General features: G+C 57.3%; 225 protein-coding genes, 2 tRNA genes and 2 riboswitches (2 of these 229 only partly in view). Of the genes, 100 read left to right on the top strand and 127 right to left on the bottom strand.

The annotated features are described in order from the left end of the window. The 3 genes from ABUK73_RS02055 to exoR form a co-directional block, all read left to right on the top strand. On the top strand, positions 1-454 hold the 3' end of the coding sequence (locus tag ABUK73_RS02055; protein WP_353575813.1) for an OmpP1/FadL family transporter. The gene continues 782 nt to the left of window position 1, outside the view; 454 of the gene's 1236 nt are visible here — the last part of the coding sequence; its start codon lies beyond the left edge, outside the window; it ends in the stop codon at positions 452-454. A gap of 180 nt (positions 455-634) precedes the next feature. Then, positions 635-934, top strand: coding sequence for a hypothetical protein (locus tag ABUK73_RS02050; RefSeq protein WP_353575812.1), 300 nt, complete (start codon positions 635-637; stop codon positions 932-934). A 42-nt stretch (positions 935-976) separates the two neighbouring features. After that, positions 977-1771, top strand: a complete 795-nt coding sequence (gene exoR, locus ABUK73_RS02045) for an exopolysaccharide production regulator ExoR (RefSeq protein WP_353575811.1) — start codon at positions 977-979, stop codon at positions 1769-1771. Positions 1772-1891: 120 nt separating this feature from the next. Here the strand turns inward: exoR and ABUK73_RS02040 are convergent, their stop codons facing one another. After that, on the bottom strand, positions 1892-2593 hold the full coding sequence (locus tag ABUK73_RS02040) for an HAD family hydrolase (protein WP_454892308.1): 702 nt from the start codon (positions 2591-2593) through the stop codon (positions 1892-1894). A gap of 195 nt (positions 2594-2788) precedes the next feature. Between ABUK73_RS02040 and rpiA the strand changes: the two genes are divergently transcribed. The 4 genes from rpiA (at position 2789) to ABUK73_RS02020 (ending at position 7193) form a co-directional block, all read left to right on the top strand. Next, complete coding sequence (gene rpiA, locus ABUK73_RS02035) at positions 2789-3487, top strand: ribose-5-phosphate isomerase RpiA (RefSeq protein WP_113088131.1); 699 nt, start codon at positions 2789-2791, stop codon at positions 3485-3487. A 17-nt stretch (positions 3488-3504) separates the two neighbouring features. After that, complete coding sequence (locus ABUK73_RS02030; protein WP_353575809.1) at positions 3505-4107, top strand: DUF2059 domain-containing protein; 603 nt, start codon at positions 3505-3507, stop codon at positions 4105-4107. 130 nt (positions 4108-4237) lie between these two features. Beyond that, positions 4238-5626 (top strand): glutathione-disulfide reductase, encoded by a 1389-nt coding sequence (gor, locus tag ABUK73_RS02025; protein ID WP_353575808.1) that lies wholly within the window; start codon positions 4238-4240, stop codon positions 5624-5626. A 190-nt stretch (positions 5627-5816) separates the two neighbouring features. After that, positions 5817-7193, top strand: a complete 1377-nt coding sequence (locus ABUK73_RS02020) for a class II 3-deoxy-7-phosphoheptulonate synthase (protein WP_113088136.1) — start codon at positions 5817-5819, stop codon at positions 7191-7193. Positions 7194-7256: 63 nt separating this feature from the next. Here ABUK73_RS02020 and ABUK73_RS02015 read toward each other — a convergent pair whose 3' ends face one another. The 3 genes from ABUK73_RS02015 to ABUK73_RS02005 form a co-directional block, all read right to left on the bottom strand. Then, positions 7257-8987, bottom strand: a complete 1731-nt coding sequence (locus ABUK73_RS02015; protein ID WP_353575807.1) for a pilus assembly protein TadG-related protein — start codon at positions 8985-8987, stop codon at positions 7257-7259. A gap of 1 nt (position 8988) precedes the next feature. Then, positions 8989-9411, bottom strand: coding sequence for a TadE family protein (locus tag ABUK73_RS02010; RefSeq protein WP_113088138.1), 423 nt, complete (start codon positions 9409-9411; stop codon positions 8989-8991). A gap of 218 nt (positions 9412-9629) precedes the next feature. Continuing rightward, a complete protein-coding gene (locus tag ABUK73_RS02005) occupies positions 9630-10397 on the bottom strand; it encodes a DsbA family protein (protein ID WP_353575806.1) in 768 nt (255 codons plus the stop codon). 169 nt (positions 10398-10566) lie between these two features. Between ABUK73_RS02005 and ABUK73_RS02000 the strand changes: the two genes are divergently transcribed. The 4 genes from ABUK73_RS02000 to ABUK73_RS01985 all read left to right on the top strand — a co-directional run bounded on the left by ABUK73_RS02000 (position 10567) and on the right by ABUK73_RS01985 (position 14059). Next, complete coding sequence (locus tag ABUK73_RS02000; RefSeq protein ID WP_353576003.1) at positions 10567-11724, top strand: pyridoxal phosphate-dependent aminotransferase; 1158 nt, start codon at positions 10567-10569, stop codon at positions 11722-11724. Between the two features lie 103 nt (positions 11725-11827). Next, entirely contained in the window at positions 11828-12532 is a 705-nt protein-coding gene (locus tag ABUK73_RS01995; protein ID WP_353575805.1) for an SDR family oxidoreductase, read from the top strand. Between the two features lie 177 nt (positions 12533-12709). Further along, positions 12710-13087, top strand: a complete 378-nt coding sequence (locus ABUK73_RS01990; protein ID WP_353575804.1) for a response regulator — start codon at positions 12710-12712, stop codon at positions 13085-13087. A gap of 138 nt (positions 13088-13225) precedes the next feature. Then, complete coding sequence (locus ABUK73_RS01985; protein WP_353575803.1) at positions 13226-14059, top strand: response regulator; 834 nt, start codon at positions 13226-13228, stop codon at positions 14057-14059. A gap of 4 nt (positions 14060-14063) precedes the next feature. On the opposite strand, the gene ABUK73_RS01980 is transcribed toward ABUK73_RS01985, so the two are convergent. From ABUK73_RS01980 to ABUK73_RS01970, 3 genes are all read right to left on the bottom strand, one after another. Beyond that, on the bottom strand, positions 14064-14672 hold the full coding sequence (locus ABUK73_RS01980; protein WP_454892319.1) for a carboxymuconolactone decarboxylase family protein: 609 nt from the start codon (positions 14670-14672) through the stop codon (positions 14064-14066). A 73-nt stretch (positions 14673-14745) separates the two neighbouring features. Beyond that, the gene (locus ABUK73_RS01975) at positions 14746-16302 is read right to left on the bottom strand and encodes a phospholipase D family protein (RefSeq protein WP_353575801.1); all 1557 of its coding nucleotides are present in this window, start codon (positions 16300-16302) and stop codon (positions 14746-14748) included. Positions 16303-16353: 51 nt separating this feature from the next. After that, entirely contained in the window at positions 16354-16542 is a 189-nt protein-coding gene (locus ABUK73_RS01970) for a hypothetical protein (protein ID WP_353575800.1), read from the bottom strand. A gap of 97 nt (positions 16543-16639) precedes the next feature. Continuing rightward, a riboswitch (cobalamin riboswitch) is annotated at positions 16640-16820 on the top strand. A gap of 75 nt (positions 16821-16895) precedes the next feature. Between ABUK73_RS01970 and bluB the strand changes: the two genes are divergently transcribed. Further along, positions 16896-17582, top strand: a complete 687-nt coding sequence (bluB, locus tag ABUK73_RS01965) for a 5,6-dimethylbenzimidazole synthase (RefSeq protein ID WP_353575799.1) — start codon at positions 16896-16898, stop codon at positions 17580-17582. Positions 17583-17594: 12 nt separating this feature from the next. Here the strand turns inward: bluB and radC are convergent, their stop codons facing one another. The 4 genes from radC to ABUK73_RS01945 are packed head-to-tail and all read right to left on the bottom strand — an operon-like array spanning position 17595 to position 21913. Beyond that, entirely contained in the window at positions 17595-18440 is an 846-nt protein-coding gene (gene radC / locus ABUK73_RS01960) for a RadC family protein (RefSeq protein WP_454892307.1), read from the bottom strand. A 17-nt stretch (positions 18441-18457) separates the two neighbouring features. After that, the gene (map, locus tag ABUK73_RS01955; protein WP_353575798.1) at positions 18458-19288 is read right to left on the bottom strand and encodes a type I methionyl aminopeptidase; all 831 of its coding nucleotides are present in this window, start codon (positions 19286-19288) and stop codon (positions 18458-18460) included. A 31-nt stretch (positions 19289-19319) separates the two neighbouring features. Next, complete coding sequence (sfsA, locus tag ABUK73_RS01950) at positions 19320-20039, bottom strand: DNA/RNA nuclease SfsA (RefSeq protein WP_353575797.1); 720 nt, start codon at positions 20037-20039, stop codon at positions 19320-19322. A gap of 26 nt (positions 20040-20065) precedes the next feature. Next, a complete protein-coding gene (locus tag ABUK73_RS01945; protein ID WP_353575796.1) occupies positions 20066-21913 on the bottom strand; it encodes a PHA/PHB synthase family protein in 1848 nt (615 codons plus the stop codon). A gap of 129 nt (positions 21914-22042) precedes the next feature. On the opposite strand from ABUK73_RS01945, the gene ABUK73_RS01940 reads away from it, so the two are divergent. Then, complete coding sequence (locus ABUK73_RS01940; RefSeq protein ID WP_353575795.1) at positions 22043-22444, top strand: hypothetical protein; 402 nt, start codon at positions 22043-22045, stop codon at positions 22442-22444. Positions 22445-22720: 276 nt separating this feature from the next. Here the strand turns inward: ABUK73_RS01940 and fnrN are convergent, their stop codons facing one another. Then, positions 22721-23446, bottom strand: a complete 726-nt coding sequence (gene fnrN / locus ABUK73_RS01935) for a transcriptional regulator FnrN (RefSeq protein WP_113088153.1) — start codon at positions 23444-23446, stop codon at positions 22721-22723. Between the two features lie 206 nt (positions 23447-23652). Here fnrN and hemN point away from each other — a divergent pair, with 206 nt between their 5' ends. From hemN to ABUK73_RS01890, 9 genes are all read left to right on the top strand, one after another. After that, complete coding sequence (hemN, locus tag ABUK73_RS01930) at positions 23653-25002, top strand: oxygen-independent coproporphyrinogen III oxidase (RefSeq protein WP_353575794.1); 1350 nt, start codon at positions 23653-23655, stop codon at positions 25000-25002. A gap of 115 nt (positions 25003-25117) precedes the next feature. Further along, positions 25118-25402, top strand: coding sequence for an acyl carrier protein (locus ABUK73_RS01925; RefSeq protein WP_103088466.1), 285 nt, complete (start codon positions 25118-25120; stop codon positions 25400-25402). Between the two features lie 245 nt (positions 25403-25647). Then, the gene (locus tag ABUK73_RS01920; protein ID WP_353575793.1) at positions 25648-26127 is read left to right on the top strand and encodes a 3-hydroxyacyl-ACP dehydratase FabZ family protein; all 480 of its coding nucleotides are present in this window, start codon (positions 25648-25650) and stop codon (positions 26125-26127) included. A 426-nt stretch (positions 26128-26553) separates the two neighbouring features. Next, entirely contained in the window at positions 26554-27750 is a 1197-nt protein-coding gene (locus ABUK73_RS01915; protein ID WP_353576002.1) for a beta-ketoacyl-ACP synthase, read from the top strand. A gap of 12 nt (positions 27751-27762) precedes the next feature. Then, a complete protein-coding gene (locus ABUK73_RS01910) occupies positions 27763-29049 on the top strand; it encodes a beta-ketoacyl-ACP synthase (RefSeq protein WP_353575792.1) in 1287 nt (428 codons plus the stop codon). Between the two features lie 53 nt (positions 29050-29102). Beyond that, positions 29103-30131: a zinc-binding dehydrogenase gene (locus ABUK73_RS01905; protein WP_113088158.1), complete on the top strand. Its 1029-nt coding sequence runs from the start codon at positions 29103-29105 to the stop codon at positions 30129-30131. An 11-nt stretch (positions 30132-30142) separates the two neighbouring features. Then, positions 30143-31072 carry a lipid A biosynthesis lauroyl acyltransferase gene (locus ABUK73_RS01900; RefSeq protein ID WP_353576001.1) on the top strand — a complete coding sequence of 310 codons (930 nt, stop codon included), beginning with the start codon at positions 30143-30145 and terminating at the stop codon, positions 31070-31072. Between the two features lie 246 nt (positions 31073-31318). Further along, on the top strand, positions 31319-32011 hold the full coding sequence (locus tag ABUK73_RS01895) for a PAS domain-containing protein (protein ID WP_113088160.1): 693 nt from the start codon (positions 31319-31321) through the stop codon (positions 32009-32011). 617 nt (positions 32012-32628) lie between these two features. Beyond that, on the top strand, positions 32629-33345 hold the full coding sequence (locus ABUK73_RS01890; RefSeq protein WP_353575791.1) for a PAS domain-containing protein: 717 nt from the start codon (positions 32629-32631) through the stop codon (positions 33343-33345). A 6-nt stretch (positions 33346-33351) separates the two neighbouring features. Here ABUK73_RS01890 and ABUK73_RS01885 read toward each other — a convergent pair whose 3' ends face one another. Then, a complete protein-coding gene (locus ABUK73_RS01885; protein WP_353575790.1) occupies positions 33352-34155 on the bottom strand; it encodes a TSUP family transporter in 804 nt (267 codons plus the stop codon). A gap of 177 nt (positions 34156-34332) precedes the next feature. On the opposite strand from ABUK73_RS01885, the gene ABUK73_RS01880 reads away from it, so the two are divergent. From ABUK73_RS01880 to ABUK73_RS01845, 8 genes are all read left to right on the top strand, one after another. Then, entirely contained in the window at positions 34333-35292 is a 960-nt protein-coding gene (locus ABUK73_RS01880; RefSeq protein ID WP_113088162.1) for a nucleoside hydrolase, read from the top strand. Between the two features lie 295 nt (positions 35293-35587). Then, complete coding sequence (locus tag ABUK73_RS01875) at positions 35588-36808, top strand: LL-diaminopimelate aminotransferase (protein ID WP_353575789.1); 1221 nt, start codon at positions 35588-35590, stop codon at positions 36806-36808. Between the two features lie 63 nt (positions 36809-36871). Then, positions 36872-38182 carry a homoserine dehydrogenase gene (locus ABUK73_RS01870; RefSeq protein ID WP_113088164.1) on the top strand — a complete coding sequence of 437 codons (1311 nt, stop codon included), beginning with the start codon at positions 36872-36874 and terminating at the stop codon, positions 38180-38182. A 322-nt stretch (positions 38183-38504) separates the two neighbouring features. Further along, positions 38505-38879: a YciI family protein gene (locus ABUK73_RS01865; protein WP_353575788.1), complete on the top strand. Its 375-nt coding sequence runs from the start codon at positions 38505-38507 to the stop codon at positions 38877-38879. Continuing rightward, positions 38876-40123 (top strand): RNA polymerase sigma factor, encoded by a 1248-nt coding sequence (locus tag ABUK73_RS01860; protein ID WP_353575787.1) that lies wholly within the window; start codon positions 38876-38878, stop codon positions 40121-40123. The genes ABUK73_RS01865 and ABUK73_RS01860 overlap by 4 nt, the downstream gene beginning before the upstream one ends. Before the next feature lie 83 nt (positions 40124-40206). Beyond that, on the top strand, positions 40207-40683 hold the full coding sequence (locus ABUK73_RS01855) for an SRPBCC family protein (RefSeq protein WP_353575786.1): 477 nt from the start codon (positions 40207-40209) through the stop codon (positions 40681-40683). A gap of 19 nt (positions 40684-40702) precedes the next feature. Next, on the top strand, positions 40703-41122 hold the full coding sequence (locus ABUK73_RS01850) for a DoxX family protein (protein ID WP_353575785.1): 420 nt from the start codon (positions 40703-40705) through the stop codon (positions 41120-41122). A 71-nt stretch (positions 41123-41193) separates the two neighbouring features. Next, on the top strand, positions 41194-41703 hold the full coding sequence (locus tag ABUK73_RS01845; RefSeq protein WP_353575784.1) for a GNAT family N-acetyltransferase: 510 nt from the start codon (positions 41194-41196) through the stop codon (positions 41701-41703). Here the strand turns inward: ABUK73_RS01845 and ABUK73_RS01840 are convergent. Further along, on the bottom strand, positions 41685-42008 hold the full coding sequence (locus tag ABUK73_RS01840) for a DUF1294 domain-containing protein (RefSeq protein WP_454892306.1): 324 nt from the start codon (positions 42006-42008) through the stop codon (positions 41685-41687). The genes ABUK73_RS01845 and ABUK73_RS01840 overlap by 19 nt on opposite strands. Positions 42009-42160: 152 nt before the next feature. Between ABUK73_RS01840 and gatB the strand changes: the two genes are divergently transcribed. The 5 genes from gatB to ABUK73_RS01815 all read left to right on the top strand — a co-directional run bounded on the left by gatB (position 42161) and on the right by ABUK73_RS01815 (position 45954). Further along, complete coding sequence (gene gatB, locus ABUK73_RS01835; RefSeq protein WP_353575783.1) at positions 42161-43663, top strand: Asp-tRNA(Asn)/Glu-tRNA(Gln) amidotransferase subunit GatB; 1503 nt, start codon at positions 42161-42163, stop codon at positions 43661-43663. A 223-nt stretch (positions 43664-43886) separates the two neighbouring features. Next, a complete protein-coding gene (locus ABUK73_RS01830) occupies positions 43887-44384 on the top strand; it encodes a GNAT family N-acetyltransferase (RefSeq protein WP_353575999.1) in 498 nt (165 codons plus the stop codon). After that, positions 44381-44854 carry a GNAT family N-acetyltransferase gene (locus ABUK73_RS01825; RefSeq protein ID WP_353575782.1) on the top strand — a complete coding sequence of 158 codons (474 nt, stop codon included), beginning with the start codon at positions 44381-44383 and terminating at the stop codon, positions 44852-44854. The genes ABUK73_RS01830 and ABUK73_RS01825 overlap by 4 nt, the downstream gene beginning before the upstream one ends. A gap of 109 nt (positions 44855-44963) precedes the next feature. Further along, positions 44964-45362, top strand: coding sequence for an NADH:ubiquinone oxidoreductase subunit NDUFA12 (locus ABUK73_RS01820; RefSeq protein ID WP_113088171.1), 399 nt, complete (start codon positions 44964-44966; stop codon positions 45360-45362). 148 nt (positions 45363-45510) lie between these two features. Further along, positions 45511-45954, top strand: coding sequence for a DUF2155 domain-containing protein (locus tag ABUK73_RS01815; protein ID WP_353575781.1), 444 nt, complete (start codon positions 45511-45513; stop codon positions 45952-45954). Between the two features lie 18 nt (positions 45955-45972). Here ABUK73_RS01815 and ABUK73_RS01810 read toward each other — a convergent pair whose 3' ends face one another. The 7 genes from ABUK73_RS01810 to ABUK73_RS01780 form a co-directional block, all read right to left on the bottom strand. Next, the gene (locus ABUK73_RS01810) at positions 45973-46155 is read right to left on the bottom strand and encodes a hypothetical protein (protein ID WP_353575780.1); all 183 of its coding nucleotides are present in this window, start codon (positions 46153-46155) and stop codon (positions 45973-45975) included. A gap of 269 nt (positions 46156-46424) precedes the next feature. Next, positions 46425-47063 carry a leucyl/phenylalanyl-tRNA--protein transferase gene (gene aat / locus ABUK73_RS01805; RefSeq protein WP_353575779.1) on the bottom strand — a complete coding sequence of 213 codons (639 nt, stop codon included), beginning with the start codon at positions 47061-47063 and terminating at the stop codon, positions 46425-46427. A 3-nt stretch (positions 47064-47066) separates the two neighbouring features. After that, a complete protein-coding gene (gene accC / locus ABUK73_RS01800) occupies positions 47067-48410 on the bottom strand; it encodes an acetyl-CoA carboxylase biotin carboxylase subunit (RefSeq protein ID WP_113088175.1) in 1344 nt (447 codons plus the stop codon). An 11-nt stretch (positions 48411-48421) separates the two neighbouring features. Then, the gene (gene accB / locus ABUK73_RS01795; RefSeq protein WP_353575778.1) at positions 48422-48901 is read right to left on the bottom strand and encodes an acetyl-CoA carboxylase biotin carboxyl carrier protein; all 480 of its coding nucleotides are present in this window, start codon (positions 48899-48901) and stop codon (positions 48422-48424) included. A 27-nt stretch (positions 48902-48928) separates the two neighbouring features. Next, a complete protein-coding gene (gene aroQ / locus ABUK73_RS01790; protein WP_113088177.1) occupies positions 48929-49366 on the bottom strand; it encodes a type II 3-dehydroquinate dehydratase in 438 nt (145 codons plus the stop codon). A 249-nt stretch (positions 49367-49615) separates the two neighbouring features. After that, positions 49616-50749: a DUF2865 domain-containing protein gene (locus tag ABUK73_RS01785; protein WP_353575998.1), complete on the bottom strand. Its 1134-nt coding sequence runs from the start codon at positions 50747-50749 to the stop codon at positions 49616-49618. Positions 50750-50872: 123 nt separating this feature from the next. Continuing rightward, on the bottom strand, positions 50873-53188 hold the full coding sequence (locus ABUK73_RS01780; protein ID WP_353575777.1) for an NADP-dependent malic enzyme: 2316 nt from the start codon (positions 53186-53188) through the stop codon (positions 50873-50875). 217 nt (positions 53189-53405) lie between these two features. Here ABUK73_RS01780 and ABUK73_RS01775 point away from each other — a divergent pair, with 217 nt between their 5' ends. After that, the gene (locus ABUK73_RS01775) at positions 53406-54236 is read left to right on the top strand and encodes a UDP-2,3-diacylglucosamine diphosphatase (RefSeq protein ID WP_113088180.1); all 831 of its coding nucleotides are present in this window, start codon (positions 53406-53408) and stop codon (positions 54234-54236) included. A 13-nt stretch (positions 54237-54249) separates the two neighbouring features. On the opposite strand, the gene dgcA is transcribed toward ABUK73_RS01775, so the two are convergent. Further along, positions 54250-55233 carry an N-acetyl-D-Glu racemase DgcA gene (dgcA, locus tag ABUK73_RS01770; protein ID WP_353575776.1) on the bottom strand — a complete coding sequence of 328 codons (984 nt, stop codon included), beginning with the start codon at positions 55231-55233 and terminating at the stop codon, positions 54250-54252. Positions 55234-55375: 142 nt separating this feature from the next. On the opposite strand from dgcA, the gene ABUK73_RS01765 reads away from it, so the two are divergent. Genes ABUK73_RS01765 through ABUK73_RS01750 form a run of 4 tightly spaced genes read left to right on the top strand, consistent with a single transcriptional unit; the run spans position 55376 to position 59396 of the window. Continuing rightward, a complete protein-coding gene (locus ABUK73_RS01765; protein ID WP_353575775.1) occupies positions 55376-56536 on the top strand; it encodes an ABC transporter permease in 1161 nt (386 codons plus the stop codon). 9 nt (positions 56537-56545) lie between these two features. After that, entirely contained in the window at positions 56546-57385 is an 840-nt protein-coding gene (locus ABUK73_RS01760) for an ABC transporter ATP-binding protein (protein WP_353575774.1), read from the top strand. Between the two features lie 2 nt (positions 57386-57387). Next, positions 57388-58758 (top strand): MlaD family protein, encoded by a 1371-nt coding sequence (locus ABUK73_RS01755; RefSeq protein ID WP_353575773.1) that lies wholly within the window; start codon positions 57388-57390, stop codon positions 58756-58758. Positions 58759-58787: 29 nt separating this feature from the next. After that, positions 58788-59396 carry an ABC-type transport auxiliary lipoprotein family protein gene (locus ABUK73_RS01750; RefSeq protein WP_113088185.1) on the top strand — a complete coding sequence of 203 codons (609 nt, stop codon included), beginning with the start codon at positions 58788-58790 and terminating at the stop codon, positions 59394-59396. Between the two features lie 117 nt (positions 59397-59513). On the opposite strand, the gene gcvP is transcribed toward ABUK73_RS01750, so the two are convergent. The 4 genes from gcvP to ABUK73_RS01730 all read right to left on the bottom strand — a co-directional run bounded on the left by gcvP (position 59514) and on the right by ABUK73_RS01730 (position 64451). Further along, positions 59514-62378, bottom strand: coding sequence for an aminomethyl-transferring glycine dehydrogenase (gene gcvP, locus ABUK73_RS01745; protein WP_353575772.1), 2865 nt, complete (start codon positions 62376-62378; stop codon positions 59514-59516). Further along, positions 62378-62740: a glycine cleavage system protein GcvH gene (gcvH, locus tag ABUK73_RS01740; protein ID WP_045230457.1), complete on the bottom strand. Its 363-nt coding sequence runs from the start codon at positions 62738-62740 to the stop codon at positions 62378-62380. The genes gcvP and gcvH overlap by 1 nt, the downstream gene beginning before the upstream one ends. Before the next feature lie 15 nt (positions 62741-62755). Beyond that, a complete protein-coding gene (gcvT, locus tag ABUK73_RS01735; protein ID WP_353575771.1) occupies positions 62756-63895 on the bottom strand; it encodes a glycine cleavage system aminomethyltransferase GcvT in 1140 nt (379 codons plus the stop codon). 154 nt (positions 63896-64049) lie between these two features. Then, positions 64050-64137, bottom strand: a riboswitch (glycine riboswitch). A gap of 128 nt (positions 64138-64265) precedes the next feature. Next, positions 64266-64451 (bottom strand): DUF3008 family protein, encoded by a 186-nt coding sequence (locus ABUK73_RS01730; RefSeq protein WP_113088188.1) that lies wholly within the window; start codon positions 64449-64451, stop codon positions 64266-64268. 130 nt (positions 64452-64581) lie between these two features. Between ABUK73_RS01730 and ABUK73_RS01725 the strand changes: the two genes are divergently transcribed. Both ABUK73_RS01725 and ABUK73_RS01720 read left to right on the top strand, forming a co-directional pair. Continuing rightward, a complete protein-coding gene (locus tag ABUK73_RS01725) occupies positions 64582-64986 on the top strand; it encodes a hypothetical protein (protein WP_353575770.1) in 405 nt (134 codons plus the stop codon). Positions 64987-65064: 78 nt separating this feature from the next. Further along, entirely contained in the window at positions 65065-66066 is a 1002-nt protein-coding gene (locus ABUK73_RS01720) for a DUF1775 domain-containing protein (protein ID WP_353575769.1), read from the top strand. Positions 66067-66124: 58 nt separating this feature from the next. On the opposite strand, the gene ABUK73_RS01715 is transcribed toward ABUK73_RS01720, so the two are convergent. Further along, positions 66125-66553 (bottom strand): plastocyanin/azurin family copper-binding protein, encoded by a 429-nt coding sequence (locus ABUK73_RS01715; protein WP_353575768.1) that lies wholly within the window; start codon positions 66551-66553, stop codon positions 66125-66127. Positions 66554-66642: 89 nt separating this feature from the next. Beyond that, positions 66643-66927, bottom strand: coding sequence for a hypothetical protein (locus ABUK73_RS01710; RefSeq protein ID WP_353575767.1), 285 nt, complete (start codon positions 66925-66927; stop codon positions 66643-66645). A 198-nt stretch (positions 66928-67125) separates the two neighbouring features. On the opposite strand from ABUK73_RS01710, the gene crcB reads away from it, so the two are divergent. The 6 genes from crcB (at position 67126) to ABUK73_RS01680 (ending at position 71950) form a co-directional block, all read left to right on the top strand. After that, positions 67126-67503, top strand: coding sequence for a fluoride efflux transporter CrcB (gene crcB / locus ABUK73_RS01705; protein WP_353575766.1), 378 nt, complete (start codon positions 67126-67128; stop codon positions 67501-67503). Between the two features lie 62 nt (positions 67504-67565). Next, positions 67566-68558 (top strand): RluA family pseudouridine synthase, encoded by a 993-nt coding sequence (locus ABUK73_RS01700; protein ID WP_113088193.1) that lies wholly within the window; start codon positions 67566-67568, stop codon positions 68556-68558. Beyond that, positions 68555-69211 (top strand): HAD family hydrolase, encoded by a 657-nt coding sequence (locus tag ABUK73_RS01695; protein WP_353575765.1) that lies wholly within the window; start codon positions 68555-68557, stop codon positions 69209-69211. The genes ABUK73_RS01700 and ABUK73_RS01695 overlap by 4 nt, the downstream gene beginning before the upstream one ends. A gap of 12 nt (positions 69212-69223) precedes the next feature. Beyond that, the gene (locus ABUK73_RS01690; protein ID WP_353575764.1) at positions 69224-70021 is read left to right on the top strand and encodes an ATP12 family chaperone protein; all 798 of its coding nucleotides are present in this window, start codon (positions 69224-69226) and stop codon (positions 70019-70021) included. A 71-nt stretch (positions 70022-70092) separates the two neighbouring features. After that, positions 70093-70584: a hypothetical protein gene (locus tag ABUK73_RS01685; RefSeq protein ID WP_113088196.1), complete on the top strand. Its 492-nt coding sequence runs from the start codon at positions 70093-70095 to the stop codon at positions 70582-70584. 55 nt (positions 70585-70639) lie between these two features. Next, positions 70640-71950 carry an alpha/beta hydrolase family protein gene (locus ABUK73_RS01680; protein WP_353575763.1) on the top strand — a complete coding sequence of 437 codons (1311 nt, stop codon included), beginning with the start codon at positions 70640-70642 and terminating at the stop codon, positions 71948-71950. 9 nt (positions 71951-71959) lie between these two features. Here ABUK73_RS01680 and fghA read toward each other — a convergent pair whose 3' ends face one another. The 14 genes from fghA to ABUK73_RS01610 all read right to left on the bottom strand — a co-directional run bounded on the left by fghA (position 71960) and on the right by ABUK73_RS01610 (position 85935). Further along, positions 71960-72793: an S-formylglutathione hydrolase gene (gene fghA / locus ABUK73_RS01675; protein ID WP_353575762.1), complete on the bottom strand. Its 834-nt coding sequence runs from the start codon at positions 72791-72793 to the stop codon at positions 71960-71962. 28 nt (positions 72794-72821) lie between these two features. After that, positions 72822-73484: a DUF1345 domain-containing protein gene (locus ABUK73_RS01670; protein ID WP_353575761.1), complete on the bottom strand. Its 663-nt coding sequence runs from the start codon at positions 73482-73484 to the stop codon at positions 72822-72824. A 20-nt stretch (positions 73485-73504) separates the two neighbouring features. Continuing rightward, positions 73505-73951, bottom strand: a complete 447-nt coding sequence (locus ABUK73_RS01665; RefSeq protein ID WP_113088199.1) for a YaiI/YqxD family protein — start codon at positions 73949-73951, stop codon at positions 73505-73507. 79 nt (positions 73952-74030) lie between these two features. Continuing rightward, the gene (locus ABUK73_RS01660; protein WP_353575760.1) at positions 74031-75251 is read right to left on the bottom strand and encodes a multidrug effflux MFS transporter; all 1221 of its coding nucleotides are present in this window, start codon (positions 75249-75251) and stop codon (positions 74031-74033) included. A gap of 109 nt (positions 75252-75360) precedes the next feature. Then, the gene (locus tag ABUK73_RS01655; RefSeq protein ID WP_353575759.1) at positions 75361-75780 is read right to left on the bottom strand and encodes a hypothetical protein; all 420 of its coding nucleotides are present in this window, start codon (positions 75778-75780) and stop codon (positions 75361-75363) included. 477 nt (positions 75781-76257) lie between these two features. Then, a complete protein-coding gene (locus ABUK73_RS01650) occupies positions 76258-78039 on the bottom strand; it encodes a chloride channel protein (RefSeq protein ID WP_353575758.1) in 1782 nt (593 codons plus the stop codon). Between the two features lie 35 nt (positions 78040-78074). Beyond that, entirely contained in the window at positions 78075-78905 is an 831-nt protein-coding gene (locus tag ABUK73_RS01645; RefSeq protein WP_353575757.1) for an MBL fold metallo-hydrolase, read from the bottom strand. Positions 78906-78908: 3 nt separating this feature from the next. After that, positions 78909-79691 carry a TatD family hydrolase gene (locus ABUK73_RS01640; RefSeq protein ID WP_353575756.1) on the bottom strand — a complete coding sequence of 261 codons (783 nt, stop codon included), beginning with the start codon at positions 79689-79691 and terminating at the stop codon, positions 78909-78911. Positions 79692-79697: 6 nt separating this feature from the next. Beyond that, on the bottom strand, positions 79698-81248 hold the full coding sequence (gene metG / locus ABUK73_RS01635) for a methionine--tRNA ligase (RefSeq protein WP_353575755.1): 1551 nt from the start codon (positions 81246-81248) through the stop codon (positions 79698-79700). 120 nt (positions 81249-81368) lie between these two features. Beyond that, positions 81369-81728, bottom strand: a complete 360-nt coding sequence (locus tag ABUK73_RS01630) for an NUDIX domain-containing protein (protein WP_353575997.1) — start codon at positions 81726-81728, stop codon at positions 81369-81371. A gap of 85 nt (positions 81729-81813) precedes the next feature. After that, entirely contained in the window at positions 81814-82839 is a 1026-nt protein-coding gene (locus ABUK73_RS01625) for a DNA polymerase III subunit delta' (protein WP_353575754.1), read from the bottom strand. Then, complete coding sequence (gene tmk / locus ABUK73_RS01620; protein WP_353575753.1) at positions 82836-83507, bottom strand: dTMP kinase; 672 nt, start codon at positions 83505-83507, stop codon at positions 82836-82838. The genes ABUK73_RS01625 and tmk overlap by 4 nt, the downstream gene beginning before the upstream one ends. 72 nt (positions 83508-83579) lie before the next feature. Then, positions 83580-84746 carry a D-alanyl-D-alanine carboxypeptidase family protein gene (locus tag ABUK73_RS01615; protein ID WP_353575752.1) on the bottom strand — a complete coding sequence of 389 codons (1167 nt, stop codon included), beginning with the start codon at positions 84744-84746 and terminating at the stop codon, positions 83580-83582. 139 nt (positions 84747-84885) lie between these two features. Continuing rightward, entirely contained in the window at positions 84886-85935 is a 1050-nt protein-coding gene (locus ABUK73_RS01610; RefSeq protein ID WP_353575751.1) for a septal ring lytic transglycosylase RlpA family protein, read from the bottom strand. 267 nt (positions 85936-86202) lie between these two features. Between ABUK73_RS01610 and ABUK73_RS01605 the strand changes: the two genes are divergently transcribed. Beyond that, positions 86203-86292: transfer RNA gene (locus ABUK73_RS01605), tRNA-Ser, on the top strand. 102 nt (positions 86293-86394) lie between these two features. Here ABUK73_RS01605 and ABUK73_RS01600 read toward each other — a convergent pair. After that, positions 86395-87144 carry a sulfite exporter TauE/SafE family protein gene (locus ABUK73_RS01600; RefSeq protein ID WP_353575750.1) on the bottom strand — a complete coding sequence of 250 codons (750 nt, stop codon included), beginning with the start codon at positions 87142-87144 and terminating at the stop codon, positions 86395-86397. Between the two features lie 97 nt (positions 87145-87241). Here ABUK73_RS01600 and ABUK73_RS01595 point away from each other — a divergent pair, with 97 nt between their 5' ends. Next, positions 87242-88129, top strand: coding sequence for a LysR family transcriptional regulator (locus ABUK73_RS01595; RefSeq protein WP_353575996.1), 888 nt, complete (start codon positions 87242-87244; stop codon positions 88127-88129). Positions 88130-88217: 88 nt separating this feature from the next. After that, entirely contained in the window at positions 88218-88400 is a 183-nt protein-coding gene (locus ABUK73_RS01590; RefSeq protein WP_113088214.1) for a hypothetical protein, read from the top strand. A 1-nt stretch (position 88401) separates the two neighbouring features. On the opposite strand, the gene ABUK73_RS01585 is transcribed toward ABUK73_RS01590, so the two are convergent. The 5 genes from ABUK73_RS01585 to ABUK73_RS01565 all read right to left on the bottom strand — a co-directional run bounded on the left by ABUK73_RS01585 (position 88402) and on the right by ABUK73_RS01565 (position 91469). Then, on the bottom strand, positions 88402-88746 hold the full coding sequence (locus tag ABUK73_RS01585) for a DUF1304 domain-containing protein (protein ID WP_353575749.1): 345 nt from the start codon (positions 88744-88746) through the stop codon (positions 88402-88404). A gap of 66 nt (positions 88747-88812) precedes the next feature. Further along, positions 88813-89793, bottom strand: coding sequence for a zinc-binding dehydrogenase (locus ABUK73_RS01580; protein WP_353575748.1), 981 nt, complete (start codon positions 89791-89793; stop codon positions 88813-88815). A 139-nt stretch (positions 89794-89932) separates the two neighbouring features. Then, a complete protein-coding gene (locus tag ABUK73_RS01575) occupies positions 89933-90298 on the bottom strand; it encodes a hypothetical protein (protein ID WP_353575747.1) in 366 nt (121 codons plus the stop codon). A 625-nt stretch (positions 90299-90923) separates the two neighbouring features. Then, positions 90924-91178 carry a hypothetical protein gene (locus tag ABUK73_RS01570; RefSeq protein WP_353575746.1) on the bottom strand — a complete coding sequence of 85 codons (255 nt, stop codon included), beginning with the start codon at positions 91176-91178 and terminating at the stop codon, positions 90924-90926. A gap of 24 nt (positions 91179-91202) precedes the next feature. Beyond that, complete coding sequence (locus ABUK73_RS01565) at positions 91203-91469, bottom strand: hypothetical protein (RefSeq protein WP_113088216.1); 267 nt, start codon at positions 91467-91469, stop codon at positions 91203-91205. A gap of 303 nt (positions 91470-91772) precedes the next feature. Between ABUK73_RS01565 and ABUK73_RS01560 the strand changes: the two genes are divergently transcribed. Further along, a complete protein-coding gene (locus tag ABUK73_RS01560; RefSeq protein WP_454892318.1) occupies positions 91773-93152 on the top strand; it encodes a D-alanyl-D-alanine carboxypeptidase in 1380 nt (459 codons plus the stop codon). Positions 93153-93243: 91 nt separating this feature from the next. Then, complete coding sequence (locus tag ABUK73_RS01555; RefSeq protein WP_113088218.1) at positions 93244-93507, top strand: hypothetical protein; 264 nt, start codon at positions 93244-93246, stop codon at positions 93505-93507. A 142-nt stretch (positions 93508-93649) separates the two neighbouring features. Here ABUK73_RS01555 and gyrA read toward each other — a convergent pair whose 3' ends face one another. Beyond that, positions 93650-96457, bottom strand: coding sequence for a DNA gyrase subunit A (gene gyrA, locus ABUK73_RS01550; RefSeq protein ID WP_353575744.1), 2808 nt, complete (start codon positions 96455-96457; stop codon positions 93650-93652). A gap of 252 nt (positions 96458-96709) precedes the next feature. On the opposite strand from gyrA, the gene ABUK73_RS01545 reads away from it, so the two are divergent. Beyond that, positions 96710-97339 (top strand): MarC family protein, encoded by a 630-nt coding sequence (locus ABUK73_RS01545; protein ID WP_113088221.1) that lies wholly within the window; start codon positions 96710-96712, stop codon positions 97337-97339. A gap of 68 nt (positions 97340-97407) precedes the next feature. Then, positions 97408-98562, top strand: coding sequence for an HPP family protein (locus ABUK73_RS01540; RefSeq protein ID WP_353575743.1), 1155 nt, complete (start codon positions 97408-97410; stop codon positions 98560-98562). Positions 98563-98705: 143 nt separating this feature from the next. Here ABUK73_RS01540 and ABUK73_RS01535 read toward each other — a convergent pair whose 3' ends face one another. Together ABUK73_RS01535 and ABUK73_RS01530 are read right to left on the bottom strand one after the other, a co-directional pair. Then, complete coding sequence (locus ABUK73_RS01535; protein WP_113088223.1) at positions 98706-98963, bottom strand: hypothetical protein; 258 nt, start codon at positions 98961-98963, stop codon at positions 98706-98708. Between the two features lie 28 nt (positions 98964-98991). Then, positions 98992-99528: a single-stranded DNA-binding protein gene (locus tag ABUK73_RS01530; protein WP_113088359.1), complete on the bottom strand. Its 537-nt coding sequence runs from the start codon at positions 99526-99528 to the stop codon at positions 98992-98994. A gap of 292 nt (positions 99529-99820) precedes the next feature. Between ABUK73_RS01530 and uvrA the strand changes: the two genes are divergently transcribed. Both uvrA and ABUK73_RS01520 read left to right on the top strand, forming a co-directional pair. Then, positions 99821-102742 carry an excinuclease ABC subunit UvrA gene (gene uvrA / locus ABUK73_RS01525; RefSeq protein WP_353575742.1) on the top strand — a complete coding sequence of 974 codons (2922 nt, stop codon included), beginning with the start codon at positions 99821-99823 and terminating at the stop codon, positions 102740-102742. Positions 102743-102786: 44 nt separating this feature from the next. Then, complete coding sequence (locus tag ABUK73_RS01520) at positions 102787-103587, top strand: DUF72 domain-containing protein (RefSeq protein ID WP_353575741.1); 801 nt, start codon at positions 102787-102789, stop codon at positions 103585-103587. Between the two features lie 21 nt (positions 103588-103608). Here the strand turns inward: ABUK73_RS01520 and dusA are convergent, their stop codons facing one another. Beyond that, positions 103609-104622 carry a tRNA dihydrouridine(20/20a) synthase DusA gene (gene dusA, locus ABUK73_RS01515; RefSeq protein WP_353575740.1) on the bottom strand — a complete coding sequence of 338 codons (1014 nt, stop codon included), beginning with the start codon at positions 104620-104622 and terminating at the stop codon, positions 103609-103611. Positions 104623-104759: 137 nt separating this feature from the next. Here dusA and ABUK73_RS01510 point away from each other — a divergent pair, with 137 nt between their 5' ends. Both ABUK73_RS01510 and ABUK73_RS01505 read left to right on the top strand, forming a co-directional pair. Continuing rightward, positions 104760-105449, top strand: coding sequence for a fumarylacetoacetate hydrolase family protein (locus ABUK73_RS01510; protein WP_353575739.1), 690 nt, complete (start codon positions 104760-104762; stop codon positions 105447-105449). Between the two features lie 13 nt (positions 105450-105462). Further along, a complete protein-coding gene (locus ABUK73_RS01505) occupies positions 105463-105990 on the top strand; it encodes a gamma carbonic anhydrase family protein (protein ID WP_353575738.1) in 528 nt (175 codons plus the stop codon). A gap of 2 nt (positions 105991-105992) precedes the next feature. Here ABUK73_RS01505 and ABUK73_RS01500 read toward each other — a convergent pair whose 3' ends face one another. The 3 genes from ABUK73_RS01500 to znuC are packed head-to-tail and all read right to left on the bottom strand — an operon-like array spanning position 105993 to position 108131. Beyond that, entirely contained in the window at positions 105993-106397 is a 405-nt protein-coding gene (locus tag ABUK73_RS01500; RefSeq protein WP_062449313.1) for a Fur family transcriptional regulator, read from the bottom strand. Beyond that, entirely contained in the window at positions 106394-107212 is an 819-nt protein-coding gene (gene znuB / locus ABUK73_RS01495) for a zinc ABC transporter permease subunit ZnuB (RefSeq protein WP_353575737.1), read from the bottom strand. Before znuB ends, ABUK73_RS01500 begins: the two co-directional genes overlap by 4 nt. Next, positions 107205-108131, bottom strand: coding sequence for a zinc ABC transporter ATP-binding protein ZnuC (znuC, locus tag ABUK73_RS01490; RefSeq protein WP_353575736.1), 927 nt, complete (start codon positions 108129-108131; stop codon positions 107205-107207). Before znuC ends, znuB begins: the two co-directional genes overlap by 8 nt. A gap of 103 nt (positions 108132-108234) precedes the next feature. Here znuC and znuA point away from each other — a divergent pair, with 103 nt between their 5' ends. After that, the gene (znuA, locus tag ABUK73_RS01485; protein ID WP_353575735.1) at positions 108235-109227 is read left to right on the top strand and encodes a zinc ABC transporter substrate-binding protein ZnuA; all 993 of its coding nucleotides are present in this window, start codon (positions 108235-108237) and stop codon (positions 109225-109227) included. 85 nt (positions 109228-109312) lie between these two features. Further along, positions 109313-110518, top strand: coding sequence for a zinc metallochaperone GTPase ZigA (gene zigA / locus ABUK73_RS01480; RefSeq protein ID WP_353575734.1), 1206 nt, complete (start codon positions 109313-109315; stop codon positions 110516-110518). 116 nt (positions 110519-110634) lie between these two features. On the opposite strand, the gene ABUK73_RS01475 is transcribed toward zigA, so the two are convergent. The 3 genes from ABUK73_RS01475 to ABUK73_RS01465 form a co-directional block, all read right to left on the bottom strand. Beyond that, positions 110635-110964 (bottom strand): RcnB family protein, encoded by a 330-nt coding sequence (locus ABUK73_RS01475; RefSeq protein WP_353575733.1) that lies wholly within the window; start codon positions 110962-110964, stop codon positions 110635-110637. Between the two features lie 177 nt (positions 110965-111141). Then, positions 111142-112176, bottom strand: coding sequence for an L-glyceraldehyde 3-phosphate reductase (gene mgrA / locus ABUK73_RS01470; protein WP_353575732.1), 1035 nt, complete (start codon positions 112174-112176; stop codon positions 111142-111144). A 92-nt stretch (positions 112177-112268) separates the two neighbouring features. Beyond that, a complete protein-coding gene (locus ABUK73_RS01465) occupies positions 112269-114740 on the bottom strand; it encodes a beta-mannosidase (protein WP_353575995.1) in 2472 nt (823 codons plus the stop codon). Positions 114741-115225: 485 nt separating this feature from the next. On the opposite strand from ABUK73_RS01465, the gene ABUK73_RS01460 reads away from it, so the two are divergent. Further along, positions 115226-116287 (top strand): LacI family transcriptional regulator, encoded by a 1062-nt coding sequence (locus tag ABUK73_RS01460; protein WP_454892305.1) that lies wholly within the window; start codon positions 115226-115228, stop codon positions 116285-116287. A gap of 39 nt (positions 116288-116326) precedes the next feature. Here the strand turns inward: ABUK73_RS01460 and gndA are convergent, their stop codons facing one another. The 5 genes from gndA to ccoG all read right to left on the bottom strand — a co-directional run bounded on the left by gndA (position 116327) and on the right by ccoG (position 122409). Continuing rightward, on the bottom strand, positions 116327-117757 hold the full coding sequence (gene gndA, locus ABUK73_RS01455; RefSeq protein ID WP_353575730.1) for an NADP-dependent phosphogluconate dehydrogenase: 1431 nt from the start codon (positions 117755-117757) through the stop codon (positions 116327-116329). A gap of 134 nt (positions 117758-117891) precedes the next feature. Beyond that, complete coding sequence (gene ccoS / locus ABUK73_RS01450; protein WP_113088236.1) at positions 117892-118047, bottom strand: cbb3-type cytochrome oxidase assembly protein CcoS; 156 nt, start codon at positions 118045-118047, stop codon at positions 117892-117894. Then, positions 118044-120329 carry a cation-translocating P-type ATPase gene (locus ABUK73_RS01445; RefSeq protein WP_353575729.1) on the bottom strand — a complete coding sequence of 762 codons (2286 nt, stop codon included), beginning with the start codon at positions 120327-120329 and terminating at the stop codon, positions 118044-118046. The genes ccoS and ABUK73_RS01445 overlap by 4 nt, the downstream gene beginning before the upstream one ends. After that, positions 120326-120826, bottom strand: coding sequence for a FixH family protein (locus tag ABUK73_RS01440; protein WP_353575728.1), 501 nt, complete (start codon positions 120824-120826; stop codon positions 120326-120328). Before ABUK73_RS01440 ends, ABUK73_RS01445 begins: the two co-directional genes overlap by 4 nt. After that, positions 120823-122409, bottom strand: coding sequence for a cytochrome c oxidase accessory protein CcoG (gene ccoG / locus ABUK73_RS01435; protein ID WP_353575727.1), 1587 nt, complete (start codon positions 122407-122409; stop codon positions 120823-120825). The genes ABUK73_RS01440 and ccoG overlap by 4 nt, the downstream gene beginning before the upstream one ends. 182 nt (positions 122410-122591) lie before the next feature. On the opposite strand from ccoG, the gene ABUK73_RS01430 reads away from it, so the two are divergent. Genes ABUK73_RS01430 through ABUK73_RS01420 form a run of 3 tightly spaced genes read left to right on the top strand, consistent with a single transcriptional unit; the run spans position 122592 to position 123803 of the window. Then, on the top strand, positions 122592-123071 hold the full coding sequence (locus ABUK73_RS01430; RefSeq protein WP_353575726.1) for a hypothetical protein: 480 nt from the start codon (positions 122592-122594) through the stop codon (positions 123069-123071). 8 nt (positions 123072-123079) lie between these two features. Continuing rightward, positions 123080-123367: a type II toxin-antitoxin system RelE/ParE family toxin gene (locus ABUK73_RS01425; protein ID WP_353575725.1), complete on the top strand. Its 288-nt coding sequence runs from the start codon at positions 123080-123082 to the stop codon at positions 123365-123367. A gap of 34 nt (positions 123368-123401) precedes the next feature. Continuing rightward, the gene (locus ABUK73_RS01420) at positions 123402-123803 is read left to right on the top strand and encodes an SRPBCC family protein (RefSeq protein WP_353575724.1); all 402 of its coding nucleotides are present in this window, start codon (positions 123402-123404) and stop codon (positions 123801-123803) included. A 137-nt stretch (positions 123804-123940) separates the two neighbouring features. Here ABUK73_RS01420 and ccoP read toward each other — a convergent pair whose 3' ends face one another. The 5 genes from ccoP to cobU form a co-directional block, all read right to left on the bottom strand. After that, positions 123941-124804, bottom strand: coding sequence for a cytochrome-c oxidase, cbb3-type subunit III (gene ccoP, locus ABUK73_RS01415; RefSeq protein WP_353575723.1), 864 nt, complete (start codon positions 124802-124804; stop codon positions 123941-123943). Positions 124805-124806: 2 nt separating this feature from the next. Beyond that, positions 124807-124959, bottom strand: a complete 153-nt coding sequence (locus ABUK73_RS01410; protein ID WP_062449288.1) for a CcoQ/FixQ family Cbb3-type cytochrome c oxidase assembly chaperone — start codon at positions 124957-124959, stop codon at positions 124807-124809. A gap of 11 nt (positions 124960-124970) precedes the next feature. Continuing rightward, positions 124971-125702: a cytochrome-c oxidase, cbb3-type subunit II gene (gene ccoO, locus ABUK73_RS01405; protein ID WP_353575722.1), complete on the bottom strand. Its 732-nt coding sequence runs from the start codon at positions 125700-125702 to the stop codon at positions 124971-124973. Positions 125703-125714: 12 nt separating this feature from the next. Then, the gene (ccoN, locus tag ABUK73_RS01400; RefSeq protein ID WP_353575721.1) at positions 125715-127337 is read right to left on the bottom strand and encodes a cytochrome-c oxidase, cbb3-type subunit I; all 1623 of its coding nucleotides are present in this window, start codon (positions 127335-127337) and stop codon (positions 125715-125717) included. Between the two features lie 418 nt (positions 127338-127755). After that, on the bottom strand, positions 127756-128280 hold the full coding sequence (gene cobU, locus ABUK73_RS01395) for a bifunctional adenosylcobinamide kinase/adenosylcobinamide-phosphate guanylyltransferase (protein WP_353575720.1): 525 nt from the start codon (positions 128278-128280) through the stop codon (positions 127756-127758). Positions 128281-128805: 525 nt separating this feature from the next. On the opposite strand from cobU, the gene ABUK73_RS01390 reads away from it, so the two are divergent. Then, a complete protein-coding gene (locus ABUK73_RS01390; RefSeq protein ID WP_113088245.1) occupies positions 128806-129492 on the top strand; it encodes a DUF599 domain-containing protein in 687 nt (228 codons plus the stop codon). A gap of 72 nt (positions 129493-129564) precedes the next feature. Then, positions 129565-130533 carry a DUF1624 domain-containing protein gene (locus tag ABUK73_RS01385; protein ID WP_353575719.1) on the top strand — a complete coding sequence of 323 codons (969 nt, stop codon included), beginning with the start codon at positions 129565-129567 and terminating at the stop codon, positions 130531-130533. A 3-nt stretch (positions 130534-130536) separates the two neighbouring features. On the opposite strand, the gene ABUK73_RS01380 is transcribed toward ABUK73_RS01385, so the two are convergent. Then, on the bottom strand, positions 130537-130923 hold the full coding sequence (locus ABUK73_RS01380; protein WP_062589573.1) for a MerR family transcriptional regulator: 387 nt from the start codon (positions 130921-130923) through the stop codon (positions 130537-130539). Positions 130924-131087: 164 nt separating this feature from the next. Then, positions 131088-132515, bottom strand: coding sequence for a magnesium transporter (gene mgtE / locus ABUK73_RS01375; RefSeq protein ID WP_454892304.1), 1428 nt, complete (start codon positions 132513-132515; stop codon positions 131088-131090). 324 nt (positions 132516-132839) lie between these two features. Here mgtE and ABUK73_RS01370 point away from each other — a divergent pair, with 324 nt between their 5' ends. The 3 genes from ABUK73_RS01370 to ABUK73_RS01360 are packed head-to-tail and all read left to right on the top strand — an operon-like array spanning position 132840 to position 135985. Next, entirely contained in the window at positions 132840-135146 is a 2307-nt protein-coding gene (locus ABUK73_RS01370; protein WP_353575718.1) for an FdhF/YdeP family oxidoreductase, read from the top strand. After that, positions 135146-135475 carry a hypothetical protein gene (locus tag ABUK73_RS01365; protein ID WP_353575717.1) on the top strand — a complete coding sequence of 110 codons (330 nt, stop codon included), beginning with the start codon at positions 135146-135148 and terminating at the stop codon, positions 135473-135475. Before ABUK73_RS01370 ends, ABUK73_RS01365 begins: the two co-directional genes overlap by 1 nt. Before the next feature lie 18 nt (positions 135476-135493). Then, positions 135494-135985 carry a peptide deformylase gene (locus tag ABUK73_RS01360; protein WP_353575716.1) on the top strand — a complete coding sequence of 164 codons (492 nt, stop codon included), beginning with the start codon at positions 135494-135496 and terminating at the stop codon, positions 135983-135985. Here ABUK73_RS01360 and ABUK73_RS01355 read toward each other — a convergent pair whose 3' ends face one another. Beyond that, complete coding sequence (locus tag ABUK73_RS01355) at positions 135986-136408, bottom strand: OsmC family protein (protein ID WP_353575715.1); 423 nt, start codon at positions 136406-136408, stop codon at positions 135986-135988. A gap of 128 nt (positions 136409-136536) precedes the next feature. Here ABUK73_RS01355 and ABUK73_RS01350 point away from each other — a divergent pair, with 128 nt between their 5' ends. Then, a complete protein-coding gene (locus ABUK73_RS01350; protein ID WP_156462533.1) occupies positions 136537-136704 on the top strand; it encodes a Thivi_2564 family membrane protein in 168 nt (55 codons plus the stop codon). Positions 136705-136772: 68 nt separating this feature from the next. On the opposite strand, the gene ABUK73_RS01345 is transcribed toward ABUK73_RS01350, so the two are convergent. Continuing rightward, positions 136773-137600, bottom strand: coding sequence for a TolB family protein (locus ABUK73_RS01345; protein WP_353575714.1), 828 nt, complete (start codon positions 137598-137600; stop codon positions 136773-136775). Between the two features lie 185 nt (positions 137601-137785). Here ABUK73_RS01345 and ABUK73_RS01340 point away from each other — a divergent pair, with 185 nt between their 5' ends. Beyond that, positions 137786-138163 carry a glyoxalase superfamily protein gene (locus tag ABUK73_RS01340; protein ID WP_353575713.1) on the top strand — a complete coding sequence of 126 codons (378 nt, stop codon included), beginning with the start codon at positions 137786-137788 and terminating at the stop codon, positions 138161-138163. Between the two features lie 40 nt (positions 138164-138203). On the opposite strand, the gene ABUK73_RS01335 is transcribed toward ABUK73_RS01340, so the two are convergent. Further along, positions 138204-139883: an NAD+ synthase gene (locus ABUK73_RS01335; protein WP_353575712.1), complete on the bottom strand. Its 1680-nt coding sequence runs from the start codon at positions 139881-139883 to the stop codon at positions 138204-138206. Between the two features lie 262 nt (positions 139884-140145). Here ABUK73_RS01335 and ABUK73_RS01330 point away from each other — a divergent pair, with 262 nt between their 5' ends. From ABUK73_RS01330 to sthA, 3 genes are all read left to right on the top strand, one after another. Then, complete coding sequence (locus ABUK73_RS01330; RefSeq protein ID WP_353575994.1) at positions 140146-142041, top strand: LTA synthase family protein; 1896 nt, start codon at positions 140146-140148, stop codon at positions 142039-142041. 119 nt (positions 142042-142160) lie between these two features. Further along, positions 142161-142700: a DUF1003 domain-containing protein gene (locus tag ABUK73_RS01325; protein WP_353575711.1), complete on the top strand. Its 540-nt coding sequence runs from the start codon at positions 142161-142163 to the stop codon at positions 142698-142700. 241 nt (positions 142701-142941) lie between these two features. Further along, complete coding sequence (gene sthA, locus ABUK73_RS01320; protein ID WP_113088256.1) at positions 142942-144357, top strand: Si-specific NAD(P)(+) transhydrogenase; 1416 nt, start codon at positions 142942-142944, stop codon at positions 144355-144357. Positions 144358-144374: 17 nt separating this feature from the next. On the opposite strand, the gene ABUK73_RS01315 is transcribed toward sthA, so the two are convergent. The 3 genes from ABUK73_RS01315 to ABUK73_RS01305 form a co-directional block, all read right to left on the bottom strand. After that, positions 144375-145031, bottom strand: coding sequence for a hypothetical protein (locus ABUK73_RS01315; RefSeq protein WP_353575710.1), 657 nt, complete (start codon positions 145029-145031; stop codon positions 144375-144377). 471 nt (positions 145032-145502) lie between these two features. Next, complete coding sequence (gene tig, locus ABUK73_RS01310) at positions 145503-146975, bottom strand: trigger factor (RefSeq protein ID WP_353575993.1); 1473 nt, start codon at positions 146973-146975, stop codon at positions 145503-145505. Positions 146976-147167: 192 nt separating this feature from the next. After that, positions 147168-147252 (bottom strand) — tRNA-Leu (locus ABUK73_RS01305). A gap of 568 nt (positions 147253-147820) precedes the next feature. On the opposite strand from ABUK73_RS01305, the gene ABUK73_RS01300 reads away from it, so the two are divergent. The 3 genes from ABUK73_RS01300 to ABUK73_RS01290 all read left to right on the top strand — a co-directional run bounded on the left by ABUK73_RS01300 (position 147821) and on the right by ABUK73_RS01290 (position 148928). Beyond that, positions 147821-147967, top strand: a complete 147-nt coding sequence (locus ABUK73_RS01300) for a DUF1127 domain-containing protein (protein WP_082453394.1) — start codon at positions 147821-147823, stop codon at positions 147965-147967. Between the two features lie 351 nt (positions 147968-148318). Further along, on the top strand, positions 148319-148462 hold the full coding sequence (locus ABUK73_RS01295; RefSeq protein WP_113088259.1) for a DUF1127 domain-containing protein: 144 nt from the start codon (positions 148319-148321) through the stop codon (positions 148460-148462). A 280-nt stretch (positions 148463-148742) separates the two neighbouring features. After that, positions 148743-148928, top strand: coding sequence for a hypothetical protein (locus ABUK73_RS01290; RefSeq protein ID WP_353575709.1), 186 nt, complete (start codon positions 148743-148745; stop codon positions 148926-148928). A gap of 199 nt (positions 148929-149127) precedes the next feature. Here the strand turns inward: ABUK73_RS01290 and ABUK73_RS01285 are convergent, their stop codons facing one another. Further along, positions 149128-149379 (bottom strand): hypothetical protein, encoded by a 252-nt coding sequence (locus ABUK73_RS01285; protein WP_353575708.1) that lies wholly within the window; start codon positions 149377-149379, stop codon positions 149128-149130. Between the two features lie 407 nt (positions 149380-149786). Continuing rightward, on the bottom strand, positions 149787-150698 hold the full coding sequence (locus ABUK73_RS01280; protein ID WP_353575707.1) for a PhzF family phenazine biosynthesis protein: 912 nt from the start codon (positions 150696-150698) through the stop codon (positions 149787-149789). Positions 150699-150906: 208 nt separating this feature from the next. On the opposite strand from ABUK73_RS01280, the gene ABUK73_RS01275 reads away from it, so the two are divergent. Continuing rightward, positions 150907-151680 carry an NAD kinase gene (locus ABUK73_RS01275; RefSeq protein WP_113088263.1) on the top strand — a complete coding sequence of 258 codons (774 nt, stop codon included), beginning with the start codon at positions 150907-150909 and terminating at the stop codon, positions 151678-151680. A 10-nt stretch (positions 151681-151690) separates the two neighbouring features. Next, positions 151691-152179 (top strand): hypothetical protein, encoded by a 489-nt coding sequence (locus ABUK73_RS01270; RefSeq protein WP_353575706.1) that lies wholly within the window; start codon positions 151691-151693, stop codon positions 152177-152179. A gap of 8 nt (positions 152180-152187) precedes the next feature. Here the strand turns inward: ABUK73_RS01270 and ABUK73_RS01265 are convergent, their stop codons facing one another. The 4 genes from ABUK73_RS01265 to ABUK73_RS01250 form a co-directional block, all read right to left on the bottom strand. Beyond that, the gene (locus ABUK73_RS01265; RefSeq protein ID WP_353575705.1) at positions 152188-152658 is read right to left on the bottom strand and encodes a cysteine hydrolase family protein; all 471 of its coding nucleotides are present in this window, start codon (positions 152656-152658) and stop codon (positions 152188-152190) included. Between the two features lie 109 nt (positions 152659-152767). After that, a protein-coding gene (prfB, locus tag ABUK73_RS01260; RefSeq protein WP_162727787.1) for a peptide chain release factor 2 occupies positions 152768-153899 on the bottom strand; the annotation gives its coding sequence in 2 pieces (ribosomal slippage) (positions 152768-153829 and positions 153831-153899; 1131 coding nt in all). Between the two features lie 98 nt (positions 153900-153997). Beyond that, complete coding sequence (locus ABUK73_RS01255) at positions 153998-156433, bottom strand: penicillin-binding protein 1A (RefSeq protein WP_353575704.1); 2436 nt, start codon at positions 156431-156433, stop codon at positions 153998-154000. Positions 156434-156781: 348 nt separating this feature from the next. After that, positions 156782-158047 carry an N-acetylmuramoyl-L-alanine amidase gene (locus tag ABUK73_RS01250; protein ID WP_454892317.1) on the bottom strand — a complete coding sequence of 422 codons (1266 nt, stop codon included), beginning with the start codon at positions 158045-158047 and terminating at the stop codon, positions 156782-156784. A 652-nt stretch (positions 158048-158699) separates the two neighbouring features. On the opposite strand from ABUK73_RS01250, the gene ABUK73_RS01245 reads away from it, so the two are divergent. Continuing rightward, positions 158700-161687: an Rne/Rng family ribonuclease gene (locus ABUK73_RS01245; RefSeq protein ID WP_353575703.1), complete on the top strand. Its 2988-nt coding sequence runs from the start codon at positions 158700-158702 to the stop codon at positions 161685-161687. 858 nt (positions 161688-162545) lie between these two features. Here ABUK73_RS01245 and dksA read toward each other — a convergent pair. Beyond that, positions 162546-162965 carry an RNA polymerase-binding protein DksA gene (dksA, locus tag ABUK73_RS01240; RefSeq protein ID WP_113088347.1) on the bottom strand — a complete coding sequence of 140 codons (420 nt, stop codon included), beginning with the start codon at positions 162963-162965 and terminating at the stop codon, positions 162546-162548. Positions 162966-163233: 268 nt separating this feature from the next. On the opposite strand from dksA, the gene ABUK73_RS01235 reads away from it, so the two are divergent. From ABUK73_RS01235 to ABUK73_RS01220, 4 genes are all read left to right on the top strand, one after another. Further along, on the top strand, positions 163234-163743 hold the full coding sequence (locus ABUK73_RS01235; protein ID WP_353575702.1) for a SixA phosphatase family protein: 510 nt from the start codon (positions 163234-163236) through the stop codon (positions 163741-163743). 103 nt (positions 163744-163846) lie between these two features. Beyond that, positions 163847-165322 (top strand): YcjX family GTP-binding protein, encoded by a 1476-nt coding sequence (locus tag ABUK73_RS01230; RefSeq protein ID WP_353575701.1) that lies wholly within the window; start codon positions 163847-163849, stop codon positions 165320-165322. Further along, positions 165319-166392, top strand: coding sequence for a YcjF family protein (locus tag ABUK73_RS01225; RefSeq protein WP_353575700.1), 1074 nt, complete (start codon positions 165319-165321; stop codon positions 166390-166392). Before ABUK73_RS01230 ends, ABUK73_RS01225 begins: the two co-directional genes overlap by 4 nt. 129 nt (positions 166393-166521) lie before the next feature. Beyond that, positions 166522-167076 (top strand): hypothetical protein, encoded by a 555-nt coding sequence (locus tag ABUK73_RS01220; RefSeq protein ID WP_113088096.1) that lies wholly within the window; start codon positions 166522-166524, stop codon positions 167074-167076. A 15-nt stretch (positions 167077-167091) separates the two neighbouring features. On the opposite strand, the gene folK is transcribed toward ABUK73_RS01220, so the two are convergent. The 3 genes from folK to folP are packed head-to-tail and all read right to left on the bottom strand — an operon-like array spanning position 167092 to position 168843. Beyond that, positions 167092-167607, bottom strand: coding sequence for a 2-amino-4-hydroxy-6-hydroxymethyldihydropteridine diphosphokinase (folK, locus tag ABUK73_RS01215; protein ID WP_353575991.1), 516 nt, complete (start codon positions 167605-167607; stop codon positions 167092-167094). 4 nt (positions 167608-167611) lie between these two features. After that, positions 167612-167977: a dihydroneopterin aldolase gene (gene folB / locus ABUK73_RS01210; protein ID WP_353575699.1), complete on the bottom strand. Its 366-nt coding sequence runs from the start codon at positions 167975-167977 to the stop codon at positions 167612-167614. After that, positions 167974-168843: a dihydropteroate synthase gene (folP, locus tag ABUK73_RS01205; RefSeq protein WP_454892303.1), complete on the bottom strand. Its 870-nt coding sequence runs from the start codon at positions 168841-168843 to the stop codon at positions 167974-167976. Before folP ends, folB begins: the two co-directional genes overlap by 4 nt. Before the next feature lie 103 nt (positions 168844-168946). On the opposite strand from folP, the gene ABUK73_RS01200 reads away from it, so the two are divergent. Further along, complete coding sequence (locus ABUK73_RS01200; RefSeq protein WP_353575697.1) at positions 168947-169573, top strand: DUF922 domain-containing Zn-dependent protease; 627 nt, start codon at positions 168947-168949, stop codon at positions 169571-169573. A gap of 347 nt (positions 169574-169920) precedes the next feature. Here the strand turns inward: ABUK73_RS01200 and ABUK73_RS01195 are convergent, their stop codons facing one another. Together ABUK73_RS01195 and ABUK73_RS01190 are read right to left on the bottom strand one after the other, a co-directional pair. Next, positions 169921-170241, bottom strand: coding sequence for a 2Fe-2S iron-sulfur cluster-binding protein (locus ABUK73_RS01195; RefSeq protein WP_113088092.1), 321 nt, complete (start codon positions 170239-170241; stop codon positions 169921-169923). Positions 170242-170364: 123 nt separating this feature from the next. After that, complete coding sequence (locus ABUK73_RS01190) at positions 170365-170733, bottom strand: Hpt domain-containing protein (protein WP_353575696.1); 369 nt, start codon at positions 170731-170733, stop codon at positions 170365-170367. A gap of 479 nt (positions 170734-171212) precedes the next feature. Between ABUK73_RS01190 and ABUK73_RS01185 the strand changes: the two genes are divergently transcribed. Beyond that, positions 171213-178058, top strand: coding sequence for an apolipoprotein A-IV repeat region-like domain-containing protein (locus tag ABUK73_RS01185; RefSeq protein WP_353575695.1), 6846 nt, complete (start codon positions 171213-171215; stop codon positions 178056-178058). A gap of 172 nt (positions 178059-178230) precedes the next feature. After that, positions 178231-178668, top strand: a complete 438-nt coding sequence (locus tag ABUK73_RS01180; protein WP_353575694.1) for a PACE efflux transporter — start codon at positions 178231-178233, stop codon at positions 178666-178668. Positions 178669-178715: 47 nt separating this feature from the next. Here the strand turns inward: ABUK73_RS01180 and ABUK73_RS01175 are convergent, their stop codons facing one another. After that, positions 178716-179219 carry a hypothetical protein gene (locus ABUK73_RS01175; protein ID WP_113088088.1) on the bottom strand — a complete coding sequence of 168 codons (504 nt, stop codon included), beginning with the start codon at positions 179217-179219 and terminating at the stop codon, positions 178716-178718. 140 nt (positions 179220-179359) lie between these two features. Here ABUK73_RS01175 and ABUK73_RS01170 point away from each other — a divergent pair, with 140 nt between their 5' ends. Next, positions 179360-180625, top strand: coding sequence for an MFS transporter (locus ABUK73_RS01170; protein WP_353575693.1), 1266 nt, complete (start codon positions 179360-179362; stop codon positions 180623-180625). A 53-nt stretch (positions 180626-180678) separates the two neighbouring features. On the opposite strand, the gene ABUK73_RS01165 is transcribed toward ABUK73_RS01170, so the two are convergent. The 5 genes from ABUK73_RS01165 to cysG form a co-directional block, all read right to left on the bottom strand. After that, positions 180679-181491: a ferredoxin--NADP reductase gene (locus ABUK73_RS01165; RefSeq protein WP_353575692.1), complete on the bottom strand. Its 813-nt coding sequence runs from the start codon at positions 181489-181491 to the stop codon at positions 180679-180681. 146 nt (positions 181492-181637) lie between these two features. Continuing rightward, positions 181638-182144, bottom strand: a complete 507-nt coding sequence (locus tag ABUK73_RS01160; protein WP_113088085.1) for a DUF934 domain-containing protein — start codon at positions 182142-182144, stop codon at positions 181638-181640. A gap of 11 nt (positions 182145-182155) precedes the next feature. Beyond that, positions 182156-183826, bottom strand: a complete 1671-nt coding sequence (locus ABUK73_RS01155; protein WP_353575691.1) for a nitrite/sulfite reductase — start codon at positions 183824-183826, stop codon at positions 182156-182158. 8 nt (positions 183827-183834) lie between these two features. Further along, positions 183835-184149, bottom strand: a complete 315-nt coding sequence (locus tag ABUK73_RS01150) for a DUF2849 domain-containing protein (protein WP_353575690.1) — start codon at positions 184147-184149, stop codon at positions 183835-183837. Beyond that, positions 184142-185602 carry a siroheme synthase CysG gene (cysG, locus tag ABUK73_RS01145; protein WP_353575990.1) on the bottom strand — a complete coding sequence of 487 codons (1461 nt, stop codon included), beginning with the start codon at positions 185600-185602 and terminating at the stop codon, positions 184142-184144. The genes ABUK73_RS01150 and cysG overlap by 8 nt, the downstream gene beginning before the upstream one ends. Before the next feature lie 233 nt (positions 185603-185835). On the opposite strand from cysG, the gene ABUK73_RS01140 reads away from it, so the two are divergent. Both ABUK73_RS01140 and mazG read left to right on the top strand, forming a co-directional pair. Continuing rightward, complete coding sequence (locus ABUK73_RS01140; RefSeq protein ID WP_353575689.1) at positions 185836-186423, top strand: nucleoside deaminase; 588 nt, start codon at positions 185836-185838, stop codon at positions 186421-186423. A 22-nt stretch (positions 186424-186445) separates the two neighbouring features. Continuing rightward, positions 186446-187282, top strand: a complete 837-nt coding sequence (gene mazG, locus ABUK73_RS01135; RefSeq protein ID WP_353575688.1) for a nucleoside triphosphate pyrophosphohydrolase — start codon at positions 186446-186448, stop codon at positions 187280-187282. 16 nt (positions 187283-187298) lie between these two features. Here mazG and ABUK73_RS01130 read toward each other — a convergent pair whose 3' ends face one another. From ABUK73_RS01130 to dusB, 9 genes are all read right to left on the bottom strand, one after another. Continuing rightward, positions 187299-188405, bottom strand: a complete 1107-nt coding sequence (locus tag ABUK73_RS01130) for a GGDEF domain-containing protein (RefSeq protein ID WP_353575989.1) — start codon at positions 188403-188405, stop codon at positions 187299-187301. A gap of 249 nt (positions 188406-188654) precedes the next feature. Continuing rightward, positions 188655-189983 carry a GTPase HflX gene (gene hflX, locus ABUK73_RS01125; protein ID WP_353575687.1) on the bottom strand — a complete coding sequence of 443 codons (1329 nt, stop codon included), beginning with the start codon at positions 189981-189983 and terminating at the stop codon, positions 188655-188657. 222 nt (positions 189984-190205) lie between these two features. Next, positions 190206-190448, bottom strand: a complete 243-nt coding sequence (hfq, locus tag ABUK73_RS01120) for an RNA chaperone Hfq (RefSeq protein ID WP_003496145.1) — start codon at positions 190446-190448, stop codon at positions 190206-190208. A gap of 188 nt (positions 190449-190636) precedes the next feature. Then, positions 190637-192013, bottom strand: a complete 1377-nt coding sequence (trkA, locus tag ABUK73_RS01115; RefSeq protein WP_353575686.1) for a Trk system potassium transporter TrkA — start codon at positions 192011-192013, stop codon at positions 190637-190639. 37 nt (positions 192014-192050) lie between these two features. Further along, the gene (gene ntrX / locus ABUK73_RS01110) at positions 192051-193415 is read right to left on the bottom strand and encodes a nitrogen assimilation response regulator NtrX (protein ID WP_111838316.1); all 1365 of its coding nucleotides are present in this window, start codon (positions 193413-193415) and stop codon (positions 192051-192053) included. Continuing rightward, positions 193405-195675, bottom strand: a complete 2271-nt coding sequence (locus ABUK73_RS01105; RefSeq protein ID WP_353575685.1) for a sensor histidine kinase NtrY-like — start codon at positions 195673-195675, stop codon at positions 193405-193407. Before ABUK73_RS01105 ends, ntrX begins: the two co-directional genes overlap by 11 nt. 146 nt (positions 195676-195821) lie before the next feature. Continuing rightward, on the bottom strand, positions 195822-197273 hold the full coding sequence (gene ntrC, locus ABUK73_RS01100) for a nitrogen regulation protein NR(I) (protein WP_353575684.1): 1452 nt from the start codon (positions 197271-197273) through the stop codon (positions 195822-195824). Further along, entirely contained in the window at positions 197270-198415 is a 1146-nt protein-coding gene (locus ABUK73_RS01095) for a two-component system sensor histidine kinase NtrB (RefSeq protein WP_113088075.1), read from the bottom strand. Before ABUK73_RS01095 ends, ntrC begins: the two co-directional genes overlap by 4 nt. Further along, on the bottom strand, positions 198412-199428 hold the full coding sequence (gene dusB, locus ABUK73_RS01090; RefSeq protein WP_353575683.1) for a tRNA dihydrouridine synthase DusB: 1017 nt from the start codon (positions 199426-199428) through the stop codon (positions 198412-198414). The genes ABUK73_RS01095 and dusB overlap by 4 nt, the downstream gene beginning before the upstream one ends. Positions 199429-199679: 251 nt before the next feature. Here dusB and ABUK73_RS01085 point away from each other — a divergent pair, with 251 nt between their 5' ends. Next, the gene (locus tag ABUK73_RS01085) at positions 199680-200867 is read left to right on the top strand and encodes a bifunctional 2-C-methyl-D-erythritol 4-phosphate cytidylyltransferase/2-C-methyl-D-erythritol 2,4-cyclodiphosphate synthase (protein ID WP_353575682.1); all 1188 of its coding nucleotides are present in this window, start codon (positions 199680-199682) and stop codon (positions 200865-200867) included. Continuing rightward, complete coding sequence (locus tag ABUK73_RS01080; protein ID WP_353575681.1) at positions 200864-201367, top strand: CinA family protein; 504 nt, start codon at positions 200864-200866, stop codon at positions 201365-201367. Before ABUK73_RS01085 ends, ABUK73_RS01080 begins: the two co-directional genes overlap by 4 nt. Here the strand turns inward: ABUK73_RS01080 and ABUK73_RS01075 are convergent. After that, entirely contained in the window at positions 201355-201804 is a 450-nt protein-coding gene (locus ABUK73_RS01075; RefSeq protein ID WP_353575680.1) for a type II toxin-antitoxin system RatA family toxin, read from the bottom strand. The two genes, ABUK73_RS01080 and ABUK73_RS01075, sit on opposite strands and share 13 nt — an antisense overlap. A 9-nt stretch (positions 201805-201813) precedes the next feature. After that, complete coding sequence (locus ABUK73_RS01070) at positions 201814-202383, bottom strand: P-loop NTPase family protein (protein WP_353575679.1); 570 nt, start codon at positions 202381-202383, stop codon at positions 201814-201816. 121 nt (positions 202384-202504) lie between these two features. Between ABUK73_RS01070 and ABUK73_RS01065 the strand changes: the two genes are divergently transcribed. The 3 genes from ABUK73_RS01065 to ABUK73_RS01055 all read left to right on the top strand — a co-directional run bounded on the left by ABUK73_RS01065 (position 202505) and on the right by ABUK73_RS01055 (position 204522). Continuing rightward, the gene (locus ABUK73_RS01065) at positions 202505-202687 is read left to right on the top strand and encodes a hypothetical protein (RefSeq protein ID WP_045230436.1); all 183 of its coding nucleotides are present in this window, start codon (positions 202505-202507) and stop codon (positions 202685-202687) included. 99 nt (positions 202688-202786) lie between these two features. Next, positions 202787-203527, top strand: coding sequence for an AraC family transcriptional regulator (locus ABUK73_RS01060; RefSeq protein ID WP_353575678.1), 741 nt, complete (start codon positions 202787-202789; stop codon positions 203525-203527). Between the two features lie 62 nt (positions 203528-203589). Next, on the top strand, positions 203590-204522 hold the full coding sequence (locus tag ABUK73_RS01055) for a DMT family transporter (RefSeq protein WP_353575677.1): 933 nt from the start codon (positions 203590-203592) through the stop codon (positions 204520-204522). A 256-nt stretch (positions 204523-204778) separates the two neighbouring features. Here ABUK73_RS01055 and lipA read toward each other — a convergent pair whose 3' ends face one another. From lipA to ABUK73_RS00995, 12 genes are all read right to left on the bottom strand, one after another. Further along, a complete protein-coding gene (gene lipA / locus ABUK73_RS01050) occupies positions 204779-205750 on the bottom strand; it encodes a lipoyl synthase (protein WP_353575676.1) in 972 nt (323 codons plus the stop codon). A gap of 30 nt (positions 205751-205780) precedes the next feature. Further along, positions 205781-206029, bottom strand: coding sequence for a GlsB/YeaQ/YmgE family stress response membrane protein (locus ABUK73_RS01045; RefSeq protein ID WP_042619429.1), 249 nt, complete (start codon positions 206027-206029; stop codon positions 205781-205783). 15 nt (positions 206030-206044) lie between these two features. Then, positions 206045-206299, bottom strand: coding sequence for a GlsB/YeaQ/YmgE family stress response membrane protein (locus ABUK73_RS01040; protein ID WP_062449859.1), 255 nt, complete (start codon positions 206297-206299; stop codon positions 206045-206047). Between the two features lie 55 nt (positions 206300-206354). Next, a complete protein-coding gene (gene lpdA, locus ABUK73_RS01035; protein ID WP_353575675.1) occupies positions 206355-207800 on the bottom strand; it encodes a dihydrolipoyl dehydrogenase in 1446 nt (481 codons plus the stop codon). Between the two features lie 63 nt (positions 207801-207863). After that, complete coding sequence (locus ABUK73_RS01030) at positions 207864-208508, bottom strand: SGNH/GDSL hydrolase family protein (protein WP_353575674.1); 645 nt, start codon at positions 208506-208508, stop codon at positions 207864-207866. Positions 208509-208566: 58 nt separating this feature from the next. After that, positions 208567-209946: a pyruvate dehydrogenase complex dihydrolipoamide acetyltransferase gene (locus ABUK73_RS01025; RefSeq protein ID WP_353575673.1), complete on the bottom strand. Its 1380-nt coding sequence runs from the start codon at positions 209944-209946 to the stop codon at positions 208567-208569. Positions 209947-209961: 15 nt separating this feature from the next. Continuing rightward, on the bottom strand, positions 209962-211389 hold the full coding sequence (locus tag ABUK73_RS01020) for a pyruvate dehydrogenase complex E1 component subunit beta (RefSeq protein ID WP_353575672.1): 1428 nt from the start codon (positions 211387-211389) through the stop codon (positions 209962-209964). Between the two features lie 18 nt (positions 211390-211407). Then, positions 211408-212454 carry a pyruvate dehydrogenase (acetyl-transferring) E1 component subunit alpha gene (pdhA, locus tag ABUK73_RS01015; RefSeq protein WP_353575671.1) on the bottom strand — a complete coding sequence of 349 codons (1047 nt, stop codon included), beginning with the start codon at positions 212452-212454 and terminating at the stop codon, positions 211408-211410. Between the two features lie 152 nt (positions 212455-212606). Then, positions 212607-212924 (bottom strand): FtsB family cell division protein, encoded by a 318-nt coding sequence (locus tag ABUK73_RS01010; RefSeq protein WP_062449849.1) that lies wholly within the window; start codon positions 212922-212924, stop codon positions 212607-212609. Between the two features lie 145 nt (positions 212925-213069). Beyond that, positions 213070-214344, bottom strand: coding sequence for a phosphopyruvate hydratase (eno, locus tag ABUK73_RS01005; RefSeq protein ID WP_353575670.1), 1275 nt, complete (start codon positions 214342-214344; stop codon positions 213070-213072). Positions 214345-214569: 225 nt separating this feature from the next. Beyond that, a complete protein-coding gene (gene kdsA, locus ABUK73_RS01000; RefSeq protein WP_353575669.1) occupies positions 214570-215418 on the bottom strand; it encodes a 3-deoxy-8-phosphooctulonate synthase in 849 nt (282 codons plus the stop codon). A 169-nt stretch (positions 215419-215587) separates the two neighbouring features. Beyond that, the gene (locus ABUK73_RS00995; RefSeq protein WP_353575668.1) at positions 215588-216145 is read right to left on the bottom strand and encodes a hypothetical protein; all 558 of its coding nucleotides are present in this window, start codon (positions 216143-216145) and stop codon (positions 215588-215590) included. 388 nt (positions 216146-216533) lie between these two features. Here ABUK73_RS00995 and lexA point away from each other — a divergent pair, with 388 nt between their 5' ends. Beyond that, entirely contained in the window at positions 216534-217256 is a 723-nt protein-coding gene (lexA, locus tag ABUK73_RS00990; protein ID WP_353575667.1) for a transcriptional repressor LexA, read from the top strand. Between the two features lie 437 nt (positions 217257-217693). Next, positions 217694-218374, top strand: a complete 681-nt coding sequence (locus tag ABUK73_RS00985) for a glutathione S-transferase family protein (RefSeq protein ID WP_353575666.1) — start codon at positions 217694-217696, stop codon at positions 218372-218374. A 119-nt stretch (positions 218375-218493) separates the two neighbouring features. On the opposite strand, the gene ABUK73_RS00980 is transcribed toward ABUK73_RS00985, so the two are convergent. Further along, positions 218494-220983 carry a ComEC/Rec2 family competence protein gene (locus tag ABUK73_RS00980; RefSeq protein WP_353575665.1) on the bottom strand — a complete coding sequence of 830 codons (2490 nt, stop codon included), beginning with the start codon at positions 220981-220983 and terminating at the stop codon, positions 218494-218496. Between the two features lie 260 nt (positions 220984-221243). On the opposite strand from ABUK73_RS00980, the gene gltA reads away from it, so the two are divergent. Then, positions 221244-222533 carry a citrate synthase gene (gene gltA, locus ABUK73_RS00975; RefSeq protein WP_113088059.1) on the top strand — a complete coding sequence of 430 codons (1290 nt, stop codon included), beginning with the start codon at positions 221244-221246 and terminating at the stop codon, positions 222531-222533. A 100-nt stretch (positions 222534-222633) separates the two neighbouring features. Here gltA and ABUK73_RS00970 read toward each other — a convergent pair whose 3' ends face one another. Then, entirely contained in the window at positions 222634-223242 is a 609-nt protein-coding gene (locus tag ABUK73_RS00970) for a DUF2867 domain-containing protein (RefSeq protein ID WP_353575664.1), read from the bottom strand. 51 nt (positions 223243-223293) lie between these two features. Between ABUK73_RS00970 and ABUK73_RS00965 the strand changes: the two genes are divergently transcribed. After that, complete coding sequence (locus tag ABUK73_RS00965; RefSeq protein WP_353575663.1) at positions 223294-223647, top strand: cupin domain-containing protein; 354 nt, start codon at positions 223294-223296, stop codon at positions 223645-223647. A 9-nt stretch (positions 223648-223656) separates the two neighbouring features. Here ABUK73_RS00965 and ABUK73_RS00960 read toward each other — a convergent pair whose 3' ends face one another. The 8 genes from ABUK73_RS00960 to lpxA all read right to left on the bottom strand — a co-directional run. Next, positions 223657-224388, bottom strand: a complete 732-nt coding sequence (locus ABUK73_RS00960) for an amino acid ABC transporter ATP-binding protein (protein WP_353575662.1) — start codon at positions 224386-224388, stop codon at positions 223657-223659. Further along, a complete protein-coding gene (locus ABUK73_RS00955; protein ID WP_353575661.1) occupies positions 224366-225025 on the bottom strand; it encodes an amino acid ABC transporter permease in 660 nt (219 codons plus the stop codon). Before ABUK73_RS00955 ends, ABUK73_RS00960 begins: the two co-directional genes overlap by 23 nt. Next, the gene (locus ABUK73_RS00950; RefSeq protein WP_353575660.1) at positions 225022-225693 is read right to left on the bottom strand and encodes an amino acid ABC transporter permease; all 672 of its coding nucleotides are present in this window, start codon (positions 225691-225693) and stop codon (positions 225022-225024) included. Before ABUK73_RS00950 ends, ABUK73_RS00955 begins: the two co-directional genes overlap by 4 nt. A gap of 70 nt (positions 225694-225763) precedes the next feature. Next, a complete protein-coding gene (locus tag ABUK73_RS00945) occupies positions 225764-226549 on the bottom strand; it encodes a transporter substrate-binding domain-containing protein (RefSeq protein ID WP_353575659.1) in 786 nt (261 codons plus the stop codon). Positions 226550-226559: 10 nt separating this feature from the next. Then, positions 226560-227264, bottom strand: a complete 705-nt coding sequence (locus ABUK73_RS00940; protein ID WP_353575658.1) for a GntR family transcriptional regulator — start codon at positions 227262-227264, stop codon at positions 226560-226562. Between the two features lie 149 nt (positions 227265-227413). Then, positions 227414-228610, bottom strand: a complete 1197-nt coding sequence (gene lpxB / locus ABUK73_RS00935) for a lipid-A-disaccharide synthase (protein WP_353575657.1) — start codon at positions 228608-228610, stop codon at positions 227414-227416. Continuing rightward, positions 228607-229473, bottom strand: coding sequence for an LpxI family protein (locus tag ABUK73_RS00930; RefSeq protein ID WP_353575656.1), 867 nt, complete (start codon positions 229471-229473; stop codon positions 228607-228609). The genes lpxB and ABUK73_RS00930 overlap by 4 nt, the downstream gene beginning before the upstream one ends. A gap of 3 nt (positions 229474-229476) precedes the next feature. Next, on the bottom strand, positions 229477-229503 hold the final stretch of the coding sequence (gene lpxA, locus ABUK73_RS00925; RefSeq protein ID WP_353575655.1) for an acyl-ACP--UDP-N-acetylglucosamine O-acyltransferase. Its footprint extends 786 nt past the window's final position; 27 of the gene's 813 nt are visible here — the last part of the coding sequence; its start codon lies off the right edge, out of view; it ends in the stop codon at positions 229477-229479.

Below are 229503 nucleotides of genomic sequence, written 5' to 3'. Positions count from 1 at the left end.
TATTGCTCCAGATTGGTTGGCTCTCGGATCGATCAAATGGACTGACTGGAGCCAATTTTCGTCTATTCCGTTTTGTTTGACGAGTGTGTCAGCTTGTACATCTGGCACTCAGGTTACGTCGCTCGATTTGGGTTATCGCGATGGTTGGACCGTCTCCGGCGGTATTGGTCACAAATTCAACGACCAGTGGAGTGGTGCCATGACGGTGACTTGGGATCGTGGGACGTCGCAAGGCTTCGGTACGCAGACAGATACTTGGACACTCGGTGCTGGCTTGCAACATGCAGTGACAGAAAACATTGAATTGCGTCTTGCGGGAGCAATTGGCGTTTTGACGAGTGGTAGTTCACGTCAGACTGTTATGAATGGCGTTACCTTAGGAAATGGAGTGTCTTACGACTTCGGTAACGACATTGTCGCAGCCGTCTCCACCTCTCTCAAAGTCAAGTTCTGAGTTCGCCCAAAACCCAAATCCAACCCGGCCTCTCGTGGCCGGGTTTTTTGTTGCCCATCCGCAATATTGTGACGATTTGGCAACATATTTCTGCAACCTTCACGTAGCGTAAGAATGCGGGCTTATTTGTCCATTTCCCGCCACAAACAAGTTGCTTGTTTGTCTTCGAAGACGCGGGAAATGGAAGAATATGCAGGCTTCGAAAGTGGTTCTGCGGAAGTGGTTAATGTGAAAACGGGTGTGGATTCAGTATCTAAGCAAGTAAAGGCGGGAGTTGCCTTGCCCGTCTTGCTTGGAGGAATCCTTCAGGCGTTCAAACGCCGTTATGTTGCCGGAAACGGCGCCTATATCTGTATTCATGCAAATACTGATCGACCGCCGCAAATGATCACTGGCAGCACGATGAAAAGTGCGGCTGGAAAGACGCAGTGTGTTCTAAAATCGCAGCCCGGCGTGAATTGGCTTTGCAGTATTGCGTAAGTATTCGCTATACGCCGGGAAGAGTGAGAGAAGTCCGTTGAAATGCTGAAATGTGACATCAACGTTTTTAAGCCGCTGTGTACGGGAATATTGCTTGCGACGCTTGCAATGCCCGCTGCGGCTTTTGATATCAATTCCGGCGTGACCAAGGAATCCGGCCCTTTCGACCTGTTCAAGTTCGGCTTCAAGTCCTACAAGAGCGGCAAGAAGGAAGACGCCGTCGAGGCCTATCGTTACGCGGCTGAAAAGGGCCATACCGGCTCGCGCTGGGCGCTTGCCAATATGTATGCCTTCGGCGATGGCGTGACCAAGAACGACTTTGAAGCCTTCAAGATTTACAGCGAAATTGCCAGCCAGGGCGTGGAGCCCGGCTCCGAGGATACTGGCTTCTTCGTCAACGCGCTTCTGTCGCTGGCTGACTATTATCGCCACGGTATTCCGGGCAGCCCGGTGAAGACCGATCTGTCGCAGGCCCGTCAGCTTTATTTCCAGGTTGCCTCCACCTTTGGCGTTGCTGAAGCTCAGTTTGAGCTGGCGCAGATGATTCTGGCAGGCGAGGGCGGTCGTGCCGATGCGCAGCAGGCCAAGAAGTGGCTGAACCAGGCCCGCAAGCATGGCCATGCCGGCGCCATGTCGATTTTCGGCAATCTTCTGTTTCAGGAAGGCCAGACCGTACGTGGGCTCGCTTTCATGACCGCTGCGCTGGACAAATGCTCCGCCGCCAATTGCAAGTGGATTCAGAACCTGCAGGAACAGGCTTTCTCCGTGGCAGCGGAAGATGACAGGCGCGTTGCCATATCGCTGGCGCAGAATATTTCAGCGGGCGACGCCGACTGATTGCTGACGTCAGTCAAGCTCCCGATCAAGCATTTCTATTCGTGATGTTTACAGCCACGCGGAGACGTGGCTGCTGAATACCGGGGCAAGGCCGGTATGACTGAAGAGCGGAGCTTGCCCTTAAGCTGCGGCTACGCGCTTCGATATGAGCCGTTCGATCAGCATCGCATCCAAATCATCGAAATTATCGATTGTCACGTCCGGTCCAAGATCGGACATCGGTACGTCCGTGTAACCGAATGTCACGCCTATGGAGGGCACGTTGGCGTTCTTGGCGGCAAGAATGTCGTTGCCGCTATCGCCCACCATCACGCTTTTGGCCGGGTCGCCGCCAGCCTTTTCAATGGTGCCAAGAATGTGGCGTCCGTCCGGCTTGCGCCACTCGAACGTATCTCCGCAGGTGATGGTGCTGAAACGGTTGCTGAGGCCAAGCTTTTCCAGAAGCAGAAGTCCCAGAATGGTCGTCTTGTTGGTGCAGACGGCCAGCGTGAAGCCCGCGCTCGACAATCTGTCCAGCGCTTGGGTTAGGCCCGGGTAAGGCAAGCTTTCACCCGGCATTTTCTCGATGTAGTGCGCAATGAAGCGTTCATAAAGCGGCTCCAGTTCGTCGTCGGCAAGCGGCTTGTTGCGCAGTGCAAATGCCCGCTTGATCATGACGCGTGCGCCCTGACCGACCAGGTGGGTGAGATCCGCGAAAGTTGTGGGCGCAAGGCCATCGGCTGCAATGGCGTAATTCAGGCTATCGATCAGGTCGGGTGCGGTATCGACCAAGGTGCCGTCGAGATCGAATATGACGAGGGGAGAAGTCAAGGAATGCCTCATGATGAACTGTCTATCTTCGGCAAGGCTAAGCAAAGGCGCAGGCATTTGCAACGAAACCTTTGAATCGTCGCCTGCTGCATTCCGAAAAGGGCTTTCGTTTGCTATTCGACCCGTGTAAACAGCACGCCAGCGTCAGGCCGCAAAAGCAGGTCCGAAGCGCGGATCGAGTGGATTAGACCCGGAGTTTGCAGCCGCATGGATGCCCGCCAAATGAAGATCAAGGCCGCAGAAGCGGCGTTGTCCCATGTCGAAGACGGAATGCGTCTTGGAATTGGTACCGGGTCCACGGCCGAAGAATTTGTCCGGCTTCTGGCGGAAAAGGTCTCGTCCGGCCTGAAGGTTCAGGGTGTTCCGACATCCGAGCGCACGGCACGTCTGTGTGTGGAACTGGGCGTTCCGCTTAAGTCTCTGGATGAACTGCCGGAACTGGATCTGACCATCGATGGTGCGGATGAAGTCGACCACGCCTTGCGGCTGGTCAAGGGCGGCGGCGGCGCGTTGCTACGCGAAAAAATCGTGGCCGCAGCCTCGTCTCGCGTCATTGTGATTGCCGACCAGACCAAGGTGGTGGACACGCTAGGTGCGTTTCCACTGCCCATCGAAATCAATATTTTCGGTCAGGTCGCAACCCGCATCGCTATCGAAAAACTGGCTTCAAAGCTTGGCCTTTCAGGCGAATTGAAGCTGCGTTCTTTGGAGGATGGCCCCTTCAAAACGGACGGTGGACACCTCATTCTCGACGCATCTTTTGGCCGTATTCCTGATGCAGAAGCACTGGCACGCGAGCTGAACACCATACCCGGTGTTGTCGAGCACGGACTTTTCATTAATCTGGCATCGCTTGCCATTATCGCCGGGCCGGATGGCGCCCGCGTAATGCAGGCGAAACTATAACAGGAGCGAGAGATTTCATGATCAAACTTGCGGGACTGGGCAAAGCTGCCGCTGCTTCGATCCTCATTTCCGGCGTCGTATTCGGTACTGCCGTGCGCGCGCAGGAAATTTCGCCGGAGCATGTTGCCGCTGCAAAGCAGGCAATCGCCGCTCTGGGCGTGACCGACCGTTTCGACGACATTCTGCCGGGTCTTGCAGAGCGCCTGAAGGCCGAGCTTATTCAGGCTTCGCCGAATGTTCAGGACGCGATCACTGAAACCGTGGATGCCAAGGCACTGCAACTTGCACCACGCCGTGCCGATCTGGAGCGCGAAGCTGCGCTGACTTACGCACGCGCTTTTTCGCTGGATGAGCTCAAGGCAATCTCGACCTTCTATAGCAGCGAAGCTGGCAAGAAGCTGTTGAAGGATGGCCCGATTGCCACGCGCGAACTGATGAAGGCTGCCGACATCTGGGCCGCTGGCATCAACCGCGATCTCAACACGTCGAGCATGACGGAACTGCAAAAGGTAGCCGGCGCTGATCTCCAGCCGCTGCCTGCAAACAGCGCCAACACCGGCGGTGCACCGGGCGCAACAGCGCCTGCTCCAGCGGCACCTGCTGCCAAGCCAAAGCCCTGATCCTTTTTGTCAGTGTCAGAATTTTTCAAAGCCCGGATAACAGTCCGGGCTTTTCATTTGTGCGCTGCACCACCTATATGAATGCCAAACGGGATGGCTTGCGGCCGTCTTTCCTATCAGAGGCTCTTCCATGACATCTTATGATTATGATCTTTTCGTTATCGGGGGCGGTTCCGGCGGCGTGCGTAGCGCCCGTGTGGCATCATCTCTCGGCAAGCGCGTCGGCATTGCGGAAGAATACCGTTACGGCGGGACCTGCGTCATAAGAGGCTGCGTGCCGAAGAAGCTGTTCGTCTATGCCTCGCAATATCAGGAGCATTTTGAAGATGCTGCCGGTTATGGCTGGACGGTTGGCGAAAGCACGTTCGACTGGAAAAAACTGATTGCCGCCAAGGACAAGGAAATCGAACGTCTCGAAGGCCTTTATCGCAAGGGACTGGAAAACGCGAAGGCAGATATTTTTGACAGCCGCGCCGAACTGGTCGATGCCCACACGGTGAAGCTGACGAAGACCGGCAAGACGGTCACGGCAGAACGCATCGTGATTGCAGTCGGCGGCACGCCTAACCCGCATGTTTCGCTGCCAGGCCACGAGCTGACGATTTCCTCCAACGAAGCTTTCCATCTGGAGGAACTGCCGAAAGCCATCCTGATCGCTGGCGGCGGTTACATCGCTGTGGAATTCGCCAACATCTTCCATGGTTTGGGTGTCGAAACAACGCTGATCTATCGCGGCAAGCAGATTCTGAATGGCTTCGATAACGATATGCGTGAGGGCCTGCATGCTGCGATGACTGAAAAGGGCATTCGCATCATCCTCGAAGATGTCATCCAGGAAGTCAGCAAGGACGGCGCAGGCGGTCTCATCGCGCGCACCAAACAGGGCCATTCGCTCAACGTCGGGCAGGTCATGCTGGCACTGGGCCGTGATCCGAATACGCAGGGGCTGGGTCTGGAAAATGCGGGTGTCGCGGTCAACGAAAAGGGCGCGATCATCGTGGATGAGTATTCGCGCACCAACGTGCCTGGCATCTTTGCGCTGGGCGACGTCACCGACCGGGTACAACTGACGCCTGTCGCTATCCATGAGGCCATGTGCTTCATCGAAACCGAGTTCAAGAACAACCCGACCAAGCCGGATCATCACCTGATCGCAACGGCAGTGTTTTCCCAACCGGAAATCGGCACCGTCGGTATTTCCGAGGAAGAGGCTGCGGCCAAATTCGAGGAGATCGAAGTCTACCGCGCCCAGTTCCGCCCCATGAAGGCAACGCTGTCCGGGCGCACGGAAAAGACCATTATGAAGCTCATCGTCAACGCCGCAGACCGAAAGGTCGTTGGCGCGCATATTCTCGGCCATGAGGCAGGGGAGATGGCACAGCTTCTGGGTATTACGCTGAAAGCCGGTTGCACCAAGGACGATTTCGACGCCACCATGGCTGTGCACCCAACTGCAGCGGAAGAACTGGTGACGATGTATTTGCCAAGCTACCGCATCAGGAACGGGCAGCGCGTGTAGTTGCGCTGCGACAAGAGAAGAAATTAAATCGTTTAGATTCTGTTTTCTTCGCTTTATCGGCACAAAAACGGCTGAAACGCATAGGCTTCATAAGGATTGGCTTTGCAAAGCCTGCACTTGAAGCTATAAGCCGCGCAACTTTCGAGATCGCTGCTCAGGACAGAGTTGGCGTGGAAACCAGGTGAAGAACATGGCACAGAATTGGACACCCGGTAGCTGGAGACACAAACCTATCCAGCAGGTTCCCGAATATCCTAGCGCGGCGGCAGTTGCGGCAACGGAAGCGACGCTTGCGACCTATCCGCCGCTGGTGTTTGCTGGTGAGGCGCGCCGTTTGAAGAAGCAGCTTGCCAGCGTTGCCGAAGGCGAAGCTTTTCTGCTTCAGGGCGGCGATTGCGCTGAGAGCTTTCTCGAGCATGGCGCCGACAATATTCGCGACTTCTTCCGTGCTTTCCTGCAGATGGCGGTCGTTCTGACCTATGGCGCGCAGCTTCCTGTCGTCAAGGTTGGCCGTATTGCTGGCCAGTTCGCTAAGCCACGCTCGTCCAACATCGAAACGGCTGATGGCATCAGCCTGCCGTCATATCGTGGTGACATCATCAACGGTATCGAGTTCAACGAAGCCTCGCGCATTCCGAACCCTGAGCGCCAGTTGGATGCATACCGCCAGTCGGCTGCCACGCTGAACCTGCTGCGCGCCTTTGCCATGGGTGGTTATGCCAATCTCGAAAACGTGCACCAGTGGATGCTCGGCTTCGTGAAGGACAGCCCGCAGGCAGACCGTTACCGCAAGCTGGCCAACCGCATTTCCGAGACCATGGACTTCATGAAGGCCATCGGTATCACGGCTGAAAACCAGCCGAGCCTTCGCGAGACCGATTTCTTCACCAGCCATGAAGCGTTGCTTTTGGGCTACGAAGAAGCGCTGACCCGCGTCGATTCCACCTCCGGTGACTGGTACGCAACGTCAGGCCATATGCTGTGGATCGGCGACCGTACGCGCCAGCTGGACCATGCCCATGTGGAATATTTCCGCGGCATCAAGAATCCGATTGGTTTGAAGTGCGGCCCATCCTTGCAGCCGGACAATCTGATTGAGCTGATCGATGCGCTTAACCCTTCCAACGAAGCTGGTCGCCTGACGCTGATCTGCCGCTTCGGCCACGACAAGGTTGCCGAGAGCCTGCCGAAGCTGATCCGCGCTGTTGAGAAGGAAGGCCGCAAGGTCGTCTGGTCCTGCGATCCGATGCACGGCAACACGATCACGCTCAACCACTACAAGACGCGTCCGTTCGAGCGTATTCTGTCGGAAGTCGAAAGCTTCTTCCAGATTCACCGCGCCGAAGGCACGCATCCGGGCGGCATTCACATCGAAATGACCGGCAAGGACGTGACCGAATGCACCGGCGGTGCACGCACGGTCACGGCGGATTCGCTGTCCGACCGCTACCACACGCACTGCGACCCACGCCTCAACGCCGATCAGGCACTGGAACTGGCTTTCCTCCTGTCCGAGCGCATGAAGAGCGGTCGCGACGAGAAGCGTCTGGCTGTCGTAAACGGCTGATTGGGTTTGAACGACAAGCAAAAGCCGCCGGAGCGATCCGGCGGCTTTTGTGTTTTTTGGTTTTTACTGCACCAGTGCCGGGTGCATGCAGCGTAAATCCGTGACCCGCACATCGGCCTCGCCAACCTTCACACCGAGCAAGGTAAGCGTGTTGTAGAGCAGGCCGTCGATTGGTACCGTTGCCACAGAGAGTGTTTCTGCCAACGCCGCCTGCACGAGTGTCGGTGTGCCGATGGTGAGGAAGAGGACGTTGATATCGACGTCCAGATTCTTCAGCAGCGACTTGATAAGCGAGGTCGAGATATCCTTGGTGGAGGCGGTCTTGACCGTGGCCTGGGTGATGTCGGCCTGCTGGAAAGTCAGTTTCGTTTTGGTCATGTTGGCCGCATCGACATGGGCCATGCCGTTGATTTTCAGGACCAGCGAATCCACGATGGCGGCCTTGGTGACACGCGGGTCTCTTCCGAAATTGTTGAATGCGGTCGTATCGACATTTCCGAGCGAGATTTCAGCGATGCCGGGAACGACATCCACATCCACCGCACCGGTGCCATTGGCGTTGCAGCGAATATCTGTCAATTTCGCTTCCGCATTCGCCACCTCGATATAGAGCGGCAGGTTGACCGATAGGCCAAGCAATGCTTTCAGCCCATCGACTTTCGTTTCGATGGATAGACGTGTCTGTGAGGTTCTGACGATGGTGCCGGGCGATCCGACGGCGAGTGATGGTGTCCCGACCGGCGGCTCGCCAATGGCCAGCGTGATCTTGGTGGAGGCAAGTCCCGGTACGGTGACACCGGCATCCACCGCAACCTGTTTGCCGCCATTTGCCGCCGTCGCCGCTGCAGTGATGAGATCGAAGATGCCCGCTTGAACATTGAGGTTTTCCGAGTTGCCAATCTGCTTGTCGAGAATGGGCTCCAGCGCCAGCACCTGTTCCAGCCGCAATTTGACGGTGGTCTTGTTGAGTGTCTTTTCCAGCGTCTTCAGCGCCGCCGTCACCACGGGTTTGGTGCCGGTGGCTTTGGTCAGTGCGGAAATGAATTTGCCATAGGTGATTTCAGTGTGCAGAACATCGCGATAGGTACCGGCGGTGATGTTGAGATCGGTGGCCAGCGCATCGATGATGGTCAGCGCATTCACGTCGGCGGCGACGAGCGCCTGATAGTCCATGAGGTTCAGGTTGATGGTGGTTCCCAACAATCCGCTCAACAGGCTGTTCAATAGGCCGCTGTTGAGGCTGGCGACGCGGGACCCGACAGAGAAGGCAGCAACCCGTTGCGCGGCTGCCGTTCCGACAGCACCCAGCGTGGGCGCTGTGGTGAACGTTCCGGCGAAATAGATGCGGCCTTTTTCGAGAATATTGACCTTCACCGCGTTGGTCGGCGTAGCATTTTCCACGAAACGCTGGCCGACTGCGACGCTGGCGTCAGGCACATAGCGGCCCTTGATGACTTCGGCGTAACCATCGCGATTGGAAAAAACGGTCGTGGCATCGAAAGGGATCGTGCCGGTGTCCGTCAGGATACCCGTAGCCGTCTTGACGCCAATGTTCTTGTTGTTGAGCTGGAAATACTGAAACACAGCCTGCTCCGCATTGGTAGCAGATGCGGCGGAGACGGCAGCGAGATCAGCCGTCTGCTGCAACTGCCGCTTTTGCAGCGTCAGCGAGCCATAATCTACGCCCAATGCCAGCACACCCATGATCATCGGTGCGGTAATGGCCGCCATGATGGCGATGTTGCCGGATCGGTCACGCGACAGGCGCCTTATCAATGAAACAGATGCCCGCATCTCAAATCCCCCCGATCCGTATCGTTGAAAAGCGCCTGATGGTCTTGTCCGGAAGCGCATAGGTGTAGAGGCTCCAGATGGGCAGTTCCGTCGCGTCATATTCCACGGTGACCGTGAACTGGTTGACATTGGCCGGGTCGCTGCCGACGCTGACATTCACATATTTCTTGTCGAGGAAAATGTAGTTCAGCGCGCTCTTGTCGATGAAGTCTTTCGCCAGACTCTGACGTTCTGTCGTGTTGATGCCGGCAACGGCGGTGCGGGCCGCATCGGCAGCCACCTGCTGCACGGCGTAAGCTGCCGTCAGATAGATGCCGTAGGCGATCATGGTCAAAAGAACGAGGATGAAAACCGGAGCGACGATTGCGAACTCGACCGCCGCTGAACCGGAACGATTGCGGATGATTTCTGCCACATGTTTCATGGCGCCCCCTGATCCGAATTATTATTTTCGAATAATCTAATTTAGATAAATTGATTTTTGATTAAGGGGGAAAATTCGCGGTTGTGCCGTTTTTGGGCACTGATTGTCGGCGGTTTATTAAGGGCGCGGACTACAGCCGTAGGAGGCGAGACGGTAAGGATTTGGGCCTTCCCTCAGTCATGACCAAAGCGCAGGAATGAGGGAAGGCGAGGGTGGCTCTATGAGCAGGTCGCCTTGCCGCATGTGCGCATGTTGGCAATCTTTTCCTTCAACGGAACTGCGCCGACCGCACCGAATATGGCTTCGTTGCCGATGACGTAGGAGGGCGTACCTGTGATACCGAGGTTGGTGGCGAGGGTGTAGGCTTCCTTCACCTGGGCGTCGTTGGGGTTTGCTGCCATGGATTTGCGGATGTCGGCTTCCTTGATGCCGAGTGATTCTGCGACTTCGATGGCGCTGGCCTCATTGGCGCGTCCGTTGCTGCCCAGAAGGGTGCGCTGGAATTCCGGGTATTTCTCAGGCGCGATGAGTTTTACGGCATTGGAAACCTTGTGAGCTTCCATGGATTCCGGTCCGAGGATCGGGAATTCCTTGAGGACGAAACGAACCTTCTTGTCGGTCTTTAGAATGGTGTCGACATCGCTCATGGCGCGCTTGCAGTAACCGCAATTGTAATCGAAGAACTCCACCAGCGTCACGTCGCCATCGGGATTGCCGAGCGACAGGTCATATTTGGACTGGAAAATCGTCTTCTGATTGTCCGCTACGGCTTCCGCTGCCTTGGCATTTCGTGTTTCATACTGCTTGCGTTCAAGCGCTTCCTGAACCTCCAGCATGATTTCCGGGTTCTCGATCAGGTATTCCTTGATGAAAGCGCCGAACTCTTTTTTCTGCTGGTCATCCAGCGCGTGAGCGGGCAGCGACACGAAAAGCGTCGAAAGGGCCGTCAGGCTGGCAAGAGCCGTGGATTTGATCGAAAGTGCCATGTCGGTCCTCATAGATTCGTTGTGCGTGATGATTCTGTTATCTCACGCAATTACCGTAATTTAATTTAATTGCCATATCGCAAAGTAATCTGTCCGTTGCGATCTCGTCATTGTGAAGACAGCAATAATACGGCAAATCTCCGACAGTTTTCCAAGAAAGAACATGCTTTTGATAACCTTGTCCAAGCGAAGCGCGGTTGAGCCATTTCATGCCATGGATATTCTGGCAGAAGCGAACCGCCGCAGACAGGCGGGGCGTCCCGTTATCTCCATGGCGGTGGGCCAGCCTTCGCATGCTGCGCCAAAGGCATCGCTGGAGGCTGCCGAACTTGCGCTGAAACATGGCCGCATTGGTTATACGGACGCGCTTGGGCTTCGGGAACTGCGTGAGGCCATCGCCACAAGCTATCGGTTGCGCCATGGTACGATTGTCGATCCGGCCCGAATTGCCGTGACGACGGGTTCTTCTGCTGCGTTCAACCTGGCCTTCCTCGCGCTCTTCGATGTGGGTGACGCGGTTGCCATTGCTCGTCCCGGATATCCGGCCTACCGCAATATCTTGAAAGCACTCGGTCTCAATGTCGTGGAAGTGCCCGTCACCGCCGAAACCGGTTACACGCTGACGCCGGCAAGTCTGGAGCGGGCGGAAACCAAGGCCGGCTGCAAGCTGAAGGGCGTGCTCCTGGCAAGCCCTGCCAACCCGACTGGGACAGTCACGGGGCGTGAAGCCCTGAAGCGTCTAGTGAGCTATTGCGACAGCCGCGACATCGCTTTCATCTCCGATGAGATTTACCATGGCCTGACCTTCGTGGGAGATGAGACGAGCGCTGTCGAGATCAGCGAAAACGCCATCGTCATCAATTCCTTCTCTAAGTATTATTGCATGACCGGCTGGCGCATCGGCTGGATGGTGCTGCCGGAAAAGCTGATCCGTCCCATCGAATGTCTTGCGCAGAGCATGTATATTTCCGCACCGGAGCTTTCCCAGCTTGCCGCAACGGCGGCCTTTTCCGCGGAAGAAGAGCTCGACGTTTACAAGGAGAGCTACCGCACCAACCGCGATTTCCTGACCACACGTCTGCCGGAACTGGGCCTGCCGCTGGCGTCGCCTATGGATGGCGCGTTCTACGCCTATGTCGATACCAGCCGTTATTCCAATGACAGTATGGATTTTGCCAAGCGCATGCTGGCGGAAATCGATGTCGCGGCGACACCGGGTATGGACTTCGATCCGCTGGAAGGGCATCGCGCCTTGCGGTTCTCCTATGCGGGATCGGTCTCGGATATTGCCGAAGCCGTAGGGCGTATCGAGGGTTGGCTAAAGTAAGGGCGCAGCCTTGCAGGATTTCTGCACTCTCTATCAATGATTTTGGTTCGAGTTTGCCGGTGAAGCCGGATAAGCTCGCAGCAAATTTCAAGGGAGAACAAAAATGTCGGCAGAAAAAGTAGCGGTGGTCACAGCGGGCGGCAGCGGCATGGGCGCTGCGGTCGCAAAGCGGTTGGCTGCCGATGGATATAAGGTCGCGATCCTCTCTTCATCCGGCAAGGGTGAGGCTTTGGCGCAGGAGCTTGGCGGCATTGGCGTGACGGGATCCAACCAGTCCAACGACGATCTTCAAAGGCTTGCCGATCTGACGCTGCAGAAATTCGGCCGCATCGATGTGCTGGTCAACAGCGCCGGTCACGGGCCACGCGCACCGATTCTCGATATTACGGATGAGCAGTGGCACACCGGGCTCGATGTCTATCTGCTCAACGTCATTCGCCCGACGCGTATTATCGCGCCGACCATGGTGTCGCAGAAGTCCGGTGCCATCATCAATATTTCCACGGCATGGGCTTTTGAACCGAGCGACATGTTTCCCACATCCGCCGTGTTCCGGTCCGGTCTTGCTGCCTACACCAAAATCTTCTCTGACACATACGCGCCTGATAATGTGCGCATGAACAATGTTCTGCCCGGATGGATCGATAGCTTGCCCGCGACGGAACAGCGGCGCGAGATGGTGCCGATGCAGCGTTACGGCAAAAGCGAAGAGATTGCCGCGACCGTTGCCTTTCTGGCGTCCGAAGGGGCAGGTTATATTACCGGCCAGAACCTGCGTGTTGATGGCGGGCTAACTCGTTCTGTGTAAACGCTATTACCCCTAATCTATCGCTCCGGTTGCTCCAGCCACCCTGCATAAACACCTAGAGAAGGCCTGTTTCCACAGGTCTTCAAGGAACAAGCACCCCATAGGGACGTTGTTCAATCCAAGGGTAAAGAGTTCACATGAACTCGACGCTCGGATGTAGAAGCAGGTAACGGAACAATGGGACAGAGAAATCCATTCGCCAGACAGGTGGTGTTGGTTGTCGAAGACGACCCGCTTCTGCGTATGATGGCGGTAGACATGGTGGAGGATGCGGGTTTCGATGCGATAGAAGCATCGGGTGCCGATGAAGCCGTGGAAATTCTCGAGAGCCGTTCCGATGTCGAAGTTCTGTTTACCGATGTCGATATGCCTGGCAGCATGAACGGCGTTGCGCTGGCCAACTGGGCGCGCGCAACGGACATACCGCTTGGTATCGTTCTGACGTCAGGTCACCACAGACCGGAAGATGAAGACTTGCCCGTCCGCAGCGTGTTCTTTTCCAAGCCGTATGATTTTCAGAAGGTTGTCGATACGCTAAGACGCATGACGGCGTGACCGCTATTTCCGTTATTTATCGCTAATGAACGTTTGTGAATAAGTAACCACAGTTTAAATGCGGTTTTTGTAATTAATTATTCTGAAAACAGCCTGACTTATAGTGATTCCCAAAGCGTTATGTGTTTTGGGGGCACTATGAATTTTCTGGGTATTACGGGCATGCAGTATTCTGGCGTGCCATTTCATGACACAAGAATATTGCTGGCCGAGGACTCCAATGTCTTCACCCAGATGATTGGCGCACGTCTCAAGGAGTTGTTGGGTCTGACTGTAGAAGTCTGCCGTAACTTCGAGGAATTGCAGGAATGCTACGAGCATTCTACTGAGCAGGTAACGCTCGCAATTTCCAATATCAATCTGCCGGGCGCAGAAAATGGCGAGGCGCTGGAATATCTCATCGATCTTTCCATCCCGACCATCGTCTTCACCAGTACCTTCCATGAAGACACGCGTGAAAAGCTGATCACCAAGGAAGTTGTCGATTATATTCTGAAGGACAATGTCTTTGCCGTGGATATGCTGACGGAATCGGTCTGCCGCTTCCTCACCAACCATCGCCACCATGTGCTGATCGTCGATGATAGCCCAACGGCGCGCGCTCTTCTGTCTAGCCGCCTGAAGCGTTACAATTTCCGCGTCAGCCTGGCGGAAAGCGGTGCCAAGGCGCTGGAGCTGTTGAAGAACAATAAGGATATCGGCCTTGTCGTCACAGACTATAACATGCCTGATATCGATGGTTTCGAACTGACGCGCCGCATTCGCACGATGCGCGGCTCGCACGAACTTCGCATCATCGGCGTGTCGTCCTCCACCAACCGGCTGCTGTCCGCGCGCTTCCTGAAGGCTGGCGGCAACGACTTCATGCTGCGCCCCTTCATCGAAGAAGAGTTTTACTGCCGCGTAAACCAGAATCTGGACACGCTGGTCCAAATTCAGGCAGCAAAGTCTCTCGGCAAGAAGGCCGCCTGAAGTATCAGGGCAGGGCGGCTTCCGCCTCCTGCTCGATCGGGCGACCAAGAGCCAGTTTTTTGGCAAGTTCCGGACCAAGCTTTTTGACGTAGGCTTGGTCTGGAGATGTGCCAAGCGCATCCAGCGTTTTGGAAAAGAAACAGCGGGCAGCGGCGGCAGCGACGATATCGAATATTTCCGCATCGGTCAGAGCATGCGTCTTCAAGGCGTCTATATCTGCCTGCGTAACCGATGTTGCATCCTGCACGACCTTGGAAGCAAAGATCATGATGGCGCGCTCCTGTTCATCCAGCGGGGCGTCTTCTGCGTTGGAGACGATGGCGGTCAGTTCCTCACCGGAAACACCTTCACGGGCCAGCACGGCACTGTGGGCCAGCATGCAATAAGATGATCGCAATTCCCGCGCTGCCGCCAGCGTTACCAACTCATAGCGGCGTGGCTCGATATTGCCGCGCAGGCTGACCAGCAATGCACTCCAGCTTTCCATCACCTCAGGCCGGTGGCCGAAAGCGCGGTACATGTTCGGCAGGTATCCGTAAGTATCCTCCGCATTGCGATACATTTCTGCGGTTTTACGGCTGGTTTTCGGCTCTGGCGGGTCGATGAACATGATACGTCTCCTGCATTTCACTGTTTCTAAAATGCGTGAGCGAGAAATTCGATCAGTTCAGAGATGCGCTTTTTTCCTAAAGCTGCGATTCCAGCGGCAGCAGCCCCATAAGGCTGACCAAAGCGCGGCGGCTGAAACTGGCATAGGGCTCGTGCCGGTAGTTACGAGGCTCACCGCGAACCAGCCCAGTCCACGTCAGATTTCTGCGTTCATTGAGCGTCAGTTCGAAGCTCATCTCGCGGCTCGTCTCATCCTTGAAAATTTCATCCATCTCATCCACCAGTCCAGCGGATGAAAACAGCACGCCCATCTCGGTGTTGAGCGACATGGACCGTGGATCGAAATTGAGCGAGCCGATAAAACCGATCTCTCCATCGCGCGTAAACGCCTTAGTGTGAAGGCTGGCCTGGCCTGAACCGCGCAAGGAGAAGGATTTGTGATGATCGGCCAGCGAGCGCAGTTCGTGGATTTTGATGCCGTTGATCAGAAGTGGCCGGCGATATCGCGAATATCCCGCATGCACGGCGGCGACATCGGTCGCGGCCAGTGAGTTGGTAAGAACGCTGACTTTGACACCTTCGGCGGAGAGGCGTGACAATGTTTCCACGCCTTTCAGGCCGGGAATGAAATAGGGCGAGGTGATGCTCAGCTTTTTCTCGGTCTCTTCCATCACCGGCAGCAGCGTTTCCATCAGGAAGTTGTGGCCGCTGCGGCGTTTTCCGGCAGCTTTCTCCGGCGGGTCGGCAACCACCTGCGCACTTTCCACCCAGTGCAGATTGTCGGACATCAGGAAATTGCCGGAATGGTGCTGGCTTTCCACTTGCGCCAGATAAGGCCGCGCGGCATTGCCGGAGGCCAGAACATCCATGCGGCGACGCAGCTTGGCGAGCTTGCTGGGGCGCCGCGCCAAAAGCGAGCGCACAGGAACGGCGACCGCACTGTTCCAGTAATCGTCGAAGATTTCTTCTGCTTGCGCGATGCAATCGCCATGAGCGATCACATCGAAATCGCGGAAATTCGCCTGTTCCGCTGCATCGAAATAGGCGTCACCAATATTGCGCCCGCCAACGATCAACACCCGGCCGTCAGCAATCCAGGCCTTGTTGTGCATACGACGATTGACGCTGCGAAACCGCAACAGCAGTTCCAGCCCGCGCCGGAAGACGTTCTCCCGAGCCTTGGTGGGGTTGAACAGTCGCAATTCGATGTTGGGGTGGCTGTCGATGGCGTGGAAGGCGCGATCCGAAATGGACACGCCGAGATCGTCCAGCAGAAGACGGACGCGCACGCCACGGTCTGCCGCGGCGATGACTTCGCGCATCATCAATTGCCCGGTCAGATCGGCATTCCACATGTAATACATGAGATCAAGGCTGCGCCCGGCGGCGCGGGCGGCTTCTACCCGCGCTGCAAACGCACCGAGATTGGACTGGATAAGAGACAGTGCATTACGTTCTGCATGGGCGTTCTGGAGATCGGTCCAGTGACGGTCGAGCGGTGTTGCGTCCGGCTCCTTCCGCAAAGCTGCGGAGGCGATTTTGATGATGATTTTGTCACGATGGCGAGAAGCGAGGGCGATACCCGCGACAAGGACGACCACGATTGAGATGGCGAAGGCTACAATGGCAGTCACAATTATGGTTTCACTCGCGTCGGTTCCCTGTCCCGGATATTGCCTGTCGTATCAATGGATTTCAATATTCCGCTTGTCGGCTTCTTCCTTGATGATGTCTTCCACCATCTGCCGTTTCAAGGCGGGGTCACCCAACAGATAATCTTCTGCAAGTTCAAAAATGGATTTCGGGCTTTCCTTGTGGGTGAGCGTATCGAGATCCTGGCCGATCTGTTGGCGAAGTTCGCTATAGTGGTCCATATTGGTTCTCCATTTGCGAAGAGAATGCGCGGGGCGGGCAGCGGTTCCGGTCCTCATGGAAATGAAGCGGGGCTCTTGCGTCGCGATGCTCTGGCGGTCATAAAGCAGCCAGTCAGGTGCCTGCTTTCAAGCGGGAGAATCGGGAACGCGGTGAAAGCCCGCGACGTGCCCAACGCTGTAAGGTGGACGCGGATTGCCATAGACCACTGAGAAATCGGGAAGGCGGCAATGCGCGGACGAAGCCAAGTCAGAAGACCGGCCTGATGCCATAGACCGAACCGCATGGACGGCGGCAGGTTGTTGATGGGTGGGATGCTTTCGGCGTCCGACCTGTGCATTGTTGGGGATTGACGATGCGGCCCGATGAGTTTCAGAACGCGCTGGTAAAATCGTGCGAGTTTTCAGACAGCGACAAGCAGGCGGTCTACCGCGCCATAGAAACGCGCCGCGATGTGCGCGACCAGTTTCTGCCCGATCCGTTGCCGGAAGAACTGGTGGAACGCCTGCTCAAGGCCGCACATTCCGCCCCCTCGGTCGGCTTCATGCAGCCATGGAATTTCACGCTCGTCACCGATGCTGATGTCAAAGAGCGCGTATGGCAGGCCTTCTCCCGCGCCAATGCCGAAGCCGCCGAGATGTTCGGGCAGGAGCAACAAGCGCTTTACCGCAGTCTGAAGCTAGAAGGCATTCGCAAGGCTCCACTGTCCATCTGCGTGACCTGCGATCCGACGCGCGGCGGCCATGTCGTTCTCGGCCGCACCCACAATCCACGCATGGATGTCTACTCCACCGTCTGCGCGGTGCAGAACCTGTGGCTTGCAGCACGCGCCGAAGGCATAGGCGTCGGTTGGGTCAGCATTTTTCACGATGCCGATATTCGCGACATCCTCGCTATTCCACCGCACATCGAAATCGTCGCATGGCTCTGTGTCGGGCGGGTCGATACGCTTTACGGCGAGCCGGAACTGGCCGTCAAAGGCTGGCGGCAGCGGCTGCCGCTGGAGGAGCTGGTGTTTCGGGATAAATGGGGCGCTAGTTAAGGCGGAAGCGCTCTAAATCAACCGCAGACCCTTGAAGCTGACATGCCCATCCTTGCCGATGATGATGTGGTCATGCACGGCAATGCCAAGCGGCTTGGCCGTATCGATGATGGTTTTGGTCATATCGATGTCAGCGCGGGACGGGGTCGGATCGCCGCTGGGATGGTTGTGGACGAGGATGATGGCGGTGGAGGACAGCTCCAGCGCTCGGCGCACCACCTCACGCGGATAGACCGGCGTATGATCAACCGTGCCGTGGCCCTGCACTTCATCAGCAATCAGCACATTGCGCTTGTCTAGGAAGAGGATGCGAAACTGTTCGCGGGCTTCATGCGCCATGGCGGCGTGGCAATAATCGATGACGGATGACCAGGAGCCCAGAACCTGCTTGTTGCGGATTTCGCTTTTCAGCATGCGCTGGGACACAGACGCGATAAGCTTGAGATCGAGCGCCACCGCTTCGCCAACGCCTTTCACTTCCTGAAGCAGAGCAATCGGCGCACCCATGACACCGCCGAAGGTGCCGAAGCGTGCGATCAGCGCCTTTGCGATCGGCTTGGTGTCTCTTCGTGGAATAAGCCGGAATAGCAGAAGCTCCAGCAGCTCGTAATCGGCCAGCGCCGCATCGCCATTGTCGCGATATTTGGCGCGCAGACGCTCGCGGTGGCCGTGGTAATGCGCCATGTCGCCGTCTGGAGATGGCGTCGGCGTGGCCTTCATTTTCATCTTTTTGGAGACTTGCCGAGGTTCGGCAAAGAAGCCGCGTTCGTCCATATCTTCGGCAAGGCCGCCGATCACCTTGTCCGCGCCGTCTTCGGAGTTGAACGTTGTCGTTTGATCGGCGGGATGTTTGGCCATCGGCATTGTTCTCTAAATCAGAGCGGTGGCAGGCCAGGGCGGTGCAGACCGCCGGGCGAAAGCGTGAAGATTTCGCAGCCTGTCGCCGTCACGCCCACAGCATGTTCGTATTGCGCTGAGAGGGAGCGATCACGCGTGACGGCAGTCCAGCCATCCGACAACACCTTCACATGCGGCTTTCCGAGATTGATCATCGGCTCGATGGTAAAGATCATGCCTTCACGAATTTCCGGGCCATCGCTCTCCTTACCGTAGTGGAGAATATTCGGCGTATCGTGGAAAAGACGTCCAACGCCATGACCACAGAAATCTGTGACCACCGAGCAACGCTCACCTTCCGCATAGGCCTGAATGGCGGCACCGATTGCACCAGTACGTGCACCGGGCCGAACGGCGGCGATGCCGCGCAGCAGGCACTCATAGGTCACTTCCAGAAGACGCTCGGACGCGCGCTTGATCTGCCCCACCGGATACATGCGGCTGGAATCTCCGTACCAACCATCCAAGATATAGGTAACGTCGATATTGACGATATCGCCCTCACGAAGTGGCTTGTCATCGGGAATGCCGTGACAGACGACGTGGTTGATGGAGGTGCAGACGGACTTGGTGTAGCCGCGATAATTCAGCGTGGCGGGCAGGGCGTTGTTGTCCATGCCGAATTCAAACACGAAGCGGTCGATCGTATTGGTGGTGACGCCCGGCTTGACGATGCTGGCCAGTTCATCGAGGCAGCGCGCGGTCAGCTGGCTTGCCTTGCGCATGCCCGCGAAGTCTTCCGCATTATACAGGCGGATGACGCCCGTATTCTTCATGGGTGCCTGTGCCGCGTCGATGTAAGTAACCATTATACCGCTTTCTTGTCTTCAATGCTTCGTTTCATAAAGCAGCAGGGTACCAGTCGTCTATTGCAACCATCTCGTTTGCGACGATTTCCAACGAAGAGACGCTGCATTTTATGGCGCAAGCCTCCACACCACGCGTCATGGCCCGCTGAAAGGCGGCGGAATAGACCGGATCGAGATCGCTGCAGATGCGCAGGCGGTCGCAATCGTTGCGCTGAATGAGGTAGAGCATGACGGCCCGATATCCTGCCTGCGCCGCGTCGCCCAGCTCTTCCAGATGTTTTGCGCCGCGCTTGGTGGCCGTATCGGGAAATTCGGCGAGGCCTTTTTCACGCACGAAATGCACGTTCTTCACCTCCACATAAGCATCCGGCCTGCCGGGAGCAGACAGTAGAAAATCGATGCGGGAATTGATGCCGTATTTCTGTTCGCGCTTCAGCGTGGAGTAACCGGCAAGGGATGGTATTTTGCCGGCCTCAATGGCTTCCTGCGCAAGCTTGTTGGGCATGCCGGTATTGATGCCAACCACCGTGCCATCCGCCTCCACCATTTCCAGCATGTGGCGATATTTGCGGGTGGGGCTGTCATGTTCGGATAACCAGATCCGTGACCCCGGAGTCGTCAGCCCGCGCATCGAGCCGGTATTGGGACAAGAGCCGGTAATCTCCGTACCGTCTTCCAGCACGGCATCGAAGAGGAAACGCTTGTAGCGGGAGACGAGCGTGGCGGAAGTGAGGGGAGAATCAAAAAGCATGGTACAGTGTCGTGTCCGCTGCGCGCTTATTCAAGCACATAGGTGCCCGGCGCATCGCAAAGCGCGGGCAGGGCGGCATCACCTGGAATGCGAGCCGCGACTTTGCGCTTGTCCTGCGCCTTGATCCATTTTTGCCAATGCGGCCACCATGAGCCCTTGTGAGCACTCGCCTGCGCCTGCCAGTTATCAAAGTCACCGACCGGTGACGCGCCTGTCCAATATTGATATTTCTCCATCTCAGGCGGATTGACGACACCGGCGATGTGGCCAGAAGCGCTCAGCACGAATTCCACCGGTCCACCGAAGCATGCGGCTCCCGTAAAAACGGATTTTGCGGGCGCGATATGGTCTTCGCGCGTGGCGAGATCATAGACCGGAATCTCGATGTCCTTGAGATCGACCACCTTGCCCGCCACCTTCATCCGGCCTTGCGCCAGATTGTTCTCCAGATAACAATTGCGCAGATAGAAGGAGTGGTTGGCGGCAGCGACGCGGGTGGAATCGGAGTTCCAATAGAGCAGGTCGAAGGGCGGCGGTTGCGCGCCGCGCAGATAATTATCAACCACATAGGGCCAAATGAGGTCGGAAGCGCGCAGCATGTTAAAGACGCTGGCCATGATCGCTCCATCCAGATACCCCACCGCCTTCATGTGCGCGTCAAGTGCAGCCAGTTGCTGCTCGTCTATGAAGACCTTCAGGTCGCCTGCATGGGTAAAATCCGTCTGGGCTGCCAGAAATGTTGCTGAGCGGATGCGCTTGTTCTTTTCTTGCGCATGCAGCGCCAGCGTGGAGGCCAGCAGCGTGCCGCCGATGCAGTAACCTACCGCGTTGATCTGCTTTTCGCCGGTCGCCTGTTCGATGGCATCCAGCGCGAAATCGATTCCCTCGCTCGTGTAGTTGTCCCAACCCTTTTCCGCGTGGCGCGCATCCGGGTTGACCCATGAGATCATGAATACGCTGTGGCCCTGATCCACGCACCATTTGACGAAGGATTTGCGGGCATTGAGATCGAGAATATAGAATTTGTTGATCCATGGCGGGATGATCAGGAGCGGGCGCTTCAGCACCTTTTCGGTGGATGGCGCATACTGAATGACTTCGCAAAGATCGCTGCGGGCAATGACCTTGCCGGGGGTAACGGCGATGTTCTGGCCGATGACGAATTTGCTGTAATCGGTCTGGCGCAGTTTGATGTTGCCATTGCCTGCTGCCATGTCTTCGGCAAGTTGGGCCATACCCTTGACCAAATTGGCGCCACTGGTGGCCACGGTTTCGCGAAACACCTGCGGGTTGGTAAAGGCGAAGTTGGCGGGCGAAATGGCTTCCGTCACCTGCCGCATGTAGAATCGGGCCTTTTGGCGGGTGTGCTCATCCAGCCCGTCTGCCTCTGCCACCATCTTCTCAGCCCAGCTGGCGGTGGCGAAATAGACCTTCTGCAAAAAATCGAAGAACGGATTGGCCTGCCAGTCTTCGTCGGCAAAGCGTTTGTCTTTGCGGTGGTTACCCGGCTGTTCCGGCGCGGATTTGGGTTCGCCAGACATTTGCGAGACGGATTTCTGCCAGATATCAAAATAGCTGGAGAGGAGATGCGTTTGCGCTTCCACCGAACGTTTCGGCTCCGCCATCCAGTATTCGGCGACGTCGGAAAGTGTCTGAACCAGATCGCTCATGGGACTGGCACTGGTTTGCGGAATGTCTCCACGCTCTCTGGGTGCCAGCCATTCGGAAGCTGCCTTGCCCAGATTTTCCAGGGCTTTCGCCACGTTCATGGCAAAGGCCTGCGGGTCACGCACGATATAGGCGTCGGCGGATTTGGGGTCGAAGCCCTTGGGCTTTTCCTCCTCGTCGTTCACCCCGCCTTCAGTGCCTGCCATACATTGTCCTCCGGCGCATTTTTGTGTTTGCACATTCTGCATGAAAACGAATACAAGTTCCAGCAACAGCGACGCCCAAGAAACCCGGCGTTCGGCATTCGAATACTACGTTACAGGCGGGACAGTGAAATGGGCAAGCATATGGAATGCGTTAGAGCGGCAACGGTGCTGTCGGTTTGCGGCATCCTTTTGCCATTGCTGGGTGCCTGCAAGACGCTCGACCCCGTCGTCGCGCCTGCCAATATGAAGCGCCCCGCTGCACAAGTCGTTGGCCCGCAGAAGGTCGATGCCTCGCCCGTTGCTCAAAAGCGCGACACCGGAACCTACCCGACTTTCGCCGCCCCGATGACCGCCGCTCTGCCGCAAATGGACAATGAAGAGGCCGATTCCATGGAAACGACCATGACGCGCCTCGGCAGCGCCCGTCGCAAGGGCCAGATTTCCGAAGCGGAATACAAGCGTCGCGTTGCAGAACTTCGCGCGTTGCAGGAACAGCAAAAGCCTGTCGCGACACCAGCAGCCGCGCAGTAATCTGCTGATTAACACAGCGTAAACAGGCATCTGGCATTTTTACGCAATCCGGCAAGCACCAGCTTACCGCGTTCCTTAAGCCCGTATAGGCAACTTACGCGATATAACTCTCCCCATGAAACACCACAGTTTCACTGGCGCTGGGGAGCGTTAAAATGAAGTGCTTTTTTGTTTGTCTGATCGTTGCAGCCGCCGTGTTCAATCCGGCGCAGGCGAAGGCGCCTTACATGATCACCAGCCATACCGGCCACGCAAGGTGAGCCAATGTCCGCAGGGTCAGTCGTTACCTGCAGCGAGATTCAGCTCATCCATGTCAGGCACGGTGATGTGACGGTTGTTCTCGATCTGGATGATGCCTTCCTTGCGCAGCTTGGTCATCTGACGGCTGACGGTCTCGATGGTAAGGCCCAGAAAATCCGCAATATCGGCGCGTGACAGCGGCAGATCGAAGCAGGATTTATCTTCATTCTCAGGATCGATATGCGTGGCGATGAGATAAAGGAAGCTCGCCACTTTTTCCTGAGCGGATTTGCGCCCAAGCGTCAGCATCCAGTCGCGCGCTTCGTCCAACTCTTTCAAAGACTGGCTGTGAAGTTTTCGCTGCATGCCTGACACATCATCTGCCATGCGATCCACCACACGGCGCGGGAAGAGGCAGATTTCGACATCTGTGGCGGCTTCTGCAGTCATGTTGCTTTCTGCCACAAAAGGGCGGCCCAGAAAATCAGGTGCGAATTGCAGTCCAACGATCTGCTGGCGACCATCCGACATCATCTTGGATAACTTCACCACACCCTTCAGGATGTTGGCGTAATAGGGAACCTGCTCACCCTGACCGAGCAGCTCATGTCCCAGCTCAATCTTTTTGCGGCTGGAATGGCGGCTCAGCTCGACAAGCTGGTTGGGTTGCAGCACACCACAGAGTCCGCCGTGCCTTGCTTCGCAAGAACGGCAAACCACAGGAATATCCGAATTGTGGATGTTTCGCTGCAACGTATCCATAGTGAATGTCCCGATCGCAAAGACAAGGCAAAGGGTGGCAACCAATTGCTTGATATGCTTGTCGCCCCGCCCCGATAAGCCGTAATCCCCCACGGCTTTTGATAGGCGATGTTTACGACCTGACTTGATCGAAGTCAAAGTTGCAAACTGTCGCAGGCTGTATCCCATAGTCGCAGAATTGATACATGCTAAGGGGGAAATCTGCCGTGACCGAGCATCTCATCCGTAAATATGCCGCCGCCGTGCCGCGTTACACCAGTTATCCAACTGCGCCGCATTTTCATGAGGGAATCGATTCGGGTGTTTATGTTTCCTGGCTAAAAGAGCTTGGTGTGGATAACAGTATTTCGCTCTATCTGCATATTCCCTATTGCGACCGGCTCTGCTGGTTCTGCGCCTGTCACACCAAGCATACGCTGAAATACGAGCCCATCGCGACTTACCTCAAATCCCTGCACCACGAGATCGAGAAAGTTGGCCGACTTGTGTCTGGTGATGCCAGGGTGACGGCGGTGCATTTCGGCGGTGGTTCGCCGACCATGGTCAAGCCTGATGATATGATTGCGCTGATGGACTGTCTGCGCAGTGCCTTTTCCTTTGCGTCGGATACCGAGATCAGCGTCGAAATGGACCCGAACGATCTGGATGAGGGGCGCTACGACGCACTCGCCGCCATCGGTATGACGCGGGCCAGCCTCGGCGTGCAGGATTTCGATCCAAAAGTGCAAAAGACGATCAATCGCATACAGACCTTCGAGCAGACGAAATCCGTTGTCGATGCCGTCAGGGCGAGGGGTGTTCACTCCGTCAATTGCGACATTCTCTACGGCCTGCCGTTTCAGACGCTGGAAACGCTGAAAGAGACGGTTGAGCAGATCATCTCGCTCGACCCTGACCGTATCGCGCTGTTCGGTTACGCCCATGTGCCCTGGATGAAGAAACATCAGACGATGATTCCCGAAAAGGCGCTGCCGGATGTGATGGAGCGTTACCGGCAAATGACCATGGCGGCGGATATGCTGGTTGCTGCCGGATATGTCGCCATCGGCATCGACCACTTCGCCAAACCAAACGACACACTGGCCCTTGCTCTGAACGACGGCGCGTTGAAGCGCAATTTTCAGGGCTATACCGATGACTGTGCCGATGCCCTGATCGGGCTCGGTGCGTCCGCCATTGGCAAATTGCCGCAGGGTTATGTGCAGAACATGCCTGCCACCGGTGAATATGAGCGCATGGCGGATGGTGACGATCTCTGCGTCGTGCGTGGCATCGAACTGTCTGAGGACGACCGTGTTCGGGCCTTCGTCATAGAGCGGATCATGTGTGATTTCGCTCTTGATCTTGCAGCGCTCGGCCAACTCTACGGCCCCGTCGCGGCGGTTGCCATTGCCGAGGCAAAATACTTTGCTGAGAGCGAGCGGGATGGGCTGGTGCAGCTAGAGGGAGATGTTTTCCGGCTGACCGAGGCGGGCCGACCTTTCGCCAGAAGTATCGCCGCGACCTTCGATACATATCTTTCTACCGGGCGAGGGCGGCATTCGGTTGCTGTTTGAGCAACACTTTGCGCTGAAAATTCAAGGATACTTCACGAACCCATTGGCTTTTTTGCCCAAGTTGCCTATGTGGTGCGTCTGAACAGAGCTTATAAATAAAGACACACGAAGGATTATGGGCGTGACAGCTACATTCGACAAGGTTGCAGACATTATTGCTGACACCAGCGAGATCGACCGCGAAACCATTACGCCGGAAAGCCACACGATCGACGATCTGGGCATCGACAGCCTCGACTTCCTCGACATCGTTTTCGCGATCGACAAGGAATTCGGCATCAAGATCCCGCTCGAGCAGTGGACGCAGGAAGTCAACGAAGGCAAGGTTTCGACCGAGGAATACTTCGTACTGAAGAACCTCTGCGCCAAGATCGACGAACTGAAGGCCGCCAAAGGCTGATTTTGACGGGTTCGCCCAAAGGCGGGCCGATGTCGATGAGAACTGCCAAAACCTCCGTCATGCTCGGGCTTGTCCCGAGCATCTGCAACGGACCGATTGTTGCGACGTGATTGGATCCTTGGGACAAGCCCGAGGATGACGCAGGGGGCGATGCGGCGTTCTCATCACCATACGCCCGCCGATCAGGCGGGTTTCTGTTTTTGGCTCTGCCTCAAAACAACCCCCACGCATTTCATGGACGGAACATGCTTCTAGAATATTTCCAGATGGTGGACCGCATCGAGTCAATCGACCGCTCCGCCCGCATTCTCAAGGCGCGTTCCGTCGTGCCACAGAACAGCCCGGTCTTCGAGGGGCATTTTCCCGGCATGCCGCTGGTTCCCGGCGTCCTGTTGATCGAAACCATGGCTCAGACATCCGGCATGCTCGTTCTCGCCATGACCGATTTCGCCGCCATGCCATTCCTAATGACCGTTGATGGCGCCAAGATGCGCACCTTCGTGGAGCCAAACGCCGTCCTCGATATCGAAGCCTATCTGGAACATGACGGTTCCGGCTTTGCGGTGACGAAAGCCAAGATCACGTCTGAGGGCAAGAAGGTGTGTGATGCGCAGTTGAAGCTGCGGACCATGCCGTTTTCCGAGATTCCCCTGGGACCTATCGTCAAGAAGCGCGCCGAAGAGGTGGGGCTGATGGCAGCGATTGCGGCTGATAAGTCGGTTTAAAACGTCCAGAGAGTCATAGGGCGCGATGGTGGGTGTGGTTTACCCCCCCTCTGTCCTGCCGGACATCTCCCCCTCAAGGGGGAGATCGACTCGCGGCAACCTCCCGCCTATCTTGACCGCTGCCGAAAAAATTCGCACTTCCGTTTCGGTCGAACCGGCGAGCTCGCGCCCAGCCGATCTCCCCATCTGAGGGGGAGATGCCCGGCAGGGCAGAGGGGGGTAAGCCACACCCGCTGCCGTATCCCATGCCAAAAGCTGAGTTTTTTCACCATCGACCTCTGAAAATCCATGCATTGCGACGCGTCTTTGGGCCTTCGCCATTGCAAAGCTGCATCTCGCCCTTTATTTCGCATGGCATGTGCGGTCTCCAAGACCGCTTTCAAAAGCTGGCCTGCTTCTTTACGGGCAAGCGACGAAGGATGACAGATAATGAAGTCTGACAATGATGTGGTGATTACCGGGGTCGGTATCGTGACCTGTCATGGTGTCGGTATCGACGCCCATATTGCGCTGCTCTCTGCTGGCGCTGCACCCGAGGCAATCGTTGAAACCGAGAAGTTCGCTCCCTATCCCATCCATCCGCTGCCGGAAATCGACTGGTCGAGCCAGATCGGTCGCAAGGATCAGCGTCAGATGGAAAACTGGCAGCGCCTTGGCGTGTTCGCCGCCGGTCTGGCGCTGGATGATGCTGGCCTGAAGACGGATGCAGAGGCCTGCGGCACCATGGATATGATCGTCGCCGCCGGTGGTGGTGAGCGCGACATCAATGTCGACACGCTGATCGTGGACGAGGGCCTCAAGCGCAACGACCGCGAGGTCATGCTCAACGAAAAGCTGACGACGGAACTGCGCCCGACGCTGTTTCTGGCCCAACTGTCCAACCTCATGGCTGGCAACATCTCCATCGTCCACAAGGTGACCGGCTCGTCGCGCACCTTCATGGGCGAAGAGGCGGCTGGTATCTCCGCCGTAGAGACGGCATTTTACCGCATCCGCTCCGGCGAATCGAGCCACGCGCTGGTCGGCGGTGCTTTCGCTGCCGAACGTCCTGACATGACGCTGTTGTTCGAAGCCATCGGTGCTCATGCGCAGGGTGAGTGGCAACCCTTGTGGTCGCGCGCAGACGGTGAGGGCGGTGGCATGATCACCGGCTCCGTCGGTGCATTCCTCGTATTGGAATCACGCAAGCGCGCAGAAGCGCGCGGCGCGAAGATTTACGCCCGCGTCGATGCCATCGAAGGTGACCGCGGTGCGCGGGACGACAACAAGTTCGAGCAGCGCTTCGAGCGTCTTCTTTCACCTGCCCATGATGATGCAACCACAATCGTGTTTTCCGGCGCCAGCGGCCATGATGCTGTCACCGCACTCGAAAAGGCGGTGTTGGACAAGGCTTTGCCGAAGGCAGCAGTCCGGGGTTTCAGCGGTGTTACCGGTCATGGGCTGGAAGCGCAATTTCCGCTGGGTCTCGCGCTCGCAGCCCTTGCTTTGAGCAGCGATGCGAAGGTCCCATCCTTCGATGATAAGGCCGAAAAGCCAATGGCGGCAATCGCCGCTCAGGCCGTCGTTACCACCGTTGGCCATGTTCGCGGCGAAGGCGTTGCCGTGCTTTCCAAAGATTCTTGAGGAGTAGACACCATGGCGTCCAGCAATTTCAAGGATCACCTCGGTCGTCCCATCGTCGCCGTTACCGGCATGGGCATCATCACCTCGCTCGGTCAGGGGCTGACGGATAACTGGGCGGCGTTGACATCAGGCAAATCGGGCATCCACAAGATCACCCGTTTCCCGACCGACAACCTGTCCACCCGCATTTGCGGCACGGTCGATTTTATCGATATCCCCAAGCCAAACTCGGTCGAGCGTTCCTTCGCCTTTGCCCGCGAAACAACCATTGAAGCGCTGGCGCAAGCCGGTCTTTCCGGTGATTTCAACGGCCCGCTGTTTCTGGCAGCACCGCCCATCGAGCCGGAATGGAGCGCCCGTTTTGAACTGGGCGACCGCTCTCCACCCGCTGCAAAGCCTGGCGATGCCTATGATCGCTTCATGGCAGCCCTGCGAGAGCGGCCGGATCCCGAGTTTCAGGAAGCCGCCTTGTTTGGCGCGATTTCCGAGCGTCTCGCAGACCGGTTCGGCACACGCGGACTGCCTGTCACACTCTCCACGGCCTGTGCATCGGGTGCGACGGCCATTCAGCTCGGCGTCGAAGCCATTCGTCAGGGACGCACGGACCGTGCGCTGACGGTCGCGACCGACGGTTCGGTTAGCGCCGAAGCGCTGATCCGCTTCTCGCTGCTGTCGGCACTGTCGACCCAGAACGATCCGCCAGAAAAGGCCTCCAAGCCTTTCAGCAAGGACCGTGATGGCTTCGTGATTGCCGAAGGTGCAGCAACGCTGGTTCTGGAATCGCTGGAAGCAGCCGTTGCCCGTGGCGCGAAAATTCTTGGCATCATCAAGGGTGCCGGTGAAAAGGCCGATAGTTTCCACCGCACCCGCTCGTCACCGGATGGCGGTCCTGCGATTGCGACCATCCGCGCGGCCCTTGCGGATGCGGGCGTGGCCGAAGGCGATATCAATTACATCAACGCCCACGGCACCTCGACGCCGGAAAACGACAAGATGGAATATGGTGCCATGCTCGCCGTGTTTGGTGAGGGGCTGAAATCCATTCCTGTCTCGTCCAATAAGTCGATGATTGGTCATACGTTGACGGCAGCCGGTGCGGTTGAAGCGGTATTTTCGCTGCAAACCATGTTGACGGGAACGGTTCCGCCCACCATCAACTACACCAATCCAGACCCGACGATTGCGCTCGACGTGGTGCCGAATGTGAAGCGCGATGCGGACGTTACCGCCGTGCTGTCCAACTCCTTCGGCTTCGGCGGACAGAACGCAAGCCTTGTCATGACGCGGGAACCGGCTTAAGCGGTTCCCCAACTCGAAAACAAAAATAACGCCTCCGGGCGAAGGACTTCATTATGCGCGCCTTGCAACTCGTTGATGATCGTAAACTTGAAAGAGTGGACCTGCCCGAGCCGGAAGCACCGGCACCCGGCGAAGTCACGCTTCGGGTCAAGGCCGTGGCGCTGAACCATATCGATGTCTGGGGCTGGCGCGGCATGGCCTTCGCCAAGCGCAAGATGCCTTTGACCATCGGTGCGGAAGCATCCGGCGTGGTGGAAGCCATCGGCCCCGGCGTGTCCAATGTTCTGCCGGGCCAGCTCGTCTCCATCTACGGTGCACGCACCTGCGGTCGCTGCCACCACTGCGTGGCCGGTCGCGATAATCTGTGTGAAAACGTCGGCGGCGTCCACGGCTTCCATCTGGATGGCTTTGCGCAGGAAAAGATCAACATTCCCGCCCGTCAGCTCGTTCTGGCACCGCCCGGCGTCGATGCGGTCGCTGCGGCCCTTGCACCTGTCACCTTCGGCACGGTCGAACACATGCTGTTCGATAACGCCAAGCTCCAGCCGGGCGAAACCATCCTCATTCACGCTGGCGGCTCCGGCATCGGCTCCGCTGCCATTCAGCTCGCCAAGAAAATGGGCTGCACCGTCATCACGACCGTTGGGTCCGACGACAAGATCGAACGCGCCAAGGCGCTGGGTGCCGATCATGTCATCAATTACCGCGTCGACCGCTTCGAAGGCGTCGTGCGCAAGCTGACCAAGAAGAAGGGCGTCGATGTCGTCTTCGAACATGTCGGCAAGGACACCTGGGCTGGCTCCATGTTCTGCCTCAAGCGGGGCGGTCGTCTCGTCACCTGCGGCTCGACGTCGGGCGTTTCCTCGGAAATCAACCTGATGATGCTGTTCCAGCAGCAATTGAAGCTGCTCGGCTCCTTCGGTTGCCGTATGGAAAACATGGCCGATGCCATGCAGAAAATGGCGCGCGGTCTCGTTCACCCTGTTATCGACACCGAAGTCACCTTCGATACCATCGAAACGGCGCTGGAGCGTATGGAGACCCGTCAGGTCTTCGGCAAAATCGTTCTGCGGATGGACTGACGCCATTGAAAATGTTCATCACGCGCGTCGTTCTGGCGCTCGAAAACTTCCGGCAGTGGCTGAATGCGACGCTCGCATTCGGCTTTCTGAACCTGCTGAAACTTTTGCCTGCCGATCCCGCCATCAATTTCGCAGACAGGATTGCCCGTAAGATCGGCCCGAAGACGCCGCGTCACAAGCTGATGCTGTTCAATCTGGGTCGTGCCTATCCCGAGAAATCGGAAGAGGAGCGTCTGGAAATCGCGCTGGATAGCTGGGGCAATATGGGTCGCCTGGCTGCCGAATATGTCTTTCTGGACCGCCTGTTCGATTTCGATCCGACAAAGACAGAACCGGGCAGGGTAGAAGTCATCGGCACCGAGACATTTCTCGAGCTTCGCGACAATCCGCGTCCGTTCATCGTGTTTACCGCCCATTCCGGCAATTTCGAGCTGTTGCCCGTCGCAGGTTCGGCCTTCGGCCTCGATGTGACGGTGCTGTTTCGTCCGCCAAACAATCCCTATGTGGCAAAGCGCATTTTCGATTTCCGCAAGGAGCGTATGGGCCATCTCGTGCCGTCGCATGCGGGCTCTTCTTTTGCGCTTGCGCGTCAGTTGGAAAAGGGCGGCGGTATCGGTGTTCTGGTGGACCAGAAGTTCAGAAAAGGCCTGCCGACACAATTCTTCGGCAATGACGTGCTGACCAACCCACTGCTGGCAAAGCTGGTGCGCCAGTTTGGCTGCGATGTTTTTCCAGCGCGTTGCATTCGCTTGCCGGACAATCGCTACAGGTTGGAAATCGAGCCGAAGGTCGAGATACCCTTGAACGAAAAGGGAGCGGTCGACGTTCAGAAAACCGCGCAGCTTCTCAACGACAAGGTGGAGAGCTGGGTGCGGGAACACCCTGGTCAATGGCTTTGGTATCACGACCGCTGGCACATCAAGGGCAGTATCAAGGACTAGAATAGACCAGATTTGGTTCTTGTTAAGCGCTAACATCCCAGGATTGTGTATGTATATTTTTCTTCACAATTTCTGGGATTTGTTAAAGACGTTCTGCGTGTGTTAATTTATCTTGTGTTTGTAATGGCGGTGCTGTTTCTCGTTACGTCATTTTTTACGGTGATACCTTATAACGAGTCTCGCGCCACGGAACCGGAAACGATTTGAAAGTGCGGCAGGCGCACGATCTTCCGGGGGAGAGTCGAGTTGAAAGCTTTGATTGACTTGTTCTGGCAACGATATTCGGAGCTGAAAGGTGCCGTTGATCGCAACGACGCCCAGAAAATCACGATGCTTGATCGTGAGCTTGATCCGCTGCTCGAGAGCATAACCAGCAGAAAGACCAAGAATTCCTCAGAGGTTCTTGAGCAGTTCCGCTTTGCTATCGATCTCCTCAACGAGGAGGCCGAGGATACAGGCTGCGTGCAGCGCAACTCCGAACTCCTTCGCAAACTCGTGGATCGCTATATCGGAGCGGGTCTTCCCTATGATGGCGCAACGCCGGACGGCGAATCGGCCTCCTGGAGCCCCTACGTCATTCTTGATGAAGACCGGCTGGATGATCTGGACGAGCGGGTCTTCGTCGTATCGCCTGGCTACCGCATCAATTACACCAACGCCCTCAATGCGCTCTGCTACGAAGCCAAGACCAACGACCTCGTTGGTCGGCATATTGCCGAATTCATTGGCATCCACCACTTCCAGCAGGCTCTGCGTGAAAAGCTGGACGCGTGCTTCAAGGGCGAGGCGGCGAAATATACCTATGCAGAGGACATCGACGGACGCACCGTGGTGCGCTCTTATGAGATGTCGCCGTGCTATTCTCCATCCTACAAGCTGGTGGGCGCGATCATTATCGTGAAGGAATTGGCTGATCGTAGGAACCGCGCGGTAGCGTAAACAAGCTTAGTTCGCCCCACGCTGCCGTGAGCTTTTGCTCAGGCGCATGTCATTTGACATGCCTGTTAGCGTCCCTCTGCTTCACTCAACTTCCATTGAATTGAGATTCGTCTTGCTGGGGGCGTATATTGAATACGCGCTTCTGATTTGTTGGACAGATTTATAGCTCTCGGCAAAATTGACTTTCGTCAAAAACCGCCCATTCAATGAATAAAAGTGATGTTACGACCAATTTTATGAATATATTGGCGCATTGACTACAGTATTTCTGCCCCGGCATTCGAAGTCTTACGTTCGTTTTTGTTGCGTATCGGAAAATTCTCATCCTATAATAAATATTAATCGCCTCGACGGCGCTCCATAGGTGAAAACTAGTGTATTGACGGGTTGAGCCTCTGTGGTGTTCATGGTGTCAGAAGGCTGGACGTTCGAGCACGCCGTTTCATCCGTGAACGTCTCCGCTTCTTTAGGGAGGAAGCGTCGTCTCGTGAGACGGTGGATTGGGTCTTGATCGGCCCGGCGTGCTTTAGAAAGAAGGAAGTTCTTCTGACCGTGTTCGGCCAAGCCTGAGAGTGGCGTCGGACATCAGGAACTTGGGTGATGGAATGGAGGCTCCATTGTTAGGACTCTTCGACGCTTTTTCGCTGAAATGCATACAATTGAAACAGGCTGTTGCTTGCGGGCATGACGATCTCGTTCGTCTGCTGGACAAGGAGCTTGAGCCGATGATCGCGGATATTCTGTCCTTTAGGGCGGAGAACCGCGAAGAAGCTCATATGCAATTGCAGTTCCTCAACGGCCTGATCCGTGACGAGGCAGACGACAAATCAAGCGTGACACGTCGCAGCGCTGCCATGGCAATGCTGATCGATCGGTATTTCCGCACTGGCGGCGATGGCAAAGAGAGTTTGCAGCAGCCGCTTTCCCGCCCGCTGGAAAAGCCTGCCGCATTCGAGCTCGCCGAGCAGCCTCTGCTCAACGAAGCCATTCTGGACAGTCTACCAGATCGCGTCGGCGTGATTACTAGGGATTATCGCTATCTCTATTCCAATCAGGAAAACGCAAAGTTCCTGGGTCGCACCGCCTTGTCCATGATCGGCTGCCACGTCTCGGAGTTCGTGGGTGAAGAGAGCTTCAGCAAGTTGGCGAAGCCGGCTTTCGACAAGTGCTTCAAGGGCGAAAAGATCGACTACATCCACAAGGGGCGTCGCAATCGTGAGAATTTCGCCACGCGTTGCAGGATGACGCCGCTGCGTGGTGTTCAGAACGAGATCATCGGCGCGGTCATCGTATTGCAACACGCCGACCAATCCGCCACGCTGGCGTGTAGCTGAGCTTGCTCAGCTGCCAATCAGGCGCGAGACGAATGCGCCAAACGAAGAAAACGTGCCGGAATCCATCAGCAGTTTCGTCGCCATGGCGATGCAGGAGATGACGAGCAGCGGGCGGATGATCTTCGCGCCGTTGCTCATGGCTAGGCGAGAGCCGATCTGCGCACCCAGAAACTGACCCAGCCCCATCACCAATCCCAGCTTCCACAAAATCGCGCCGTTCAGCGTAAATACAAGGAAGCTGCCAAAATTCGACCCGAAGTTGAGAAGCTTGGTATGGGCTGTAGCCTTCAACATGCCGAAGCCCGCCAGCCCTACAAAGGCCAGCATATAGAACGAGCCCGCGCCCGGGCCGAAAATGCCGTCGTAAAATCCAACCAGGGGAACGACCGTCAATCCGAAGACGAAGGGTGTGATGCGCTGGTGGCTGTCGATGTCGCTGAGATTGGGTTTGAAAGCAAAGTATAGGGCGATTGCGATCAGCAGAAACGGCATGATGGCGCGCAGGATATCCGGCGGCACATAGGCCGCGATGATTGCGCCCAAAATGCCGCCGACAAAGGCCATGAACGCCATGGGGAACTGCTTTTTCAGATCGACATGACCACGTCTTGCATAAGCAATCGTCGCGGAAGCGCTGCCGAACTGCGCTTGCAGCTTGTTCGTTCCCAGCGCCTCCAGCGGCGGAACGCCGAGGATCAGCATAGCCGGGATGACGATCAACCCTCCACCGCCGGCAATCGAATCGACGAAGCCCGCAAAAACGGCGACAAGAAACAGGATGAGAAACAGCTGAAGGGCAACGTCTTGCACGGGAGTATTCCGGGAGGGTATATTGATGGCTGCTTCTGTCACCGAATTGTGCAAGGTGCAACGTTTTTCATCTGTTGCGAGGAAGCCATTGCGTCGATTGCGCGTCCGTTTATGGTGCGCTCGCTGCTTCGCCATCGATTGGGCGATTCCGCCCGCATATGAATTCGAGGACACGGCATGCATAAGGTAATTTTCGACACGGACCCCGGCATTGATGACGCAATGGCGCTGCTGTTTCTGCACCGCCACCCGGACATCGATCTGATTGGCGTGACCACCGTGTTCGGCAATGCACCGATTGAGATCACCACCCGCAATGCGCTGTTCCTCAAGCAGCAGTGGGCGATGACGGCACCCGTGGCCAAAGGCGCGGACGTGACCTTCGATCCATCCCGCCCGGAAGGCCACTGGCCGACATTCATTCATGGGGAAGATGGACTCGGCAATATCGGTGTGCCCGAGACAATCGATCTGCCGCTCGATCCGCGTCCGGCCCACAACTTTATCATCGATACGGTCAAGGCGAACCCGGGCGAGGTGACGCTGATTGCCGTTGGCCGCATGACGAACCTTGCGCTGGCGCTTCGGGAAGACCCCGATTTTGCTGCCTTGGTCAAGGATGTTATCGTCATGGGCGGCGCGTTCGATATCAACGGCAATGTCAGCCCGGCGGCGGAAGCCAATATTCACGGTGACCCGGAGGCCGCAGACGTGGTGTTCACGGCACCATGGCGCGTTACCGTCGTCGGCCTCGATGTCACGACGCGCACCGTCATGACATCTGCTTTCATGGCCGAGATGGCGAAGGAGGGCGGGGCACCTGTCCAGCTTCTGTCGGATCTGTCACAGTTCTACATCGAGTTCTACAATCAGCGCACCGGCGACGGCATGGTGGTGCATGATAGCTGCGCTTGCGTCTATCTGACCAACCCTGAGCTTTTCGAGACCCGTAGCGGCGCGATTCGTGTGGTCTGTGGTGGTTTGGCCGATGGTCAGACGATTCAGAAGCCGGATGGCGTGGGCTTTCCGCCAGGCAAATGGGATGGTCATCCGAGCCAGCTCGTCTGCACGGATATCAAGCCGGAACGTGTGCTTTCGGTCATTCGCAGCGCAATTGTGCAGGGCGAACGCGGCTGATTGAGCCATGGCGTCGCCAAACGCGGCGGCTTGCCTTGCATTTTTGAAAAAACTCGCGTTATGCAAGTCCATTGACCTGCATGGATATGCGGCGAATCTGCGCCGCCTCTACTGCCCGGTGCTTTCCCTCACGAAGGCAGCACGGTAGTGTCCTGCCGAAAAGCAATTCGTGTTTTCCGGCGCATGCGGTACAATAAATGATACAGGCCCGATGTGTTCGTGTCGGCTGTGTTTCAAACCAAAAAACGAACGTTATGTGAGCCGGGTTGTCTGGCTCATTTCCATGAGGAAAGAGATGGAAGAGTTTCACAAGGTCAAGCGTCTGCCGCAATACGTGTTCGAACAGGTCAACCGTTTGAAAGCGAGCGCGCGAGCGGGTGGAGCCGACATCATAGACCTTGGCATGGGCAATCCAGACCTTCCAACCCCAAAGGCGATTGTCGATAAGCTGTGCGAAGTCGTTCAGGACCCACGCACGCACCGTTACTCGTCCTCCAAAGGCATTCCCGGCCTTCGCCGCGCGCAGGCAGCCTATTACGCCCGCCGCTTCGGCGTGAAGCTGAACCCTGATACACAGGTCGTTGCCACACTCGGTTCCAAGGAAGGCTTTGCCAACATGGCGCAGGCCATCACGGCGCCGGGTGACGTCATTCTGTGTCCAAATCCGACATACCCGATCCACGCCTTCGGCTTTCTGATGGCAGGTGGCGTTATCCGCTCCATGAATGTGGAGCCGGATGAGAGCTTCTTTGGACCGCTGGAGCGCGCCGTGCGCCACTCCATCCCCAAGCCGCTCGCGCTCATCATCAACTATCCGTCCAACCCGACGGCCCATGTCGCATCGCTGGATTTCTACAAGGACGTCATCGCATTCGCGAAGAAGCATGATCTGATCGTGCTGTCCGACCTTGCCTATTCGGAAATCTATTTCGACGACAAGAACCCGCCTCCGTCCGTTCTGGAAGTGCCGGGCGCCATGGATGTTGCCGTGGAGTTCACCTCCATGTCCAAAACCTTCTCCATGCCCGGCTGGCGCATGGGCTTTGCTGTCGGCAACGAGCGGCTGATTGCTGCTTTGACGCGTGTGAAGTCCTACCTCGATTACGGCGCTTTCACGCCGATCCAGGTGGCGGCCACTCACGCGCTCAATGGCGATGGCTCCGATATCGCGGAAGTCCGCAATGTCTATCGTCGCCGCCGCGATGTGATGGTCGATACATTTGGCAAAGCCGGTTTCGAAGTGCCACCGCCAGCAGCGACCATGTTCGCATGGGCGAAAATTCCAGAGAAATTCCGCCATCTCGGCTCGCTTGAGTTTTCCAAGCTGCTGATCGAGAAAGCCGACATCGCGGTTGCTCCGGGTGTAGGCTTCGGCGAAATGGGCGATGATTATGTTCGCCTTGCGCTCGTTGAAAACGAGCATCGAATTCGTCAGGCCGCGCGCAATCTCAAGCGCTTCCTGTCGACGGCAGACGATACGTTGCACAACGTCGTCTCGCTCAACGCCCATAGATAAGGGCATTCCACCAGGGTGGCCGGTTCCGGCCACCTCTCAACTCAGCAAATCAGGAATATACCAATGGCAGATTCATTGAGAATCGGCGTAGCGGGACTCGGCACTGTCGGCTCTTCGCTTGTGCGCATCCTCCAGCAGAGAAGCAAAGAACTTGCGATTACCTGCGGACGCGCAATTGAGATTATCGCCGTCAGCGCACGCGACCGTTCGCGTGATCGCGGCATTGATCTCAAGGGTATCACCTGGTTCGACACACCTGAGGAACTGGCAGAAAAAGCCGATATCGATGTCCTCGTGGAACTGGTTGGCGGTGCGTCAGGCCAGGCCGAAAAAGCCGTTCGTGCGGCATTATCGCGTGGTCTCCATGTGGTGACGGCAAACAAGGCGCTTCTTGCCAAGCACGGTGTCGAGCTTGCCATTCTGGCGGAAGAAAAGGGCGCGCTGCTCAACTTCGAAGCGGCTGTCGCGGGTGGTATTCCCATCATCAAGGCGCTGCGTGAATCGCTCACGGGCAACCATGTGTCGCGCATCTACGGCATCATGAACGGTACCTGCAATTACATCCTTACCAAGATGGAGAAGGAAGGCCTGTCATTCGAAGCCTGCCTGAAGGAAGCGCAGCGTCTGGGCTATGCCGAAGCGGATCCGGCTTTCGATATCGAGGGCAACGATACGGCGCATAAGCTCGCCATTCTCACCACGCTTGCCTTCGGCAGCAAGATTTCCGCCGACGATATCTATCTCGAAGGCATCACCAATATCTCCATCGAAGATATTCAGGCCGCCTCCGATCTCGGTTACCGCATCAAGCTTCTCGGCGTCGCACAGATCACCGAATCCGGCATCGAACAGCGCGTTCACCCGACCATGGTGCCGCTGGATTCGGTCATCGCGCAGGTCGATGGCGTTACCAATGCTGTGGCTGTCGAGTCGGATATTCTTGGCGAATTGCTGATGGTTGGTCCCGGCGCTGGCGGCAACGCCACGGCATCCGCTGTTCTGGGCGATATCGCCGACATCGCCAAGAGCCGCCCCGGCGTTCAGCAGGTGCCCGTACTCGGTCGTCCGGCCAAGTCGCTGACGGATTATCGCCGCGCCAAGATGAAGAGCCACGAAGGCGGATACTTCATTCGTCTGACGGTGAAGGACAAGGCCGGTGTTTTCGCCTCCATCGCGACAGCCATGGCAGACAACAACATCTCGCTGGAATCCATCGTGCAGCATTCGCGCGTTCCAGCCGAAGGCGGTGCCCAGAACATCATCCTCGTCACCCACGCAACGATGGAAGATGCTATTCGCAAGGCGGTAAAGGCCATCAAGAGCGAGAAATACCTCGTCAGCGAACCACAGGTTATCCGCATCGAGCGGACCTGATCTGGGCATTTATAGCAACAAGGCGCCCGCGGCAGACCCCTCACTTGCGATTTCTAACACTTAGCCTTTGGCTAAGATGTTAGAAATCGCTTTCTCTCCCACACGGGGAGAGATAAGAATGCCGCGCCTGCCGCTGGTTCCCTCTACCCTTGTGGGAGAGGATAGAAAATCACGATCTTAGCGAAAGCTAAGTCGTAGATTTTCTAGGTGAGGGGTTCTGCGCCACCCGTGAAGCTTTCCATTCTCTAAACTTCAAAAAAACTGCTGCGCCTTGTCGGCGGGCGCGTTACTTCTTCGTCTTCCATGGGAGAAGGAGAGTGAGATGCATTACGCCATTCTGTGTTACGCCGATGAAGAAGCCGTCTTTGCCTGGTCCAAGGAAGAAGAGGAGGCGGTCATGGGCAGGCTTTATGCAGTGCAGGAGCCGCTGGCCAAGGCTGGCAAGCTCGGCCCCACCGGACGGCTGATGCCGACGACGGCAGCCACCACCGTTCGCAAGGGCAAGCAAGAACCTCTGGTTCTGGATGGCCCTTTTGCCGAGACCAAGGAAGTGCTGCTCGGCTTTTACACGATAGATGTCGAAAATCTGGAAGAAGCGGTGAGTTTTGCCAAGCAGCTTTCCGCCGCCAATCCGGGCTCGACTTCTTATGAAATCCGGCCCTTCTACGTCTTCCACCCCACAGGTGCACCCAAATGACAGATATTGCATGGATCGACCTTGCCTTGACGGCGGCGCGTCCGCAGGCGCTGGGCGCATTGCTGCGCTATTTCCGCGATCTGGATATGGCGGAAGAGGCTTTTCAGGAAGCCTGCCTGCGTGCGGTGCGGACTTGGGCCGAGAAAGGTCCGCCGCGCGATCCGGCAGCATGGTTGATCTTTGTCGGGCGCAACAGTGGCGTGGATGCCATTCGCAAACATTCGAAATCCGTGCCTCTGCCGGAAGAGGATGTGCTGTCCGATCTTTCCGATGCGGAAGCCGACATGGCGGAGCGTCTGGACAACTCCCATTACCGCGACGACATTTTGCGCCTGATGTTCGTCTGCTGCCATCCAGACCTGCCAGCAACGCAGCAGATCGCGCTTGCGCTGCGCATCGTCTCCGGTCTCAGCGTCACGCAGATTGCGCGGGCATTTCTGGTAACGGATGCGGCGATGGAGCAGCGGATTACCCGCGCCAAGAGCCGCGTTGCCAAAGCCGGTGTACCCTTTGAAAACCCGACCGCCTGGGAGCGGCAGGAGCGTTTGGACAAGGTCTGCGCCATGCTCTATCTCGTTTTCAATGAGGGCTATTCGTCGGCTATCTCCAATCCTGACAGCATGGCGATGTGCGAAGAGGCAATTCGTCTGGCCCGCATTCTGCTGCGCATTTTCCCGTCCGAAACGGAGATCATGGGGCTTTTGACGCTGATGCTCTTGCAGCACTCCCGCCGCGATGCGCGCTTTTCACCTGACGGTGACATCATTCTGATGGAAGATCAGGATCGCGACAACTGGGACCGACAGATCATCGATGAGGCGCTGGCCTTGCTCGACAAGGCGATGCGCCACCGCAAACCCGGTCCCTACCAGCTTCAGGCAGCAATCGCGGCTCTGCATGCGCGCGCCGCGACGGCGAAGGATACGGACTGGTTCGGCATCGACCTTCTTTATCAGGCGCTAGAGCATCTCCAGCCGTCGCCCGTCGTCACGCTCAACCGGGCCGTGGCCGTTTCAAAAATGGATGGGCCGGAGGCAGCACTTGCCGTGCTTCAGACCCTGGATGGAAAGCTGGACGCCTATTTCTATTACCACGGCGTTCGTGGCGGGCTTTTGATGCAGGCGGGCAGGGCAGCGGAAGCGCGTGAAGCCTTTGATCGCGCCATTGCTCTTGCCAACACGCCAGCCGAAGCCGCGCACATCCGCCAGCAGTTGGACAAGCTTGCGCTGGAAAATACGAAATAATTTCTGAGCGCGTGTCGGATGGCTGTCTGCTCAGACGTCCTTGCAGCATCATCAAGAGGATGAACCAACCACGCGAAAGGAAAATGACCATGACAACTCATCACGGTGCCCACGATCTGGTTCTGATGCGCGAATTCGATGCTCCGCGTGAAAAGCTTTATCGCGCATGGAGCGACCCTGATTTGCTGAAGCAATGGTTCTGCCCCAAGCCATGGGGCGTTTCGCATGCGGAACTGGACCTTCGCGCGGGTGGCTCCAGCTTTATCATCATGAATGGCCCTGATGGCGAAGTGGTTGAAAATCGCGGCGTCTATCTGGAAGTCATCCCCAATGAAAAGCTGGTTTTTACCGACGCCTACACCAGCGCTTGGGTGCCTGCGGAAAAGCCATTCATGACGGGCATCGTTCTTTTCGAAGATTTGGGCGATGGCCGCACGAAATACACTGCAATCGCCCGGCACTGGACCGAAGACGACAAGAAGGCCCATGAAGCGATGGGCTTCCATGAAGGCTGGGGAATGGCAGCTGATCAGCTGGCTGCGCTGGTCGCGACACTCTAAGGCGCGGGGAGGAAAGCTCATGTCTTACGCTACTTTTTCTACGCCTCTGCCGCGCTGGCAGAGGCTCGCCGGGTCGGTGATGAGCGGGCTCGTTATCGCGTTTCTGATTTTCGATGGCGCCATCAAGCTCGCACCCATTGCGCCCGTGACAGAAACGCTGGTCGCGCTTGGATATTCAGGCGATCCATCACTTGCGCGCGGGCTTGGCATCATGACGCTGATCATCGTGCTTCTCTATGCCATCCCCCGCACGTCCGTACTCGGCGCAATTTTACTGACGGGACTGCTGGGTGGTGCAATCACTACCCATCTGCGGGTCGGAAGCCCGGTGTTTTCGCATCTGCTTTTCGGCGTTTATCTGGGGCTGCTGGCATGGGGCGGGCTCTATCTGCGGTCGGAAACACTGCGAATGCTCACTCCACTGCGTCGTAAAAGCTAAGTGGTCAGAGTGGGTATGCTAGCCGAATCGCGCTCCCGGTGCTTTATTCGTCGCAATTACGGAGAGCTTGCTTGATTACCATTCGCCCAGCCAGAGAAGGTGACGCTGCCATGCTCGCGGCCATCGGTCTGCGGGCGTGGGCGGATGCGACGACCGTCATTGGTGTGACGGAAGAGTTGCGGGAAAATGCCCGCTTCGCTTTCGGCAATTTCGTTCGCTCATCCTGGAATGCCATCACCGTCGCAGAGCTGGATGGCGCGGTTGCGGGCTGGGCTGCGCGTGAAAATTTCGATGACGCGATCAGCGATTTCTGGGTCGATCCCGGCTATCAACGGCTCGGCGTGGGCAGCCGTCTTTTGTCGGTCATCGAACGGCAGATCGTGCAGCGCGGCTTCTTCGCCGGAAAGCTGGAAAGCCACGCCCATAACGATCCGGCAATCTCGTTTTTCCGCAAGCATGGATATAGCGTCAGCTGGCTATCGCTGAAATATTCCCAGAAGCTGGATCGAGAGGTGCAATCCATCGGTTTGCAAAAGCAGCTTGTGGAGATGGAAAGCGAATCTTACGGCTTTGGATTTTGAGCCATCGTCAGTAGCTGGATCGGCCAGTCAGGCATGATGAGCAGTGACGTGGCAAGTGCGATCTGGAAGATGATGATGGCCAGCAGAATGCTGCGGAACGGTTCCTTGCGGGTTTTGTGACGCAGCACGCGCTGGGCGAGAATGGCCCCGAGACTGCCGCCGAAGAAAGCGAGCGAGAGCAGTGTGCTTTCACGCACGCGCCATTCGCCTTTCTTCGCTGCTTTCTTGTCCCACCCGTAGATGAGGAAGACCAGCAGATTGAAGGTGAGATAGGCCGCGAGTGCAAGGGCGAGGGTCAGCATCATCCAGCCTATCGGAATTCAAAATTGTAAATATTCGATCTTCAACTTGGCCAAAAAGTCAGAGCTTTGGCGGGTAACGCGTGACAAGCCTTGCGCCACGGTGTCAATTGTTCTACCTCACGACTGACAGAAATTCCGTATATTAAGAGCTTGATATGACCCTTGTAGACGTGCGCACGCCAGACCCGAAACGCTTCATTCCCGGCGCGACCGGCGATTGGGAAATCGTAATCGGCATGGAGGTTCACGCTCAGGTTCTCTCCAATTCCAAGCTGTTCTCTGGTGCCTCAACCACATTCGGCAATGCGCCGAACTCTAACGTCTCGCTGGTGGATGCCGCGATGCCGGGCATGTTGCCTGTCATCAACGAGGAATGCGTGGCGCAGGCCGTGCGCACAGGCCTTGGCCTGAAGGCGCAGATCAACAAGCGCTCCATCTTCGACCGCAAGAACTATTTCTATCCGGATTTGCCGCAGGGCTACCAGATTTCCCAGTTCAAAGACCCGATTGTCGGTGAAGGCAAGATCGTCATCTCGCTGGGCCCGGATCGTCAGGGCAATTTTGAAGACATCGAAATCGGCATCGAACGTCTGCATCTGGAGCAGGATGCCGGCAAGTCCATGCACGACCAGCATCCGACCATGTCCTTCGTGGACCTGAACCGTTCTGGCGTGGCGCTGATGGAAATCGTATCCAAGCCGGACATGCGTTCGTCCGACGAAGCCAAGGCCTACATGACCAAGCTGCGTTCCATCGTGCGCTACCTCGGCACCTGCGACGGCAACATGGATGAAGGCTCCATGCGTGCGGACGTCAACGTGTCGGTTCGCAAGCCGGGTGAAGCTTTCGGCACACGTTGCGAAATCAAGAACGTCAACTCCATCCGCTTCATCGGTCAGGCCATCGAATACGAAGCCCGTCGCCAGATCGCCATTCTGGAAGACGGCGGCTCCATCGATCAGGAAACCCGCCTCTTCGATCCGGGCAAGGGCGAAACGCGCTCCATGCGCTCCAAGGAAGATGCGCATGACTATCGCTACTTCCCCGATCCCGATCTGCTGCCGCTGGAATTCGATGACGCCTATGTCGAAGCGCTGAGCAAGGATTTGCCGGAACTGCCTGACGACAAGAAGGCCCGTTTCGTCAACGAGCTTGGCCTCTCGGTCTATGACGCCTCGATCCTCGTGTCTGAAAAGGCAATCGCGGATTACTACGAGCTTGTCGCTGAAGGCCGCGATGGCAAGATCGCCGCCAACTGGGTTATCAACGATCTGCTGGGCGCACTCAACAAATCCAGCAAGGGTATCGAAGAAACACCGGTTTCCGCAGATCAGCTGGGCGGCATCATCGATCTCATCAAGGCTAACACCATCTCCGGCAAGATCGCCAAGGACCTGTTCGAAATCGTCTGGAACGAAGGTGGCAATCCGGCTGAGATCGTCGAGAGCCGCGGCATGAAGCAGGTAACGGACACTGGTGCCATCGAAAAGGCCGTGGATGAGATCATCGCCGCCAACCCGGATCAGGTGGAGAAGGTCAAGGCAAAGCCGACGCTCGCCGGCTGGTTTGTCGGCCAGGTCATGAAGGCCACCGGCGGCAAGGCCAACCCACAGGCCGTGCAGGATCTGGTCAAGGCGAAGCTGGGGATTGAAGAGTAAGGGACTGTTGGCGTTCCGTCAGCTTTGCTGAGCGGTGGAGCGCCCCCGAAACCCTTTCATCCGTCATCCTCGGGCTTGTCCCGAGGATCTAACGAACCTCAACATCAAACGTGGTTAGATCCTCGGGACAAGCCCGAGGATGACGTCGAGTATGATGAGGCGTTAAATATCGACACCGACGGGATTGCTCCCGGCTTTTTCATTCTCAGACGGAGTTGACATGGTGTTCTTCATTCGCACGGCCAGTGAGCGCGATATCGAGCCGGTGAGGGCGCTTTTGGCACGCACCTGGCATGCGACCTATGACGCCATCTATGGTGCAGACCGTGTGGCGCAGCTGATTTCGGACTGGCACGCGCCCAAGGCGATGAAAGAGCGTGTCGAGAAAAAGGGTGGCGAGTTTCTGGTGGCGGATGATGGCAGGCGCATTGCCGGCATGGGCTTTGCAGCCATGTCCACCAAAATGGCCAAGACCGCTCTGCTGCACCAGCTTTATGTCGATCCGCAGTTCCAAAGACAGGGCGTGGGCCGCGATATTTTCGCCGAGTTGGAAACCTGTTTCCCCGATGCGGAAATCATGCGCCTTGAGGTCGAGCCGAAAAACACGGTCGCGATTGCCTTCTATGAAGGTGTCGGCTTTGCCGAGGTGGACCGCGTGGAACGCATGGCGGGCGTTGAAGGTTTGCCCGGCATTGTCATGGAAAAGATCCTCGCCCGATGAGCACCCCAATCGAAAATCTCGTCATTCGTTTTGCGCGTGAAAGCGATGTCCCGGCGCTAGCCGCCATTTTTGCCGCTGATGGGATTGGCGGTCATGGAGATACGGCGGACGAATCAGCGTTGCCGGATTATCTCGCTGCCTTTCACGCTATCGAAAACTCATCCAACGAAACGCTCTATGTCGCGGAACTGGATGGCGAAGTCGTCGGGACGTTTCAGACGGTGTTTCTCACCAAGCTGGTTGGCCGTGGTGCCGTATCGATGAAGATCGAGGCGGTGCAGACTCGCTCCGATATGCGCGGTCGTGGCATTGGTGCGATGATGATCCGTTACTGCATTGACGATGCCAAACAGCGTGATGTCAAAAACATCCAGCTCATATCCAATATGGCGCGGCTGGATGCGCATCGCTTCTACGAGAGGCTGGGCTTCGACAAGCGGCATTTCGGCTTCAGCATGAAACTGAAATAGTGTCGATATCGCGGGAAATACTGGACAATCGGCCCATGGGGCGGCATAAGCTTCTGTTGTGCTGCGCACCTCAAATCACCGCAGTGCACTCAAGCCCGAGGAACTGACAATGAAGACTCTCCTGACGCAAATCTTCACCTGGTGGAACGGCCAGACAATCGGAACGCGCTTTCATACCTGGCGTTTCGGCAAGAAGGTTGGGCAGGACGAGTTGGGCAACACCTATTACGAAGGCGGCACCACGTCCTGGGGCATGCCGCGCCGCTGGGTGATCTATAACGGTTACGCCGAAGCCTCTGCCATTCCTCCGGGCTGGCACGGCTGGATGCATTACCGCACCGACACCCCACCAAGCCAGGAGAGCTATACGGCCCGTGACTGGCAGAAGCCACACCAGCCGAACCTCACCGGCACGTCGCAGGCTTACCGCCCACCGGGTTCGTTGGCCGTTGCAGGTGAGCGACCACAGGTCACCGGCGATTACGACGCCTGGACACCTGGCAACTAAGGTGACGGCGAGGGTGGCTGGCCGCTATATAAGCGCTCGGTTTGTTGACGCGATCGACACAGGCCATCACCCGTTTTCGCCACATTCCGCCTGTAGGCGTTGACCCCGCACTGACCGGTGCGGGAAATCTTTCTGGAGACGGTTCGATATGGGAAAATTCACGCGAGATGGTTCTTTGCGTGCGCTGGCTGTGTCGCTGATTGCGCTTTTGCCTGTGACAGGCACCGTCTCTCCTGCGTCTGCCGCCCGCATCGAAAACCGCGTCGCCGTCTTCTCCGGCATTGACAAGATCACCGGCCGCATCACGTCCTTCGATGTCTATCTCAACGAAACAGTCCAGTTCGGCGCCCTTCAGGTGACGCCGAAGGTCTGCTATTCGCGTGACGACACCGAGGCGCAGAAGATCGATGCCTTCATCGAAGTCGACGAAATCACCCTCGACCGGAAGATCAAACGCATCTTCACCGGCTGGATGTTTGCCGACAGCCCGGGCCTGAATGCCGTCGAGCATCCGATTTATGACGTGTGGCTGACCGGTTGCAAGCAGGAATCGGACGTCCCGGCTCCGTCTTCGGCGGCGAAGACGAACTGATCCTCATAATTCGATATTTTAGTCGCTTCTGTTTTTACCGACGACTTTCGGCTGGATGGTAAGTGGTAGTATAAGCCACTCACCAATAACGGCTTTCGGTGGCACAGGAAATTTTCGCTCTTCGATCAGGCGCTGAATAGCAATCTTTGATTCTGGTCTTGCTTTGGTACTTTCAGTGAATGAGATCCACTGCTTTGCCATTGCCGTCGATCCGAAACCGAATATAGAGCGTCTGCAATTCGCCGGTTGCCAACTTTCTCAGGTCTGGTTTGTTTACGATTGGCACGAGCTCAATGGCGAGCTGCCTTTTCCAAGAAATGACATCTTTCTCTTGGGACGACGGTGCAGCACTTGCGGCAACGGTCATGAACGCAATTATTGAAATGAGCGCAAATAACCGCATGACACCCCTGTTTAGATATTCGTCCTGAAAGGGTTAGGTCAGCACTTTGCGTCAAGCAAGTTGCGAACTATTGCCCGTCATCGATTTTGTCCCCGCCGAAATCCAGATGTTCCGAGCGCATTGCCGCATCCAATATCTTCGCGTACTCAGCCTTCGGCACATCGATTGCACCAAATGTCTTGAGATGCTCTGTCGTGAATTGGGTGTCGAGCAGCGTGAAGCCCTTTTCGCGCAGCCGTTCCACAAGATAGACGAGGCAGATCTTCGAGGCGTTGGTGCGTCTGGAGAACATGCTTTCGCCGAAGAAGGCGGAGCCGAGCGAGACGCCGTAGAGCCCACCCACCAGTTCGTCACCTTCCCAGGCTTCAACGCTGTGGGCGTGACCGATCTCGTGGAGTTCGGTGTAGAGGCGGCGGATGGTGGTGTTGATCCAGGTGCTGGGGCGATTGTCGGCTTCCGCAGCGCAGCCTGCCATGACGCCTTCGAAATCCGTATCGAAGCGGATGTCGAACGGCTTTTTGCGAATGACTTTGGCGAGGCTTTTAGAGACGTGGAAATCGTTGAGCGGGATGATGCCGCGCAGTTCCGGCTCGACCCAGAAAAGCTCCGGGTCATCTGCCGCATCGGCCATGGGGAAGAGGCCGATGGAATAGGCGCGCAGCAGAATATCGACGGTTATATCGTTATTTCTGCTGCGCCTTGCCATCGATCAGCTTTTGTCGCCGGCCAGATATTTTTCCAGCCAGTGAATGTCGTAATCACCCTTCAGGATGTCTTCGTTCTGAAGAAGGTCTTGAAACAGCGGCAGCGTCGTCTTGATGCCGTCGACCACGAATTCGTCCAGCGCGCGGATCAGACGACGAATGCATTCGTCGCGATTGCGGCCGTGCACGATCAGCTTGCCGATCATGCTGTCGTAGTACGGCGGGATCTTGTAGCCCTGATAGGCACCGGAATCCACGCGCACGCCGAGACCGCCGGGCGTGTGGAAATAGGTGAGCGTACCGGGAGACGGAACGAAGGTGCGCGGATCTTCGGCGTTGATGCGGCATTCAATGGCGTGGCCGTTGAATTTTACTTCATCCTGAGTAACCGAAAGGCCCTGGCCGGATGCAACGCGAATCTGCTCCTGCACTAGGTCCATGCCGGTGATGGCTTCCGTGACCGGATGCTCCACCTGAAGACGGGTGTTCATTTCGATGAAATAAAACTCGCCGTTTTCGTACAGGAACTCGATGGTGCCGGCGCCACGATATTTCAGCTTGCGCATGGCATCGGCGCAAATCTCGCCGATCTTCATACGCTGCTCGACGGTCAGTGCCGGAGAGTTGGCTTCTTCCAAAACCTTCTGGTGGCGGCGCTGCAACGAGCAATCGCGTTCACCCAGATGGATGGCATTGCCTTCACCATCGCCGAATACCTGCACTTCGATGTGACGCGGCTTGCCGAGGTACTTTTCCATGTAGACAGCGTCGTTGCCGAAAGCGGCCAGCGCTTCGGAACGCGCCGTGGAAACGGCTTCTTCGACTTCCGATTCGGTATTGGCGACCTTCATGCCGCGTCCACCGCCGCCAGCCGTCGCCTTGATCAGAACCGGGAAGCCGATCTTGCGGGCGATATCCAGAGCGTTTTCGGGCTTCACTTCGCCATCGGAACCGGGAACGACGGGAATGCCGAGTTCCTGCGCGGTCTGCTTGGCGGTGATCTTGTCACCCATGATGCGGATGTGGTCGGCGGTCGGCCCGATGAAGGTGATGCCATGCGCGTCGAGAATATCCGCGAATTTGGCATTTTCCGACAGGAAGCCGTATCCGGGGTGAACGGCGTCCGCACCGGTGATTTCGCAGGCCGCAACGATCTGGTGGATGTTGAGGTAGCTGTCACGCGAAGGCGGCGGGCCGATGCACACGCTTTCGTCGGCAAGGCGCACATGCATGGCATCCGCGTCAGCCGTGGAGTGGACGGCAACCGTCGGAATGCCGAGTTCCTTGGCGGCGCGCAACACGCGAAGGGCAATTTCGCCGCGATTGGCGATGAGGATTTTGGATACCATGAAATCAGCCCTTATTCGATGACCACGAGGGCTTCACCATACTCGACTGGCTGCGAGTCGTTGACGATGATTTCCGTGACCTTGCCGGACTTTGGTGCCGGGATCTGGTTCATGGTCTTCATGGCTTCAACGATGAGAAGCGTCTGGCCTTCCTTGACGGTGGCGCCGACTTCGATGAATGCGCGTGCGCCCGGAGCAGGCGAGAGATACGCCGTGCCGACCATTGGCGATGTTACGGTGTTGGCCGGGTTGCGGGCAGGGGCGGCGGGAGCCGCTGCTGCTGCCGGTGCAGCCGCTGGCGCAGGTGCGGCAGGTGCCTGTGCGTAGGATGGCGGGGCTGCTGCATAGACAGTTGCTGGCGGGATGGAACGCGAAACGCGAATGCGCAGATCGTCCTGCTCGACCTCGATCTCGGAAAGGTCGGTGTCGTTGAGAATATTCGCGAGATCGCGGATCAGCTCTTTATCGATACCGTTTTTCTTTTCAGACATGACAAACCCTATTCTGATTGTTTCTTTTTATGCCGTGATATTTTTCAAGGCGTTAAGCGCCATGATGTAGCCATATGGCCCGAAGCCACAGATCATTCCCTTTGCGGCGGGCGCTATCATCGATTTATGGCGGAATTCCTCGCGTGCGTGGATGTTGGAAATATGAACTTCCAGCACTGGAACGGAAATGGCTCTGATAGCATCATGCAACGCAATGGATGTATGTGCATAAGCGCCGGGATTGATGACGACACCGGCGGCGCGTTCGCCAGCTTCGTGCAACAGGTCTACCAGAGCACCCTCATGGTTGGACTGGTGACACTCGACCACAAAGCCAAGCTCTTCACCGGCCTTGATGCAGTCGCTCTCAATATCTTTCAGGGTCTTGCCGCCATAAATGCCCGGCTCCCGTTTTCCCAACATGTTGAGGTTGGGTCCGTTGAGGACGAAGATCGTGTTGCTCATTTGCGGTTCCGTCAAAAAATCAGGGCCACCTATAGACCGCGCGACCGCGAAGGAAAAGCCCCGAAGCGCGTAAAGCACGGGTTGTCCTTAATGTTCTGGCTTTTTCGGTTGGTTTTACTTGGATATTGCCGTTGCGGCTTCATCTTTGCAGCAAGCAGCGAGATGAAAAACGGACGATCGGCTTTGCGATCGATGCCTTGCCATGTGCGGTGATCGTATTGCGAATACGTTTCTCTCCGAAAATCACACCTACTGCTGCTGTGGCTGCGCGCCCTTCACCGCCGGGTTCTTGAGGTCGATGCGGCTGGTTTCCTCGGGTAAGAACTGCGGGCCGACGATGCGGACCTTGTTATTTTTTGGGTCGTAGTCCCGCTCGGGAATGGGCTCGGCTTTCTCCACCGGCTTCGTTTCGGCTGGCTTTGGTGCCGCGTCAACCTTGGGCGATGTGATGGTGGTGATGCTGGAGCCGTTCTGAAGAGCGGTGGATTGGGGTGCCTGCTCCTGCTTTTTCATCTCGTCATGGTACGCCGCCATGTTGCAGCTGCATGAGGGTGAGCGGGAGGCGCTGGGATTGTTGCGGTAGGCGAAGGCTGTGGGCATCGAGGTATATGGCTGGCCGGTCTTGGCGGAGACCATGTCGGAACTCTCCTGACCCTCAAGCGAGTGGTAGAAAAGCTCGGTCTGCGTGCCGGGGCACATGCGCTCGCATTGTGCGGCCTGTGCGCGGAAATCGAGCGGCGTTGCATCTGAGGAAATAGGAAAGAAGGCGCCGTCGCAGGTGCGCACGCACAGCGTTCTCAGCCCGCCCTGCATGGGCATATCCGGGTTGGGTGCATAATCCAGATTGTCCGGTTGGTCGAATGGATCGCCGGGGCCACGCATATCCGGGGTTTGCGATGGATCTGTTGAGGTGAAGGACGGCGACTGCTCATCGAAGCAGCCCTGCGCATCCAGCGCAGCCATGATGCGTTGGCGACCGTCCTGAGCATTGTCTGCCCGTTGTGCGGCCAGCATCCGGTCACGATCTTCCGCGATCATGTCCCGCTCGGCCTGCGCCTGTACAAGCGCGTCACCAATTTCCCCGCAAAGCTGGGCGTTGGGATTGCCGTAGACAATGATGCTGCCTGAGGAGCAGCCGTAGCTGCGCATGTCGTTCTTGATGCGGCGGATGACGATATTCTGCTGGGCGAGCGCATTGGCGTATCTGCGCACTTCCGCGGTGTTGCCGATGATCTGTGTCGGTTGATCCAGCTGTGCGCGCAGGGAATCGCAAACCGCGCTTGCCTGCGCCGAAAGGGGCGAGGCAAATAGCAGCGTAACAAGCGTGCCGAACAATCGGCTGCGGCGCGGGATCAATGGTCCGTCCGTTTCCTGACCCGCCATCATGCTGGTCATATCCTGTTGATCATCGCCCGCGATGGGTGGGCGAATATTCTTTAGCTCAGGATAACATAGTGCTGCGCCGCAAAGCGGCAACAGTCGGTTCAAAATTATGTTAACCCGCGCTTACTCGGATGGGTTGGACGCCTGCACCACGGCAAGTGCCGCCATGTTGACCACGCCACGCGATGTGACTGTCGGTGACAGGATGTGGACGGGTAGGGCAGAGCCGAGAAGGATGGGGCCGACATGCAGGCCTTCCGTCATGGTGCGCACGACGCCGAGCGTAATGTTAGCCGAATCGAGGTTCGGGAAAACCAGAAGGTTGGCTTCGCCGGAAAGCGAGCTATTGGGCATGGCACGCTTGCGAAGTGTTTCCGACAGCGCAGACCCACCCTGCATTTCGCCATCGATTTCCAGTTCCGGCGCGGCATTGCGCACCAGCTGAAGCGCACGGCGCATCTTGCGGGCGCTTTCGGAATCCCGCGAGCCGAAATTCGAATGGCTGGCGAGAGCGATCTTCGGCGTGATGCCGAAACGCTTGATTTCCTTGGATGCGAGGATCGCAAGTTCCGCGATGTCTTCTGCCGTCGGCTCGTAATTGACGAAGGTGTCAGTCAGGAACAGCGCGCCCTGCTGGGTGATCAGCAGGCTGAGGCCGCCGAATGTATGCGCATTCTGCTGCTTGCCGATGATCTGGTTCACATCGCGCAGATGTCGGTCGAAACGACCTTCCAGACCGCAGATAAGCGCATCCGCTTCACCGCGCTTGACGGAGAGCGCGCCGATGACCGTGCTGTTGGTACGAACGATGGTACGCGCCGCTTCCGGGTTGATACCGGCGCGACCGACCAAAGCGAAATAGTCATCGACATATTCGCGGTAACGTGGATCGTCTTCCGGGTTGACCACGGCAAAGTCTGCATTAGGGCGAATGCGAAGGCCGAAGCGCTTCAGGCGCGTCTCGATGATCTGTGGACGACCGATGAGGATCGGAACGCCGGTGCCTTCTTCCAGCAGCACCTGTGCGGCGCGCAGCACGCGTTCGTCTTCTCCTTCTGCAAAGATGATGCGCTTCTTCTCTGCCGTTTTCGCCAGATTGAAGATGGGCTTCATGATGAAGCCGGAACGCCAGACGAAGCGGTTCAGCTGATCGAGATAGGCGTCGAAATCGGTAATCGGACGCGCTGCGACGCCGCTCGCTGCCGCAGCGCGTGCAACGGCTGGCGCGATGCGCAGGATGAGGCGCGGATCGAAGGGCGAGGGGATGAGGTAGTTCGGTCCGAAGATCGGCGTTTCATCGCTATAGGCCTTCGCCGCGACTTCCGAAACTTCTTCACGTGCCAGTTCTGCGATGGCGTGAACGGCGGCCATCTTCATTTCTTCGTTAATGGTGGTCGCGCCGCAATCCAGTGCACCCCGGAAAATATAGGGGAAGCACAGCACGTTGTTGACCTGGTTCGGGAAGTCGGAACGACCCGTGCAGATCATCGCATCAGGGCGGGCCTGACGGGCCAGTTCCGGCATGATTTCAGGGTTCGGGTTGGCCAGCGCGAGAATGAGCGGCTTTTCGGCCATGCGCGCCAGAAGTTCCGGCTTCAGAACGCCAGCCGCGGAAAGGCCCAGGAAAACGTCGGCATCATCGATTGTTTCGTGGAGCGCACGCTTGTCGGTCTTCTGGGCGTAAACCTCTTTCCACTCGTCCATCAGCGTGTTGCGGCCGTCATAAACGAGGCCTTCAATGTCGTGGACCCAGATGTTTTCGCGCTTTGCGCCCAGTTCGACCAGCAGGTTGAGGCAGGCCAGTGCTGCAGCGCCCGCGCCCGATGCGACGATCTTGACGTTGCCGATGGTCTTGCCGGCAAGCTCCAGCGCGTTGGTTACCGCAGCGGCGACGATGATGGCGGTGCCGTGCTGATCATCGTGGAAGACGGGAATGTTCATCTTCTCACGAAGCTGACGCTCCACCTCGAAACATTCCGGTGCCTTGATGTCTTCGAGGTTGATGCCGCCGAAGGTGGGCTCCAGCGCCGAGATGGTGGAGACCATGTCATTGATGCCGGGCGCATCGATTTCGATGTCGAACACGTCGATGCCCGCAAATTTCTTGAACAGAACGGCCTTGCCTTCCATAACTGGCTTGGACGCCAGCGGGCCGATATTGCCGAGGCCGAGAACCGCCGTGCCGTTGGAAATCACAGCGACCAGATTGGCGCGCGCCGTATATTGCGCAGCCGTTTCCGGGTTTTCGTGAATGGCAAGGCAGGGGGCGGCAACGCCCGGGGAATAGGCAAGCGCCAGATCGCGCTGGTTGCCCAGCGGCTTGGAGGCCTGAATTTCCAGTTTTCCGGGACGCGGATAGCGGTGGTAGAAAAGCGCCTGTTCTTCCAGATCCGCATTGGCGTTTTTGTTTTGCGTGTTGCCCGTGTCCTGAGAACTCATTCTATCACCGCTTATTTCAAGTTTCTTGGAGGCCTTTGCATACAACAATCGGCCAGTGCGTACAGCCGTTTATTTTATCCGAGGTCGGCAAAATCGGTAGTTTAGAGATCGCGTAAAAATGCGGCCCGCTGCGTGTAAATATTGTTTTGTCATCTTGCTGAAACACGAGTCTGGTTTTGCAGGGGATGAAAGTTGCCGAGACAGGGGGAAGATTTCCATGGCCGCGCAAACCGAAGCCAGACAGTTCAGAACGCTTTTCATTTCCGATGTGCATCTTGGCTCTAAAGCGGCCAAAACGGATTTCCTTCTGGATTTCCTGCGTCACCACGAGGCTGAGACCATCATCCTCGTCGGCGATATCATTGACGGCTGGCGCCTGCGCCGCAACTGGTACTGGCCGCAAGGCTGTAACGACGTGGTGCAGAAGCTTCTTCGCAAGGCGCGCAAGGGCACCCGCATCATCTATATTCCCGGAAACCACGACGAGTTCCTACGCGAATTTCCGGGCACGCATTTCGGCGGCATCGAAGTTGCCGAACGTATGATCCACGAAGCCGCAGACGGCAAGAAGTATCTCATCATCCATGGCGATGAGTTTGACGTTGTGGTTCGCAACGCCCGCCTGCTGGCCTATCTGGGTGACTGGGCCTATGACGCGGCGATTGCCATCAACGTTTTGCTGGCGGCTATCCGCCGCAGGATCGGGCTTCCGTACTGGTCGTTTTCGGCCTGGGCAAAGCTTCAGGTCAAGCACGCCGTCAACTTCATCGGCGAATTCCAGCGTGTGGTGGCGGAAGAAGCCCGCCGCAACAAGGTGGATGGTGTCATCTGTGGCCATATTCACCACGCGGTGATGGAGGATATTGAAGGTATCCGCTACATCAACACCGGTGACTGGGTGGAAAGCTGCACGGCGGTTGCCGAAAACGCCGATGGCACCTTCGAGCTGATCACCTGGATGCAGGCCGGTGACAAGACCGAAGACCACACGGTGGGCGAACTGGAGCCAGTCGCTTTCCCGAAGCTCATCGGCACCTACGCAGCATAACGGACTTTGCCGTTCATCCCCACAGCTCCGGCTTTGGCGGATAAACGAGCGATCCTTCATAGATGAGGCCCGGGACACGATCCCGTGCCAGAAGCAGCGGGCCATCGAGATCCGCGTATTCCGTATCCTGCGCCAGCATCAGCGCCGGTGCCATGCCAAGCGACGTTCCCAGCATGCAGCCGACCATGATCGTATAGCCCAGACGCTGCGCTTCTTTCTTCATGATGAGCGCCTCGGTTAATCCGCCGGTCTTGTCGAGCTTGATGTTGATGGCGTCGTAGCGGTCGCGCAGCGAGGCGAGATCGGCGGTCAGATGAACGCTCTCATCGGCGCAGATCGGTACCGCGCGGTTTATGCGCGACAGAATACTGTCCTTGCCAGCGGGTAGGGGCTGTTCGATCAGTGCAATGTTTAGCTCCGCCGCGACCTTGAGGTGATGCTCGATATTCTCGTCCGTCCAACCCTCATTGGCATCGATAATAATGCGAGCCTTGGGCGCTGCCGCTCGAACGGCGCGTAGCCGTGCCTCGTCGTCTTCCGTTCCGTTCTTGATCTTCAACAGCGGTCGCGTGGCATTCTCGGCGGCTTTGTCAGCCATTGTGTCCGCATCGCCCAGCGAAATCGTATAGGCGGTGACGATAGGGCCGGGGGCGACTGGCAGAAGCGAGGAGGCAACGGTTTTGCCCGAGAGCTTGGCTTCCAGATCCCACAAAGCGCAATCCACCGCATTGCGGGCCGCACCCGGCTTCATCGCGTCTTGCAGCGCGTGGCGGTCCATGCCCTGCGACATCGCCTGTTCCATGGCGCGGATATCGGCAAGCACGCCGTCAATCGATTCGCCATAACGCTTATAAGGAACGCATTCGCCTACGCCTTTGACGCCATTTTGCTCGATCGTGCAGATCACGACCTCCACTTCTGTGCGGCTTCCGCGGGAAATGGTGAAGCTACCCGCAACCGGGAATGTTTCAGCTGTGGCTTGAATGTAACGATGCATCAAAATTGCCTTCGCGTTGGGGGATAAACCGGTAAACAGACGAAAAAACTCCGGAATTCGTCCGCAGTGCTGTGGCTTGGTGATCCGTCACTCGATATGAATCGTTAAGAATCTTTAATAGGCTGCATTCGCTTGGAGCAAGATGCAAGAACTTGAAACACGGCAACAGGCGCAACCGGCAGCAATCTCGGCGAATGATGACGCCCAGAATGGCGCCTCGCGCTTTGCCTTGAGCGGATCGTGGCGCAACGCCAACATCTCTTCGGTTCTGCCTGATATCGAAAAGCTCGAGAAATCCAAGCCTTCCGGCTCGATTACCATTGATCTCTCGGATGTCGACAACATCGATACTACGGGTGCCTGGATTTTGCGGCGCATGCGACACCGCATGGAGCAGTCCGGCACGCAGGTTGCCTTCGAGGGCAATGAGAAGATTGAGGAAATCATTTCGGCTCTGCCGGAGGAAGCGCCTCTTCCGCCCAAGGAAACCAGTAAAAAAGGTCTTGTCGAGCGCGTTTTTGATCCCATCGGCAAGAATGTCGTGCAGGCGGGCGCAGATTTTCTGGCGGGCATGTATATTCTCGGCTCCGCCGTGCGTGGCGCGCAGATGAAGCTGGGGCGAGGGCGCGGCGTTTCGCCTGCTGCCATTGTCAACCAGATCGACCATATGGGCGTGCGCGCCGTTCCCATCATTCTACTGATGTCGTTCCTCATCGGCGCGATCATCGCGCAGCAAGGCGCGTTTCAGCTGCGGTATTTCGGCGCTGAAGTCTTTGTGGTCGACCTCGTCGGAATTCTCCAGCTGCGTGAAATCGGCGTGTTGTTGACCGCCATCATGATTGCGGGCCGCTCCGGCAGCGCGATCACCGCCGAAATCGGCTCGATGAAAATGCGCGAGGAAATCGATGCGCTGAAGGTCATCGGCTTGAACCCGGTCGGCGTTCTCGTGTTTCCGCGGCTGGTTGCGCTGACAATCGCGCTGCCGCTTTTGACGATCATCGCCAACTTCGCGGCTCTGTTGGGCGCGGCTGTCGTCTCGCTGCTTTACTCCGGCATCACCTTCGAGGTCTTTCTGTCGCGCCTTCATTCTGCGGTGGAAATCTCGACCATCGCATCGGGCATGATCAAGGCCCCCTTCATGGCGTTGATCATCGGCATCGTCGCGGCAGTTGAAGGCATGAAAGTGGGCGGCAGTGCTGAGTCGCTTGGTCAGCATGTGACATCATCCGTGGTGAAGTCCATTTTCGTCGTGATTCTGGTCGATGGCGTCTTTGCCATCTTCTATGCAGCCATCGATTTTTAAGGAGCGGCTGTGCAGGATCAGGAACGGAAGACAGATAACAAAGAGAACAAGAAGGATCGGGAAGTCATTCTCTCGGTGGAAGGCGTGACGGTTGCATTTGGTGACAAGGTCGTTCTCGATAACCTTGATCTTGATGTTTATCGCGGCGAAATTCTTGGTTTTATTGGGCCATCAGGCGCTGGCAAATCCGTTTTGATGCGCGCGGTTTTGCGCCTGCTAAACCGTCAGAGCGGCACGATAAAGATTCTGGGTACGGATTATGACAAGGCGACAGAAGAAGAGCGTATGGCGCTCGACACCCGCCTTGGCGTGCTGTTCCAGCAGGGCGCGCTCTTTTCCGGCCTGACCGTGAAGGAAAACATCCAGCTGCCCATGCGCGAATATCTGGATTTGCCGCAGCAGTTGATGGACGAACTGGCATCGTTGAAAATCGAGATGGTGGGTCTGGCTGCCGATGCGGCGGACAAGTATCCGTCCGAGCTGTCCGGCGGCATGATCAAGCGCGCGGCTTTGGCGCGCGCGCTGGCGCTCGATCCCGACCTCGTCTTTCTCGATGAGCCGACATCTGGCCTCGATCCCATCGGTGCGGCAGAATTTGATATGCTGATTGCGCGGCTGCGCGATTCGCTGGGACTGACGGTCTATATGGTGACGCATGACCTCGACAGTCTGTTTTCGGTCTGCGACCGCATAGCCGTTCTGGGTGACAAGAAAGTCGCCGTGGAAGGCACACTTGAGGAAATGTTCGATAGCGACGATCCTTGGGTTCAATCATATTTCCGCGGAAAGCGGGCACGCGCCGTCGTCCTACCGGATGGCACGCAACACATTCCGGGGAGTGACGGATAGCCATGGAAACCAAGGCAAATTACACCATCGTCGGGATTTTCACGCTGATCGTGATCGCAGCCGCCTTCGGCTTCGTTTACTGGATGGCAGAATTCGGACGCGGTGGCCCAACAGCCCAGCTGACGATCCGTATTCCCGGCTCCGCCAATGGTCTGTCGGTCGGCTCGCCTGTGCGCTTCAACGGTATTCCCGTGGGCACCGTGCGCGGCCTCTCCATCGACCGTGACGACCCGGCCTATTCGATTGCATTTACGGAAGTGCAGGCCGATGCGCCGGTGTTTCCATCCACCCGCGCCGTGCTTGAAATTCAGGGCCTGACGGGTGCCGCCTATATCGAACTTTCCGGCGGTCGTAACAATGAAGAGCGCATTCTGCAAAAGTCATTCGACACCGGCGTGCCGGCAGAGTTGACCGCCGATCTCTCCAGCGTGACCAACCTTCTCGCGACGGCCGACAAGATTCTACGCCGTGCCGATGGCGCGATTGGTGAGCTGCAGGGCTTCGTACAGGACGCCCGTGGACCTTTGACGCAGACCGTGCGCAATGCGGAGAAATTCTCCAATGCGCTGGCCTCGAATTCCGATGGCATCGAGAATTTTCTGGAAAGCCTGAGCTCGCTCTCCACCACCGTTCAGTCCGTGTCCGTGCGTCTGGATAGCACGCTGACGGCGGTTGAAGATTTGGTAAAGGCGGTGGACTCGCAGAAGATCGATTCCATTCTGACCAATGTCGATAAGGTCACAGCCGATGTAGCGGCGTCTTCCGGTGGCATTCAGACTGTGATGGAAACCGTGCAGCGCACCTCGCGCAACTTTGAGCAGGCGAGCGCCGAGGTTCAGACAGTTGTGAAGCGTGCGGATGAATTGCTGGCATCGGTTGATGCGGCAAAGGTCAGCAATGCGGTGGAAGATGTTTCCGCAGCAACTGCCGATGCCCGTCAGGCAATTTCCACCTTCCGCCAGATTGCTGACGATGTCGGCACGCGCCGCCCGGATATCGATCAGGCGATTGCCGACTTCACCGATATGTCGCGCAAGCTGAACTCGGCTTCCAGCCGCGTGGATGGAATTCTGGCGAAAGTTGACGGTCTGCTTGGAACCGATGACGCCAATTCGCTTTTTGCCAAGGCGCGTGAGACGCTTGCTTCCTTCAAGGCGGTTGCGGATAATCTCAACACACGCATTGGTCCGATTGCCGATAATCTGGCGCGGTTCTCCAGCTCAGGTCTGAAAGATTTCCAGGCGCTGATTGGCAGCACTCGCCAGACTGTGGACAATCTGAACAACACGATCACGAATTTCGATCGCGATCCGCAGCGCTTGATCTTTGGCGGCGAGAACGTGAAACAGTATGATGGCCGGACAAGGCGTTGACGGGGGTTGAGGATTTGAAAGTTTCGTTGATGCGCTGGCAGGGATCTGTCCCGGCCCGAACCAAGGTTCTCGTCGTAATGCCGCTTCTCGCCGGGCTTCTGGCCGGTTGTGGAAGCAGTGCCAAGAACGATACGTTCGACCTTTCCGTATCGTCCGCGCCCGTCAGCCAGGCACCGTCGCTGCGCTCACGCCAGCTTCTGATTGCCGATCCGACCGCACTCAAGGCCCTGGACAGTGAAAACATCGTGGTCCGCCTGTCTGGCTCCGAAGTGCAGTATCTCGCCAACTCGCAGTGGAGCGATCGCCTGCCGCGCATGGTGCAGTCCAAGCTGGTGGAAGCCTTTGAAGACACTGGCAAGCTCGGCGGCGTCGGTCGTCCGGGGCAGGGTCTGGCCATCGACTATCAGGTCGTGACCGATATCCGCGCCTTTGAGGTCGATACGGCCAAGAACATTGCCTATATCGAGATTTCCGTGAAGCTGCTGAACGACAAGAACGGCACGGTCAAATCGCAGGAAGTGTTCCGCTCCAGCGCCCGCGTCAGCGGTTCGGGAAATGCCAATCTCGTAAAGGCACTGGACAACGCATTCGCCTCATCCTCGCGTGAGATCGTGGCCTGGACGTTGCGCTCGCTGTAAGCGGGCGACAGACGTTTCACGGCGACCTGCCGCATTCACCATTTTGCAGAACTCGAACTGAGATGCCCTGAATCAAAAGGCCCGGATCGCTCCGGGCCTCTTTCTTTATGGTTTGGCTTATTCTGCCGCTTCTGCATATTCGCTCATCGGCGGGCAGGTGCAGATAAGGTTGCGGTCGCCATAGACATTGTCGACGCGGTTGACCGGGGACCAGTATTTGTCCACGCGGAATGCACCCGGCGGATAGCAGGCCTGTTCGCGGGAATAGGGACGATCCCAGTTTCCAACGAGGTCTTCCACCGTGTGGGGCGCGTTCTTCAGCGGGTTGTTGGTCTTGTCGGAACGACCTTCCTCGATATCGCGGGCTTCCTGACGGATGGCCAGCATGGCATCGCAGAAGCGGTCGAGTTCGGCCTTGGGCTCGGATTCCGTCGGCTCGATCATCAGCGTACCGGCAACTGGCCAGCTCATGGTCGGAGCGTGGAAGCCGCAGTCGATCAGACGCTTTGCCACATCGTCCACCGTCACGCCGCAGCTCTCGTTGAGCGGGCGGGTGTCGATGATGCACTCATGCGCCACGCGTCCGGCTTCGGACTTGTAGAGCACGTCGTAAGCGCCCTTCAGCCGCGCCGCGATGTAGTTGGCGTTGAGGATCGCGACCTTGGTTGCCTGCGTCAGCCCTTCGCCGCCCATCATCAGGCAGTAGCTCCAGGAGATCGGCAGGATCGATGGCGAGCCGAAAGGTGCTGCCGAAACCGCACCGGTGCGTCCATCGCTGGCCGGGTGACCGGGTAGGTAGGGAGCAAGATGCGCCTTGACCCCAATCGGGCCCATGCCGGGACCGCCGCCGCCATGCGGAATGCAGAAGGTCTTGTGCAGGTTGAGGTGCGACACGTCGGAGCCGATATCGCCCGGACGGGAAAGACCGACCATGGCGTTCATGTTGGCACCGTCGAGATAGACCTGACCACCATGCTCATGAGTGATGTCGCAAATTTCGCGAACGGTCTCCTCAAACACGCCGTGGGTCGACGGATAGGTGATCATGCAGCACGAGAGGTTTTCCGCGTATTGCTTTGCTTTTTCACGGAAATCTTCGATATCGATATCGCCGTTTTCTCTCACCTTCACCGGTATCACGCGCATGCCGACCATCTGTGCCGAGGCAGGGTTGGTGCCATGCGCAGAGGTTGGAATGAGGCAGACGTCGCGATGGGCATCGCCGCGTGCAAGGTGATAGTTGCGGATGGTCAAGAGACCCGCATATTCGCCCTGCGCACCGGAATTCGGCTGCATGGAGAAAGCGTCGTAGCCGGTGACCTGGCACAGCTTTGCGGAGAGATCGTCGATCATTTCCTTGTAGCCCAGCGCCTGATCGGCTGGCACGAAGGGATGAATGTCGGAGAATTCCGGCCATGTGATCGGCAGCATTTCGGCTGTCGCGTTCAGCTTCATGGTGCAGGAACCGAGCGGGATCATGGAGCGGTCGAGCGCCAGATCGCGGTCCGAAAGACGACGGATGTAACGGGTCATCTCGCTCTCGGCGCGGTTCATGTGGAAGATCGGATGCGTCATGTACTGGCTGGTGCGCAGCAGATCCTTTGGCAGGCGATAATCCGGCTCGAAATCCGAGATGGAGAAGTTGCCGCCGAAAGCACGCCACACGGCTTCCAGCGTTGCCGGGCGCGTGCGCTCGTCAAGGCTCATGCCAATCTTGGTGGAGCCGACCTTGCGCAGATTGACGCCTTCGGCGACGGCTGCCCGCAGGATCAGTGCCTGCATATGGCCGACATCGACGGTGATCGTGTCGAAGAAGGTTTCGGGCTCGATGACGAAGCCAAGCTTCTCCAGACCCTTGGCCATCAGCACAGCCTTCTGGTGGGTCTGCTGGGCAATGGCCTTGATGCCCTGCGGGCCGTGGAACACGCCATACATGGAGGCCATGACGGCCAGCAGCACCTGTGCGGTGCAGATGTTGGACGTGGCCTTTTCGCGACGGATATGCTGCTCTCGCGTCTGGAGCGACAGGCGATAGGCACGGTTGCCGCGTGCATCGACCGACACGCCGACGAGACGGCCGGGCATGGAGCGCTTGATGGCGTCCTTAACGGCCATGAAGGCAGCGTGTGGGCCGCCATAACCGACGGGAACACCGAAACGCTGCGACGAGCCGATCGCGATATCCGCGCTCATTTCGCCGGGGGATTTCAGAAGCGTCAGCGCCAGCAGGTCTGTTGCAACAGCCGCAATCGCACCGGTCTGGTGCAAACGGGAAATCAGGCCGGTGAAATCATTCAGCTGACCATGTGTGCCGGGATACTGGAACAGAGCACCGAACACATCGACGGGATCGAGATCGGTGAAGGGATTACCGACGATGACATTCCAGCCGAGCGGCGCTGCGCGGGTTTCGATCAGCGCGATGGTCTGCGGATGGCAGTTGGCATCCACGAAGAAAGCGGTTGCCTTGGACTTCGCCACACGCTGGCACATGGCCATGGCTTCGGCAGCAGCGGTTGCTTCATCCAGCAGCGATGCGTTGGCGACATCCAGACCGGTCAGGTCGGAAATCATGGTCTGGAAGTTCAGCAGAGCTTCAAGACGGCCCTGAGAAATCTCGGGCTGGTATGGCGTGTAGGCCGTGTACCATGCCGGGTTTTCCAGAATGTTGCGCTGGATGACTGGCGGCGTGATGGTGCCGTAATAGCCCTGACCGATCAGCGAGGTCAGAACCTTGTTCTTGTTGGCGGTTTCGCGAAGGCGGTCCAGCGCTTCGCGTTCCGTCAACGCTGCGCCCCAGGTGAGCGGCGTCTTCTGGCGGATGGAGGACGGCACGGTCGCGTCGATGAGGGCATCGAGGCTGTTGTAACCGATGACCTTCAACATATCCGTCATTTCCGACGGCGACGGCCCGATATGACGCCGGTTGGCAAAGTCATAGGGCTGATAGTCGGTGAAATGGAACTCTGTGGGAGTCGTCATTACGCAATAAGCTCCTTATAGGCCGCTTCGTCCAGCAGCGCATCGGCGTCAGACGCGTTGGAAAGCTTGAGCTTGAAGAACCAGCCGGCACCCTGTGGATCGGAGTTGACCAGCGATGGGTCGTCCACGATGGCCTGATTGATTTCGGTGATCTCGCCATCCAGCGGACAATAAACGTCGGAAGCAGCCTTTACGCTTTCAACGGTTGCTGCATCGCCATCCTTGGAGAAGGTCGCGCCAACTTCCGGTAGCTCCACGAAAACGAGATCACCCAGCTGCTCGGCAGCATGCGTCGTGATGCCAACGGTGGCAACATCGCCTTCGATCTTCAGCCACTCGTGTTCTTGAGTAAATTTCAGCATTGGTCTCTCCGGAAATTAGCGTTTGTAAGTGGGAGTAATAAAGGGCAGGGCGGCAACGGCGACAGGCAGATACTTGCCGCGGACTTCTGCGAAAATGGCGGTATCAGGCATTGCGAATTCTTTGGGCACATAACCCATGGCAACCGGACCTTCGACCGAGGGGCCGAAACCGCCGGAGGTGACTTCACCAATCTCCTTGCTGCCTTCGGCATCGGCAAAAAGCTTGGCATGGCCACGCACAGGCGCCTTGCCTTCCGGCTTCAGGCCGACGCGGCGGCGTGCGGTTCCTTCGGCAAACTCACCCAGAATACGCTCGGCACCCGGGAAACCACCTGCGCGATCACCACCGGTGCGGCGTGCTTTCTGGATTGCCCACTCAAGCGAGGCTTCGATGGGCGAGGTCGTCGTGTCTATGTCGTTGCCATAGAGGCAAAGCCCGGCCTCGAGACGGAGGCTGTCGCGGGCGCCAAGGCCAATCGCTTCGCAATCGGGATGCTCCAGCAGTGCCTTGGCAATGAATTCGGCCTTGTCGGACGGAACGGAAATTTCAAAACCGTCTTCGCCGGAATAGCCGGAACGGGACACGATGCAAGGCACGTCATGCAGCGGAACTTCCCGCACATCCATGAACTTCATGCCCGAAACGCCAGCCCAGAGTTCCGCCAGAACGGCTTCTGCGCGTGGTCCCTGAAGCGCGATGAGCGCGCGATCTTCCAGCAGCGTCACATCGCAGCTATCGGAAAGATGCGCCTTCATGTGTGCCAGATCAGCATCCTTGCAGGCGGCATTGACGACGACGAAGAGGTGATCGCCACGGTTGGTGATCATCAGGTCATCCAGAATGCCGCCATTCTCGTCGGTAAAGAAGCCATAGCGCTGACGGCCTTCCTTGAGACCGAGGATATCGACGGGAACCAGCTTTTCGAGAGCGAGGGCTGCGTCTTCCACCTTGCCGGACTTCGCCTTCACGATGACCTGACCCATATGGGAAACGTCGAATAGGCCAGCGGAGGTGCGCGTATGCAGATGCTCTTTCATCACGCCAGCAGGGTACTGCACTGGCATGTCGTATCCCGCAAAGGGAACCATGCGGGCGCCAAGAGACACATGAAGGGAATGAAGCGGGGTGACTTGTAACTCGGCTGTATCGGCCAAGGACGCCTCCAGGGTTACGCGATGTCGCGCGGGCTCATGTCATGACGCTGTTTAAAGCGCCGGGTTCAAGAGCCCCCTCTGTCCTTGTCGCCTGAGATTGTTATCCCTTCGGCGAGCCGTCCTTATGCAGGGTGGCTTCTCTCCAGAGTTCCGTCCTCGTCCGCTGGTCCTTTTGCCTGAGAGTTTCCGGGGCGGTTGCTCCTTCGGCCCCGCCGTAAGGCGGTGTCTCCCAGCGGGATGGAAGTTCATTATCTGCTTAGCCAGTTTCTTGGCAAGGACCAAATGACGCAGTCAAACAGTTTTTTGTTCAGCCTGCGCCATCGGATAATGGGAACGGCGGGACGTCTAACCAAGCCAAGTCAGCGTGACTCTACTCTTCTTTCTTTTCCGGCAGCTTCTTGTGCTTGGTGGATGCCAAATCTTCAAGTTCCTTTTCTGTCATGGACTTAGCCATGGTTTTTGAAGCCCCTTGTAAACGGGATTTGGGCATATCGCCGCGTTTTGCGGCCAGTGCTGCGCCGGCTGCTTTCTGCTGGGCCTTGGATTTTGCGGGCATGGGAACGGTCTCCTCGCTGTCTTTGACTGCGCAGAGAACGTGGCTTCAAACGCAGCGGTTCCGCCTGCGTGCAATTGCACTTTGATTTACAGCAAAAACCGCGATATCGCTTCGTGTCATGAGAGCTTCCATGAGCAAGCAACCGACATTGGCGACGAGACTTCTGGGCATCTTCTGCGCCACGCTGATGCTGTCGCTGGGTTTCGCTCACAAGCCAGTGGTGGCGATTGCCGCCACGACGGTTGCTTTCGATGAGGCCTATCGCCTTCCTGACGGAAGTTTTGCCGAAATCTGCGAGGGCCATGCGGGCGTCCAGACCGCGCATGAGAAGGGCAGGACGGATCACTCCGGTATATCCCTGTTCTGCGAAGCCTGCCTTCTGGCCTCCTCGATTCTTTTGCCAACACCGGATACGAATTCCTGGGTGAGGACGCATTTCGCCTGGCTGGATAATCGCCCGACGCTACGCGTCGCCATCGTGCATAATGTCGATGGCCAAAGCCCCAAGGCACGCGCCCCGCCTGCCTATTTTTGATCCCTGAACATCACCCTATACGACCCCTATAAAGACGACCTGCGATGCTTCAACAGCCGCAGTCGAGAGGATCACAAGATGAAAATTCACAACGTTACGCTTTGCGCCGCTCTGCTGGCATCCGTCTCTACCGTCCCGGCCTATGCCCATACCAGCTTCGTCAACCCAACGGCGGAGCAGGAAAGCACCATCGTCGCCGCGCTTCAGGTGCCGCATGGCTGCGATGGCGGCCTGCCCACGACGGAGGTGCGCATCCAATTGCCGGAAGGTTTCATCTCTGCCAAGCCGCAGCCAAAAGCGGGCTGGGATATCGAGATCATCAAGGATGATTACAAGAAGAGTTACATAAACCACGGCACCGAAGTGAAAAGCGGTCCTATCGAAATTCGCTGGACCGGCGGCGATCTTCCGGATGCCTATTACGATACATTCAACGTGCAGGGCAAAATCTCCGGCGTGGATGCAGGCACCAGCCTGCCATTCAAGGTTACGCAGATTTGCGGAGACAGGGGTACGGCCAATTGGGACGAAGTGGCCGAAAAGGGTCAGGACCCGCATTCCCTGAACAATCCGGCACCGACGATCAAAATCGTTGCAAAGCAGGCGGTGACCGAGGGTCACGACCATGATCACGCCGCCCACGATCACGGTGCTGGCGAACATGCCGCGGATGCTATGAAATCCGGTGATATCGAGCTTTCAGGCGCTGTTGCCAAGGCCATGCTGCCCGGCCAGCCGGTCGGTGGCGGGACCGTGACAATGAAGAACGACGGCGCTTCTGACGACCGGCTGGTATCGGTGGCGTCACCGCTCGCCGGGCGCGTCGAGATACACGAAATGGCAATGGTCAATGACGTGATGAAGATGCGCAAAATGGCTGCCGGTGTCGTCATTCCCGCAGGCAAGACAGTGGATATGACATCCGGCGACCTGCATTTCATGTTCTACAATGTCAGCAAGCCCTTCGCCGAAGGCGACAAGGTGCCGGTAACTCTGACGTTTGAAAAGGCCGGAAAGGTCGATGTGATAATGGATGTGGGCTCTGGCAAGGGTGGCCACGAAGCGCATCAGCATAACTAAAAGAGAGGCTGCCGGGTATCGCTGTAATCCGGCAGCCCTTCCGTACTGACGCTTGTTTTTATTTTGTGACCGTCAGTCTGGCCTGCATTCCGGCCGCATAGTGGCCTTTGATGTTGCAGAAAAGAAGATAGGTTCCGGGAGTGAGATTCGCTTTCAGCGTGCCGTTCTTCCCGGGTTTCAAATCCGACACTTCGCCGACGCTCTTGAGCTTTTTCTCGTCGATCCGGTTCTTTGCTGTATCGACTGGAATTGTCTCATCCGCAGATTTCAGCTTCACAAGAACCATTTCATGCTCTTCGGACATGGCGTCGTTGTGAACCACGAATGTAGCGCCTCCAGCCTTGACGGTTGGTTTATCAATAACGAGCGACATCGGTTGCCCGGCCTCACCGTTCTCAGTTACTTTGATGGTTGTCGCAGCGAAGGCGGGTGCCGCGATGAACAGGGCGGCTGTTGTTGCCAGGATATATGTCGACGAGGTTTTCATTAAGTTGCTCCCAATTTGCATCGTCTGGGAGCTTTTGCCAGCTGGCTGACAACAGGCTGAACGCTGAAGATAAAACGCACATAAGACGATTAGTCAGATGCGGCTTTGTTTTCCTCATATGCTTCAATGACTTCTTCGAGAGTCGCCTGCGGGTTCTGATGCTTTCCGGCCGTCAGAAAATGAAGCGATAGTGCAGGCTGGCTTACCACGGCGACCATCTGGTTGAGCTGGCTCTCATCACTTTTTCCGGTCTTGCGTGCCAGTTCGCGCGCAGCCTGCTCGATTTCCATCTTTCGCGGCGCGCGCTGCACGGACTTGATGCTATCGGCAACAAATGCGGCGGTGGTCGCTGAAACTGTCAGAACCTGTACCATGCGATCACCCTCCCTATCTTGGATGATCCAACTTATCAGAGGTGAATTGACTCCCGATTAAATCCAAGGGTTGCATTTAAGTAAAGTTTTAACAAAGCGCGGAATGCATTTTTTACCCTATGCGATGCTTCGGGAATTTCTCTTTGGCCTTGTTTGTCGTAGACAGGGCTCATTCGCTTTCACATCCCGGAGAATTCTATGCTCAACATCGCGCTTGTTGCCCTTGGCGGTGCAATCGGTTCCGTTGCCCGTTATCTGGTGGGACTCTGGGGCGTGCGGCTGGCAGGCGCGAATTTTCCTTGGGGGACAATCACCGTCAATGTCGTCGGGGCGTTTCTGATCGGGCTGATGGTGGAGATGGTGGCCCGCCGTTTCGATGCGTCCGCCGAGATGCGAGTCTTTATCGTCACCGGCATTCTCGGTGGTTTTACCACATGGTCTTCCTTCACACTGGATGCCGTGGTGCTGTTTGAACGTGGCGATATGGGGCTTGCAGCGCTTTATCTTGGTGCAAGTCTTGTCGTTTCTTTCGCTGCAATCTTCGCCGGGCTGGCCTTGGGCCGCGCTTTGTTCTAAAGGCAACGGAAAATACCGCACGCTGACGATGCGGACGCGAGAAAAGAAAGAACGGATTAGCCATGGCAGGTATCGAGCACATCAAGGTTGAGCCCGAAGAGGGCGGAATGCGCCTCGATCGCTGGTTCAAGATCCACTATCCCGGCCTCGGCTTCGGACCGCTGCAAAAGCTGCTGCGCTCCGGGCAGGTGCGTGTGGATGGCGGACGGGTAAAAACCGATGCGCGCGTGGAAGCCGGGCAGACCGTTCGCGTGCCGCCGTTGGATGTCGATTCCAAGGTCAAGGGCGGGCCGATCAGCTCCACCGACCTGAAAAACTCCGACGATGTCGATCTTTTGAAGCGAATGCTGCTGCATGAAGACGAGAAGGTTTTCGTTTTCAACAAGCCCGCCGGCATTGCCGTGCAGGGCGGCTCCGGCATCAACCGTCATATCGATGGTCTGCTGGAAGCATGGACGAGTTCCAAGGGCGAAAAGCCGCGCCTCGTTCACCGTATCGATCGCGACACATCTGGCGTTCTCGTCGTCGCCCGCACCAGAGGTGCCGCGCAGAAACTGACGGCGGCGTTTCGTGAGCGTGATACCAAGAAGACCTACTGGTCTCTGGTCAAGGGCGTGCCGCGCAAGCATCAGGACAAGATTTCGACCTGGCTGGTCAAGGAACAGACGCCGGATGGCGACCGTATGCGCATCGCCAAGCATGGTGAGGAGGGGGCCGACCACGCCGTTTCCTATTACCGTGTCATCGATACCGCCGCGCAGAACCTGGCATGGCTGGAAATGGAACCGTATACGGGCCGTACCCATCAGCTGCGTGTTCACGCTCTGCACATGGGCCATCCGATCATCGGTGACCCGAAATATTACATCGAAGACGTCAACTGGGATTTCCCGGGTGGTGTTCAGAAACGCCTGCATCTGCATGCGCGAAAGATCGACATTCCGCACCCATCCGGCGGACGCCTGCGCGTGACGGCACCTTTGCCACCACACATGGTGCAGACATGGAACCTGCTGGGCCTCGATGTTGCCGATGGCGACAGGGACGACGAATGAAACTGGTTCTGTTCGATTGCGATGGCACGCTGGTCGATAGTGCTGCACTGATCCATGCAGTGATGTCTGATACGTTTTCAGATTTTGGAAAGCCGAGACCGCATCTTTCTGCGACCAAATCGATCATAGGTCTCACTCTGGATATCGCTATTGCCCGCATGCTCGGAAAGGAGCACGTGGACGACGAAGCGCGAGCGATGACGGAGCATTATCGGAAAATCTACCACCCTCTGCGCGAGCGGCCCGACATGATTGTTCCCCTGTTTGATGGAATAAATCCATTGATCAGTGATCTGATAAAAAGGGAAGATTTATTAATTGGAGCTGTAACCGGTAAGGGGCGTCGCGGCCTTACGCATATTTTGGACACGCACGGTTTCCGCCAGCATTTCATCGTATCACGCACGGCGGACGATTGCCCCTCCAAACCGCATCCGGCCATGGTGACGGAATGCTGCCACGAAACCGGCATGGTTCCCGCCGATACTATTGTTATCGGCGATGCCATTTACGATATGCAAATGGCAAAGGCGGCGGGTGCCAAGGCGATTGGCGTTGCCTGGGGCTATGCCTCCGTTGACGATCTGTGGAAGGCCGGAGCCGACGCCATCGTCAACCATCCAAGCGAAATTCCCGGCCATATTCCGGGCTGATGAGGACGTATCATGCGTGACCTGTTGAATGATCTGACGGAAGGCTTGAGCCACCCGGACCCCATTCGCCGTTCCCAAATCCAGATGCAGAAGCCACTGCCGAAGCGTTTCTATAAGGATGTCACTGTTGGTGAAACGCAGGAGGGCGCTTTCAGCGTTCTTCTGGACGGTAAAACCATGCGCACTCCCGCCAAGAGCCCTCTGGCCGTGCCCACCCGCGCGCTTGCCCAGTTGCTGCGCGACGAGTGGGATGCACAGGTCGAGGTCATCGATCCGACGGTCATGCCGGTTTCCCGCCACATCAATACCGCCATCGATGGCATTGCAAGCGATACACAGGCGGTGTTCGAGGATATTCTGCGCTTCTCATCCAGCGATCTTCTTTGCTACCGGGCAGGCGAGCCGGAGGCGCTGGTTGTGCGTCAGTCCGAGCAATGGGATCCGATCATCGACTGGGCATCCCATACGCTGGGCGCGCGGTTCATTCTCATCGAAGGTGTCATGCATCAGGAGCAGCCGCGCGAAGCGATTGCCGCCTTCGCCGTGACGCTTCGCAAATACGACACACCCATCGAACTCGCCGCCCTGCACACCATGACAACGCTGACCGGCTCCGCCATTCTGGCGCTTGCTCTGGCAGAGGGTGAGCGCAGTCTGGAAGAAGTCTGGGCGCTGGCGCATCTGGACGAAGACTGGACCGCCGAGCAATGGGGCGAGGATGAGGAAGCGCAGGAAAGACGTGCCAAGCGGCTCCTGGAAATGCGCGCCGCCGTCCATGTTATCACCGCTGCAAGAGATGGAAGAGCGTAAGGCTTTAACGCTTTTCTAACCGTAAATGTTGATGATGGATGCGGAACCTGACGTAAGGGGAAGCGTCTATCATGCACCACTCGCTGAAGCGCCTTGGCATTATTTTGCTGGCGTCTCTCGCGCTCATGTCTTTCAGGCTGGAGCCTGAAACGAGCGATGGCGAAAGGCTGCTTTACGACGTGCGCGGCGCCTTCGTCGCAGCGCGGCCGGATATCTCCGCTGAACTGATGCAATCCATCCAGTACCAGATGTCGAATGCGATCAAGTCCACCACGCGGGACAGAACGCGCCCGCGCGTGGTGCTGACCATCCGCCTCATCTCCGTCACCAAGGGCTCCTTCATCTTCGGTGAACGCGCCTCGGCCCGCGTGGTGGTACGCGCTGCCGCCGTGCAGACGGGCGAGGTGGTCGCAGAGTCGGCCTTTACCGCCAACATTCTCGGCATCGACAAATCCGCCATAGAGCAGGAACTCGCCTACGGCATTGCCGAGCGCGTCATCGCCGAGTTCCGCCTCAACCGCCCTGCGTCGCTGGCAACGGCCTTGTTTCCGGGCCGGTTTTAATTCACCGTCATATCCTTGGGTTAGGGGGAGTGCGTCGTGGCCGCAGGAGCATATGATGAAATTGATTGGCGTCGTTGGTTTAGCAATTCTGGTTCTTATGCCCCTTCATGCTTCAGCCACTGAAAACCGTATAGATCGCATCCGACCCGATGCCCCTAAACTGGCGCCCTATGGCAGCTATCCGGTTGGCGTGCGAACGATTACGGCGCTCAATCCGGACCAGATAGATGTCGTCAATATCCAGCCCGGAAAGCCGCTTCCCCGTTACGACCGCAAGCTGGTTCTGGAGGTCTGGTATCCGGCCAAAAATGCAGGGCAGGGTGGAGACTACAGAGTCTTCCTGCGCGACGGGAAGACCGAGGTTTCCATTGCAGGGCAGGCGCAGAGAGATGCCGAACCGCGCAAGGAAGATGGCAAAACATTTCCGCTGATCATCATCTCACACGGCTATCCCGGCAACCGCTATCTGATGAGCCCGCTTGCAGAAAATCTGGCGAGCAAGGGTTATGTCGTCGCCTCCATCGACCATACCGACAGCACCTATAACGACCAGCGCGCCTTCGGCAGCACATTGGTCAACCGCCCGCTTGATCAGCGCTTTGCCTTGCAGGAGATGGCACGGCTAAGCGATGCGAAGGATGGCTTCCTGTCCGGCCTCGTCGATGTCTCGGAAACCGGCCTGATTGGCTATTCCATGGGTGGATATGGCGCGGTCGTCACCGCTGGTGCTGGCGTCTCTGCAAAAGCAGTTACAGCGGACTGGAGCGCAAAGGGAGGCGCGTTCGCGATCCATCAGGCTGGATCGAAAGAGCATGCTGACCTTTTCGACCCACGCTTCAAGGCCATCATCGCCATCGCCCCATGGGGCATGCAGCGCGAGATGTGGGATGCGCAGGGGCTTTCGGAAGTCAAGGTTCCGGTCCTCTTCATGGCCGGTAGTGCCGACGATGTTTCGGATTACCAGAAAGGCATACGCCGGATTTTCGAAGGCAGGATGCCGGTTGACCGTTACCTGCTGACCTTCGCCGATGCCAACCACAATACGGCAGCCACCATGCCAGCGCCGGTGGAAAGCTGGGCCTTCAACAACGACCTGGGCTTCGCGCCGTTCGAACATTACGCCGATCCGGTCTGGGACACGGTGCGCATGAACAACATCGCCCAACATTTCTCAACGGCCTGGTTCGATCTCAAACTGAAGAACGATCAGAGCAAAGCAGCGTATCTCGATCTGGTCGAGGATTCGGACAAGGGCGTGTGGGCCGCCAACAAGGATGGCAGCCTGAAATCGGAGCATAGCTATTGGAAAGGCTTTGCCAACCGCACCGCCAAGGGCTTGCGGCTGGAACACCGCAAGCCAGACTGATGCCGCGTATCACCCAAGACGCTCCGCATGCCATTTCAGGTGGTCGTCCATGAAGGTCGAGATGAAATAATAGGAGTGGTCATAACGCTCGTGCATGCGAAGTGTCAGCGCGATGTCCGTTTCCTTGATCGCTTCTTCGAACAGCCATGGGCGTAAGCCCTTTTCGAGGAAGTTGTCCGCCTTGCCCTGATCGATCAGGAATTCCGGGAAGCGCGCGCCATCTTCCACCAGCGAGCAGGCGTCGTATTGACGCCACGCGGCCTTGTCTTCGCCCAGATATTTCTCGAAGGCAGGTTCGGACCAGTCAGCGGAGGAGGGCGCGACGATTGGGGCGAAGGCTGAGCAGCTCTTGAAGCGATCCGGGTTCTTCAGCGCAATCGTCATGGCTCCGTGGCCACCCATCGAATGGCCGAAAATACCCTGGCGGTTCAGATCCGCCCGGAACTGCTCCGCGATCAGCGCCGGTAATTCCTCCGTGATGTAGCTATACATCTGATAGTGCTCAGCCCAGGGCTCCTGCGTGGCGTTGAGATAGAAGCCAGCGCCCTTTCCCATCTGCCAGTTGGTCAACTCATCAGCCACATCATTGCCGCGCGGACTGGTATCGGGGCAGACTACGATCAAACCAAGCTCCGACGCCATGCGGCGATATTCGCCTTTATCCATGACATTGGCATGGGTGCAGGTCAGACCGGAGAGATACCACAAAACCGGGCAGGGCTCCTTGATTGCTTTCGGTGGCACATAGACGGCAAAGGTCATCTCGCAATTCGTGACGTCTGAATCATGCGCAAAAACGCCCTGCATGCCGCCAAAGGCGGAGTTTTGAGAGATGATTTTCATGAAGCTATTCCTTGTATGAAGACTGCATTCAGCCCGCCAGTGACACGGCGGCGTTGACAGCCGCTGCGACGAGAACGGTGTTGAAAAAGAACGAGACGATGGAGTGCAGCAGCACCACCTTGCGCATAGAGGTCGTGGTAACGGCGACATCAGACGTCTGTGCAGTCATGCCGATGACGACGGAGAAGTAGAGGAACTCATAAATTCCCGGATCATCCGTATTCGGAAAATCCATTCCGCCACGCGGCTGCTTCTTCTCATGCGCTTTGGAAGGCCTCCAGAACAGATGGGCGTAATGGATCGCCGTCATCGTATGAATGGTCAGCCAGCCGAAAAAGACCGATAAAAACGCAAGAGCGAGCGACCACACGGTTTCACCCGCGGAGTGATTGAGCGCAATGAACAGGGATGCGACCGACACGCTGACCGCCAGAAAGGTGATGGCGATGATGGCGATTGCCGGCAGATCGTCGCTGTCGGCATGCGCCTTCATATGTGCGGCGGTGAGGCGAGGGAGGTGGAAACAGATGATCGCGAGATAGGTCAGGAAGAACGCGATGGCTGCGCCTTCCACCGCCAGAGACGGTATAATGACGAGTAGCCCCACCAGCACCAGTGCACTGAGCGCAACAGCGATCAGAAACGGCCGATGCCTGGAGTAATTGCTGACCTTCTGCTGCGGTGTTTTCATGAATATGTCTCCAACCCGGCCTATTTTTTGACCCGACGGCACATGCGGTCAAGCGTTTCCAGAAATTGCGAGCGGTCACGCGGTGAGAAAGCAGCGTTATAGCCCTTGCTTTCACCGGTTTCCCGCAGATGCGCACCGAGATCACGCATGGCCGTTGCCATGCCGATATTGCTTTTATCGAAGATGCGCCCGGTCGGTCCCGTTACCTGCGCGCCATTGGCAACGCATCGCCCCGCCAGAGGAACGTCGGCGGTGATGACGATATCGTCTTCACCTGCATGTTCCGCAATCCAGTCATCGGCAGCATCGAACGACGCAGAAACGATGACGTTCTTCACCATCGGATCGCGCGAAGGCCGTAGCCCGGAATTGGCAACGAATGTCACCTCCAGCCCATGGCGCTCAGCTACCTTCAAAATCTCCGGCTTTACCGGGCACGCATCGGCATCAACATAAATCTGCGGCATCAACACTTCTTCTCAAACAAACTCACACAGTCTTTTAGAAGCGCAGCCTCAATTTCCCAAGAGCAATTTGCGTGAACGACTACGTAGCCGCTTGCACTGCCGCGGCGTCGCTGCGCAAAGCCACTTCCGCCACCACAAGCGCGGTGATGCCCGCAGCGAAAAAGCCCACTGATAGATATACGACCGTCCCATCATAAAGCTGGCCGAAAACAAGGGCGAAGAGCGTCGAAACGAGGCTCGATCCCGAGGCGATGATGGACGCGCCGAAGCCGGCGATCTGCCCGAGTGATTGCATGGCCAAGGCATTCAGATTGCCGAACAGCAGACCCATTGTGAAAAAGGTGATGAAGAGCATCGCGAGAAAGACGGGAAAGGGCAGGTGGTTTCCATAAGCGATGGAGGCGATCATCATCACGAAGGTAACACTTGCCAGACCGACGAAGGCACCGCGCGCCATCGCCTCCATGCCAAAGCGCTGAACGAGCCTCGCATTCATGAAGAAGGCCAGCGCCATGGAAATGGCGAGCCCGGCAAAATAGAAGGGCAGGGTCTCTGCAACGCCATAGGCATCATAAAAGATGTCGGCAGCCGTGCTGAGATAGAGCAGTTGCGCGCCGAAGACGAGGCCACTCGCCACAAACAGCAACGTCACGCGGCGGTTGGAAAGGATGCGAAGGCCATTGGCCACAAGCAGACGCGGGCGAAATGGAATGCGCCGCGCAGCAGGCAACGTTTCCGGATGCCGAACGGCCAGCCAAAGGCCGAGAGCAAGAGCGATCACCAGATAGGCGGCGAAAACACTGCGCCATCCCGCAATGGAAATCAGCCCTTGCGCCAGCGCTGGCGCAATCATCGGCACCAGAATGAAGAGGGTGAACATGAAGGACATGACCCGCGCCATAGCATTGCCTTCAAACTGATCACGGATCATGGCGCGCGTCGCGATCTTCGGGCCGGACACACCGATGCCCTGTAGAAAGCGCCCGACAATGACCATCTCCAGAGAATTCGCCAGCATCGCGATGACGGTGCCACAGAGGTAGATGCCGAGCCCGAACAGAAGCGCACGCTTCCGTCCAATCGCATCGGATATCGGCCCCAGCAACAACTCGCCAAATGCCATGCCAAAGATGAACAGCGAAATGACGTGCTGGGTGGAGAGCGGCGGTGGCGTGCCGAGTTCTGCTCCAATTGCGCGTAAGCCGGGCAACAGGGCGTCGATGCTAAGCGAGGTCAAGGACGTGAGGAGTGCGTAGAGGACGAGGCGTTCGCGAAATTGCATGGAGATGAAACGAGCCATTGTAGAAAAGGATCAGAACAACCTATATGAAATGCGTAAGGCCACAATGGTTTGATATCATTGAAACTTCTGAATACTCAGCTTTATTGTATTCAAGCTGCCGAGCAGATCACCGAACGATCAGAAAAATATCGCCGACTTTGCGCCGAGGCTTCAGAACCGCTTCGATTTCCACGCCGTTATCACCATGGAAGACTTCAAACGACCTTTGGTTCTGCAGACCCATCCGCGATCGACCAGATACACACGAGCAGTCCTCAGGACACTGAACGACCATCGTGCCAAGCTCACCATCTTGCTGTCGCTTGAGTGTGATGGAAAGTTTGATACGAGGCTCAGCGTTGGAAATCACATCACACTCTTCATTCACCCGGCGCATGGCCGTTCCTAAAAAGGGGGCAGCGGCGCCATCAAGGATGATTGCTGCCTGAATATGACGGATCCCGGCATTTTCTGTCTGAGCGAAGGTGGGCGACGCCGATCCCAAGACAAGTAGAAGCATCAGTTGAATAAGTCGGCGGCGGCTCATTACGGTGGCCCTTGGTCCATTTCTGACGCCATCTGCGTCAACATGGCTGATGTTACATGCGGCAATTACGATGTAGTGATCTCAGCAGTAGCGTAACGTCATGGCTGGAAATATTCAAAAATGTCAGACTGGGTAGATTGGTTTCCGATTGTCTTCTTTCCGTTGAAGATACTCGTACTGGGCACGGGCATGTTCTTCTCCATCAAGTGGCACTACGATCAAGGGAAGAAGAAGAAGTAATGAGACCAGCGGACTGTAGGCGTCCAACGTCCGTTGGCATCAACGCAGCAGTCATGGGAGAAGGGTGTCGCATTTCTATCCGGCCCAACTGTCGCATTACTAAATGGGCGCTACACACAAAGATCGCATAAGATAGATTATGGAACTTTTATAGATGATGATGTGACGGAATCCTAGTGGAGATGGCGGCCTTTAATCAAACGAAATCAAAATCATCCGTTCAACTCCTCAACCAACCTATATCTCTCCCGATGCCTCTCTACGTCGGATTTCCAACTCTTCGCTGTAGCGTCTTAGCGTATGGCTTTCTGTCAGCAAACCTACGGGACGGTTTTCAATTTTGTCGTTTACCACCGCCAGAGCTTCGCTTTCCGTGGCGTCGAAGGATGCTGCGGCCTGGCGGGCGTTCATGGTTGGAAGAAGCACGTCGGTCTTGTAGCGCAGATAGGTTTCGAGGCTGATCGTTTTGGAATCGCGTTCCATGGGATCGGCGTAGATTTCTGGCACCAGAATGATGCCGGCATAACGGCCGTCGTCGTGGGTCATGATGACGCGTTGGGTTGAGCCGAGTGGGAATTTTTCCTTGAAGGCTGCAAGGCCGATGCTGACCGGTTCCTTGCGGATGTCGGCGCGCATCATTTTTCCCACGGTCAGGTCGCGGATCCAGCCGATGTCATGGGCGCTGCGGATGCTTTCGCCGCGCAAATGGAAGCGCCATGTCGCGAAGGAATAGCCGAAGGTCGTTCGGACCACCAGCGACGTCGTCATTACGGCTGCGAGAACCAGCACGGTGATCTGGAAGTCGCCTGTGAGCTCCAGCGCCAGGAAAGTCATGGTCAAAGGCCCGCCGATAATGGCCGCTGCGAAGGCGCTCATGCCGATCACGGCATAGACGATGGGCTGGGTATCGCCGTAGCCGATATAGGGCGCGCAGATCGCGAAGATCTTGCCAAGCAGCGATCCCATGAACAAGGACGCGAAGAACAGGCCGCCACGAAAGCTGGAGCCGATAGAGATCGCGCTGGCTGCGGCTTTAAGAATGAAGATGCCCGCCAATCCGGCAATCGTCATGTTTGCATCGAGATTGAGATGCAATGCGCCGTGGCCACTGGATAGAACCTGCGGTGAAATCAGTGCCAAAACGCCGACTGCAATGCCGCCGATGGCAGGCCTCAACCAAATCGGGATTTTGCTTTTCCGCGCGGTTTCCTCAATGAAAGACACCGCCTGCATGAGGACAATGCCAACGCCAGCGCAGACGGCACCGAGAAAGATCGCTGGCACATAATCCGGTGGCGTGACTTCGCTGGAGCCGAATATATCGATGCTGAGACCATGCTGGGACAACAGTCCCGTGACGATGGTTGCGACAAGTGCGGAGACGATCAGAGGTGCGAGCGTGACAATGGTATAGGTGCCGATGATGAGTTCGATGGCGTAGAATGCGCCTGTCAACGGAGCGTTGAAGGCAGCGGCAATTGCGCCTGCGGCGCCGCAGCCAACGAGGATACGCATGTCCCCTCGCCGCAGTTTCAGCTTCACGCCCAGCTTGGATGCGACGCCACTGGCCACCTGCGTATAGCCAGCTTCGAGCCCGACAGACGCGCCGAAACCGTTGGATACGATGTTTTGCAGGCAGACGATGACACTATCGGTCAAGGACAGACGCCCGCCATGCAGGGCATTTGCCTCGATGGGGTCGATCATCGGCTTTTTTCGCGTTTTGGAGATGACGAAAATGATGATGCCGAGAACGACGCCACCCGCCAGTGGCCCCAGCAAAACGATCCAGCCCGAGAGATCGCTGCTGCTCAAGCGTTCAACGTCAAAGATGAGAACATGTAGCGCGGTGGTTATGGCGCCGATCAGGACCACAAAAAGGCCCGAGGCAATTCCGACGAAGAACGCCAGAATGACAAGTGCGATTTCACCACGTCGGAAAATTGCGCGCAGGCGGCTCGAGCGCAGATTGTCGAAGAAGCTTGCCATACTGGGCGCACGGAACGGCTTGGTCGACATGATTTCTCCTCCGGCAGTCCGCTTAAGCTTTCAGGTCAGAACGCCTCAGCCGACATATCGATTTCAAACCGCATCTGGTCGTAACCCGGCTCGACGTGATCGGGCGTCTCACCCATGACTATGTCATAATCCAGAGGCGTGTGCATGTGTGTGAGGATCGCCCGTTTGGGTGCCAACCTCTCGATCCAGCCCATAGACTGTTCCATGGAAAGATGGCTGGGGTGGAAACGATATTGCAGCGTATCGATAATGAGCATATCGAGCCCACTCAAACTGGCGATGGCCTGTGCCGGAAAATCGCTGACATCGGTGCAGTAGGCCACATCGCCGATGCGAAATCCCAGCGAATGGGTGTCGCCATGCTGTTGCAGATGCGGCTTGAATGAGATGGTTCCGCCTGCCCCACTGATTGCGATCTCGGCTTCCATATCGTCTATGAGATGCGGCTCGACGATGGGCGGATAATTGCTGCCCGGCGGCGTCTCAAGGCAATAGGGAAAGCCATCGCGAATGCGCTGCATCGTCACCGGGTCGGCATAAACAGGAATGCGAACTCGGCTGGAAATGAAATATCCGCGCAGATCATCGATACCATGCAGATGGTCGGCATGGGCGTGGGTATAAAGAACCGCATCGATATGCGCGACTTTTGCGGCAATCAGCTGCGCACGCAAATCCGGCCCGGTATCGATGACGACGGTCGTTACACCGCCATCCGGGGCGAATTGCTCGACCATGAAGGCGGCACGGGTGCGTTGGTTCTTCGGGTTATCAGGATTACAGGCACCCCAGTCGCCGTTGATACGCGGCACGCCGGGCGATGAGCCGCAACCGAGTATCGTGAACCGACGCCGAAAGCCTGCCACTGCCTACACCTTCGTCATTTTCGAAAAGCAGCGAAACGCGTTTTCGGTGGTGATCTCTGCCATCCGATCATAGGCAATGCCGTGAACCTCGGCCAGAACTTCTGCCGTGTTGACGACGTAAGAAGGCTCGTTGCGTTTTCCGCGCCAGCGCTTCGGCGCCAGATAAGGTGCATCGGTTTCCACCAGCAGCCGATCCAACGGAACGGTTGCCGCGATATCGCGGATATCCTGCGATTTCGGGAAGGTCAGAATGCCTGAAAAAGAGACGTAACCGCCAAGCTCCACGCCAACTTCTGCCAGTTCAGGCCCAGCCGAAAAGCAATGCAGAATGAAGGGGAAGGCTCCCTTCCCGCTTTCCTCGCGCAGAATCGCAATCATGTCGTCATCAGCACTGCGGCTGTGAATAACGAGCGGCAGCTTCGTGATACGAGCAGCCTCGATATGACGTCGCAGGCCAGTTTTCTGGTCTTCCGGCTTTTGCGTATCGTAGAAGTAATCCAGACCCGCCTCGCCGATTGCCACGATCTTGTCATGGCTGTTGGCCAGCCGCACCAGATCGTCAGCCATGATATCGAGTTCTTCATCTGCATTGTTCGGATGCGTGCCGACCGAGCAGAAGACCGAGGGATATTTTTCCGCGATCTTCAGCAGTTCGCCCAAGCGGGCAACGCGGGTGGAGATCGTCACCATCTGCGCAACGCCAGATGCGTGAGCGCGCCCGATGATATCTTCGCGCTCCGCATCGAAATCGGCGAAATCCAGATGGCAATGGGTATCGATCAGCATCTGTCTTTAAGCCTCTGGCGCCACGTAACGTGGGAAGACCGGCTTCGGTGCCTCGAGCGGCGTTCCCGGCACCAGACGACCAGCCTCACCCAACGCCGTGAAATCGCGCTTGTCCGCAGGCGCGGCCACCAGATCGAGCAGCTTTTCGCAAGAACCCGGCATGAAAGGCTGAAGCAGAATGCCGATCTGGCGCACCACTTCCGCAGTCACGTAGAGAACTGTGCCCATCCGCTCCGGATCGGTTTTCTTCAGCGCCCACGGTTCTTGGCCTGCGAAGTAGCGGTCGGTTTCCGAAACGACGGCGATGATGGCGGCCAGCGCCTTGTGGATCATCTGCTTGCCCATCTCGTCGCGGCATGTTGCCAGCAATGCATCGGCCGCAGCCAGCATGGCCTTGTCTTCTTCCGTATAGGCGCCGGGTGTTGGAACCTGCCCATCGCAGTTTTTGACGATCATGGATAGCGAGCGGCTGGCAAGGTTGCCGATACCGTTTGCCAGATCGGCATTGATGCGGATGCCGATGCCGTCTTCACTATAGCTGCCGTCCTGTCCAAAGGACACTTCGCGCAGGAAGAAGTAGCGCACCTGATCCAGCCCGAAATGGTTCACCAGATTGACGGGATCGACCACGTTGCCCAGCGACTTCGACATCTTCTCGCCCTTGTTGAGCAGGAAGCCATGCGCATAAACCCGCTTGGGCAGCGGCAGGCCGGCGCTCATCAGGAAGGCAGGCCAGTAGACCGCGTGGAAGCGGATGATGTCCTTGCCGATGATATGAACATCAGCGGGCCAGTATTTCGCGCGCGGGCCGTTCTTGTCTTCGATATAGCCCGTCGCGGTGATGTAGTTGGTCAGCGCATCGACCCACACATACATCACGTGCTTGGGATCATTGGGAACCTTGATGCCCCAATCAAAGGTGGTGCGCGAAACCGAGAGATCCTTAAGGCCAGACTTGACGAAGGACATGATCTCATTGCGGCGCTCGGCCGGACCAATGAAGTCAGGGTTTTCTTCGTAAAGCTTCAGCAGCTTGTCCTGATATTCGGACAGCTTGAAGAAATAGCTTTCTTCCTCGACCCATTCGACCGGCGTGCCCTGCGGCCCGTAGCGAACGCCATCGGCACGCACTTCCGTTTCGTCCTCGGCATAATAGGCCTCGTCACGCACGGAGTACCAGCCGGCATAGCTGTCCTTATAGATGTCGCCGCTATCGGCCATCAGGTTCCAGATGTTACGCGACGTCTCGTGGTGACGCTCTTCCGTGGTGCGGATGAAATCGTCATTGGAGGCGTTGAGCAGCTTGCCCATTTCGCGGAACTGGTCGGAATTACGCTGCGCCAGCTCTTCCGGCGCAATGCCTTCGGCGCGCGCCGTCTGCTGCATTTTCTGGCCGTGTTCGTCCGTGCCTGTCAGGAAGAAGACGTCCTTGCCATCCAGACGCTGAAAACGCGCCATGGCATCCGTTGCGATCAGTTCATAGGCATGGCCGATATGCGGCTTGCCGTTGGGATAGGAAATCGCTGTGGTGATGTAGAAAGGTGTCTTGTCTGTCATGACGCTCGATCGGCTTTACGGTCTGTTTTTGAGATAGACCGCTCTTAGCCTATTGTTCGCACAAGCGAAAGCAAAAGCGTGCTCGATCATAATTTCGGCGCAGCACCCAGATTTGCACGGTCACACAAGCAAAAGAACTCTCGGAACAAAAAAAGTGAACGCTTCGTGGAAAATTGGATGCCATTGTTGATCAAGGGGTCGCTGAACTGAATGCCAGAAAAACGAGAATGAATGGCCATCGTCATCTTCTGTCACATGGGTCCAAGTATCCGGCAACGAGGAGTTACGGTATGCGAAAAAATGCCATGGAACACGCTCAATTCCAATCTCTTGGGTACCAATGAAAATCATTGATGATCGAACGCGTAAGCCACTTTCCTCGAAAAGTTCTCGTTCTGCTGCTTCCTGAGATTTCTCACCTTTTTCAATCGTTCCTTTTACAAACTGTCTTCCGGCTGAAGGATGAGTAAAAGTGAGCACTTCCAATCCATCCTCCGATTTTCTAAAAACAACGGGGCAAACTTTCTCCATATTTGTTCTTCCGAGGTTTGTAGGAAACCTTACGTCAAACCGAGCGCATGTCTTCCAGAATGGAAAGTACCATCTGCTTCTTGTCCAGATTATAGGCCTGCGCGATGGTGATGCGCTCTGACAGCGAAGACGACAGGCGCGCATGACGCTCGGCTGCGTTGATATCCCCCGCCATAGCCGCCGCCCTCGCCCGGTCCATCAGGGCTTCGGTGGCATGTTCCATGAAGAAGCCTAGAACGATATCGCCATCCTTCTGGGCCAGAACATCGGCCAGCTTGTGCATCTGCTTGCGGGCGGAGGGTCCGGTCGCGGCCATGACTTCACCGAAGACATCCACAATGTCAGCGCCGCCGTAATTCAACAGCTTCAGCGCCTGCGAAACGCTGCCCTTCGAGGCTTCCAGAAGCGTATCGCGCTTTTCGGCAGACATGCTCAGCCCAAGGTTCTGCAGCGCAAGCTCCATATCTTGGTTCTGCAAGGGCAGCAGACGAAGCGGCATGCAGCGGGAGCGGATTGTGGGCAAAAGCTTGCCCGGCGCGTGTGATAACACCAAAAACATCGCCCGTTTTGGCGGTTCTTCCAGTATCTTCAAAATCGCGTTGGCGGCGTTGCGGTTCAGGTCATCGGCGGGATCGATGATGACGATGCGCCAGTTGCCGGTGCCGGAGGTCTGCGAGAAGAAATGCCCTGCTCTGCGCACCTCATCCACCGTGATCGCGGATTTGACCTTGCCGGTCTTTTCATCGACCGGGCGTGTCAGATGCAGCAGATTATGCGATGCGCCGGAGGAAATCTGGCGGCTGACCATGGAATCCTGATCGGGATCGGCCATTGTTTCCGGTGCCTGCGAAGGCTCCGGGTTAGACAGAACATGGTTGGCAAAGCGGAAGGCCAGTGTCGCCTTGCCGATACCTTCCGCTCCTTCGATGAGAATGGCGTGATGGCCCTTTCCGGAGCGGTAGGATTGCGCCAGAAACTGCTCCGCCTCGTCATGGCCAAACAGCTTGGTGTTTTCCTGCGGCGGAATCGCACCGTCCAGAACGCCCTGTACGTCGCTCATTCCGCGACTTCCGAAAGGCTGGCCATCTTGGCAAGCAGAGGCTCCACGAAGGAGAGAACGTCTTCCGTTACCTGGGTCTGAGGCTGATCCGCGTTGACGATGCGGCAACGACGCGGCTCGTTGAGAGCAATGTCGAGATAGGCCTCGCGGCGCTTCTCGTGTGTCTCAAGCTCTTCTTTTTCGAAGCGGTCAGGTGTGGCACCCTCGTCCGCTCTCTTGCGCGCACGGGCAAGGCCCGCGGCGGCTGGGATATCAAAGATCAGCGTCATATCCGGCATAGTGCCATCGATGGCGATGCGCTGAAGGGTTTCGATGAATTCCGGTTCCAGATTGCCCGTTGTGCCCTGATAGACGCGGGACGAATCGAGAAAACGGTCGCACAGAACCACGGCACCTTTTTCCAGAGCCGGGCGAATGACTTCCTCGACATGATCATTGCGCGCAGCGGCAAAAAGCATCGCTTCCATACGCACGCCGAAGGGTTCTGCCGCGCCGGACAAAAGCACATGCCGGACGGCCTCCGCACCCGGCGACCCGCCCGGCTCCCGTGTTACCACGACATCCAGCCCGCGCGCGCGCAAGGTTTCCGCCAACAGGCGAATCTGGGTGGATTTGCCAGCGCCCTCGCCGCCTTCAAAGCTGATGAACAATCCGTTGTTTTCGGGCAAAATCTCTTCCTGACTTCAGGTTTACGCCAGTCCGTGTTTAACGCATATCAGCGCGTTGCGAAACCTCAGGCGCTACAACCAAAAGAACAATAGTTCTTTCAGTGCGCCCGCCGCATTTTGCGTCAGCGTACCTTTTTCCACCGCCGCCGTGGTGTAAAGCGGCACTTCGCGCAGCAGTTTTTCGCCGGAATAAATCTTCAGCGTCGCGGCGTTGTAATCGGCCGCCAGCGGCGCATTCAGCGGCCAGTTATAGACGATGCGACCGGACAGGCGATCTGGGTTGTTGATCGGGACCAGTACACTCACGGCTTCATGCACGGTCAAATCCACGGCAGATGTCGCACCGCCATAGATGCCAATATTTCCGACCGTCTCGTTCTTCTGGAACAGATTGCGTTTCTCAAACGCCGTCAGGCCCCATTCCACCACCCGACGTGCTTCTTCCTGCCGGGTCTTGTCGTCAGGCAGACCGGCAAGCGCCAGATAAATGCGGCGGCCGTCGCGTTCGGCAGAGACGACGGCAGAAAAGCCGTGGCCTTCTGCAAAGCCTAGCCCCAAGCCATCGATGCCATTGCCGAGAAGCGAGTTCTTGTTGCGCTGAAAAATACGGTTCCACTCGAAATCCGGCTTGCTGAACAGGCTGTAGCGTTCTCCGAATGTCTCATGAATATGCTTGGCCAGCACGACCATTTCTTTGGCCGTCGTGTTGCTGACCTGATCCGGCAGTCCGGTGGAATTGGCAAAGGAGCTGTCGCTCATGCCCAGTTCCGCCGCCCTCGCCGTCATGCGCTTGGCGAAGGCTGGGTCGGAGCCAGCCATGCCCTCTGCAATGATAAGGCAGCCGTCATTGGCGTTCTGAACGATGATACCCGTCAGCAGATCATTGATGCTGACCGAGGATTTGAGCGCCGCAAACATGGTGGATGTGCGGGACGGCGCTCCACCGGTGCGCCAGGCATATTCGGAAACCGGATAAGCAGTTTCTGCGCTCACCTGCCCTTTGGAAAGCGCATCCGAAATCACCTCCACCGTCATAAGCTTGGCGAGGGACGCAGGCGGAAACTGCGTGTTTTCATTGACGGCCAGCAGAACTGTGCCGGTTTCGGCATCGATCATATAGGCCTGCTGGGCTTTGGTCGCCAGAGGGCCGGATTGCGCCTGCGCAACAGAAATGCCAGCGCCGATACAGGCCGCAGCAAGAAGCGCAATGCGAAGATGTCGGTTGATTGTATCGCGCATGAAAACGCCAGCCCGCCGTCCTGTGGTGTTAAGCCCGCGCCTCACGACGTCAGCGATGCTACGCCGATGAGGGCATGCACATCGAGAATCGCTACGCAGTTACGGAGAGTATGCGCAAGACTGCAGCAAAGGGCAAAGATCAGCGACCCTTGCCCTGCTTGTTTTTCACGAAATTGAGGATGGACTGCTCGGTCAACTGACCGCGCTTGACGAGAACCGTATCGAAAGCGCTTGCGGCCTTGGAGACGGGCGCCTCTTCCGAATAGGCAGAGGCAAAGCGGGCCGATGGTGTCGGCGCGCGCAGGAAATTGCCTTCCGGGCGCTCAACGATGAAAGGACCGATTTCCGGCAGGATCACGAACTGCTCAGCGCCCTGCCCCATAACGGGTGCCGGACCATTGACCAGCGGCATGGCCTGCAATGCAGCGTTTTTCTTGGTCCCAGCCATGGCCATCTGGGCGGAACCGCCATAGGCCGGGCTCTGCGGGATCGGAATATTCGTCGCCGAAGCGGATGCGACCATCACGCCCGTTGCGATCTGACCTTCAGGATTGATACCCGGGTTGCGGGAACCCTTGGGTGAATAGGACGCCATCAAATAGGGCATGTCGTGGCCGTCAAGCGGTGCGCGGCCAACATATTGCACCCGCACATTGGCGGTGCCTGTTGCCTTCATATCCAGCAGATCAGCCGTCTTGCTTGACACGTCGATCAGGCGGCCTTCGTGGAAAGGTCCGCGGTCATTGACGCGGACGATGACGGAAGAACCGTTGTTGAGATTGGTAACGCGGGCATAGCTGGGCAGCGGAAAGGTGGGGTGCGCGGCAGAAAGATGTTCCTTGTCGTAGGCCTCGCCATTGGCGGTCAGACGACCGTGGAACGCGGAGCCGTACCAGGATGCAAGGCCGGACTTGTCGTAATTCTGTTCTTCCTTGGGGAAATAGCGACGACCCTTGACGGTGTAAGCATTACCAACAAGAAAACGCCCGCCGCCCTTGGGAATGTTTGCGCCATCGGCAACACGCGGGCTTGCCTTCACGCCATATTCCGACTCGGAAAAATATTCCTTGCTGCGCTTCGGTTTTGTTTCGGTTTTCGACGTGGTCGAACAGGATGCGGTCGCTGCGCACAGAACGGCAATGCCGAGCCACTTCGCGCTCACACCGACTTTCTTAACCGTAGAGTTCAAATCCTATGCCCCGTGCTGCTGCTGGGTCGCCTTTGCGACAACCCCTCTCTCGCCTCGATTGTCATGCCCCTGACACCGAAGCACCTAACAGGCCCTTAATCTTGCCCGTAACATGGCAAAAATGCGAACGGCACATACGAATTCGATAAAATTGTAATGAACGTGGTTAGCCATTGGTTAATGCGCAACGCGCCCAAACCATGCCGAAATGCCCGCACAGACGGATTGACGGGATAGGCCAAACAGTTATAAAGCCACGCTTAAGACGGATGGGTGTCCGAGTGGTTTAAGGAACCGGTCTTGAAAACCGGCGTGCGTGAGAGCGTACCGTGGGTTCGAATCCCACCCCATCTGCCAGCGTCTTGAGAGCGTCGAACACCGCCGTTCGCTCTCCTAATCCCCTAACTTACCACGTCCTCTGCCCCATGTTCGCCATTGCGATCGGTATTGGGAAACCCGTTACAAAAACGGCCTGATCGCCATTTCGCATCCCAACACGAGAAGGCTGACGAGGAACCAACGGCGGAAGGTTGTTGGGCTGATGCGGTGGCGTACGCATTGGCCTACCCACATGCCCGCAAGTGCTGGAAGAATGGCTACAGTCGAGATGGCGAGATTGCCGGACTGAAACGCGCCGTGACTTCCAAGTCCAACGGCTAGCGCGATTGTCGAGACGGTGAAGGAAAGGCCAAGCGCTTGAACCAGCTCTTCTTTTTTGAGGCCTAGCGCCTGAAGATATGGCACGGCAGGAATGACGAATACGCCCGTTGCGCCAGTGACGATGCCGGTAATCGCCCCGATGAGCGGCGAGAGCCAGGGCTCCAGATTGTCCGCGATGATGAGCTGTCGGGCGAGTAAAGTATAGGCAGCATAGACGACGAGTGCCACGCCGAGCAGCGCAGTCGTGATGCCCGTATCGCCACGCGCGATCCCTGCCGAGCCCAGCACCGTTCCCGCCACGATCGCCAGCATCATCGGCCAAAATCGACGCAAGAGCTTGTCGAAATTCGGCCCTGACAGCAACTGCCAGACATTGGTCACGAAGGATGGAACGAGCAGCAGACTTGCGGCAGCTAGCGGTGAAATGAGCGCTCCCAAAATACCCATTGCCACCGTTGGCAGGCCCATGCCGCTGACGCCTTTAACGAGACCAGCGACGAAAAATGTTGCAAATATTGCGGTGAGCAGAGGAGCTGAAAAATCTGACATGCCCTTTTGAATATCGCCTTTCAGACGGCAAACAATGCGGATGTGCCGAGCGGGAACTTCGGCTATGCCGAAGGCTGGATGTGAAAGGTTCGATGAAATGCGCTTCGACTTGACCGATCTTCGCCTTTTTGTTGCCGTAGTTGATGCTGGCAGCATCACCCATGGCGCGAGCGATGCTGGCCTGTCCCTGCCCGCTGCCAGCGAAAGGCTACAGGATATGGAGGCCGCAGGCGAAGTCCTACTGCTCCATCGCGGGCGACGAGGTGTGATTCCCACCGAAGCTGGCGAAGCACTGGCCCACCATGCGCGCACTATCCTGCACCAAATAGCACAGATGCGCGGCGAACTCGGGCGTTATGCCAAGGGCATGCGTGCGACGGTGCGCATTCTCGCCAACACAGCTGCCATGACCGAGTTTTTGCCACAACGCCTTGCTCCCTGGATGGCTGCCAACCCGCAAATCGACATAGACCTTCAGGAGCGACAGAGTACCGATATCGCCCGCAGTGTCTCCACGGGCTCAGCGGAGATCGGCATACTCTCCAGTGCGGCGGAAACGGACGGTCTTACATTGAAGCCATTCGCCGTCGACAGGCTGGTTGCCGTCTTCACTCAGGACCATGTCTTTACGCAGAAACCATCCCTTCGCTTTGCCGATCTGTTGGGCGAGCATTTCGTCGCGCTGACGGATGGTGCTTTGCAGCAGCATCTCGATATGCAGGCTGCCCGCCTCGGCGCGAAGCTCAAGGTCCGAGTGGCACTTCGCAATTTCGATGGCATCTGCCGCATGGCAGGCGCGGGAATCGGTGTCGGCATCGTGCCGGAAACAGCTGCGCGTCGCTTCAAGCGGTCTACGCGAGTGGCCATGATGCGGCTTCAGGACGATTGGGCAACCCGAAAATTGTCTGTCTGCGTCCGTAAGGAGGCTGAACTGACCGCACCGGCAAGAAGCCTGCTGGATCATCTGGCCAAACCCGGTCGATAAGGCTCACATCAGACGCCAAAATGGTTTGAGACTTTTGCGCATGCATTTATAACGACCGCAACTGACGATTCTCTAAGGGCTTTTGATAATGTGGATTGAAGTGACAGCGGCAAGTAACAACCAGAAATTCGCCATCAACTTTGACCATGTGACCCAAATATCGCCGCTTGTTCAGGGCGCCCTTATCCTGCGCGCAGGAAATGAGCGCGTACAGGTCATGGAGAGCTACGATTATCTCGTCGCGCGCCTGCACGCCGCCGCTGTGAAGTAAGTCATATACCGGCGAAGACCGCTGCGAGCGCCAGCGCCGCAGGCACGGACTGAATGAACAGAATCCTCTTGTTTGCGGTGATGCCACCAAAAACGCCTGCGACGAAAACGCAGGTGAGGAAGAAGATGGCAAAGGTCCGGTCGTGCATCACGCCGAAGATCAGGCCGGCTGCGAGAAAGCCGTTATAGAGACCCTGATTTGCGGCCAGAACCTTGCTGGCTTCCGCAAACTCCGGCGAGAGCTTGAAGGCTTTGCGACCCGCAGGTTTGGTCCACAGCGCTGTTTGCAGAACGAGAATGTAAAGATGCAAAAGGGCAATCAATAAAATCAGTGTGTTGGCAATCATGCTGCGCCCTCCCAGACAAAGTGATGAGATGATGCGGCGTTTCAAACGCGCGCATCACCCCAAGAATCAGGGCTTCAGCAGTACCTTGCCCACCTTACCTGAAGCTAGCGATGCTTTGATCGCCTGGGAAATGTCGGCCAAATCATAAATGCCATCGACGGGCAGGCGAATCGTCTCATTGGCCACATGCTGGATCAGCTCGCCGATCAGGCGGCGGCGCTCATCCGCTGGCATGGAGCCGATGACCGTGCTGCCCCAGAACCCCTTGATCGTCAGCTGCTTGAAAATCACCGGACCGGAAGGAATCTGCATCGCCTCCCCGGTCATGCTGCCGAAGGAAACGAGGAGGCCGTTTTCACCCAGAAGCTCGACAATATCCTTGCTGGCATTGCCGCCAATGGAATCGACACCAGCGCGGATTGGGTTATCGCCCGTGAGCCCACGAACCTTGTCTTTCCAGTCCTTCGCAGCTGTCGAAATACCGTTGACGATGCCAAGCTCGGCCAGCTCAGCGACACCTGCATCGCGTCGAACAAGATTGATGACATTGATGCCGCGCGCCTGCGCCAGCATGGCAACTGCCTTGCCAACAGCGCCATTGGCCGTGTTCTGGACCATCCAGTCATTTTCTTTGACGCCGAGAAATTCCAGCAATGTAATGGCGCTGAAGGGCATGGCGATGAGTTGAGCCGCAGCCTCATCCGAAATCGCAGCCGGAACAGGCACCACGCCGTCCGCAGCCGCCAGAAAATATTCGGCCCATGAACCATGGACGCCAGCGGCGGTCACGCGTTTCCCCAGCAAGCTGGAATCGGCCCCCTCACCCAACGCGTCGACGATGCCAACGGCCTCGCTGCCACCGATGGCGCCGGGCAGTGGTGGCTTGTATCCGTAGCTTCCCCGCACAGTCCAGATATCGTGGTTGTGGATGGGCGAGAGGATTGTGCGGATGCGAACCTGCCCCTTGCCCGGCTGTGGAACGGGTGCGTCCTTCAATTGAAGCACGTCTTCCGGTTCACCGAAAATATCGTGGGATGCGCTGCGCATGGAATGATCCTCGTCGTGAAAATTGCTGATGCGCCAGCGTTTCGAAACAATAAGGCATTGATATGAATTTGAATTGTCCGCGCTGAAAACAAAAAAGCCGACCCAAAGGCCGGCTTTCGATTGAGAGATGGCATATGCCTTACTGGCAGACGCGGAAGCTTTCCATGTGCCAGCCGCCATCATAGGCGTTGCGGACCTGACGATCTTCGAACCAGCAACGTGGCGGAGGTGGCGGTGGCGGTTCTACGTAGCGTGGGCCACTGCCGTTCACCAAAGCGCCGCCGATAATTCCGCCGAGAACACCGGCTGCAATACCACCAGCGATCACTCTACCATCGTGATTGCGGTGCTTGCGCGGCGGGTCACGATAGGGAGGTGGCGGTGGGCCGCGACGGTCGTAGCGATACGGACCATCATAATATTGGGCCGAAGCGCTTTGCACGCTGGCCAGAACTGCGCCGCTGGCGATGACCGCGGCAAGCGTTGTGAGAAGAATTTTTTTCATTGCGGGCTTCTCCATGTGAGCCGAACCGTCCTGCGGTAGCGCCTCAATATGCTCGCAAAATGGCACGATATTGATGAACAAGTCCTGAACGTCGAAAGTTGAAATGCACCAGATTTTCTTTCCGGGGTTTTCTGGCGAGGCGTACCGATAGCCAGCACACTGGCCTTTCGCGCATAGGTAATGGAGGCTATGGCTGATTTGCTTCCTCCACGGGAGGAGCTCCCAAGTCCTGAAAGCCAATCAGGCAATAGCTTAGCCCCGCCTTTTGGTGGGGCCTTTTTTATTGTACGCGCTGCTCCGCACCGCCCTCAAATATTTTTTTCTATTGCACGCAACCTTTTTTATAGCCCCGCCGTTATGCAGCCGAGACTTCACGTCTCGATTCCCCTCTCGACTGATAACCCGCCCTGTGCGGGTTTCTTTTTGCGCACTAAATTATGTCGCGATGGCTGACCTAATTATTTCGCAGAGCGTACCGATTATGTGCAATATGCACTATCTCGCCGCTGCTATTCTGATTTATGAAATTGACATCGCTCAAGGGCTTTGCCCAACTTTTCCCCGAGCGAACAACCTGCCCCGCCCATGTCGCGGGGCTTTTTTGTTTCGGCATTGGAAAAGAGTGTCAGCGCAGCAATGGCTGCACGGGTACCGCAACGTCCACTCTCGGCCCAACCCGACCATGATCGTTGTGGTCATTCAGCAGGTCACGGAACAGGTCGATGATGGCCGGAGGCATGTTTCTGGAAAAGTCATCAAATATCTCGCTGGCGCGATTCCATGAATAGATCGCCATCAGCGTCAGAATGAGCAGCAGCAACCACGGCCAGATGGGCTTTCTGCGTGGCGGCCTGTCTTTTACATTCTCTTCGATCGTCATCGTAAAGACCCTTAGCTTCTGGCTTTATCGTCTTCCGTAACGCGGCTCGCCGCCCGGCGCATAGGCTGCCTTCTGCAGGAAACGGAAGATATTGCCGCATTGGGCACAGCGTATCATGTACTCGGCGGGATTTCCCGAAGGCCGCTCCGTCCTGAAACCGGCAGGCATTTCGTCTACCCGAAAATCGACGTCGGGATTGACCTTCTCATCGATCTCCGACGCTTCCGCAAAGCCGCTATGGCCGCATTTGGAACATTCGAGTTTGCGGGAATATCGATCGCGTGAGGCCATGGTGCATCCTTTGTTTCGGGACAGGTAGCAATCGGCACGCGCCAGTTCAATACATATTGCCGAGCTACACACCTCCTTACCCACGAAGCTCTGTATTGTTTTCAATCAAGCCCGGCATTTTATCGGCTTCAGATACTATTCATAAACCACTTGGTAACGCCATCGCTCTAAAGTTGGTGGGTGAAAAGTCTGGCGGGGCGTGTCGGACGGAACAGTGGCATGCGATTAAAGAGTTCAACCGTGTTGAAAAAAATATCTGAGGGACTACGGCGCGCTATAGGCGTGACGTCTTTTGCAAAGGCAATGCTATTTGCGACGGCGGTAACGGTAGCATCCGTTTCTTCCGTGCAGGTGGCGAATGCTGATCCCAAATATGCTGGTATCGTTATCGATGCCAAAACAGGCAAGGTTTTGTACAGCGAAGATCCAGATGGTTTGCGCTATCCAGCGTCGTTGACCAAAATGATGACGCTCTATTTGACCTTCGAGGCTTTAAGCGCCGGCCGCATATCCTTGAATTCGACTGTCCCCGTTTCAGCAAATGCTGCCAAGGAGCCTCCAACCAAGCTTGGTGTGCGCGCTGGCGGTTCTGTAACGGTCGAGCAGGCCATTCTCTCGCTTGTTACTTTGTCTGCCAACGACATCTCGACCGCACTCGGTGAGTATATTGGTGGCTCTGAAGAGCGTTTCACACGGATGATGACGGCTAAGGCTCGCGCCCTTGGCATGACGCGCACAACCTATCGCAACGCCAATGGATTGCCGAATACTGCCCAAATGACCACGGCTCGCGACCAGGCCCGTTTGAGTATGGCATTGCGTCAGCATTTCCCGCAATATTACGGCTACTTCAGCACGCGCTCCTTCAATTTCGGAAAACGCGTCATCGGCAGCCACAACCGCCTCGTAGGCACCGTTCGCGGCGTCGACGGCATCAAAACCGGTTACACCCGCGCAGCAGGCAGCAACCTTGCAACATCCGCACAGCTCGATGGCCGCTCTATCGTGGCCGTTGTTCTCGGTGGTCGCTCCAGCGCGGCGCGTGATGCGACCATGCGCAAGCTGGTTGCCGAATATCTTCCGCAGGCATCTCGCAGCGGTAGCGGCAATCTTATTGCTGCGACACCATCTGTACCTATCGAAGAGCCTGTTGCTGTCGTGGCCACTGCACCAACCTCCTCTGCTGGTCTTCCAAATGCCGGCCCTGTTCCGCAGGCCCGTTATGCAGATGAAACACCGGTTTCCGCTTTCGCTCCGGCCCCTGCCAATGCCGCGGTTGCTGCTATGGATGTGGCAACGCGTCCAAAGGCTGCCGCACGGCCTGTTCCACCCGCACCTGTCAACATGAAGCCGGATCGTTCGCTCGTGACGAACTCCACCAAGGTTGACAACATCGTGACGGCATCAACCGCCCCTGCCCCATCGACTTCCGCCAATGCGGGTTGGGTTATTCAGATCGGCGCATCGCCGGACGAAGGCTCTGCACGCAATCTGCTCCAGTCCGCACAGGACAAGGGTGGCAGCCTGCTTCGCACAGCCAAGCCCTTCACGGTCGCCTTCAGCAAGGACGGCGCCCAGATGTATCGCGCTCGTTTCGGTGGCTTCGGTGACCAGAACCAGGCGGTCAATGCATGCAACGCTTTGAAAAAGAAGGGCATCAGCTGCTGGGCATCGCTCCAGTAAGCGGAAGACGTTTTGGGCACCGGTGATGGTTATGAAAATTCAGATTACCGGTTCCTCTCCTCGAATTGTATTGTGTAACGAGGCTTTCCAGATGGCGATCAACGAAAACTATTCGGACATTGCAGCAGGTAAAGGCAGACAACAGAGTCTTTCCGTGCTTCACCCGATCCATGAAGCAGCAATGAGAATTGCCGATTTAGGCTTGAACAAATCGCGCCACAAGACGCGCGATCTGGTCAACCTTCTGCTTTGCCACGGCGCACGCGCCTGGCGCAGCAACCAGCCGGAAGCGAAGATTCATCTTCATATTTCGTGCCGCTCCGGCCGCAGCGCAATCCATATGCGCCTGCGCTGACCAGCGACGATCCACAAAAAAGCCCTGCGAAACATCGGTTCCGCAGGGCTTTTTCTTGTCTGGTATTTGGTTCGTCTGAAAAGTTCGGCTTATGAGAAACGCAAAAGCGGCGGATTTTCACCCGCCGCCCCCACTATCAATCTCAGCTATCACTTTCCGGCGTCGGATCGGTCGCGGGCGCATTGCTGTCGGCAACCAGACCATCTGCCTCGGCTTCACCGAGCGCTTCGACCTCGTCTTCGCCTTCCGGCTCATTGATACGTTCGACAGACACGACCTTTTCGTCCTTGGCGGTCAAGAAGATCGTCACGCCCTTGGTGGCGCGGCTGGCGATGCGGATGCCGTTGACCGGCACGCGGATCAGCTGACCACCATCGGAAACCAGCATGATCTGGTCCTTGTCCTCAACCGGGAAGGCAGCGATCAGCTCACCGATTTCCGCAGTCTTGGATGTGTCGGTGGCACGAATGCCCTTGCCGCCACGACCGGAGGTGCGGAAGTCGTAAGACGACGAACGCTTGCCGAAGCCCTTTTGGGATACAGTCAGCACGAACTGTTCGCGCAATTTTAGTTCCTGATAACGGTCTTCAGGAAGATCACCTTCTTCAGAGACCTCTTCGCCAACCAGCGTGATGTCTTCTTCATCCACACCTGCTGCACGGCGCTCTGCAGCCGAACGCTTGAGGTAAGCCGCACGCTCCCATGGCTGGGCATCGCTGCTGCCAACGATGGTCATGGAGATGATGCGATCACCCTCGCCCATATTGATACCGCGTACACCGACCGAATTACGGCCCGCAAACACGCGAACATCATCGACGGAGAAGCGAATGCACTGACCCAGCGCCGTCGTCAGCAAGACGTCGTCGCGATCTGTACAGGTTTCAACGGAGAGGATTTCGTCGCCCTCTTCGTCCAGCTTCATGGCGATCTTGCCGTTGCGGTTGACCTGAACGAAGTCCGACAGCTTGTTACGGCGAACCGTTCCGCGAGTTGTCGAGAACATCACGTCGAGCGTTTCCCACGTCGTCTCGTCTTCCGGCAGTGGCATGATGGTGGTGATACGTTCACCTGCCTCGAGAGGCAGCATGTTGATCAGCGCCTTGCCCTTGGACTGAGGCGTGCCGATGGGCAGGCGCCAGACCTTTTCCTTGTAGACGATACCGCGCGAGGAGAAGAACAGAACCGGCGTATGCGTGTTGGCCACGAACAGACGGTTGACGAAATCCTCGTCGCGCGTTGCCATGCCGGAGCGGCCCTTGCCGCCGCGACGCTGCGCCTTGTAGGTCGTCAGCGGCACGCGCTTGATGTAACCCAGATGCGATACGGTTACGACCATGTCTTCGCGGGCGATGAGGTCTTCATCGTCCATGTCAGGACCGCCTTCGACGATGATACTACGGCGCGGTGTGCCGAATTCATCGCGCACGGCGGCCAGTTCATCCTTGACGATCTGCTGGATGCGGATGCGCGACGACAGAATATCGAGATATTCGCTGATCTCAGCGCCGATCTTGTTCAACTCGTCGCTGATTTCATCGCGACCGAGAGCCGTCAGGCGGGCAAGACGCAATTCGAGGATGGCGCGCGCCTGCTCTTCCGAGAGGTTGTAGGTGCCGTCTTCGTTGATGCGGTGGCGCGGGTCGTCGATCAGCAGGATCAGGCTTTCCACGTCAGATGCTGGCCAGCGGCGCGTCATCAGCTGTTCGCGTGCCGTCGCCGGGTCTGGTGCCTGGCGGATAACGCGAATGACTTCATCGATATTGGCAACCGCAATCGCCAAACCCACCAACACATGCGCGCGGTCACGCGCCTTGCGCAGAAGGTATTTGGTGCGGCGGCTGACGACTTCTTCGCGGAAGGAGACGAAGGCGCGCAGCATGTCCAGAAGCGTCATCTGCTCCGGCTTGCCGCCATTCAGCGCCACCATGTTGCAGCCGAAAGAGGTCTGCAAAGGCGTGTAACGGTACAGCTGGTTCAGAATGACTTCGGCATTGGCGTCGCGCTTCAGTTCCACCACAACGCGGTAGCCCTGACGGTCGGACTCGTCGCGAAGGTCGGAAATGCCTTCGATGCGCTTGTCCTTGACCAGTTCGGCCATTTTCTCGATCATCGACGACTTGTTCACCTGGAAGGGAACTTCGGTGATGATAATCTGCTCACGGTCACCACGCATCGGCTCGATGGTGGCGCGACCGCGCATGATGACGGAACCACGGCCCGTCTCGTAAGCCGAGCGGATGCCAGAGCGGCCAAGAATGAACGCGCCGGTCGGGAAGTCCGGGCCCGGAATGATCTGCATGATATCCGGCAGCTCGATTTCCGGATTGTCGATCAGAGCGATACAGCCCTCGATGACTTCGGAAAGATTGTGCGGCGGAATGTTTGTGGCCATGCCGACGGCAATACCGCCCGCGCCGTTGACCAGCAAGTTCGGGAACTTCGCAGGCACCACGACGGGCTCGGAGAGCGTGCCGTCATAGTTATCGCGGAAATCGACGGTTTCCTTGTCCAGATCGTCCAGCAACGAATGCGCGGCCTTTTCCAAACGGCACTCGGTGTAACGTTCGGCTGCTGGCGGATCGCCATCGATGGAGCCGAAGTTGCCCTGACCGTCGATCAGCGGCAGGCGCAAGGACCAATCCTGCGCCATACGCGCCAGCGCATCGTAAATGGCGGAGTTGCCGTGCGGGTGGTATTTACCCATCACGTCCCCGGTTACGCGGGCGCATTTTACGTACTTCTTGTTCCAGTCGATGCCAAGCTCGGACATGCCGTAAAGAATACGGCGATGAACTGGTTTCAGTCCGTCACGAACGTCTGGAAGCGCACGGCTGACGATAACGCTCATGGCGTAATCGAGATACGACCGCTGCATTTCCTCCATGATGGAAATCGGCTCTATGCCTGGCGGAAGCTTTCCGCCGCCTGGGGGGCTCTGGTCAGTCAAATCGGATCACATTCTATGTTAAGAATCGGATGGATTTTTATAGCGGAAACAGGGCTAAAGCGCCAATTTCCAGCGCCGTTATGAACAGTCTTTTGCGTCATTTGCAAGACGATACACAGTTTTCTCCGCAGCCACGGCAAAAACCGGCAGATCGGGGTTTCAAACACGCGCCGACTTACCTACCATTGCCAAAAAACAAGCACGTAACGCAACGGCGCAGCCTTTGATTTGCGGCCCATAAGCGGGGAAAACATGGCAAGCACTGAACTTCTGGTCAACGCTCTGACCACAATGCTGGTAACGCTGGACCCGCCCGGCCTCGCGCCTGTGTTTCTGGCGCTGACGGCAGGCATGACGCGTGCGCAGCGTGGTCAGGTCGCTCTCAGAGGCTCCATCATAGGCTTTGGCATTCTGGCCATGTTTGCGCTGTTCGGAGCGTCCATTCTTGAGGTGCTGGGCATCTCGCTGGGTGCCTTCCGCATTTCCGGTGGCCTGCTGCTGTTTTGGATTTCCTTCGAAATGATCTTCGAAAAGCGGCAGGAGCGTAAGGAAAAGACCTCGGAGATGGCGATTACGCTCGACCATATCCAGAATATCGCCGTCTTCCCCCTCGCCCTTCCGCTTATCGCCGGGCCGGGTGCGATCTCCGCGACCGTGCTGATTTCCGGCTCCATGGAAAACAGCTTCGAAAAGGCCATCTTCATTCTGCTACTGGCTTTCAGCATGCTGCTGGTTTTTGCCGCGCTGCTGGCCGCAGATCGTCTGGATCGCTTCCTTGGCAATACGGGCCGCGCGATCCTCACCCGCCTTCTGGGCGTGCTGCTGGCGGCGCTTTCCGTGCAGTTCGTGGTCGATGGCGTGAAATCGGTTATGGCCACCTGACGAGATACAGACAGCGCGGGCTTTTCTGCTAAAACGCCAACTCCCGACGAGAATCGAGAGTTTGCAGAATGCGAAATCTGTTGCGCCTTATCGTGCCCGAAGCGATGCCGGTCAGTTATAAGGAGCGCTTTCGCTCCGCAACCGGCGCTCTAATCGGAATTCTCATCACGGGCTTCATCGGTCATCTGGCAATCGGCAACAGTGCCGCCCTGCCAGCGCTGATCGCACCCATGGGTGCCTCCGCTGTACTACTCTTTGCCGTCCCCTCAAGCCCGCTTGCGCAGCCCTGGCCCATTCTCTGCGGCAACATCGTTTCCGCTATCGTAGGCGTAACAGTGGCGCTTCTGGTTGCCAATCCCTTCATCGCTGCGGCGCTCGCCATCAGCATCGCCATAGCCGCTATGATGGCGCTGCGCTGCCTGCATCCGCCAAGCGGTGCGGTGGCATTGACGGCGGTTCTGGGCGGATCGGCCATCCATGATCTCGGTTACGGCTTTGTGCTTTGGCCGGTAGCTGGCAACTCCATCGCGCTTCTGGCTGTGGCGATCATCTTCAACAATCTCTCGGGCCGCCGCTATCCGCACGCCATGCGTCCGCAGCCCGCCAGTCACGGCACGAAAGACCCTGACCCCATCCAGCGCATCGGCTTTTCATCCACCGATCTCGATGATGTCCTGAAAGACTTCGATCAGGTTCTGGATATCGACCGAGACGACCTCGAAACCATTCTACGCCGCACGGAACTGCGCTCCTACCGCCGCCGCGCCACGCATCTCGATTGCGCCAGCATCATGTCCCGCGACGTGGTGGGCGTCGCCCCCGACGATGCCCTGAAAACCGCACACGCGTTGATGCGCAACCACCATTTCAAGGCATTGCCAGTGACAAACGACAGTGCCGAAGTCGTCGGCATCGTCACTCAGACGGATTTTCTCGACAAGGCAAGCTGGACCAACGGTCGCCCCACCATCGGCCTCCTTCAGCGCATAAGACTGATATTTTCGGGACGCAGCGCGCCGAACGGTACTGTCAAGGATATCATGACATCGCCGGTCAAGACCGTATCACCCAAGACGCCGATAGAAGATGCAATCATCATTCTGGCAGAACAGGGCCTGCATTATCTCCCGGTCGTTGATGACAACAACAAGCTCGCTGGCATCATTTCACAATCGGATGTGATGGTGGGCATGTTGGCTGATAAGGTGGAAAACAACCAATGAGGAAAGATCGCGCTTGAGATAATCCTCACGCCAGAACAATGACTGACCACCGGTCTTCCTTCGGCAACATCGGAACATATGAGCACTCGCAAGGAGGCAGCGACGAGCATCACCCGCCGCAGCTCGTCTCGATGAGGCCAGCCCTACCGCTTCGCCTTCAAAATCCGCTTCCAGATGGTGCCACCGAGAAACTTGTTGAAGACCACGAAATAGGCGACCATCAAGGCAAAGGACAGAAGGGCTGGCATACCATTAAGCTGGAAACCGTCCTCTGTCCGTCCTCCAAAGACGGTCGCGACCAGAAAACCAAAGACCCAGAAAGCCGTAAAGAAATCCAATATGAAGGCAAGTACGATGCGCCATGTGGCGGGTTGACTGCTTGGTGTTGCTGTCTCTGTCATGCTTGCCCCCTAAATTGAAATTTAAAAATCAGAACGGAATGTCGTCATCCATATCATTGGAGAAGTTGCCCGCAGGCTGGCCGCCACGGGAAGCGCCACCGCGAGAAGACGATGGCTGGTCGTTGCCGCCACCATAATTTCCACCGCCGCCGCCATAGGAAGAGCCGCCAAAATCGTCTCCGCCACGGCTTGCTCCGCCACCACCGCCTTCACCGCGGCCATCGAGCATGGTCAGCGTGGAGTTGAAGCCCTGCAGTACGATCTCCGTGGAATAACGGTCGGCGCCGGTCTGGTCCTGCCATTTGCGGGTCTGAAGCGCGCCCTCGATGTAGAGCTTTGCGCCCTTTTTGACGTATTGCTCGATGACCTTGCAAAGACCTTCGTTGAAGACAACGACAGAGTGCCATTCGGTCTTTTCTTTTCGCTCACCGGAATTGCGGTCGCGCCAGCTTTCGGAAGTGGCGATACGCAGGTTGGCAATCGGTCGACCATCCTGCGTGCGGCGAATTTCCGGATCTGCACCGACGTTTCCGAGCAAAATTACCTTGTTTACGCTGCCAGCCATCTTTTCATCCTGTCCACCGGCCTTCATGGCCAGCATATATCCTGTTCAAAATCTTAGGCCACCATAGACCATCGTTCGACACCATGGGCAGCAGATGGAACGACAATCCACAAGGAATGTTCTTTCATCACGCGTCCACTTGCCAATCGTTCATCTTTTGTTCTATTAAAGCTACACCAACGAGTCAAGCGCTGCGAAAAGCCGACACGAATTACCTAATATACCTCGACACACCGTTCTGCGTCATTACATAAGAGCCAACGCCTCCCAACGAGTATTTCCGAGCCATCTCATGAGTGAATTAAAGACGATTTCGATCCGTGGTGCCCGCGAGCATAATCTCAAGGGCATCGATCTGGATTTGCCACGCAACAAGCTGATCGTCATGACTGGGCTGTCGGGCTCGGGCAAATCTTCGCTCGCCTTCGATACGATCTATGCGGAAGGGCAACGACGCTATGTCGAGAGCCTGTCTGCCTATGCGCGCCAGTTTCTGGAGATGATGCAGAAGCCGGATGTGGACCAGATCGAAGGGCTGTCGCCTGCCATTTCCATCGAACAGAAGACGACCTCGCGCAATCCGCGCTCGACGGTCGGCACTGTCACGGAAATCTACGACTATATGCGCCTGCTGTTTGCGCGCGTCGGTGTTCCCTATTCGCCGGCAACCGGCCTGCCGATCGAAAGCCAGACGATCAGCCAGATGGTCGACCGTATCCTCGCCTTCGAGGAAGGAACACGGCTTTACATCCTTGCGCCGATGATCAGAGGTCGTAAGGGCGAGTATAAAAAAGAGCTGGCCGAACTGATGAAGAAGGGCTTCCAGCGCGTGAAGGTGGACGGGCAGTTCTACGAGATTGCCGACGTCCCGGCGCTGGATAAGAAATACAAGCACGACATCGACGTGGTCGTGGACCGCGCCGTGGTGCGCCCGGATATGGCCGCACGTCTGGCAGACAGCCTCGAGACCTGTTTGAAACTTGCAGACGGTCTGGCAGTCGCGGAATTTGCCGACAAGCCCCTGCCGCCGGAAGAAACGTCAGCTGGCGGATCTGCCAACAAGTCGCTCAACGAAACCCATGAGCGGGTGCTGTTCTCGGAAAAATTCGCCTGCCCCGTATCGGGTTTCACGATCTCCGAGATCGAGCCGCGCCTGTTTTCCTTCAACAATCCTTTCGGTGCCTGCCCGACCTGCGATGGCCTCGGCTCTCAGCAGAAGGTGGACGTCGCGCTCATCGTGCCGGAGCCTGCGCGCACATTGAAAGATGGCGCGGTAGCACCCTGGGCCAAGTCCTCTTCGCCTTATTATAACCAGACGCTGGAAGCGCTCGGTAAAGCCTTCGGCTTCAAGCTTTCCAGCCGCTGGAAGGAACTGACGGATGCGGCCAAGAAGGCGATCCTGAACGGAACCGATGAGAAGATCGAGTTCCAGTATCAGGATGGCGCTCGCTCCTACAAAACGGTCAAGAATTTCGAAGGCATCGTTCCGAACCTCGAGCGCCGCTGGAAGGAAACCGACAGTGCCTGGGCGCGCGAGGAAATCGAGCGCTACATGTCGGCAGCCCCCTGCCCGGCCTGCGCCGGTTATCGCTTGAAGCCGGAAGCGCTGGCGGTGAAGATCAACAAGAAGCATATCGGCCAGGTCACCGAGATGTCGATCAAGGTCGCGCGCGACTGGTTCGAAGTCCTGCCGGAATCACTGAACGCCAAGCAGAATGAAATCGCCGTCCGTATCTTGAAGGAAATCCGCGAGCGCCTGCGGTTCCTGAATGATGTCGGGCTGGATTATCTCAGCCTGTCGCGCAATTCAGGCACCCTGTCCGGTGGCGAGAGCCAGCGTATTCGCTTGGCGTCGCAGATCGGCTCAGGTCTGACAGGCGTTCTCTACGTCTTGGACGAACCCTCCATCGGCCTGCACCAGCGCGACAATGCTCGCCTCCTGGATACGCTCAAGCATCTGCGCGATATCGGTAATACCGTGATTGTGGTCGAGCATGACGAAGACGCCATTCTGACGGCGGATTACGTGGTCGATATCGGCCCTGCCGCCGGTATCCATGGCGGCGAAGTCATTGCCGAGGGCACGCCGCAAGAGGTCATGGCCAACCCGAAGTCGCTGACCGGCAAATATCTGTCCGGCGAACTGGGCGTGGCCGTTCCTGCAGAACGCCGCAAGCCGAAGAAGGGCAAGGAAATCAAGGTCGTCGGCGCGCGCGGCAACAACCTCAAAAATGTCACCGCATCTGTCCCACTCGGCGTTTTCACGGCGGTGACAGGCGTGTCCGGCGGCGGCAAGTCGACCTTCCTGATAGAGACGCTCTATAAGTCCGCTGCCCGTCGCGTCATGGGCGCGCGTGAAATTCCGGCGGATCATGATCGAATCGATGGCTTCGAATTCATCGACAAGGTCATCGATATCGACCAGTCGCCGATTGGCCGCACACCACGTTCCAACCCTGCCACCTACACGGGCGCATTCACACCGATCCGTGACTGGTTTGCCGGCCTACCGGAGGCCAAGGCGCGCGGTTATGCGCCTGGCCGCTTCTCCTTCAACGTCAAGGGCGGTCGATGCGAAGCCTGCCAGGGCGATGGTGTCATCAAGATCGAAATGCACTTCCTGCCTGATGTCTATGTCACCTGCGATGTCTGCCACGGCAAACGCTACAATCGCGAAACGCTGGATGTGACTTTCAAAAGCAAGTCGATTGCCGATGTGCTGGACATGACGGTCGAGGAAGGCGTCGAATTCTTCTCCGCCGTTCCAGCGGTGCGGGATAAGCTGCAATCACTCTTCGATGTCGGCCTCGGCTATATCAAGGTCGGGCAGCAGGCGAACACTCTGTCAGGCGGTGAAGCGCAGCGCGTGAAGCTTGCCAAGGAGCTGTCGAAACGCTCGACCGGTCGCACGCTCTATATTCTCGATGAGCCGACCACCGGCCTGCATTTCCATGACGTCAACAAGCTCTTGGAAATGCTGCATGAACTCGTCAACCAAGGCAATTCCGTCGTTGTCATCGAGCATAATCTCGAAGTCATCAAGACTGCGGACTGGGTGATCGATATCGGTCCCGAAGGGGGCACGGGCGGCGGCGAAGTCGTCGCGACCGGCACGCCGGAGCAGATCGTCAAGGAAAAGCGCTCCTATACGGGTCACTTCCTGAAGGAACTGCTTGAGCGCCGCACGGACAAGAAGGCTCAGGCGGCAGAATAATCGACCAGACTGGCATATAATAGCGACGTTGACGGGAGGCTAGAATGAGCAAGACAGGCACGATCCGCACCGGCATTGGCGGCTGGACTTTCGAGCCATGGGAAGGCACATTTTATCCTGACAAGCTGCCGAAGCGACGCCAGCTGGAACATGCCAGCAGCCTGCTCAAAGCAATCGAAGTCAACGGCACCTATTATGGAAGCCAGAAGCCCGAGACCTTTGCCAAATGGGCATCGGAGGTGCCTGAGGGTTTTGTCTTTTCGCTGAAGGCCAGCCGCTTTGTGACCAATCGCAAGGTGCTGGCCGAGGCCGGTGAATCGATGACCAAGTTCCTGACGCAGGGACTGACGGAGCTTGGCGACCATCTCGGCCCGATCCTCTGGCAGTTTGCGCCGACGAAGAAATTCGAGCCGGATGACTTCGCCGCCTTCCTGGCGCTTCTGCCGGAGAAGCAGGATGGGCTAACGCTTCAACATGTCGTCGAAGTTCGCAATCCGAGTTTCCAGGTGCCCGAGTTTATCGAGCTACTGGCCAAGCATAAGGTCGCCGTGGTCTGCGCAGATCATCACGACTACCCGATGTTGCCGGATGTGACCGCGGATTTCGTCTATTGCCGCCTGCAAAAGGGCGAGGACGATATCGAGACTTGCTATGCCGAAAAGGACGTGAAGGGCTGGGGCAAACGTCTTCAGACCTATGCGGACGGTGGCGTGCCGGATGATCTGCCATTGATCGCACCGGATCGCAAAGCCGAAAAGACGCCGCGCGATGTCTTTGCCTTCTTCATCACCGGTGGCAAGGTCAATGCGCCCAATGGCGCACAGTTGTTGCAGACGCTGGTCTAGGCAGCAAAGCTGCGATTTGCCTTAGACAGCAATGCTTTCCGGGCTTGTATCAAAGTTGATGGCGGCGAATGCAGCAGCAATCACCTCTGGCCCGGCACCCGGGCGTGTCGCATCGCTGGACAGAATCTGGCGGAAGCGGCGTGCGCCCGGCAGCCCCTGAAACAGCCCGACCATGTGGCGGGTGACATGGTTCAGCCGCCCGCCCTTGTCGATGTAATCCTGCGCATAATCCATCATGGTGTCGCGCAATCTCATCCAGTCCGGTGCGGTTGCCGCTTCTCCGTAGATACGATGATCGACATCGGCCAGAATGGATGTGTTGTGATAGGCCGCGCGGCCCAGCATCACGCCATCCATATGTTTTAAATGTTCTTCGGCCTGAGCGAGATCGGTGATGCCGCCATTGATGCCGATGAAGACCTCAGGATTTGCCTGCTTTATGCGATAGACAAGCTCGTAATCGAGTGGTGGCACATCGCGGTTTTCTTTTGGCGACAGGCCCTGTAGCCAGGCCTTGCGCGCGTGGATCCAAACAGCGTCTGCGCCTGCAGCGACAACGCGCGCAATAAAGTCAGGCAGCACCGTCTCCGGCTCCTGATCATCCACGCCGATCCGGCATTTGACCGTCAAAGGAACGGTCGCAACGGCTCTCATCGCCTCCACGCACCGGGCAACCGTTTCCGGCTCCCGCATCAAACAAGCGCCGAAGGTGCCTGACTGCACCCGGTCGGACGGACAGCCGACATTGAGGTTGATTTCGTCATAGCCATAATCGCCGGCAATCTTCACCGCTTCGGCAAGCTTCGCCGGATCAGAACCACCGAGCTGGAGCGCTACGGGATGTTCCTGTTCGTGATAGCCCAGCAGCTTGTCCCGCTGACCATGAATGATCGCATCGGCCACGATCATTTCCGTGTAAAGCAGCGCATGGCTGGAGAGCTGCCGGTGCAGAAAACGACACCTTGTATCCGTCCAGTCGATCATAGGTGCCACGGCGAAAATCTTGGCGCCGGTTGCGAGTGCGTGCTTATACATGGATTGCGAAACCTCTTTCTGCGGGGCTTCTACCGCAATGTAGGCAATAATGCCAGTTTTCTGCCGGAGCCGATTTTAAACTGGAAATCCCGGCAGAATCGCGGGACAAACGTCACCTGAAATCAGGAGCCAAGCCCATGTCCGCGACCGTCATTCCCGTTCCCCCAACTGTTTTGCTGCCGGTTGAAGGCACCGACGAAACCTTTCCCGTGCGCCGGGTCTATTGCGTCGGGCGCAATTATGCCGACCACGCCATCGAAATGGGGCACGATCCATCGCGCGAACCGCCGTTCTTCTTCCAGAAGAATGCGGACAATCTGCTGCCTGCGGGCAATGATTTTCCTTATCCGGCGCTCTCATCGAATGTGCATTATGAAGTGGAATGCGTGGTTGCCCTGAAAAGCGGCGGCTCGGATATATCGGTGGATGACGCGCTGGAGCATGTCTGGGGTTATGGCGTCGGCATCGATATGACGCGCCGCGACATGCAGGATGCGCTGAAGAAGATGGGCCGTTCCTGGGAAAGCGCAAAGGCATTCGAATTTTCCGCGCCCGTCTCCCCGCTTGTCCCGGCTTCCAAAATCGGCCATCCGGCAAAGGGTGCCGTATGGCTTGAGGTCAATGGCGAGCGCAAGCAGTCGGGTGATCTCGACCAGATGATCTGGAAGACGGCGGAAATCATTGCTGAGCTTTCCAAGCTCTTCACGCTGGCGGCAGGCGATGTCATCATGACGGGTACACCGGCGGGTGTCGGCGCTATCGTGTCCGGCGACCGGATCGATTGCGGTGTGGATGGTGTTGGAACGCTATCCGTGAAAATCGCTTAAGCGAGGATAAGATATGCCTCTTTACCGGCTTGGCGAACGTGTACCGCAAACTCCTGCCCCGGATCGCTACTGGGTGGCGCCCGATGCCGATGTCATCGGGTCCGTCACGCTTGGGGAGGATGTCGGCATATGGTTCGGCGCGACGCTGCGCGGTGATAATGAGCCGATCACCGTCGGTCGCGGCAGCAATATTCAGGAAGGCGTGATGGTCCATGCCGATCCAGGCTTTCCGGCCATCATTGGTGAGGGCTGCACTATCGGCCACCATGCCATCATCCACGGCTGCACGATTGGCGATAACTCGCTGGTCGGCATGGGCGCTACCGTGCTGAACGGCGCGAAGATCGGCAGGAACTGCTTGGTTGGCGCCAATGCGCTGGTAACTGAGGGTAAGGAATTTCCCGACAATTCACTGATCGTCGGCTCGCCTGCCCGCGCCATCCGCACTTTGGATGACAAGGCAGTCGAGGGCTTGAAGAAGTCTGCGAAGAACTATGTCCGCAACTGGCAGCGCTTCGCCAGGGATTTGCAGCCGCTCTGACGTCAGGCGGCGCAGGCTTCGCAGAGGCCGCGAATTTCTATCGTCGTCTTTTCCGCCTTGAACTTTTTGCTTTTCACCCAATCGCCCAGACGGTGGTCGATCTCGTGATCGTGGAACTCTGTCACCTGTCCGCAGGCATTGCAGATTGCAAAGGCCACGGTGCCGTGGTGATGCGTGCAGCAATCCGACTTGGTATGCGAGCAGGCAACGAAAGCATTGAGGCTTTCCAGCCGGTGCACGAGGCCGAATTCGATAAGCTTCTCCAGCGCGCGATAGACCTGTAGCGGTGCGCGGAAACCCGCGTCACGCAGCTTGTCGAGAATGACATAGGCGCTGAGCGGCGCTTGCGAACGGGTCAGCGCGTCGTAAACCAGAGACTGGTTGCGCGTAAGGTTCTGAGTGGTCATGGACGGCCTCCTTGCTCTGCCTTTTGCGCCAGTTTCGGCGCGGGCAGAAGACTCAAGATGAAAAGCATAACGGCGGCAACGACGATGGATGGGCCGGATGGCGTGTCGTAATGCAGCGACCCCATCAACCCGCCAACCACGGCTACTGCGCCGATGACAGATGCCAGCACGGCCATGATTTCCGGCGTGGAAGAAAAACGGCGCGCGGTGGCTGCGGGAATGATCAGCAGCGAGGTGATCAGCATAATGCCAACAATCTTCATGGCAATGGCGATGACGAGCGCCATCAGCAGCATGAACAGCAGCTTGGAACGCTCCGGCCGCATGCCCTCCGCCTCCGCCAGTTCGGCATTGACGGTCGAGGCCAGAAGCGGCTTCCAGAGATAAGCGATGGCAAACAGCACCACCACGCCACCACCCCAGATGAGATAGATATCCGAGACGGAAACCGCCAGAATATCGCCGAACAGGAAAGCGACGAGGTCGATGCGGACCCACGTCATGAAGGCGACGATGACGAGGCCGAAGGCGAGCGCCGAATGCGAAAGAATGCCCAGCAGCGCATCCGCCGACAAAGCCTGACGGCGTTGCAGGAATAGCAGCAGCAGCGACACCAGCGACGCGACGAGGAAGACGCTGACGATGAGGTTCAGCTGAAACAGCAAAGACAGCGCCACACCCAGAAGGGCGGAATGCGCCATCGTATCCCCGAAATAGGCCATGCGCCGCCACACGACAAAACAGCCCAACGGTCCCGCCATGAGGGCGACGCCAACACCGGCAACCATGGCCCGCACGAAGAAATCGTCAAACATGCTTTTCTCCATGGGCATGGTGGTCATGGGAATGATCGTGGCCAACGTGATCGTGATCATGATGGTCATGCCCGCAGCCACACGCATCGTCGTCGCCATGCGAATGCGCGGCGTGATGATGACCGTCTTCCGGGTGACAATGGTCCGTCACAGAACCATCGGCATGCTGCACACGTCCGTCCGGCAGATGGGTGTGGTCATGATGGTGGCTGTAGACCGCAAGGCCGCGCCCTGCCATTCCGCCAAACAACTTCATATATTCAGGGCTCTGGCTTACCATCTGCGGTGTGCCGCGGCAGCAGACATGGCCGTTGAGGCAGATCACCGTATCGGTCTCGGCCATCACCACATGCAGATCGTGCGAAATCAGCAGAATGCCGCAGCCGGTGGAATTGCGGATGTTCTTTATAAGATCGTAAAGCGCGATTTCGCCGGAGAAATCCACCCCTTGCACGGGCTCGTCCAGAACGAGCAGATCCGGCTTACGGGCAATGGCGCGGGCCAGCAGCGCGCGCTGAAACTCCCCGCCTGACAGATGCTGGACTTCGGCCTTGGCCAGATGGGTAATGCCGGTGGCGTTGAGGGCAGCATCGATTTCCCGCGCGGGCAATTGTCCGGTCAGCGTCATCAAGCGGCGCACGGTCAGCGGCATGGTCCAGTCGACGGACAGTTTTTGCGGCACGTAGCCGACCTTCAATCCGCCAATGCGCGAGACATGCCCCTCATCCGGTTTCAACACGCCCGTCGCCATTTTGGCGCTGGTGGATTTTCCGGAACCGTTGGGGCCGATCAGCGTCACGATCTCGCCGCGGGTGACGGAAAACTCTACGCCACGCACCAGCCAGCGACCGTTTCGTCTCACGCCCGCATTGGAAAGGGAGACGAGATGTTCGTCACTTTTGACTGGCGAATGAAGCATGTGTTTTTCCGATTGTCGGTGTTGCCTATGGCTATTGCATACGTTATAGCGTTACGCAACATATGTAATAACATAACAAATCCATACAAGTGGAGCATACCGCATGAAATCACTCGCCACGCTTCTTCTGGCCTCCGCAGCCATGATTGCGTCTTCCAACGCCATGGCAGCGCCCAATGTGGTGGTGTCGATCAAGCCGATCCATTCGCTTGTCGCCGCCATCATGCAGGGCGTGGCAGAGCCGAAGCTGATTGTCGATGGCGGCGCATCTCCGCACACATACAGCCTCAAGCCTTCCAATGCGCGGGCGATTGAAAGTGCCGACGTGGTGTTTTGGGTCGGTGATGGCCTTGAGAAATTCCTGGAAAAGCCGCTGCAATCGCTGGCAGGCAAGGCAACCGTGGTGGAACTGGATGATGCGCAGGGTATCGAGAAACTGCCCTTCCGCGAGGGTGGCCCTTTCGAAGCGCATGACCATGGCGATCATGAAGGTCACGACCACGCGGAAGAAGCTGGCCACGATCATAACCATGAGGGCGAGCACAAGCATGAACACGCAGATGGCCATGACCATGACCACGGCGAGTTCGACATGCATCTCTGGCTCGACCCCACCAATGCCAAAGCCATGGCTGTCGAGATCGAAAAGACATTGATGACGGCCGATCCGGGCAATGCGCAGGCCTATCAGGATAACACCAAGAAGCTGGTGGATAATCTCGATGCGCTGGACAAGGAAATCACGGCAACCGTGGCGCCCATCAAGGATAAGCCATTCATTGTCTTCCATGATGCCTATCAGTATTTTGAACATCGCTACGGCGTGAAGACTGCGGGCTCCATCACCGTCAGCCCGGAAAACATTCCCGGCGCGGATCGCATCAAGCAAATCCACGCCAAGGTGAAAGAACTGAACGCAACCTGCGTCTTCGCCGAACCGCAGTTCGAGCCGAAGCTGGTCAACGTCGTCATCGAAGGCACCAATGCCAAGTCCGCGACGCTCGATCCTGAAGCTGGCACGCTGGAGGCTGGCCCAGACCTTTACTTCAAGCTGATGCGCGGCATCGCGATATCGCTGAAAGACTGCCTCTCTTAAATCGAAGCGCAATCGATGGAAGGTGGCTTTGGCCGCCTTTCATTTTCATCGCACATGTAATGGTATAACAAAACAGGAATACATCATGATACGGAAGCTGCCTGTAACCGTCCTGTCCGGTTTTCTCGGTGCGGGAAAAACCACGCTCCTCAATCACATCCTGGGCAATCGCGAAGGCCTGCGAGTCGCCGTTATCGTCAATGACATGAGCGAAGTGAACATCGATGCGGCGCTGGTCCGCGATGGCGGCGCCAATCTTTCGCGCACGCAGGAGCAGCTGGTGGAAATGACAAATGGCTGCATCTGTTGCACGCTGCGCGACGACCTGTTGAACGAGGTTCGGCAGCTGGCCGAGCAGGACAGGTTCGACTATTTGCTGATCGAATCCACCGGCATCGCGGAGCCCCTGCCCGTGGCCGCGACCTTCGATTTTCGCGATGAGAATGGCCAGAGCCTGTCCGATGTCGCAGTGCTGGACACGATGGTGACGGTCGTCGATTGCGCCAATCTGTTGAAGGATTACGGCTCAGCGGATTTTCTGGCGGATCGTGGAGAAACGGCGGGTGATGGTGACAACCGGACGCTGGTCGATTTGCTGGTCGAACAGATCGAATTCGCCAATGTCGTCATTCTCAACAAAGTCTCTACAGCAACCGATGCGCAGCGAGACGCAGCGCGCAAAATCATCGTCGGCCTCAATCCCGATGCGAAGCTGATCGAGGCGGATTTCGGCAAGGTGGAGCTCAAATCCGTTCTGGGCACAGGCCTGTTCGATTTTGCCGAGGCAGAAACGCATCCGCTGTGGTTCAAGGAATTGCACGGCTTCAAGGGCCATGTGCCGGAAACGGAAGAATATGGCATCCGCTCTTTCGTTTACCGCGCCAAACGCCCGTTCGATCCGGCCCGCTTCCATGCTTTCATCAACCGGGATTGGCCGGGCGTCATCCGCGCCAAGGGCTTCTTCTGGCTGGCCACGCGGCCTGATCATGTCGGCGAAATCAGCCAGGCGGGCGCATTGGTGAAAACGGGCAAGATGGGCCTGTGGTGGTCATCGGTACCGAAAACCCATTGGCCGGAAGACCCAGGCTTCGAGCGGATGCTAGCGCCCTATATGGACAATGTCTGGGGAGATCGCAGACAGGAAATCGTCTTCATCGGTGCAGACCCGATGAGCGAGGCCGCCCTTCGCAAGGAGCTGGATGCCTGCCTGATCGATGCCAAGGTGTTTACACCCACGGCGTGGCGGCATCTGAAAGATCCATTCCCGGACTGGAGCCGACAGGCAGCATGAGAAAACCGGAACGCGTATCGAATTTCCGCTGCGAAGCCGTGACGGATGACATCGCCCTTGAAAACGACTGCGGCCATGGAGGAACTCCACGGCCACAGCAGGAAAGGCAGGTCGGCTTAACGCGCAGCGGCAAGACCGATGATGAGACCGCTGACGGCGTTGATCAGCAGATATTGGTTATCGACGCGAACCCAACGTTCACCACGACGCGGTTCTCTCAGATTGTGGCGGCGGTAGTCGCGGCGATCCACAAAGTGATGACGGTCTCTCGCCGCTAGGCGCTGGCCGCGGTCCCAACGATGCTTCTTGACGATGACCTTCTTCTTTGTGATCGTCCGCTCCACAGTCACATGGCGGCCGCGATCATCGTGACGGCTTTGGGCCTGAGCTGCCAGGGGAGCTGTAAGAACGGTAGCGGCCAAAAGAACGGAGAAAAACTTTTTCATCGGTGTTTCCTTTCGTGAAGTGATGGCTTGACCCTATCGTCACAACAATGAATGGAAACTGAACCGGGAAATTACAATTCCGTAATGGTTGTTAATGCTTAGCGCGATCACTTAAAGTTTATGTCGAATATTTCGCGCGGAAAAGCCGCCCCGAAACATCCGGGGCGGCCTGCTGTCTCACTTCTTCAGTTCGGCGGATTTTGCCCAGAGATTAATGTCCGCATCCTTGGCGAAACGATCGATTTCCGCCAGTTCTTCTGTTGTGAAATCCGGCTTGTCGAGCGCTTTGACGCAGTCTTCGACTTGCTCGGGACGGCTGGCACCAATCAGTGCCGTGGTGATGTGACCGCCACGCAGCACCCAGGCAATGGCCATCTGCGCCAGCGTCTGGCCGCGACGTTCGGCAATCGCGTTCAGCCCGCGAATGTTTTCGATGTTGCGCTCGTTGAGGAAGGCAGGGTTCAGCGACTTGCCCTGGCTGGCGCGGCTGGCTTCCGGCACGCCACCGAGATATTTCGTGGTGAGCATCCCCTGCGCCAGCGGCGAGAAAACGATGGAGCCGATGCCAAGTTCTTCCAGTGTATCGACCAGACCATCCTCTTCAATCCAGCGATTGATCATCGAATAGCTGGGCTGGTGAATGATGCAGGGCGTTCCGAGTTCCTTCAGGATCGCGGCGGCCTCGCGAGTGCGCTGAGAATTATAGGACGAGATGCCGACATAAAGCGCCCTGCCCGACCGGACGATATGGTCCAGCGCACCGCAGGTTTCTTCCAGCGGCGTATCGGGATCGAAGCGGTGGGAATAGAAGATATCCACATAATCCAGCCCCATGCGCTTCAGGCTCTGATCACAGGAGGAGATGAGATACTTGCGGCTGCCCCACTCGCCGTATGGGCCTGGCCACATGTTGTAACCGGCCTTGGAAGAGATCACCAACTCGTCGCGATAGCCTGCAAAATCCGTGCGCAGGATTTCGCCGAAGGCCGTCTCCGCACTACCGGGCGGTGGGCCGTAATTGTTGGCGAGGTCGAAATGGGTGATGCCCAGATCAAAGGCCTTGCGGCAAATATCCTGCTTGGTTTTGTGTGAAAAATCATTGCCGAAATTGTGCCAGAGGCCCAGCGAGATCGCCGGAAGCTTCAGGCCTGATTTGCCGCAATGATTATATTTCATGGACGCGTAACGATTTTCAGCCGGTTGCCAGGCCATGGATAGTCCTCCCTGTATGGATATCTGACCTGCGACAATTGCCGCAGGTTTGGGTGTGATGAAGTGGAGCGTAAAGAGATGCCGCTATCGTTTCAACCTTGAGATTGCGACGAATAGAGATCGAAAATCTTGAAGGTTGGGCGGGATGTTTGTTCCCCGTCCTGCGGCGAAAACACGATCCGTCTGGTCTCGCCTGCAGCCAGATCGAAAAGATTGTCGGAATAACGCCCGGTTACATCCGCTTCGATCATCACGAAGAGTGCAAGCCCAGTGGAAGAGACTTCTACCTCAAACTGCCCGTCATCCAACGACTTGACGTGGTGCGTGAGGCCGGAGAACTGGAGGTCCAGCGCCTTATAGGTCTCAGGCACATGGTGACCCTCGCCGGTCATGCCGTTGGAGGCAATGAAGTTCCAGGAAAGCAACGCTCCAGCGGCCAGCTGCTTCATGTCGATTTCCGTCATGGTCACGGCTGCGTCCGGCCCACAGGTTCCGCTGGCGGATTTCAGCGGCGTGCGTGTGCCATCGGTCGCAAGTGCGAAGATGTTCATGTCGATCTCCACCTCCTCCGCCGTGTCGTTGACGGTGGAAAAGCGAATGGTGCTGCCATCTTCGGATGGGATGGCCGAGACAGTCACGGGCTGGAAAAAGCGCCGCGCGGCATAATGCAAGGCCTTCCAGCTGCCGCCATAATCGAGGCTCGACCACGAAGCCACCGGCCAAGTATCGTTCAGCTGCCAATAGAGCGTGCCCATGCAGTGGGGTTTCAGCGAACGCCAATATTCGACCGCGGTCTTGATGGCGAGAGCCTGCTGCACCTGACTGATATAGACGAAATTCTCGAAATCCTTCGGAAAACGGAAATAGCGGAACATGGTGCCGGCGATCCGCTCATTGCCACCAGCATTCTTCTGGTGAAGCTCGATGACCGGCGAAGAGATATTCATGTCCTTCTCATCCGCATAGGTCTTGATGACAGGCATGGATGTGTAGGACTGGAAACCGAATTCCGAGCAGAAGCGCGGTTTCACGGCACGGTAATTGTCGAAGGATTTGTTCTCGTGCCAGACGGACCAGTAGTGCATGTCGCCGGAACCATCCGAGTGCCAGGCATCGCCGTAATCCATATAGCCGGATGCCGGGCTGGAGGGCCACCATAGCGCGGATGGTGCCGCCTTCTTCAGTGCTTTCTCGATTGTCCGGTTCAGCCGGTCATAGGCCACCAGATAGCGGTCGCGATTATCACGTGATTGATCGAACCATGTCAGCGCGCCGACAAGCTCATTGTCACCACACCACAGCGCGATGGACGGATGCGATGACAGGCGCTTTACCTGATAGGTGACCTCGTGTTCGACATTATCCAGAAAATCGTCGGTGCAGGGGTAAAGGTTGCACGCGAACATGAAGTCCTGCCAAACCATCAGGCCCATCCGGTCACAGAGATCGTAGAACCAGTCCTGCTCGTAAAAGCCGCCGCCCCAGACACGGATCATGTTCATATTGGCTTCGACAGCCGAGGACAGCAAATCCTCGGTCTTTTCACGGCTGCTGAGCGAGTGAAGCGCATCGGCCGGAATCCAGTTCGCACCCCGGCAGAAAATCTCCCGACCGTTGATGCGGAAGGCAAAGCGGCTGCCCGCCTCATCCTTGTCCGTCAGCAGTTCGATGGTGCGAAAGCCGATCTGCCGCGTCGCCGTTTCATCCGGCAGTTCCACAGTCAGCGTATAGAGCGCCTGCTCCCCGCTGCCCGCCGGCCACCAGAGCTTTGGCTTTTCGACGAAGAAGACATGCCGCAGCACGGTCTCGCCAGCATTGACGCCGCAATCCAGCCGCAGCCTTTCATCGCCAAGCGAAAGGTGGATCGGCACGCTCGCCGCCTGCGCGGCATACAACGCGACCTCCACATGCAGTTCCACACCGCCATCCACGTGGTGCTGCGAGGTGCTGATATGTTCGATCCGCGCCGTATCGAGCCGCCGCAATGCGATGTCGCCATAGATACCGAGCGGCGCCAACGCGATGTTCCAGTCCCAGCCAAAATGGCACTGCGGCTTGCGCAGCATGTTGCCATGCGGGATGGGGGAGTTGCCGGGATGGTAAGGAACATAAAACGGCTGTGCCGCCTGCCGCTCTTCTCCGGCCTTGATGCTGGAGTGGAAATGAATGCGGATGACATTTTCACCCGGAACGATGGCACTGGTTACATCCGGTCTGTAACGGCGAAAGCAATTGTCGGCAGACAGAACCGGCACGTCATTCAGAAAAACGACGGCGACCGTATCGAGATAATCGACATCCAGATACCAGTCTGCATCGGCATCATCGATGTTGAAGCGGCGCTCTATAATCCAGTCCCGCTCTGCCACCCATTGCACGTCATTCTCATTGCGTCCGAAATAGGGGTCGGGAATGATCTTCGCCTCGCGCAAGGCGCTGTGCACATCGCCGGGAATTTCAATCCGGGCGTCATGCTCACCGTCTGAAGATGAGAGTTTCCATTCACCGGATAGGTCGATTGCAACGTCGATTGCGTAAGATGATGTCATGTCCTGCCCTGTCATTTCGCCATGCCGCATTGGAAGAATTTTCAAGCACGCAACTGCGGGAAATGTCGTACACTGGCCTCGAAGCAGTGCACGCAATCCGTCCGCAAATGTCCACGAAACATGAAATTCTCCTCCCGGCGGCAACGTTACCGGAAAATTTTCCGGCGGTCACGGGGGATTAGCGGGAATGACGAAAGCGTAGACCTGATGTGACGAACCACAGCTACTATGTCCCGCGTTAAACGAAGTAAAGTTATTTTAAATCATAATGATATTTTATTTTTTTAAAGTGATTAACACGCTACTTGGAACATCGCTTTAACCCTCACGCCATCCAGCGAAGGCGAAAAGCATTTTAGCCTATCCTCAATAAAAACTCGACAGAAGAGCTGTATCGTTACAGTTTATCGTGCGGCGGCGACCTGAGAAAATGGCTCCGCGCTTTGCAATGTGAAAAAAGCAATCTACCATATGACGTACAGGTTATGGTGAGTGGCGACATGAATGATGGCATGAAATCCGATACGAGCGGCCAGGCACTGGCAGGTTACGAACGCCCCACACTCAAGACAATCGCCTATATGACAGGCCTCGGCATCACCACGGTTTCCCGTGCCTTGAAGGATGCGCCTGACATCGGCGCCGACACCAAGGAGCGCGTGCGTCAGGTCGCGCAGCAGATCGGCTACCAGCCTAACCGCGCTGGCGTTCGTCTACGCACCGGCAAGACCAATGTCATTGCACTGGTGCTGAGTGTCGATGAGGAGCTGATGGGCTTCACCACCCAGATGGTGTTCGGCATTACCGAGGTGCTGTCCAGCACCCAGTATCACCTCGTCGTCACGCCACATACGCATGCCAAAGATCCGATGATTCCGATCCGCTATATTCTGGATACGGGCTCTGCCGATGGTGTCATCATTTCCAAGATGCAGCCGGATGATCCGCGCGTGCGCTTCATGACGGAACGCAACATGCCCTTCGCCGCACATGGGCGCACCGATATGGGCATCGAGCATCCCTATCATGATTTCGACAACGAGGCTTACGTCTATGAGGCGGTGAGACGGCTGTCGCAATGCGGGCGAAAGCGGATTGCCGTTCTTCTGCCGCCCAAGCAATTTTCCTATCACGACTTCGCCCGCCGCGGCTTCGAGCGTGGCCTGCGCGATTTCGGCCTCAGCGAATTTCCGCTGCACGGCATCATCAGCAACGACACGCCTCTGGACCAGATCAAGGAGGTCAGCCGGACGCTGATGAGCGGTACGGATTGTCCAGACGGGCTGGTGTCGATCAGCGGCAGCTCCACCATCGCCTTCGTCGCGGGTGTTGAAGAAACCGGCAAAAAGGTCGGCACGGATATCGATGTCGTGTCCAAGCAGTCGGCAGACTTCCTGAACTGGCTGCGACCGGAAATTCACACGATGAATGAGGATATCAAGCTGGCGGGCCGAGAACTGGCAAAAGCCTTGCTGGCGCGCATCGATGGGAAGCCGGTGGAAGGTTTGCAGACACTTAGTCAGCCAGTCTGGTCCAGCCGCGCCCCGAAATTCGGCGCGTAAGAAAAAGGCCCGCTCGAAGCGGGCCTTTCAGTGTGGTTCTTAGAAAATATCCAGACCGCTGCCCCAAGGGCCGTGCGGCTTGTCGACACCGTCGGTGCGCTCGAAACCATGTGCACCGAAGAAGTCGCGCTGCGCCTGAATGAGGTTGGCACTGCCACGCGCACGACGATAGGCATCGAAGTAACCGAGTGCGGAAGCGAGTGCTGGAACCGGCAGGCCTGAGAGAACGGCATGGGAAACCACGCGACGAAGCGGTGCATCCGTATCCTTCACCATCTGCGCAAAGGCAGGCGTGACGATGAGGTTGGCCACATGCGGGTCCTTGGTAAAGGCCGATGTGATTTCATCCAGGAACTGCGAACGGATGATGCAGCCAGCGCGCCAGATACGGGCGATGGTCGGCATTGGCAGATCCCAGCCAAATTCCTTGGAAGCAGCAGCCATCACCGCAAAGCCCTGCGCATAGGCGCCAATCTTGGCGGCCAGAAGCGCATTTTCCAGATCGGCAATGAAGGCTTGTCTGTCGGCAGGCGCAGGCAAAGCCTTTGGCAGACCGAGAATGGTCTCGGCAGCTTCACGCTCGGTCTTCTGCGACGACAGGATACGCGCTGCGACGGCAGCTTCGATAGCAGTGGCGGCAACGCCCATGTTCTGCGCTTCGATGACAGACCACTTGCCGGTGCCCTTCTGGCCGGCCTTGTCCAGAATGAGATCGACCATCTGCTTGCCGGTGATCGGGTCTGCGGCGCGCAGAACCTTTTCGGTGATTTCGATGAGATAGGAGTTCAGGCGACCCTTGTTCCACTCACCGAACACATCGGCGATTTCGGCAGCGCTCAGCTTCAGGCCATCGCGCAGAATACCGTAAATTTCCGCTATCATCTGCATGTCGGCATATTCGATGCCGTTGTGAATGGTCTTGACGAAGTGGCCTGCGCCATCATTGCCCAGCCACGCCACGCATGGATCATTGTCGTACTTGGCAGAGATGGAGGTCAGAACCTTCTCGACGCGCTTCCAGCTTTCTTCCGTACCACCAACCATGATGGACGGGCCGTGACGCGCGCCTTCTTCACCACCGGAAACACCCATGCCGATAAAGGTCAGGTCGGTATCCTTAAGCGTATCGAAACGGCGGATCGTATCGCGGAAATTCGCATTGCCCGCATCGATCATGATGTCGCCGTTTTCGAGATGCGGCTTGAGAATTTCCATCTGCTGATCGACCGGGTCACCAGCCTTGATCATGATGATGATCGGGCGCGGCGGGCGGATGGCGGCGATGAATTCCTCGATGGTTTCGCAAGGAATGATCTGGCCCTGCAACTCGCCAGCATCGGCGTAGAATTTTTTCGTGACTTCCGGGGTTCGGTTGAAAACAGCAATCTTGTTGCCTTTTTCTGCGATGTTGAGCGCGAGGTTGGACCCCATTACGCCAAGACCGATCAAACCGATTTCTGCCTGTTCCACGGATGTATCTCCAAATTGCTTTTAACGGCGATGTTGTGGCACTCTAATATGAAAACGGCAAGGCTAGCGCGAACTTAAACGATTATATTTTGATGACGCAAGTCAGCTTTGCGACACGCGCATGGAAGCCATGATTATCGCCCCGGCCGGTCGTCGCCGTCATCCAGTGCCCGCCATGCGGAACCGTCCATATCGTCATACTGGCCGCTTTTCAGCGACCACATGAAGGCGAAAAGACCAAGCCCACCCAGAAACAGCGCCACCGGAATGAGGAACATCAACATATTCATGCGAAGCGCACCTCCGGGCTTTTGCCCTCGCTTCTGTCCGCCGCGATCATGGGTTTGGCAGAGCCATTCAGCCGCAACGCATTGACGACCACGATGATGGACGACGTGGACATGGCGATGGCGGCAATCATCGGCGTAGCATAACCGGCAAGCGCAATCGGCACGGCGATGATGTTATAGCCGATCGCGAGCGCGAAGTTCTGCCGTATCAGACGCCCCGCCTTTCTGGACGTATCGATGGCAAAGGAAACGGCACGCAGATCGTCCCGCATGAAGACAAAATCCGCCGCCTGCCGACCGATATCCGCAGCCGTCGCCGGTGCCATCGATACATGGGCGGCAGCCAGCGCCGGTGCATCATTGATCCCATCGCCCACCATCAGAACCTTGCGGCCTTCGCGGGTCAGTTCGGTACAGCGATTGGCCTTTTCGGCAGGCGATAGCCCAGCCTGCCCGGCATCGATGCCCACCCGTCTGGCAAGTGCCGACACGGCGGCTGGCCGGTCGCCTGAAACGATCTGTGTCGAAAAGCCGCTCTCGTGAAGCTGCGCAATGGCTGCAGCGGCACCGGGGCGAACGCTGTCTTCGAACTGAAACTGCGCGACCTCGCGCCCATCGAGTGACAGAACGACCTCCGACGTCACATCATCGCTTTGCGCAGCCTCATCGGCGCAGGCAAAGCGCCGGTTGCCAAGCCGGTAGATGCCATCAGATGTTTTCACCTCGACGCCCGAACCCGGAATTTCGGCGACATTCTCAAAGGCAGGCAGGGGACCCTTCATCTCCCGGCAAAGGCTTTGCGAAAGAGGATGACGGGAGTTCGCGGCGATGCCAGCGGCAAGCCGCATCGTTTCTGCTGATATGGCTCCACCATTCACCAGCCTTGGCTGGCCCAGCGTCAATGTGCCGGTCTTGTCGAACAGAACGGTATCAGCCTCCGCCAACCGCTCCATGGCAGAACCGTCTTTCACCATGATGCCGTTTTTGAACAGCCGCCCGGCAGCAACGACCTGAACAACCGGCACGGCAATGCCGAGCGCACAGGGGCACGTGATGATCAGCACCGCAATCGCAATCAGCATCGCCTGCTTCCAGTCACCACCGAAAATGCCCCAGGCGACGAAGGAGGTCAGCGCCAGCAGGTGCACGACCGGCGAATAATATTGCGCGGCACGGTCTGCCAGGCGGCGGTAACGCGCCCTGCCCCCTTCGGCAGCTTCCATAAGGCCGATGATTTCCGAGAGAAAGGAATCCCGCGCCAGCGCCGTCGATTGCATCACCAGCGGGCCTGTCAAATTGAGCGTTCCAGCCTGAATGAGATCGCCCACGCGCACCACGCGCGGCGCGCTTTCGCCATTGGCGATGGACACATCCAGATCGCTATCGCCGCTGACGATCCTGCCATCCACCGGCACCCGCTCACCCGCTGCAATCGCCACCCGGTCGCCGGGTATGATTTCACCGACGGGACGATATTCACGGTTGCCATCCTCAAGCAGAACAGTCGCGCCGCGTGGCGAAAGCCGTGCCAAGCCTGCGATGGCCGAGCGCGCCCTGTCGCGCATCACGTGATCCAGCGTGCGGCCAATCAGCAGGAAAAACAGCAGCGAAACCGTGGCATCAAACCATGCATGCGCACCGCTATGCATCGTCTCCCAGATGGACACGCTGTAGGATAGCGTGATCGCCAGCGCGATGGGCACATCCATATTGGTGCGGCCATGTTTCAGGGCGCTGTAGGCGGATTGATAGAAAAAGCGCCCGCCATAGATCAGTGCCGGTGTCGCGATCAGCGCTGAAATCCAGTGGAACATATCGCGCGTCGCCGCATCCGCCCCGGACCAGACCGAAATCGATAGCAGCATGATATTGACGGCTGCAAAACCAGTAAGCCCAACGGCGCGGATGAGCTTGTTGCGCATGTCGTCCGATATCTCTTGCCCAGAGCCGAAGAGATGCGCCTCATAGCCTGTCGAGGCCACGGCCCTTGCGAGATCGGCAGGGTCCTTTCGTTCACCCGTCACCTCCTCCTTCCAGATGATGGAGACTCGCTTGGAGGAGAGGTTGACGCGGGCGCGTTCCACCTGCGGCATCCGGTTCAGCGCGCTTTCGATGGTGGTGATGCAGGCACCGCAATAAACGCCGGGCACGGAAAGGTCCGTCTGCCGCAGCCCCTGCCCCAGATCGCGGCTGGCCAGCATCAGCTCTTCTGACGAAGGCAGCGCTCTCTTCAACCCAGCCTGTTCAAGAGCAATTTCCGTTCCGGGCGCGCAGCAGCTCATCTCACACCTCCGGCAATATCGATGCGTGTGCCCTCATGGACGATCACAGCCCCGTCCTTCACCGCAATCGCCTCGACGATCCAGTCGCCTGCAGCCAGTTCATGCAGGGCGGAGAATGTGTTGGGGCCGTGCTTTTCCAGAGGCAGCGAAAAATCCTGATGCTCCCCCACCGGACGACGGAAGTTCAGCGTTACCGTATCGGTATCGACGACGCCGCGCTGAGGGTGAGACACCTCATATTCAACGTTACTTCCATCGATACGAAGCTTGCCGACGACGCCGCTGGCGGCGCGGGCCTTTGCCGCCTCCGCCTTGCCATTGAACTGCTGGCTGGCGACATAGGTATTCGGCACCACCAGCCCGCTCCAGCTGGTAACGGCGTTCCAGGCCATGGTCACATTCACGGAAATGATCGTGCCGAAGAACAGCAGCATGATGGCCAGCATGTGCCAGCCGGTGAAGGTGAAGCCCGGCTTTTCGCCCTGTTCAGCACTCATTTCTTTGCTCCCGGCCCGTTGAAGACGGCCTTGTAATGTGCAGTTTCGGAATATTCGTCATCGACCGCGATGAAGTTGAAATCATCAGCAGCACGGACGGCTGCCCCGCTCGGCGTGGTCACGAAGACCCGCAGATTGGTCACCTCATCCGGCTTCACATCGATGCTGAAGGAACGCGCAGGCTCCGCTGCCATGCCGTTGATCTTCATCACCGCATCCGGCAGGCCATCGAGCGACAGTGTAATGGTGCGCGGCTGAGCGATCATATTCAGCAGCCGCACCGTGTAACCGTTGCGAATCGAGCCATCCGACTCCATCACATATTGCGGATTGCGGTCATGCAGCACATTGACGGACAGCCGCTCTCTGGTCGCCAGCGTCACCAGCATGACGATGCCGACAAGGCACCAGATCGTCATGTAGAACACGGTGCGTGGGCGGAAGATGATGCGCCAGTTGAAGTGCCTGACGGCATCGACAAAAGTCCCATCCGGGTTTCGAACATTGGCGGGGCGGATGTCATGCGCTCCGCCACCGGTGGCAAGCGCCATGTTGTCTTCATATTCGCTGAGCGTCGCATAAGCGATCAGGCCGCGCGGCTTGGAAAGCTTGTCCATGACGCTGTCGCAGGCATCGATGCACAGCGCGCAGGTAATGCACTCCATCTGCTGCCCGTCCCTGATATCGATGCCCATAGGACAGACCGCAACGCAGGCATTGCAATCCACACAGTCACCCACCGGCTCTCCGGCAGCAATGGCCTTCTTGGCATGGCGCGAACGACGTTCGCCACGCCAGTCATTATAGGTCACGACCAGCGAATGCTCATCCAGCATCGCGCCCTGAATACGCGGCCATGGGCACATGTAAGTGCAGACCTGCTCGCGCATCAGCCCACCTAGAACATAGGTCGTCGCCGTCAGCGTGGCGACGGTATAATAGGCTATCATTGGGGCAGTGCCGGTCAGAAACTGCATGGCCAGCGTCGGCGCATCGGCGAAATAGAATATCCACGCACCGCCGGTCAGAACGCCGATGATGATCCATATCGCGTGCTTCGCCACCCGTTTGCGGACTTTCTCAAACGTCCACGACCCCGCATCCAGCTTCATCCGCGCATTTCTGTCACCTTCGATGAAGCGTTCGACCACGAGAAACAGATCGACCCACACCGTCTGCGGACAGGTATAGCCGCACCAGGCACGACCCACGGCAGACGTCAGCAGAAACAGCCCGAACCCAGCCATGACCAGCAACCCGGCAACATAGAAAAACTCCTGCGGCCAGATTTCGATGAAGAAGAAATAGAAGCGACGGTTGGCAATATCGATCAACACAGCCTGATCCGGCGCGTATGGCCCACGGTCCCAGCGAATCCACGGTGTCAGGTAATAGATGCCAAGCGTGATCAGCATCACGATCCACTTGAAACGCCGGAAACGGCCCTCCGCGCGCTTCGGAAATATCTTCTTGCGCGCTGCATAGAGAGGCTGTCTGCTTAGAGCAGAATTCACCGGCTCTGCATTCAGTCTCTCAACCGTATCTGAGCCGTTGCCATTGTTTCCGGCGCTGTAAATGTTCATGGGGCTAAGTGTCCGGTTTCTCACCCTTGTTTTGGCACTTCGCCGGGCAACCATCCTTGACTTAGGTCAAGTCAGGACAAAGTGGCGCAGGCCCAATTTCGCTAGCGGCCGATTGCCTTGCCCATCACCATCATGTATTTATCTAATAAACGCAGTGCATATATCTGATGCAGGAGATTGCTGTGCTACCTTCGACAAAGATGCCTGAAATTATAGACAGCAAGTCGGTCAAAAACCTCGTCAAGGCTCACGCCCTTGCCGGTGCCGTGGTTCTTGGTCGCCCTGGTGGCTTCGCCATTCTTGTGAAATATGGCGGTAACGAGCGGGCAATTTCGGCGCAACGATCCGGGCGCATGCGCATTTGGCGCAATCTCAATACCGCCGCCGCGTTTGTAAGAGATGAACTCGGCATACCGCGTTTCGAGATCGACATAGCGGATCATGAGCCTGATACGGTGACACGTAAGCGGCCCGACACGGCTGAACGGCAGCGTAGAATGCACAGCGCGGCTGAACACGACACCTGGTTCAGAGAAGAGGTCGAGAAAACGCTCGATAAGATCGATTCCGGTGCTGCCGAATTGGTTTCAAACGAAGACCATATGCGCAAATGGCAGCATAAACGCGCCGAACTGCTTGCACGCGCCACCGGAAACAGATGACAAGCCATATGTCGAGATTGGTATGGTCACAGGATGCTGAAGAAGATCTTGATATTCTGACGGATTACATCGCGCAGGACAACATTATGGCTGCAATCACCATGCGCGATGAAGTCGAAAATCAAATCCAGAGGCTTATTGATTTTCCATTATCGGGTCGCATTGGTCGTGTCGAAGGCACCCGAGAAATGGTCGTCGCGAGAACACCCTTTGTCGTGATCTACAGAATGACAGTTGATATAGTCATTGTCCGAATTTTGCACGGCGCTCAACATTGGCCGCCATTGCTTGGTTAGATAAGCTGCCTACCGCAAAGTCACGGAGGAGATGATGGCCACTGTCACAACCCGCATCGTACACCTTTCCATCGAACGTCCCTGGAAAGAGGTTTACGCCTATGCAGCCGATCCTACCCGAATGCCGCAATGGGCTGCCGGGCTTGCCAGTGGTTTGACGCAGGATGGCGATGAATGGATTGCGTCCGGCCCGCTGGGCGATGTGCACGTGAAGTTCGCTCAGCCGAACGATTACGGCGTCATCGATCACGTCGTGACTTTGCCGGATGGGCTGGAGGTTTATAACGCGCTTCGCGTCACGCCCAATGGAGATGGGGCGGAGGTGGCGTTTACCGTGCTGAAGCTCCCCGGCATGGCAGATGCCGAGTTTGAGCGCGATGCGGCAGCGGTGCTTGCGGATTTAAAAGCGTTGAAGGCGATTTTGGAGGCTGGCTGATAACCCTCTACGTCACCCTCGGGCTTGTCCCGAGGATCTACTCACGTCTCCTAAATTGCAACGGTGCAGATGCTCGGGACAAGCCCGAGCATGACGTAGAGGTGGTTTGGCCAACCTCCACTCGAGGTAACCGCCCCCTATTCCCCACCACCCAGCGAATGCACAAACAGCGTCAGTTGCTTGACCGTCGTATCGCCAAGGCGCTCTCCCCATGCGGGCATTACGCCGTGCTTGGGTGCGCGTATCTGCGCGATGATGCCATCTTCGCCATGTGCCTTCAGCCAGATAGCATCGGCGAGATTGGGTGCGCCCATGTCGCGGTTGCCCTTGGCGTCTTCACCGTGGCAGGACGCGCAATTATCGGCGAAAATCTGTGCGCCGGGCTGAACCATGGACACATCGCGCGGCGTACCCGTCAGGCTGACGACATAGGCTGCGACCTCGCGGATTTCGTCGGCTTTGAGCATTTCCGCGAAAGCTGGCATTTCCGAGATGCGCGTGTCGGCATCCTCGGCAAAACGAATGCCATGCGTAATCGTGGTGTGGATGTCGTTGACGGTCCCGCCCCACAGCCAGTCGTCATCGTTGAGGTTGGGATAGCCATTGCCGCCCTCAGCGCCGGAACCGTGGCACTGGATGCAGTTGATCTTGAAGGCAGCGGCACCGCCAGCGACGGCAAACTGCATCAGCTCACCATCCTTCTGAATATCTTCCAGCGAAGACGAGGCGATCTTCTCAAGGTAGACGTTCTGCGCCGCCTTGGCATCTGTCACCTCGGCCACGAAATCCGCGCGGCTGTGCCAGCCCAGAAGTCCTTGCGTACTTCCTGAAATCAACGGCCATGCAGGAAAGGCAATCGTGTAGCCAATGGCCCAGAGGATGGTGACGTAGAAGGTCCACACCCACCAGCGCGGCATGGGGTTGTTCAATTCGCGGATGCCATCCCACTCGTGACCGGTGGTTTCGACGCCGCTGATATCGTCAATGTGTTTATCGGACATGATCAGTCCTCCCTAAGCGGAATGCTGGCGGCATCGTCAGCGGATTTCTTGGAGCCGGGGCGCAATGTGAAAATGATGGTGCCCGCAAAGAACAGGGTCATGACAAGCAGGCCCCAGCTATCGGCGAAGTGGCGCATGGCCGTGTAGGTTTCCATGGTGTCTCTCCTCAGCGATAACCGGCGGCATCGTCGTAGGTCGAGAAATCGACCAGCGTGCCGAGCATTTGCAGGTAAGCGACCAGCGCGTCCATTTCGGTGACCTTAGTCGGGTCACCATCGAAGTCACCAATCTTGGCCTTCGGGTAGCGTGCCTCCAGCGCCGTCGTATCGGCATTGGGATCTGCCTGCGCCTTCAGGTCGGCTGCGGCGTTTTCGATCATCTCGTCGCTATAGGGAACGCCGACGGCTCGATTGGCCTTCAGCTCCATGGTGGCATCAGGGATTTGCAACGGTGTCGATTTCAGGAAGGAATAGCTCGGCATGACCGACTCGGGCACCACGGCCCGAGGCTCGACCAGATGCTGGACATGCCATTCGTTGGAATAGCGGCCGCCAACGCGCGCAAGGTCCGGCCCCGTGCGCTTGGAGCCCCACTGGAACGGATGGTCGTACATGCTTTCCGCGGCAAGACTGTAATGGCCGTAGCGCTCCACCTCGTCGCGGAACGGGCGGATCATCTGGCTGTGGCAGACATAACAGCCCTCACGGATGTAGATGTTGCGGCCTGCCAGCTCCAGCGGCGAATAGGGCCGCATGCCTTCCACTTTCTCGATGGTGTTTTCGAGATAGAAGAGCGGCGCGATTTCCACGATCCCACCGATCGAGACCACGGCCAGAGAGCCGACCAGCAGCAAGGTCGCGTTTCGTTCGATGACGCCGTGTTTGTCGAGAATAGACATCGTTGAAACTCCTTATTCCGCAGGCTGCAGCTTGGGCGCTGCGGTCTTGAAGCCCGCCTCGTCGCGCTGGTAGCCCAGAATTGTCATGGTGACGTTGTAGGCCATGATCAGCGCGCCCCCGAGGAACAGCGCCCCGCCCAGTGCACGCAGCACGTAGTATGGGAAGAGTGCGGCGACCGTTTCGGCAAACGAGTAGACCAGGAAGCCCTGCGCATCATATTCGCGCCACATCAGACCCTGTTGAATACCGGCTACCCACATGACGGCGGCGTAGACGACGATACCGAGGGTGGCGAGCCAGAAGTGCCAGTTGACCATGCGCACGCTGTAGAGCCGCTCACGACCCCAGAGCTTCGGCGTCAGGTAATAGATCGCACCGAATGTGATCATACCGTTCCAGCCGAGAGCGCCCGAGTGCACATGGCCGATGGTCCAGTCCGTATAGTGGCTGAGCGAGTTTACGGCCTTGATCGACATCATGGGACCTTCGAAGGTCGCCATGCCGTAGAAGGCAACGGCCATGATCATCATGCGCACGATCGGGTCGGTACGGATCTTGTCCCATGCGCCAGACAGCGTCATCAAACCGTTGATCATGCCACCCCAAGAGGGCATCCACAGCATGATGGAGAACACCATGCCCAGCGTCTGCGCCCAGTCGGGCAGTGCCGTGTAGTGAAGATGGTGCGGACCGGCCCAGATATACATGAAGATCAGCGCCCAGAAGTGGATGATCGACAGGCGGTAGGAATAGACCGGGCGGTTCACCTGCTTCGGAATGAAGTAATACATCATGCCCAGGAAGCCAGCCGTCAAGAAGAAGCCGACGGCGTTATGGCCATACCACCACTGCGTCAGCGCATCCTGCACGCCGGAGAAAGCCGAGTAGCTCTTAACGCCGAGGAAGGAGACCGGAACCGCCAGATTGTTGACGATGTGCAGCATGGCGATGGTGACGATGAAGCCGAGGTAGAACCAGTTCGCCACATAGATATGCGGCTCTTTCCGCTTGAAGATCGTGCCTAGGAAGGTGACGAGATAGGCGACCCAGACAATGGTGAGCCAGATATCGACATACCATTCCGGCTCCGCATATTCCTTGCCCTGAGTGATGCCGAGCAGATAGCCGGTGGCCGCCATGATGATGAAGAGGTTGTAGCCCCAGAACACGAACCAGCCGAGATCGCCACCGAACAGCCGCGCGCGCGATGTGCGCTGCACGACGTAGAAAGACGTCGCAATCAGCGCATTCCCACCAAACGCAAAAATCACCGCCGATGTGTGCAGCGGGCGAACGCGACCGAAATTGAACCATGGCTCGATGTTGAGATCGGGAAAGGCCAGTTGCAGCGCAACGACGACGCCGACCAGAAAGCCGACGACGCCCCAGAACACCGTGGCAATCACGCCATAGCGAATGACCTCATCGAAATATTCGGATTCGCGCTGCTCTTTCGACACCGACTTGACGGGCGCAAAAGATACGCGGCGCAACATCAGCGCGGTGCCGACCAGCAGCACGAAAAACAGCACCCACATATGGGCGGCAAAAAGATTGTCGTGAGCGAAAGCCGCCCCGAGCAAGGCGAGGAAGGCCCCCACGGCCACCATCGCAGTTCCAAGCATAGAGTTCATTGTTGGTTTCCCCCAACGTCATCGCAGATACGACGCGGCGGGACGAACCACTGATAAGGCAGCAAACGTGCTTTCGCGTCGTCTGCTGCTTTGCCACTGTGTTGGGCAAGTGGCCTTGATTTGGATCAAGTTGGGGTTGGAGGGGTTGTGGGGGCACTTTATAGGTTGCGGGTGTGGCTCACCCCCCTCTGCCCTGCCGGGCATCTCCCCCTCAGGTGGGGAGATCGAATCGCGGATAGCCCTCGGCCATCTTTAATGTCGCTGAGGCGGCAATGTTTCTCGCTAAGAGGCTTTCGCAAAGGCTTTGATTGGGCAACGAGCTAGCGCCCAGCCAATCTCCCCACCTGAGGGGGAGATGTCCGGCAGGACAGAGGGGGGTAAGCCACGCACTCTGCCGATCGCATGGGCGAAACAGCCCCTACCCCTTCATCCGCAACGGCAACCCAGCCGCCACAAAATAAACCTCCCGCGCTACCGCCGCGATCTGCTGGTGCAACCGCCCGGCGTGGTCGCGAAACTCCCGCGCCATCCGGTTCTCCGGCACGATCCCCAACCCAACCTCGTTGGACACGAAAACAATCTTCGCCCGCGCCATCCCAACATGCGCAACCAACGAAGCAAAGGCAGAATCAACATCACACCCCTCCTCCATCATCAGGTTCGTCACCCAAAGCGTCAGGCAATCGACGAGAATGACGTTGTCCGGCTGGTCCAGCCGCTGCAACACATCCGTCAGAGCAAGCGGCTCTTCATGCGTCGTCCACACGTCGCCGCGGCGCTCGCGGTGGTGGGAAATGCGGTCCTGCATCTCGTCGTCCCAGGCGCGGCCCGTCGCGATGTAATGCGCGGCGCCCTCACCTGAGAGAACCAGATTTTCGGCAAAGGCCGACTTGCCGGAGCGCGCGCCGCCAAGCACAAGCACAGCGCGTGATGCGTCAGTCATGAGAATTGCCACGAGATATTGAGAGAGACGATCCGGCTGCCATTGCGAAGGTCATCGCAAGCCTTGAAGCCGCCGGCATGAAAAGAGAACGATTCGTAGATATGGAGGCGTTCTCCCGGTCAATCATGCCATGCTGTCGCGGTGATCTATCGATCTTTGCCTACCCGCCCGCACCATGCGGACATGTCGATAAACGCAATCGAAGAAAAGCGCCGGATCGTCTTAAACAAGGTAGGGATGGCAGGATCTCTTGTCAATTTCCGACAAGCAAAAACCGCGCTGCATCGAGACGCAAACGCGGTCTTGGGTGCCCCTGAAACGTAAAGAGGCAAAAGCAACACCGGTACGCAAAACCAAATCCGGCGTGCACCCACAGTCATAGCGGCACATTCTTACCGGATGGTTAGCGCGAACATGAAAAGCTTTCACCTATCGATTTTTTCACCCAGATTGCCATGTACCCAAATCGCATCAATATTGGGCGAGGAGATTCGGAACGGACAGGACAGAGGTTAGACAGCCCCCATGACGATCATCGATTACGTAGCCCTCGTCGTTTTCGTCGCACTTTGGTGGTCCTATACCTATGTCACGACAGCGAAGACGCCGTTCTCGCGCACCAGTCTCAATCAGGCCATGGGCGAGCGTCGCCGCAAGTGGATTTACAATTCGCTGACCCGCGATCTGAAGATGATCGATACCCAGATCATGGCTGGACTGCAAAACGGTACGGCCTTCTTCGCCTCCACCTCCATCTTCGCCATAGGCGGCTGCTTCGCACTTCTAGGCGCGACCGACCGGGTGGAATCGGTGTTTCGCGACATGCCCTTCGTGCAATATGGCGGTCGCACAGCATTCGAAATCAAGGTCATAGGCCTGACATGCCTATTCGGCTATGCTTTCTTCAAATTCGGCTGGTCCTATCGCCTGTTCAACTATTGCACCATTCTCTTCGGCGGAATGCCGATGCTGCACGAGGCGAATGCCAACCGCGAAGCGGCGGAACGCGCAGCGGAAAACGTCATCCGCATGAACATCATCGCCGCCAAGAATTTCAATGACGGGCTTCGAACCATCTTCCTGTCCATCGGTTATCTCGGCTGGTTCATCAGCCCTTATGTCTTCATGGCATCCACCCTCATCATCACGGTGGCGCTGCTGCGACGGCAGTTTTTCTCCGAAGCGCGCCGCGCCATCATGGATGATTTCTGACTGCCATGAAATTGCCGCACTTCGCAGGCGAAGCGCTGGCACCAGACTGTAACCGTTGCAAAGGACGGATGAATGAGTAACGCTCCGGCAGATGCGACGGCAACACAGGGCAAAGGCCGTATCGGCGCGCTTGATACGCTGCGTGGCATCGCGCTCATCGCCATGGCAAGCTACCATTTCACCTGGGATCTTGAGATGTTCGCATATCTCGATCCCGGCACGGCAACGCAGGGCTGGTGGCGAATCTACGCCCGCGCAATCGCAAGCTCGTTTTTGTTTCTGGCCGGTTTCAGCCTGTATCTCGCCCATCGGCGCGGCATAAACTGGCCGTCTTTCGGCAAGCGCTTTGCGATGGTCGCGGGCGCTGCCCTGCTGATTTCGGTCGCCACCTATTTTGCGGTGCCGGATGGCTGGATATTCTTCGGTATTCTACACAATATCGCCGCCGCCAGCCTCATTGGCCTGCTTTTCCTGCGCCTGCCCTTCCTTCTAACTATGATGGCTGCCGCGCTCGCATTGCTGGCGCCGCAATATCTGAGTTCGGATAGTTTCAATCCCATTTGGCTGTCATGGATCGGCCTTTCCACTGTGCCGCCGCGTTCCAACGATTACGTGCCCGTGCTGCCGTTTCTGGCGCCGTTTCTTCTGGGGCTGGCGGTCTCGCAATTCGTCACGCCACGCGGCTGGCTGGATCGCTTCAGAAAGCCCAGCGGCAAGCGCAATCTGCTGGCCCTTTTCGGTCGTCACAGCCTGCTGTTTTACATTGTTCACCAGCCGATCCTGATCGGCATCGTCTATCTGGCGTCGCTTATCGCCCCGCCACCGCCGGTAGATCAGGTCGAAGCCTATAAGAAAAGCTGTGAAGCAAGCTGCATGCAGCAGCAGAATGGTCTGGAACTGTGCCAGAGTTTTTGCGGATGCACGCTGGAAAAACTTCAGGCTGAAAACCTGTTCGACTCCATGATGTCCAACAGCCTTCAGCCTGAGCAGCAGTCAAAGATCGGCGAGATTGCCGCGCAGTGTTCGAACCAGATTCAATAAGGATCAGGTGCCGACGCCGATTTCGGCGAGGCGCGTGAGACAGGCCTCTTCGACATTATCGAGCTCGGCCAGTGTTTCCTCGATGTCCTTGCGCTTCTGGCGCAGGTCGGCGCGCTTCTCGTCAACCTTCTTCATCAGAAGTTCGAGTTGCCCGGATTCGCCCGGTGGCTCCTTGTAGACCTGAATGATTTCGCGGATTTCAGCGATGGTGAAGCCGATACGGCGACCGCGAAGGATTTCCTGAATGAGCCTGCGGTCAGCCATGCGGAAAAGCCGCGTGCGGCCCCGACGTTCAGGGTGGATCAGACCCTCATCCTCGTAAAAGCGAAGGGTGCGGGTGGAGACCCCGAATTCACGCGTCAGTTCCGTTATGCTATAATACTTGTTCAAAGCTTCATCCGATTCTGGAGCATCGGACCGAAAATGACGGGCAATTTTCGGAATATCCGTTGCTCAAACAACAAGATAGAATGACGAAGCGTGAAACGCCTCACAACTCTCCTTTATTAGAAACACTATGATTGACCTTCACGTAAAAGTCAATTTTCAAGCGTTCAGATCGGAACACCGAACCACCACGTCGCAAGACCAAGAAATGAGAAGAAACCGACAATGTCGGTAACGGCAGTGACGAAGACAGCCGATGACACGGCGGGGTCCGCACCGAATTTATCCAGCAGCAGTGGAATGATAATGCCGGCAATGGCCGCTGCAAACATGTTGATCAGCATCGCGGTCGCGATAATGCCGCCGAGATTGACATCATGGAACCACAGACCTGCGATCACGCCGATGGCACAGCCGAACAGCGCACCGTTTAGCAGCCCCACCCCCGCTTCGCGTCGGATGATGCGGGCGGCGTTGTGGATATCGAGGTTTCTGGTCGCCAGCGCGCGCACGGAAACGGTCATGGTCTGGGAGCCCGCATTGCCGCCCATTCCGGCAACAATTGGCATCAGCACGGCCAGAGCCACGATCTGCTCGATTGTCGCATCGAAGAGACCGATGACGGACGCTGCCATGAAGGCCGTGATGAGATTGACCGCCAGCCACGGCACGCGTGAGCGTGAGGTCACGGCAATGGAGTCGGAAAGCTCTTCGTCACCCACACCACCGAGGCGCAGCAAGTCTTCTTCCGCTTCTTCCTGAATGACGTCCACCACGTCATCGATGGTCAGCACACCGACCAGACGACCATTGTCATCCACCACCGCAGCCGACAAAAGGTCGTACTGCTCGAAAAGCTGCGCGGCCTCTTCCTGATCCATCTCCGCTGCAATGGGATGGTTGGTTTCGTGCATGATCGATTCGACCTTGACCTGCCGCTTGGAGCGCAGCAGACGATCGAGATCGAGCGCGCCGACCAGTTTGAAGGTCGGGTCGACAACGAAGATTTGCGAGAAGGATTCCGGCAGTTCTTCTTCTTCGCGCATATAGTCGATGGTCTGCCCGACGGTCCAGAACGGTGGTACGGCCACGAATTCCGTCTGCATACGACGACCGGCGGAGCTTTCCGGATAATCCAGCGCGCGCAGCAACCTGACACGCTCGGTAAACGGCATCTGTGCGAGAATGTCTTCGCGATCTTCACGGTCGAGGTCTTCGAGAATGTAGACGGCGTCGTCCGAATCCATCTCGCCGATACCGGCGGCGATCTGGTCGTTCGGCATCTGCTCCACGATGTCGAGGCGGATTGCTTCATCCACCTCGGTCAGCGCTGTCATGTCGAAGTCGGAGCCCAGCAACCGCACCATGGCGTGGCGCTGTTCCGGCAGAATGGATTCGAGCAGGTCACCCAGTTCCGATTCGTGCAGCCGGGCAACATTCTGCCGCAGGAACAGCACGTCGCGATCCGCAATCGCAGCGCCGACCATGGCCAGAAAATCAGACCGTATCGATCCGTCTTCGGCATAGATATCCGCCATGATTTCCGGCCTTTTGGCGTCTTCCGGCACGGAATGATGGTCGTCGGTCTGTGTCAACGTGCGCCCCTTTTTCCGGCTGATTGGCCTGCTTCGCGAAAGCGCAGGAGAATGGCTTTTAAAAGCACAATGTCAACAACAGGATAGGACAAAAGAAGTTGCAATTTTCTATCCGAACCGTGCTCTGCGACGAGGTTTTCTATTAACCAGTCGTGAAACAGTCTCGCGGATTTGAACGCCCCGTTGAAGCCACCGTAAAGTTACGAGTTGACATATGGTAGTTATGCGGGAATCTGAGGCAAAGCGCCGCAATAACAATCGATCCGGTTGGCACCGGAAACGAGCGGCGCAAAAAGAAAAACAGATCAGAAAGAGACCTATCAAATGGGCAAGATGGATTTCATCGGTAAGGCCTCCTCCGCTGCGGGCGGTTGGGGTGCACTCAAAAGCGTCGGCAAGCGTCTTCTGGAATCGGGCGCACCGATTTCCGGCGCAAGAACCCTGTTGAAAGCCAATCAGCCTGATGGTTTCGATTGCCCCGGCTGCGCCTGGGGTGATCCCGAACACGGCTCTTCTTTCGAGTTCTGCGAAAACGGCGTGAAGGCCGTTGCGTGGGAAGCGACCGAAGCGCGCGTGCCGCCGGACTTCTTCGCCAATCATAAAGTGGCAGAGCTTCGCACATGGTCGGATTACGATCTGGAAAAGCAAGGCCGCCTCACCGATCCGCTGCGTTACGACCGCGCCACCGACAAGTATCTGCCCGTCTCATGGGACGATGCCTTTGCTGAAATCGGCGGCGTTCTGAAGAGCCTCGACAGTCCTGACCGTGCCGAATTCTACACCTCGGGCCGCGCTTCCAACGAAGCAGCCTTCCTCTACCAGCTGATGGTTCGCCTCTACGGCACCAACAATTTCCCCGACTGTTCCAACATGTGCCATGAAGCCAGCGGCGTTGGCCTGAAGGCCTCCGTCGGCGTCGGCAAGGGCACGGTTCTCTTGGAAGATTTCGAAAAGGCGGACGCCATTTTCGTTATTGGCCAGAACCCCGGCACCAACCATCCGCGCATGCTGGGTGACCTGCGTCGTGCGGCCATTCGTGGCGCGCGTATTGCCGTGTTCAACCCTATCCGCGAAAAGGGTCTGGAGCGCTTCACCGACCCGCAGGACAAGCTGGAAATGATCACCGGCGGCAACACCAAGATTGCCACCAATTATTACCAGCCACGACAGGGCGGCGACATGGCTGCCGTGCGCGGCATGAGCAAAGCCGTTTTTGCGGCTGACGAAGCCGCCCGCGCCGCTGGCAAGCCTGCCATCATCGATTACGACTTCCTCGCAGAACACGCTGTCGAGTTCGACGCCTATCGCGCCGCCGTCGAGGCGACCAGCTGGGAAACCATTCTCGACCAGTCCGGCCTGACGCGTGAGCAGATCGAGGAAGCCGCGTCCATCTACATGACGTCGAATGCCGTCATCACCACATGGGCGATGGGTGTTACGCAGCATAAGCATTCCGTCATCACCATCCGTGAAATCACCAACTTCATGCTGCTGCGCGGTAATATCGGTCGTCCCGGCGCGGGCCTCTGCCCGGTGCGTGGTCACTCCAACGTGCAGGGCGACCGCACGGTCGGTATCGACGAGAAAGCCCCGCCTGCCCTGCTCGACGCACTGGAGAAGGAACTCGGCGTGCCGATGCCGCGTAACCGTGGCCACAACACGGTTGAAGCCATCAGCGCCATGCTGGATGGCAAGGCGCAGGCCTTCATCGCGCTGGGCGGCAACTTCCTGCGCGCCACGCCGGATAGCCCGCTCATCATCAAGGCGTTCGAAAAGCAGAAGCTGACGGTCAACATCGCCACCAAGCTCAACCATTCGCATCTGGTGCCGGGGGAAACATCCTTCATCCTGCCCTGCCTTGGCCGTACCGAAATCGACCGCAACTCGCAGGGCAAATCGCAGATCGTGACCGTGGAAGATTCCATGAGCATGGTGCATGGCTCAGGCGGTATCAACGAGCCCGCCTCGCCGGAACTGCGCTCCGAAGTCGCCATCATCGCCGGTATCGCAGCCGCGACGCTGGGCAATGAGCGCGTTCAGTGGGCAAAGCTCGCCGATGATTACGATCTGATCCGCGACATGATCTCCCGCGTTCTGCCGGGCTTCCATGAATTCAACGAGCGTGTACGCGTACCGCGCGGTTTCCACCTGCGCAATGCGGCAGCAGAACGCGAATGGAATACGCCTGCCAAGAAGGCCACCTTCTTCACCGGCCCGCTGCCGGAAAAGACGGACCATCAGGAAGCGCTGTCCAAAGAGGGGATCTTCGTTCTGCAGACATTCCGCAGCCACGACCAGTACAACACCACCATCTACGGCATGGATGACCGCTATCGCGGCGTTTATGGCGAGCGGCAGGTGATTTTCATGAACCCGAAGGACATGGAAAAGCTGGGCGCACATGCCAAGCAGCGCGTCGATGTCATCGGTGAATATGGCGACGGCATCGAGCGTATTGCGGAAAACTTCCGCCTCGTGCCTTACAATATCCCAGAGGGCAGTGTCGGCGGTTATTATCCTGAACTGAACGTTCTCGTGCCGCTGCACAGCTATGGCGAGGGCAGCTTCACGCCGACATCGAAATCCGTTCTGGTCTCGGTTCGCCTGCGCACAGAGGCAGAGGCCGCCTGATGAATGACGATCAATCCGCCGCGCGCTTTCTGGCCGTGGTGGAACAGATCAGCCAAACGGCCCCGGTCGCGCTCGACGCCACCGGGGCCGCGCTCATTGCAGCAGTTCATCTCGGTATTGGAAGCGACAGCCGAAGTCTTTCAAACAGGCTGGGCATTGCCCACGCTCTAGTGCTGCGGGAAATCAACGCGCTTTCCGACCGCATGCTGACCATCGTCAAGCGCGATGCACGCACGCAGCGGACATGGGTGGAACTGACGGATGAGGCGGTGTCTCTTGCGCAATCCGCGTCAGAAATCCTGCTGAAAAACCCGCTCTCAGCCACGTAGAATAAATGGAACGCCTCTATGCCAATTCGGCCTATCGTGCCCTATCCGCATCCGGCACTTGCCTCGCATTGCGAGCCTGTGACCGAGTTCGGCCCTGAACTGGCGCAGCTAGCACAGGATCTGCTGGATACGATGCGCGCCGCCCCCGGTGTCGGCATCACGGCGGCCCATATCGGTGTGCTGCAACGCGTCTTCGTGCTGGAGCTAAAACCGGGTAACGTCAGAACCTACGTCAATCCCGAGATTTTGGAAACGTCCACTGAGACCTTGCGCCACGTCGAAGGCAGTGTGTCCATGCCGGGCTTTACCGAAGAAGTGGAGCGCCCGTCCAAAGTGACGCTGCGCTTTCAGGATATCACCGGCCAGTGGCACGAGGAACAGACGGAAGGCTTTCACGCCATCTGCATCCAGCATGAAATCGACCAGTTGAACGGCATGTTCTGGCTGAAGCGCCTATCTAAGCTGAAGCGTGACCGGCTGATGAAAAAATGGGAAAAGGCGCAGCGCTGATCAGTCGACCGATAGATTGAAGGCCGCATCGCCGCGTAGCGTGTTGCTGACGGTGCATATCTCTTCGGCCTGATGCGCGATGGCCTCTCTCGTTTCCGCATCGAAATCGCCGGTGATCTTCAGGCACATATGGAAATGCGTGATCCGCGCTGGCTCACCCTCGGACTTCTCGCCGGTCACGCGTGCTTCCACGCTTTCGAAACGATCCAACACGCCCATGCGGCTGGCAGCGATGCGAGCGCTGAGCACCAAGCAAGCGGCGAGCGAGGAGTAAAGCAGGTCGAGTGGGTTGAAGCCAGGCTCGGACGCCGCTGTGACAACCGCGAGCGCACCGCCTGTCGGCGTTTCGATCTGCGGATGGCCGTTGCGCCCCAGTGTTGCCGTGGCACCAGTCTCGCGCTTTTTCACCCTGATTTCGCTCATACCAATGTCCTTAATTTCGAATTCTCAAAAATTACATTTTGCACAATGGAACCAAAAGACAAGCTTGCGCTTTTACTCACGGAACGGTGATCGACCGTTACAGATTTATAAAATAGGAGCTGGGACATATGGCTACAGGCGCACTCGTTAGTATTCTGATCACATTTCTGGTCATCGTACTCATTCTTTGGCTGATCAACCGCTTGCCCGTCGCTGGCAGCGCAAAGCAGATTGCTCAGGTCATCGTCATCATCATCGGTATTATTTCGCTGCTGAAGTATCTCGCAGTCTTTTAATTAATCCGACATTGATATCAAAAAGCCCGACCCGGTTTCAAATCGAGGTCGGGCTTTTTGTATGTGGATCAAGCCGGAAAATATCTGACATAGGCAAACTCATCCCCATCCGGTGACCAGTTGGGTGAGTTCATCGTCCCCTGCCCGCCGAACAGATCGAACAGCGTTTCCACATTGCCGCCATCCGTGTCCATCATGCGCATGCGCACATTCAGATCGCGCGGATGATCGAAGACATCGGCGTCATAGGAAACGAAGACCACCTTGTCACCCCTTGGTGACGGATGCGGAAACCAGTCGCCATACTGGCTATCCGTCACGCGCTCGACAGCCGAGCCATCCACCCGCACCCGCCAGATCTGCATTTGCCCAGTGCGGCTGGAGTTGAAGTAAATCCACTGCCCATCCGCCGAGTAATCCGGCCCGTCATTGCGCCCCTCGCCATGGGTCAGCCGCGTTTCTGTCGCCGTCTCCACGTCCATCGAATAAATATCAAAGACCTGATCGCGAATACCGCAATAGGCGAAGCTTTTGCCATCGGGAGACCAGCCGTGCCAGTACGAAGGCAGATTATGCGTCATCAGCCTAGGCGAACCACCGGCAGACGGCAGAAGATAAATCGTGCTTTTGCCGAACTCCACCTTGTCGGAAATCGCGTAAAGCGAACCATCGGGCGAAATGCCATGGTCGTTGTTGCACTCACTGGCAAAGCCGGTATCGACCTTCTCGATTGCTGCATCACCATCCAGTGACAGACGGTACAATAGGCCTTCGCTGTTCAGCAAAAGATACGACCCATCCGGCGACCAATTGGGTGCTTCGAACAGTTCAGGCGTCTGCCAGACCACCCGGTTCTCCCGGGTACGGATGTTGAAGATTTCAACGGAACTGCGCATCGTACCTCCCACTGCATTTCAAATCCTGACAGGCTGAGAACCATATTTCATTTGCATCAGCCAAGACCGTGGCTATGATCCTATTGTCGTAGGCACCGTCCTGCAAATTTAAAAACGGAAGACAGCAGCGTTGCGGCACCGCCCGTATTCTCTGAACTGGCTTTTCCCAATATTGAGGTCTCGCGATGACGACCATCGCTGATCAAGCCATTCTGTTTGGCCGAGTGGCGCCGATGCTTCCCGTCAAGGACATCCAAAAAGCCCAGGATTTTTATGCCAAGGTGCTTGGCTTTAAAAAGACGTTCGAGAACGGAAATCCAGTGGGTTTCATGATCTTGAAGCGGGATGATGCCGAATTGCATCTGACATTGCAGCCGACTTACAAATCCCCGCCGTTCAATGTCGCACACATGCTGGTAAGCAACGTGGATGAACTCCACCGCCTTTGCATTGACTACGGATTACGGATCATCAAAAGGCTGGAAAACAAGGACTACGGCCTGCGCGCATTCGTTTTCGAAGACCCGGACGGAAACCGGATCGATGTAGGCCAGGTCATCTAGGCAAGCAGGCGGCGCGGTCTGTTCCGCGCCGCTTTTCTACCTACCGATCCCTGAAGCGGTTCGTGATCGGATAACGGCGGTCACGACCGAAATTCTTCTTGGTGATCTTCACACCCGGCGCGGATTGGCGGCGCTTGTATTCGGCGAGATAGAGAAGATGCTCAATGCGGTGCACGGTAGCGATATCGTGGCCACGTGCGACAATCTCTTCCACCGACATTTCCAGCTCCACCAGGCATTCCAGAATATCGTCCAGATTGGGGTACGGGGGCAGCGAATCCTGGTCGGTCTGGTTGGGGCGCAGTTCTGCGGACGGCGCTTTGGAGATGATGTTGGCGGGTATGACTTCGCCCGATGGTCCAAGCGCCGTTGGCGGCACATGACCGTTGCGCCATTTTGAAATGGCGTAGACCTGCATTTTGTAGAGGTCCTTGATGGGATTGAAGCCGCCGTTCATGTCGCCATAGAGCGTGGCGTAGCCGACAGACATTTCCGACTTGTTGCCCGTCGTCACCACCATCGAGCCAAATTTGTTGGAGATGGCCATGAGAATGGTGCCACGGGCACGGCTTTGAAGGTTCTCTTCGGTGATGCCTTCTTCCGTGCCTTCGAACATTTCAGCCAGTGACGACAAAAAGCCATCCACGGGCTCGGCAATCGGGACGATGTCGTAACGGCAACCCAGCGCCTTTGCGCAATCTGCGGCGTCTTTGAACGAGTCTTCCGAGGTATAGCGATAGGGCAGCATAATGCAGCGCACCCGCTCCTCGCCCAGCGCATCCACGGCAATGGCCGCGCAAATGGCCGAATCGATACCGCCGGAAAGGCCGAGCACCACGCTCTTGAAACCGTTCTTGTTGACATAATCGCGGAAGCCCAGCATGCAGGCGCGGTAATCCGCCTCCTCACCTTCGGGTATTTGCGAGAACGGGCCTTCGCTGCAATGCCAGCCCTTTTCCGTGCGCTTCCAATCCGTGACCGAAAGCGTTGATTCGAACTGGCTCATCTGAAAGGCAAGTGTCTTGTCCGTGTTAAAGGCGAAGCTTGCGCCGTCGAACACCAGTTCGTCCTGACCGCCGACCTGATTGGCGAAGATCAGTGGCAGTCCGCTTTCGATGACCTGTCGCAAGGCCACCTGATGGCGCACATCCACCTTGCCGCGATAATAGGGAGAACCATTCGGCACCAGCAGAATTTCGGCACCGCTTTCGGCCAAAGTTTCGCAGACGCCGAGGTCGTTCCAGATTTCCTCGCAGATGGGAATGCCGATGCGAACACCCCTAAAATTATAGGGGCCGGAAATCGAGCCTTCAGCAAACACACGTTTTTCATCGAACTCGCCGTAATTCGGCAGATCCACCTTGTCACGCAGCGCAACAATCTTGCCGCCATCCAGCAGCGCGACAGAATTGTGCCGCCCCGTTTCGCCCTGACGTGGGAAGCCGATAATGACACCGGGACCACCATCCGCAGTTTCCGCCGCCAGCTCTTCCACCGCCAGGAGGCAGGATTTGAGGAATGAGGGCTTCAGGACGAGGTCTTCCGGCGGGTAACCGGAGATGAAAAGCTCTGTGAGAAGCAGCAGATCCGCACCTTGCGATGCGGCGTCCGCGCGGGCTTCGCGCGCCTTGGCAAGGTTGCCAGAGACATCGCCGACGGTGGGATTGAACTGCCCGACGGCAATTCGCAAAACATTGGGATTGGTGTGTACTTGGCTCATGACTCTCATTTACCGTGGCTCTGCACGCCGCGCAACGCAAGCCTTTCAACTGGCATAAAAAATGGCGATCCGCAGCGTGCAATGCGCCTCACGCAAAGGTTATTCCGCACACTTGTGGATTCTGCAGAGTTCATGTCGCATTCACCCCGCTTATGTGACAGTTACATGACACTTTCATGACGCCTGATTCACGGGTACATCACAGACTGCCGGAGTTGAAATATTGAGGAATTCGGTGCCCAAAACAACGGTTGCCGAAAGGATGAAGCTCGTCCTTTCAAAGCCATTGACGCGGAACCCAGACAGAGTTGCAGGCGACGTTCATCCGTTGCTCAATCTCACGCTTGCAGCCCTGCTTTTGATTGTTTGCATGGAATGGATTGCACGCGGTTCTCTGCATGATATCGGCACGTTCCTGGCGTTTCCGGCTCGCCCCGGCTTTACCACGCTGGCCGCCGTGGTGCTTTGCCTCATGGCGCTCGATGCGGTGTTCGGCAGACATTATCAGTCGTTGCTGATCGCCGCCCCGCTTCTGCTGGTTACGGCATTCATGTCGCATCAGAAGCAGCTTTATCTTTCCGATCCGCTCTACCCATCCGATCTGCTGTTCGGACGGCAGATCCTGCAGCTTTTGCCCGCGATGCTGAAAGCACAGCCGTTTACCGCGCTCGCTCTTGCCGTTGGCGTTGTGCTGGCTGTGGCAGCCGGTGTGATGATTTGGCGTTTCGTTCGCAGCCACACCCCTGTTATGCCTTTCAAGGCGCGCATCTGGCGGCTTACGCTCGCTGTGCCGCTGCTGGCGGGACTTGGTTCGCTGATGGAATATTCGCACCATTCCTGGGTGCGGGACCGGCTCAACATCATTCCCATGATGTGGGACCAGAAGGAAAATTACCGCCACAATGGCTTCCTCATGGCATTTGCCTTCAACATTCCCATGGCGAATGTCACGGCACCCGCAGGTTACGGCGAAAACACCATTGCGGATATCGCCTCGGACGGCTCGGCTTTTGCCGTCAACCACAGCACGCGGCCTGATGTCATCATGATCATGAGCGAATCGCTGTGGGACCCCACGCGGCTTTCCAATGTCTCGTTCTCGCAAGACCCGATGCCAACCATCCGCAGCAGGCAATCCGGCCACGTCTTCTCACCCGAATTCGGCGGCATGACGGCCAATGTGGAGTTCGAGGCGCTGACCGGTTTTTCCAACGCCTTCCTGCCCTATGGCAGCATTCCATATCAGCAATATGTGCGCCAGCCCGTACCTTCGCTCGCCACCTTCTTCCGGGGTGAAGGCTATTCCGCCATGGCCATGCACCCGTTTCAGGACTGGTTCTGGAACCGCCGCGAGGTCTACAAATCCTTCGGCTTTGAGGAATTCCGTTCGGAAGAAACGTTGCCGCCCATGGAAAAGCGCGGCATCTTCGCTTCGGATGAAGCGCTGACATCGGAAATCATGCAGGCGGTGGATGCGGCGAACAATCCGCTCTTTCTTTTCGCTGTCACCCTTCAGGGACACGGCCCCTATGAGCCGAACCGTTACGCCAACAATTCGGTCTCCATCAACGGTCCGCTTTCAAATAGTGCGACTGAGGCGCTCACCACCTATGCACAGGGCGTAGCAGAAGCCGATGAAAGCTTTGCCCGCCTGATAGACTGGGCGAAGAAGCGTGAGCGTGACACGGTCATTGTCCTGTTCGGAGACCATCTTCCGCCGCTGGGCCAGGTCTATGTCGAAAGCGGCTATATGCCGGGTATGGTCGCCACCCGCCGGGCGCCGCTGGAAACGATGAGACAGGAGCATGAAACGCCGCTGGTTGTCTGGTCATCCAAGACCGGCCTGCATAACCGGATCGGCACGATCAGCCCGGCTCTCCTGCCCTATCATGTACTGAAAACCGCTGGCTTTGACGATCCGTTCTATACCGGTATTCTGGGCAAGGTTCAGTCCTCATACTCGGTTATCGACCGGCACATGCTGGTGGAAAAAGACGGCTCGGCTGTGCCGGACTGGGCAACGGCGCCGGTGGCAATTCCCTCTCCCATCAATGAATATCGCCAGCTGCAGTTTGACATGATGTTCGGCAAGCAGTTTGGCAAGGAGCGCTTCTTCCCCGGCTTCAGTTGGGTCAATGCCGCACAGCCATCGAGCTGAAAACTATGAAAACGCTGCCGATTTCATTTGAATTCGGCAGCCCTCCACGCTTATCTCTTCGGCAGTGTCGGAACCCGTCCTCTCACGCGGTTCTGAGTCAGTTTGGCTGGAGACCAACGATGTCCGCTATTCCCGATTACATCACCTCTCATTTCAGGCGCTCATCCAGAGACATAGGCGAGGTGGAAAAGCACATTCTCGAAATGGCGCACCACAAGAAGCTGATCTCCACCAATACCAATGACGCCTTCTCGAAAGACTCGTCCGTTGGAGAGCGGCTGGCAGACAGCATCGCCCGCGTTGGCGGCTCCTGGGGCTTCATCATCAGCTTCATGGTGTTTTTGGGCGTCTGGGCAGTCATCAATACCATCGTGCTGGCCTCCAAAGCCTTCGACCCATACCCTTTCGTCTTTCTAAACCTCATCCTTTCCATGCTGGCCGCCATTCAGGCACCCATCATCATGATGTCGCAGAACCGTCAGGCCACGCGCGATCGCTTCGAGGCCGAGAAGGATTATGAGGTCAACCTCAAGTCCGAACTGGAGGTACTGTCGTTGCATGAGAAGATCGATGTGAAGGTCTTGGCTGAACTGGCCGCGCTGCGGCAGGAAATCGCCAAGCTGCACCACAGGCGCGAAAGCGGCAACGAGCTGCCGTAAGATCGCTGCGGCAACGCACAAATCCAATCATAGTCATTTTGCGCCTTTTTCTGCGCTGGTTACGAATCCGTCAGATTCTTCCGCTACAGATTGACGCGGGCATTTGTTGCATTGCACTCTTGGTGCAGCGACGCGGGAATCACTTCCGTATCAGAATGGCATCACGCTTTTCCGAGCAGCGACGCCTCCGCGCTGGAACACATGTTTCCAGTAATCGCAAATTCTGTTCCGAGGCTTTTTCATGAACCAGTACGATCTCATTGTTGTCGGTAGCGGCCCTGCTGGCAGGCGCGCTGCCATTCAGGCTGCAAAGCTGGACAAAACTGTTCTGGTCATCGAGAAAGGCCGACGCGTGGGCGGTGTATCGGTTCACACCGGCACCATTCCCTCTAAAACCATGCGCGAAACGGCGCTCAACCTTTCCGGCTGGCGCGAGCGTGGCTTTTATGGCCGCTCCTACCGCGTCAAACAGGAAATCAGCGCCGAAGATCTCCGTCGCCGTCTGCTGATCACTCTCGACCATGAAGTCGATGTGCTCGAGCATCAGTTCGCCCGCAACCGCGTCACCCATATTCGCGGCAAAGCGACCTTCCTGACATCGGATACGATGGAAATCACCAAGGATGATGGCGAGATCGTCGTCGTCAAGGGCAAGAGCATTCTGCTGGCCGTCGGCACCCGCCCGTTCCGCCCGGATTACATGCCGTTTGACGGCAAGACTGTCATCGACAGCGACGAGTTGCTGGAACTGGAAAAGCTGCCGCGCTCGATGGTCGTCATCGGCGCAGGCGTTATCGGCATTGAATATGCGACGATCTTCAGCGCGCTAGACACCGCCGTCACCCTCATCGATCCCAAGCCGACCATGCTGGATTTCATCGACAAGGAAATCGTCGAGGACTTCACCTACCAGCTGCGCGACCGCAACATGAAACTGCTTCTGGGCCAGAAGGCGGAAAAGGTGGAGCATACAGCGGACGGAAAAGTCTCGCTCACTCTCGACAGCGGACGCACCCTGACGACGGAAATGGTGCTGTTTGCAGCTGGCCGCATGGGTGCCACCGATTCGCTCAATCTGGCCGCTGCGGGTCTGGAAGCGGACAATCGTGGTCGTCTCTCCGTCAATCCGGAAACCTTCGAAACCTCAGTGCCCGGCATTTATGCTGCTGGCGACGTCATCGGCTTCCCAAGCCTTGCCTCCACCTCCATGGAGCAGGGGCGCATCGCCGCGCGTGTGGCCGTCGGTGCCATCGCCATGGAGCCGCAGAAATATTTCCCATACGGCATTTACGCCGTGCCGGAAATTTCCACCTGCGGCCTGACCGAAGAAGAGATGAAGGAGCGCGGCATTGCCTATGAATGCGGTATCGCCCGCTTCCGCGAAACATCGCGCGGCCACATCATGGGTCTCGATACCGGCCTGCTGAAGCTGATCTTTTCACTGAAAACCCGTCGTCTTCTCGGCGTCCACATCGTCGGCGAAGGTGCGACCGAACTCGTCCATATCGGACAGGCGGTTCTCAACCTCAAAGGTACGGTCGAATATTTCGTTGAAAACACGTTCAACTATCCGACCCTTGCAGAAGCCTACAAGATTGCCGGTCTGGACGCCTGGAACCGCATGGGTGATATCAAGAACGAAAACGCCACCATCTGATCAACGCGTGAGCGCCCCTACCAGCGAATATTGTAGCGGGCGTTCACGGATGGGCGGAATCGATCTTCATAACCCTGGTTCAGCTTGCCGGTAACGGTGAAATTATCACCGAACTTCTGCTCTACGGCGACGCTTGACGTAAACTCGTCGAATGTCTCGCGGCTTGCACCGGTCAGAACGAAGGCGGTGCCGGTAGCAGAACGCGTCAGCCGCAGCGATTGCGAGACATCAAGCCCGCTCCATTGCTGGGCAGTGCCATCATAACGAACGGTCATGTTGCGGTTGGATTCCACATCGAATTCCGGCGTGGCGATGCGCTTTTGCGATGTCGTCATCGTCCATGCACTGGAGCCGGTCAGTGCGTTCATCAGCACGGCAATATCACCCGCAACCCTCGCACCCGGTAGGTTGGAGGAGAGCAGCGTGACATTGCCCCAGAATTTCACCGGCGTATCCACCAGCGCCCCGCCTTCCGAGCCGACCATGCCCATTTCAAGACCAGCACGGATCGGCGTTTCGGTCGGCAGCTTCGCACCGATGCGGGCGGAATAGGACTGATCGGAATTCTTCGCGGGAGACCAGATCAGGCCCTTCTCCTGCGCATGCGCAGAAACCGATGACAAGCCAATGGCGACGGCGGCGATGATGACGCCGTGACGTTTTCCTAACACCATGTCTGTTCCTCAAGCTTTGAACACGCACCATCTCTTGGGAGGCAGACGGCGTATGTTCCAGCAACTGGCGGGCGGCCAAGCCCGGCCCAAATCGCTGTTGAGTTTGCAGATCACGCAATGATGGCGTCGTGGCCATCTCTGTGGGCATCACCGTGCCAGCACAGGCGCGTCGAAAATCATCCGGCGCAACGACGGGATCGATAACGCCAAACGGAGAGTTGAAACTGAGGGCTTAAAGCCGGGCCGCACATGTTGCGCGACAGATTTGCCGTGCATCAGCACTTGCAAATCAATGCAGAGATTCTGCCAGATGAATGGAAGATGAACAAGAGCAGATGCAGCAAAAAATCATTGTGCGCTGCATTGTGATCGAAACGTCACTGCCAGCTACGGCTATCAAGTTGGACAGGCCCAGAAAGCAAAAGGCCGCAGCTTGCGCCACGGCCTTTCGAAATGTCTTGCGAAAGAAGCTTATTCAGCGTCGCCTTCGGCGGCCTTCTTCTTGGCAGGAGCCTTCTTCTTAGGAGCGGCTTCTTCGCCTTCAGCGGCTTCGGCCTTCGCAGCAGCCTTCTTCTTGGCAGGCTTCTTCTCAGCCTTGTCGCCTTCTTCGGCGTCTTCAGCCAGCAGCTCTTCCTTCGTTACGGTCTTGTCCGTAACGGAGACTTCTTCGAGCAGCTTGTCGATGACCTTCTCTTCGAAGATCGGAGCGCGCAGAGAAGCGGAAGCGCCTGGGGTGTTGCGGAAGAAATCGAGGATTTCCTTCTGCTGGCCAGGGAACTGCTGCAGCTGCTGGAACAGCGCGCGCTGCATTTCTTCTTCGGTGACTTCCACGCCAGCCTTCTCGCCGATTTCGGAGAGAACGAGGCCCAGACGAACGCGACGTTCAGCAAGCTTGCGATATTCTTCGCGGGCTTCCTCTTCGGTCGTGTCTTCGTCAGCAAAAGTCTTGCCGGACTGTGCGAGATCGGTGTTGATCTGACGCCAGATGTTGTCGAACTCTGCGTCAACCAGACCAGCAGGTGTCTCGAACTGGTAGACTTCGTCCAGCTGGTCGAGGATCTGACGCTTAACCTTCTGGCGTGTGATGTTGCTGTACTGGCTTTCGATCTGGCCGCGAACGATTTCCTTCAGCTTTTCAGCCGATTCGAGACCGAGCTTGGTAGCCAGTTCGTCATTGATTTCAACGCCGGCTGCAGATGCAACGTCCTTGACGGTGATGTCGAACACGGCTTCCTTGCCAGCAAGTTCTGCAGCAGGATACTCGGTCGGGAAGGTAACGGTGATCGCCTTCTCATCACCAGCCTTGACGCCGACCAGCTGGTCTTCGAATCCAGGAATGAAGCGGCCCGAACCGATGACCAGTTCTGCATCTTCCGCTGCACCACCATCGAACGCAACGCCATCGACCTTGCCGAGGTAGTTCATTGTGACGCGGTCGCCTTCAGCGGCCTTGCCCTTCTTGGTTTCGTAGGTGCGGGCGCTTTCAGCGATCTTGAGGATCTGCTCGTTGATTTCGTCTTCGGTGACTTCAACGACTTCGCGCGTAACCTTGATGCCTTCGTTGGACTTCAGCTCGATGGCTGGAATGACTTCGTAGGCGAGGTTGAATTCAAAATCGGCTTCCGCAGCCAGGATCTTGTCGGCTTCTGCCTGATCTTCCGTCATGGAGATTGCCGGCTGCGTTGCGGACTTTTCGCCACGGCCGGAAATGATTTCGGATGGCTTGTCGCGAACGAGTTCGTTGACGAGATCAGCCATGATCGACTTGCCGTACATCTTCTTGAGATGTGCAACCGGTACCTTGCCCGGACGGAAACCGTTGATGCGAACCTTGTCCTTGGCGTCGACCAGGCGCTCGTCGAGGCGAGCCTTCATATCGGCGGCCGGAATAACGACCTTGATTTCGCGCTTCAGCCCTTCAGCGAGCGTTTCGATAACCTGCATTTTCATACCTTCACATCATGGCGGCGGTGCTCAGACAGCCGTTGGTTTACTTTCGAGCACAGCGCCGGAACCTAAATTCACCGGCCGTGGCTATATAAAATCCATGCACAAGCATTTTGCCGGGCAAAAACTGCGCTTGAGCCAGAGAAGCGGCAAAGCAGATGCTTCACACATTCTTCCCGGCGATTCATGTGGTGCGGGTAGAGGGACTCGAACCCCCACAACTCTCGTCGCCAGAACCTAAATCTGGTGCGTCTACCAATTCCGCCATACCCGCGCTCTTGAATCCTGCATAAACAACATCTGGCACATGAGGCCTTCCGGAGCGCGCGTCTCTATATCACCCGTTTTCTGGAGCGCAAAGGAAAAATGACGGTTTTACGTCGCTATTTACGCCGCCTGCCCGGCGAAACCGCTTATTCAGCGATGCCACCGGCGCCTTCACCTCATATCCTTATGTCATCAAGATATTCTGGCCACCCTGATAAGGATGAGTCGCGCCTGCGTGTACCGTCTTTGACGCATGGCTCCGCCGTGCCGTAAACACCCCGGACTCGCGATAAAAAGAACCGGTTAAAGCCACACTAAAAACCCGAAATCAGATTGCAAACACAAAAAACACATCAAAAGCGCGAGTTTGCGCCTCTCGTGGCGCAAAAATGGCGTCAAATTATGCATTTGTTAATGATCGAGGCGAGGAATCGCCCGCCGCAATGCGTCTGGCGCATAGGTGGCATACTCCTTTGTCTGTTTTTGTTTCTTCTAAACCGATTATATTCGGGATCAGCAAATGAGTTCGGCGCTGGTCCCAAGCGGCGCTGACAGACGAACCAAAGGAAACGACCATGAACATCACCCGCTCGCTGAACAACTGGCGCAAGTATCGTCAGACCGTAACTGAACTTGGCCGCATGAGCGACCGCGAACTGAGCGACCTCGGCATCGGCCGCAGCGACATCCGTCGCGTTGCACGCACCGCAGTCGGCATCTAATATAAAAGAATACCGGCGGCATTCGTCGCCGTGTTGGGTACTACCCTAAAAAGGTCTTGAGCTTCGGCTCCGGGCCTTTTTCGTTTTTGGTACCATGCTTCTGCGGCCCGGCCTTCAGCCGCCCTTGGCACCCTTCCCGCCTCGTCTTTCCTCAGCCTAAAAAACACGCAGCATCCGGCAAAAGATGCAAAATTAGCCGACACACTGCACAAACGCATGGCAGTCGCCTAAATTCTGCACTCCACATCAGCACTCTGCATATGTATATACACATCAACAACAGAGAGCGCAGACAGATGAGCCTCTGCACAGAGTTTAAAAGATCAACAAACAAAGATTGAGGAAACGACCATGAACCCTATCCGTATCGCTAAGAACTGGATCAGCTACCGCCGCACGATGAACGAACTTGGCAACCTCTCCAGCCAGGCTCTGAGCGACATTGGCCTGACCCGTTACGACATCCGTAACGTTGCTTCCCGTTCGTTCCGCTAATCAGCGTAAAACGTCTGCCTGCTGACCGACCTCCCACGGACGCAGGCTGACCGAGCGACAGGTAATCGAAACGGCGCCTTGTGCGCCGTTTTTGATTCCGGGAACTCCCCGGAACGAGGCTGCTCCTTCACTAAAGCGAGCAACGATTTCGGTGTTGAGCGCAGACTGCGCGAAGGCGACCGCACCCTCCTCACAGCATCATTTTAAAACCGCCCGAATCGCACGCTTGACAAATGCCGCCGATTAATAGAACATAAAGTGAACAAATGGAGTTGCAGCAATGAAAGCAGCAGATAAAACCATTGAACACGCCATGTCTTTGGTCGCCCAGTCCCGCAGCCTTCGCGAAAGAGCGCTTGAACGCCGTCGCGAATTGCAGCGACGCACGGAAATGATGACGGCAAAGCCACTTTATATTTTGAAGAAGAATGGCGGCAGGCAACTGTCATTGCGTCTGGATAGCTAATCAAGCATTGCAGACGCAGTAATGAATGCGATGTGTGAGTTTGGAAAGTCTCCGAAATGGTCCGTCGGAAAACAGATGGTTTGTAGTCACCCGATCACCTTTTGAATTCTCATCATCGGCTGGTGAAAATTGTCACAAAAAATCCCGTGCTGGAGTTCACTCCGCACGGGATGTTTTGAAACAATATTTGGCATTGATATCACTGCATGCGTTGAAGTGCTGACTGTGGTGATGCGACGATAGCCGTTTCCGTCATGCCTGGCAGCCGGTCTGTTTTTCTCAAAACGACGACGGGCTTTTGTGCAGGTTGGGTTGGCGGCGTAATGCTGGCAGTTTTAAATTCGCGATCTACAGGTATAGAGGCGTTGATATTCTGGTGCATAAGGCAGTCGGCAAATGTCGCAGAAGCGGATAAGCCGATCATGGCTGTGATTACGAGAATTGTCTTCATGTCATTCTCCCTTCTTTTTATATTAGCAAAATATATTCTATTATTTGTCTGATTTGGAATCACGCTTTAGTGCTAGGCGGGCGGGTGCCGGCCTAATTCTTTCGGGCATCAAATGTATTTTTGAGAGAGCGGCGGAAAATCATCGCAACATACGTTCCTCTCAGCGGTATAATCAGAGGCTTGTATGTAGAGACTGCGGCGCTGTTTGCGGCCTGTAGCGTGCGTCGAGTATCTGAACTGTTTTGCGACTTCATGTCACCTCTCCTTCGTGCAAAACAAACGGAAGGAAAGCTGTTTGGTTCCTGCGCCACGTTAGTAAAGGTTAACAATTATAGCGAAAATCATTCAACACGCTTTCACAGGCCTGTGAGCGCTTCGCTGGTGGCGTATGAAAGACGAGCAGAAAATCAGATTTCGAGCGTTCCCGTGGCCACGCGCACGGCATGTCCGCCGATTCTGGCGCGGGAAATCTCGTTTTCCTTCACATCCATGATCAACTGGATATGCGAGGGGCGTCCCATTTCGACGCCCTGCTCGATGAGGATGGGGTAATGCCCATCCGCAAGACCATCGAAATGGTGAATGGCACCAGACAGCGCCGCCACGGCTGCCCCCGTCGCCGGGTCTTCGGCAATGCCCATATCGGGCGAGAACATGCGGGCATGAAATTTTGCGGCGTGGTTGACGCCGCCCCGACAGTATAGATAGGCGGATGTCAGGCGACCCTCGACCAAAGGTGCCGATTTCACCCAAAGGCCCGCATCGAAATCCACCTCTCCCATGGCGGAGATGTTCTGGATGGGGATCGTCAGAAACGGCACACCTGCAGTCCATATCGACGAGACGTGATTTTCAAAGCCGATCTGCGATGTGGCAAGGCCCAGCGCATCGGCAATCTGGCCGTGGTCAAGCGGAAGGTGGACGCGGGAGGATTTGCGTGGAAGATCGAATTCGGCAAAGCTCGCCTCGCCTTCCCGGATGCGAATGGCGCAGCGCACCGGTCCCACCTTCTCTTCCAGCACCGTCACCATGTCGGCATCGCCCTGCCCGTGGCTTTTCTCGGCAATGGCAATGGCGGCCCCCACGGTCGGGTGACCGGCAAAGGGCAGTTCCGAAGCGGGCGTGAAGATGCGCAGCGATGCGGCATAGGCCGGGTTTTCTGAGTTGCCGACAAAGACGGTTTCGGACAGGTTCATTTCGCGGGCAATGGCCTGCATGGTGGCATCATCGAGGTGATCCGCGTCGAACATGACGGCCAGAGGATTTCCGGCCAGTTTCTGGCGCGTGAAAACATCGTAGATACTGTAACTTATCGCCACATCCCACTCCTAGCCAATTTGTCTTCGCACCGCAAACTGCCCGACCTAACCGGCCTCTGCAACCCTGTTTGCAGACACATGGCCAAGAAGCTGTGGACTTCGCCACCACCTTTGGGCCGTTTCTCAAGCGCGGCAATATGATCGCCCGAAAGAGCTTGTCCTGCCTACACGTCTTCATGTACCAAAGGTCGTCAACAGGGGTGACGGCATGTCGCATACAACTCAGCCTTTATGTTTCGTAGCCTCGACCACGGATGATGCGCAAGCCGCAAGAGACGAACTGATAAAGCATTATGGCAATGCTCCCTTCGATGAGGCCGACGTCATCGTCGTTCTCGGCGGAGATGGCTTCATGTTGCAGGTGCTGAATGAGACGATGAATTCCGGCAAGCGCGTCTATGGCATGAACCGCGGCTCCGTTGGTTTCCTGATGAATGATTACCGCATCTACGGGCTTCAGGAGCGCATCGCGGTTGCCACCGGTAACGACTTTCACCCGCTGCGCATGACGACTGTGGATGCTGACGGAACCGAGTTTTCGGCCCTTGCCATGAATGAAGTCAGCCTTTTCCGCCAATCTCATCAGGCCGCCAAGCTGCGGGTGGATGTGGATGGCAAGACACGGCTGGAAGAGCTGATCTGCGATGGCATGATGGTGGCCACACCCGCCGGCTCTACCGCCTATAACTTCTCCGCGCATGGCCCCATCCTGCCGCTCGAATCCCCGCTTCTGGCACTGACACCCGTCAGCGCGTTCCGCCCGCGCCGTTGGCGTGGCGCCCTGCTTCCCAATAAGGTAACGGTGGACATCCACGTTCTGGAAAGCGAAAAACGCCCGGTCAACGCCGTGGCGGATCACACTGAGGTCAAGTCGGTGCAATCGGTCCGCATCGCGCAATCTCAGGATAGAACCGCAAAAATCCTGTCCGATCCAGACCGATCCTGGTCGGACAGGGTGCTTGCCGAACAGTTTACGAATTGATGAAACGCCCATGATGAAGACACTCCTCGCCACCACATTCCTCGTTGCCAGCATTTGTTGCGCCCAGGCGCAAACCGCAGACATCGAAGCCCTGCCCGCCTCCACCATTTTCGTGACGAGCAGCGGCATGTGGGAACAGGACATGCTGTCGCCGAAAGAAGGCGATGCGAAAGCGCCAGCCAACGCTCCCCACACCCGCGGATATTACAAGGTCGTCGCGATCCGGCAGGGCGATGGCACCGCCAAAATCTACCTCCAGCAAATCGCCTACACCGCCGCTGGCCCAAGCCTTGTCGAAACGGTGGAGCTGGAAGAGTTCACCCAGATGAAGGCCTATGTCACGGATATCAGGCCCGAAAGCTCCAGCGGCGCTTCCGATGTGCCCGGGCTCTTCGTCACCGTGCATCTCAAGACCGACCCCATGCAGAAGGAAGCCGATGCCTGGACGGTTTTGATCGATGAACTCGGCGACATGAAAATCGAGAAGGCATCTAACTGACGCAGGACTTAAAGCCACAACTCCTCCGGCCCATTCAGCACCGCGCCGAAATGGTGTTTCCACAGGCGCGCGCCCAATGCGCCGGAGCGGTCCAGGCTGGAGCCGACCGTTAGCCATGGAATGAGCGTCGGGTGCAGTCCGGCGTCGAAGAAGACGAATCCGGCGGCCAGGACGCAGGTGTCGGCTTGGATGCCGCAGACGAGGACGCGGTCTGGGTTCAGAGACTTTAGATACTCCACCGCTTCCCGCGTCGGTGCGTAGCCGTGTTTGATGAAGATGCGATCTGCGGGCACAAGCGAATCGTCGGATGGTCCCGGTTTCCAGCCAAGCTGTCCTTCGAAGGGCGTGATGCTTTCATCGTGGCGCTCGACGCTTGCCACACTGGGCATTTGCTTTGCGAGAGTGGCGATGTCGCTGACCAGTTGGGCGGGCGGATTGAAGCTTGGTTGGACATCGACGATATAAAGTATCTGCTTCACGCTGACCTCCCGGAACGTTCGATCTCATCCTGAAATGCTCAGATGCAAAAAGCCTCCCGCAAAGGATTTGCGAGAGGCCAATGACTTTTGAACGCTGCGATATCAGCGATCAGTCGATATCGGCAACCTCGATGTCAGCGCCACCGCTGATGCGGTGGGCGAGTGCGGCTTCCATGAACTCGTTCAGGTCGCCATCAAGAACGTTGCTCGGAGCGGTGCTTTCCACGCCCGTGCGCAAGTCCTTGACCAGCTGGTAGGGCTGCAGAACGTAAGAGCGAATCTGGTGGCCCCAGCCGATATCGGTCTTGGAGGCTGCCTGCGCATTCGCTGCGGCTTCCCGCTTCATCAATTCGGCTTCATAGAGGCGCGAACGCAGCATTTCCCACGCCTTGGCGCGGTTCTTGTGCTGGGAGCGTTCCTGCTGGCAGGCCACTGCGATGCCGGTCGGAATATGCGTGATACGCACCGCCGAGTCGGTCGTGTTGACGTGCTGTCCACCGGCGCCCGACGAACGATAGGTATCGATACGGCAGTCGCTTTCGTTGATGTCGATCTGGATCGAGTCATCAACAACAGGGTAAACCCAGATGGACGAGAAGGATGTATGGCGGCGCGCATTGCTGTCATATGGCGAGATGCGAACGAGGCGGTGAACGCCCGATTCCGTCTTCATCCAGCCGAACGCATTGTGGCCCTTGACCAGAATGGTCGCGGATTTGATGCCCGCTTCTTCGCCTTCGTGAACTTCCAGAACTTCCACCTTGAAGCCCTGGCGTTCCGCCCAGCGGGTATACATGCGCAGCAGAATGTTGGCCCAGTCCTGACTTTCCGTGCCACCGGCGCCGGAATGGACTTCGACATAGGTGTCGTTGCTGTCGGCTTCACCGGAGAGCATGGCTTCCACCTGACGGCGGTTGGCTTCGCTTCTCAATGCTTTCAGTGCATCTTCGGCTTCCTTGACGATATCGGCATCGCCCTCGGCCTCACCCATCTCGATCAGTTCGACATTGTCGTTGACCTGCTGTTCCAGCAGCTTGACGCCATTGATCGATTCGTCCAGCTGCTGGCGCTCGCGCATCAGCTTCTGCGCTTCGGTAGCGTCATTCCAGAGATTGGGGTCTTCGGCCTTGTTGTTCAACCAGTCCAGTCGTCTTATCGCCTGGTCCCAGTCAAAGATGCCTCCTCAGCAGGCTTATGGCCTGCCTGATTTCGTCGACTACATTCACGATTTCATTGCGCATTTCGCAGATTCTTCGCCTTCTTTGAAAACTGGTCGTGTGAATAAATGCGAGGGGCGCGGATGTAAAGCCCGCGCCCCTCGCCTTTCCATCAATTGGGTTTAATAGAGGCCGCCGCCGCCGCCGGTGATGGCCTGCTGGGCCTGTGGCGAAGCGCGCAGGATATCTTCCTGCGACATGGCGCCGTCCATACCGATCACGTTGAAGCTGCTGGCCGGGCCTGTGCCAGGCTTGAAGGCTTCCATGATCGTGTCCGGCTCACCCTCATTGGCTGCCATGCCGGTCTTGCGGTTGACGGCAATGAACTGCATGCCGTTCGGCACGATGAACTTGCTTGGCTCCAGATGCTTGGCCGCCAGCGCAATGAACTCACCGAAAATCGGTGCAGCCAGAGAGCCACCGGTGCCGCCACGGCCGAGTGGTGCCGGGCTGTCGAAACCGATGTAAAGACCAGCGACGAGATCAGGCGTATAGCCAACGAACCACGCGTCTTTTTCGTCGTTCGTCGTGCCGGTCTTGCCTGCTACCGGCAGATCAACCTTGATCTTGCCTGCCGCCGTACCGCGCTGAACGACGCCTTCCAGCATGGATGTGGTTTGGTAAGCGGTCATCGGATCGAGAACCTGCTCGCGATTATCGACGATCGTCGGTTCATCCTGACCCTGCCAATTGGCAGCATTACAGCCTTCACAGCCGCGCTCTTCGTGCCGGAAAATCGTCTTGCCGTAACGGTCCTGAATACGGTCGATCACCGTCGGCTTGATCTGCTTGCCGCCGTTCGCGATGACGGAATAAGCGGAAACCATACGCATGACCGTCGTTTCACCGGAACCGAGCGACATGGCGAGCAGCGGTGGCATCTTGTCGTAAATGCCAAAGCGTTCCGCATATTCGGCGACCAAGTTCATGCCCATATCCTGCGCAAGACGCACGGTCATCAGGTTACGGGATTTTTCGATACCGAGACGCAGGGTCGATGGACCAGCCACTTCACCGCCGTAGTTCTTCGGACTCCAGACCTGACCGCCGGACACGACTTCCAGAGGCGCATCCATGACAACAGAAGCCGGCGTATAGCCGTTATCCAGAGCCGCTGCGTAAATGAATGGCTTGAAGGATGAGCCGGGCTGACGCATGGCTTGCGTTGCGCGGTTAAATTCAGACTGGCCGTAGGAGAAACCGCCGACCATGGCCAGAACTCGGCCCGTGTGTGGGTCCATCACAACCATGCCGCCCTGAACCTTGGGAGGCTGGCGAAGGCGGTACTCGTCGCCCTTGTCGGACAAAGGCTCTGCGTAAATCACGTCGCCGGTCTTCAGTACACCTGTTGGTGACTTGGCAGTTGCGCGCTGGCCCTTGGCATCGCGGTAAGCCCATTTCATGTTTTCAGGCTTGATATGGCCACGACTGCGAAGATCAGGCGTGTCGCTGTCACCATCCGGGCGAAGGCCGATATCGACACCATCGGCGGAAACGGCAAGAACGACCGCCATCTTCCACTCCGGCACGTCACGCAGCGGGCGCATCTTGGTCAGCGCATCGCTCCAGTTGCCGCTTGTCTCGATCTGATCGACCGGGCCGTGGAAACCGCGGCGCTCATCGTAATCCAGCAGACCATCCTGAAGCGCCTTACGGGCCTCCATCTGAATGTCGGGATCGAACGACGTGCGCACGGAAAGGCCGCCTTCCAGCAAGGCCTTCTCGCCGTATTTCTCGACGATCTGGCGGCGAGCTTCTTCGGAGAAGTAATCGGACGCAGCGATATGAGCACCACCACGGCGAATATTGATGCCAAGCGGCTGCGTCTTGGCATCAGCAGCATCTGCCTGGGTGATGTAGCCGTTTTCGGCCATACGGTCGATCACCCAGTTACGGCGCTCGATGGCTGCCTTTTCACGGCGAATGGGGTGATAGTTTGCCGGGCCCTTGGGCAGCGCTGCGAGATAGGCCGTTTCGGCAATCGTCAGTTCCGTGACCGACTTGTTGAAATAGGTCAGCGCGGCACTGGCAATACCGTAAGAATTCAGGCCGAAGAAAATCTCGTTGAGATAGAGCTCGAGAATCTTGTCCTTGCTATAGGCCTGCTCGATGCGGAAGGACAGGATCGCTTCCTTCGCCTTTCGCTCCATGGTCTGTTCATTCGTCAGCAGGAAGTTTTTGGCCACCTGCTGCGTAATGGTGGAGCCGCCCTGCGTCGGACCGCCCGTAACGTAAGCAACGGCAGCGCGCGCAAAGCCTGTGACGTCGATACCGGGGTGCTGGTAGAAGTTCTTGTCTTCCGCCGAAAGGAAGGCCGCCTTGACGCGGTCGGGAATGGCCTGAATGGGCAGGAACAGACGGCGCTGCTTGGCATATTCTGCCATCAGCGCGCCGTTGCCAGCATGAATGCGCGTCGTAACCGGCGGCTCATAACTGTTCAGCACTGCGTAATCCGGGAGATCCTTCGTTATCGTCACCAAATAAATGGCAACACCACCAGCCACCACAAGGAACAGCATGCTGGCCAAGCCGAAGAAATATCCAATAAGTCTGATCATATTAAGCTACCGATACTTCGAATCGTAACTGGTTGCGCCCACCGTTATGAGCACATTCTTGCATATAGCGTGCCGTTTTGCACACCGCTTCATCGATGACAAGCTGCCAATAGCGGCATTCTCTTATATGTTACCGTGAGCCGCCATCTTCATTGACTGGAAAAAGCGGTCATCACCATCGAATCCTGCCTTCGAGTAACGTGGGGAATGTGAGTAAAATAGGGCTTGGAGTCGACAAATTGCACTCATGGACAAGAGTTGAACTCTTTTGGCCCAAGGGGTCGCAGAGATGTCACAGTCCTGCACATCGCCACGATCACACTGCAATTGGAAAACTAGACCGTGCTTTCAGCCGCCATTGGCTAGAGCCTGCGCCCGGTAGCGGGTCACGGCGACAGCCAGCGTATCGGCCACTTTGGCCCGCCACTTCTCATCCAGCAGCAGTTTTTCGTCGTCAGGATTGGACAGGAAGCCGAGTTCCAGAAGAACGGACGGCACGTCATGAGCGCGCAGAACCTGAAAACCGGCGTAACGGTGCGGGTTGTTGATGAGACCCACCTGCCCTTCGAAGGATTTCACGATGTTTTCGGCCAGAGTCACCGAGAAAGCCTGAGTCTCGCGCCGCGTGAGATCAAGCAGAATATCGGCCACTTCCGGCTGGGCGTTCTGCACGGCCACACCAGCAATCTGGTCGGAAAGATTTTCACGCTCGGCCAGATCCTGCGCCATGCGGTCGGAAGCGCGGTCGGAAATCGTATAGACGGTGGCGCCACGAATGCCCTTTTGCTTGAGCGTATCGGCATGGATTGAGATGAAGAGATTGGCATTCTGCTGCCGCGCCAGCGTCACGCGCTCTGAAAGCGCCAGAAACATGTCGTCATCTCGCGTCAAAAACGCCTTGATGCCGGGAATCTGGTTGAGCCGGTCGGCTAACTGCTTGGCAAAGGTCAGCGTAATGACCTTTTCATCCGTACCGGTCACGCCGCCCTTGGCACCGGCATCGATACCGCCGTGACCAGCATCAACCGCAATCATGAAATCAGACTGGCGGCTGGACTTCTGGACGATATCTGGCGTGACGGAGGCAGTCGTCGCGGGTGCCAGGGCCTGCCAGTTCTGATTCTTCAGAAGATCGGCAAATTTCTGCTTGGTGGCGATTTCCGTATCAAGCACGAAGCGGAAGACCTTGCCCTCGTCTTCCACCTTGGTTTCGGCAATGGCCACTTGCACGGGTTTCTTTGCCGTCAGCACCAAGCGTGCACTGCCCTCACCCATGCTGCCAAAGCGGATATCGCTGAACAGGCCTGTGGGTGCGAGGTCCTTGGTTGGGAAGGAAAAGCCGACGGCCGGAAAATCCACCACGATGCGGGCAGGCGCATCGAGATAATGCACCTCGAATTCCGGCTCCTCGTTGAAATCCATGACGATGCGCGTGCGGGCTTCGTCTCCGATGATGCGGGCTGCATTCACAACCAGCGATGGGGTTTTTTCCGTGGCGTGACCAGTCAATGAGACGGCGAGAATGGAGAAAGAAGCTAGGGCTAGAAGGCGAGCGATTCGCCCCAACCGGACAGCCGTCCGTGATGCCCTTGCCCCGTCGATCAGGTTTTTGATGGTCGCCAACGTCATTTCCGTATGTCAGTCATTTCGACAAAAGATGCCGCCGCCTGGGCGCAATCATCGCGTTTATCGTCGCCAGAATGGCCTGATTTGCTTTGCCGCGCAACAATCGCAGCCCTTGGTGAAGCATTTCTTAACCGGGAAATTCCACCAATGATATGGCATATTTAGCCACCCTATTGCTATTATGACAGATAAAACATACAACATGAATGAGGGTTAAAAGTGTTGACGGGATAGATGCCCGCCGGCTGCCAATCGACAAAGACGCTGGCGCTGTAATTTCGGGCAATCATCTGCCGTCGCTGCATTTTTCTCCTGAAACTGGATCAATTCTGGCCGTGGCCAGAACAATACCCGGTGGCACGCCACCGCACGCTCGAGGAGAGCATTTTCATCGGATCCTTCGGGGTCTATTTATTATAGTCGTTCTCGCTTGGCCAATGATGTCGTTGCAGCAGCTTTCACATGAACCGGATACCAGGAGCAGGCACAGTGCTTTGCCAGTCGTCCGGATGCTGCCAGTTTACAGACGCCGGGCAAGACACTTCATTTCCGGCACACCCTTGAAAATAGATGAAAGGCCTGTCCTCGTGGCGGGCCTGTTCTCGTATAAGACAGGGCTGCGCCGAGGAGCACAGCTTACATGGCAGACAAAATGCTTATCGACGCCTCCCATGAAGAGGAGACACGCGTTGTAGTTGTTCGTGGAAATCGGATTGAGGAATTCGATTTCGAGTCGGAACACAAAAAACAAATCCGCGGCAATATCTATCTTGCCAAGGTGACGCGCGTAGAACCATCCCTTCAGGCAGCTTTCGTCGATTACGGCGGCAACCGCCACGGATTTCTGGCTTTTGCAGAAATTCACCCGGATTATTACCAGATCCCACTGGCTGATCGTCAGGCTCTGTTGAGAGCGGAAGCAGAAGACCATCGCCGTGGCGATGACTTCGAACCTGCCGATGCACCGCATGACCCCATCTCCCCCGCTATCGATCTCTCGCAGGTCGACCAGCCGGATATTGGCATCGTGCCAGCAGCGGCACCTGCGGCGGAAGAAACCGTAACGGCAGAAGCCGTTTCCGAGACGGTTGAAACCGAAGTGGAAGCCACGACCGAGGTCGAGGCCACCGAGGCTGTTGCCGAGGAAGCACCTGCCGAAGAAGACAAGCCGAAGAAGCGCGTTCGCCGCTCTCGCGCCAAGAAGAAGACCGAAACGGACGAGGTTTCCGCCGATGCCGCCTCCTCGGACGAAGGTTCCGAAGACGATGGCAGCAAGGGTGGCGAGATGGCTGCCATGGTCGATACGGACACGATTTCGGAAGAAGTCGAAGGCCTTGGCCGTCGCAATGACGATGATGACGACGACGATGATGACGATCATCACGAAAAGGAAGTCATCGAATCGGTCGGCGCCGAAGACGCGATGGAAGAAGTTCCAGACCGCATTTCCCGCAAGCCGCGCAAGCAGTACCGCATTCAGGAAGTCATCAAGCGCCGCCAGATTCTTCTGGTTCAGGTCGCGAAAGAAGAGCGTGGCAACAAGGGCGCTGCTCTGACGACCTATCTGTCGCTCGCAGGCCGTTATTCGGTTCTGATGCCGAACACGGCGCGTGGCGGCGGTATTTCCCGCAAGATCACCCAGCCTACGGACCGCAAGCGTCTCAAGGAAATCGCGCGTGATCTCGAAGTACCGCAGGGCATGGGCGTTATCCTTCGTACCGCCGGCGCCAACCGCACCCGCGTCGAAATCAAGCGCGACTTCGAATATCTGATGCGCCTGTGGGAAAATGTCCGCACGCTGACACTGAATTCCACTGCCCCTTGCCTCGTTTACGAGGAAGGCTCGCTGATCAAGCGTTCGATCCGCGATCTCTACAACAAGGATATCAGCGAGATCATCGTATCCGGCGAAGAAGGCTATCGTGAAGCGAAAGACTTCATGAAGATGCTGATGCCGAGCCATGCCAAGGTGGTTCAGCCTTACCGCGATATTCACCCGATCTTCTCGCGCTCCGGCATCGAAGCGCAGCTTGACCGCATGTTGCAGCCGCAGGTGACGTTGAAGTCCGGTGGCTACCTCATCATCAACCAGACGGAAGCTCTGGTTTCCATCGACGTGAACTCCGGTCGTTCGACCCGTGAACATTCGATTGAAGAGACTGCCGTTCAGACCAACCTGGAAGCAGCAGAAGAAGTGGCCCGTCAGCTGCGCCTTCGCGACCTTGCCGGTCTCGTCGTCATCGACTTCATCGACATGGAAGAGAAGCGCAACAACCGCTCTGTCGAAAAGAAGCTGAAGGATTGCCTGAAGAACGACCGCGCCCGCATTCAGGTTGGCCGCATCTCGCATTTCGGCCTTCTGGAAATGTCGCGCCAGCGCATTCGCGCATCGGTTCTGGAATCGACCACGCAGGTCTGCTCGCATTGCGGCGGAACCGGCCATGTTCGCTCCGAATCCTCCATCGCCCTGCATGTTCTGCGCGGCGTGGAAGAATATCTGCTGCGCAACACCACCCACAACATTACGGTTCGTTGCACGCCGGATACGGCGCTCTACCTGCTCAACCACAAGCGCGCGACCATTGTCGATTATGAAGGCCGCTTTGGCGTTGCCATCATCATCGCGGCGGATGCCAGCGTCGGTGCACAGCACTTCGCGATCGATCGCGGCGAAGCCGTCGAAAACCCGGTCAAGATCGAAAGCCTCATCCAGATGCTTCCTGAAATCGAGGAAGAGGAAGACGACATCATCATCGAAGCCGATGAGGATGAAGACGAGGAAGAAATCGTAAAGGCCGAAAAGACCGAGCCACGCCAGCCACAGGCTGACAATGGTGAAGACGGCAAGCGCAAGCGCAAGCGTCGTCGTCGCCGTCGCGGCAAGGGCGCAGGCCAGAACGGTCAGGAATCGCAGTCTGAAGCTGGTGACGACACTTCGTCCGACGACCAGGATGAAGATGGCGACGCCGATCAGGATGATGACGCAACCGTCTCCGCAGAAAACGGTAGCGACGCTGCTGGTTCTGAAGAGAACAAGCGCAAGCGCCGCCGCCGCGGCAAGCGTGGCGGACGCCGCAATCGTGATGAGAATGGCGATATCATCGAGGAAAACGGCGCAGAAGCTGACGCCGAATCCTCCGAGGGTGTCGAAGACGGCGCTGCTGCGGCTGCCATTGAAGGCGTAGACGAACCCGCTGTTGCAGCTGCCGTCGAAGCCGACGCGGCAACGCCAACCGTTGAAGAAACCGAAAAGCCGAAGAAGCCACGCCGGACCCGCAAGGCGAAGGAAAAAGTTGGCGATGTCGTAGAAGCGGAAGCTGCTCCTGACGCCGTCGCGGCTCCTGCTGCCGTTGCGGAAACGCCAGCCGCTGCTGCTCCTGTCGAAACGGTAGAACCGGTCGTCGTCAATACTACGGTCGCTGAAGCTGCCGTCGAGGAAGCAGGCGAAGCCTCTGCCGATCTCGGCAATGAAGCGCCCGCTGAAGCCAACAAGCCGGTCCGCGCCAACCGCGGCGACAACGTCTCGTCCTCCGAGCCCGTGGTCACCTCCGCCACCAACGAAGGCGGCGAAGCCGACCCCGCCAAGCCCCGCAAGGGCGGCTGGTGGCAAAGACGCGGCTTTTTCTAAGCCACGGGATTAGATAGAGAAGAGATTGAGGCTCCGCATTGCGGGGCCTCTTTTGTTTTGGGGTGTGAGGTTGTTGCGCAGGGAGCGTTGGCTTGTCTAACTTGCGCCTTCAAAGATCGGAAGCGTTCTGCCGGGGGCAGCATGCTGAGCGGGATTGCGTAACTCCCACTTGTGGCACTGCGTGTTTGAGGCAGGGCTCAATATCTTATGACGGTGGGTGTGGCTTACCCCCCTCTGCCCTGCCGGGCATCTCCCCCTCAGGTGGGGAGATCGACTCGTGGCGAAGTCTCGACACTCTTATACGTCCAGGAGGAGCCTACAGCCATTTTATCCGTCTGGAGACGGGCAGTTATGCCATACTTAGAGACAAGAGCGATGTCGGCGCGCCCAGCCAATCTCCCCACCTGAGGGGGAGATTGGCTGGGCAGAGGGGGGTGAGCCACAACCGCTGCCGAACCAAGAGGAAATCAACTCCGATGTCTCCGTTCTTGCAGAGCCTATGGTGCTGGGAGAACGTCTCTGTTCACGAGGGAGAACGGCGGCATGAAATCCTGCTTATTTTGATCTGGAATTTCCTAAAAGCGCTCTCGAAGGTCAAGAAACCGCAGCTTTATCCCCACGGCCTCGAATCACGACTCATCAGTCTAGCGTAGCTGGTGGCGCAGCGCAGCCATAGACGTCTCAGCAGCAATCTTTAGAGCTAGATAGTCAAGATGCGCAGGTTAACGCATGCCAAACACACCATCCGCACTCATCACCGAAATCAAAAAAGCCGCATCGTCTCCGATACGGCTTCTAAACGTCGTCAATCACCATGCCCCGAGAGACACATAATTACGTCCACTATGGACCGGTCACTCACTCGTCGCGATAAACTTTTTCGCGGCGTTCGTGGCGTTCCTGGGCTTCGATAGACAGGGTGGCGATGGGGCGGGCGTCCAGTCGTTTGATGCCGATGGGTTCGCCTGTTTCTTCGCAGTAACCGTAGGTGCCGTCCTCGATCCGCTGGAGGGCTGCATCTATCTTGGAGATGAGCTTTCTCTGGCGGTCGCGGGCGCGAAGTTCGATGGCCCGGTCTGTTTCGGATGAGGCTCGGTCGGCCAGATCCGGATGGTTGGCACTTTCTTCCGCGAGATGGCCGAGGGTCTCTCTGGCTTCTCTTAAAATGTCATTCTTCCAACCAATGAGCTTCGACCTGAAATAGGCCCGCTGGTTGGCATTCATGAACTCATCGCTTTCCGAGAGCACATAGTTGCTAAGATCGATCTTCTCACTCACGCGATTCTCCTCGAAGAACATCTCATATTGCGCGGGTATACTCCAATGACATATGGCCGTTCAAGTGCGCAGAACAGTTTTCAGGCATTTTTAAATCTGTCACAAAATTCAGCTAAATGGTTATTTTTTATGCTTTATTGGCAAAACACGGATTATTTCTTCGATCACGTTATCAGGACTTGCCTATACCGGCTGCCACTTGCGGGGCGGCAGTCTATTCCTGTAAAGCTTTTGCACGATGTTTACAGCCGCATAGGACAGCCCGGAAATGCCAGTGCTTCAACCGCCACCGTTTCGGGTCTATCTGCTGCGCCACGCCCGTGCCGCATTGGCTGCTCCCGGTGAAAGAGACTTCGACAGACGGCTGGATGACACCGGTTACGCGGAGGCCGAAATCATCGCGGACCGCGCAGCCGACAAGGGCTATGCGCCAGATGTCGTTCTCAGCTCCACCGCACTACGCTGCCGCGAAACCGCAGAAGCCGTGCGGCGGGCTTTCAACGACACATTCGAGATCACCTATGTCGATGAGATGTATAATGCCGAGGCTTCGGTCTATCTCGCGCTGATTGCCGCCCAGACGTCTTGCCGCTCGGTGATGCTGGTCGGTCATAACCCGACGATGGATGCGGTTGCTGAGGCCTTTATCGGCCAGCAGGCTATGGCCTCACTTCTGCCCTCTGGTTTTCCGACTGCCGGATTTGCCGTGCTCGACGCGCAGGCTACACCGGGCAACAACGGCGCTGGCTGGCAGCTGAGCGAATTCCTGCATCCCTAAGGCATCATTCACGCCCCGAAAAACTTTCCACAGGCCGCTTCTTTTTTGAGCAGGCGGCCACCCTATATATTTTTGGACATTAAAATATTTGTGGGAAACTTCATTGCCGCCATCCTTCACGTCAGTCACCGATAGCGCACTGATTGCCATAGACAACCTTGCAGACCGCGCAAGCGCGCTGACCAACCCGACATTGCGGCTGGGTGTGACCGGCTTATCCCGCGCGGGCAAGACGGTTTTCATCTCTTCGCTGGTGCATAATTTGCTGAATGGCGGTCGCTTGCCCCTGTTCGAGGCCATCCGATCCGGTCGCGTGTCGAATGTTCGGCTAGAACCGCAGCCGGATGATGCCATTCCCCGCTTTCAGTATGAGGATCATATTCAGGCGCTGGTCCGAGACCGCATCTGGCCGGATTCGACGCGGGCGATTTCAGAGCTGCGCATAACGCTGGATTACGAGAGCGCAAGCGGCTGGGGCCGCTGGTTCTCGCGTGGACATCTCGCCATCGATATCGTCGATTACCCCGGCGAATGGCTGCTCGACCTCCCCCTGCTTTCGCAGGACTACAAGACCTTCAGCGATAACACGCTAGCTTTGGCATCTGGCGGCGTCCGGGCCGAACTAGCAAGAGACTGGCTAGAGATTGCAAATTCCCTCGACATTGACGCCCCTGCCGATGAAATGACGGCGCGACGTCTGGCAGAGAGCTTTGCGACCTATCTGCGCGCCTGCAAATCGGATGAGCGTTCGCTCTCCACGCTGCCGCCGGGACGGTTTTTGATGCCGGGCGATCTGGAAGGGTCGCCTGCCCTCACCTTCTCCCCGCTTCCGGGTCTGACCGAAGGAAAGGCACCCAAGGGTTCGCTGCGCGCCATGATGGAGCGGCGTTACGAGGCTTACAAATCCATCGTGGTGAAGCCGTTCTTCCGCGAACACTTCGCCCGGCTTGATCGCCAGATCGTGCTGATCGACGCGCTACAGGCCGTCAACCGTGGACCGGAAGCGGTGCAGGATCTGGAGCGGGCGCTGGGCGATGTGCTGGCATGCTTCCGTCCCGGCAAGAACAGCCTGCTGTCCTCGCTGGTGGGTCGCCGCATCGACAAGGTTCTGGTGGCGGCGACGAAGGCCGATCATCTGCACCATGAAAGCCACGACCGGCTGGAAAATCTGACGCGCCGACTGGTAGACCGCGCCATCACCACCATCGGCATGAGTGGCGCTGGTATCGATGTCATGGCGCTGGCCTCGGTGCGTGCCACAAAGGAAGCCAGTGTGCGGCAGGATGGCCACGCGCTGCCTGTCATCGTCGGCACGCCGATTGCGGGCGAAAAGATCAATGGTGAGATGTTCGACGGCAACCGCACCACGGCCATTTTCCCCGGTGACCTGCCGGAAGACCCGGAACCGCTGTTTCGCGCGCTGGATGCGGAAGGCAGTGCCGCTGATCTGCCGGATGTGAATGTCGTGCGCTTCCGCCCGCCCAAGCTGGAAGAAACCAGTGGCGGCATCAAATTGTCCGTTCCGCATATCAGGCTCGACCGTGCCATGCAGTTTTTGTTTGGAGACCGGCTCGCATGAAAGACGAGAACAACACACCCGGCCGTCGCCCGGCTGCATTCACGCTGGAAAGCGAAACATCAGAGCCTCGCACCGTCGAAGCCAGACGCGCGCCGCGCAGTTTCGATGCCGATTTTTCCCTGACGCCGAATGAGGAAGACCCGTTTCTGGCACCTGAGGAGGTTGATGCCGCCGCCCTGCCCGTCGCCGCACCGCGCAAGCGCCGCTTCTCATTCGCCAAGCTGGCCATGGGTGCCCTCGGCGTGCTGTTTTCGCTGGCGTTCGGCCTGTGGGCGGATCAGCTCATCCGCGATCTGTTTTCGCGCTCCGACTGGCTGGGCTACACGGCGAGTGTGGCACTTGTCATCGCCGTCTTCGCCGTGCTGGCCCTGGTGGCCCGTGAGGCACTCGGCATCATGCGGCTGAACGCCGTTCAGTCTCTCAAAGCAGATGCGGAAGCGGCGGCGCTGGAGAAGAAACCCTCTGCTGCCCGCGCGGTCATCACCCGCCTCAACGCTGTTCTCTCTCATCGGGCAGAAACGGCCAAGGGTCGGGCCGCGCTGAAGGAGACCGAGAACGATGTGATCGACGGGCCGCACCTGATCGAGCTGGCCGAACGCGAGCTCTTGAGCCCGCTCGACCGGCAGGCGCGCGCCTTGATCCTGAACTCATCCAAGCGCGTCTCGGTCGTCACCGCCGTCAGCCCGCGTGCGGTGGTCGATCTCGCTTATGTGCTGTTCGAGGTAACGCGGCTGGTGCGGACCATGGCGGAGCTCTATGGCGGGCGTCCAGGCACCCTCGGGATGCTGCGGCTGCTGCGCGATGTCATCGCTCATCTAGCGGTGACGGGATCGATTGCGGTTGGCGATGGCTTGGCGCAACAGGTGCTGGGCCACGGGCTCGCCTCGCGCCTATCCGCCCGTCTGGGTGAAGGCGTGATCAATGGTTTGATGACCGCACGAATCGGTATTGCCGCCATGGATTTGTGCCGCCCCTTGCCCTTCCGGGCGCTGCGCCGCCCCGGCATAGGCGATTTCGTTTCCGATCTGACACCAGATTTGACGGGTGGTAAAAACAGCGAAAAGCCCTGATCCGCAGGGCTTGTGTGCGCCTAAAGGTTACGATCCGCGTCGCTAATCCAAGCCGAATAAACCAAGCATTAACCATTCCCGACATAGATTGACCCAACACAAAGCGGCCAATTCGCCAGGGAAAGTATCATGTATTCGCGCTTCTTTTCGCTACTGGGCGGACTTGCCGCCGTTATGTCCGTCAGTGGCGGGCTTGCAGTTTCCGACGTTCAGGCCGCCTCGCGCGATGACCAGTTTTTCGGCTCCGTTGCCGGTGTCTGGTCTGGTCCCGGCGAGATCGTTGCCGGAAAATACAAGGGCACAAAATTCACCTGCGATCTGACTGGCGAGCCGCTGGGCGACAAGGATACGGGCATCAAGCTGGGCGGCACCTGCCGCGTCGGCGTCTTCAAGCAGCCAATGTCTGCCGTCATTGCCAAGAAGGGCAACAGCTATGAGGGCAAGTTCCTCGATGGCGCCGAGGGCAAGGGTCTGGATATCGTTTCCGGTCAGGTCAGCGGCGACAAGGTCGTGGTCGGTATCAACCGCGCCAAGCTCAATGGCGCCATGGTTGCCCGCGTGACCAACAACACCTCCATGAACATTACGATTTCCGTCAAGGTCGCAGACCAGATGGTTCCGGTCATCGGCCTGACGCTGGCGCGCAATGTCGATCAGATGGCAGTTGGTTCGATCAAGGAATAAAGCCTTTCGGCAGCTTCAAGATTTTGAGAACGGGAGTGTCCACCACTCCCGTTTTTCGTTTGTGGCCTTAATGCCGGTCTTATCTGCCATTTCCAGCCATTGAGACACCGGCCTGCCATTGACCACCAGCTCCAGCGCGATATCGCAGAGCGGCATCAGCACGAAGGCACGCTCCGTCATGCGGGGATGTGGAATTTCAACGCGCTCGGTGGTGATAATCTCATCGCCGAAAGTCAGCACATCGATATCGATGGTGCGCGGACCCCAGCGCTCTGTGCGAACCCGCTTCATGCCGCGCTCGATCTCGAGGCAAAGGTCGAGCAGCGCCTCCGCCGCCAGCGATGTCTCGATCAAAGCGCAGCAATTGAAGAAATCGGCCTGATCGGTCTTTCCCCAGGGCGGCGTGCTGTAAAGCTGCGAGACGGCGAGCAATCGGCAGCTTTCGTGCCGGGAAAAGCTATCGAGTGCCTGCGCCATCGCGGCTGGCGGATCACCGACATTGCCGCCCAGCCCCAAGGCCGCCAAGGTCATGCCATCAGCCATGCTGTTCGACGCTCACCTGCGCATAGTCCAGAATTCCGGGCACAGGCGCAGAAGGCTTGCGCACCGTGATTCTGACCCGCACGATTTGTGGGTATCGCTTGCGTAGCGCAGTTGCAATATCGTTGGCCAGAGCCTCAATCAGATACCGCCGCTGACCAGCCACGATCTTTTCGATCACATCGAAGGCCACGCCGTAATCGACGGTGTTGGAGATGTCGTCTGTATCGAGCGCGTTTCCGGCTTCGACTTCCATTTCCGCATCGACAAAGAAGCGCTGGCCCAGCGTTTCTTCCTGCGCCAGCAGGCCGTGGCGGGCGAAGAAGGAACAGTTCTTCAGCAGTATCGTGTAAAGGCTCATGATCGGCCCTCCCCTTTATTGGTTTTTCTCTGCCTCAGAACAGCATCGGCAATCGCCAGAGCGTCACGCGTCATTGGTACATTGTGTACGCGAAAAACAACCGCTCCCGCCAGCCTTAGAATGGCGGTGGTGGCCGCCGTGCCGACATCGCGATCTTCCGCCACTTCTCTTCCGGTCAAAGCGCCGATGAAGCGTTTGCGAGACGTTCCGGCGAGAATAGGCAACCCGAATCCGGAAAGCGCATCGAAACGCGACATGAGCGCGATATTTTCATCCGTATCCTTGGCAAAGCCGAAGCCGGGGTCGAGAACAATGGCGCTGCGCGAAATGGCCGCTTTATCGGCGATCTCCAGTGACTGGTTGAGAAAGGCATATTGGTCATCGATGACATCAGCCAGTTTCTCTCGCTCGCGGCCCGTATGCATGATGCAGACGCCAGCCTTTGCGGCTGAAACGACGCCAGCCATATCCGCATCTTTCTGCAGGCCGAAGACGTCGTTGACGATATGCGCCCCGGCCTCTAGCGCCAGCCTTGCCGTCGAGGCGCGGTAGGTATCGATAGAGATCAGAGCATCGGTTTCTTTGCACAGTTTTTCGATGACAGGCAGAACGCGGTCCTGTTCCTGTGCATCGCTGATGGTTTCCGCGCCCGGACGCGTGGATTCGCCGCCGATATCGATGATATGCGCGCCGTCTTTCACGCAGGAAAGCGCGTGCGAAACCGCCTGCTCTGCCGCCAGATATCGCCCGCCATCGGAAAAGGAATCCGGCGTCGCATTGACGATAGCCATAATAAGGCCATCCCCATCAAGTTTCAGGGAGCGCCCATGCGCGACTTGCCACACATTGTCACTGGCTGTTATCACGTAACATCACGCCTTTCCGGAATAACGGAGTGTCCGCCATTCATATCGTCACGACTCCGCCTATGCAGCAATCATCTGCCAAGTTCAACCGGAAGGCTGATAAATGAAGCGCCAATCCCGCATGCTTTGGGCGTTCCTTTCGGGCGCGATTTTGATGTCAGCTCCGCAGATCGCCAATTCCGAAGCGATCATGAGCAAATCTTTTTCCTATTTCTCCATTGGTGGAAAGACAGCGGAAGATCTGGACCATGAACTTTCCCATCGCGGCCCCATGACAAAGGCCACCGGTGCACGTCATCCGGGTGCGACGGAAATCAAATTCGGTGGCGAACTGACCTATGTGGAGCAGAATGGACGCTGCGGCGTGGGCACCGTAAAGGTGAAGCTTCACACGAAGATCCTGCTGCCGCGCTGGACGAACCGCAAGCGCACAACGGCAGAGCTGGCGCTGATCTGGGACACGCTTGCAGCCGACATAAAGCGGCACGAAGAGCGCCATGCGGAGATTGCCCGCAACTATGCCCGCACGCTGGAAAAGCGACTTCAATCCCTTCGTCCGCAGAAGAATTGTGAGGAAATGCAGGCACTCGTTGGCAAGACGACGCAGGAGGTCATGGATGCTCATGACAAGGACCAGCTGCGTTTCGATGTCGTGGAATCGAAAAATTTCGACGCCCGCATGACCCGCCTGCTGAAACACCGCATCATGCAGAACAGATCCGCTCAATAGAGCGCGACAAACAATGCCAATCCGTGCAAATATCTATGCGGATTTCTTCAAGTATTTTATCAACCAAAAATTGCGGAAAACCTCCGCGCTTTGCCGGATAATGATCGTTGAATTCTTGGCGTGGCTCGGAATGCGCGACTCACGTATCTGTGAGATCAGAAGTTTCCACCCGTTCAGCCGTTGCGTTTGCTTGTGTGTGTTGCCGGTTCCCCCGGCACGTCTTGAACCGCAGGTGTCTCCTCCTTCGCCTGATGGTGACGTGCCCACCTCGCCTCGCTATCCCGCGAAACGGAGAGCGAGGCTTTTTCTCGGAAAACAGACGATCAGCGGTTCAGGCGATGCCTGGATCAGCCCTGGCGCTCGGGCACATGCACGACCAACCCATCGAGGGCGTCGGTGATCTTGATCTGACAGGAAAGACGTGACGTCGGGCGAACGTCGAAAGCGAAATCCAGCATGTCCTCTTCCATCGGCTCAGGCGGGCCAACGCGTTCAGCCCATTCATCGTCCACATAGACATGACAGGTGGCACAGGCACAGGCACCGCCACATTCGGCGTCGATACCCGGAACGGAGTTGCGCATGGCGTTTTCCATAACGGTAGAGCCATTGCTCACCTCGAGTTCATGCGGCGTGCCGTCGAAAGCAACGATGGTCAGTTTGGTCATGTCGGAATTCCAGAGCGATGTTTGAGAATGTTGCCAAACAAATAGAAAGGCCGGGTCCGCTTGGCAACCCGTCAATGCGGGCACGAAGCAGAACCGGCCTCAAAAAACGTCGAAAAATCAGCGTTAGCGGCAGAGCTTGAGAATGAAGTTCTCGGCTTCGATGACCGATGCTGCGACCTTCGCAAGCGCGGCGCTGTCGCGGCTGCCATTTTCCACGGCTTCAGCCGCTGCCGAAACGTTGAAGGCACCCACGGCATCTGCCGAACCCTTCAGACGATGCGCAATCGCTTTCATCTCAATGTCATTGCCAGCAGCGAGTTCGTGCAGCAAAGTGCGTGCATTGCGGGTGAAAAGCTGGAGGATTTCGATCTCGAGCTCCTTGTCACCCATGGTCTGGCGGGCCAGATGCATGAAGTCGATAGGCTTCCGGCTGACCGGTGCTGCACCACCATAATTGTCCGGAGCTTCGAATGCGATACTCAACGCTGCCATTTTGTTAGATTCCTTGTTTGGGCCAGTTTCTTGTTTTGAGGCACATATGTCCTGCTTTTAGGCAGGTTAGGCCTGCGATGAGCTTAAATTGGGGCGCGACGAAGGTGGAAATCTTTCGCTATGGTTAATTTATGTTAAACTTATGCGAAACAAGGCCTTCCGCTTGCTACCGAGGTTTAAAAACTGTTAACAAACCGCCACTTGGCATAGGCTTGCCCGTGGCATTAATTGTTTCAAAGGCGCAAATGTGTCACTACGGTACTGCCGTCTTGCATGACCTGAGTTCCGGTTTTGTAAATTCGGTGTGTAAATGTAATTTTGCCTGAAAGCTTAGCGACGTGCTCTCAGGAATTAGTAAGAAACGAGGCACTATATACCGGCTGGTATCGTGCCTTGAGGCATGATGGCGGATATCCGAAAGCAGGCGGCGGACGGATGAACGGCATGAGGCCGGGCGTAGAGTAACGAGGCGTAACCGCATGGCGAACAACAAGATCAGCGACTCGATTGACGAGACTGCGTTTCAGGCGTTGGAAGATGCCTTGCAGCTTGGCGCGTACGAAAATAAGCCGGAGCCTCGGAAAAGGTCCACTCCAAAGCCTGCGGAGGCCAGAGTGCCAGAACAGACAAGAGTGCCAGAACAAAACAGAGCCCGCGCGGCTGAACCGCCTCAACAGCAGCGCCCCGCGCCGGAGCCAGCACCGAGATCGCCATCTCTCGAAGCGGCCAATGACGGCTCCAAGCGTAGCCCCGCCATGATCCTCAAATCGCTGGATGCCGGCTCCATGGCCGGCGCATTGCGTAATGCGACCATCGTTTCCGTTCTCTGGGCCATTGCCGGCGCAGGTCTTGCCAATGTCATCTATGGCAACCTCATCTGGAACGTCAGCTCCATGGCCGAACTCTTCGCCGTTCCCGGCGTCATGGCCATCATTGTCGGCGTCATCGTTCCGATCATGTTGTTCTTTGCCTTTGCCATCATGATGGCGCGCGCCAAGGACCTGCGCAACGCTGCCCGCTCCATGGCGGAAGTCGCCCTTCGTCTCGCAGAGCCGGAAACCATTGCCTCCGAGCGCATCATGTCTGTCGGTCAGGCCGTGCGCCGCGAAGTTTCGGCCATGAATGACGGCATCGAGCGCACCATTGCGCGCGCCACTGAACTCGAAACGCTCGTCCATTCCGAAGTCAATGCGCTCGAGCGCAGCTATGCCGACAATGAATTGCGCGTCCGCAGCCTCGTTCAGGAACTGAGCGCAGAGCGCGATGCCATCATCAATCACGCCGAGCGTATTCGCTCGTCCATCGTCGGCGCACAGGACCAGATCAAGGAAGAACTCTCCATCGTCGGTGAAGAGCTTTCCATGCGTCTGGCCACCAGCGGCGAAGCTTTCGCCTCGATGATCGACACGCGGTCTGCAGCGCTGCTCGAAAAGTCCCGTATTTCCACAGAAGCCATGGGCAGCCTGATAGCGGCCAAGACCGACAATCTGCTCAAGGCGCTCAACACATCCGGCGCAACGCTTTCGAATGAATTCGACCTGCGCCTGCACGATCTCAGCACGACGCTGGATGATCGCGGTCGTCTGCTTCTGGAGCAGTTCGCTACGCAGGCCTCCACGCTCAGCACCGGTACGGAAAACCTCAACAAGTCGCTGGAAGAACGCACGCGCCTTCTCAACGACATCCTGTCCAAGCGCACGCTGGAAATCAGCCAGAACATCGACCGCGGTCAGGACATCATCGGCGGCTCGCTGGACAATGTTCTCGACAAGTTGACGACAACGCTGGAAGAAAAAGGCCTGTCCTTCCGTCAGAACCTGCAAAGCAGCGCCGATGACGCGATCATGGACATGGATCTGCGCTCCGGCCTGTTCGAAGAAAAGCTGCAGACTACGGTTGGCCTCGTCAATTCCGCATTCGACGAGCGCGTTGCAGAATTCACCAGCGCCTTCGATCAGCGCGCAGGCAGCCTCGACAGCAAGCTGATGGAAAGCCTTGCACGCATCAATGAAACCGTTGCCGGTGGCACCGATTCCATCGATGGCATGCTGAATTCCGGCATCGAGCGCCTCAGCACCGCCCTCACCGACCAGTCCTTCGCTCTCGCGACGACACTGGGCACCGGCCAGGAAATGCTGGAAAGCTCTCTGGAAAGCCATACCCGCGAATTGAGCGATGCCATCGGCGCACGCACGGCGGAAATTACCGGCGCATTCAGCGATACGCATGAGAAAATCGACGCGGTTCTGGCGGAGCGCAGCACTGCCCTGTTTGGCGCGCTGACCGCCACGCAGGATCGTTTCGACACGGCTCTTGCCAGCCGTGCAGAAGCCATCACCGGCTCCATGTCCGGCACGGCCCAGCATCTGGCCGCACTTCTGGAAGAGCGTGCCGCCGCCATCAACAGCATCGTCGCCGATGTTGAACGCCGCCTTGCCGAAACACTCGACAGCCGCGCAGCTGCCATCACCGGCGCTGTCTCCGGTGTTGAAGAACGTCTGGCCGATACGCTTGATGTTCGCACCGCAGCCATCCACCATGCCGTTGCCGGTGTGGAAGATCGTATCGCCGACACGCTGGAAACCAGAACCGCGGCACTTGCCAATGTCGTCTCGGGTGCGGAAAGCCGCATTGCCGATACGCTCGATAGCCGTACCGCTGCGCTGAACAGCGTGGTCTCCGGCGTCGAAGAGCGCATTGCCGACACACTCGACAGCCGCACAATGGCTATCGATATGGCATTCTCGACCGCCGAAGAGCGTCTTTCCGAAACGCTGGATAGCCGCACAAGCGCGCTCACCAGCGCCGTTTCCGGTGCCGAAGAACGCATTGCAGACACGCTCGACAGCCGCACGATGGCCATCGACATGGCATTCTCCGGCGCTGAAGAGCGGATCACCGAAGCGCTCGATTCCAGAACAGCCGCCCTCAACACCGTTGTTTCCGGCGTTGAAACGCGCATCTCCGATTCCATCCAGCATGGCACGACAGCACTTTCCAATGCCGTTAGCGGCGTGGAAGATCGTATTGCCGAAACGCTGGAAAGCCGCACGGCTGCGCTCTCAAGCGTGGTCTCCGGCGTTGAAGAGCGTATTGCCGACACACTCGACAGCCGCACAATGGCTATCGACATGGCATTCTCGAGCGCCGAGGAGCGCCTTGCCGAAACATTGGAAAGCCGCACCAGCGCGCTGACCACAGCCGTCTCCGGCGTCGAAGAACGTATTGCCGATACGCTGGACAGCCGCACAATGGCCATCGACATGGCCTTCTCGGGAGCGGAAGAGCGTATCGCAGAAACCATGGATGCGCGAACGGCAGCCTTTACCACTGTCGTTGCGGGCGTCGAAAGCCGCATTTCGGAAACACTGGAAAGCCGCACCTCTGCACTCAGCAGCGTGGTTTCCGGCGTTGAAGAGCGCATCGCGGATACACTCGACAGCCGTACCATGGCCATCGACATGGCATTCTCCGGCGCGGAAGAGCGCATCGCTGAAACGCTGGATAGCCGCACGGCTGCCCTCAACAGCGTCGTCTCCGGTGTCGAGGAACGCATTGCCGACACGCTCGACAGCCGCACCATGGCTATCGATATGGCGTTCTCCGGTGCGGAAGAACGTATCGCAGAATCGCTCGATAGCCGGACTGCCGCTCTGACCAACGTCGTTTCCGGCGTTGAAGAACGCATTGCCGATACGCTCGACAGCCGCACGCTCGCCATCGACATGGCATTCTCCGGCGCCGAAGAACGTCTGGCCGAAACACTTGATACCCGCACCTTTGCGCTGACCAGCGCCGTGTCCGGCGTCGAGGGTCGTATTGCCGATACGCTGGATAGCCGCACGACGGCACTTGCCAATGCCGTTTCCGGCGTTGAAGAGCGCATTGCCGACGCACTCGACAGCCGCGCCATGGCGATCGACATGGCAATTTCGGGTGCCGAAGAGCGCATTACCGAAACGCTCGATACCCGCACGACCGCCCTCACCCAGTCCGTTGCCGGTGCCGAGCAGCGCCTGTCGTCCACGGCCTCCACGATTGAGGAAGCCCTGTCCGTCGGTCATTTGCGTCTCGATACGATGCTGGGCGTGCAGGCAGATGCGATTACCCGCACCGTCGAGCGCAACAGCGACCTGATCGAACAGACCGTCGGCACTGCGGCCACCCGCATCGAAACGGCCATAGAGGGCGGCGCAGGCCGTTTCTCGGACACGATGGAAAGCGGCGTTTCGCGTCTGGAAAACAATCTCGTTTCCTCGCATGAGCAGCTTCGCAGCACGCTCGATGAGCATCACGGCGCATTTACCGAAACACTCGGTTCCGCGCAGGAGCGCATCAACGATCTGTTGTCCGAACAGGCCATGTCTATCGGCACCACGATTGCGTCCAGCGCCAGCATGCTGGAAATGTCTCTGGAAACCCAGCAGGAAGCCATTCAGCGCACCATCGACACCAGCGGTGCAACACTGGAAGAGCGTCTGCGCAACAGCACCAGCGCCGTTTCCACCCGCATCGATGAGGCCGCCCGCGAAATCGGCGGCGCAGCGGATGCGCTGTCCCAGCGTGTCGAACAGTCAGTCAGCAACGTCTCCACCCGTCTGGATGAAACCGGCGCACGGTTGGAAACCAATATCGGTGGCTTGCAGACCCGCATTCAGTCGGATCTCGGTAACGTCAACGCCTCCATCGAAGATGCCAGCCGCAAGATTTCCGAAACACTGGACGGCAAGACTGCGGATTTCGTTCGCACCAGCGACGACGCCACGCAGCGCATTGCCGGTGTTCTCGACACGGGCACGGCACGCATCGATGAGCGTCTGGGCACCATGGACCGCGCTCTGAATATCGGCCTTGAAAACGTCAATCGCACCATTGAAGGCAAGGCGACCAACCTCGCCGTCAGCCTGCGCGACGCAGTGGTCAATGCCACCCAGACCATGGATGGCGAAGCGCTGCGTTCGACTGAACTTCTGGCCAAGACCGGCTCTGAATTTGCCGACCAGATGAAGAACCGCAACGACGAGTTCACTCGCGCCATCGAACAGCGCTCGGAAGAAATCGTCGGACGCATTTCGGAAGCACAGGGTCGCCTCTCCGGCCAGGCCGCAGCCGTCGCCCAGACCTTCTCGGAAGCTGGCAATGCCATCGTCAACAAGGTTGCCGAAGCAGAAGCCGTCGTTCGCTCGCAGGTTGGCGCTATCTCTGAAACGCTCTCCGGCGTCGAAAGCTCGCTCGATGCGCGCGGCGAATCCATTCGCTCCACGCTCGACAGCCGCACCCGCGAACTCAACTCCATGCTGGCCAGCCGCTCTGCCGAGCTGTCGCGCCTCATCGAAGAAAAAGCCAAGCCCATCGTCAACGAATATGCGACGATTGGCCAGAATGCCGCGGAGAAGATCGTCACCGCCGCACAGCAGAGCGCCAATCTTCTGGCCGAAAGCAACAGCGGTATGGTGCAACTGGTGGAGCAGGCCATTGGCGACTACGCCAAGGCCGGCACGGACGCCGCCGACAAGCTGGTGGCCGCAACCCGCAACAGCACCAACATGCTGTCGGAAACGCATTCTGGCATGTCTGAAGTGGTAACGGGTGCCGTCGATAGTCTCAACGTTGCCGTTGCGCGCGCCTCGCAGGAATTCAAAGCGGCGGATCAGTCCCTCAATACGGCAGCCTCCAGCTTCTCCGATTCCGCATCGCGTGCCGCCGACATGGTGTCCAGCTCCAGCCGTCTGCTGGAAGGCAAGATAGACCGTCTGGCGAATATCTCCGGCCAGACCCTGTCGCAGGTCGCCGGTATCGTCGGTCGCTTCGAGGAACATTCCACGGTTCTTTCACAGGCATCCGAACTTCTCAGCGCTGCCCAGACGAGCCTCGTCGGCACGCTGGAAGAGCGTCAGGAAGCGCTTCGCACGCTTTCCGTCGGCCTTCTCTCGCGCTCTGAGGAAATCGAAAATTCGATGCGCGGCGTGATGGGCGTGGTCGAACAGACCCTCGCACAGGCAGAGCAGCGTTCAGCCAATGTTGCAGGCAATCTGCGCGACAATCTCAGCTCCTCCTTCGACCAGATCGGTCGTTCGCTGGATGAGACGGAGCAGCGCGCACAGACGGCAGCACAGAACATGCGTGGCGCGCTGGCTGCGGCCGGTGAAGATGCAAGCCGCTCCATCGAAGGTACGATGGCGGATGCGCAGAGATATTCAGACGAGCTGGTCAACCGCCTGCGCGGTGGCGTCGCCTCCTCGCTCTCGGACGTGGACAAGCTGTTGGGCAACGCCACGGACAAGTCCAATGCCGCCGCAGCCGTGCTGCGCGAGACATTGCGTGAAGCCGTGGAAGAGGCTGTGTCCCGCTTTGCCGGTGCAACGGATGAAATCCGCCGTTCCAGCGTCGATATTCGCAAGGAACTGGACTCTACCCGTGCGGAACTGAAACGCGGGGCATTCGACCTGCCGGAAGAAGCCAAGGAAAGTGCCGCTGCCATGCGCCGCGCGGTTTCCGAACAGATCAAGGCCTTGCAGGATATTTCCCAGCTGGTGGGTCGCTCCACACAGCAGCTGGAAATTTCCGAGCCAGCCGCCCGCGCAATCGCTGCCACGAAGCCCGCTCCTGCTCCACAACAGCAGCCACAGCCTCAGCCGGTTGCGCAGCAGCCTCGCGTGGAACAGCCGCGCCCGCAGCCAGCAGCAGCGGTCGTGCCGCCGTCGCCGGTCCTCGCTCGCCCAGTGCAGCAGCAGCCGGTTGCGCCACAGCAGCCATCTGCTCCGCAGTTCCGCACGACGCAGCCGCTCGAAACCCGCAGCGTGCCGCCTCAGGCCGGTATTGCCGCCCCGGCGCAACGCCGTGAAGATGGTGGCGGCTGGATCAGCGATCTGCTGCGTGGCGCATCTCGCGATGGTCAGGACGCATCGGCACCCGCAACCCAGGCTCCGCGCCAGTCCGCCGAGCCACAGACCCGGGCTGCCGATCCGCGCAACCCGCGCCATGTCGTAGAATCGCTCAACTCGCTTTCGGTGGATATTGCCCGCGCTATCGATCACGATGCATCGGTAGAGCTCTGGGGCCGTTACCAGCGTGGCGAACGCGATGTGTTCACACGCCGCCTTTACACGCTGAAGGGCCAGCAGACCTTCGACGAGATCAAGCGTAAATACGAGCGCGAAACGGAATTCCGTACCGCTGTTGATCGCTACATCTCGGATTTCGAAAAGCTGCTCGCAGACGTGGCAAGAACGGATCGCGACCGCACCATCACGCAATCCTACCTCACCTCCGATACCGGCAAGGTCTATACGATGCTGGCACACGCGGCAGGACGCTTCAGCTAAGGCGCTCCATTTTTAAGACCAAGGCCCCGGAGAGCATCTTTCCGGGGCCTTTTCATATCGCATATTAGCAATAATCTTGAACGTGCCAGAGCAAGTCTCTATATCGAGGCTGCGGGGACGACCTCGCCCTTATTCATGACTTCGGGACGGCCCGATAACACGGGAGCATCCCATGCGTTCTTTCAAGGACCGCGTTCGCCACGCGCTCAGTTTTGAGATTATCGGCCTTCTGCTCATCATTCCCTTCGGCGCCACGATCTTTGGCGTACCCATGACCGATGTCGGCATTGTCGGCGTCGTCAGCGCCACCATCGCTACGGCCTGGAACTATCTCTACAATCTTGGTTTCGACCACGTCATGCAGCGCGCCAAAGGTACGACGCAGAAAACCACGGCCATTCGCATTGCACATGCGCTGTTGTTTGAACTGGGCCTGCTGATCGTGCTGATGCCCTTCATCGCGTGGTATCTCAACATCAGCGTCATGCACGCGCTGGTCATGGATGTGTCGTTCGCCCTGTTTTACGTCGTCTACTCCTTCGTCTTCAACTGGTGCTATGACCGGCTGTTTCCGCTTCCCGAATGGCAAAAAGAAGCCCCGGCAGAATAACCGGGGCTTGGCCTTTTCGAATGTCTTGGTGGTAAAGCGCGCTGGTCTTAGCGCGTTAGTCTGATGTCGGCCGTTACCACCGTCGGGCCACCCGCGCCATCCTTGTCCGTCGTGCGCAGACGCAAGCCGTTGTTACCCATCTTGGTGATGGTCATGGCGGCATCACGATCGCCATTGATGTCACGGGTCCAGCGGATCGCAAGATTGATGGAGTTGCCGCTGCGGCTGCCGGAAAGCGCGGATGGTCTGCCGGATGGGCCGACATAGTTGCCTCGGTAACGGCTGCCATTGGCGCTCAAATCCGCCGAGATAGCGCGGCGGATCACCACAAGCCCACGGCAGGTACCGTTCATGCGCAGCGACGGGCCAGATGCGGTGGATTCGAAGGTGCAGTTCACATTGATGGGCCTGGCGCCGATACGGGTGGTAACGGTGCCGCTGCCCTTCCAGCTGCCTTTGAGCGAGGCGAGGAACTGGCTTTCATCAGCCATGGCCGGCGGCGCCACCAGTGCGGTCGCGAGTGCTATGATAGAAATCAGCTTGCATGTCATTCGCGTGGTCCTTGTTTGTGAAGTCCGAACGTCTCGCCCTGCCGATTGTTCCTTCGCCAGCAATGTTATGGGCCAAAGCAACCTAATTCGGGTCGGTGCGTTTCTCGCCAGCTTCATCTCAGCGTCCCGGAGAGCTTTCCATGACAACGCTAACAGCGCCACTCGATGCCAGCGGTCACTCTCTCGGGAAATCCCCGGAGAGCGGCATATCCGACCGCTCCATTTTCGCACTCGCCGTCCTCAACTTTTTCCTCGCAGATGCGCGCGATGGGCTCGGTCCTTTTCTGGATGCTTTTCTAGCCACCAATGGCTGGTCGGCCATGCAGCTGGGCGTCATCGCCACCGTTGGTGGGCTCGTCGGGCTGGCCGCAACGCCGCTCTGCGGTGCGCTGGTGGATGGCTCCACATGGAAACGGACGCTGATTGCCGTGCCAGTCGTCCTCGTCACCATCGGCGCGCTGATTACGCTGATGTTCACCAACGAGGCCGTGGTTTGGACAGGTCAGATCATGACAGCCGTTGTCGGTGCCGTCGTGGGTCCTGCCCTTGCTGGCCTCACCCTCGGCCTGGTCGGCGAGAAGCTTTTCTCGCACCAAATCTCACGAAATGAATTCTGGAACCATGGTGGCAATTTCATTTCGCTGTTCGCCACCTATTTCGCGGTCACGGCCTTTGGTGTCTCCGGCGTCATCGGGCTGATGGTGGTCACGGCTATCGGCGCGCTTGCCGCCATCGTGGCCATCGATCCCAAACGTATCGACCACAAGGTGGCGCGCGGGCTTGGACAGAATGAAGGCGAACCCGGCCCTTCCGGCTTTAAGGTTCTTTTCAAAGAACGCGGACTGATCTTCCTCTCCATCATCCTGCTGATCTTCCATTTCGGCAATGCACCGATGGGCCGGCTGATCGCGCAGAACTTCGCCATCGAGTTGAACACGCCGTTTCGCACCACCGCCATCATTACCGGCGTAGCGCAATTTGCGATGATCTTCGTCGCGGCCATCGCGCCATGGCTCATCCGCCGATTCGGCCTGTCTGCGGTGTTTCTGATTGCGCTGGCAGCACTGCCCGTGCGCGGCGTGCTGGCGGCCAGTTTCCACGAATTCTGGGTTATCTATCCGGTGCAGTTGCTAGATGGTATCGGCGCTGGCCTTCTCGGTATCGCCACACCTGTCGCAGTAGAGCGCATTCTGAAAGGCACAGGACGCTTCAATGTCGGCCTCGCCAGCGTCATGACTGTTCAGGGTATCGGCGCGTCACTCAGCAATGGTGTCGCGGGCTGGCTGACCACGGAAGGTGGCTACGCGCTTTCGCATCTCGTCGGTGGCGGCATCGCCGCGATTGCCATCGTGCTGTTCCTGATGTTCCGACACGACATCGCGCCAAGACAGGCAACGGACGGCTGAAACGAAAAAGGAGGCCAATGGCCTACTTTATAATTCGTCGCAGGCGGTAACTCTCAGCCCACGAAAGCACGCTCGATCACGAACTCAGCTGGCTTGTTGTTTGCACCTTCGTTCAGGCCTGCCTTTTCAAGAAGCGCCTTAGTGTCCTTCAGCATGGCGGACGAGCCGCAGATCATGCCACGGTCCGTGGCGGGGTCAAATGCAGGCACGCCGAGGTCGGCAAACATCTTGCCACTCTCGATCAGGTCCGTGATGCGGCCCGTGAAGGCGTAGTCCTGGCGCGTGACTGTCGCGTAATGCTTTAGCTTATCACCGACCAACTCGCTCAGAAACTCGTGGTTCTTGATTTCCTCGACCAGATCGAAGCCGTATTTCAGTTCGGCAACATCGCGGCAGGTGTGGGTGAGAATGACTTCCTCGAACTTCTCATAGGTTTCCGGGTCGCGGATGAGGCTTGCGAAGGGTGCAATGCCCGTGCCGGTGGAGAACATATACAGGCGCTTGCCAGGCGTCAGTGCGTCCAGAACCAGCGTGCCTGTCGGCTTCTTGCGCATCAGCACCGTATCGCCGGGCTTGATCTGCTGGAGATGGGAGGTCAGCGGACCATCCGGCACCTTGATGGAGAAGAACTCCAGCTCTTCATCCCAGGCCGGGCTGGCGATGGAATAGGCGCGGTAGATTGGCTTTTCACCCACCATGAGGCCGATCATGGCGAATTCGCCCGAGCGGAAACGGAAGCCCGCAGGACGGGTCATGCGGAAGCGGAACAGGTGATCCGTGTAATGCTCGACCGAAAGCACCGTCTCGGCATAGACGCCGTCAGGGATTTTCACCGCAAATTCTTCCGTCTTGGCTGGAGCGTTCATTCTCTATCCGTCCATCTTCACATGGTGTGCGACATTTTGCAGATGGGGCAATATACCATCCGCCCTGACTTTTGAAGGTACAGGAATGTCATTGGTGCTATGCGCGTCGAAATATGTATCAAAAACTCATATTTCCGCGCAAGATCTCATATTGCCGCACGGCGACGCCAGCTGTAGGTCTCCTGACCATCGGCAGGCTTTGCCGTTGGCTGGTAGTAGACATCGATGCCCGGCAAGCGATTTTCGGACAGACGACGGATCGCCGTCTCGTTCGTCACCGCAAAGCTGGTGAAACCGGTGCGCAGCATCAGCGGCACCTGGTCGATCAGCACATCACCCACTGCCCGCAACTCACCCTGATAGTTCAGACGGGTGCGCAAGAGCGAAGCGTGGCTGAAACCTCTGCCGTCGCTGAAAGCCGGAAAACTGACCGCGACCAGCGCGATGCGATCGATAAACGGGCGAAGCTTTTCAACGTCGTCAGCCGGTGTTACGAGAACACCAAGGCCGATATCATTGCTTTCCTCAGCACGCGCAATGAAAGCGTCGAGGCCGAGAATAGCGCTCTGGCCATCCTGTGCCTTGACTTCTTCGGTCTCGATAACCCACGGATCGTTGTCTACGAAGCCGCTCTCATTCCAGATTTTCGTCATGATGCGGTTCCTTATGCGGCTGCGGCTGCTGCCGGATAGAGCGCTTCCTTGAAAGGCTGCGCGCCGACACGGCGATAGGCTTCAAGGAAGGTTTCTTCTTTCGACAGACGCAAACCGAGATAGGTATCGACGATGGTTTCCACCGCGTCCGTCACCTTTTCCGGCTCAAAGCCGCGACCGATGATTTCACCGATGGACGAGTTTTCATCACCCGATCCACCCAGCGTGATCTGGTAAAGCTCGGCACCCTTCTTTTCCACACCCAGCAGGCCGATGTGGCCGACATGGTGGTGGCCGCAGGCGTTGATGCAGCCGGAAATCTTGATTTTCAGCTCACCGATTTCCGCCTGACGTTCCGGCGAGCCGAAGCGGTTGGAGATTTCCTGCGATACTGGAATAGAGCGCGCATTGGCCAGCGCGCAATAATCCAGCCCGGGACAGGCAATAATATCCGTAATCAGACCGGCATTCGCGGTCGCAAGGCCAGCGCCCGCAAGAGCGCGATAGACCGGCTCCAGATCGGCAAGAGCCACATGCGGCAAGATGATATTCTGTTCGTGGCTGATACGGATTTCATCCAGCGCATATTCTTCTGCGATATCGGCCACGATATCCATCTGCTCGTCGGAAGCGTCGCCCGGAATGCCGCCAATGGGCTTCAGCGACACCGTCACCATGCCGTAATCGGGATGCTGATGCGGCTGAACGTTCTGGTCCACCCAGCGTGCGAAATCAGCATCCGCCTTCTTCCAGCGGGCAACGCTTTCCCAACCTTCGGGACGCTGCTTCAAATCCGGCAGCGCGAAATAGGAGGTGATGGCGGCAATATCGGCGTCCGGTAGTTTCAGCTCGCCATTCTTCAGCTCGGCGAATTCCGCTTCAACCTGACGCGCCAGTTCCTCGGCACCCGTTTCATGAACGAGGATCTTGATGCGTGCCTTGTACTTGTTGTCGCGACGGCCATGCAGATTGTAAACGCGCATGATGGCGGTGGTGTAGGACAGCAAATCCTCTTCCGGCAGGAAGTCGTTGATCTTCTTGGCGATCATCGGCGTTCTGCCCTGCCCGCCACCGACGTAAACGGCAAAGCCGATTTCGCCCTTGTCGTTCTTCTTCAGATGCAGGCCGATATCGTGCACCTGAATGGCGGCGCGGTCCTTCTCCGCACCCGTCACGGCAATCTTGAACTTGCGCGGCAGGAAGGAGAATTCCGGGTGAACGGACGACCACTGACGCAGGATTTCCGCGTAAGGGCGCGGGTCTGCAACTTCATCGGCGGCAGCCCCGGCGAAATGGTCTGCCGTGACGTTGCGAATGCAGTTGCCGGAGGTTTGCAGCGCGTGCATTTCCACACTTGCCAGTTCCGCCAGAATATCCGGCGTATCCGCAAGGCGCGGCCAGTTGTACTGAATGTTCTGGCGCGTGGTGAAGTGGCCGTAACCGCGGTCATATTTGCGGGCGATATGCGCCAGCATACGCATCTGCCTGGAATTCAGCGTGCCATAGGGAATGGCTACGCGCAGCATATAGGCGTGAAGCTGCAGGTAAACGCCATTCATCAGACGCAGCGGCTTGAAGGCATCTTCGGCCAGCTCGCCGGACAGGCGGCGTTCCACCTGATCGCGAAACTGCTCCACGCGGCCTTGAACAAAAGCATGGTCGAACTCATCGTAGCGGTACATGATATTCCTCAGACTGCGATAAATGCTGCGTCCGCTGGCTCAAAGCCTTTGGCGTAATGCATGGTTGGTCCTGCAGCACGAATGCGTTCGCGCAGGCGTGTTGGCCAAAGCTGACCGTTTTCCTCGGTGACATCGACGATGTTCACATCCACCACCTTGTTGGCGGAAAAGTCACGCTTGCCGATTTCCTCCAGCGAGGCCTCCGCCTCCGCATGGCGTGCGACAAGGGCCGACTGGAGGTCTTCATTCCACTCGCCGCTGGCGTCGAGCCAGACGGCAATGCCATCGCTTAGACGACTGGCTGTGAGAACCTTGTCAACCATTTGCATACTCCTGCTTCAGGTCCGAAACCGTGCCAGCCGCAACCAGCGCTTCAGACCGTCCTAAATTCGCACCGGCAACCGCATCACCAATAATGACCATAACCGGACCGCTGAGTTCATCGCGATGTTCCAGTGCTGGCAAATCCTTCAACGTGCCGTGCATGAGACGGCGATAGGACCGACTGGCGTTCTCAATGACGGCAACAGTCGTGTCCGCATTCAGCCCGGCGCTCATCAAGCGTGTGGCCACCGAAGCAGCCACGGAGCGGCCCATATAAACGGCAATCGTTGCACCTGAGACGGCAAGCCGCGCCCAATCCGGCAGCACATCGCCCGCCAGATCGTGACCAGTCGTGAAGATGAGCGAGGACGCAACGCCACGCAGCGTCAGCGGCAGTTCGAAATCGGCGGCAGCAGCGAATGCAGATGTGATGCCCGGCACGATTTCATAGCCAATGCCCGCTTCACGCAAAGCGGCCATTTCCTCGGCTGCGCGACCATAGATCAGCGGATCACCGGATTTAAGGCGCACGACGCGCTTGCCTTCTTCGCCCAGCGACACCAACAGCTTGTTGATGTCGGACTGGGACTTGGAGTGACAGCCCTTGCGTTTGCCGACGGACAGGCGCTCGGCATCGCGACGCCCCATATCCACGATTTCCTGCGGCACCAGCGCATCGTAAACGATGACATCGGCCTGCATCAGAACGCGTTGCGCCCGCAGCGTCAGCAAATCTTCCGCACCCGGACCTGCACCCACCAGCCAAACATAACCCTCGGGGCTTTCCGGCGAGGCCAGCAGCTCGGCTGCGGCGCTATGGGCAGTATCGATATCGTTGAGCGCCACGGCATCCGCGACGCCACCCGAGAAGAAACGGCGCCAGAAGTTGCGGCGAAGCGCACCCTTGGGAATGCTGCGTTCAGCGGCATCGCGATATTCAACGGCAAGACGCGCAAGGCGACCGAGCGACGGCGCCAGCATCTGTTCGATACGCGCACGCACAATCTGGCCCAAAACCGGCCCTGCCCCTTCGGTGCAGATGGCAACGGCGAGCGGTGCGCGGGACACGAGACCGGGCGTATAGAAATCACAATAGCCGGGCTGATCTACAGCATTGGCTGGGATAGACTTTGCGCGGGCGGCGTCAACGATCTGGCGATCCAGTGCTTCATCACCGGTCGCGGCAAAAACGAGAACCATGCCCTCAACCAGTTCCGGGGAGAATGGAATGGGGTGGTGAGCGACCTGACCTTGCGCAAGCAGCGCAGCGTAGTCAGCCTGCGGCTCATCGGCAAAGGCGCGAATTTCGGCGCTGGTGTTGAGAAGCAGTCGAACCTTGGCAAAGGCTTCGTCGCCATTTCCAAAAACCGCGACAGGACGCTGGTCCACCTTGAAAAAGGCAGGAAAAGTCGTAAGCCGTTGATCAGCTCTATCTGAAGCGTTTTTAAGCATGCCCATACTATGTCCGATCGAGCGCAAGGATTGAAGGTACAGAAATTCGCTTGCTATAGTGCAGTAGATTTTTATTTCTCGGCAAGCGCAGATTTGGAGGAAAACAAACCGATGACAAAAAAACGTCACGCTGTTGTAATTCCACACATTTTCTACAAATTTTGTGCATTTTATCGGCAGAATTCGTCCAAAATTGGCCAATAAACAGGCATCACTCGAACGGGAAAAATACCTTGACTGAACACACCATAGCGTCTCGCCTGCTCGATGTTATCGAGAACGATATTCTACCTCTGACCGCACGCGGCGTGTCGCTCGGAAACAAGGTTTTCGGTGCTGCCATCCTGCGCAAATCCGACCTGTCACTGGTGGTGGCGGAGACCAACAACGAACTCGAGAACCCGCTGTGGCACGGCGAAGTGCACACGCTGAAGCGTTTCTATGAGCTGGGCGAAAAGCCGAACACCAAGGATCTGATTTTCCTATCGACCCATGAACCCTGCACCATGTGCATGTCCGCTATCACCTGGGCTGGCTTCGATAATTTCTACTCCTTCTTCAGCCATGAAGATTCCCGCGATGCCTTCGCCATTCCGCATGATCTGAAAATCCTGAAAGAGGTTTTCGGTCTGGAGCCCGGCGGTTACCGCCGCAACAATGCGTTCTGGAATTCCTATTTTATTTCCGACCTAGTGGAAAATCTGGACGATCCGCTCAAGTCGAAACTCAGGGAGCAGACGGCGCGCATCAAGGCGGCCTATGATGACCTGTCTGTGAACTACCAGTCGTCCAAGGGCGACAACAATATTCCTCTGAACTGATCGCAGCAGAAAGCAAAATCATATGGAAGCCTCGAAGGATATTTCCCGTCTCATCGAGATCATGGAAGCACTGCGCCAGCCGGAAACGGGATGCCCCTGGGACATCGTCCAGACATTCGAGACGATCAAGCCCTATACCGTCGAGGAAGCCTATGAGGTGGCCGATGCCATCGAGCGTAACGATATGGACGACCTTTGCGACGAGCTTGGGGATCTGCTTCTGCAGGTCGTGTTCCATTCGCGCATTGCCGAAGAGATGGGCGAGTTCTCCTTCGGCGATGTTGTCCATGCCGTGACATCCAAAATGATTCGCCGCCATCCGCATGTCTTTGCAGTATCAGCGGCAGACACGGCAGAATCGGTCAAAATCCAGTGGGACGTCATCAAGGCGCAGGAAAAGCGGGAGCGTGCCGAACGCCGCGCCAAGCGCGGGCTGGGCGATGATTTCAAAGCCGGTTTTCTCGGATCCATCCAGCGCACCCAACCGGCGCTGACGGAAGCGCTGAAACTTCAGGAGCAAGCTGCACGCGTCGGCTTCGACTGGTCGGCACCCGAGCCGATTCTCGACAAGATCGAAGAAGAAGTTCGGGAACTGCGCGAGGCTCTGGCCGAAGGCAAGCCGGAAAAGGTGGCGGATGAGTTGGGCGATCTGATTTTCGCACTCGTCAATATCGGCCGCCATGTGAAGACCGATCCCGAAAATGCGCTGCGGGGAACCAACACCAAGTTCCGCCGTCGTTTCCATCACATAGAGACATCGCTGACCGAAAATGGCGAGACGCTGGAGGCGGCGACTTTGGAGCGGATGGAAGAGCTTTGGCAGTCCGCAAAAACTATCGAGCGTCAGCTAGCGGATTAACGCCGCGCGCCAAGCCTCAACCGGCGTGGCGCACATTGTTCGATAACGACGAATCCTTGGAGAACTCCTCCGCGCGATAGGCAGTCAGTCTGTCGCGCCCGCCAGCCTTCGAGGCGTAAAGCGCCGTATCGGCCATTTTCATGAGCGCGTGCGGTGTGCAGTTCTTCTCTTCACACACGGCAAGTCCCATGCTCAACGTAGCAACAACCTTCTGGTCGTCGATCAGATGCTTGATGGAACTGACGAGCTGGCGAAGGCTTTCAGCCAGCGTTTCGGCGTCACTCTCGCCCGTGGCGGGCATGAAAAGAATGAACTCCTCGCCACCAAAGCGCGCAAAACTGTCATTGGGCCGAATGCGGGCGGATAGTTCCCGCGCCACACGTACCAGCACCTCATCGCCCGCCAGATGGCCGAAGCCGTCATTGATGCGCTTGAAGTAATCGATATCGATCATGACGATGACATCGCCCTGACGCATCTGTTCCGGCAAATGCTCGGAAAAGGATCGACGGTTGGGGACACCCGTCAGCACATCGAGATCGGCCAGCCGCCGCAATCTCTCCTCCGCCCGTTCCTTGACCAGTGCAAGCACGAAAACAGCAATGGCGAAGTGGCAGACGATGGAAACGAAGAATGCGTTTCTGGAAGAGACAAGCGCGATCTTGGGAAGGAGAACGCCGACGACCACGAGCGCGCTGAGAAAGGCAGCAAAGGCGATGGTTGCGGCAAGCGTCTTTCGCACAGGAAGCGGCTCGATCAGGCGATCCGTATAGACGGTGTAAGCGGCGGCGAGCAGAAGCACTGCCGCCGTGGTCTGGAACGCGGTGGTTCTGGCTTCCGAAAAAACATAAAGCCCGGAGGCGAGAAGCACGGCGCAAACCAAAACCGGAACACACAGAACCAGCCATTCCCTGCGCCGCAGTCTTTGCGTGCTGATACGGCACATGCCGATCCAGAAGATAGAGTATCCGACCAGACCGGCAAAGCTGCCAGCCAGTGACAGAAGACCTTCATATCCGTTTAAAAGCTTGCCGATGCTGACAAGTGTGGACGCCATGGCGACCAGAAAAAAGCCAATCGCAAGAAAACCGAGCCCAACGCTTTCACGCGACTGAGAACGCACATACAAAAAGCACATTGCTGCCACGAAGAAGGAAAGCTTGTGAAGCAGCAAAACTGTATTAAGATCTAAAGGTTGAAACATTCTCGTCAACTCGTATGAATTGAGCGACATTATCACATAGAGGCGATTACGAAACCCTAACAAAAAAGGGACTATTGGTTGCATGCGGCGCATAACAGTTATGCGCCAAAAGCTTTTCCTTATGAACGCAGGTAAGCTTTTTCAACCAAACGGTAAAAAAACCTCGCCCTAGCGTTCCCAGTCTTCCGTGTCGGCCTTCTGCACCTTACCCAGACGGCGTTCCAGTTCCAGAGCCTGCGCTTCGGAAAGGCGCACTTCCAGCGTCACCGAGCCGTCCTCATTGTCTTCGCGGGTATCGACAACAGCATTGTTGTAGACCCAAGACAGGAAGTGCAATTGCTCGACATTGAGGACCACCGTGGTTTCCGTCAAAACGCCGGAAAGGCGTCGGGAAACCTCGTCCATCAACTTATCGACACCCTCGCCCGTGATGGCGGAAACGGCGCGGACATTGGCACGGCCTTCTGCCTTGTGCAGAATCGCGTCATGGGTTTCCAGATCGAGCCTGTCGACCTTGTTCCAGACCTCGATGATTTTTTCGTCTGCGACTTTCTCATCAATGCCGAGATCGCCGAGGATGCGCAGAACGTCTGCAGACTGCGCGCCATTGTCAGGGTCGGACATATCGCGGACGTGGAGAATGAGGTCGGCTTCCAGCACTTCTTCGAGCGTGGCGCGGAAGGCGGCTACGAGATGCGTCGGCAGATCGGAAATGAAACCGACCGTATCTGAGAGAATGACTGTACGCCCATGCGGCAGCTTCATGCGGCGAAGGGTTGGGTCGAGCGTGGCGAAGAGCATGTCTTCGGCCAGCACGCCAGCACCGGTGATGCGATTGAAAAGCGTCGATTTTCCGGCATTGGTATAGCCAACCAGTGCGACGATGGGATGCGGCACCTTGCGGCGCTTGGCGCGGTGAAGCTGGCGCGTGCGAACCACCTGCTCGAGTTCTTTTTCCAGCTTGACGATGCGGTCCTGCAGCAAGCGACGGTCGGCTTCGATCTGCGTTTCACCCGGACCACCCATGAAGCCAGCACCACCGCGCTGCCGCTCAAGGTGGGTCCAGCTTCTGACGAGGCGACCCTTCTGGTAATTCAGGTGGGCGAGATCGACCTGAAGCGTGCCTTCCTTGGTGGAGGCGCGACGACCGAAGATTTCAAGGATCAGACCGGTGCGGTCGATAACCTTGGCATTCCACTGCTTTTCGAGATTGCGCTGCTGCACAGGCGTCAGCGGGTGGTCAATGATGACCAGACCCGAATTGGTTTCGTCCAGCAGATGACCGATTTCCTCAATCTTGCCAGTGCCGAACAGCGTGGCGGGCCGAGGCTGATTGACGGGAACGATGAGACCTTGGGAGATATGCAGATCGATAGCCAGAGCCAGCCCCTTGGCTTCCTCCAGCTTCGCTTCCATGGAGCGAGGCGGCGTCGTGGCCGACGGTTCCTTGGGATTTCGGCCCTGCTTTAAGACCGGGATAATAACCACCGCGCGCATATCATCCCGGTGCTTTTCCTGCTCAGGGATGATGGATTCATTCGATGTGTCGCGTGTAGAAATGTGCCCGCACCTTTCGAGTGTTTTAAAAAAAGCTGGAACCGATCCAGACAGCGCCGTTGATAAACGAAAGCGCATATAATGCAAAACAACGGGGCCTGTCTAAGGTTCCGTTGTCTGGCAATTCAAGATTTGATTATCGACTTGCGGTTGAGTGCGCTGTTACGCAGCGCCCTCTTCCGACTCGAACATCTGCATCGGCTGGCCCGGCATGATGGTCGAGATCGCGTGCTTGTAAACGAGCTGGGAATGCCCATCCCGACGTAGAAGAACGCAGAAATTGTCGAAGGAGGTAACAACGCCCGTGAGCTTGACACCGTTGATAAGGAAAATCGTCAACGAAATCTTTTGCTTGCGAACAGTGTTCAGGAAAAGATCTTGCAGGTTTTGAGAACGTTCCGCCATGGCGCCGATTCTTTCTTTTTTGCCCGGATGGGAGACCGGGAAATAAACAATCAATAATAGGATCGGTTGAACCTCGTCCCCAGTCAGCCGATCAGCAACTCTGGTATCAAATCACGATCTGTTCCGCAATGTCGAAAAACTTACCCGGATTTACTAGGGAGAGCTTTTTTCAATTCAAAGCCAATGTTTTAGAAATATTGAATAGATACACGGAATAGCTGTTCCACCTCCCGCACGGCATCCGCCGAAGCAAACAGAATGACGCGATCCCTGGCCTTGATTTTCGTGCCTCCATCCGGCCGGATGACTTTCTTGTCACGGTAGATGACGCCGATGCGGACGCTATCCGGCAGGGCCAGATCCCGCAGCGCCTGCCCCACCAGTGGCGACGTCTCCAGCGCCTCGGCCTCGATGATTTCACCATTGCCGCGCTGGACCGCATAGACCGAGCGAATGCGACCTTTACGGACATGTTGCAGCACCCTCGAAATCGTCACGGCGCGCGGATTGATATAGGCATCGAGCGCAAGCGACTTGGCCACATCATGGAAGGACGGGCCGTTCAGCAAAGCAAGGTTGGACTTGCAGCCCATCTGCTTTGCCATGACGGCACCGAGAATATTGGTCTGGTCGTTATTGGTCAGCGTGACGATCAGGTCCGCGTCCTGAATGTCCGCCTGATGCAGGATTTTCTGATCCAGCACCGAACCATTCAGCACGATGGTCGAGTTCAGCTTCTCGGATGCGGCAATGGCGCGTTCCCGGTCGGACTCGATGATCTTCACCCGCGTCTTGGGCTGAAACTCCTCGATGGAGCGGGCCACATATTGCCCTATATTGCCGCCGCCAGCGATGACAATGCGGCCAGCTTCCTTCTCCTCATGACCGAAAAGGCCAAGCGTCCGGCGCGCATGCTCCTTCTGGCAGATGACATAGGCCAGATCACCGGTGCGCAACTGCTCGGAGGAATCGATGGCTTTCAAATGGCCGTTGCGATAGACGCCGACCACGGTTGCAACGAGATCGGGGAAGAGATTGCTGAGCTGCTGCAACGGCGTGTTGACGACCGGGCAATTTTCCATGCACTCGATGGCCAGCATGAAGACATTGTCATCGGCAAAGCGCACCACATCCGTCGCGCCCGGAAAGGCAATGCGGCGCAGCACCATCTTGCCGACTTCGATTTCAGGCGAGATCGTCACGTCTATCGACATGTTCTCGCGGCTGAAGAGATCGCCATATTCCGGCTGAAGATAGCTCTGGTCGCGGATGCGGGCGACCTTGGTCGGGACGCTGAACAGTGCATGCGCAACTTCGCAGGCAACGATGTTGATTTCGTCGTAGAGCGTGACGGCGATAATCATATCGGCCTGATCGGCACCTGCCTTGGCCAGCATATCCGGATGTGCGCCATGGCCGACATAGCCGCGTACATCGAGCGTTTCAGTAATCGCCGCGATCAGTGCCGCCGAAGTATCGATCACGGAGACTTCGTTGTCCTCGCGCGACAATTGCTCTGCAATGCCGTAACCCACCTGGCCTGCGCCGCAAATGATGACTTTCATACGCTCTCTCTACGAACCAGACGGTAATTTTGGATCGTTATACGCCGAGCGATTTCAATTTGCGATGCAGTGCCGACCGTTCCATGCCGACAAATTCCGCCGTACGGGAAATATTACCGCCGAACCGGTTGATCTGGGCGACGAGATAATCCCGTTCAAACATCTCACGCGCTTCGCGCAGGGGCAACGTCATGATGTGCTGATCGCCCTGCGCCGCGATCTTCGGCAGCATATCGCCGATGTCGGCTGGCAGCATATCCGCAGAAATCGGCGTATCGCCGCCTTCGGGACGCGCCAGAATCATCAGGCGTTCGATGTTGTTGCGCAACTGGCGGATATTCCCCGGCCAGTCATGCGTCTGAAGAACGGCCATGGCGTCATCACCGATCTTGCGCGGACGAATGCCCGCCTGCTCGGAAATCTGGCGCATGAACATATCAACCAAGAACGGAATGTCTTCGCGACGCTCCGACAGCGCCGGAACCTTGACCGGAACCACGGCCAGACGGTGATAGAGGTCTTCGCGGAACAGCCCGTCGGCAATTAGGCCTTCAAGATTATGGGCCGTGGACGAGATGATGCGAACATCAACCTTCACCCGCTTGCCGCCGCCGACGCGCTCGAACTGCTGATCCACGAGAACGCGCAAAATCTTGTTCTGCGTTTCACGCGGCATTTCACCGACTTCATCCAAGTAAAGAACGCCGCGATGCGCCTCTTCCAGCGCGCCGACCTTGCGGGGCTGGCCAGGCAGACCTTCCGTACCGAACAGCGCAATTTCCATGCGATCAGGCGTGATCGTCGCAGCATTCAGCGCCACGAAGGGGCCGGTCGCGCGCGACGACTTCTTGTGGATCATACGCGCCACCAGTTCCTTGCCGGAACCGGATGGGCCGAGGATCATGATGCGGCTGTTGGTGGGCGACACACGGTCGATCGTCTGGCGCAGTTGCGAAACGGCAAGCGACGCGCCAATCAGCTCAACAGCGTCGCCCGTACGCTTTTTTAGCTCGGATACCTCACGCTTGAGCTTGGAGTTTTCCAAGGCCCGCTCGGCAATCAGAATGAGACGGTCGGCCTTGAACGGCTTTTCGATGAAATCGAAAGCACCGCGTTTGATGGCATTGACCGCCGTTTCGATATTGCCGTGGCCGGAAATCATCACCACCGGAAGGTCTGGGTGACGGCTCTTGATCTCATCCAGCAGCGCCAGACCATCCAGCTTGCTGCCCTGCATCCAGATATCAAGAAAAATCAGGCGCGGCACGCGTTCGGAAATGGCAGCAAGCGCACTGTCGCTATCGAAAGCCATGCGGGTTTCATGGCCTTCATCGGACAAAATACCGGCTACGATCTCGCGGATATCCGCTTCGTCATCTACGACCAGAATATCAGACGCCATATGCAACTTCCTTGTCTATTTCACTGCCCGCCGCTTCGATATGCGGCAGCAGCACTCTGATCATGGCGCCGTGGCCGTGATCGAAATCGGCGGGTGCATCATGCAACTCAAGATGACCGCCGTGTTCTTCGATAATCTTCTTGACGATGGCCAGACCAAGGCCCGTGCCTTTTTCGCGCATCGTCATATAGGGCTCCAGAATGCGGTGCCGGTTTTCGACGGGCAGACCACGACCATTGTCGATGACATCGGCAATGAAGCGATTGTTCTGCTCGTCGAACGAGGCCCTGACGAGGATCTTGCCTTCACGCGGGCTGTCGCTCGTCTCAACCGATTCGATGGCCTCGGTGGCATTCTTGATGAGGTTTCCGAAGGCCTGCCCCAGCATGCGCGCATCGAACATGCCCTCAAGAGCATTGTCACCGAATTCGGTGGCGAACTTCACATGCGCTGCGCCCATTTCCCGCAGGAATGTGGCGTCCTTGAGGATCGTGCGCAAATCGGACATCTCTTTGGTCGGCTTCGGCATGCGTGCGAAAGCTGAGAACTCGTCAACCATGCGGCCGATATCGCCCACCTGACGGACGATGGTGTCCGTGCACTGGTCGAACACCGCACGATCCGCCTCGTCATTGATCTGCTTGCCGAAGCGGCGCTTGATACGCTCTGCGGATAGCTGAATGGGCGTCAGCGGGTTCTTGATTTCATGGGCGATGCGCCGGGCGACTTCCGACCAAGCGGTCGAGCGCTGTGCAATGACAAGATCGGTGATGTCATCCAGCGTGATGACGTAGGATTCGTGGCCATCACGCGCATCTTCACGCGTGACCTGCACATTGAGCGTGCGTTCCTTGCCGCGCCGGATGATGTTGATCTGGTGGCGGAAATCCATGCGCGCCGAGGCGGCTGCTTCAGTGACGACATGTTCGATTTCCGGCGCCACCTCAACCAGCGGCGAACCAAGCAACTGCTCGGACGACACTGCCAGAAACTCTTCGGCGGAAGGATTGGCGATGGTGATGTTGCGATGCTCGTCCACGCCAATCACGGCAGCCGTCACGCCAGACAGCACGGCCTCGATGAAGCGGCGGCGGTTGTCGATATCGTCCTTGGCCTCGATGATTTCTTCTTGCTGACTGCGGATTTCGCCAATCATCTTATTGAAGGTTCGCGCTAGGCGACCGACGTCACCATCCACCGCGCGCACCGGCACCAGCACATGCATATTGCCCATCGCCACGCTATCGGCAGCGCTGATGAGCAGGCGGATGGGCCGCACAATACGGTCGGCAACGGCAATGGCTGTCCAGATGGCGGCTAGAAGCACGATCAGCGCAAAGCCTAGATAAAGGATAGCAAAGGCGATTTGCAGGGGCGCACGGCCCGCCTCCATGGCCTTGTATTCCGCACGGTTCTCTTCCATCTGCCGCATCGCCGCCATGACCTTGGGGTCAACAGCGCGAACCGTGTAAAGGAAGGTTCCGCCAATGCCCTCAAGCTTGATGATGGCACCAACCAGATTGGTAATGCCCGGCGGGATCAGCGTGGGCTGACCGGCAGCGGCCTTTTCCAGCGCATCCTGCGGAATGGCCGGTAGCGGCTTTTCGGTCTGGATATCGGCCTGAACGACCGCATCGCCATCTTCCTGCACAAGGAAAGCGCCGAGAAAACCGCGTCCCTTCGCCTGGCGGGTCATCAAATCCTTGAAACCGGTACGATCCAGATAAAACAGTGCCCGGTTGCGGTCGAGGTCTGTCGCCATGGACAGCGTCTGACCCTGCAGATAACCGGCATTTTCCAGCATATAGGCCTGGGCAATATTGCTGGAGGAATCCACGATAGCCTGGGTGCGGATAGCGAACCAGCGATCCAGACCGACATTCAGCGTGATACTGGCAAAGATCGCGACGAGAACCGCAGGCGTAATCGCAACGATAGAAAACAGCGCGACGATGCGAACGTGAAGTCGTGCCGCCGCCCTGCCCCGGCGTCTGGCCTTCATCAACCGGCTGATTTCACGGCCGATGAGATACATCAGCCCGATGACGAAGAGCGAGTTGATGACCACAGAGGCGATGACGACGTTGGTGGTCGGCGCGATGGGTGTGAGACCCAGAAGCACGAACAGCGTCAGCATGGCGCAGATGAGCGCAACACCCGCAAGAACCAGTCCCGGGAAAGCAAAGGACATCCGCCGGTCGGCAATGACTATGTCAGCGGCCGCACGGTCGGAAACCCTATCGGTGACAGGTTTGCGCATCGATCATTTTCCCATGCCACGTTGTGCGGCATCACAATCTTGAAAAAGAGGACGCCGGCGCGGTTTCAGCGAATCCAGCGTTCCCGTGATTTTCAAGCAACACATTGTGGCGAAAATGCAACGACACCCTTGGCTTGTCAACAGACTCAGGCGGTTCTTGAGCTGCGATACACAGATACGCCGAGTTCGCGAATCTTCTTGCGCAGCGTATTTCTGTTGAGGCCCAGCAGGTCGGCAGCCTTGATCTGGTTGCCGCGCGTGGCTGTCAGTGCTGCGAGAATGAGCGGGTACTCCATTTCGCGCAAAACGCGATCATAGAGGCCCGGCGGCGGTAGATTCTCCCCGAAACCGGAGAAATAATCCCGCATGTTTTCTTCCACGGCCTGCGAGATGGTCAGCGAGCCGTTGCGGGTGGCTGTGCGGTCAATCGGGCTATCGGGAACGTCGGATTGAAGCTCCTGCTCGATGATTTCGCGCGTGATGACTTCCTGTGGATAAAGCGCCATCAGGCGGCGGATGAGGTTTTCCAGCTCACGAACGTTGCCGGGCCAGGCATAGGCCTTCATCAACTCCAGCGCCTCGGTTTCGAAACGCTTGCCCTCAAGACCCTCTTTTTCGCCTGTCTGGATGAAGTGACGCACGAGGTCTGGAATGTCTTCAGCACGGTCACGAAGCGGCGGCAGGCGCAGCGGCACGACGTTGAGGCGGTAATAGAGGTCTTCGCGGAACAGACCCTGATTGATCGAGGTCTTCAGATCCTTGTTGGTCGCGGCCACGATGCGAACATCCGTGCGGATGGGCGTGCGACCGCCAACGGTGGTGTATTCGCCCTGCTGAAGCACGCGCAGAAGACGGGTCTGCGCATCCATCGGCATATCGCCGATTTCGTCCAGAAACAGCGTACCGCCTTCAGCCTGCTCGAAGCGACCGGTGGAACGGTTCTGCGCGCCGGTGAAGGCACCCTTTTCATGGCCGAAGAGTTCGGATTCGATCAGGTCGCGCGGAATGGCCGCCATGTTGATGGCCACGAAAGGACCGTTACGGCGCTTGCCGTAATCGTGAAGCGCCCGCGCTACGAGTTCCTTACCCGTACCGGACTCACCCGTGATCATCAGCGTCAGATCTGTCTGCATCAAACGCGCCAGCACGCGGTAGATTTCCTGCATGGCAGCGGAACGACCCACCAGCGGCATGCCATCCTGCATGTCGTCATCCAGCTTGGCTGGCTTGCGCTTCGGCTCGGATAGAGCGCGACCGATGATTGCGATCAGCTCGGTTAGGTCGAAGGGCTTGGGCAGATAATCATAGGCGCCTTTTTCAGAGGCCTTGATGGCCGTCATAAAGGTGTTCTGCGCGCTCATGACCAGTACCGGCAGATCGGGCCGGGCCTTCTTGATACGTGGCAGAAGGTCGAACGCGTTTTCATCCGGCATGACCACGTCGGTCACGACAAGATCGCCCTCACCCGCAGACACCCAGCGCCACAGCGTGGCAGCGTTGGAGGTGATCCGCACATCATACCCGGCACGGCTGAGAGCCTGATTGAGGACGGTACGGATGGCCGCGTCATCATCGGCCACGAGAATCGTTGCTGTCATCGATTAAGTCCTGTCGGGTTCGGCAAAATGCTGTCGTCTACCGCCACTTCGGGGGAAACGGGCATCAAAACGCGGAAAGTCGTGCGGTGGTTCTGGCTGTCGCATTCCACGATGCCGCCATGGGCACCGATGAGTTTTGCAACAAGGGCAAGGCCGAGACCGGAACCGTTGGTTTTGGTGGTAATAAAGGGATCAAACAAATGCGGCACGAGATCGGTCGGAACGCCGGGACCGTTATCGACCACGCAAAATTCCAGCGGCAGTGAAATGCGCTCACGCGTGCCAGCGACCGACAGGCGAATGCCGGGGCGGTAGGCCGTCGTCAGAATGACCTCGCCATCCGGCTGGTTGCCCACGGCTTCGGCAGCGTTTTTCACCAGGTTGAGGAAGACCTGCACCAGCTGATCGCGATTGGCATAAACCGGCGGCAGCGACGGGTCGTAATTTTCGCTGATCTTGATATTGCGGGCAAAACCGGCTTTCGCCACTGCCTTCACATGGTCAAGCACCGAGTGGATATTGATCGGCATGCGATCTACCGGGCGTTCGTCGGAGAAAATCTCCATACGGTCCACCAGCGAAACGATGCGATCCGTTTCATCGCAGATCAGCCGCGTCAGCGCCCGATCCTCATCGGGAACGGATGTTTCAAGCAGCTGTGCCGCTCCACGAATGCCCGATAGCGGGTTCTTGATTTCGTGCGCCAGCATGGAGGCAAGACCGGTGACGGAGCGAGCGGCGGCGCGGTGCGTCAGCTGGCGATCGATCTTGTCGGCCATGGAGCGTTCCTGAAACACCACCACAACCGAGCCAGGTTCGCTGACGACAGGCGCGACATAGAGGTCCACCAGCTTGTCTTGCCCCAGACGCGGTGACGAAAGATCGACACGGTATTCATTGACCGGCGCACGGCGCTCGCGCACCTGATCGATCAATGCCAGCAGCGGGCTGCCGAAGGGAATGAAGGTGGAAATGCGGTAGCGTGCCAGATGCGTCGCGCTTGCGCCAAAAAAGGCTTCCGCTTCCCAGTTGGCAAAGGCGACGAAGCCTTCGCCATCCACCAGAATAACCGGGTTCTGGACCGCATTGAGAACGGCCATGGCAAGGGCGTTGCCACCGGGTGATGCAGTTCCGGCGCTCATGCGGCCTTCCTCGCAGCACAGCGTTCCGCGCCCTGTTGCAGGGCAGAGCGCAGCAGTGCTGTCACCTGCCCCGTGTTTTTCGATGTCATGATGTCAACCTTGTCATCTGTCTTCATGTCCGGCGCAAATCGATCCAGATACCATCCAAGATGTTTGCGCGCGTGACGAAGCCCGGCTTCAACGCCGTAAAATTCCAGCATCAGTTCGTAATGTTCGGTGGCGATGTCCGCGATCTCATCGGGCTGCGGCGCTGCATGGCCAGCAAGAACCGCGGGCAACCAAGGCTGTCCTTGAGCCCCACGCCCCACCATAACGGCGTCAGCGCCAGAACGGCGCAGGATATCAGCGGCGTCCTCACTCGTTTCCACATCGCCATTGGCAATCAACGGCACGGAAATCACATCTCCCACGGCCTTTATCGCGTCCCAGTCGGCGCGGCCTTCGTAAAACTGCATGCGCGTGCGGCCGTGAATGGTGATGAGCTGGACACCGGCAGCTTCCGCACGGGCGGCAATATCGGGCGCGTTGATGGAGTTCTCATCCCAGCCAAGACGCATCTTCAACGTCACGGGCACATCGACCGCCTTAACGATGGCCTCGATCAGGCTCAGCGCATGGTCAGGCTCGCGCATCAGTGCCGAGCCGGAATAGCCGCCGATAACCTTCTTGGCCGGACACCCCATGTTGATGTCGATGATTCCCGCACCATTATCTGCCGAAATCTTCGCGGCCTCGGCCATCCAGTATGCCTCGCGCCCGGCGAGCTGCACCATATGCGGAACCATGCCCGCATTCTTAAGACGCGCCCAGGATTCTCCGCGATTGGCGACAAGTTCACGGCTTGCAACCATCTCCGTGACGACAAGCCCTGCGCCGAAACGCCAGGCCAGCCTGCGAAATGGCAGATCAGTAACGCCAGACATAGGTGCCAGCACGGACCGGTTACGAATGGTAACGGTACCGATGTCGAACGGATCTGACAGCGACGGAAGTGCCAAGTGGTGATCTTTCATGCAGTTTTCAGTTTTGCATTATTTTTAGACAGCGTTTGCGCAGTTGCCAAGCACTTTCGCTGACATATTCGTTTGTTTTTTTGATTTGGTGTTTATCGCGGATAAAGAGAGGAAAAGGCTCGAAACGGGAATATGTGGAGCCTATGGCACGGCGCATTGGCGCTGGCTATTCGTTTTTTAAAACGCTAGATCGTCTCTGTAAACCTTTGAAGAGATGCATAAACGGCATAGGTTCAATGCAGGAAGTTGCTATGAAAATCGGGATCGTCATCGTTGCTGCGGGTCGTGGAGAACGTGCAGGTGCACCGGAAGAAGGCCCGAAACAATACCGACCCATCGGTGGCAGACCGGTTATCGAGCATACGCTGGAGCATTTTTTAGGCTGGGGCGGCACCGCCGAAATCGTTGTCGTCATTCACCCCGATGACCGTGCGCTGTTCGAACCCATCGCCAAACGGCTGAATGCGACCGACCGGATTATCACCGTCACCGGCGGTGCGTCGCGCCAGCAATCCGTGCTGGCCGGGCTGGAAGCGTTGGAGAGCAAGGGCATCACCCATGTGATGATTCACGACGCCGTGCGCCCTTTCATCGATACCGACCTGCTGCAACGCATTGCAGAGACGCTTTCGACTGGCGAGAAGGCCGTTCTGCCCGCTGTGCCGGTTGCCGATACGCTGAAGCGCGGCAATGACGGCTTTGTGGGTGAGACGGTATCTCGCAGCAATCTCTACGCGGCACAGACGCCGCAGTCCTTCGATTATCCCTCCATTCTCTCGGCACACAGAAAAGCAGCCTCTTCCGGCCTCAGCGATTTTACCGATGACGCTGCTATTGCCGAATGGGCTGGCTTGGCCGTCAAGCTGGTGGATGGCATCGTCGATAATGTAAAACTGACCTTGAAAAGGGATATCGCCATGGCCGATGAAAAGCTTGCTCACGATCTGCCGGATGTTCGCACCGGCAATGGCTACGATGTGCATCAGCTGATCGACGGTGATGGCGTGACGCTGTGCGGCATTTTCATTCCGCATGATCAGAAGCTAATGGGCCATTCCGATGCCGACGTGGCACTCCACGCCCTGACCGACGCACTGCTGGCGACCTGTGGTGCCGGCGATATCGGCGATCATTTTCCGCCGTCCGATCCACAGTGGAAAGGCGCCGCATCGCGCATCTTTCTGGAGCATGCCGCAAAGGTCGTGCGCGGCAATGGCGGCACGATCATGAATGCCGATGTCTCATTGATTGCCGAAGCGCCGCGCGTGGGGCCTCATCGCCAGGCCATGCGGGAAAATCTTGCAGATATTCTCGACATCTCGCTCGACCGCTGCTCCGTCAAAGCCACCACAAACGAAACCATTGGCTTCGTCGGGCGGCGCGAGGGCATTGCGGCCATTGCCACGGCAACAGTGGTTTATAAACGGCGGCCAGCATGAGCATCTTTCCTGACGACATAGCGGCTCTGGCCCAGCAGATCGTGCGCGATTTCACCGGTCGGGGACATATGCTTTCAACGGCGGAAAGCTGCACGGGCGGCTTGATCGCCGGGGCGCTGACGGACATCGCCGGCTCCTCGGCCGTCGTCGACCGTGGCTTCGTGACCTATACCAACGATGCCAAGATGGACATGTTGGGCGTGACCTCTGCCACGCTGGAGACCTTCGGTGCGGTCTCGAAAGAAACAGCGCTGCAGATGGCGCATGGGGCGCTTTATCGCTCCCGCGCAGAGTTTTCCGTCGCCGTCACCGGCATTGCCGGTCCGGGTGGTGGTTCAGCCGAAAAGCCCGTAGGCCTCGTGCATCTTGCCGCGAAGCGACGGGGTGGCGGCGTTATCCACCGTGAAATGCGTTACGGAGATATTGGCCGCGATCAGGTCCGACTGGCAACGGTCAAAACCGCGCTGGAGATGCTGCTTGAACTGGCTCAGGCTGCGTAAATCTTGTCTGCACGCGCCTCGAATGCTTCGGCAAACATGCGGAACGCGCGGTCGAACATGGAGCCCATGACGGCGCCGAGAATGCGGCTCTTGAACTCGTAGTCGATGAAGAAATAGACCGAGCATCCGCCATCTTCAGTGGTTTCGAAACGCCAGCGATTGTCGAGATATTTGAACGGGCCATCGAGATACTTCACATCGATGGCATGTTCATCCGGCTTCAACAGAACCTGCGTGGTGAAGGTTTCGCGAAACGCCTTGTAACCAACGGTCATATCAGCCACCAGCAGCGTCTTGGTGTCACGTTCCTTGCGCGAACGAATGGTCAGACCTTCGCAAAGCGGCAGAAATTCCGGATACTTCTCCACATCGGCAACGAGATTATACATCTGTTCGGGAGAATGTTTGACAGGGCGGCGTGTTTCATAGTGCGGCATGAGCCGGAGTTAATGCGCTGCGCCAATAAGATCAAGAAGCTGACGCGCCTGCGCTCTGGATTTCACCTGAAATATCGGCACCTGTGGGCCATAAAGATCGAAATTCCGCAGAAGTATCGGCGCGTGACGCTTTTCGAAATTCCAGATGTAGCTCAGGAACTCCCTGTCGGGCCATTGCTCCGCGCAACCCGGCGCCATATCCGGCCTTGTCTTGCCATAGCTTTTCGCCACCCGTTTAAAGACGCTCCAGATGCATGTGATCCGCGATATACGCACCCAAATAACGATGTCTGCTCTTGGAAGTCGCAAATCGAAGCTCGACGGATTGCTGCCATCCATGATCCAACGATCATGCTGGACAGAGGCTGCAATCATCTGACGCTGCTCGGCGCGTTCTCTCGCCACCCAGCCTGACAACCAGAAAAATTCCTTGTCCATCGAAATGTGCGTGAGGCCGAACCTTTGGGCGATTCCTCGTGACAGGGTCGTTTTCCCACCGCCCGAAGAGCCGACGACCATGATACGAGACGCGTTGGAGACCAGAGACGCCGCCTGCCGGATATCGTCAATGACATTCATCCTCTACACCCTTGCATAGCAGTTTGCAGAAATTGACTATTGCAACCAAGTGGGGCTCGGCGCTATTTAACTGCAATAGTGATTGCAGCCTTGGGATGCAACCGAACAATCGAGTGATACGATGGACGACTTTGCCAACATCATAAATCTTCTGGAATCCGCAAAACAGCTGGCTTCCATGAACAGCATGCCCATGCTGGCCTATCTCATCGATGTGGCCAAGTGCGAGGCGCGAGAGAACAAGCCGGTTCTGCGCAAGCGCAAGCGTGGCGAATCGACCGTCAAGCAGGAAGCCGAAGCCTGAGATGCAGGCTGGCGGTTCTCTGCGTGACATGAGATCATCGAAACAGTGAGTGGCCGCGTCGCGGCCATATTTCGTTTTGGGGAACGGGAGAAGGATCGCATGCAAACAGTGTCTGTCGATCTCCGCTCCTACCGCGACGAGACCCCGAACGAACGCCACGCCTTCGTGCAGATCGTTTTGCCCGTCGTAGGAACACTCGAAATCGATGTCTGCGGTCTCCAGGAAAGATTGTCGCCTGCCCGAGGCGTGCTGGTTCACAAGAACACGTCGCATACTCAGGCCAGCACCATATTGAACCGCTCGCTGGTCATTGATCTGGACGAGCAGTCGGTGGGCGCTGATGTTCTCGACAAATTCTCTACAAAGCCCTTTATCGATCTCACCTCGCGAACGATCAGGCTCTCGCGGTATATGCACAGGGTGATGCAGAGCGGCGAAGGTGGAGCCAAAGCCGCTGAAGTATGGGCACCGATGCTCGTTGAAAGCCTCGCAGGCGAAACCCCTGATGTGACATCCAGACTTTCCGCGCTCAAGGCGCTCATCGAAATCGACCCATTCATGCCGTGGAGTCTTGAGCGGATGGCCGACCACGCGGATATTAGCGTTAGCCGGTTGCACACCATTTTTCGTGAGCAGTTCGATGAAACGCCGCATCTGTGGCTCTCCGATATCCGCATGGAAAAGATTTGCGCGCTGTTGGCAGGCTCGTCTCTGCCAATAGCGGAGATTGCCGACAGGGCCGGTTTTTCCGACCAGACCGCCCTCACCCGCGCCATGAGAAAAGCCAAAGGCACGACACCCGCCGCCTATCGTCGCGCGTTTTCGGGGCGGCCGCAGTAGTTTATGTCAAGACAGCCCACCGTCGCCGTGGCAGATAGCGCCCGGAAACGAATGGATATGACATGAACAAGACTGGACTGGGCGTATTTTACGGCATGCTGGCGGGCGCACTCTGGGGCGGGATTTTTCTGGCGCCGAAGTTGATTCCTGACGGCTTCACGCCCTTGCAGCTTTCCACGGCGCGATACCTCACCTATGGCGTGTTTGCGCTGATCCTGATCGGCCCGAAAATCCGGCGTGTCGCGGCACGCTTCGGCAAAGCGGAATGGATCGCACTTGGCTGGCTCAGCCTCATCGGCAACATCGTCTATTATGTCCTGATCTCAACAGCGGTGCAGCTCAGCGGCGTCGCCTTCACCTCCATCATCATCGGCTTTCTGCCCGTGGCCGTCACCATCATCGGCAGCCGCGACCATGGCGCGGTCTCGCTGAAACGGCTGTGGCCATCACTTCTCTTCGGTGCCATCGGCATTTTCGGTGTTTCCTGGCAGTCACTGTCACAGGGGCAAGGCGGGTTCGATCTGACGCGCATCATCGGCCTTGCCTGTGCCCTCGGCGCGCTCGCTTCGTGGACTGCCTTTGCCGTCGGCAATGCCCGCTGGCTGACGCGCCTGCATGATGTCAGTGCCGATGAGTGGAACCTGATGACGGGCGTCGTAACCGGCGCGCTTGCCCTGCTCCTCGCCATCCCCGCCTTCGGCTTCAGCACAGATGTCCACAGCGGTTCCGACTGGCTGCAATTCACCTCCGTCGCCATCGGCCTCGGCATCTCCGCCTCCATCCTCGGCAACGCGCTGTGGAACCGCATGAGTCGCCTTTTGCCGCTGACCATGGTCGGGCAAATGATCCTGTTCGAGACGCTGTTTGCGTTGCTCTACGGATTTGTGTGGGAACAGCGCGGGCCGACGCTGATCGAAAGCGCGGCTATTGTGTCTGTTGTGGTGAGTGTGTTGCTGTGCATGCAGGCGCATCGGCCTGCCAAGGTACATGGTTGAATATGACGATAGGCCAGTAAGTTTCCTGCAATCACCTTCTGCCGGAAGCCCGCCGCATGCTTCGCCCTCATGCTGAGGTGCTTTGGCCACAGGCCAAAGCCTCGAAGCATCCAAGCCAAGAACTCGACCTTGCCGCCCGCAACCCTCGTCCTTCGAGGCCCCTTTGGGGCACCTCAGGATGAGGGTGGCTGCCTTGTGCCCAGGACCAATTCAATCGAAAGGCTGCGAGAATAAGCACCTTCGAGTGACTTTTGCCTCACTCAGCCGCAGCCAGCAGCTTCTTCTCACGGTTCGCACGCAGCCGCTCGAAGTCATCGCCCGCATGGTGCGAGGAGCGCGTCAGCGGACTGGAAGAGACCATGAGGAAACCCTTGGTATAGGCAATCGTCTCGTAAGACTCGAACTCCTCCGGCGTCACATAGGCTTCGACCTTATGGTGCTTCCGGGTCGGCTGGAGATACTGACCGATGGTGAGGAAGTCCACATCTGCGGTGCGCAGGTCGTCCATCAATTGCAGCACTTCGTTGCGCTCTTCACCAAGACCAACCATGATACCTGATTTGGTGAACATGGTTGGGTCCAGTTCCTTTACGCGCTGCAAAAGGCGCACGGAATGGAAATAGCGCGCGCCTGGGCGAACGGTCAGATAGTTGCCGGGCACGGTTTCCATATTGTGGTTGAACACGTCAGGCTTGGCAGCGACAACGCGTTCCAGCGCGCCGGGCTTCTTCAGGAAGTCGGGAGTCAGGATTTCGATGGTCGTGTTGGGCGATGCAGCGCGGATCGCCCAGATAACCTTTTCGAAATGCTCGGCACCACCGTCTGCGAGATCGTCACGGTCCACGGAGGTGATGACGACGTGGGAAAGACCCATCTGCTTGACGGCTTTGGCGACGTTTTCCGGCTCGAGCATATCGAGCGCGTTCGGCTTGCCGGTGGAGACGTTGCAGAAGGCGCAGGCGCGGGTGCAGATTTCGCCCATGATCATGAAGGTGGCGTGCTTCTTGTCCCAGCATTCGCCGATATTCGGACAGCCAGCCTCTTCACACACCGTTACCAGCTTGTGGGAGCGCACCAGTTCGCGCGTCTCGTGATAGCCTTTGGAGGTCGGCGCTTTCACGCGGATCCATTCGGGCTTGCGCATGACTTCGGTGTCTGGACGATGCGCCTTCTCCGGGTGGCGGATGCGCTTTTCGTCCAGTGCTGTCCTGTCGAGAATAGTGACCATGAGTAACCTGCTTCTACCGCTTTGAACGGTTTAACGCCTGACGAGCTTGGCGAGGAATAACAGAAGGCTTGCGCCCAAGAAAGATGTGACGAAATATCCGAGCCTGCTGTCCTGCACGAACACGTCGAATGTGCGCAGCACGGCAACCGCCACGACCGAGCCAACGATGCCCAGCACGATATTCATGAAGATGCCGAAGCGCATATCCATGAGCTTGCCCGCAAGCCACCCGGCCAAACCGCCGATGATGATTGCCGCTATCCAGCCTACACTTTCCATTCGTCATCCCTTCCGTCAGGCGATCAATCTTGCAATCAGCGTCACGATAATGGCGCCCACCGTCGCGTGGATGATCTGCACCACCAGTGCATTTTCAATACCAAGCGAAATGCCGAGGGCATTGAACAGATAACCGCCGACAAATGCGCCGATCACGCCGCTCAACAGGCACCCGATCAAGCCACCACCGCCAACGACGAGGCTTGCGAGAAAACCGGCAACGAGGCCGATCAGCAGAAAAACAACCCAGGCTTCCGTGGCAATCGACATGATCGCTCTCCTTTTCAGTCACTCCACTAAAGATAGGGAGTGACCAAGGTATTTATCAAGCGTTGAGCACGCGCCCATAGGCGTCCAGCACGCTTTCCTTCATCATTTCAGACAAGGTCGGATGCGGGAAGATCGTGTGCATCAGCTCTTCTTCTGTCGTCTCCAGATTCATGGCAACGACGAAGCCCTGAATGAGTTCGGTCACTTCCGCACCCACCATATGCGCGCCGATCAACTCGCCCGTCTTCTTGTCGAAAATGGTCTTGACCATACCCTGGTCTTCACCCAGCGCGATGGCCTTGCCGTTTGCCGCGAAAGAATAACGACCGACGCGGATTTCGCGGCCCTGCTCTTTCGCCTTGGCTTCGGTCAGGCCGACAGACGCGACCTGCGGGTTGCAATAGGTGCAGCCGGGAATCTTCAGTTTGTCCATCGGGTGAACATTCGGCAGACCGGCAATCTTTTCGATGCAGATCACGCCTTCATGCTCGGCCTTGTGCGCCAGCATCGGCGGGCCAGCGACATCGCCGATGGCATAGAGGCCGGGAACATTGGTCTTGCCGTAGCCATCAATGACCACGCAGCCGCGATCCGTCTTGACGCCGAGGGCTTCGAGGCCGAGATTTTCGATGTTGCCCTGCACGCCAACAGCCGAGATCAGGCGATCTGCGGTGATCTTCTGCACCTTGCCGTCCTTCGTTTCCACATGCGCCGTAATCGAGTCGGAACCCTTCTCGACCTTGGAAACCTTGGCTTCGGTGATGATTTTCAGGCCACGCTTTTCCAGCTGCTTGCGGGCGAAAGCCGAAATCTCAGCATCTTCCACCGGCATGACATTGGCCATCAGCTCCACCACGGTCACATCCACGCCCATGGAGCGATAGAAGGAGGCGAACTCGATGCCGATGGCGCCGGAACCCATGACGACGATAGACTTCGGCATGAAATCAGGCTTCATCGCTTCGAAATAGGTCCAGATCAGCTTGCCATCCGGCTCGATACCGGGGAGCGCGCGCGGACGTGCGCCCGTGGCGACGATGATGTGCTTTGCGGTGTATGTGCCCTCGCCCAGAACGCCCTTTGGCACCGGGTTCTGCGGCTGGACGATAGGCTTGGAAATCTTGCCGACGACGATCTCGTTCGGCTTGGTCAGCTTTGCCTCACCCCAGATAACGTCGATCTTGTTCTTCTTCATGAGGAAGGACACGCCGCCATTCAGGCGCGCAGACACGCCACGCGAACGGGCGACGACTTCCTTCACATCCGCTGTGATGGTGCCTTCCAGCTTCAGGCCGTAATTCTTGGCATGGTTGGAATTATCCAGCACTTCGGCGGAACGCAGCAAAGCCTTGGTGGGAATGCAGCCCCAGTTGAGGCAGATGCCGCCCAGATGCTCGCGCTCGACAATCGCCGTCTTGAGGCCCAGTTGCGCAGCACGAATGGCCGTGACGTAACCGCCCGGACCCGAACCGATGATGATGACGTCATAAGACTGAGCCATGTCTGTTTCCTGCCTTTGTCTTCCCGAGGGCGAAACCATGCCGCAGCCTCAGTCGATTTCTTTTTAGAGTCCAAGCATCATGCGAACGACGGGCTCGAGGCCGCGACCGATTGCACGGGTATTTTCAGCATCCAGATGCACACCATCGATAGGTGTCGTGACCGCCACGGAGGCGGCATCGAAAAAGCCGCAGCCCTTCTCATCCGCCAGATCGCGATAGAGCGAGCCCATCATCTCCGATTGTTCGACCGCACCGACAAACATGGCCGCAAACATCTCGTTGCCCGTTTCGCAGATATGCGGTGCAGACACGATCAGGATTTCCGGCTGCTCGTCATCGAAGGACCAAACGTGGCTGCGGACCAGATTGATGAGCCGCTCCACACCCTTCACCGCACCAACAGCGTTGCCGCTGCCGATACCGCGTTTCAGATCATTCGTGCCCAGCATGATGATGACGAGATCGAGCGGGGCGTGGCTGTGCAGCAATGTCGGCAAGATGCGCGCGCCATTGCGGTCGCAATCCGCCAGATGATCGTCATAAGCCGTGGTTCTGCCGTTCAGACCCTCGGCAATGACATTGACATCCGTTCCCAGCGCCTTTTGCAAAACGCTCGGCCAGCGGTCTTCAAAGGCATGACGCCCGAGATTTTCGGCGTCGAAACCCCAGGTCAGACTGTCGCCATAGCAAAGAACGGTTTTCGTCATGTCAGCCTCGCGAATGGAGCGAGCCGAAAACCGCCAAACGGTTTCCGGCTCAGCGTTTTTACACCAACATGCCCATCGGGTTTTCAATGTAGCGCTTGAAGGCAGATGCGAGTTCTGCACCGAGCGCGCCATCGATGACGCGGTGGTCGAAGGCGAAGGTTGCGGTCATGACCGTACCCACTTCAATCTTGCCGCCACGAACCACCGGCTTTTCGACGCCAGCGCCGATCGACACGATGGATGCCTGTGGCAGGTTGACGATCGAGGTGAAGGACGATACGCCGAACATGCCGAGGTTGGACACCGACGTGGTGCCGCCCTGGTATTCTTCCGGCTTCAGCTTCTTGTCACGCGCACGCTTGGCGAGATCCTTGACCTCGTTGGAGATCGCAGACAGCGTCTTCGTCTCTGCATTGCGCACGATTGGCGTGATCAGACCGTCCGGGATCGACACGGCAACGCCGACATCGGCATGCTTGTGCAGAACGCGGGCCGTCGATGTCCACGAAGCATTCGCCATCGGAACGTCACGCAGCGCAAGCGCCATCGCCTTGATGATGAAGTCGTTAACGGAAAGCTTGAAGGCCGGAACCTCGCCCTTCTCCGTCTTCTTCACCGGCGCGGACGCATTGATCTCGGCGCGCAGCTTCAGCATCGCATCGAGTTCGCATTCCATCGAGACCGTGTAGGACGGAACCGTCTGGGTGGACTCCGTCAGGCGCGAGGCAATCGTCTTGCGCATGCCGTCATGCGGCAGAAGCTCGTAAGAGCCTTCCGCAAACAGCTTGAGGACGTTTTCGTCTGAAGGACCCTTGGCAGGGGCTGGAGCCGCAGCGCCAGCGGACTGAGCAGCAGCCGGAGCAGCTTTGGCACCGCCAGAGCTAGCTGCCTTCTCGACGTCAGTCTTGACGATACGACCATGCGGGCCGGAGCCCGACACAGCCGAAAGATCGAGACCGGCATCCTTTGCCAGACGACGGGCCAGCGGAGACGCGAAAATGCGCTCGCCGGATTTCGACACAGGCGCTGGCGTGGAAGGTGCCGGACCCTGATCCGCAACCGGCTTTTCAGCCTTGGCAGGAGCAGCTTCCGTCTTTTCTTCCTTCGGTGCTTCAGCCTTTGCGGCTTCCTGCTTTGGCGCTTCAGCCTTAGCAGGCGCAGCGTCACCACCCTTGGCAGCGTCGGCCACATCTTCGCCTTCGGCTGCGAGGATAGCGATTACGGCATTGACCTTGACGGCTTCGGTGCCGGCTGGAACGACCAGCTTGGCAACGACGCCCTCATCCACGGCTTCCACTTCCATGGTCGCCTTGTCGGTCTCGATCTCGGCAATCACGTCGCCAGGACCAACCTTATCGCCTTCCTTGACCAGCCACTTGGTGAGATTTCCCTCTTCCATGGTTGGGGAAAGGGCAGGCATTGTAATGTTGATAGGCATCGAAACGCCCTCCCCTTATTTGTAGCAGACGGTTTTGACGGCCTGAACGACTTCGTCGACGTTCGGCAGAGCCAGCTTTTCGAGGTTCGCAGCATAGGGCATCGGAACGTCCTTGCCAGCAATCGTCAGGATCGGCGCATCGAGATAATCGAATGCGGCGCGCTGAACGCTGTTGGAAATGAAGTCACCAACCGATGACTGCGGGAAGCCTTCTTCCACCGTCACCAGACGACCCGTCTTCTTGACGGATTCGATGACCGTCGGAAGGTCCATCGGGCGGATGGTGCGCAGGTCGATCAGTTCGACGTCGATGCCGAGCTTTTCAAGTTCGGCAACAGCCTTGACCGCATAGGTCATGCCGATACCGAAGGACACGATGGTCGCATCCTTGCCCTTGCGGTGAATGCGTGCCTTGCCAATTGGCAGCACGAAATCATCCATCTTCGGAACTTCGAAGCTTTGCCCATAGAGAATTTCATTCTCAAGGAAGACAATCGGGTTCGGATCGCGGATAGCGGCCTTGAGCAGACCCTTGGCGTCAGCAGCCGTGTACGGCATGATGACCTTGAGGCCTGGAATATGGCTGTACCATGCGGCGTAGCACTGCGAGTGCTGAGCAGCCACGCGGGCAGCAGCGCCCGAAGGACCACGGAACACCATAGGCGCGCCCATCTGACCACCAGACATGTAAAGCGTCTTGGCAGCAGAGTTGACGATCTGGTCGATGGCCTGCATGGCGAAGTTGAACGTCATGAACTCGACGATCGGGCGTAGACCCGTCATCGCCGCACCGACGCCGATACCGGCAAAGCCGTGTTCGGTGATAGGCGTGTCGATAACGCGCTTGGCACCGAATTCCTGCAGCAGGCCCTGCGTGATCTTGTAGGCACCCTGATATTCGGCGACTTCTTCGCCCATGACGAAGACGTTTTCGTCGGAACGCATTTCTTCCGCCATCGCATCGCGAAGCGCTTCGCGCACGGTCTGCGTCACGAACTCGGTACCCTCAGGAATATCCGGGTCGGCAGCAACTTCTATCTTTGGTGCGGCTGGAACCTTTGCAGCTTCCTTGGCAGCAGAAGGCTCTTCGCTGGCTTCGCGGGTCTTGCCGCCAGCAGCGTCAGAACCGGAATTGGCAGCATCCGCCTTCGGCTCTTCTTTCTTCGGTGCGGATGAAGCGGACAGATCGTCAGCGCTTTCGCCGTCCTGAAGCAGCACGGCAATGGCAGTGTTGACCTTGACGCCTTCGGTGCCGGCCTCGATCAGCAGCTTGCCGATGGTGCCTTCATCCACGGCTTCGACTTCCATCGTTGCCTTATCGGTTTCGATTTCAGCAATCGCGTCGCCAGCAACAACCTTGTCGCCTTCTTTCTTCAGCCATTTGGAAAGCGTGCCTTCCTCCATGGTTGGGGAAAGGGCGGGCATGAGAATTTCTATAGGCATGGTATCTCCCTTCCCAAATCAGAGCAGAATGTCGGTGTAGAGTTCGGATACATCCGGCTCCGGGTCGTTCTGGGCAAACTCGGCGCTATCGGCCACGATGTCACGGACATCCTTGTCGATTGCCTTGAGTTCTTCCTCAGTCGACCAACCATTTTCGATCAAACGTGCCTTGACCTGCTCGATTGGGTCATGTTCCGCGCGCATCTTCTGCACTTCGTCCTTGGAGCGGTACTTTGCCGGATCAGACATGGAGTGACCGCGATAACGATAGGTCAGCATTTCCAGAATGATCGGGCCCTTGCCGGACCGGCAATGCTCAAGCGCTTCGTCCGCAGCCGCCTTGACGGCGCGCACATCCATGCCATCCACCTGAACGCCGGGAATGCCGAAACCGGAACCGCGTAGCGAGTAGTTGGACTGCGCCGTGGCACGGGCCGTCGACGTACCCATCGCATAATGGTTGTTTTCGACGATGTAGATGATCGGCAGTTTCCAGAGAGCCGCCATGTTGAAGCTCTCGTAGACCTGACCCTGGTTGGCCGCGCCATCACCGAAGTAGGCGACGGAAACGCTGTCATTGCCACGATACTTGTTGGCGAAGGCAAGACCGGTTCCGAGAGAAACCTGTGCGCCAACGATGCCGTGTCCGCCGTAGAAATGCTTTTCCTTGGAGAACATGTGCATGGAGCCGCCCTTGCCCTTGGACAAGCCGCCCTGACGTCCGGTCAACTCGGCCATGACGCCGCGCGCGCTCATGCCCGCAGCCAGCATGTGGCCGTGGTCACGGTAAGCGGTGATAACCTGATCGCCGTCCTTCTGCGACATGTTCATGCCGACAACGACAGCTTCCTGCCCGATGTAGAGGTGACAGAAACCGCCAATGAAGCCCATGCCATAAAGCTGGCCGGCCTTTTCTTCGAAGCGACGGATGAGCAGCATTTCACGATAGGCGTGCAACTCTTCGTCTTTACCAAAGTCCGGCGTATTCTTGCCGGTGAATTCCTTGGTGGCGGTCTTTGCCGTAGTCTTGCGGCCGGATACGGTCGCGGTTTTTCGCGGCGCCATTCATCCCTCCCTGAGTTGCCATTAGAATGGTTGGATTGGGGCGCACCATATGCAAGAAAAGGGAAAGCAGCAATGCCATAAACGCATGGCTCATATTCAGCCTAAGTGGCTGTGAATAAATTAAAAAAGTCGATTAACTTGAATTCGGTTAATCAGAAATATGCGTTCATGATAACGATTTCGTCCGGACGGGACATATTCAGCTGATAGCGCGATATCTCATCAATCATGTCACGCTCGAGCGATCCATCGCTCATCAACTCGACCTGCCGCTCCAGTGCTACGCGGGTCTTCGTCAGCTTCGCAAGCTCTGCTGTTCTGGCAATACGCTGGCGCTCCAGACGCTCCGTGGCCTGAAGCCCGAAATCGCCATGGATGGAATGATAACCGAAATAGGAAAGAAAGGCGACCGTGATGGCCGGAACGACCAGACGGCCAAAACGTCTTTTCTTGTGATGCTTGGTCCACATACTCTGAAACAGCCTTCAAACGCGTTACTGGAACCACCATAACCGCATTTGTTTAACCATCCGTTGACCTTAATTCCCTCACCCACCGCAGCGCACAAAAAAGGCCCGCCGAAGCGAGCCTTTTTCTTGGACTTTCAAGCGATTCTTATCCGCGAAGGATGGAACGACCTGCGTAAGCGGCTTGCGGGCCGAGCATTTCTTCGATGCGGATCAACTGGTTGTACTTGGCAAGACGGTCGGAACGCGAGAGCGAACCGGTCTTGATCTGTCCGCAGTTGGTCGCAACTGCCAGATCGGCAATGGTAGAATCTTCGGTTTCACCGGAGCGGTGAGACATGACGGCGGTATAGCGCGCCTTGTGCGCTGTCTCGACGGCGTCAAGCGTTTCCGTCAGCGAGCCGATCTGGTTGACCTTGACGAGGATGGAGTTGGCAACACCCATCTTGATACCATCGCGAAGGCGTGCGGAGTTGGTGACGAAAAGGTCGTCGCCAACCAGCTGAACCTTGGAGCCGATCTTGTCCGTCAGGTACTTCCAGCCGTCCCAATCGTCTTCTGCCATACCGTCTTCAATTGAGATGATCGGGTATTTGCCGGCCAGTTCGGCAAGGTAGTCAGCCATGGCTTCAGGCTCCAGCGTGCGGCCTTCGCCTTCCATCTCGTACTTGCCGTTCTTGAAGAACTCGGTGGATGCGCAGTCGAGAGCGAGTGCAACATCATCACCCGGCTTGTAGCCAGCTTTTTCGACAGACTTCATGATGAAATCGAGTGCTTCCGGCGCGCTCTTCAGACCCGGAGCAAAACCGCCTTCGTCGCCGACATTGGTGTTGTGACCCTGTGCTGCGAGTTCCTTCTTCAGAACATGGAAGATTTCCGCGCCGATCCGCACGGCGTCACGGATGCTTTCCGCGCCAACCGGCATGATCATGAATTCCTGGAAGTCGATCGGGTTATCGGCATGTGCGCCGCCGTTGATGATGTTCATCATCGGCACGGGCAGCAGATGCGCGTTGGGGCCGCCAACATAACGGTAAAGCGGCAGACCTGTGGTTTCGGCAGCGGCCTTGGCAACCGCCAGGGAAACGCCGAGAATGGCGTTGGCACCGAGGCGCGACTTGTTCGGCGTGCCATCGAGCGCGATCAGCGTCTGGTCGATATGGATCTGGCTTTCGGCATCGAATCCGCCCAGCGCATCGAAGATTTCCGTATTGACGGCTTCAACGGCCTTTTCCACACCCTTACCAAGGTAGCGCTTGCCACCATCACGCAGTTCTGCGGCTTCATGCGCGCCCGTCGATGCGCCCGATGGAACTGCCGCACGACCGAAAGAACCGTCTTCCAGATAGACATCGACTTCAACGGTGGGGTTTCCACGGCTGTCGAGGATTTCGCGTGCGATGATATCGGTAATGGCTGTCATGATCTCTCCCTTGGGACTGGAACAGGATTTTCAGTTGCCTGTCTTAGAGTGCATCCCGAAAACTGTGAAGCGCTTTTCGGATGAGCGGCGCGATAAACAGGGCGACGGAATAGCGACTCGATGTGAACTTCCTCCGTCGCTGTAGACGACGCGCAAGAAATTACAATGACGGCGCCCATCTCTGGACGCCGTCTTTTCATAAAAATCGATTGAGGCCAAAAGCGATCACGCAGCTTTCGCGATATTGTCGAAAGCCAGCAGCTTTTCCAGAAGCTTCGGCATATCCTTCAGGTGGACCATATTGGGTCCGTCCGAGGGAGCGTTATCAGGGTCTTCATGCGTTTCCACAAAAAGACCGGCGACGCCGACCGCAATGGCCGCACGCGCCAGCGTCTCAACGAATTCCCGCTGACCGCCGCTCGAACCACCCTGCCCGCCCGGCTGCTGCACGGAGTGAGTCGCGTCAAAGACAACCGGCGCACCGAGCGATGCCATGATGGGCAGCGAGCGCATGTCGGAAACGAGCGTGTTGTAACCGAAGGACGCGCCGCGCTCGCACAGCAGCACGTTCGGGTTGCCACTATCGTTCAGCTTGGCCAGAACATTCTTCATGTCCCAAGGCGCCAGGAACTGACCCTTCTTCACATTGACGACCCGACCGGTCTTGGCCGCCGCCACCAGAAGGTCCGTTTGCCTGCTGAGAAACGCCGGGATTTGCAGGATGTCGACAACCGGTGACACGATTGCGCACTGTTCTTCCGTGTGAATATCCGTCAACACCGGAAAGCCGAATTGCTCCTTAAGTTCAGCAAAAACCTCCAGCGCCTTATCGATGCCAATGCCGCGCTGGCCCGACAGGGACGTGCGGTTGGCCTTATCGAAGGACGACTTGTAGACAAAACCGATACCCAGCTTGCCGCACAGCTCCGCCATGGTCTCGGCAATCATGAAGGCATGGTCGCGGCTCTCCATCTGGCACGGCCCGGCAATCAGCGAGAAACGTTCGGTATTGGAGAAAGTTACCTGCCCGGCACCTTCGCCGACGACCACGTTGAGATTATTCTGGACGCTCATCATTACTCCTCGAAGGCAAACCGGGCCTACGCCCAGCCGCCAAGCGGCTGCACGCAGACATATTCTACAATCCTGGTCACGCCATTATCAGGAAGCGTAATCTATGTCACGGCTGCCGTGCCGGTTGATCGGAACAGTTTCCGCTACAAAAAGCAGCACCCTGTTTACGTTATTTTTGTGCCAGCTTCACCACATCGGGATTTGCTTTCATGAAGCGGATGGTCGGTCCGGCCTCGTTGACAGCAGAGGAAAACTCACTCGTAGATTTCACGCGTTCGATCTCCTCGGGTTTGAAGTCTTGAGCCAAGAGAAACCGATAAACATACTCCGTGTTTTCGCCCACCGCCCAAGAAGGTAGCTTTGCCTCAAATGCCTTTTCTTGACGCTGCTTTCGCTCCATGGTCACCGCAAGCCTGACAAGACTTCCAAGTGGAATCGGTATGCCATTAATACCGATGTCCGGCACGAAACTAGCCGCGTGCAAACCACCGCCAAGTTTATTGTTACGCAAAATGGAAGCGCACTTATTGTCTCTCGACGGCTGCTTTTTGGCCGCGACGCGATCCGCATTTATAAGCATAATCAGTTTGCAGTTCGCGACAGTGGATGCCAGGAGCAATCTATCATACTCCGCTTTTTTAAGAGCTTCTGGCGAATTGGGTTGGGTGGTTTGGCACCCGGCAAGTGCAACAAGGCCCACAATCAGGCTGAGCGTTCTAAATTTCACTTGATGGACTTTCTAAAACGATATCCGTACCGCTTTCACTCGTAGGAGAATGACGGACAAAAACTGATGAAAATGCTTAAAAACAGGACCAAATACCTGCTCACCCCACAAGATGCCAAGATCACCGCGCGGGCCCCTTGAAAGCATGAGCGGAATTAGCAAAATCGGGCAGAAAAACAACCCGGAGGCGCAAATCGGCGTGATTCAACGTGAAGAAGTCGTAACCAGCCATGGCCATATGATTCTCTCAACGATCTGACGGATATTTATTTTGATCTGGCTTAAGTGATTTTTTACTGGGCTATTGCAGAACACATATGGAACAGATAGTGTTCGTTCTGTATTTGTTTCGCGAATCTTCGCCTCGAATTTCCAAGGGTGTTTCTTCATGCTCACGCGCAAACAGCAGGAATTGCTTCTGTTCATTCATGAAAGAATGAAAGAGTCTGGCGTGCCGCCATCCTTCGATGAAATGAAGGATGCACTCGATCTTGCCTCTAAATCGGGCATTCACCGGTTGATTACGGCGCTGGAAGAGCGCGGGTTTATTCGCCGGCTACCGAATAGGGCGCGCGCACTCGAAGTCATCAAGCTTCCCGAGTCCTATTCTCCAGCCAACAAGCCGCAACGCGGCTTTTCGCCCAGCGTCATCGAAGGCAGCCTTGGCAAGCCAAAGGCTGTGGAGCCATCGCCCGCACCTGCCCCGTTGAACAGTCGCGACGTCAACTCGGTCAGCGTTCCCGTCATGGGGCGAATCGCAGCAGGTGTCCCGATTTCGGCGATCCAGAACAACACCCATGATGTGGTCGTGCCGATGGATATGATCGGCTCTGGCGAACATTACGCGCTCGAGGTCAAAGGCGATTCGATGATCGAAGCCGGTATTTTCGATGGAGATACGGTCATTATTCGTGACGGAAGCACCGCAAATCCGGGCGATATCGTCGTTGCATTGGTGGATGACGAAGAAGCGACACTGAAGCGCTTCCGCCGCAAGGGTGCCTCCATTGCGCTCGAAGCCGCCAACCCCGCTTACGAGACCCGCATCTTCGGACCGGACCGGGTGAAAATCCAGGGTAAGCTTGTCGGCCTGATCCGCCGCTATCACTGACTACTGCTGCCTATAATTTAGCGGGCGGATTTTTAGGTCTGCCCGCGGGCAATATTTCTGGTTTTGATTCGCCTGTTGGCGAGGTACCAGAGCCAAAGTTGGACGTTGGTTCGATTAACAAACAAGTGCACTTACATGCATTTCAGAGGGAAATTTGCGCTCACGGTAAGTGCAGATATCCAAAAATAGTTAGTCGGCTCACTATCTTCGAATCACTCGCGTCGGTGAGCGTCTATGAATGATTTTAGCGTGACGTTTTGTGTGTAGCGCTGCCTAGTTTGAGTTGCGGAATGGGAGCTTCAGACCGAAATCTCTCTGTTCACAATGTCACCACCTGGGCACAAAAGATCAAATTATTTGAAGACCACCATCGCGCAAACCGTCTGTATCGGAGAAATTTCCCGCGCTAACACGGTGCTGCAACCGAGGGATATGAAATGTACGATCTTTATATAGCCAACAAGAACTATTCCTCCTGGTCCCTGCGGCCATGGGTGTTGATGCGGACACTCGATATTGCATTCAGCGAAAAGCTTACCCCATTCGGCAATTCCGCCGAGGATTTCGCGACATTTTCTCCCACCGCCAAGGTGCCCTGCCTTGTCGAGAGCGACCTGACCGTATGGGATTCGCTGTCGATCATCGAATATCTGGCGGAACGGCATAGTGGAGTTTGGGCTGGTGATACGAAGGCACGTGCATGGTCGCGTTCTGCCGCGGCGGAAATGCACTCAGGCTTCCAGACATTGCGCAACGAACATCCGATGAATGTCGGTCTTCGGATCCAGCCAACTGAAGTTGGCGAGGCGCTGAAGAAAGACATTTCCCGCATCGACGCACTTTGGCAGGAAGGTCTAGCCTCCTTTGGCGGTCCGTTCCTGGCGGGAGACGCATTTACAGCAGTAGACGCGTTTTTCTGCCCCGTCGCCTTCCGCTTCCAGACCTATGGAACGGCTATGTCGCCCGAGGCCGAGGCTTACAAGAACCGTCTCCTCACCCTCCCCGCAATGCAGGAATGGCAGGATGCGGCCTTGCTGGAACCGTGGCGCGATGCAGAACACGAGGCGGAAGCCAAAGCCATCGGAGAATGGCTGGCGGATTTGCGCTTGAAGTCGTGAGATATGGAACGGCGTCTGTTTCGAACGAAAATACCGACTTGGCTGTGTAAAACGGTCTGTGTGAAAACGAGTCAGAAGGTATCGCAAAGCGCGCAAGCGGCACCTTTGAATGAAGCATATCACGGGGCGTTCGATAGCATTCTTTCGATATGCTCCGGCACTGACGCGTCGAACTCTCCTTTGCGCCACTCATAGCTACGGTGCCTTGTCCAGAAGCGGTCCATATCCTGCATCGCCGCTTCGGCGCGCAGCACAGGCTTACCCTTTTCACCAAGCCATATTTCCATAGAGCCCGTGCGCCGCAAGGTTTCGCTGCTGATGAGGATTGCGCCGGATCGACACGTGGAAAAAAAAGGCACCTTGCGCGTCGTCACCACCACATCGGCGAGATCGCAACCCGCTCCCGTGAGCGCGGTATCCAGAATGACCGCGACCGCCACGCCGGACTTTGACGTCGCAACGCACCATTGGTCTTTGCGGCAGGTGAAGCGATCCGTGCCTGACAAGGCCTCTTTCATTTCTCTGGCGGCCCGCACCTTATCCTCGTCGCTCAAACGGGGCTTACGACCGGCAGCATCGCCAGCCTCTTGTGCGGCATCACCGGTGGGTGACTTCACCACATCCAGCATTCTCGGCCCAACATGTTGCTCTGGCAACGGCACCGCCCTCGCCCACTGATCATAGATGAAACCGGAGGCACGGGGCTTCGTCGTTGCAACTGCATCTGCCGACAGCAAAGCGACCAAAGAGCCATCTTCGTAAATCAGCAGATCTGGTTTGCTGCGCCATTGCTCCGTCACCAGCATAATGAAGCCAGCGGCAATCAGCGGCAGCCCGATCAGAGCAAGCCGCGTGCGCAGCAGCGCGATGATCAGAAATCCCGCCGTGGAGACACCCAGAAACCAGCCGTTCTGCCGCCCGATCGTCGCGTCTCCGCCCCAGCTCGAGACCGTCTTGGCGATCTCGATCACCGCCGCCATGCCGTAACCCATGACCTTCAGAAAAGGCGCATCGAGCCCAAAAGGCATCAGCAGCATTCCCACCAGTGCAAAAGGCATGACGATCAACGACATGACCGGCATGGCCGCCAGATTTGCCGCCAGCCCATAGGTCGTGATGCGGTGAAAATGTTCGATGGAATAGATCGCGGTGGAGATGCCACCGATCAGTGACGTGATGACGACGCCACCAATGACCGTTGCCACGTTTTGCGATAATGACAGCCACCACGGCGGACGGCTGATCACGAGCCCTCCCCGCTCGCCACGCCACCGGCTCCAGAAGCCATAGCCGGACACCAGCGCCAGGGTCGCGGCAAAGGACATCTGGAAGCTCGGCCCCATCACCTCATGAGGTGACAGAACGATGATGACGATGGCGGAAAGCGCGACGTTTCGCAGGCTGATCGAAGGCCTGTCCACCAGCACGGCAATCAGCATGATGGACATCATCAACCACGCGCGCTCCGCCGAAACTGCAAAACCCGAAATCAGGTAATAGGCAAGCGTCATGAGCAGTGCCGCAAAAGCTGATATTTTCTTGACCGGCCAACGCTGCGAGAATCCGGCAAACAGGCTGAAGATGGTGCGCATGCCGACGAAGAAAATACCGGCGGCAAGCGCCATGTTCAGGCCGGAGATGGCCACGATATGCGCAAGGCCGGAAACGCGCAGTGCCTCCATCGTCTCGCCTGAAATCGCACGTCTCTCATCGGTGACAATAGATGCCGCAAAGGCTCCCGCATCCCCGCCGATCAGGTTGCGAATGCGCTGTGCGATCTGGCTTCGGAGCTTGTAAAGCCAACTGTCAGCGCTTTGGAGCCAGGTCTTGGTGCCCTGCTCACCCGGCATTCCTGCCACCGTCTTGGGCGGGCCATAGAAATAGCCCGTCGCGCCGATGCCATCGAAAAACGACGCAAAAGCGAAATCATTCAACCCCGGCAACGCCGGACCCGATGGCGGTGAAAGCCGCGCTTTGCCGCTGATCGTCTGGCCGATGCCGATTGCCTCATGCCGGCTGCGCGACACCAATGATATCCGTTCCGGCGGACGCGACAGTTTGGGTGCGGAGGTGGATTGCAGCGCAACCACATAGCGCCAGTTACCCCGCGCATCCAGTTCCCGCCGCTCCACCGTTCCGGTAATTGTCGTCGTCGCAGGTGTATCGAGAATGGTGGTCGCCGCCCGCCGCGTTTCCCAGTCCGCCAGCAACATACCGACCAGCACGAAAGCACTGGCTTTCAAAACGGCAGACGTCGCGCCGGGCCGGTAAAGAAGTGCACCCGCCATGGCCGCCACGCTGATTGCCAAACCCAGCAGAAGCCAGTGCTGCGGCGTAGCAGGCAAGCTGAACCAAAGTGCTACGCCTGCGGCGATGAACACAGGAATAAAGAGAAAGTCCTGCCGGTGCGCAGCCTCTGTTTCAATGCACTGCACAAACCAGCGCCTAAGCCTGAGAATGATGCCCGGCGGCGTGGAGGCAAGTCCATCCTGCGCAGCCAGCGCACTCCGGGAAACATGCAACGGCAACAGCAAGTCATCGAGTTCCGTTTGCGCAACGAAGCCCGTTTCCGCCAGGCGGAAATGCTGCTGTTCTTCCCTAGTGTTCACGCCCCGGCGCCCCTTGCCGCAAGCTTTTAGTTTGCAACCCTGAAAGGCAGATTGCAACCACTTGCGCGATTAAGGAAGCATTGACCTAGAATGAAACACTGTTCCCATGAAATGCCCCATTTCGGGATATTGGCGTGTCGCAATGCACAATTTGCCCTTTGGATAGCTTGGCATTGGCGCGGAGATCATATAGCTAAATCGCTGACGCTTAACTGGCTGATGCGTCACCCCGCATCGCCTGCATATTTCGGAGGTATGGTATGACGGAAAATAGCGCGACAGTGACTCTCGGCGATAGTAAAGTCGATCTTCCTGTACGAGAAGGCACGATCGGACCCAAGGTCGTTGATATCGGAACGCTTTACAAGCACACCGGCACCTTTACCTACGACCCAGGCTTTACATCAACAGCATCGTGCGAATCCAAGATCACCTATATCGATGGTGACGAAGGCGTTCTGCTGCACCGCGGCTACCCTATCGAGCAGCTGGCCGAACAGGGCGACTTCCTCGAAACCTGCTATCTGCTGCTTTACGGCGAACTGCCGACGACTGCACAGAAGAAGGACTTCGATACCCGCGTAACGCGCCACACCATGGTGCATGAGCAGATGAGCCGTTTCTTCACCGGCTATCGCCGCGACGCCCACCCCATGGCCGTCATGTGCGGCACGGTCGGCGCGCTGTCTGCCTTCTATCACGACTCCACCGACATCACCGATCCGCACCAGCGCATGGTCGCTTCGCTGCGCATGATCGCGAAGATGCCGACGATTGCGGCAATGGCCTATAAGTACCACATCGGCCAGCCCTTCGTTTACCCGAAGAACGATCTGGATTACGCATCCAACTTCCTTAACATGTGCTTTGCCGTGCCGTGTGAAGATTACAAGGTCGATCCAGTTCTGGCCCGCGCCATGGACCGCATCTTCATTCTCCATGCCGACCATGAACAGAACGCATCGACATCGACGGTTCGTCTCGCTGGTTCGTCCGGTGCAAACCCGTTCGCCTGCATCGCAGCCGGCATCGCCTGCCTCTGGGGCCCTGCCCATGGCGGCGCGAACGAAGCTGCGCTCAACATGCTCAACGAAATCGGCTCGGTTGACCGTATTCCGGAATATATCGCCCGCGCCAAGGACAAGAACGATCCGTTCCGCCTGATGGGCTTTGGCCACCGCGTTTACAAGAACTACGATCCGCGCGCCAAAATCATGCAGAAGACGATGTACGAAGTGCTGGAAGCCACCGGCAACTCCGACGATCCGATCATGCAGGTGGCTCTCGAGCTGGAAAAGATCGCCCTTTCCGACCCATACTTCGTCGAAAAGAAGCTCTATCCGAATGTCGATTTCTACTCCGGCATCACGCTCAAGGCTCTCGGCTTCCCCACGACCATGTTCACCGTCCTCTTCGCTCTCGCCCGCACCGTCGGCTGGATCGCACAGTGGAACGAAATGATCGAAGACCCACAACAGCGCATCGGCCGCCCACGCCAGCTCTACACCGGCGAAGCAAAGCGCGACTACGTGCCGGTTTCCAAGCGTTAAGCTGAGACTGTTTAACCAAAATAGGTCATCAAATGAAGCTGCCGCAAAACTCGATTTTGCGGCAGTTTTTTATGGGGAATGGGACGGACGCATCGTCTAACTAAGCGAATTGAGTGACTTCGAGCTTTCGCGTTACGCGCCTCATGTCACGGTCAACGATCAGTCTGTGAACAGGCCCAACGGGCAGCATATAGATGCGACCAAACAGGTTATGGGTGACGACGGAGGATGTCACACTGAGCATCCTGTCTACGACTGAAATGCAGATCATGACGTCAAGGTGTCGATCTCGGGAAGTCAGCACAAGCGCGACGGGTGCGCTGTGTTCGACCAGGAAGAAATCCAGTTTATCTCCAGCGGCGACAGCCTGTTTAGGTTTGCCATAAAATCCGCCTATTCGCTTGACCCCAAACAGTGCTGAAATCGCATCCCTGATACCGAAGGCCAGTCGCATGAGTAAGCTCGGCTCTGCTGTCATGAAGTTCCAGGCCTCCAAAGCAGTGATCGGATTGGATATCTGGATCGACCTGCGATCATAATAGTCCAAATCCGGTAACTGCCGCAAAGTGTGAGCGGATGATGCGCTATCCAAGTCAAGTCCTCTGACGATAATGGTGTCAACGTACCACAGGACAACTCGGATCGGCATAGGCGTAACGCACAACAAAATCGGTTTAACGTCCTGCGTTACTTTTTGCTTGGTGGACACCCCTCCCTCTTGGCAAGCTCTTTCGGCTTGGCATCAAAAAGGATCGTCACGATGGAAAAGACACCTTCGGTACTCAACAGATCAGACTGGAGCGATGGTGAGGATTTTTGGCAGGGAGAGTTCGAAGGACGCACTTTCGGAACGAATGCCTCCGTCATGTTCTACATCGTGAACGAGGTGGGCAAAGGCACGGGACTGCACAAACATCCCTATGATGAAATCTTCATCATGCGAAAAGGCAATGCGCTGTTTACAATCGGAGATCAAGAAATCCGCGCCTCCGCAGGACAGGTCCTGTTTGGACCCGCCAACATCCCTCACAAATATATCAATCTCGGACCCGGTCCGTTGGAAACGACGGATGTCCACGTCACGAATGTTTTCATCCAGGAAAATCTGGACTGATCCCGCCGTTCAATGCGCCGCCGCACCCAAAAACTGCTTCAATTCCGCAGTCTTCGGCGCTGAAAACACCTCTTCCGGAGGGCCGATTTCGTGGACTTTGCCTTCGTGCATGAAGACGACGCGGGAGCAGACGTCTCGGGCGAATTTCATTTCATGGGTGACCATGACGAGTGTCATGCCTTCCGCCGCCAGTTCGCGCACGACGGCCAGTACTTCGGCCACGAGTTCCGGGTCGAGGGCCGAGGTGATTTCGTCGCAAAGAAGCGCTGTCGGCTGCATGGCGAGGGCGCGGGCAATCGCCACACGCTGTTGCTGGCCGCCGGAGAGTTCGTCGGGGTAGGCATCGAATTTATGCGCCAGACCCACGCGTTCCAGCATCTTGCGCGCCAGTGCTTCCGCTTCTGCCTTCGGCGTCTTCTTCACCACCGTTTGCGACAGCATGACATTGCCGCCTACGGTCAGATGCGGGAAGAGATTGAACTGCTGAAAGATCATCCCGACTTTCAGGCGTAGCGCCTTTAGGTGAAGCTCGTCATCCAGAAACTGTGCGCCAGCGACCGAGATCGCGCCGGACGAGATGGTTTCTAGGCCATTGACGCAGCGCAGTAGGGTTGATTTTCCCGAACCGCTCTTGCCGATGATCGCGATGACTTCGCCAGGTTCGATATCAAGATTGATGCCTTTCAGCACCTCGTTCGTGCCGTAGCTCTTGCGGACTTCAGTGATTTCGATGAGCGACATTAAGTTTCCTTTCGAGAATCTGGCTGCTCTTCGATAGCGGCCAGCACAGCGCGAAATAAATGAGGGCAACGAGGCCATAAACGGTGAAGGGCTGGAAGGTAGCGTTGGTGACGACCGTGCCCGCTTTGGATAGCTCCACGAAGCCGATGATCGATGTCACCGCCGTTCCCTTGATGACCTGAACGGCAAAGCCGACGGTCGGCGGAATGGCAACGCGCAGCGCTTGTGGTAGAATGACGTATCGCATCTGCTGCAGCCGCCCCATGCCAAGGCTGGCGGATGCTTCCCATTGCCCCTTGGACACGGCCTCCACACAGCCGCGCCAGATTTCCGTGAGGAAGGCCGCGGCCCAGAGAATGAGCGTAAAACCGGCGGCGAGCCATGCCGGTACATCGATGCCCAGCAGCCCCAGCCCGAAGAAAGCGATAAACAGCTGCATCAGCAGCGGTGTGCCCTGAAACAGCTCGACATAATATTTGGCGAAAACCCGCAGCGACTTCTTTTTCGAAATGCGCATGAATAGCAGCATAAGGCCAACCATCGCGCCGCCGATAAAGGAAACGAGCGATAGCAGCACCGTCCATCGCGCTGCCAGCAGCAGGTTGCGCAGAATATCCCAGGTGGAAAACTCAATCATCGGGAGTTCCTTCTTGGAAAAATGAAGCCGCCGATGACAAGCAATATCTGCCGAAGCAGAATGGCCAGCGCGAGATAGATCACGGTCGAGACCATATAGGCTTCAAAGGCGCGGAATGTGCGGGACTGAATGAAGTTGGCCGCAAAGGTCAAATCCTCCGCCGCAATCTGCGACACCACGGAAGAGCCGAGCATCACGATGACCACCTGTGACGACAGAGCAGGCCAGATGCGTTGCAGCGATGGCACCAGCACCACATGGCGGAACGTTTCAAACCGTGTCATGGCAAGGCTGGCCCCTGCCTCGAATTGCCCCTTCGGCGTTGCCTGAATGCCCGCGCGGATGATTTCGCAGCTATAGGCGCCCAGATTGACGACCATGGCGATATTGGCCGCTGTCAACTCCGTCAGCTGCAAGCCCAGCGATGGAAGGCCGAAGAAGATGAAGAACAGCTGGATCAGAAACGGCGTATTGCGGATCAGCTCCACATAAAGCGCGATGGGTGGACGAAGCCATGTCGGCCCGAGTGCACGTACCCATGCGCAGAAAATGCCGAGTGCAATGCCGAGCACGCCACCAATCGCAATCAGCTGAAGGGTAATCAGCACCCCCTTCACGATCACAGGATAATATTCGAGAAGCCACCCGAATTCGAAAGTGTAATTCACGACGGTTCCTTTCGAAAAAATATAAGGAACCGCGCCCCGCATCACCACGAGGCGCGAATTCTAAACGGTCTTAAATATCCTTCGGCAGGTCTGTCTTCAGCCACTTCTGCGCGATGGCATTCAGGCTGCCATCCGCCTTCGCAGCGGTAATGATGGCATTGACCTTTTCCAGAAGCGCTGGCTGGTCCTTGTTGAGACCGATAAAGCATGGCGAGTTCTTGATGAGGAACTTCAGTTCAGGACGCTTCGGCGGGTTCTTTTCCAGAATGGCAGCGGCAACCACATTGCCTGTTGCGACCGTCTGGACCTGACCGGAAAGAAATGCGGAGATGGTGCCGTTATTGTCTTCGTAGCGCTTGATGGTCGCATCCGCAGGCGCGATCTTCGTCAGCTCCAGATCTTCCACCGCACCGCGCGTGACGCCGATGGTCTTTCCGGAGAGATCTTCCGCCTTTTCGATCTTGACGCTGTCAGGCGCGAAAACGCCGTTGAAGAAAGGCGCATAGGCAACCGAGAAATCGATGACCTTTTCACGATCTGCATTCTTGCCAAGGCTGGAAATGACCAGATCGACCTTGTTGGTCTGGAGGTAGGGAACGCGGTTGGCGCTGGTGACGGGTACCAGTTCTGCCTTCACGCCCAGCTTTTCGGCAATCAGATTGGCCACGTCGATGTCATATCCACGCGGGGCCATATCGGTGCCAACGCTGCCAAAGGGCGGGAAGTCCTGCGGTACGGCAACACGGATGGTGCCGCGAGAGGAAATGTCGCTCAAGGCATCTGCAAAGACAGGTGCCGCGAAGCTGGCGCTTGCGGCAATGGCAATGGCGGCGAAAAATGCACGTCTGTTGAACATCTGAAATCTCCTAGAGAGTTGCGTGGAGTGGAGGGAGTGAAAGGGAATTACGAAGCTCGAAATGGCGGTCTTGCTGCCGCGTCAGGTCCAGGCCGGTCTCGACCTCGTCCAGATGCGTGACGGCAAGTTCAGACGCTTTCAGGAAGTCGCCCGCATCCATCGCTTCGAAGATGCGGCAATGCCCTTCATGCGATTGCGCGGCGTGGAAATCCGACTGGTAGAGCATGGAGATCAAAATCGTGCGGGCCGTGAGATCGCGCAGCAGATCGATGATGATGTCGTTTCCAGCAATTTCGGCAATGCGAATGTGGAAATCACCCATCAGGCATGTCAGCCGCTGCCGGTCGGCAACTGCCATCGCCTGCTTCTCCTCATCAAGATGATCGAGGAGTATCTGCCGACCTGCCGCTGGAAGCACAGTCATGTTGCGCAGCAAACCGCATTCTATGACGCGTCGGGCCCCATACACCTTCACGGCCTCTTCTGCGGAAGGCTCGACCACGAACCAGCCTCGGCGTGGGCTGACCTGAACGACACCGCGCGTCACGAGACGCATCATCGCTTCGCGGATTTTGGTGCGCGACACACCATAGATTTCCGCCAGCTGGTTTTCACCCAGCCGTGTGCCGGGGCGTATGCGTGCAGAAAGAATGCCGGAAACGATGGCCGATTCTATCGCGCTTTGGTCGGTGTCGAATGTATGTCTATCTTGCATACAAGACTGGTAAGCAAGCTGCGTGCCAACCCGTCAGAACACAGAAAATCCAGCGCCACGTGATGCCGCAACGCTGGAGAAATGCACATTTGATAATTTTTTAATCGAAGATCATTTGGCGTGCGATCACAAATTGGGCGATGGCAGCATCAGGCCGGATGGCTCATCGCGCCGCTTTTGCTGCGATAAACCGACAGCAATATTTCCGCACCCACCTCACCGGGCGGGCGTTCCGTTCGCAGGCGCTCCTGCACCAGCGCAAAGCCTTCCAGCATCGTCTGCCGCTGCAGGGAATCGGAAGACAGGCGTTCGGCCCAGCGCAGCATGGAGCCTGCGCGCACGACCTCGTTGAAATATTCAGGCACAACGGCATAGTCGGCAATCAGGTTCGGCAGAGCGCCGGTCCATGTCTTCACACGCCTGCTGAGCATCGTGAAAATCCAGTCGGTCTTGTAGACCGAAACGACGGGCACATTGGCGAGCGCAAGCTCCAGAATGACCGTACCCGATGCGGCGATGGCAGCATCCGCTTCCGCAAAGGCCTGCCATTTGAACGCCGCATCCGTTCCAATCTCGGGGCGGATATGGGCTGGCCATGCGGCAGCAAGTTCACGAATGCGGGCTTCCTGCCTTGGCACGGTGGGAAGCACGAAGCGCGTTGGGCCGTTCCGTTCAACGAAAGAGGCGGCGGCCGTCTGGAACGGCTCCATCAACCGCGTGGTTTCCGTGGAACGCGAGCCGGGCAGCAGCAGGATCGTTCTGGGCTCACCGAGGTGAGGCAAGCCACGCGCGGCGCGCTTTTCACGAACGCCGAGCAAATCCGTATCTACGCTCAGTCGATGTCCGACGAAGGTGGTTGCAGGGCCGCCGAGGCGCTGCATGGCTTCCGGCTCGAACGGCAAGAGTGCCAGAACGTGGTCTACATAGGAAAGCATCGCCGGAGCACGCTTTTCCTTCCAAGCCCATACGCTGGGGCAGACATAATTGATGACAGGCAGGTTGGGCAAAGCCTTACGAACGCGCTTGGCCACGCGATGCGTGAAATCCGGGCTGTCGATGATCAGCAGCACATCTGGCCGTGCGGCAATGATGGCGTTTGCCGTTTCCTTGATCCTTGCCAGCAGCTGCGGAAGCTTTTTCAGAACCTGTGTAAAACCCATGATCGACAGTTCGGAATAATCGAACAGCGAAACCAGACCTTCAGCCGTCAAGGCATCGCCGCCAACGCCGAAGAGTTCGACGCGTCCCGGATATTGCACCTTTAGGGACCGGACCAGATCGGCACCCAGCAGATCGCCGGAAACTTCGCCCGCGATGACGGCCAGTTTGAGAACGCTGTCACTCACATCATCTCTCCCGCAAGGCCGGTATCGATACCACAGACGAACAGTCCCGCCTCATTCGCCGCATCAAGCATCGCGTCACGATCCAGCACAAAGGCCCTGCCCGCTTCCACCGCGATACCGGCAAGCCCGGCCTTGGCCGCATTCTCTACCGTGGATGGACCAATGGTGGGCAGATCCGCCCGGATATCCTGCTGCGGCTTGCACAGTTTGACCAGAACACCTTTTCTGCGGCTGGAGATGCGGCCCTCGGCACGCAACGAGGCCACGCGCGCCAGCATACCATCCGTGCCCTCGACGCCTTCCAGCGCGACGATACGGCCACCGACGGAGACAGAGCCCTGCCCCACATCCAGCGCGCCGAGCGCCAGCGCTGCCTGCGCAGCCTTGGCAATATCCCTGCGGTCTTCGTCGCTCGGCTCGATCTTGCCAAGAGCGCCCGTCGTCGCCAGAAGACCGGGGGCAATCTCATGCGCGCCGATCACCCGCGCGCCTTGCGCTTCGATGAGCCCGATCACCATTTGCAGCACCGTATCATCCCCACCCGACAGCAGCGTGCGGATGATGGACGGCATTTTCGCAATCATTTTGAAATTGGGGCGGATTTCGCGCCATTCTGGCCGACGCGACACGCCGCCGGACAGCACGACGCGGTCGATCCGGTGCGTTGCCAAAAGCTTGCCCAGCGCGGACACGTCACCAACGCTGATGGATACGCTTTCAAACCGCGTCCAGTCCAGATCGGCTTCATCTTTCAGCCGGATGATGAAGGGCGTTTCGCCAGCCTGCTGCGCGGCTTCTGCCACGTAGTAAGGCAAAAAACCGCTACCAGCGATGATGGCCAGACGCCCCGCACCCGGTGCCACGAACTACTTTCCGCGATTGGGCGACGAGAT

Source organism: Agrobacterium vacciniicorymbosi (assembly GCF_040427045.1).
In the GTDB taxonomy this organism is placed as follows: Bacteria; Pseudomonadota; Alphaproteobacteria; order Rhizobiales; family Rhizobiaceae; genus Agrobacterium.
This window is presented reverse-complemented; position numbering and strand designations above follow the sequence as displayed.

Bases quoted from the DNA above. Each gene is read 5' to 3' on its own strand.
- fnrN (WP_113088153.1), bottom strand. From the start codon at position 23,446: ATGGATACGTTGCAGCGAAACATCCACAATTCGGATATTCCTGTGGTT.
- ABUK73_RS01575 (WP_353575747.1), bottom strand. From the start codon at position 90,298: ATGAAAAAAATTCTTCTCACAACGCTTGCCGCGGTCATCGCCAGCGGC.
- ABUK73_RS01245 (WP_353575703.1), top strand. From the start codon at position 158,700: ATGGCAGACAAAATGCTTATCGACGCCTCCCATGAAGAGGAGACACGC.
- ABUK73_RS00940 (WP_353575658.1), bottom strand. From the start codon at position 227,264: ATGCAAGATAGACATACATTCGACACCGACCAAAGCGCGATAGAATCG.
- ABUK73_RS01410 (WP_062449288.1), bottom strand. From the start codon at position 124,959: ATGGAAACCTACACGGCCATGCGCCACTTCGCCGATAGCTGGGGCCTG.
- ABUK73_RS01235 (WP_353575702.1), top strand. From the start codon at position 163,234: ATGCCAGTGCTTCAACCGCCACCGTTTCGGGTCTATCTGCTGCGCCAC.
- ABUK73_RS01440 (WP_353575728.1), bottom strand. From the start codon at position 120,826: ATGAGTGCTGAACAGGGCGAAAAGCCGGGCTTCACCTTCACCGGCTGG.
- ABUK73_RS02030 (WP_353575809.1), top strand. From the start codon at position 3,505: ATGATCAAACTTGCGGGACTGGGCAAAGCTGCCGCTGCTTCGATCCTC.
- ABUK73_RS01660 (WP_353575760.1), bottom strand. From the start codon at position 75,251: ATGGCTCGTTTCATCTCCATGCAATTTCGCGAACGCCTCGTCCTCTAC.
- mgrA (WP_353575732.1), bottom strand. From the start codon at position 112,176: ATGGCCTGGCAACCGGCTGAAAATCGTTACGCGTCCATGAAATATAAT.
- ABUK73_RS01150 (WP_353575690.1), bottom strand. From the start codon at position 184,149: ATGGTTGACAAGGTTCTCACAGCCAGTCGTCTAAGCGATGGCATTGCC.
- ABUK73_RS01155 (WP_353575691.1), bottom strand. From the start codon at position 183,826: ATGTACCGCTACGATGAGTTCGACCATGCTTTTGTTCAAGGCCGCGTG.
- ABUK73_RS01700 (WP_113088193.1), top strand. From the start codon at position 67,566: ATGGCAGGTATCGAGCACATCAAGGTTGAGCCCGAAGAGGGCGGAATG.
- ABUK73_RS01725 (WP_353575770.1), top strand. From the start codon at position 64,582: ATGAGCAAGCAACCGACATTGGCGACGAGACTTCTGGGCATCTTCTGC.
- ABUK73_RS01855 (WP_353575786.1), top strand. From the start codon at position 40,207: ATGACCATGACAACTCATCACGGTGCCCACGATCTGGTTCTGATGCGC.
- ABUK73_RS01560 (WP_454892318.1), top strand. From the start codon at position 91,773: ATGCTATTTGCGACGGCGGTAACGGTAGCATCCGTTTCTTCCGTGCAG.
- ABUK73_RS01095 (WP_113088075.1), bottom strand. From the start codon at position 198,415: ATGAGCGCCGGAACTGCATCACCCGGTGGCAACGCCCTTGCCATGGCC.
- ABUK73_RS01905 (WP_113088158.1), top strand. From the start codon at position 29,103: ATGCGCGCCTTGCAACTCGTTGATGATCGTAAACTTGAAAGAGTGGAC.
- trkA (WP_353575686.1), bottom strand. From the start codon at position 192,013: ATGAAAGTCATCATTTGCGGCGCAGGCCAGGTGGGTTACGGCATTGCA.
- ABUK73_RS01695 (WP_353575765.1), top strand. From the start codon at position 68,555: ATGAAACTGGTTCTGTTCGATTGCGATGGCACGCTGGTCGATAGTGCT.
- ABUK73_RS01295 (WP_113088259.1), top strand. From the start codon at position 148,319: ATGAACCCTATCCGTATCGCTAAGAACTGGATCAGCTACCGCCGCACG.
- ABUK73_RS01875 (WP_353575789.1), top strand. From the start codon at position 35,588: ATGGAAGAGTTTCACAAGGTCAAGCGTCTGCCGCAATACGTGTTCGAA.
- lipA (WP_353575676.1), bottom strand. From the start codon at position 205,750: ATGGTCACTATTCTCGACAGGACAGCACTGGACGAAAAGCGCATCCGC.
- ABUK73_RS01780 (WP_353575777.1), bottom strand. From the start codon at position 53,188: ATGAGTTCTCAGGACACGGGCAACACGCAAAACAAAAACGCCAATGCG.
- ABUK73_RS00945 (WP_353575659.1), bottom strand. From the start codon at position 226,549: ATGTTCAACAGACGTGCATTTTTCGCCGCCATTGCCATTGCCGCAAGC.
- ABUK73_RS01025 (WP_353575673.1), bottom strand. From the start codon at position 209,946: ATGCCTATCAACATTACAATGCCTGCCCTTTCCCCAACCATGGAAGAG.
- accC (WP_113088175.1), bottom strand. From the start codon at position 48,410: ATGGTATCCAAAATCCTCATCGCCAATCGCGGCGAAATTGCCCTTCGC.
- ABUK73_RS01350 (WP_156462533.1), top strand. From the start codon at position 136,537: ATGGCTACAGGCGCACTCGTTAGTATTCTGATCACATTTCTGGTCATC.
- ABUK73_RS01540 (WP_353575743.1), top strand. From the start codon at position 97,408: ATGCGAAATCTGTTGCGCCTTATCGTGCCCGAAGCGATGCCGGTCAGT.
- ABUK73_RS01870 (WP_113088164.1), top strand. From the start codon at position 36,872: ATGGCAGATTCATTGAGAATCGGCGTAGCGGGACTCGGCACTGTCGGC.
- ABUK73_RS02050 (WP_353575812.1), top strand. From the start codon at position 635: ATGGAAGAATATGCAGGCTTCGAAAGTGGTTCTGCGGAAGTGGTTAAT.
- ABUK73_RS01810 (WP_353575780.1), bottom strand. From the start codon at position 46,155: ATGGCAAAGCAGTGGATCTCATTCACTGAAAGTACCAAAGCAAGACCA.
- ABUK73_RS01815 (WP_353575781.1), top strand. From the start codon at position 45,511: ATGGGAAAATTCACGCGAGATGGTTCTTTGCGTGCGCTGGCTGTGTCG.
- aat (WP_353575779.1), bottom strand. From the start codon at position 47,063: ATGGCAAGGCGCAGCAGAAATAACGATATAACCGTCGATATTCTGCTG.
- ABUK73_RS01460 (WP_454892305.1), top strand. From the start codon at position 115,226: ATGAATGATGGCATGAAATCCGATACGAGCGGCCAGGCACTGGCAGGT.
- ABUK73_RS01615 (WP_353575752.1), bottom strand. From the start codon at position 84,746: ATGCGCGATACAATCAACCGACATCTTCGCATTGCGCTTCTTGCTGCG.
- sthA (WP_113088256.1), top strand. From the start codon at position 142,942: ATGAACCAGTACGATCTCATTGTTGTCGGTAGCGGCCCTGCTGGCAGG.
- ABUK73_RS01040 (WP_062449859.1), bottom strand. From the start codon at position 206,299: ATGTCGATTGCCACGGAAGCCTGGGTTGTTTTTCTGCTGATCGGCCTC.
- ABUK73_RS01925 (WP_103088466.1), top strand. From the start codon at position 25,118: ATGGGCGTGACAGCTACATTCGACAAGGTTGCAGACATTATTGCTGAC.
- ABUK73_RS01510 (WP_353575739.1), top strand. From the start codon at position 104,760: ATGTCCGCGACCGTCATTCCCGTTCCCCCAACTGTTTTGCTGCCGGTT.
- ABUK73_RS02015 (WP_353575807.1), bottom strand. From the start codon at position 8,987: ATGCGGGCATCTGTTTCATTGATAAGGCGCCTGTCGCGTGACCGATCC.
- uvrA (WP_353575742.1), top strand. From the start codon at position 99,821: ATGAGTGAATTAAAGACGATTTCGATCCGTGGTGCCCGCGAGCATAAT.
- ABUK73_RS01030 (WP_353575674.1), bottom strand. From the start codon at position 208,508: ATGACGAAAACCGTTCTTTGCTATGGCGACAGTCTGACCTGGGGTTTC.
- ABUK73_RS01840 (WP_454892306.1), bottom strand. From the start codon at position 42,008: ATGATGCTGACCCTCGCCCTTGCACTCGCGGCCTATCTCACCTTCAAT.
- lpdA (WP_353575675.1), bottom strand. From the start codon at position 207,800: ATGGCTCAGTCTTATGACGTCATCATCATCGGTTCGGGTCCGGGCGGT.
- ntrX (WP_111838316.1), bottom strand. From the start codon at position 193,415: ATGGCGTCTGATATTCTGGTCGTAGATGACGAAGCGGATATCCGCGAG.
- ABUK73_RS01325 (WP_353575711.1), top strand. From the start codon at position 142,161: ATGTCCGCTATTCCCGATTACATCACCTCTCATTTCAGGCGCTCATCC.
- ABUK73_RS01365 (WP_353575717.1), top strand. From the start codon at position 135,146: ATGAATGACGATCAATCCGCCGCGCGCTTTCTGGCCGTGGTGGAACAG.
- tig (WP_353575993.1), bottom strand. From the start codon at position 146,975: ATGCAGGTTATCGAAACGCTCGCTGAAGGGCTGAAGCGCGAAATCAAG.
- ABUK73_RS01825 (WP_353575782.1), top strand. From the start codon at position 44,381: ATGAGCACCCCAATCGAAAATCTCGTCATTCGTTTTGCGCGTGAAAGC.
- ABUK73_RS01690 (WP_353575764.1), top strand. From the start codon at position 69,224: ATGCGTGACCTGTTGAATGATCTGACGGAAGGCTTGAGCCACCCGGAC.
- ABUK73_RS01985 (WP_353575803.1), top strand. From the start codon at position 13,226: ATGAATTTTCTGGGTATTACGGGCATGCAGTATTCTGGCGTGCCATTT.
- ABUK73_RS01670 (WP_353575761.1), bottom strand. From the start codon at position 73,484: ATGAAAACACCGCAGCAGAAGGTCAGCAATTACTCCAGGCATCGGCCG.
- ABUK73_RS01750 (WP_113088185.1), top strand. From the start codon at position 58,788: ATGCGCTGGCAGGGATCTGTCCCGGCCCGAACCAAGGTTCTCGTCGTA.
- ABUK73_RS01715 (WP_353575768.1), bottom strand. From the start codon at position 66,553: ATGAAAACCTCGTCGACATATATCCTGGCAACAACAGCCGCCCTGTTC.
- ABUK73_RS01385 (WP_353575719.1), top strand. From the start codon at position 129,565: ATGAGTAACGCTCCGGCAGATGCGACGGCAACACAGGGCAAAGGCCGT.
- ABUK73_RS01445 (WP_353575729.1), bottom strand. From the start codon at position 120,329: ATGAGCTGCTGCGCGCCCGGAACGGAAATTGCTCTTGAACAGGCTGGG.
- ABUK73_RS01590 (WP_113088214.1), top strand. From the start codon at position 88,218: ATGTGGATTGAAGTGACAGCGGCAAGTAACAACCAGAAATTCGCCATC.
- ABUK73_RS01865 (WP_353575788.1), top strand. From the start codon at position 38,505: ATGCATTACGCCATTCTGTGTTACGCCGATGAAGAAGCCGTCTTTGCC.
- ABUK73_RS01720 (WP_353575769.1), top strand. From the start codon at position 65,065: ATGAAAATTCACAACGTTACGCTTTGCGCCGCTCTGCTGGCATCCGTC.
- ntrC (WP_353575684.1), bottom strand. From the start codon at position 197,273: ATGACAGCAACGATTCTCGTGGCCGATGATGACGCGGCCATCCGTACC.
- ABUK73_RS01625 (WP_353575754.1), bottom strand. From the start codon at position 82,839: ATGAGCGACGTACAGGGCGTTCTGGACGGTGCGATTCCGCCGCAGGAA.
- ABUK73_RS01345 (WP_353575714.1), bottom strand. From the start codon at position 137,600: ATGCGCAGTTCCGTTGAAATCTTCAACATCCGTACCCGGGAGAACCGG.
- gltA (WP_113088059.1), top strand. From the start codon at position 221,244: ATGACGGAAAATAGCGCGACAGTGACTCTCGGCGATAGTAAAGTCGAT.
- ABUK73_RS01300 (WP_082453394.1), top strand. From the start codon at position 147,821: ATGAACATCACCCGCTCGCTGAACAACTGGCGCAAGTATCGTCAGACC.
- ABUK73_RS01080 (WP_353575681.1), top strand. From the start codon at position 200,864: ATGAGCATCTTTCCTGACGACATAGCGGCTCTGGCCCAGCAGATCGTG.
- ABUK73_RS01505 (WP_353575738.1), top strand. From the start codon at position 105,463: ATGCCTCTTTACCGGCTTGGCGAACGTGTACCGCAAACTCCTGCCCCG.
- ABUK73_RS01640 (WP_353575756.1), bottom strand. From the start codon at position 79,691: ATGCTGATCGATACCCATTGCCATCTGGATTTCGCCGATTTCGATGCG.
- folB (WP_353575699.1), bottom strand. From the start codon at position 167,977: ATGAGCCTTTACACGATACTGCTGAAGAACTGTTCCTTCTTCGCCCGC.
- bluB (WP_353575799.1), top strand. From the start codon at position 16,896: ATGCGGCCCGATGAGTTTCAGAACGCGCTGGTAAAATCGTGCGAGTTT.
- ABUK73_RS01570 (WP_353575746.1), bottom strand. From the start codon at position 91,178: ATGACGATCGAAGAGAATGTAAAAGACAGGCCGCCACGCAGAAAGCCC.
- ccoN (WP_353575721.1), bottom strand. From the start codon at position 127,337: ATGAACTCTATGCTTGGAACTGCGATGGTGGCCGTGGGGGCCTTCCTC.
- ABUK73_RS02040 (WP_454892308.1), bottom strand. From the start codon at position 2,593: ATGAGGCATTCCTTGACTTCTCCCCTCGTCATATTCGATCTCGACGGC.
- ABUK73_RS01270 (WP_353575706.1), top strand. From the start codon at position 151,691: ATGATGAAGACACTCCTCGCCACCACATTCCTCGTTGCCAGCATTTGT.
- ABUK73_RS01315 (WP_353575710.1), bottom strand. From the start codon at position 145,031: ATGGTGTTAGGAAAACGTCACGGCGTCATCATCGCCGCCGTCGCCATT.
- ABUK73_RS01180 (WP_353575694.1), top strand. From the start codon at position 178,231: ATGCGTTCTTTCAAGGACCGCGTTCGCCACGCGCTCAGTTTTGAGATT.
- ABUK73_RS01880 (WP_113088162.1), top strand. From the start codon at position 34,333: ATGCATAAGGTAATTTTCGACACGGACCCCGGCATTGATGACGCAATG.
- sfsA (WP_353575797.1), bottom strand. From the start codon at position 20,039: ATGCTTTTTGATTCTCCCCTCACTTCCGCCACGCTCGTCTCCCGCTAC.
- ABUK73_RS01765 (WP_353575775.1), top strand. From the start codon at position 55,376: ATGCAAGAACTTGAAACACGGCAACAGGCGCAACCGGCAGCAATCTCG.
- ABUK73_RS01520 (WP_353575741.1), top strand. From the start codon at position 102,787: ATGAGCAAGACAGGCACGATCCGCACCGGCATTGGCGGCTGGACTTTC.
- ccoO (WP_353575722.1), bottom strand. From the start codon at position 125,702: ATGTCTATTCTCGACAAACACGGCGTCATCGAACGAAACGCGACCTTG.
- gatB (WP_353575783.1), top strand. From the start codon at position 42,161: ATGACCCTTGTAGACGTGCGCACGCCAGACCCGAAACGCTTCATTCCC.
- ABUK73_RS00965 (WP_353575663.1), top strand. From the start codon at position 223,294: ATGGAAAAGACACCTTCGGTACTCAACAGATCAGACTGGAGCGATGGT.
- ABUK73_RS01285 (WP_353575708.1), bottom strand. From the start codon at position 149,379: ATGAAGACAATTCTCGTAATCACAGCCATGATCGGCTTATCCGCTTCT.
- cobU (WP_353575720.1), bottom strand. From the start codon at position 128,280: ATGACTGACGCATCACGCGCTGTGCTTGTGCTTGGCGGCGCGCGCTCC.
- ABUK73_RS01160 (WP_113088085.1), bottom strand. From the start codon at position 182,144: ATGACGAAAATCTGGAATGAGAGCGGCTTCGTAGACAACGATCCGTGG.
- exoR (WP_353575811.1), top strand. From the start codon at position 977: ATGCTGAAATGTGACATCAACGTTTTTAAGCCGCTGTGTACGGGAATA.
- ABUK73_RS01070 (WP_353575679.1), bottom strand. From the start codon at position 202,383: ATGAATGTCATTGACGATATCCGGCAGGCGGCGTCTCTGGTCTCCAAC.
- ABUK73_RS01555 (WP_113088218.1), top strand. From the start codon at position 93,244: ATGGCGATCAACGAAAACTATTCGGACATTGCAGCAGGTAAAGGCAGA.
- folK (WP_353575991.1), bottom strand. From the start codon at position 167,607: ATGACCTTGGCGGCCTTGGGGCTGGGCGGCAATGTCGGTGATCCGCCA.
- ABUK73_RS01535 (WP_113088223.1), bottom strand. From the start codon at position 98,963: ATGACAGAGACAGCAACACCAAGCAGTCAACCCGCCACATGGCGCATC.
- ABUK73_RS01920 (WP_353575793.1), top strand. From the start codon at position 25,648: ATGCTTCTAGAATATTTCCAGATGGTGGACCGCATCGAGTCAATCGAC.
- ABUK73_RS01850 (WP_353575785.1), top strand. From the start codon at position 40,703: ATGTCTTACGCTACTTTTTCTACGCCTCTGCCGCGCTGGCAGAGGCTC.
- ABUK73_RS01475 (WP_353575733.1), bottom strand. From the start codon at position 110,964: ATGAAAAAGTTTTTCTCCGTTCTTTTGGCCGCTACCGTTCTTACAGCT.
- ABUK73_RS01530 (WP_113088359.1), bottom strand. From the start codon at position 99,528: ATGGCTGGCAGCGTAAACAAGGTAATTTTGCTCGGAAACGTCGGTGCA.
- gor (WP_353575808.1), top strand. From the start codon at position 4,238: ATGACATCTTATGATTATGATCTTTTCGTTATCGGGGGCGGTTCCGGC.
- ABUK73_RS01355 (WP_353575715.1), bottom strand. From the start codon at position 136,408: ATGAGCGAAATCAGGGTGAAAAAGCGCGAGACTGGTGCCACGGCAACA.
- fghA (WP_353575762.1), bottom strand. From the start codon at position 72,793: ATGAAAATCATCTCTCAAAACTCCGCCTTTGGCGGCATGCAGGGCGTT.
- ABUK73_RS01360 (WP_353575716.1), top strand. From the start codon at position 135,494: ATGCCAATTCGGCCTATCGTGCCCTATCCGCATCCGGCACTTGCCTCG.
- accB (WP_353575778.1), bottom strand. From the start codon at position 48,901: ATGTCTGAAAAGAAAAACGGTATCGATAAAGAGCTGATCCGCGATCTC.
- ABUK73_RS01225 (WP_353575700.1), top strand. From the start codon at position 165,319: ATGAAAGACGAGAACAACACACCCGGCCGTCGCCCGGCTGCATTCACG.
- aroQ (WP_113088177.1), bottom strand. From the start codon at position 49,366: ATGAGCAACACGATCTTCGTCCTCAACGGACCCAACCTCAACATGTTG.
- dgcA (WP_353575776.1), bottom strand. From the start codon at position 55,233: ATGCATCGTTACATTCAAGCCACAGCTGAAACATTCCCGGTTGCGGGT.
- ABUK73_RS01065 (WP_045230436.1), top strand. From the start codon at position 202,505: ATGGACGACTTTGCCAACATCATAAATCTTCTGGAATCCGCAAAACAG.
- ABUK73_RS01650 (WP_353575758.1), bottom strand. From the start codon at position 78,039: ATGTCGACCAAGCCGTTCCGTGCGCCCAGTATGGCAAGCTTCTTCGAC.
- ABUK73_RS01680 (WP_353575763.1), top strand. From the start codon at position 70,640: ATGAAATTGATTGGCGTCGTTGGTTTAGCAATTCTGGTTCTTATGCCC.
- ABUK73_RS01175 (WP_113088088.1), bottom strand. From the start codon at position 179,219: ATGACATGCAAGCTGATTTCTATCATAGCACTCGCGACCGCACTGGTG.
- ABUK73_RS01255 (WP_353575704.1), bottom strand. From the start codon at position 156,433: ATGATCAGACTTATTGGATATTTCTTCGGCTTGGCCAGCATGCTGTTC.
- ABUK73_RS01335 (WP_353575712.1), bottom strand. From the start codon at position 139,883: ATGAGCCAAGTACACACCAATCCCAATGTTTTGCGAATTGCCGTCGGG.
- ABUK73_RS00960 (WP_353575662.1), bottom strand. From the start codon at position 224,388: ATGTCGCTCATCGAAATCACTGAAGTCCGCAAGAGCTACGGCACGAAC.
- ABUK73_RS01220 (WP_113088096.1), top strand. From the start codon at position 166,522: ATGTATTCGCGCTTCTTTTCGCTACTGGGCGGACTTGCCGCCGTTATG.
- ABUK73_RS01940 (WP_353575795.1), top strand. From the start codon at position 22,043: ATGGGCAAGCATATGGAATGCGTTAGAGCGGCAACGGTGCTGTCGGTT.
- ABUK73_RS01655 (WP_353575759.1), bottom strand. From the start codon at position 75,780: ATGAGCCGCCGCCGACTTATTCAACTGATGCTTCTACTTGTCTTGGGA.
- znuC (WP_353575736.1), bottom strand. From the start codon at position 108,131: ATGCTTCATTCGCCAGTCAAAAGTGACGAACATCTCGTCTCCCTTTCC.
- ABUK73_RS01595 (WP_353575996.1), top strand. From the start codon at position 87,242: ATGCGCTTCGACTTGACCGATCTTCGCCTTTTTGTTGCCGTAGTTGAT.
- ABUK73_RS01990 (WP_353575804.1), top strand. From the start codon at position 12,710: ATGGGACAGAGAAATCCATTCGCCAGACAGGTGGTGTTGGTTGTCGAA.
- ABUK73_RS01775 (WP_113088180.1), top strand. From the start codon at position 53,406: ATGGCCGCGCAAACCGAAGCCAGACAGTTCAGAACGCTTTTCATTTCC.
- ABUK73_RS00985 (WP_353575666.1), top strand. From the start codon at position 217,694: ATGTACGATCTTTATATAGCCAACAAGAACTATTCCTCCTGGTCCCTG.
- radC (WP_454892307.1), bottom strand. From the start codon at position 18,440: ATGGCCAAACATCCCGCCGATCAAACGACAACGTTCAACTCCGAAGAC.
- ABUK73_RS01105 (WP_353575685.1), bottom strand. From the start codon at position 195,675: ATGCGCAAACCTGTCACCGATAGGGTTTCCGACCGTGCGGCCGCTGAC.
- eno (WP_353575670.1), bottom strand. From the start codon at position 214,344: ATGACAGCCATTACCGATATCATCGCACGCGAAATCCTCGACAGCCGT.
- ABUK73_RS01945 (WP_353575796.1), bottom strand. From the start codon at position 21,913: ATGGCAGGCACTGAAGGCGGGGTGAACGACGAGGAGGAAAAGCCCAAG.
- ABUK73_RS01085 (WP_353575682.1), top strand. From the start codon at position 199,680: ATGAAAATCGGGATCGTCATCGTTGCTGCGGGTCGTGGAGAACGTGCA.
- ABUK73_RS01900 (WP_353576001.1), top strand. From the start codon at position 30,143: ATGTTCATCACGCGCGTCGTTCTGGCGCTCGAAAACTTCCGGCAGTGG.
- ABUK73_RS01330 (WP_353575994.1), top strand. From the start codon at position 140,146: ATGAAGCTCGTCCTTTCAAAGCCATTGACGCGGAACCCAGACAGAGTT.
- ABUK73_RS01170 (WP_353575693.1), top strand. From the start codon at position 179,360: ATGACAACGCTAACAGCGCCACTCGATGCCAGCGGTCACTCTCTCGGG.
- ccoP (WP_353575723.1), bottom strand. From the start codon at position 124,804: ATGTCCGATAAACACATTGACGATATCAGCGGCGTCGAAACCACCGGT.
- ABUK73_RS01420 (WP_353575724.1), top strand. From the start codon at position 123,402: ATGGCCACTGTCACAACCCGCATCGTACACCTTTCCATCGAACGTCCC.
- znuB (WP_353575737.1), bottom strand. From the start codon at position 107,212: ATGTTTGACGATTTCTTCGTGCGGGCCATGGTTGCCGGTGTTGGCGTC.
- ABUK73_RS01910 (WP_353575792.1), top strand. From the start codon at position 27,763: ATGGCGTCCAGCAATTTCAAGGATCACCTCGGTCGTCCCATCGTCGCC.
- ABUK73_RS01020 (WP_353575672.1), bottom strand. From the start codon at position 211,389: ATGCCTATAGAAATTCTCATGCCCGCCCTTTCCCCAACCATGGAGGAA.
- ABUK73_RS01970 (WP_353575800.1), bottom strand. From the start codon at position 16,542: ATGGACCACTATAGCGAACTTCGCCAACAGATCGGCCAGGATCTCGAT.
- ABUK73_RS01730 (WP_113088188.1), bottom strand. From the start codon at position 64,451: ATGCCCGCAAAATCCAAGGCCCAGCAGAAAGCAGCCGGCGCAGCACTG.
- ABUK73_RS02010 (WP_113088138.1), bottom strand. From the start codon at position 9,411: ATGAAACATGTGGCAGAAATCATCCGCAATCGTTCCGGTTCAGCGGCG.
- ABUK73_RS01200 (WP_353575697.1), top strand. From the start codon at position 168,947: ATGAAGCGCCAATCCCGCATGCTTTGGGCGTTCCTTTCGGGCGCGATT.
- ccoG (WP_353575727.1), bottom strand. From the start codon at position 122,409: ATGAACATTTACAGCGCCGGAAACAATGGCAACGGCTCAGATACGGTT.
- ABUK73_RS01055 (WP_353575677.1), top strand. From the start codon at position 203,590: ATGAACAAGACTGGACTGGGCGTATTTTACGGCATGCTGGCGGGCGCA.
- znuA (WP_353575735.1), top strand. From the start codon at position 108,235: ATGAAATCACTCGCCACGCTTCTTCTGGCCTCCGCAGCCATGATTGCG.
- ABUK73_RS00955 (WP_353575661.1), bottom strand. From the start codon at position 225,025: ATGATTGAGTTTTCCACCTGGGATATTCTGCGCAACCTGCTGCTGGCA.
- ABUK73_RS01820 (WP_113088171.1), top strand. From the start codon at position 44,964: ATGAAGACTCTCCTGACGCAAATCTTCACCTGGTGGAACGGCCAGACA.
- ABUK73_RS01585 (WP_353575749.1), bottom strand. From the start codon at position 88,746: ATGATTGCCAACACACTGATTTTATTGATTGCCCTTTTGCATCTTTAC.
- ABUK73_RS01290 (WP_353575709.1), top strand. From the start codon at position 148,743: ATGAAAGCAGCAGATAAAACCATTGAACACGCCATGTCTTTGGTCGCC.
- ccoS (WP_113088236.1), bottom strand. From the start codon at position 118,047: ATGAATATGTTGATGTTCCTCATTCCGGTGGCGCTGTTTCTGGGTGGG.
- hflX (WP_353575687.1), bottom strand. From the start codon at position 189,983: ATGCGCGCGGTGGTTATTATCCCGGTCTTAAAGCAGGGCCGAAATCCC.
- dusA (WP_353575740.1), bottom strand. From the start codon at position 104,622: ATGTATAAGCACGCACTCGCAACCGGCGCCAAGATTTTCGCCGTGGCA.
- ABUK73_RS01755 (WP_353575773.1), top strand. From the start codon at position 57,388: ATGGAAACCAAGGCAAATTACACCATCGTCGGGATTTTCACGCTGATC.
- metG (WP_353575755.1), bottom strand. From the start codon at position 81,248: ATGACAGACAAGACACCTTTCTACATCACCACAGCGATTTCCTATCCC.
- ABUK73_RS01425 (WP_353575725.1), top strand. From the start codon at position 123,080: ATGTCGAGATTGGTATGGTCACAGGATGCTGAAGAAGATCTTGATATT.
- ABUK73_RS01465 (WP_353575995.1), bottom strand. From the start codon at position 114,740: ATGACAGGGCAGGACATGACATCATCTTACGCAATCGACGTTGCAATC.
- ABUK73_RS01165 (WP_353575692.1), bottom strand. From the start codon at position 181,491: ATGAACGCTCCAGCCAAGACGGAAGAATTTGCGGTGAAAATCCCTGAC.
- kdsA (WP_353575669.1), bottom strand. From the start codon at position 215,418: ATGAGCGTCCAGAATAATCTCAACGTGGTCGTCGGCGAAGGTGCCGGG.
- lexA (WP_353575667.1), top strand. From the start codon at position 216,534: ATGCTCACGCGCAAACAGCAGGAATTGCTTCTGTTCATTCATGAAAGA.
- mazG (WP_353575688.1), top strand. From the start codon at position 186,446: ATGGAAGCCTCGAAGGATATTTCCCGTCTCATCGAGATCATGGAAGCA.
- crcB (WP_353575766.1), top strand. From the start codon at position 67,126: ATGCTCAACATCGCGCTTGTTGCCCTTGGCGGTGCAATCGGTTCCGTT.
- ABUK73_RS01710 (WP_353575767.1), bottom strand. From the start codon at position 66,927: ATGGTACAGGTTCTGACAGTTTCAGCGACCACCGCCGCATTTGTTGCC.
- rpiA (WP_113088131.1), top strand. From the start codon at position 2,789: ATGGATGCCCGCCAAATGAAGATCAAGGCCGCAGAAGCGGCGTTGTCC.
- zigA (WP_353575734.1), top strand. From the start codon at position 109,313: ATGATACGGAAGCTGCCTGTAACCGTCCTGTCCGGTTTTCTCGGTGCG.
- ABUK73_RS01370 (WP_353575718.1), top strand. From the start codon at position 132,840: ATGGGCAAGATGGATTTCATCGGTAAGGCCTCCTCCGCTGCGGGCGGT.
- ABUK73_RS01685 (WP_113088196.1), top strand. From the start codon at position 70,093: ATGCACCACTCGCTGAAGCGCCTTGGCATTATTTTGCTGGCGTCTCTC.
- ABUK73_RS01045 (WP_042619429.1), bottom strand. From the start codon at position 206,029: ATGGAAAGTGTAGGCTGGATAGCGGCAATCATCATCGGCGGTTTGGCC.
- ABUK73_RS01565 (WP_113088216.1), bottom strand. From the start codon at position 91,469: ATGGCCTCACGCGATCGATATTCCCGCAAACTCGAATGTTCCAAATGC.
- ABUK73_RS01545 (WP_113088221.1), top strand. From the start codon at position 96,710: ATGGCAAGCACTGAACTTCTGGTCAACGCTCTGACCACAATGCTGGTA.
- dusB (WP_353575683.1), bottom strand. From the start codon at position 199,428: ATGAAAGATCACCACTTGGCACTTCCGTCGCTGTCAGATCCGTTCGAC.
- ABUK73_RS01390 (WP_113088245.1), top strand. From the start codon at position 128,806: ATGACGATCATCGATTACGTAGCCCTCGTCGTTTTCGTCGCACTTTGG.
- ABUK73_RS01500 (WP_062449313.1), bottom strand. From the start codon at position 106,397: ATGACCACTCAGAACCTTACGCGCAACCAGTCTCTGGTTTACGACGCG.
- ABUK73_RS01275 (WP_113088263.1), top strand. From the start codon at position 150,907: ATGTCGCATACAACTCAGCCTTTATGTTTCGTAGCCTCGACCACGGAT.
- ABUK73_RS01860 (WP_353575787.1), top strand. From the start codon at position 38,876: ATGACAGATATTGCATGGATCGACCTTGCCTTGACGGCGGCGCGTCCG.
- ABUK73_RS01600 (WP_353575750.1), bottom strand. From the start codon at position 87,144: ATGTCAGATTTTTCAGCTCCTCTGCTCACCGCAATATTTGCAACATTT.
- gcvP (WP_353575772.1), bottom strand. From the start codon at position 62,378: ATGACGACTCCCACAGAGTTCCATTTCACCGACTATCAGCCCTATGAC.
- ABUK73_RS02005 (WP_353575806.1), bottom strand. From the start codon at position 10,397: ATGGCACTTTCGATCAAATCCACGGCTCTTGCCAGCCTGACGGCCCTT.
- ABUK73_RS01185 (WP_353575695.1), top strand. From the start codon at position 171,213: ATGGCGAACAACAAGATCAGCGACTCGATTGACGAGACTGCGTTTCAG.
- ABUK73_RS01580 (WP_353575748.1), bottom strand. From the start codon at position 89,793: ATGCGCAGCGCATCCCACGATATTTTCGGTGAACCGGAAGACGTGCTT.
- cysG (WP_353575990.1), bottom strand. From the start codon at position 185,602: ATGCTTAAAAACGCTTCAGATAGAGCTGATCAACGGCTTACGACTTTT.
- ABUK73_RS01010 (WP_062449849.1), bottom strand. From the start codon at position 212,924: ATGTGGACCAAGCATCACAAGAAAAGACGTTTTGGCCGTCTGGTCGTT.
- ABUK73_RS01995 (WP_353575805.1), top strand. From the start codon at position 11,828: ATGTCGGCAGAAAAAGTAGCGGTGGTCACAGCGGGCGGCAGCGGCATG.
- gcvH (WP_045230457.1), bottom strand. From the start codon at position 62,740: ATGCTGAAATTTACTCAAGAACACGAGTGGCTGAAGATCGAAGGCGAT.
- ABUK73_RS01785 (WP_353575998.1), bottom strand. From the start codon at position 50,749: ATGGCGGGTCAGGAAACGGACGGACCATTGATCCCGCGCCGCAGCCGA.
- ABUK73_RS01195 (WP_113088092.1), bottom strand. From the start codon at position 170,241: ATGACCAAACTGACCATCGTTGCTTTCGACGGCACGCCGCATGAACTC.
- ABUK73_RS01665 (WP_113088199.1), bottom strand. From the start codon at position 73,951: ATGCCGCAGATTTATGTTGATGCCGATGCGTGCCCGGTAAAGCCGGAG.
- ABUK73_RS02020 (WP_113088136.1), top strand. From the start codon at position 5,817: ATGGCACAGAATTGGACACCCGGTAGCTGGAGACACAAACCTATCCAG.
- ABUK73_RS01190 (WP_353575696.1), bottom strand. From the start codon at position 170,733: ATGGCAGCGTTGAGTATCGCATTCGAAGCTCCGGACAATTATGGTGGT.
- map (WP_353575798.1), bottom strand. From the start codon at position 19,288: ATGGTTACTTACATCGACGCGGCACAGGCACCCATGAAGAATACGGGC.
- ABUK73_RS01340 (WP_353575713.1), top strand. From the start codon at position 137,786: ATGACGACCATCGCTGATCAAGCCATTCTGTTTGGCCGAGTGGCGCCG.
- ABUK73_RS01060 (WP_353575678.1), top strand. From the start codon at position 202,787: ATGCAAACAGTGTCTGTCGATCTCCGCTCCTACCGCGACGAGACCCCG.
- pdhA (WP_353575671.1), bottom strand. From the start codon at position 212,454: ATGGCGCCGCGAAAAACCGCGACCGTATCCGGCCGCAAGACTACGGCA.
- ABUK73_RS01075 (WP_353575680.1), bottom strand. From the start codon at position 201,804: ATGCCGCACTATGAAACACGCCGCCCTGTCAAACATTCTCCCGAACAG.
- hfq (WP_003496145.1), bottom strand. From the start codon at position 190,448: ATGGCGGAACGTTCTCAAAACCTGCAAGATCTTTTCCTGAACACTGTT.